Source organism: Parabacteroides sp. B2-S-102 (genome assembly GCF_023656665.1).
GTDB lineage: Bacteria > Bacteroidota > Bacteroidia > Bacteroidales > Tannerellaceae > Parabacteroides > Parabacteroides distasonis.
Window position 1 is genome coordinate 288,127 of sequence record NZ_JAMOKM010000001.1, and the last position, 230,686, is coordinate 518,812.

Sequence of the window (230,686 nt, forward strand, 5' to 3'; positions counted from 1 at the left end):
CAGATCACGTCCTTTTTCTTTAAGGGAGGAGAGGCTTTGGACGCTTTGGCGATCGCTAATTACGGCATAACGATTTATTGCTTCACCTTCTTGATGAGTGGGCTGAATATATTGGCCTCCAGTTATTTCACGGCTATCGGCAACGCTAAGCTGTCGGTTGTTATCTCTATGCTGCGTAGCTTGGTATTCGTAACCTTTGGTATTATCGTTTATCCTTCTTTATTCGGCATCCAAAGTATTTGGTATAATGTACCGGTGGCGGAGTTGTGTACGTTATTTATCTCCTTTATGTTGGTAAGGAGAGAACTTTTAAAAGAGGCCGTGCTGAAAAATTAATCAGCACAACCTTCTTAATTTCTTATTCGATATTCTTCCGTATCTTGGTCAGATACTCTTTCATCTTCTCGGAATCCTTATCCTTGATGATTTCTTGCAGGATATGCAATTCCTCTTGTATCCGCTCGATTTGGCGAGGGGTACGGGGGTTGAAAAGGATCTCGGTCAATAGATAATCGTCCTCGGACAGAAGGCCGCGGGCGATTTTCATATGGCGTTTGAACGTCGTACCCGGAGCGTCCTGATGCTTCATCGTAGCGGCAAATACCATAGTGGAGGCGAAAGGGATACCTAGTGAGTAGGCTACCACTTTATCGTGCTCCTCGAACGTGTATTCGCAGATATGCAAGCGGAGGCTGGAATAAATATCCTTGAAGAAGATCTTGCCCAGATGATCGCCCTCGGAGATAATAATCGTATTCTCTTTCTCCAGTTGTCCCAGATTAGCGAATGTAGGTCCGAACATCGGGTGAGTGGAGACATACGGGAAACCGCATGTCTCATAAAACTCCTTCAAATAAGTCTTCACGGAAGCTATATCGGAAATGATGCAATACGGTTGCAAGTAAGGCATTACGGCCTTGAAAGCCTCTATCGTGTAACTTAACGTCACGCAGTTGATGACCAACTCGGGATTGAAATCCTTAACCTCTTCCGGGCTTTGTAGGCGAAGGGCGTTATAGATAAAACGCATACGTTTCGGATCTTTCTCCAATACGGCTACCTCATGATCAAAACTAAGCAGGTCGGTGAAGAAAGAACCCATCTTTCCTGCGCCTAAAATCAATATTTTCATCTTATAAATTATTGTTCGTTCATGATAATCATTTGCTGGCGCACGGATTCCTCATGGATCTCCTTCAAGATCTCCTTTACAAAGTCCGGGCTCAGGTCCATTTGCTCACCCATGCAGGAGCGTTTCTCTAAGATCTCGCTGTAGCGGGGAGACTGTAAGATCGGCATATTGTGCTCTTTCTTATAAACGCCGATCTCCTTGGAGATACGCATACGTTTAGCCAAAAGCTCCAATAATTGCTCGTCGATACCATCGATCTGGCGGCGAAGAGCGGTCAGGTTCTCGGTAGTCTGGTTTACGTCACGGATCACCAATAGGTTCAATACGTAATCCAATACATCCGGGGTGATTTGCTGGGAAGCGTCGCTCCATGCGCAATCCGGGTTACAATGAGACTCTACGATCAAGCCGTCGAAACTCAAGTCCATCGCTTGCTGGCAAAGTGGGGCTACCAACTCACGCTTACCACCAATGTGACTAGGATCACAGAAAATAGGCAGGTCCGGCATACGGCGGCGAAGCTCGATAGGAATATGCCACAACGGAAGGTTACGGTAGATTTTCTTGTCGTATGAGCTGAAACCTCTATGGATAGCACCCAAACGATGAATGCCCGCTCCGTACAAACGCTCGAACGCTCCGATCCATAACTCCAAGTCCGGGTTAACCGGGTTCTTGATCAATACAGGTACATCAACCCCTTTTAACGCGTCGGCGATCTCTTGGACAGCGAATGGGTTTACCGTCGTACGTGCTCCGATCCAAAGGATATCGATACCGGCTTTCAATGCCTCGAATACATGATCTTTAGTCGCTACCTCGGTAGATACCAGCATGCCGGTCTCTTTTTTCACTTTCTTCAACCAAGCCAATCCCTCGGCTCCGATGCCCTCGAATCCACCCGGTTTCGTACGAGGCTTCCAAATACCCGCACGGAATATCTTAACGCCTCTGGAGGCTAATCCTTGGGCTGTTTCTAACACTTGCTCTTCTGTCTCGGCGCTACAAGGGCCTGCGATTACGATAGGACGTTGTGTATCAACTCCCGGTAATGCTAACGGTTCAATCTTCATTTCCATCTTTGTGATCTATATTTTAATTTTCAATTTTCAGTTATAAATTCTCAATTCTCTTCAAGGCTTCTTCTAAAGTCTCGTTCTTGCAGCAAAGGGATATACGGATATAACGCTCGCCACGGCTACCGAAGATAAATCCCGGCGTAAGGAATACGTTTGCCTCGTATAGCACCTTGTTGGCGATTGCCTCGCCGCTCTCGGCGGAGTCGGGGATACGTCCCCAAAGGAACATACCTACTTGGTTCTCGTCGTACTCGCATCCCAAAGTACGCATGATTTGTCCGGCAAGGTCCCGGCGGCTGCGATAGACACGGTTCATGTTATCGTACCAGTCTTTCTTTGCGCTTAGGGCCTCTACCGCCGCATATTGCATCGGCTTGAACTGCCCGGAGTCGATATTGCTTTTTACCTTCAGTATCCATTGGACGAATTGGGCGTTGGAAGCCAGCATCGCCATACGCCAACCCGGCATATTATGAGCCTTACTCATGGAGTTCATCTCGATGCAGATCTCTTTGGCTCCCGGTATGCTTAAGATACTTAGCGGATGCTCATTCAAGATGAAGCTATAGGGGTTATCATTACATATAATAATACCGTGCTTCCGGCCGAAGGCCACCAGTTTCTCGTATAGCTCTACGCTAGCGTTCGCCCCTGTGGGCATATTCGGATAATTGGTCCACATCAGCTTTACATTGGAGAGATCCATTTTCTCCAGTTCCTCGAAATCCGGTTGCCATCCCAGTTCCTCTTTCAGCTCGTAAGGGATCAAACGGGCCTCTACCAGTTTGCTGACGGAACTATATGTCGGATATCCCGGGTTCGGAACCAGTACGCCATCCCCCGGATTCAAGAATGCCAGCGAGATATGCAAGATACCTTCTTTGGAGCCGATGAGCGGCTGGATCTCTGTTTTCGGGTCCAAGTCTACGTCGTACCACGTCTTGTACCAGTCGGCGAATCCCTTACGCAGTTCCGGTATGCCCACGTACGGCTGATAGCCGTGCTCGTTCGCTTTACGGGCATGTTCACACAACGTCTCGATGGTCTGTTCCGAAGGTGGAAGGTCGGGGCTACCCACGCCAAGGTTGATGACGTTCTTGCCTGCGGCATTCATCTCGGCTACTTCCTTCAATTTCTTGGAGAAGTAGTATTCCTGTACGCTACCTACACGGTTAGCGGGTGTAATGTTACACACTTTGTCTTCCTTCTGCATATTCGCCTAATATTTTTAAGTCTTTTGTTAACGGTCTGATAGCGTCCAACGCTTGTTTGTAACGGGTAAAATCCGTGAAAGTAAGGTCGATGTAGAACAAGTATTCCCATTCACGCCCGATAATAGGCAAGGACTGTATTTTAGAAAGATTCATGTCGTAAAAAGAGAGAACGGAGAGGACTTTGGAAAGGCTGCCGGAAGTGTGGGGAAGAGCGAATACGAGAGAGGATTTGTTTTTATCGGTTCCTCGAAGCATCTCATCCGCCGTCCAGCGGTCCGCTATAGCAAGGAAGCGGGTGAAATTCCGTTTGTTAGTCTCGATCCCCTCGGCAAGGACTTCCATCTTGTAGATCTGGGCAGCCAGTTTCCCGCATATCGCCGCATGTCCTTTCAGTTGGTTCTCCGAGATCCACCGGGCACTCATGGCGGTATCCTCTTTCTCTACCACCTTGGCGTTGGGCAAGGTATCCAAGTAATCGGTACATTGCATCAATGCGATCGGGTGGGAGTTGACCTCCGTTATATCATGTATAGAGGTTCCCGGAAGAGCTACCAAGGAATGGGAGATACGTAGCTTATACTCGCCGGTGACGCTCAGCCCGCTTTCACGGATCAGCTCATGGTTTTGAAGGAGGCTTCCCGCTATCGTATTCTCGATGGCCATCATGCCCAGTACGGAAGGGTCTTTCTTGATCGTCGTGATAACATCCCGAAACGTATTGCAAGGGATGATTTCTATTTCTTCACCTTCATGATAATTACGGGCGGCGATGTCGTGATACGAACCGGCTATTCCCTGTATTGCTACTTTCTTTTTCATCTTGTTTCTCTATTTTTACTCTAAACTGTTACAAACAAAAAAAGTCCCACCGAAACCGGCAGGACTTTATATTTTATTGATATTTATATTCAATCATCAACGCTTTACATACAAACTCCTGCCCTTACTCTGCTAAAGTAAAAGTAATAAAAGTAATATGTAAAGCTAAATCGATTCATTGTCTGTTTGTTTTTAAATACGCAGCAAAAGTAACGCTTTTTTGGAAACTACAAGCAAAAAGTGATATTTTTTTTCTGTTACATTTAAATTTTATCTTAACTGTTTCTGAACTTCTGTGGAGATACGCCTACGTACCGTTTAAAGTATTTACCGAAAAAGGATACATTCGGGAAGTTCAAGGAGTAAGATATCTCTTGGATAGTCAAGTCCGTAGCCATCAATTGCGATTTTGCGTCCATGATTATCATATCGGCTATGATATCGGATACGGAACGTCCGGTCTTTTGCTTGATGATCATGCAGAGATGCTGGGGAGAAATACTTAGTTGGCTGGCATAAAAAGCCGTTTGCCGCTTTGAGGTATAATTCTTCATCACCAGTTGGATGAATTTCTTGTGGATCTCGTCGCTACGGGTCGTTATCTTGTTAGGCCATGATTTTCCTTGATACAAATCGCTGATCCCATGGATCATGGTAAGCAGGATATGTTTCACCATCTCCCTGTTTATGGATTTCTCCTTCACTTGTACCCGCTCTAGCAGGTGGAAATAATCGTTAATGAAGTCCGCCCGGTCCTCGTTCAATGCTATGACCGGATTCTCGTAGATAGTAGGTAAGGCGCTCATCGTAGACTTTATCATGTTCACGCAGTCCATGAACTCGGATGAGAATCCTATAAAGGAAAGGCGGAAACTCTCTTTCTGCTCACAGAACTGAATAATGCTTCCCGGCATCAAGGTGATGAAATCATTCGGTTTCAACGTGTACTCCGTCAAGTTGATGGAAGCCCGTAAATTTCCTTCAACGCATAACACGAAAATACCTGCTTTTAACCGGCAAGTCTGCTTGTAAAAGTTTAAGATTGCCTCGGTAATGTCGTTTCCTACGACATAATCCCGGGGCAAATCTAATTGTGGTAAGTTTGCGTTCATCCGTTATTTTATTAATGATCGAACACAAAAGTAGTAAAAGTGCTGTTGATTCACTTCTTAATTTAAAAATAGACCAATTAATCCTTGAATCAGACTTATTCCGCTTGTGCTTCCTTATTCCGTTTATGCAAGCTTTTCAGTTCGAAGGATAGCATGACACGGAATATACCTATTATTAATAAGGCATAAGCGATCATGTAAACCAACGTGAAGGCCCCTAGGGCGGGTTGCCAGATAACACCGATGGAGCAAAGGATAGCCAAGATACCGAAGACCATGTACCAACCCCAGTTCCGTGTGCCGTATCGTTTCAGGTCCATCGAGTAACCGGTAGCCGAGAAGCCTCTGAACATAAGCCAGAATGCCAAGACAAACGGAAGCACCTCCATGCTAAGTCCCGGGCTTGCCATCAAGAATATACCTAAGATCAAGTCGATAATACCTCCGGCCAAATACCATCCCCAACTGCTGATACCCTTTTTGTTCGCCAAGGCGAAAGCGATCTCGAACAAGCCGCTTACGAACATAGAGACGCTGAATAAGATACTAAGCGCTACGTAGCTCGCCAATGGCGCGAACATTAAATAAATAGCGACGATGATGTAAAGCAGTCCGACCAATAGTGACAACCACCAATTCTTGACCGCATAATCCATTTTATCAATAAATGTTTTCATATTGGATAATATTTGTATTGTAATTACCCAATTAACAAAGGGAAGGAAGAAAAAGTTCTGGGTATTTGTGGCTAGGATATCCTTAAAAACTTTGTCCTTTGGAAATTAATTCTTTTCTTTGACGTTTCAAATCAATATAGGTATATAAGTACGAGGATTATGATGAAAAATTTGATAGCGATAACTTGTTTTGTCGTGGCGTTGGTGTCTTGTAATAAGGTGGAACATAAGCTGGAAGGGAAATGGCAATTGAAAACCGTAGAGGCGAATGGGGTGGTCCAGACGGTGGATACGGTTTGGTATAACTTCCAGACCTCTTTGTTCGAGTACCAATTATATGACCCGGCAAAGGACGTATATCGTACGAATTTCGGTTATAAGACGTTGGAGGGAGATACGAAACTGGATCTGGAGTTGGTCAACTATGGAGGTACGCCTTTGGAACAATTCATGCGTTATACGGATTGGACCTCACCTAAACAAACTTTCACGATCGAGCAGTCATCTGTGACGAATCTGGTAATGAGCTGCGAAGGAAGAACGTATACGTTTAAGAAATTCTAAGATATCATGTGCTGTTTGATCTCAGTCCCTCATAAGGAGTACTCCAGTACTCCCTAGGAAGTACTGCGATACTCTTTGCGGAGTACTGGAGTACTTCTTACGAAGTACTCTCAGCGATGTTAGATCATGCGATCAAATCCGCTTCTATAGCTTGCGCCACCTTGATTAAATCGGCGGGGGCTATCTGTATCTGCAAGCCTCGTTGTCCGGCGCTTACATAGATCTTATCGAAGCCGGATGCCGTAGGATGGATATACGTAGGGAAATGCTTTTTCATGCCGATAGGCGAGCATCCTCCCCGGATATAACCGGTAAGCGGTAACAACTCTTTCACGGGGATCATCTCACATTTCTTGTTCCCGGATACCTTGGCCGCCTTTTTCAAGTCCACCTCGTCCGCTCCGGGGATCACGCATACGAAATAACCGCTCTTATCGCCATGTAAGATCAAGGTCTTGAATACTTGGGCGATATCTTCCCCTAGCTGCTCCGCTACATGCGTAGCGCTCAGATCATTCTCGTCTACTTCATAAGGCACGAGCTGGTAGGCGATCTTAGCCTTGTCCAGCAGGCGCGCCACGTTTGTCTTATTAATCTTCTCTTTCATCATTTAGATCCCTTTCATGGATAATTGAACACGTTTTCTGGATAGGTCTACGCTTAGAACCTTCACCTTGACATGCTGATGGATGGAGACCACTTGGGTAGGATCGCTTACGAAACGATCCGCCAGCTCGGAGATATGGACAAGCCCGTTTTCCTTGATTCCTACATCGACGAAACAACCGAAGTTGGTGATGTTGGTCACGATACCGGGCAATACTTGTCCTTCTTTCAAATCCTCGATCGTTTTCACCGTGGGATCGAACGCGAATACTTGGATCGTTTGGCGGGGATCACGGCCCGGTTTATCCAGTTCCTCCATGATATCAAGCAAGGTAGGCATCCCGACCTTATCCGTAAGGTAGTCCGTTAGTTTTAGTTTCTTTTTAAGCGCTTTGTCGGTGATCAGGTCGGCTACCGAGCATTTTAGGTCCTTGGCCATCCGTTCGACGATCGGGTAGCTCTCGGGGTGTACGGCCGAGTTATCCAACGGATTCTTTCCGTCGGGTATCCGTAGGAATCCGGCGCTTTGCTCGAAAGCCTTCTCTCCCATACGGGGGACTTTCATCAGTTCTTTCCGGGAAGTGAAGGGTCCGTGCTCCGCCCGGTAATTCACGATGTTTTGCGCTAACGTAGGGCCTAATCCCGAGATGTAAGTCAGCAAATGCTTGCTCGCCGTATTCACGTTTACACCTACTAAATTCACGCAACTCTCCACGGTTTGATCCAGACTCTTTTTCAAGGCGTTTTGCTCTACGTCATGCTGGTATTGGCCGACACCGATACTCTTCGGGTCGATCTTGACCAACTCGGCCAAAGGGTCCATCAGCCGGCGACCGATGCTGACAGCTCCGCGTACCGTGACGTCGTATTCGGGAAACTCCTCCCTAGCGATCTTGGACGCGGAGTAGATAGAGGCTCCGTTTTCGCTGACTACGAACACTTGTACCTTGCGGTCGTATCGTATATTCGTGATGAACTGCTCAGTCTCACGACTGGCGGTACCATTACCGATGGCAATGGCATCTATGGCGTAAGTGGCTACTAACTGGGCGACCTTAGCGGCGGCTTTGCCCTTCTCGTTCTGGGGCGGATGCGGGAAGATCGCCTCGTTATGCAGTAAATTCCCCTGCGCATCCAGACAGACCAACTTACATCCGGTACGGTATCCGGGGTCTACGCCTAATACCCGTTTTTGTCCCAAGGGAGGAGCGAGCAGCAATTGCCGGAGGTTCTCGGCAAATACCCGGATCGCCTCCTCATCGGCTTTCGCCTTGCTCTGGTTGGAGAACTCCGTCTCGATAGAGGGTTTCAGCAGGCGTTTGAAAGAATCGTCGACAGCTGTAGCCACTTGCTCGGAAACCTCTCCACGACCTTTTACGAAACGCCGGTTCAAGCGATCCAGACAAGATTCCGCGTCGGGAGAGATACTTACACGAAGGATACCTTCCGCCTCTCCCCGTCGGAGAGCCAATAAGCGATGGGAACTGGCCCGGTTCAAAGGCTCGCTGAAATCAAAGTAATCCCGGTATTTGGCGCCTTCCTCTTCTTTCCCCTTGATCACTTTGGATGTGATCATGGCGGTATGAGCGAAAGAGTTACGTACGGTGTTACGTGCCGATTCGTTCTCGTTGATCCATTCGGCGATAATGTCCCGTGCCCCTTGCAAGGCTTCTTCGGCGTTTTTCACTTCCCCCTTGATAAAGCTCTTGATACGTGCGGATAGGTTATTCTCGTTTTGCATCATAACGATCTTAGCCAAGGGCTCCAGTCCTTTTCGGCGTGCGATCTCCGCCTTGGTGACCCGTTTCGGTTTGTAAGGGAGATATAAATCCTCGATCTCGGTGCTATCCCAAGACTCCTCGATGCGTTTCCGGAGCTCGGGAGTAAGTTTCTCTTGCTCTTCTATCGTGGCGAGGATCGTTTCCTTTCGTTTGCGCAGTTCCGTCAGTTTATCCAGTTGATCTTTGATGGCACCGATTTGCACCTCGTCTAATCCTCCGGTCACCTCTTTCCGGTAACGACTTATAAAAGGTATGGTAGCGCCTTCGTTCAAGAGCCCGATTGTCCGTTCCACTTGTCCTTCCGGAATTTGTAGAAAACGGGCTATAAGCGTGTGAAATACGTTTGTCATATCTAGTTTTCTTAGAATTGGAGTACAAATATACGGTTTTGCTTATATTTTCGGTCGGGATGCTCACTTCTTGGGCTTATTATTTGTATCTTTCATTAATTTTCAAGAATTTTACGGCCGGAATATTCAAGCCTTTGATTAAAAAAATCAACATGGAAGTTAATACTACGGAGAACAAAACTTTGGAACAGGATTATAGGGATTTAGCAGGATTGTTATCTAATATCGTGGACTCGTTGCCCATCTACTTTTTCGTGAAGGATACGGGTGATAATTTCAGGTACGTGTACTCCAGCCCTTTGATGAATCAACTTTACGGACGATATCATAATGATGTGGTCGGGAAAACGGATTTTGACCTATTTCTAGATCCGGTCGTCGCCCAATCTTTCAGGGATATGGACGAGGAGGTGGTGAAAACGGGTAAGATGCAGCGTTTCGTGGAGCAAATGATCGATCCGAAAGGTATCTTGCGTACTATGGATACGATGAAACTGCTAGCGCCCCGTGAGGATAAGCCTCCTTATTTAGTAGGGATTTCATGGGATATTACAAAGCAAAGGCAGGTCGAGGAGGAGTTGCATAGCTATAATAAGCGCTTGGCGCTCGCATGTCAAGCGGGTAAGATCTACCCGTGGCTTTGGGATCTGGTAAACGGTACGGCGGAGCTTTCCTTGGAAGAAAACGGCCAGATCAAGCATGTGCAGATCACCCACGCTAGTTTTACGGAGAAGATCCATCCGGATTACCGGAAGGTCTATGAGAATATTACAACCGCTTTCATGCGGGGCGAGATCGATTCCATGCGATTCAGTTTCCCTTGTCGTTATTTCTCGGATGAGTATGTATGGTTGGAGAAGATCGGTGAGGTCTATGAGGCCGATCCGGATGGCAAGCCGATCCGCTCGATCGGAATCCTTCGGGATATGACCGTCGATAAACGGCACGAGGCGGATGTGCAGGCTAAGCGTTTGGCGGAAGAGAGCGACCGGATGAAGTCCGCTTTTATCGCTAACATGAGCCATGAGATACGTACCCCTTTAAATGCCATCGTCGGCTTTTCCACCTTATTGGCGGAGAGTGACGATGAGGAGGAAAAAAAGGAATATCTGAGGATCATAGAGAGTAGCAATGAGTTTTTGTTGCAGTTGATCGGTGATATCTTGGATATCTCGAAGATCGAGTCAGGAAAGATGGAGTTTATTTATACGACCCTGCGTTTGAGTGAGATATTCGCTCCCCAGCAGCAAGCTTTCGCCTTGAGAGTGGCCCCGGATGTAAAGGTTATCTTTGAGTCGGACGGTAATGACTATTGTATTGTGTCGGAGAAGACCCGTTTGACTCAGGTCTTGACCAATTTCCTTTCCAATGCCGTGAAGTTCACCAGCTCGGGTTCTATACGGTTTGGTTATCGTTTGACCGATGATGGTATCTATGTCTACGTAACGGATACGGGTATGGGAATCAGTAAGGAGTCTCAAGCGAGCATATTCAATCGTTTCGTGAAATTGAACAGCTTTAAGCAAGGAACAGGATTAGGGCTTTCTATCTGCAAGACGATAATTGAGAAGTTGAAAGGTAAAATCGGGGTTGAGTCGGAGGAGGGAAAGGGCTCTACATTCTGGTTTACGATACCTTGCCAACCGATGAAAGTGAAATAAGACATTCAAGTTTGGTTGGGATTTATAGGTAAATCACCTCATCCGCCAACAACCGAATCTCATCCGGATTATGTGACGTGAAAAGAATGATCCGTTCTTCTTTCATTTGCTTTTCTCGTATTCGTTCTATAATACGATGGCTTAAGGCTTCATCCAAGCCTTTGAACGGCTCGTCCATCAAAAGGAGAGGAGAAGGGTATGCCAATGCCCTCGCTATAGCGATACGTTGTTGCTGTCCGTAACTAAGCTCTTTAGGATATCGGTTCCCGAAGGGCTCCATTTCCATTTCCTGTAAGTGTTTTTGGGCAATTCGCCGGGCTTTTTCCTCCGTGAGAAAAGAGGAGAGGGGGAGGATGATATTTTCTTCTGCGGTTAGATGGGGCAGGAGTTGCGGTTGTTGGAATATGGTGGCGATTCCAAAGTGTCTTGTGGGATGTATCTCTCCTTCCGTAGGCAATAAGATACCTCCGATTAGGTTTAATAACGTTGTTTTTCCTTTGCCTGAAGGTGCGCTAATTCCATAAATAATCCCTTTTTGAAAGGAATGGGAAAAGTGCTGTATGCCATATTGGTAACTTATATCTTTCGTGTCTAAAACTGATAATGTAGGGGTGGGGATGGTCTGATCCTCATTTGCGAAAGATATTTTAGGGGTGATATCAGCGACTTTGCTAATTCCTTTGTCAAAAAAGAAACTGATGAATACCGCCACGATTGTCCAAGCGAGCAGCTCAGGGACAGCGATAAAGTTTTGCGCCCTTTTCATCTCGCTTCCGATTCCGAATGCGCATTGCGACAAGACTTCTCCCATAATGATCGCACGCCAGCCGAATCCGGCGGCGGAGGCAAGTCCGCTATATAAGAATGGCTTTAGCTGCGGATAGATGATCTGGAATAAGACATTGGAACGTCTTATATGGAATTGACGTGCCATAATGGATAAACCCGGACGTAGATCGAGGATTCCCCGTGTCAGATTCTCTGTTAGTAGCGGGAACATGGTGAGAAAGGCGATCATCAAAGGGATGCTTTCCGGATTTAGGAATATAAGCGCCAAAAGTATGAAGGATATGACCGGGATCGAGCGCATGATGGCAAGCAGAGGTCTGAATAATTCATACACCCATTCAAAACGGGCGAATAACCCGGCCATCCCTATCGCACAAACGAATGAGATCGACATGCCTAAGACTCCCCGGAGTATAGTCGCTCCGACCGACTGATAGAAACTACCGGAGACGAGCCATTCGCAAAGTGTCCGTACGAGTCGGGGAAGTGAAGGTATCAGCTCCGGTTGGTTGGCTATAACGGCGAATAGTTGCCATCCCGCCAAGAGGATAGCGGTAGCGACTATTGTAGTGATTGTTTTTCGCAATCTCATTGTTTTTCGGGGATAAATCCGGCATCGGGAAGCCTCCCGCCGACGGCCTTGGGTTCATACTGTTCGATGAGACGCAGGAAATCCATGACGGCGTTTTTCGCCTCGATAGCCGATAAATAATGGATTTTACACCGCTCGATACTCTCAGGAGTTAAGGCCCCTTGGGCGAAGATTCCATGTTCTTCCAAAGAATGGATGGTCTCTTTCGGATATCGTACGGCTTTTTGGCAGGAGGCTCGTAAGGCATCCTCAAAAGCGATACGATATTTCTCCATCGTCGGGGTGTATACGACCGCTGTTTGGGCGAATCCGAGGGTATCGCTGTCTGTTAAGTGATTCAAGTCCGCAGTTATTCGTAAGCTGCTGTCTTTCCGTAAAGCGATGCTTAGAAACGGTTCCCCGAGCACGGCACGATTTACTTTTCCGGCTAAGATGCCTTGGGTGATTTCCCCGGCGGTATTGAAGGCGTAATTCAACGGATAGTCTGATCGCTGGCGGCCGAGATAGTACCGGGTAAGGATATCGGGAGTCGTACCGTTGCCGAATACATACAATGCCGGTTCTTTTAAGGGTGTTTTCTCGACGAGGTAAAGGGTTCCCCAGATCGGGCATCCCGCTAGTTTAATCTTGATCCCTTTATTGTACAAGTTCGCCGCATTGATCATGGGGAGTACGGCTATGTCGGTCTCCTGCTTGATCAGTAAGGCTTGCGCCAGATCAGGCGAGTCTACCACTTTTACTTGTACTTTTTTGTTATCTATAATTGGAGGATTCTCAAGCCAATCGGCGAATGCGATAACGGATGGACCACGAAGTACCGAAACCTTGATTACGGTATCTTCCGTTTGTGCGTGCCGGCAACCGGAGCAACAAAGTATGAATAGTAGAAAAATGTATTTAATCATATCTAGACCTCTATAAAACAATTAAGGATTGCCTCCCGGCAACCCCTAACCAACTTTGTTAACCTTAAATCTAATACTATTATGAAAAAACCACAGTGCAAATGTACTGTTTTCTATATATCTGTCAATAGAATAAATGCTAATTAGTGTTTTGAGGTTCATAAGAAAAGCTAAAAAGCCTTCTTTTGAGTCGCTAGGCTAACCAAAACAATCGTTATCGCCGATAATGGCAAAGCAAATAAGATCGGATCTATCGCATGCCACGGATATACATCGATCAAGACGTCTTGTCCGAATAAAGCCTTGCAAAGTCCTACCGGAGCCGCTTCCGCCTTATGAAGGAACAACATGGCGAATAAACTGGCCAAGCCTCCTACCCATAAGCTGGCCAAGGCCCCTTGCCGGGTAGCCCCTTTCCAATATAGCGAGCAGAAATAGGTAGGTAGGAATGTAGCCGCGCAAATACCCATGAACAAGGCGGTGCCTCGTGCGATAATACTTGCGCTTAGCGTATAGCAGATAACGTAGCTGACCAAGATAGAGCATAGCACGCCGATACGTACACCTAATGTAGAGTTCGGATTTTTGCTACGTCCTAGTTTGGGGAATGCGTCTGCCCCGAAAGCCGCTCCCATGGTATGAAATTGCGCGCTAAGGGTAGACATACTGGCAGAGAGAATACAAAGCATGAAAACCGCCCCGAACCACTCCGGCATCGCTTTATTGATAAATAGGGGGATGATCTTGTCCATATCTTTTACCGCCTCGGAGGCGACTACACCTTCCGTCTTGAGGAAAAACAAATTAGACAAGGCTCCCACGTGATAAATCGCCCCTACCGTGACAATCAAGAACACGCAGCCGATCAATACGCCCCTGTTGAGTTGCTTGGTACTTTCCACCATCATGAAGCGTACGACTAGTTGTGGCTGCGCTAAGCAACCGATTCCTACGCCAAGGATCAATGAGGTAACCAATGTATACCATTGTGGAGAGCCTGAGATGGGCATAGCTGTCCATCCTTGATGTCCCAAGGCCTTGAAGCGTTCGGGCACCATGGGGGCGATATCCGTCAACTTCTGGTTCGCCTCGATAAAGCCCATGTCCATGATATGGTAAAACCAAAATAGCAGGAATAGCATACAAGCGAACATGATAACCGCTTGCAACGCATCCGTATAAAGTACTCCCTTGATACCGCCCGTAATCACGTAGGCCGCTACGATCAAGGTGAAGATCAACAAGGCCAGATGAAGGTCGATGTGAAACATCTGTTCGATGAAGACGGCTCCTCCCTTCATCACCACGGCGGCGTAGAGGGGCATGCCGATGAAAATGATCGAGGCGATGAAGATCTGTATAGACCGGGACTTATAGTGTAATCCCAATAATTGCGGGAAAGTCCGTGCGTTATGTGCCTCGCCTAACTTCCGGGTCCTTCGTCCGAAAAAGATAAAGGCTACCACTACGCCCATGAACATGTTCAATAAGCAAAGCCATTGAATACCCATGCCGAACGTAGCGGCTACGCCACCGAAACCAACGATCGCCGATGCCGAGATAAAGGTCGCCCCGTAAGACAGGGCCATGATAATGGGGTTTACTTTTCGTCCGCCTAATAAATAATCACTGGCATTTTTCGTCTGCCTGTATCCGAGATACCCTAACCAAGCGATTACAAACATGTAAATGATGACAATAATGCCTAATGTTAGCGTACTCATTTTCGTGATTCTTTAGTAGGGTTTGTTTTTTCGTCGTCTTCTTTATTCCAAGTGGTTATCCCGAACCAAATAGAAAATAGGAGGCAGGCGAACGCTAGAAGGTAAGCCAGCCAAATACCGGGGTCGCTGATTCCGAACATATATCCGTGCCTATTAAAGTTTTATTAGATCACTTTCACAGATATACTCGAGATTCTGACGGCGGATTACTTCACGGGCGCTTTCCCGGTTGTTCGTACGCAAGATCAAGATCGCTTTTTCCCGGATGGAGAAACAATACATATATTCTATGCTGATGCCCGCTTTCGTGAAATAAGATAATGTATTGGCAAAACTTCCGGCGCATGAGCTGGTTACGATCGCTAATACGTCGGTCAGGTTGGCGCTGACATTATTCTCTTTTAATATCTTGTAAGCCTTCTGGGGATCGCTTACGATGATACGAAGGATTCCATACTCGGAGGTGTCGGCTACGGTGGCCGCGATGATGCGTATGCGCTCTTCCGCCAATAACGCTAATATCTCGCTTAATTTCCCGTACTTGTTTTCAAGGAAAATAGAAATTTGATTGACTGTCATAAGGTGTTATTTTAATTGTTTATTTAACAAAGCTTGCGATGATCTTTCACTCGTACCGCCTTGCCATCTGTGGTTGGCAAAGATCCCTTGGCTACCAGCTTGATACGTGGTGTAAGTAATAATTCGTCCTTCAACTGACGGGTGATACCTTTCGTCAAGCGCTGCAAGGCGGAATAATCATCGGTGAATAGGTCGCTCAACTCTACCTCGATCAACATCTCGTCGCTGTTACCGATCGTTTCGAGGGTAATCAAGTAATTGCTGCCTAATTCCTTGAATTGCATCAATATCTTTTCGATTTGGATGGGGAACAGGTTCACGCCCTTCAAGATTATCATATCGTCGCTACGTCCTTTGAAACGGGCAAGGCGTTTATGGGTACGTCCGCAAGGGCAATCGCCCGGTAAGATACAAGTAAGGTCACGGGTACGATAACGGAGTAAAGGCATCGCCTCCCGGTTGATGGTCGTTAATACCAATTCTCCGACCTCTCCCTCGGGTACCGGTTGCAAGGTAACCGGGTCTACGATCTCTACGATCACGTTGTCTTCCCAGATATGCAAGCCGTTCTGCTCCGTACATTCGAACGCTACACCCGGCCCGTTCATCTCCGACATACCGAAACAGTTGTAAGCCTTGACACCCAGAAGCTGCTCGATGCGTTTACGTTGTTCTTCCGAGTGTGGCTCGGCACCGATACATACGGTGTGTAGTTTGGTATCCTTTCTCGGGTCTATTCCCTCCTCATACATAACCTCGGCCAAACGAGTGGCATAGCTCGGTATGATATGTAAACAGGTGGTGCCGAAATCGGTGATGAACTTAATCTGTCGTTTGGTATTACCGGCCGCCGCAGGCACTGTCAACGCACCTAATTTTTCTGCTCCATACTGGAAACCGAGGCCACCGGTAAACATGCCGTAGCCGGATGTATTCTGGAATACGTCCGTATCCCTTAGCCCTACCATATACATGCAACGAGCTACTTGGTTAGCCCATTGGTCCAAGTCCTTGGCGGAATGTAAGACAACGGTAGGATTACCTGTCGTTCCACTGGAAGAGTGGATACGTACACATTTCTGTAACGGGATGGCAGCCAATCCGAACGGATAGTTATTTCTAAGATCATCTTTCGTTGTAAACGGAAGTTTTTGTAAATCCTCCAAGGACTGAAAACTGTCCGGGGTAATTCCTTTCTCTTTGAATATCTTATGGTAAAAAGGGGAGTTGCCCGCTAGTTCTATGGTTTGTTTCAGTCGTTCCAGTTGGAATTTTACCAGATCTTTACGATCCATGGTTTCTATTTCTTTCTGCCAATACATCATCGTTTTTTCAATTAGAGTGTGTTTAATTCATGAAATTAGATTGCAAATGTATCTTTTATTTTGGATAATGCCATGCTTTTGTGTCAAAATATTAGTAATGACCTTTTGAAAATAAGAATTATTAGGCGGTAAGCCGTTGTAAATAAAAAAATAATAGTTATTTTTGTCCATTACGCAATTTAACTTTATGTATGGGCCATGGGAAAATATGACCACCTTTCCAAAGAAGAGTTGATTCAAAGGATTGAGAGACTGGAAGCCGATCTGGAAAAAGCCACTTTGACACCATCCGCGAGCGATAACGAACTTGAGATGCGCCAAAGCCAGCATACGATCAACTTCTTAAATATCTTGATGGATACGATCTTGTCGAACGTATTTGTGGAGATCACGGTGAAAGATATTTTCAACGGTTTCCGGTATATCTATTTTAATAAGGCGGCGGAGGAATTTACGGGGGTCAAGGCGGAAGATATCTTAGGGAAGACGGATTTCGAGCTTTTCCCTGATTCCCGGCGGGCGCATGAGATCCGAACGGAAGATTACCATACGATCAAGACGGGACGTATGGTAAAGGAAATGGTCGAGTATGAGAAACCGAATGGAGAGGTGAGAATCGTAAATATCGTACGTTTACTGATCACGAATCCGGACCCGGGAGCCTCGCCTCTGTTATTGGTCATGCTGAATGATATCACGGAGCAACGTCAAGACCAGTTGGCGCTGATGAAAGTACAAGAGGCGGATAAGATGAAAAACGCTTTTATCGCTAATATGAGCCATGAGATCCGGACCCCGCTGAATGCTATCGTTGGCTTTGCCCATCTCGTGACGGAAACGACTAATGCCAGTGAGCAAAGGGAATACTTTTCGATTATAAATAAGAATTGCGATTTATTGTTGAAACTGATTAACGATATCCTAGATTTGTCGAAGATCGAGTCCGGTCGGTTAAACTATAACGTGTCGGAAGTTGAGTTGAGGGATATTTGCCAAGAGGCCTATGTGGTACAATCCTTGAAGATGACTTCCGATGTGGCATTATTATATAACTCGGTCGCCATGCCTTCTGTTCGTCTGTGGATCGATCCGCACCGGGTAGAACAGGTCTTGTTAAATCTCTTGTCTAATGCCATTAAGTTTACTTCCAAAGGTTTTATCTCGCTTTTTTATGAGGTGGAAGATATGTTCGTACGTGTCTCTGTCATGGATACCGGAATCGGGATATCAGAGGAAAAGCTGGAGTCTGTTTTCGAGCGTTTCGTGAAATTGGATGATTTTTATCAAGGGGCTGGTTTGGGACTACCTATCTGCAAGATGATTGTAGAGCAGTTGGGTGGTGAGATCGGTGTGCGATCTGAGCTTGGCAAAGGTTCCACTTTCTGGTTCACCTTACCATTGGTTGTTACGGATAAGGCTGTTGTGGAGAAGGATGATCCTTCTGTTTTAAGTGAATGTCAACTATATTAAATAAAAAAGAAATGAAAAATGCGGTTGTCTTTTTAGCGACAGGCTTTGAGGAAATAGAGGCCTTGGGTACGATTGATGTCTTGAGGCGTGGTGGTGTACGGGTTATGATGGTATCTATTACGGGTGACCGATTGGTGATAGGAGCTCATGATATTCCGGTAATGGCTGATTACCTGTTCGAGGAGGCGGATTTCAGTTGTGTCGATGCCTTGATTTTGCCGGGTGGAATACCCGGAAGCAACCATTTAAATGCGCATGCCCATTTGAAAGAATTAGTCAAGGAGAAAACGGAGGAAGGCGTATTAATCGGTGCTATCTGTGCCGGACCGATGGTTTTAGGTGGTCTTGGATTGCTAAAAGGGAAAAGGGCTACCTGTTTTCCTTTCTTCGAGCCAACAATGGTAGGCGCTACCCCTACGGATAATGGAGTAGAGCAGGATGGAAATATCATCACAAGCAAGGGGCCGGGTTTTATGTTTGAGTTCGGCTTGACGATCTTGAGGAATCTGAAAGATGAGGAAATCGCTTTGGAAGTGGCGGATGCCTTATTATATGACGCTTTGTTGCATGGGACAAAGCATTAATGTGCTTGAAATTAAAATCCCTTGAGAGAATGTCTCTAAGACATTCTCTCAAGGGATTTTTGTTGTAAAGAGTTTTCCCTTTCCTAAATTATTTCTGGAAAGATTTTTTCATACGTGCGATATCTGTCAAATAGTCTTGCAGATCTTGCTCGTGTTCTTCTTCCTCAGCTAAGATATGCTTAGCGATATCACAAGTCGTGAAGTCGATGCCGTCCGTGAATTTAGCGATTTCTTGATAACGCAAGATGGCGCAACGCTCGGAGGCGACATTCTGGTTCAGAAGGCTTACTACGTCAAAGTCTGTCGGTGAATCATATTTGCATCGGGCTAATTCAAACCATTGTTTCGGATCAAGTACCGGAACTCCTTCCAATTCGATGATCCGGTCTGCCAATAATTGGGCGTGATGCCTTTCTTCCTCGGCATGTTCCTCGAATTCACCTTGTACGTCGGAACGCATGGCTCCTTCAACGACCAAGGCTCCTACCCAATATTGATAGTATGCTAGCCATTCTTCCGCTAACGCGGCGTTTAGTTGAGATAATAAATTGTCGACATCCAATTTCCCTCTTAAAATTTTGACGCTTTCTTTTGCCATAGCTGTATTAATTTAGAATTAAACGTATTGTTCGTTTTTTATAGTTCTAACAAGCTTACTAGGGCATTGTTTATTGTTTGTCAAAATTTTAACGTTATGCTGCGATTGTTACAATTTAGGTAATTCCCAAGGTGCCCGGTAATAGGCTTTCGACAAGGCGGTAGCCTCGTTATCGCCGACAAACAAATTGTTTTTATCATCCCAATGAACTTCCCGTTGAACCCGGCAGGAGATATTCGCCAGATGAGCCATCTTCGCTACACGGGCACCGATAGCGACATCGGCGTTCGGAAGCTCACGGCTTTTAATGCAGCTCAACATGTTTCCCACATGATTATAAAGTCCTTTGCCTTCTCCTTTCTTGAAAGGAACGGCTTCCATGCGAGCTACGTTATTGGATACGACCGGTATGACCTCCCAACCGGCCCTGTCGAGTACCATCGTACCATTCTCCCCATAGAACGCTAATCCTTCCTTACGGTTATAGAGTCCGTGATTGATTCCGCAAGCGTGATCCCAGATGATATTAAAATCATCGTAGGCATAAGTCGCCATTAAAGTATCGGGTGTCTCCATAGCGTCGTCCGGATAGGCGAACTTGCCGCCGCCTGAGAATACACGGGTGGGAAGACCCGCGTTCATACCTTCCATGGCATAATCCAGTAAATGTACGCCCCAGTCCGACATCAAGCCTCCGGCATAGTCCCAGAAGAAACGGAAATTATAATGAAAGCGATAAGGATTGAACGGACGTTTAGGAGCCGGGCCTAGCCACATATCGTAATCCACACCGGCGGGAGCGTCGCAATCCGGTTTAACCGGAAGTGTCGGCTTGCCGTCTTGGTAAGCCCAGACCTTGACCGTACGGATCCGTCCGATATTTCCGGCTTTCAAGAAATTAGCCGCCTCGTCCCAATGCGGGTCGCTACGTTGCCATTGGCCTACCTGTACGATCCGGTTATATTTACGGGCGGCTTTTTCCATCAGGTTACATTCCTCGATCGTATTGGAGAGCGGCTTCTCTACATATACGTCTTTTCCCGCTTGGCAAGCCCAGACCGTCGGAAGGCAATGCCAATGGTCCGGCGTACCGATAATGACTACATCTACGTCTTTATTATCGATTACTCGTCGCCAGTCCTTATATAAGTGAGGTACTTTTTTCCCTGTTTTCTTCTCAACGTCGGCAGCCCGTTTGTTTAACCATTCGTCATCGACATCGCAAAGAGCCACGCATTCCGTCTCCGGATAATCAAGAAAAGTATTCAAATCCCCGTATCCCATGCTACGGCATCCTATGAGGGCTACCTTTACTTTGTTGCTAGGGGCGGTTTGTCCGTATATGGAGGAATACGATTTACCGATAAGCGGCGATAAAGTAAGTCCGGACATGATAAGTCCGGTTTTTTGCATAAAAGTACGTCTGTTCATGATATTAGTTTTTAATACTGTTATAAATATATTCCATATCCACGTGCTCCCTTACGAGGGCGGCGAGTTTGTCATACTGCTCTTCCTTAAAAGCGGCATAATCGAAAGGACCTGTAGTCGTTTCCGTGTCAAAGCCTTCAGCTAAGTTGTCCAATACGGCTGGATTATCAAGGATACCATGCATATAACTTCCCCAGCATCGGTTGTTGAGGTAATATCCGTCCGTTCGTCCGTCTTCCAGTCGGGCTACGGGCTGTTCGGGGGCGTCACCCAATAGGGTGGTTCGTCCCATATGTATTTCGTATCCTTTACAATCCTTATTCTCCGAGGAGGGGAGGAAAGCAAAGTCGCTTTGTCTCGTGATCTTCTCCTGCTCGATGACTGTGCATTGAGGCAGAAGACCGAGACCGGGAATCGCCGGGATATTTCCCTCGATACTTTCCGGATCTTCCAAGCGGACTCCCATCATTTGATAGCCACCGCAAATACCGATCACCTTTTTACCCGCTTTATGCGCCCGGATAATCGCCATCGCTATCCCATTGGCCCGCAGGCTTTGTAAGTCCGATAACGTATTCTTTGAGCCGGGGAGCAGGATGATGTCGGCTTTCTCTATCTCATCGATATTGTTGGTATAATACGGATTGAAACGGGGGTCCATCTCCAATACATCAAAATCCGTGAAATTAGACATTCGTTTCAGCAGGATGATAGCTACATTGATTTTCCCGTCTTTATAAGTGTTATTTTTCATATCCAACGCTACGGAATCCTCTTCCTCTATCTTGATATCCCGAAACCATGGAATTACGCCGACCACGGGAATCCCAGTCAATTCCTTTAATAGGCTCCGTCCTTCTTCGAATAAAGAGGCGTCTCCACGGAACTTATTGATGATAACCCCTTTCATTAACACTCGTTCCTCCGGTCGTAATAAAGCGATCGTTCCATATACAGAGCCGAATACGCCCCCACGGTCTATATCCGCAACTAAATAGGTAGAGGCTCCGGCAGCGATCGCCATACGCATATTGGTGATATCCCGGTCTCGCAGGTTTAGTTCGGAGATGCTTCCGGCTCCTTCCAATACGATCGGGTTATAGCGAGCTTCCAGACGCTTGAAGGCTTCGATGGCTTCCTTAAATAGCTCCTCCTTCTGGTTTTGTATCCCGAAATAATCCTTGGCGGACATATTGCCGACTGGCTTTCCGTTTAATACGACTTGCGAGCTTTTATCATTTGTCGGCTTTAGTAATATCGGGTTCATATCCGTATGCGGGGAAATACCGCAGGCCTCCGCTTGTACGACTTGCGCCCGGCCCATCTCGCCGCCTTCCGGGGTAGAGTAGGAATTGAGGGACATATTTTGTGCCTTGAACGGTGCCGGTTGATAACCATCTTGCTTGAAAATACGGCAAAACGCCGCATTGATAACGCTTTTACCCGCATCAGAGCAGGTTCCGACAAACATAATCGGTCGTAGGTGTTGCTTCATCTGTATAGATTTTATTTACACAGTGTACAAAGGTAGTATTTTTGGCCTTTTTATTAAGGAGAAGATATGAAAAAAGAAGAAGATTTTGTTATGGGCCTGTCCATCTACATGGCTTGTCTGCGTGAGAAAAAACGGTATTCCACGGCGAAGAGTTATCAAGATGCCTTGAACTCGTTCAAGTGCTTTTGCGGTATGGAGGCGATTCCTTATGCCTATATTAATAGGAACAGGCTTTTGTGCTATCAGTCATGGTTGTTGGACAAGGGCCGTTCGTTGAATACGGTGTCCACCTATATGCGTCGGATTCGTCACATTTATAACTTGGCCGTGGAGGCGAACGAGGCTCCCTTTGTACCCAACCTGTTCAAAGATGTCTTCACGGGCGTTGAAAGCAAGCGGAAGAAGGCGTTGCCGCGAGAGATGCTGGATCGTATATTTAACGCCCCATTGGAGGATCCGTCCTTGCGGCGTGTACAGTTGACCGTTCGGTTGATGTTCGCGTTCAGCGGGATAGCGTTTGTGGATCTAGCGCATTTGAAATGGGAGAATATCCGGGATGGGATATTGCAGTATCACCGACAAAAGAGCGGATCCCTCATACAGTTGGAGATTCCCTCCGGAGCGTTGCGGCTGTTGGATGAGTTGTCCGCTTGTACGGCAAAGGAATCCCTTTATTTATTTCCTTTTTTGAGTGGAACGAGAACCGGTGAGGCGGCCTACAAAGAATATAACAGGACCCTGTCCCGCTTTAACCGTGACTTGAAGTTGTTGGCGAGATCGACAGGCGTTACGCTTCCGGTCACCTCGTATACGATCCGTCATTCATTCGCCTCGTTCTTGAAGGAACAAGATGTATCGATCGAGGTTATCAGTGAGTTGTTGGGGCATAAGTCTATTAAGACAACACAGATCTATTTGAAGAGCTTCTCGTTGGAGCGTTTGTCGAAGGTGAACCGGAATTGTTTTGAGAGCGTGTGTAAACCGATACCCAAAGTGGGGTAGGAGGCTTGCTACTTGGGAAGTAGCGTATTCTTTCACGGCGCAAATGTAATAAAAAATAACAAGACACAAGCAAACATTAGACTTTATTTGTGCTCTGTTCTTTATGTTCCGACTTTGATTCTCCTTATATCTTCGTTCCTATTCTTGGGTTATGGACACAACGATAGAGACGGAATGATCTCATATTTCCTATATCATCCCGTTACCTCACAAAAATTGCATCTACATTCACGTAGAGATGAGGCGTGCCCCGTCTCTACAACTGTGTGGTGACCATTTTCCCATCTTTTAAGCTACTTCCCAAGTAGCTTAAAAATCGCAAGTGATGGTAATTTTCAGAAATACCATAATTGAATACTTAAAGCGTTGTTTGTCAAGAAGAAACGATAGGGTCTTGGCAGGGCTTTGAATTGTCGTTAGGCTTGGTGGATATCTTGAAATACTCCAAGGAAAAAAGAATCATGTCGATGAATGTTTTGAGGAACGATTGCCCGGATAGGGGTATGGAGCGGGTCTGTAAGCGCCAAGACCTGAAGACCGTTCGCTGGTACGTGCTGACGCTCCCTACCGCCGCGGGTGGCAGGCGCGATAGGATCAGTCCCTCAAGAGGGTTGGATGCCGAGCTTTCCCGTCGCGAGCGTCGCGGGGAGACGTTGTTCGAGTATTTCGCCCCCTCGTACGTGGAGGTGAGGAAGGTGGACGGCAAGCTGGTCAACACGAGGCGTCCCCTGCTGTTCAACTACGTGTTTATCCGGTCCTCGGTGGAGGAGATCTTCCGGATGAAGCAGACGCTCCCCTTATATAATTTCCTTCCCCGTGTCTCTTCCGGGGGCACGCCCCATTTCCCTTACCTGTCGGATAGCGAGATGGGAAACTTACGTTGGGTAGCGGAGTCTTACTCCAACGAGCTTCCGGTGTACGTTCCGGACAGTGGCCGCCTGCTGAAGGGTGACCGTGTACGTATCACGTCCGGCTATTTCGCCGGGATGGAGGCTGAGGTGGTGATCCAGCCGGGCGGCGGTCACAAGGATGTGATGGCCCGTATCCTCGATTGCATGTGGGTTCCCTTGTTGGAGGTGAAGCCGGGCGAGTACGAGCTGATCGAGCTGAACACCAATGGTAAGCATGTCTATACCCATCTGGACAACGATCGCCTGCGGGATGGCCTGCACGACGCGTTGGGCCGTTATCACGCCTCCGGTAGCGTAGGGGAGGAGGATACCCGCTTGGCGCGTGAGGTATTGAGAGCCTATGGTTCTCTCCGTGCGGAGACGGACGTGATGCGCTGCAAGGTCTATTCGTCGCTCCTTTCCGCCTACAAGCTACTGGGCGAAAAAGAAGAGTTCGCTCGTTTGCTCGCCACGATGCGCGGTATGCTCCTGGCGGTGAAAGCTCCGCAATCCCGTGCCTTGTTGCTTGTGACGCTCTACGGTTGCACGGACAGCAGTCTTTACCGTCAGATGGCGCACGAGGTTGTGGATCCGTGGCGAAGTGAGTCCTCGCCCAAGAAAAGCAAGTTGTCGTTGATCCGCCGGCTGGACGATTACGATCGGTGGCTCAACCATGAAATAAGTTAACAGTAGACAGTTTAAATAATAAATCAAAAATCAAAATGTCTTCCCTTCCTTCCGGCGTTCGTTTGGTGCGGTTGCTGAACGAGCATTTGGGTGAGATCATGGGGCGTGAGCGTACGAACCAAAACTCGATCCACCTGTATTGCACGGGGCCTTATTGGGTGGCGTTCGAGTGCTCGGCCTATCAGTTGCGCCGTGTGTTCCCGGACAGCGAGGTCACGCCGATGCGCTTGCTCGGCTACCCGTTTCCTGTGGTGATGGTATCCGTGACGGATCGTTCGCTCCGCTCGTATGCCCGCAAGCACATCTTGCGAAGAGACGATAAGGATTACAAGCAATTGACCGTCCCCGGTTTTTCCCTGTCTGATTACCAAGGCTGGCATAAGAGAGAGGTGGAGGGATTGCCATTGCTAAGCGAGACCGTATGAGTGTGGCATACGTATAAGGGCATCGTTTTACACGTATATCGACGTCGCCCCACACGTATATCGGTGTAGGCCTATACGAACGTAGGCGTGAGTCGATGCCGATATACGTGCGGGATGGAACCGATGCCGGGGAAAACAGGTGCAAGTAATGCAAGTAATGCAGCACCTTTTTCCCACACACGCACGTGTACATTATATGTGTCGAATCAAACTTTCATACGGCTATCCAGCGTTTCTCTTCCGGATCGTTCCATGCCTTGTTTGTGATCGTTTAGTGTAAAATTCTTGTTTTATATAATGTACGCACGTGTGTGGGAAAAAGGTGCTGCATTACTTGCATTATTTGCATTACTTGGGGTCTCCATAAGGACTGTATAAAAATAATAACAAACCAGACATGTATCACAGACAATCATTTCCCCGTTTGGGCGATTACATCGCCACGGTTTTACAAGTCACCAGACTGACCAAGTCCATTATCCGCATAAGCGGAGGCATTGGCAGTGACACTTACAATTCTTTTAAAAAGGCAAGGACATGCACTTTAGCGTTTACTATCGATTGGTAGATCTCCTTTGGGACCATCTGTCGGACGAGGAACTTTTCCGCCGTCTGGCACGTGAGGCCTTGGAGCGGTATATCGATTATAAGAAAGAGGAGGAAATGAACGGAGGAAAGAAATAATTTAAGGATGGGCTATGCAAATGAGATTAAGTTTTAACCTCGTGCCTGCCTTCATCGACTAATTAACTAGCCATGATTTTAGAAGAGAGTTTTGGAAAATCTACTGATTTTATCTCAGATGGGATGAACGCCTTCGAGCGTAACGTGAAGCGTATAGGGGATTGTCTTTTGGCCTTTATCGCCTTGGTCGTATTCTCCCCCTTGTTCTTGATCTGCTACATCGCCGTAAGGCGCGAGGATGGCGGCCCGGCTATCTTCAGGCAGGAGCGTATCGGCCGTTTCGGTCGCCCGTTTAACATCTATAAGTTCCGCAGCATGCGTTTGGACGCTGAGAAGTTCGGCCCTGCCCTTTACAAGGGAGGCGCTGATCCCCGTATGACGCATGTGGGCAAGTTCCTGCGTGAGCATCATTTGGACGAGCTTCCCCAATTATGGAATGTCTTCATCGGTGATATGTCTTTTATCGGCCCCCGTCCGGAACGCAAGTTCTACATCGACCAGATCATGGAACGCGATCCCCGCTATCGCTTCCTGTACCAGATCCGTCCGGGTGTGACCTCTTACGCCACGCTCTATAACGGTTATACGGATACGCTGGAGAAGATGCTCCGCCGTCTGCGCTATGACTTGTTCTATCTGGAGCATCGCTCGTGGTGGTTCGATTTCAAGATATTGGTGAAGACGTTCTTGAACATTGCGTTTGGGAAGAAATTTTAGATGAGGAAAACTAAGGAGAGCGATTATCCAATCCTGCACTACCAGGCAGAATGAAATTATGTGGGCATTTATGCGTAAGTTTGGTGTACATTATTTATCCTTGCCCGGAAGTGAAACAATAAAAGTCATAGATTTTATGAGAACGGACGTGCTGAATCGAATCAAGGAGACCTTGCGTAAGGTCATACCGGCAGGAGGGCATGCTTTTTTGTATGGTTCGCAGGCCAGAAACGAGGCACGTCCGGATTCGGATTGGGGTATATTGATCTTGTTGGACAAACCGAAAATCGAGGTGGAGGATTATGACAATATATCCTATCCTTTAGTAGGGCTGGGTTGGTTGTTAAACGAGTGCGTCAGCCCGGTGCTTTACACCTTGAAAGATTGGATGAGATACCATTTCTCTCCCTTTGTACACAGCGTAAAAGACAAGGGGATACAATTCTTGAGTGCGGAAGATATAACAGCGGATTCAAGGTGCAAACCCATAATGGGGTAGTTGGTCAATTAGAATTGAATTATGTCTCTAAAGGTTTGTTGACAAAAGATGAAAGCTGATTATATTCCCGTTTGCTACAACATCGTATTACCGGGGATTATAACGATTTCTTTGACTTTGAGCGTGAGGATGTATTGCCTTTGTTGGAACTCACACGTAAATTGTTAGCTAAACTCGAAAGTCTGATCGCTCATCCTTAATAATCACATAAAGAAATACGACAATTTTAGCTTGTAGGAACGAGTTATAAGGAGTTCCTTTGTGGAATAGCTTGTTTCTTACTTATGAGTGTATCTTGGGGCAAATAGATTTGTGAAGAATATGGCAAAAACAGATTCACGAACATCCAAAAGTATAAAAAACAGTTCGGTGGCGTTGGTGTTTTATTTCATCAACCTGATCCTCCAATTCTTTTCAAGGAAGATTTTCTTGGATTATTTGGGGGCGGAGGTGCTGGGGTTGAATACTACGGCTACCAATTTGCTGCAGTTCTTGAACCTTGCGGAATTGGGGGTGGGAGCTGCTATTGCTTGTACCCTTTATAAACCGCTTGCCGAGAAAGATACGGATACAATCAATGAAATCGTATCCTTGCAAGGGTGGCTCTATCGGCGTATCGCATGGATCGTGATAGCTGGAAGTGTGGTCTTGATGGCCTTTTTCCCTTGGATCTTTGCCAAGATGCCGTTGCCCTTATGGTATGCGTATGCCTCTTTTGGGGTATTATTGGTTAGTGGGCTATTAAGCTATTTTGTTAATTATAAGCAGATCGTTTTGTCTGCGGATCAACAGGAGTATAAGATACAGTATAGTTACAAAGCCTCGATGTTAGCAAAATTACTTTGCCAAATATTGGCGATTCGATTCTTGGATGATGGATATGTTTGGTGGCTGGTATTGGAAATGGTGTTCGCTGTGGTGGCTTCAATGGCTTTGAATCGGGTGATCGCCCGGACTTATCCTTATTTAAAGACAAATTTGCTTATAGGTAGAGAGTTGACAAGGAAATATCCGGATGTGCTTACGAAGGTCAAGCAACTGTTTTTTCATAAAATTGGAGGTTTTGCCTTGTCACAAACAAGCCCAATCATTATATATGTCTATACGACATTAACGGTAGTCGCTTTGTACGGTAATTATATGTTGATTGTAATGGGTGTTCAAACTCTGATGACAGCTATGTTTAATAGCATGAATGCTGGAATTGGAAATTTGGTGGCTGAAGGGGACAAACGAAAGATTATGAGTGTATTTGCGGAACTGTTTTCTATAAGGTTCTTGTTCTCTTGTATCATGTGCTTCGGGGTTCTTATGATTACTCCAGCATTTGTCTCCTTTTGGATAGGCAAGAAATATGTCATGGATTCCTTGAGTTTGTTGTTGATGACAGCTATTCTGTTTGTTAATTTAAGCCGAACGACGGTGGATGCCTATATCAATGCTTACGGCTTGTTTGGCGATATTTGGGCACCAATAGTGGAAGCCTCTCTGAATGTTGGCCTATCTATTATTTTAGGATATTACTTTGGATTACATGGTGTGTTATCTGGGGTGCTGATCAGCTTGTTGTTGGTCGTTTTTTGTTGGAAACCTTACTATTTGTTTCGCAAGGGCTTGGATGAGCGATTGAGTATATACATATTTATGTATGCGAGACATTTGATGGCAGCGTTGCTTTGCGGAGTGATAGTTTGTCTTGGGATGAGGTATTCAATGGTGCAAGGAGATACGACGTTTTTTGATGGATTATTGGGTATTCTTGTATTTTCTATTTTGTCGACTTTAACTTTGCTTTGTGTTGCTCCGGGAATGAGAAATCTGATGAGGCGATTTATCCGGATGTGTCATGTATGAATAAAAAGAGAATAATAGCAATATGAATAGAAAATTAGTTGCTCTTGTAATTTTACTTTGTTTGACAGTCTTTGCTGTTTGTGCTCCTTTTTGTACACTCGTCCTATTTTTGGGGATGAGGTTATATTTGATCATATAGGCGAGATTGGGGATACGATAGGTGGACTTACAGCTCCTGTGATCGGCTTGCTTAATGCGGTGCTACTTTATTTGACATTGAGAGAGCAATTTGAATTTAACGAGAAACAAAAGAAATCTGTAAAAGAAGATCAATTTAAGAATACGTTTTTTCAATTACTGGAAGCGCAAAGGAATATTGTTCCGCGGTTGAAAGCTGATTTTTTATTCTTGAAGAATTGGAATAAATATAAGACTACCTGTTAAGGTTTGGAATTTTTCAGATCTGCAAGGGTTGAGTTAGGACGATTATATTGGGCTTATGAAAGTGAATCTCATAGTGCTGAATATGATGAATAACTGGTATTCAAAATTTGATAGACCCATCGCATAATTGTAAGCCGATGATGATATTGAGAGATCGGAAGGATGATTTTGTTCGTGTGTGGAAGAGATAAAAATACAATTAGAGTTCTTACTTGAAATTTTAAGCAGTAAAAGTTATGAATATTTTATTTATTCTAAAACAATTTCCTAGATATGGTGGTGTGGAAAAAATGACTATAACTTTGTCTAATAGTCTTGTTAAAATAGGATATAATGTCTGTATATTATCTCTTTTTAAAGGAAATAAATGTGAATATATGAGTAGGCTTGATTCTAAAGTTGTTTGCTTAAATATGCCTAATGAAAAATTGTTTTCCAGAGAAAATAGGCGCCATTTTTTGTTGGTTTTGCAGGAGAATGAAATCGATGTTATTATTAATCAAAATATGGACTATGAGGTAAATAAGTTGATGCTTAAATTAAAAGGAAATGTACAAGGTAATGGTAAATATTTTCCAGCTTTTATCACCGTTGTCCATAATGATCCATTTGTTGATTTTAAATGTCTTGATACAATGATAAAAGGCCGAGGAGTAAAAAATGTGTTAAAACGGATGTTAAAGCCAATATATCAGGTATATATACATAATGTAGTTAGGAGATCATATATCATGGCATCTCTTGTTAGTGATAAGATGGTTGTGTTGTCAAAATCTTATGTCTCATCTTGTGCTGAATTGTCAAGATGTGAATATGAGAAAATTATAGCTATTCCAAATGGTTTTAATGTGGATGATAAAGTAGATGGTTTATTCTTAAATAGAAAAAAACTACTTTATGTGGGACGATTAGTAGAAACCCAAAAAAAAATTTCCGAGTTGATTAATATCTGGAAATATTTGTGTGAAGAGTTTTTAGACTGGGATCTGCTTATTGTAGGTGATGGTCCTGATGTGGGAATCTATAAGAGCTTGGTGAAATCGGAAAATATAAAAAACGTATATTTTGAAGGTTCAACTAACTCTCCTGAATATTATTTTAATCAATCTACTGTCGTTTGTTTGACATCAGAATCGGAGGGTTTTCCAATGGTACTGATAGAAGGAATGAAATATGGTTGTATTCCAATATGTTATGATAGTTTTTCTGCTGTTGATGATATTATTGATGATGGAGTGAATGGCTATGTAATTCCATTTAATAAACAAAATGAGTATATTTGTAAACTTCGATATTTGATGTCTTTAGATGATACTTCTCTTTGTTATATGAGAAATAATGCTATTAAAAAATCTGAGTTATATGATATAAATAAAGTAGTGTTTGAATGGGAAAAATTGTTTAATGAATTGATCTGAACTAATAATGCCAATTTTGCTATATTCTTATTCTTGGTTTATTTATAATTTTGTTATTTTATTCTTGCTGTTTTTAGTCTGTGTGAATAAGAAAATAAAAAAATCATCTTACTTTATAATCTTTGTATTTTTTATCATATTTTCAGTATATGGTTATATTACAGCTGATTATAATTCTTATTTGGAATTAATGAAAATGTCTAAAGTGAATGATCCTCTGGTCGCTTTAGAACCAATATATGTATGGTATATTCAATTAATAAGTGGAAATTATTTTGTTTTTAGGCTGACATTGTATATTGTGTCATTTATATTTCTATGGGGAATATTTCAATATGTTAGGTGCTACAAATTGTATTTCTTGATATTGTATAGTGTTATATTACTGTATGATATGGCGGGGGGGCGTCAAATGTTATCTATATGTATGATGTTTTTAGGATTGTTTTTAATACTATATGAAAAAATACAACTTAAAAAAAATCTATTTGGATTATTGCTTTTGATATCGAGTTCTTTTTTTCATAAAACAGGAATATATATGTTGTTGTTTTTATTACTATTGATAATGAATATAAATACAAAAAAAATCTTATTGCTTGTATGTGTTATTCCTGTTTTTGTGTATTTTGGAAATATTTTGATTGAAGAATATTTGTCGGATTTGTTGGAACTAGAAGGAGGAGGGTATTTGATGAAAGAAGCACAGGAGGGATCATTTTGGTGGGTTGTTATAATGTATATACAAGTCGTAGTGTTATATGTGCTAAGTTTTATTGTACTTTATACGCTGCGGAAGAATATACTAACCTGTATCGATAAAGTTATGTATCGTTTTGTATTTTGGATAATATATGTGTCAACGATATTTTATTTTCTAAATATAGAGAATAATGATATCTTTTTGAGATGGTTGAATGTTGTTAAAATTCCCATGATATATTTGCTGAGTAAATATGTGTTTAATAGATTTACATATTCCTGTATATCAATGACAAATTGTTTTGTTTTGTTTCTACTCTTTGCATTTTGGTTTTCTACCAATATTTATATAATAGGTGTTAGTCATATAAATGTAAAATGAATTTTGTATGAGAGTCTTATTTTTTTCTACTTATGAAATTGTAAAACAATCTGGAGGAGTAGAGTCTGTTACTAGATTTTTATATGAATATTTAAATTCAAATGGATATTCTGTGTATTTAATGTATTGGCAAAACCATAAAGGGTTAAAGTCAGAGTTGTGTCAAGTTGGTTTGCCAGATAAGTGCAATATGAATAGCTTATGTAATATCGATTTTATAAAATCGTATTTAATTAAAAATGAAATAGATGTTGTAATTAATCAGACGGCTGTTAATAGTCGTACTTCTGCCGGTTGTACTATTGCGTGTAATGAACTAAAAATTCCTTTAGTCTCAGTTCTTCATAATACTCCAGATTTGTTCCTAAGAGAAAATAAATTCTTTAAAATATTTTTTTATACATCTTTTACGAGATTGCTAATCTATCGAATGTGGTATTATTTTCAGTCTGTATTTAGAGGCTTTAAGGGCGGAAAATTTATATTTGACAATAGTAGTTGCGTTGTTTTGTTATCAAAAAAATATTTTAATGATTATTGTTATATAAATACAAACAGTAACTTTGATAAAATTGAAGTTATAAATAATCCTGCAATTTTACAAATTCCTGTATTGCCTAGTGATAAAGAAAATGTCGTTGTTTTTGTGGGTAGATTGGAGCCGCAGAAATCTGTAGATAAATTGCTTGATATTTGGTATATTATTGAAAGTAAGTATAAGGATCTAGGTTGGAAACTTTATATTCTAGGAGACGGAAGTTGTCGTAGATATTTAGAAAATCTATCTAAAAATATGCGTTTGAGAAATGTTAGGTTTGTTGGGATGGTTGATCCTAATGAATACTATAAGCGTGCTAAAATTTTTTGTATGACATCCATCTATGAAGGATTCCCTATGACATTATTAGAGTGTCAATCCTTTGGTGTTGTCCCGCTTTTATATAATTCGTTTTCTGCAGCTGTTGATATTATAGATGATGGAATAAATGGGTATTTAATATCTCCTTATAAGAAAAAAGAATACGCTAAAAAGCTACACCAATTAATGAATGATCCTGTACAATTACAACAAATGAAAAATAGATGTATGGAAAAAATTCATTCTTTTGATCCAGAATATATAGGTGGAAAATGGATAAACCTTATAAATGACACATTAAATTGCAAAGGAAATAAAATATGAAAAAAGTATTATTTGTTTTTGGAACACGTCCTGAAGCTATTAAAATGGCTCCTTTAATCAAAGAATTTCAAAAATATCCTAATGATTTAAAAAGCGTTGTTTGTGTGACGGGACAACATCGTGAAATGTTGGATCAAGTATTACATGTTTTTGAAATAATACCTGATTATGATTTGAATATTATGAGACAGGGACAAGACCTGTATGATGTAACATCTTGTGTGTTGTTAGGTATGCGTGATATTTTAAAAGAGGTACAACCGGACCTTGTTTTAGTACATGGTGATACAACTACTTCTACCGTCGCAGCGTTAGCTGCTTATTATCAACGAATACCTGTTGGGCATATAGAGGCAGGTTTGCGTACTCATAATACTTATAATCCTTGGCCGGAAGAGATGAATCGACAAATAACCGGTCGTATTGCTACTTATCATTTTGCACCAACTTTATTGGGTAAACAAAACTTAATGAGGGAAAATGTAAATCCTGATCTGATATGGGTTACCGGTAATACAGTGATAGATGCTTTGCTTCAAGTAGTTCGAAAGATGAAGACCGATAAGATTATGGAAGCAATGCAGAAAGAGGTCTTAAGAGAAAGAGGGTATGATGTTAATCGCTTATTGGATGGGAAAAAAATGGTACTTATAACAGGGCATCGACGAGAGAATTTTGGTGATGGTTTTATTCGTATATCTAAGGCAATTAAAGAATTGACACAAAAGTATTCTGATATTGATTTTATTTATCCGATGCACTTAAATCCTAATGTTCGCAAACCTATTCATGAGGTATTTGGAGATGATTTATCCAACTTGAATAATATGTTTTTTATAGAACCATTGGAATATTTGTCATTTGTTTACTTAATGGAGAAATCAACACTTGTATTGACGGATAGTGGCGGCGTTCAAGAAGAGGCTCCTGGACTTGGAAAACCTGTATTGGTGATGCGAGATACAACGGAACGACCGGAAGCTGTTTCAGCAGGAACTGTGCGACTTGTTGGTACCGATTGTGATAAAATTATTTCTGCAGTTTCTGATCTTCTGTGTGATAATGAAAAATATGAGTCGATGAGTCGTACGGTAAATCCATATGGAGATGGAGTGGCTAGTCATAGAATTGTGAAAATCTTGTTAGAATATTTGAAATGATTGTTTTTTTGAGAAGTTTAGATTGTAATCCTGACCCTAGAGTGCAAAAGTATTGCGATTATTTATATGCTAACAATATAAATTATAGAATAGTTTGTTGGGATAGAAGTTGTAAGTTGAAAAATGACCATATTCACTCATATTATCAAAGAAAGTCAAAGTATGGTACAGGTTTAAAAAATGCGTTTGGAATATTAGGATTTAACTGGTATATATTTTGTTATCTGTTAAGAAATAAAAAATCGTACAAGGTCATTCATGCTTGTGATTTTGATACAATCCTACCTGCAATTATATTGAAGTTGTTTTTTGGAAAAAAAGTTATATATGATATCTTTGATTGGTTTGTTGATTCAAGGCATTTTAATAATCGGCTAATAAAAACAATAATATTGACGTTTGAGAGATTTTTTCTTAAGCATTCAGATATTACTATAATTTGTGAAGAAGAAAGAACGGAACAATTAAACTATATACCTCATAATTTATGGGTTCTTCCTAATATACCAACTCTTTTTACGAGTCTAAATCAAAACTTACCTAATAAACAAAATATGTCGGATAAAGTCATATTGTCTTATGTTGGTACTATGCCTGCGGATCGAGGTATTGATAAACTGTTGGAATGTGTGAAAAATAATTCTTCATTAGAACTTAATATTGCAGGATTTGGAATTATGGATAAATTGGTGAAGGAGTATAGTGATTGTGTCTCTAATATTCATTATTTTGGTACGGTTTCATATGAAAAAGGATTAGAAATAATGGCGAATTCAGATATAATTGTCGCTTTATATGAAAAAACTGTTTTAAATAACGTGTATGCAGCTCCTAATAAATATTACGAAGGGCTATTTCTTGGAAAACCAATATTAACAACAGAAGGGACATTGGTTGGAAATAAGACAGAGAAGGGAAGAACTGGGTTTGTCATAGGAGAAAGTTTAAGGGATTTGGAGTCTTTTTTTATTTGTTTTGATCTTCAGGAGCGAATAGATTTATGTAGTAAAAATGCAAGAGAAATGTGGATTGATAAGTATAGTGAATATGTTGATCGTTTCATGTTTAGTAAATATATACCATTTATAATAAACTAATTTTTTACTAGAAATGAACGATCTTAGAATATCTTACATCGATCAACTTAAAGGAATTGCAATCTTACTTGTTGTACTAGGTCATGTCATAGGGTATAACAATTGCGAGGATAGTTTTCTTTGGCGTTTTATTTATTCATTCCACATGCCTCTTTTTATGTTCATTAGTGGGTATGTCGCTCAGATGACATTTCGAATAGAACGCTTTGGATGGAATGAAACCATTTCTTTTCTAATAAAGAAGTTGAGGACATTGTTACTTCCCATGGTTACTTGGGGAGTTGTTATCCCTTTCTTTTTCTTAAGGACAATGATAGATCAAAGCTTTATAGATTGTGTATTGAACTTTGTGAAAACATGGGGAGGGGGATTGTGGTTCTTTGCTACTCTGTTCATTCTCTCTATTCTTTTTTTTGTCTATAGATGGGTCGATAAACAAATAAATGCTAAGTCTATTTTTGTAGATTTAGTAATTTTATTGTTCTTATTTATACTTGTTATTTTGTTGTATATGTTACTGTATAAGGATGCGATTTACTCGGAAGGAATACGATCTGTATTTAATTATTTTATGTTTTATTTTTTTAGGGTCTATCGTGTGTAAACAAACGAATTTGAGGAGTCTTATTCTGAATAATAAGAAGTTTTTTACGTTTTCGTTCGTTATGTTTTTCCTGCTGATCCCTTCTTTTGTATATGATATGTCCTCGATGTTTAACCAATTGATGAAGATTGTGTTGTCGTTATTCGCTATCTTTTCTTTGTTCTTTATTGTTCACCATATTTCTTGGAATAGACAGGTAGATAATATGTTCCAATATTTCGGGCGTGAGTCTTTATCTATTTATGTGACCCATAACGGACCTTTTGCGTTTTTATTGGTGATTACGGACTATATTACGTTGTCATCGGTGGACAATATACCTTGTTTTTTGTTTTTGTTTATATTCTCTTTATTTATTAGCTATGCTTCTATATGGATTAAGAACATAGTCTCTATATCTCCTATTCTTGAATTGTTTTTATACGGAAAATCTTATAAAAGAAAATCTATATGAACATCTATTTCATCAATCCTCCATTCAAGGCTGAGTATGGAAAATTCTCTCGTGAGTCCCGTAGTCCAGCAATTACGAAAAGTGGGGCTTTATATTATCCTCTATGGCTGATTTATGCGGCTTTGTATTCAAGCAAACAGGGACATAATGTCTCTTTTTTGGATGCTCCAGCTAAACAGTTAAATGAGGAACAGTCTTTAAACATTATTCGGAAGACGGATAATGAGCATTCATTGTTTGTTTTAGATACAAGTACGCCTTCCATTAAAAGTGACGTTGCTTTTGCCGGGAAGCTGAAGGCATTGTATCCTCACTCGTTTGTCGTGCTTGTGGGGACTCATCCTTCGGCTTGCGCAGAAGAGACGTTGGGTTATTCGGATGCGGTGGATGCGGTCGCTATTGGAGAATATGATTGTATCGTGAATGAGCTAGCGAATGTTCTGGACGCAGGAAAGGATCTGCGGGAGGTTCGAGGGCTTTGTTTTTGGGACGGGAAGGAGTTTGTACGAACCGCGCCTATGCCACCGATGAAGAATTTGGATGATCTTCCTTTTGCCTCACAATTTATCAAGGAACATTTAAATGAGAGGGATTACTTTTTCGCTGCTGCCACATATCCCTCTATCCAGATATTTACCGGGCGTGGATGTCCCTTTCGTTGTAATTTCTGTGTCTATCCGCAAACGATGCATGGGCATGCTTTTCGGGCACGATCCGCAGAGAATGTGGTGGCCGAGTTCGAATACATTGCCGCTAATTTCCCAGATGTGAAAGAGGTAGTAATCGAAGATGATACATTTACAGCCAATAAGAAGCGAGTATTGGACATTTGTCGTTTGTTAGTGGAAAAGAAATTGAATAAACGGCTGAAATGGTTATGTAATGCTCGTGTAGACCTTGATTTGGAAACGATGTTGGCTATGAAAAAGGCCGGATGTCGTTTGATTATTCCGGGTATAGAGAGTGGTAGCCAACAGATATTGGATAACATCAAGAAAGGAACGAAGGTGGAATATTTCTATCAGTATGTTGCCAACGCTAAAAAGGCGGGTTTGTTAATACATGCTTGTTATATGGTCGGTAACCAAGGCGAAACCCGGGAAACCATGGAAGAGACTCTTCGGTTAGCGTTAAGGTTGAATACGGATACCGCCCAGTTTTTCCCGTTGATACCTTATCCCGGTACGGAGGCTTATCAGTGGGCGAGGGAAAATAACTATATAGAGACGGATTATGAGAAGTATTGTTTGCCGGATGGTACACATAACACCGTATTGTCTTTACCGGATCTTTCCGCAGGGGAAATGGTTGATTTCTGTAATAGGGCACGGAAGAAATATTATTTACGTGCCAGTTACATTTTACACAGGCTGAGAGTCGGTTTGCGTAATCCTTCAGACTTGAAACGTTCGCTTAAGGCATTCGCTAAGTTGAAACGTTATTTATTTAAATAATCATTTGTATTTAACGTGTTGCCTCTTGTATCCATTATAACCCCGTGTTATAATGCGGCTCCTTTTATATCCCAAGCGATTGAGTCCGTATTGGCTCAATCGTTTGGGGATTGGGAGATGATTATTGTGGATGATTGTTCTAGTGATGATTCACTCTCAATCATTCAAAAGTATGCGAGAATAGATTCCCGTATTCGATATTTACGGACGGATAAACCATCCGGTTCGCCTACGTTACCCCGTAATATGGGAATAAAGGAAGCGAAAGGACGGTATATTGCTTTCTTGGATAGCGATGATATATGGTTACCGAATAAGCTAAGCGATCAGTTAAAAGTCTTCGAGAAATCCGAGGTCGCTATTGTTTTCTCTAACTATGAGAAAGTAAGTCTAGGCGGAGAGCGATGCGGGCGTGAGGTAATAGCTCCTTGTGAGGTTGATTATCGTTTGTTGTTGAAAGGGAATTGTATAGGATGCTTGACAGCCATGTATGATTCAGCCTTGACGGGAAAGATATTTTTCAAGGAAATTGGGCATGAGGATTATGTATGTTGGCTTTCTATCTTAAAGCAAGGGTATAAAGCGCAGAACACAAATACGGTGACGGCTCTTTACCGAGTTAGTGACCATTCGGTCTCTTCGAATAAATTAAAAGCCATGCGTTGGCAGTGGAACATTTTGAGAAATGAGATGGATTTGCCGGTGTATAAGGCTGTTTATTATTTTATTCATTATGCGATTAGAGCTTTTGCTAAGGCTATGAGGTGATCTTACTCAGTGAAATATTTGTATGCCTTAGATCTAGTGCTTACTCATAGACAAACTGTCTTGTAAAATAGAGGGCGATATTCTACTTCCAGCTTATGGAAAGTAAAATATCGCCCTCTATTAGTGTAGAAAAAATTGAGTATTTCATAGAATGAAAACTATAATCGGAGACTTGTTCCGGAAAAAAGTTCTATCTTTGTTCAACAACAGGTGTGGTAAGAAAAAAGGTTATGACGACTATGCGTAAATTACCGATAGGAATACAGAGTTTCGAAAATATTCGGAATGAGAACTATTTATATGTGGATAAGACTGCCTTGATTTACCAATTGGTGACGAAAGGTAAGCCTTACTTTCTGAGTCGTCCTCGCCGTTTTGGGAAAAGTTTATTGATATCTACGTTAGAAGCCTATTTCCAAGGGAAAAAAGAACTGTTTAAAGGATTGGCTATCGATCAGCTAGAGCAGGATTGGAATGTTTATCCGGTATTGTATTTCAGTGATTTGAACCAACTCAATGATATAAGTTTAGACTATGACTATGCGACCCTTTGCGGGATTACCCATGCGGAGTTGGTCGATAATCTAACACCGGAATTAGGAATGCGAGGGGAAAGATTAGGGGTGTCTTTATGTTAAATCCCATCCGTATGTGGGCGAGTTTTAGTATATTTGTGTTGACTTTAAATGTAAATAGATTATATGGAAAAACAAAAACAACAACCCCAGCGGTTGCAATCATTGGATGCCCTTAGGGGTTTTGACATGCTCTTTATTATGGGCGGTGCTTCTTTATTTGTCGCTTTGGCGACATTGTTTCCGAATCCTTTTTTTCAGGCGATAGCCGGGCAGATGGAACATGTGGAATGGAACGGATTGGCGCATCACGACACGATCTTCCCATTGTTCCTCTTTATTGCGGGTATCTCGTTTCCGTTCTCACTAGAGAAGCAACGAGGAAAAGGTATGACGGAAGGGGCGATTTATAAGAAGATCGTCCGTCGGGGGATTACCTTGGTTTTCTTGGGATTGGTATATAACGGGCTATTGTCGTTCGAATTTGACCACCTGCGTTGTGCGAGCGTGCTGGCGCGTATCGGGTTGGGATGGATGTTCGCAGCCTTGTTGTTTGTCCGTTTCGGTTGGAAAGTGCGTGCGGGGATAACGGTTCTTATTTTGGTTGGCTATTGGCTGGCGATGGCTTTTGTGCCTGTGCCGGACGCCGGTGGAGCGGGGCCATTCACGCTCGAGGGAAACTTGGTAGGGTATATTGACCGCCTGTTTCTTCCCGGACGTTTGCACGAGACTGTTTTTGATCCGGAGGGTTTATTCTCCACCGTCCCTGCGATTGCCACGGCAATGTTGGGTATGTTCACTGGTGAATGGATTAAGTTACGGAAAGAGGGGCTGACCGACCGAAATAAAGTGCTTTGTTTAGTAGGAGCGGGAGCTGTATTGTTGATCGTCGGCTTGTTATGGAGCTTGGTCTTCCCTATCAATAAGAAGCTATGGACAAGCTCTTTTGTCTGTGTGGTAGGTGCTTATTCCGTTTGGATGTTTGCTTTGTTCTTCTATATCATAGATGTATTGGGGTGGCGTAAATGGACCTTGTTTTTTACCGTGATCGGCATGAACTCTATTACGATCTATTTGGCACAGCGTTTCATCCGTTTCTCCTATACTTCCGAGGCTATATTCGGAGGGTTGGCGAAATTGATGCCCGAGACCGCCCAGCCTTTGGTTAGCGCTATCGCATATATCGCTGTTTGTTGGGGATTCTTGTATTTCTTATATCGCCAACGTATTTTCTTGAAAGTATAATAGACGGATGGAGAAGAAGAAATTAAATCGGTTGGAGTCATTGGACGTACTCCGTGGCTTCGACCTTTTTTGCTTAGTGGTGTTGGAGATGGTGTTGCATCCGCTGGCCCATGCGATTGATATGCCTTGGTTTAATTCTTTTATGTGGGGATTCTCGCATGTGGAATGGGAGGGATTCTATACGTGGGATCTCGTGATGCCCTTATTCTTATTCATGGCGGGAGTTTCTATGCCTTTCTCTTTGTCTCGTTATAAGGATATGCCCGATAAGATGGCGGTATATCGGCGGATCGGGAAACGGGTGCTACTGCTTTGGGTCTTCGGTATGATGTGCCAAGGTAATTTATTGGCTTTGGACCCGGACCGGGTTTATTTGTATTCAAATACTTTGCAGTCGATCGCTATGGGGTATTTGATTGCTTCCTTGTTATTCTTGCATGTAAGGATACGGGTACAGATCGGTATAGCGGCATCTCTTTTATTAATCTTTTGGGGAACGATGGAGTTTATTACAGTCGGTAACTATGGGGGAGGTTCGTACACACCGGATAGTAATTTGGCCGAATGGATCGATCGCACCGTACTGGGACGTTTCCGGGATGGGGCGACGGTGGAGAACGGGGAGGTGATATTCGCTACTTGGTATCGTTATACATGGATACTGAGCAGCTTGAATTTCGGGGTAACCGTGTTGACCGGGTTGTTCGCCGGATATATCCTAAAGAACAAATTATATTCCGAGCGGCTCAAATTACGGATGTTATTCGGTATTGGTCTGGGTATGGTTATCGCCGGATGGCTTTGGGGTATCGAGCTTCCCGTTATTAAGAAACTGTGGACCAGTTCGATGGTATTGGTGAGCAGTGGGTACTGTTTCTTGCTTATGGGGTTGTTCTATTATTGGATCGACTATAAAGGGCATCGAAAGTATACGACTTGGCTGAAAGTGTACGGCATGAATTCAATACTGGCTTATATGCTTACTAACGTGGTAAGTTTTAGGTGTATCGGCGAATCCTTGTTTTTCGGAACCCAGCAATATTTAGGAAATTATTATCCGGTGCTCATTGCCATGTGCAATGTATCGGTAATTTATGTACTTTTGTATGCGTTTTATAAACATAATATTTTCCTTAAAGTATAGAAACAAGAAAACTTAGATCGAAGAAAGATGGAATCAATCAAACAAATATACCGGATGGGTCATGGCCCTTCAAGTAGTCATACTATGGGGCCGATGCGTGCGGCACAAATGTTCTTGGAACGTAACCGGGGCGCTGTTCGTTTTAACGTAACCTTATATGGTAGTCTGGCGGCTACGGGAAAAGGCCATATGACGGACGCGGCTATTCTTGAGGTATTACAGCCGGTCGCGAAGACAAATATTACTTGGGAACCCAAGACTTTCTTGCCGTTCCACCCGAACGGGATGTTGTTCGAGTCGTATAATGAGAGTGGCGAGGAGCTGGATACGTGGACCGTATATAGTATCGGCGGGGGAACCTTGGCGAACGAGTCTTTCAATGAGTTGAGGACGGAGCAAGTATACGATATGCATACGATCAAGGAGATACAGGCTTGGTGTGAGAAGACTGGCCATTCCTATTGGGAATATGTCGAGCAGCACGAAGGCCCTTCTATCTGGGATTATCTGGCTGAGGTATGGGAAGTGATGCAGGATGCGGTTCGTCGTGGTCTGGAAGCGGAAGGCATCTTGCCGGGAGGTTTGGGCATTCGTCGTAAGGCTTCCGATTATATGATCCGTGCGAAAGGTTATGGCAGCAGTATCAAGAGCCGGGGAATGGTGTATGCCTATGCCTTGGCGGTGTCTGAGGAGAATGCGTGCGGTGGGAAGATCGTGACCGCTCCGACTTGTGGTTCTTGCGGTGTAATGCCTGCGGTCCTTTATCACTTGAAGGAGACGCGTGAGTTCCGTGATTCCCGTATATTGCGTGCGTTGGCTACGGCAGGCTTGTTTGGAAATGTGGTGCGTACGAATGCCTCCGTATCGGGGGCAGAGGTAGGTTGCCAAGGTGAGGTTGGCGTGGCTTGCGCTATGGCTGCCGCTGCCGCCAGTCAGTTGTTTGGTGGTACGCCCGCGCAGATCGAGTATGCCGCCGAGATGGGATTGGAGCATCACTTGGGATTGACTTGCGATCCTGTTTGTGGCTTGGTACAAATCCCTTGTATCGAGCGAAACGCTTTTGCTGCTGCCCGTGCACTTGACGCGAATACGTTCTCGAACTTCTCCGACGGAAAACACCGGGTAAGTTTTGATCAGGTGGTTGAGGTGATGCGCCAGACAGGTAATGATTTGCCCAGTCTTTATAAGGAGACCTCGGAAGGTGGTTTGGCGAAGAACATGGAGAACTCGAATAATTAAAAGATACTATTTGATTTACTAATAAATAATCTACTATTGATGATAAACGGAAAGAAAAGCCTGTTTTACACTGTATTGATGGCCGGTGCCTTGATGTCCTGTGGTGGCCCTAAACAGGCTCCAAATGAAGAGGTAGCGAAGAGTGGTAATCCTGTGTTCGAGGGTTGGTACGCCGATCCGGAGGGAATTATTTACGGGGATACCTATTGGATTTACCCGACTACGAGTGATTTATATGAGAAGCAAACCTTCTTCGATTGCTTCTCTTCCAAGGATTTGGTGAATTGGACCAAGCATACCGCCATTCTTGATACGGCAGAGGTGAAATGGGCGAAGATCGCTATGTGGGCTCCTTCAGTAATCAACAAGGACGGTAAGTATTATCTTTTCTTTGGGGCGAATGACGTGCACGAGGGAGAGATCGGAGGTATCGGTGTTGCCGTGAGCGATCGTCCGGAAGGGCCTTATAAGGATTTGCTGGGTAAGCCGCTGATCAACGAGATCGTGAATGGGGCGCAGCCGATCGACCAGTTTGTTTTCCACGACGCTGACAATGATGAGTATTATATGTATTACGGTGGTTGGAAGCACTGCAACATGGTACGCTTGAACAAAGACTTTACCGGACTTATACCGTTTGAGGACGGAACGATTTATAAAGAGGTAACTCCCAAGGATTACGTGGAAGGCCCGTTTATGTTTAAGAAGAATGGTAAATATTACTTCATGTGGAGTGAGGGGGGCTGGACCGGACCGGATTACAAGGTCGCTTACGCCATCTCCGATTCTCCTTTTGGCCCGTTCAATCGTATTGGGGAGGTCTTGCGGCAAAATTTCGATATGGCAAACGGAGCGGGTCACCACTCGATCATGCATGTGCCGAATTCGGAAGATTACTACATCGTGTACCATCGCCGGCCGGCCGGGGTCAAGACACGTGACCACCGGGAGACTTGTATCGAGAAGATGACGTTCAACGAGGAGGGATTGATCAATCCCGTGGAGATTACGACCGAAGGAGTTGAGGCTCGCACGATCCAATAATTACTTCCGATAGAAATGAAAGGCGGGTTCGAAGGGAATCCGCCTTCCTCTCGAAAGGAATCGTATTTCCTCTCGAATGAAAAAAAGAAGGATTACATAGCAAGAAAACTTAGGTTTTACTTGCTATGTAATTTTTTTATACTATTTTTGACGCATGTGTCAAACAATAATGACAAACAATGGTGACAAAACAAAAAATAACATTTTATTATGGAAGCGAAAGACATGAATGAGATGGAGCCTCGCATCATAGAAGCGGCGAAGCGAGTGTTTGTCCGAAAGGGGTACGAGGCGGCTACCATGAGTGACGTGGCGGCAGAAGTGGGTATTGGCAGGACGGCCTTACATTATTATTATAGGACGAAAGAGATTCTGTTCGACGCTATTTTCGGGCAATTGCTTTCTTCATTGTTGCCGAACATCGATCGGGTTTTGGATGAGAAGAGTACGATGCTGGAGAAAATGCCGGTGATCGTTGATCTGTATATGGGAATTGTTCGTGCGAACCCGATGTTTCCGAGTTTTGTGGTGGGCGAGTTAAACAGAGATCCGGAACGTTTATTCCAGACCGTGCTGAGAGACCCGAAAAAAATACAGCCCATCTTGCGTCTTCGTCGTCAGATAGAGGAGGAGATGGACAAGGGGCTTCTACGGAAGATGCCGGTCATAGATTTAGTTTCGACCTTGGTGAGCCTAGTGGTCTTCCCGTTGTTGATCCGCAAGCCACTAGCGGCGGCTTTTTTGGATAACGATATGGGGCGGTTTGAGGAATATATGGATAGGCGCAGGGATTTGATCGTCGAGGTAATAACCCAGCTGATGGTCCCGGATGCCAGATGATGGATTTGTTCAATTTAATAAACATATCATAGAGTATATGAGAGGTGTATATGTATTATTGTTAATTAGCCTGTTTGGGTATGCCGGGAGGGTTGGCGGACAGGAATCGGTCACGATCACGCAATGTTACGAATGGGCGAGGGCGAATTATCCACAGATTCATCAAATGGGTTTGATCGATCAGACGGAGCGTTATAGCTTGAGCAATGTGGGCAAGGCTTGGCTTCCCCAGCTCTCGGTAAGCGGTAAGGCAAGCTATCAGAGCGACGTGACGAAGTTGCCTTTGGATGGCGATAAGATCTCCTCGCTTCTTCCCGGCTTTGAGATCCCGAGCTTGAGCAAGGACCAGTATCAAGTCGTGGCGCAGGTGGACCAGACGATTTGGGACGGCGGTAGCACCCGTTCGGCCCGTGCCTTGACTCGTGCTGAGGCGATCGCCAACCGGGAGCAATTGGAAAGTGAGTTGTATGCGCTGAACGACCGGGTGAATCAAATCTACTTCGGTTGCCTGCTGCAAGACGAGTTGATACGTCAGAACGCTTTGCTTCAAAAAGAGTTGCAGGTCAATATCGAGCGTATCAAGGCGATGATGGACAATGGCGTGGCGAATCAATCGGATCTGGAAAGTATGGAAGTGGAACTGCTGAATGCCCGCCAAAATGAGATTGAGCTAAAAGCGTCTCGTACGGCATATCGGCAGATGTTGGCGACCTTTATCAATAAACCGCTGACGGATCAAGTCGTCTTGAGGACTCCGGAGTCACCCGAGCGTTCATTGTCCACGCAAATCAACCGTCCGGAATTACGGGCCTTGGATGCTAAGAGCGAATGGATCGAGACGCAAAACAAGCAGGTAACGGCGGGCTTGATGCCTCGTATCGGAGCTTTCGTACAAGGTGGTTACGGACGGCCGGGCTTGAACATGCTGGAGGATAGTTTCGAGCCTTATTATGTGGCCGGTGTCCGTCTTTCTTGGAATCTGGGGAAGTTGTACACGCTGAAGAACGACCGGAGGAAGATCGAGGTAAGCCGTCGCCAGATTGATGTGCAACGGGAGACCTTCTTATTCAATACCCGCCTGCAACTTTTGCGGCAAAACACGGAGATAAAGAAAATGACGGACCTGATGCGTGCCGATGACGATATCATCCGTCTGAGAACAAGCATCAAGCAGGCAGCGGAGGTGAAGCTGGAGAATGGCGTGATTTCCGTCACGGACCTGATCCGGGAGATCAACGCCGAGGACATGGCCCGGCAAACCGCCGCGGCGCACCGTGTACAGCGCTTGATGACCATTTATAATTATATGTATACAACGAATTAAATAGAGTATGACAAATACAATTGATTTATGAGACATTTGATTTTTATCAGCTTATGCAGCCTTCTATGGACGGCTTGCGGTAATACAGACAATGATTTTGACGCTTCCGGTACCTTTGAGGCAACCGAGATCTTGGTATCTTCGGAAGCCAACGGAAAGATCATGGAACTGAATATCGAGGAGGGCGATCGCTTGGATGCCGGCGCCATCGTGGGTTACGTGGATAGTACCCAGCTTTTTCTGCGGAAGATGCAACTCTCTGCCAGCCTTCGCTCAGTAGATATTCGCAAGCCGGATATCCGCAAGCAGATCGCCGTTCTGGAACAACAAATCGCCACGGCCAAGACCGAGCAGCAGCGACAAGAGAACTTGGTGCGCGCCAAAGCGGGTAACCAAAAGCAACTGGACGATATCGTGAATAACATCAAATATCTCCAGAAACAACTGGATGCCCAATACTCCTCTTTAAGCAAGACGACGGGAGGTGCCGACGCCGAGGCGGAAGGCCTGCAATACCAGATCATGCAATTGGATGATCAACTGATGAAAAGCCGTATCCTCAATCCCCAGACCGGTACGGTATTGGTGAAATACGCCGAGCCGGGAGAGGTGACGGCGGCAGGCAAACCGCTTTACAAGATCGCCGATACGGACTTGCTTTATCTCCGCGCCTATGTGACGGCGGATCAGTTATCCCACCTGAAACTAGGGCAATCTCTCAAGGTCTTCGCCGACTATGGGAATGATCGCCGGGAATACCCCGGTACGATCACGTGGATCTCCGATAAATCCGAGTTTACCCCGAAAGGTATCCAGACGAAGGACGAACGGGCTAATTTGGTATATGCCATCAAGATCGCCGTCCGCAACGATGGTTATCTGAAGATCGGGCAATATGGGGAGATTAAATATGAATAATGAGATTCATATAAATCATATCACCAAGCGTTATGGCGATGTCGAGGCCCTGCGGGATCTGTCGCTGGAGATCGGCTCTGGTGAGTTGTTCGGGTTAATCGGTCCGGATGGGGCGGGAAAGACCACCCTGTTCCGTATCCTGACCACGTTGTTGCTGGCCGATAGCGGTACCGCCTCTGTCTGCGGCTTGGACGTGGTGAAAGACTTGAAGGAGATCCGTCGGCGGGTAGGATATATGCCCGGCCGCTTCTCGCTCTACCAAGACCTGACAGTAGAGGAGAACTTGAACTTCTTCGCTACGGTCTTCAATACGACGATCGAGGAGAACTACGATCTGGTACGGGATATCTATAGTCAGATAGAGCCGTTCAAGCATCGGCGGGCGGGGAAGCTGTCCGGTGGTATGAAGCAGAAGCTGGCTTTGAGTTGCGCCTTGATCCATCGTCCGGATGTCTTGTTCTTGGATGAGCCTACGACGGGGGTCGATCCTGTCTCCCGCTCTGAGTTCTGGGATATGCTGGATCGTCTGAAACGGCAAGGCATTACGATACTTGTCTCTACGCCTTATATGGATGAGGCCTCCCGTTGCGACCGTATCGCTTTGGTGCGTTCTGGGGAATGCCTATCTATCGATACGCCGGTAGGCATCCGTACCTCATTCGATAGGCGGCTATATGCGGTGCGATGTGCGTCGATGTATAAGTTGTTGGGAGACTTGCGTGAGTTCCCGGATACAAACTCATGTTTCGCTTTTGGAGATGCTCATCATCTTACGTTGAGGAGGGATGGGGAGGATGTCATGAGGCGATTACAGGAATATCTGAAAGGCAAAGGTTACGCAGATGTAAGCATCGAACGCCTTGAGCCAAGCGTTGAGGATTGTTTCATGGCCTTGTAGGAGAGGGGATGTGTCGCATTTCCCCAAGATTCGACCTTGCGTCGGGTGCGAAGTCGAATCTTGGAAAAATACGGGGCTTGCGTCAGGCGCGAGGTCGAATCGCGGAAAAATGCGAGGGCTCGCGTCGGGTGCGAGGTCGAATCTCGGGAAAATGCGGGGCTCGCGTCGGGTGCGAGGTCGAATCTCGGGGAAATGCGGGGCCTCGTGTTGGGCGCGAGGTCGAATCTTGGAGAAATACGGCATTGTAATTATGAAATAAGGATAAATAATGAAAGCGATAGAAGTAAAACAACTGACCAAACGTTTCGGCACCTTCACCGCCGTCGATCATATCAGTTTCGAGGTGGAGCCGGGCGAGATATTCGGCTTCCTCGGGGCAAACGGGGCAGGGAAGACCACCGCCATGCGTATGCTCTGCGGTCTATCCGTCCCGACATCCGGCGAGGCCCGGGTAGCCGGTTTCGATGTCTACCGGGAGAGCGAGTCCATCAAACGGAATATCGGATACATGAGCCAGAAATTCTCCCTATACGGCGATCTAAAGGTATGGGAGAATATCCGTCTCTTCGGCGGTATCTACGGCTTGTCTAAACGGCAGCTGTCCCAGAAAACGGATGAGTTGCTGGATATCCTCGGGCTGGAAAAGGAGCGGAATACCTTGGTCGATTCCCTGCCCTTGGGGTGGAAACAGAAGCTATCCTTCTCCGTGGCGATCATCCATGATCCCAAGATCGTTTTCTTGGATGAGCCTACCGGAGGCGTCGATCCCGTCACCCGCCGCCAGTTCTGGGAGTTGATCTATGAAGCGGCTGCCCGGGGGATCACGATCTTCGTCACCACCCATTATATGGATGAGGCGGAGTATTGTAACCGTGTCTCCATCATGGTAGACGGAAAGATCGAAGCGTTAGACAGTCCCTCCGCCTTGAAGCGGGATTTTAAGACAACGAATATGAACCAAGTCTTCCACGCCTTGGCTCGAAAAGCAACGAGAGGAGAATAAACGATGAAACAATTCATATCCTTTGTTAGAAAGGAGTTCTATCACATTTTCAGGGACGCACGCACGACAATGATCCTCTTGCTCATGCCCGTCATCCTGATCATCTTGTTCGGATATGCCATCACGACCGAGATCAAGCGTGTGCCGATCGCTATTTTCGACCAAAGCCGGGATGAGCTGACACTGAAGATGGCAGACCGCTTGAATGCCAGCGAGTATTTCGAGCTGTATACGACCGTCGATAGCTATGAGGATGCCGGGGCCTTGTTTCGGCAAGGAAAGGTACACGTCATAGTTGTCTTTCCCCCTCAATACGCTTCCACGGCCGATGCCCAAGTACAAGTCTTGGCGGACGCTACCGATCCGAACGAGGCCACGCAGCTAATCGCCTATTGCTCGGCGATCATTGCGGAACAGTTGAAAGGAGAGTCTGCGGTTGAGAGTAAAGCCGTGACCCCGGTTACCACTTTGCTCTACAACCCTCAAATGAAAGGCGCCTACAACTTCGTGCCCGGCGTAATGGGTTTGATCTTGATCCTTATATGCGCCATGATGACCTCGATCGGCATCGTGAAAGAGAAGGAGATGGGAACGATGGAAGTCCTGCTGGTCTCCCCGTTGAAACCCATCTACATCATTCTGGCCAAGGCGATCCCATACCTATTGCTGAGTATGGTGAATATCGCTACGATCTTGCTGCTATCCTATTTCCTGCTGGACGTTCCGATAAAAGGCAGCCTGCTGTTGCTGGTTTCCGTGTCCATCCTGTACGCAATCGTATCCCTCTGTCTGGGCCTGCTGATCTCCACGGTAGCCGATACCCAGCAGGCGGCTATGTTGATCAGCGGTATCGCCTTGATGCTTCCGATCATGTTGTTGAGCGGCATGATGTTCCCGATAGAGAATATGCCGGATATCCTGCGATGGTTCTCCCATATCGTTCCGGCCAAATGGTATATCATCGCCGTGAAGGACGTGATGATCAAGGGGCTTCCCGCCGTGTCGATCTTGAAGGAGATCGGGATACTGTCGTTCATGGCGGTCGTGCTGGTATTCTTGAGTGTGAAACGTTTTAAAATACGATTATAAGCTATGTTACGATATTTGTTAGAGAAAGAGTTCAAGCAGATCCGTCGGGACCGGTTCATGCCGAAGATTATCTTCATCATCCCGATCATGCAGTTGATCATCTTGCCTTTCGCCGCTAATTTCGAGATGCGAAATATTAACCTTAGCATCGTGGACAATGATCATTCCGTCACCTCCATGCAATTGGTAGATAAGGTACTATCCTCCGGATATTTCCGCCTGACAGACCGGTCGGATCGTTACGACGAGGCGCTGACCTCGGTGGAGAGCAATGAGTCCGATATCATTCTGGAAATTCCCTCTGATTTCGAGCGGGACTTGGGTAAGGAGGGCAGGGCGGACGTGATGATCGCCGCTAACGCCGTGAACGGGACCAAGGGCGGCTTGGGTAGCTCCTACCTCTCCTCGATTATACAGGATTTCAATAGGGAGAAAGGTTTCGCCTCTATGGGATCGGGAAGGGGAGTGGCTTCGATTCACCTGTTCAATCCCCACCTGAGTTACAAGATCTATATGGTTCCCGGCATCATGGTATTCTTGCTGACGATTATTGGGGGATCGATCTCCGCCTTGAATATCGTGAGCGAGAAGGAGAAAGGGACGATCGAGCAGATAAACGTCTCGCCCGTGCCCAAGTCCCTGTTCCTGCTGTCGAAGCTGATCCCTTTCTGGGTGATAGGCTTTGTCCTGCTGACGGTGGCGATCCTTATCGCTTGGCTGATCTACGGCTTGGTGCCGGAGGGGAGTTTCGGGGTGATCTATTTGTTCGCCGCCGTATATTTGATCGCTTTTACGGGATTTGGCTTGGCGATCTCCTCCTTCTCGTCCACGCAGCAACAAGCGATGCTTACGGCGTTTTTCTTCTTGATCATTTTCGCCTTGCTAAGCGGATTGTTCACGCCGATCAGCAGTATGCCGGAATGGGCGCAGAAGATCACGCTGGCGAACCCGGTGCGTTATTTCGTGGATGTGATGCGTATGGTCTATTTAAAGGGGAGCGGCTTTGCCGATTTACGGGGACATTTTGTGATTGTCTGTCTATTTGCTGTTTTTTTTAATCTGTTAGCGGTAATTAGTTATCGTAAAAAGGGGTAGTTCGGAAATAAATGTTTTCTTTGTATCCCGTTTACGGATTATAAACTAATACAGCGAAAAAACATGTCATTTATCATTGTCGTACTTTGTTTGGCCTTATTGATTGTCTTGATATCCTACTTTAAGGTGGATGCTTTCATCGCGTTTCTGATCTCCTCTATCTTGGCGGGCATCGCTTTGGGTATTCCGTTGGAGAAGCTGCCGGACTCGGTGAATAACGGTATCGGGAGTATCTTGGGTGGGTTGACGTTGATTATCGTATTAGGCGCTATGCTAGGCAAGTTGGTGGCCGAGAGCGGAGCGGCACAGAAGATCGCTTCCGTGATGGTGTCGCTTTTTGGTACTAAGCATATACAATGGGGGCTGATGGTGACAGGCTTTGTCGTGGGTATTCCGTTATTTTATGGGATCGGATTTGTGTTGTTGGTGCCATTGATCTTCTCGATCGTGTATAAATACAAGCTTCCGGCGGTCTATATCGGGTTGCCGATGTTGGCGGCGTTGTCCGTGACGCATGGATTCCTGCCCCCGCATCCGTCTCCGGTAGCCTTGGTGGTACAGTTCAACGCAAATATCGGCCTTACGCTGATCTATGGCTTGTTCTTGGCGATTCCAGCTATCATTATCGCCGGGCCGGTGTTCGGCAGTCGGTTGAAACATATAAAATCCGGTCCGGTCACGTTGTTCGAGCAGAAAGAGGATAGCGGGAGATATAGCATGCCGGGCAAGGCGAATAGTTTTATCAGCGCTACGTTGCCTGTCTTTTTACTGATTATCGTGACGGTTATTCCTTATTGCTTTAAGGATATGGGCGAGATGGCGAGCGGGATAGTCTCTTTTATTGGTGCTCCTTCCATTGTAATGCTGATCGCCTTGTTGTTCGCTACATATACGCTGGGCATCCGGCAGGGACGTAGTATCAAGTCGGTTATGGCAGTCTATGGGGAGGCCGTGAAAGATATCTCTATGATCCTTTTGATCATCGCGGGTTCCGGTATCTTCAAGCAGATCATGGAGGATAGCGGGGTAAGCAATGAGCTGGCGACAAGCCTAGAGCAATTGCCCATTCATCCGTTGATCTTGGGTTGGTTGATCTCTGCCGTGATCCGTTTGTGCGTGGGATCGGCTACGGTGGCGGCGTTGACGGCGGCGGGCGTGGTGATGCCTTTAGTTACGCAAACGGGTGCGAACCCGAACTTGATGGTTTTATCTTTAGGAGCGGGTAGCTTGATGTTCTCGCATGTCAACGATTCCGGTTTCTGGATGTTCAAGGAATATTTTAACCTAAGCATAAAGGATACGATCTGCTCATGGTCTATCATGGAGACGATCGTGTCGGTCGTAGGATTGATCGGGGTAATGATCTTAAATATGATTGTATAATAAAAGAATGATTGAGCAATGAGAAAGAGATGGCTGCTTAGTATCGTTATTATGCTTTTCCCTTTCGTCGCCTCGTTTGCGGCGGACCCGGAGGAAGGTACTTATCCAACGGTCGGGAGGCTTTTTCATATAGCACGAAGCGTGAATAAGAACTTGGTTTGTTACGATGTGAATCTGAGGGATGGTAAGCTGGATACACATGATCCCTTGAACGTTTATTGGGTCAATCGGGAAAAGCATCCGGGGGAAACCAATGGCTTGAGCTATATCCAACGGAAAATGGCTTATGGGTATAAACTGATCTCGGCGAGTGATAATGCTTGTGTATGCTCATTGACCGCTTATCCCTCCCGCCAGTTGACGATTACCAAACGTGATTCCCGCTATGTATGCTACATAACGATCAACAACCAACAGGCGATTCTCCAATCCCTCTACGTTAAAGCCAGCTCCAAGAATCCTTTAAGCGTCGAGTATGTAGAGCTACAAGGAATCTCTGTCGCCACGAATCAACCGGTAACGGAAAGAGTCAGGAAATAGATCAATATATTTTTTTACTAACATATAAATGAAAGAAATTATGAGCATGATTAACGCAGATGAGAATTTTGAGAAATTAGGGTTGACCTTACCTCCCGCACCGGCTCCGGCCGGAGTTTACAAGCCTTGTGTGATAGATGGCAAATACCTGTATCTTTCCGGTCACGGGCCTGTGCGGAATGATAAGTCCTTGATCATCGGACGTATCGGCAAGGACTTGACGATGGATGAAGGCAAACTCGCCGCCCAGCAAGTAGGACTTACCATGTTGGCGACCATCCAGGCGAACCTTGGTAGCTTCAACAAGATAAAGAGAGTGATCAAGGTATTGGGTATGGTAAATTGTACGCCCGATTTCGGAAAGCATCCTTATGTGATCAATGGCTGTAGCGAGTTGTTCGCCGCCGTATGGGGGCCGGATAACGGTGTAGGTACCCGTAGCGCCGTAGGATTCGGTTCTCTTCCCGATAATATTCCTGTAGAGATAGAGGCTTTGTTCGAATTATACGAATAAGCCATGGACGATTGGTACGTCATAAGTAATGTAGACCGGATAGACTCGCCAGCCTTGGCGTTCTATCCGGATCGTATTTCCGGCAATATCGAGTTGGCCAAGAGGATCATAGGCGATACGAACCGGCTTCGTCCGCACGTGAAGACGAATAAGGCGGCTGAGGTATCCCGCATGCTGCTGGATGCCGGAATCCGGAAGTTCAAGTGCGCTACGATTGCCGAGGCCGAGATGCTGGGGCATATGAATGCCCCAGATGTATTATTAGCCTATCAGCCGGTAGGTCCGAAGATTTCCCGCTTATTAGATTTGATAAAGGCATATCCCGCCACCCATTACTCCTGCTTGGTAGATCAAGCGGAGAATGCCCGTGCGATCTCGGCTCTTTGCGAGGCCGGGAATATCACCTTGGATGTCTTTATCGATCTGAACGTGGGAATGAATCGTACCGGAGTCCTCCCGGAGAGAGCGGAGGCGCTGGTGGATGCCATTCTGCCGCTGAAGTCTCTGCAGATTATCGGGTTGCATGGCTACGACGGACATATACATGACGCGGAGCTATCGGTACGTTGCCAAGGCGCGGATGCAGCGTACGCCTTGACCGAACGTGTGTTCCGGGAGATATCCCGCAAGTTTGCCTATCCATTGGTAAAGGTGATGGGAGGTACTCCTACATTCCCGATGTACGCGAAGCGGAAGGATTGCGAATGCAGTCCCGGCACGTTTGTGTTCTGGGATTGGGGGTATGGAAACGCTTATCCGGATATGCCGTTCAAGGTAGCTGCCTTATTGATAACTCGGGTCATTTCCGTGCTGGATGAGCATCATGTTTGCGTAGATCTTGGTTACAAGGCGGTAGCCTCGGAAAGTCCTTTGCCCCGTGTGTTTTTCTTGAACCATCCGGAGGCGAAACCTATCTCCCAGAGCGAGGAGCATCTGGTCTTGGAAGTCCCGGACAGTCGGCTCTATCCATTAGGTTCCGTATTCTATGGCATTCCCGTTCATATTTGTCCTACGGTCGCTTTATACGACAAGGCTTATGTGATCCGGGATCGTGAGGCGATCGGCGAATGGCCTATCATTGCCCGTTCACGTCGCATCACCTATTAACGGTAATCAAATTTTCAATTATCAATTATCAACTCTCAATTAATAAAATGAATAAGCCATTTATTATCGACGCTCATCTCGACCTTAGCATGAACGCTTTGGAGTGGAACCGGGATTTGCGTCAACCCCTAAAGGAAATAAACCGGAGAGAAATCGGTATGACCGATAAGCCCGACCGTGGAAACGCCACTATATCGTTTGAGGAACTGCGTAAAGGAAACGTCGGGTTGGTAGTCGCCACCCAGATCGGTCGCTATGTAGGGCCGGATAATCCACTTCCCGGTTGGCATTCCCCGGAACAAGCTTGGGCGCAGACCCAAGGCCAACTTGCTTGGTATAAGGCGATGGAAGAGGAGGGCCAGATGGTCATGATCCGGGATAAGAAGGCCTTGGATACGCATCTGGCTCTTTGGAAAGACGGTGAACCCGCCGACAAGAAGCCGATCGGTTATGTATTAAGTATCGAGGGAGCCGACTCGTTCATCACGGTGAATCATGTGGAAAGGGCGTATGCTTATGGCTTGAGGGCGGTTGGCCCGGCACATTACGGCCCCGGAAGATATGCCAACGGTACGGATTCTACCGGTCATCTGAATGCCATGGGGAAAGAGTTGTTGCGTACCATGGATCGCTTGGGTATGATTCTTGACGTGACCCATTTATGTGATGAGGCTTTCTGGGATGCATTGGATTTGTATAAGGGACCGATTTGGGCGAGCCATAACAACTGTCGGGCCTTCGTAGATCACAACCGCCAGTTTAGCGACGAGATGATCAAGGCGTTGATAGAGCGTGGCGCCGTGATCGGTATCGCCCTAGACGCTTGGATGATGGTACCGAACTGGGTGCGAGGCGAGTCTACTCCAAGAGGCATGAACTGTGGTATGGAGATTATGGCGAACAATATCGATCATGTCTGCCAATTGGCCGGAAACGCGAACCATGTGGCTATCGGCAGTGATCTGGATGGTGCTTTCGGTACGGAGCAATGCCCGTATGACCTAGTAACGATCGCCGATCTCCAAAAGATATTCCCGATCCTTCAATACCGTGGCTTTACGGACGATGCTATCAACCGTATCGCCTCTGGTAACTGGATTGAGTTCTTACGGAAGCATTTGCCGGAATAAGCTACCGCAACCCGGGTTGCAGTGATACCGCGATGTGGATGCAGTGTTACTGCAACCCGGATTGTAGCGTCACTGCATCCGCATCGCGGTAAAAAGACAAACAAAGTGAGTCTATTTTATATCTGCAATACCAAGACGAACCGGCATCCCTTCTTATATTCCTTATCGATAGATAGGGTTCCGTTTAATTTACTAGCCATCAGTGCGCAGATGGGTAATCCCAAACCATCGCCTTGTGCTAGATCCTTCGCCTCATTGAATGGCTTGAATAAGTTCTCTTTTAGATCATCTGGTATGCCTGTACCATTATCGGTAATGATAAATTGGCAAACATGAGCGCCTTTCCGTTTAAATTCCAGACGAATGTTACCGCTGGAAGTATATAATGCGGCATTCTTTAACAAATGCAATAAGACTTGTTCCAGATGCTCGGCGTTCGTCTTAATCTCCAATTGGGGCACGTCTGTTACGAGGTTGACCTCCGGCTGAATATCCCCTTTAACCTTCTCCACGATTTTCTTACTGAAGTTTCCTACATTAAAAGAACTAACCTCATACGGTTCCATCAACGTATTCTCCAAGGAGGAAAGCTCTTGGATATGAACCGTAAACTGTTTCAAAGCCTCTACCCGTGTCCATACATCCTCGGCCTGCTTCGGAGCTACCGCCTGTAATTCCTTGGCGGATGCGCTAAGCTTGTTCAAGGTAGGCTCCATCTGAACCGATATGTTTTGGATGAATTGGGCTTGTTGTTCGCTATGCTCGTTTGTCGTCTGGATGATTTTCTTTAATTTCTTGTTCAGCACGATGAAGCGCAGCAAAAGGAATCCTAAGAAAAGTAAGGCGGCTATAAGGATTACCACGAATGTAATAAGTCCAACAATCATATATTGCTTAACAGACAATTTATCGTCTTTCTCCTGTATTGTCTGTAGGCTCTGATCGTATTTTTGTTGTAATGCCCCTAGCTTATCCTCTGCCGTAAGAGCCTTTACGGAATCCGTCCATACGATGTATTTGTCGTAGGTACGTTCCATCAGTGGGGCGTTGTTTGCCTTACGAGCGATAGAGATCAGGTTCCGGTAGCAATCGTTCACCTTGTCGTATTCTTTTTTCTCCTTATACTGGTTGATCAGTTTCTGGAAAGCAGCGTCCCCCTGCTCGTTTTGCCCGAACGTATAATAATAACCCGCTTGGGTATATAATAAATTGTTCGATAACTTCTCATCACCCGCTTGGCTGGCCAGATTATCTAATGTATTGAGTTGAACTTGCGCTTGGGCGGCGTTCTTTAGCTTAATATACATTTCCAACCGCTCTTTCGTTACTTGGAAGCGTTGCTCATAGAGCGATTTTTGCAACTTCAGTTCCTCGGTTAAGATGAATTGGTTCATCTGGCGGCAAAGATCGAATGCCTCTTGGTAATAATTCTCGCAATAATATAGATAAGCCGCCTGCGTACCGGCATCGATTGCCTGTTTGTAATCACCTTGTTGGGATAAGCTCTTGTAAGCTTGTAAAAAAAGATAACGAGCTTTGGTGTAGTCTTTTTTTTCCAGGCTGCTTTGTGCCTGTTTCATAAATTGATTCGTCGTATTTTGCGCCTGCATGACCGGACAGAAACAAAGCATAAAAGATAGTAAAAGATAAATGACCCTCATAACTTAAATTTTTTTTGAAGTAAAAATATGTATTTACTGGGATTCATACAAAATATATCAGGGGAAAAATAATAGATATTTTATTTTAAGATACGATTTGTGTGTCAATATTCATATTTATTTTGTCAATTCTGAAAGTTCTGAACAAGTGGAATGTGCTATCTTTATCACATTTATTAACTTTAAGAATTGTGTTTATGAGTATATCCGTATTAACAAAAGGCATGTCGTGTCTATTCTTTTGTTTTTGTGTTTGTTGTATGAATGCGCAAGTAAGAAACACTGATCCTGTACGTCACTTGAGGATATCCGGTTATTTGGGGCAACGGATCGACGCTTGTATCGAGTATCGAGTGAAAGCTCAAGATGTGGATCATTTGGTGGAACCTTTCCGGCATAAGGAAGAGACCTTGCGCTGGCAATCGGAATTTTGGGGAAAATGGATACAAGGGGCGATCGCCTCATACCGTTATGATAAAGATCCTGAGTTGTACAAGATTATTAAGAATGGAGCGGAGTCGTTGATGGAAACCCAATTACCGAATGGGTATATCGGTAATTATTCCGAGGAAGCGCAGTTGAACCAGTGGGATATATGGGGGCGGAAATACACGGCTTTAGGTTTGATCGCTTATTATGACTTATCCGGGGATCGAAAAGCTTTGGATGCCGCCTGCCGGGTGATCGACCATTTGATGACGCAGGTGGGACCCGGAAAAGTGAATATCGTGACGACCGGTAATTATATAGGAATGCCAAGCTCTTCGGTACTTGAGCCGGTGATGTATCTGTATAATCGTACCCGGCAAGATAAATATCTGGATTTTGCCAAGTACATCGTAAAGCAATGGGAGACTCCGGAAGGCCCTCGATTGATTAGTAAGGCGATTGCGGATATTCCTGTCGCCGGACGTTTTCCACATCCAAAGGTTTGGTTCTCTCCGGAGAATGGACAAAAAGCATATGAGATGATGTCTTGTTATGAGGGCTTGTTGGAACTTTACAAGGTCACTAAGAATCCATTATATTTATCTGTGGTGGAGAAAACGATGAATCATATTATCAATGAGGAAATCAATGTGGCTGGTTCCGGTAGTGCGTTCGAGTGCTGGTATGGGGGCAAGGCGTTACAAACTTATCCTACTTATCATACGATGGAGACTTGTGTGACGTTCACGTGGATGCAGATTTGTGACAGGATGCTCGGACTAACCGGAAATTCCTTATATGCGGACCAGATCGAGAAGGCTATGTATAACGCTTTACTAGCCTCGCTGAAAGCGGATGCCTCTCAAATAGCGAAATACAGTCCGTTGGAGGGCTGGCGGCATGAAGGAGAGGAGCAATGCGGTATGCATATCAATTGTTGCAATGCGAATGGACCTCGTGCTTTCGCGATGATTCCGCAATTCGCTTATCAGATAAACGGCAGACGTATCGATGTCAACCTATATGCGGCTTCGAGCGTGGAGGTAGAGTTGGATAAAAAGACGAGGGTGTCGATGACACAGGAGACGAACTACCCGATAGACGGGCAAGTCCGGATTGTGGTGGAACCGGAGAAGACGAGTGATTTTACGATCGCCTTGCGTATCCCGGCGTGGAGTGAGCGAACTGTGGTGTCTGTCAATGGTGAGCCTTTAACGGATCTGTTGGCTGGAGCATACCTACCGATTCATAGGACTTGGGAGAAAGGGGATGAAATTACGGTGGAGTTGGATATGCGGGCTCGCTTGGTGGAGCTGAACGAGGCTCAAGCGATCGTAAGAGGCCCTTTGGTGCTGGCTAGAGATAGCCGCTTTAAGGATGGAGATGTGGATGAGGCTTCCGTGATCGTCAGCAAGGATGGTTATGTGGAATTAACTCCGGTACAAGCCCCCGATTTCGCTTGGATGGCTTTTACCGTTCCTATGGTTTTAGGAACGGATTTGGAAGGAAACGGCAAGGCTCGCCCGATTCATCTGTGCGATTTCGCATCAGCTGGTAATACGTGGAATCAGGCAGAACGTTATAGAGTGTGGCTACCAAAAACATGGAATGTCATGCGTACGCCTTATAAACCTTATTGAGCGGTTCACTCCAGCTCAATGCGTCCGATCCCTGAATTCCGAGGGTGTAACCCCTTCTTTCTTCTTAAAGAATGTGGAGAACTGGCCGGCATTCTCGAAATGCAGGCTATAGGCGATCTCGGAGATCGTCAAAGGGGTGCTAGTCAGAAGCTCTTTCGCACGAAGGAGCTTCTGTTGTAATTGATATTGGGCGGGGGAGACGCCGGTGTATTCTTTAAACATCCGGCGAAACCATGAATAACCTAAACCAAGACGGGCAGCGATCTCTTCCGGACTTAATGGGTCCTCGATGTTCTCCTTCATTAATATACGTGCCTCGTTGATTTTATCTACGACATAGGTGTTCGTGAAGGAGTTGTTCTTTTCCTTATAATATACGGAGCCTAATATATGAAGCACGATACTGGAGATCATCTGTTGGTAACCGGATTTCTCCTCCGAGGCGAACTTCAGTATATCCTCATAAAGTCCGACGATCGTAGCGCTCAGCCCGATCCGGTGTAGCGGCTCTTCCTTGGTAAAGAATTTCTTCTCCACACGTTTATCGATATGAATGCCCCGGAAACCTACCCAATACTCATCCCATCCCGTTTCCCGGTCCGGATAATAACTATGCCATTCCCCGGGGAAAAGGAGGATCATCGTCCCTGCGTTTATCTTTTGCGATTTACAAGACTGGGAGGAAAAGTACCCGCTACCTTTCGTTATATATACCAATTGATACTCATTCAGGATGCGCCCGGTCTGAGGCTTGAAATTATACTTCTCCGGATGCCGGGAAAGTGGATAGGCGCAACCCGGCGGGATGAATTGATATCCGACCGTCGTGACGACGATTCCCCATTCCTCATCCGTAGCGCTGATCGTCAAGTAACGTAGTAAATCATTCCGCAGTTCGTTCATGTCAGATTTGAAAGGTTTAAAATCATTTTCGTAAGCAAATATAGCAATAATGCTTCTACTTTTGCTTTCGTCAAACAAATAACTTTGTTAAGCCATGAAGGAATATAATTTTCTAGCCTTTGATATAGGGGCTACCAGTGGACGGGCCGTGCTCGGGACCTTAAAGGATGCCAAATTTGAAATGAAAGAGATCCATCGGTTCCCGAATCCGATGGTGGAATTACACGGACGGTTTTATTGGGATATCTATCATCTTTATACTTCTCTTATAGAAAGCTTGACGATATGCGCCCGGCAAAGAATCCGGTTGCACTCGATCGGAATAGATACATGGGGGGTGGATTTTGGGTATGTGGCTTTGGATGGCTCTTTATTGGGCTTACCTCGTGCTTACCGAGATCCTTATACGGACGGCGCTCCCGAGGACTTTTTCAAACGGATTCCCAAGGAAGAGGTCTATAAGCGGACAGGTATTCAAGTGATGCCGTTTAATAGCTTGTTCCAGCTTTTCAGGGCGGGGCAAGACTCGTTTATACCGCAGGAAGTGGCGGAAAAGATATTATTCATACCGGACCTTTTGGCTTATATGTTGACGGAGCGTATGGTATGTGAATATACGATCGCTTCCACGTCTCAATTATTGAACCCGGAAACCCATAAATTCGATTACAAGCTCTTGGAGGCCGTAGGTGTATCTCCTACTTTGATGTGTCCGGTGGTGATGCCGGGGACGTTGATCGGGCGGTTGAGCGAGTCGATCGCCCGTAAGACAGGAATCGGGGAAATCCCGGTAATCGCCGTGGCTGGTCACGATACGGCGTCGGCGGTAGCCGCTGTTCCTGCTTCTTCTCCTAATTTCGCTTACTTGAGTAGTGGTACTTGGAGCTTGATGGGTATCGAGGTGGAGAAGCCGATCATCAACGAGGTATCTTTCAAGAATAATTTCACGAATGAGGGGGGTATCGAGGGTACGACTCGCTTTTTGAAGAATATTACAGGTATGTGGATCTTGGAACGTTGCCGGGAGCAATGGAAGCGGTCCGGATTGGATTATTCGTACGATGATATGGTTCGGATGGCGGAGTTGAGCGAATTTACTTCTTTGATCAATCCGGATGATCCTCGTTTCGCCAATCCTGAGAGTATGCTACGTGAGATCACGGCCTATTGTGAGGAAACCGGACAGGCTGTTCCCGCTTCGGACGCCGATTATGTACATTGTATATTTTATAGCTTGGCGAATCGTTATAAAGAGGTGCTGGAAATACTCAAATCGATGTCGCCACATCCGATTGAACGATTGCATGTGATAGGTGGTGGCTCTCGGAACGATCTGCTGAATCAGTTGACAGCCAACGCTATCGGTATTCCCGTATTGGCAGGCCCGTCTGAGGCGACTGCCATTGGAAATTGCTTGATACAGGCTAAGTCGGCAGGATTACTGACGGATTGTTGGGAGATGCGAAGACTGATAGCCACCGCATTCCCTCCCAAGGAATTTTATCCGGAAAGGTGATACACTTTCAAATCATATAAATTTAAAAACATCATACCATGACAAAAGACAGTTTAATTCAACAGGCATTTGAAGTAGCGGCAGAACGTTATGCGGTCGTAGGTGTAGACGTTCGTAAAGCATTAGAGGATATGAAGAAAATATCCCTATCCCTGCATTGCTGGCAGGCCGATGACGTAAGCGGTTTCGAGAACCAAGGCGGCTCCTTGACCGGTGGTATACAAGTGACCGGCAATTATCCGGGACGTGCCCGTACTATCGACGAGTTGCGCCGGGATGTATTGAAAGCGAAATCCTATATTCCCGGTAATCATCGGCTTAGTCTGCATGAGATCTACGGGGATTTCCAAGGGGAGAAAGTAGACCGTGACGAGGTAGAACCCCATCATTTCGAGAGTTGGATACAATGGGCGAAAGAGAATGATTTCAAGCTAGACTTCAACAGTACCTCTTTCTCGCACCCTAAAAGCGGAGATTTGACCTTGGCGAACCCCAGCGATGATATCCGTAACTTCTGGATCGAGCATACGAAGCGTTGTCGCTGGATCAGCGATGAGATGGGCAAAGCCCAGAACGATCCTTGCATGATGAACCTTTGGATACATGACGGGAGCAAGGAAGTACCGGCCAGCCGCTTACGTTATCGCCGTATCTTGGAGGAATCGCTGGATGAGATATTCGCTACCGAATATAAATGGATGAAAGATTGTATCGAGGCGAAACTCTTCGGTATCGGCTTGGAGAGTTATACGGTAGGTTCCTATGATTTTTATTTGGGCTACGGAGCGAAAAAGAATAAGATCGTTACTTTGGACACCGGCCATTTCCATCTGACGGAAAGTATCGCCGACAAGGTTTCCTCGTTATTGCTGTTTACGCCCGAGATCATGTTGCACGTAAGTCGTCCGATCCGTTGGGATAGCGATCATGTCGTGATCTTGAATGACGATGTGCAGGATTTAGCTCGTGAGATCGTGCGTTGCGACGCCTTGGACCGGGTACATATCGGTTTGGATTATTTCGACGCTACCATCAATCGTATCGGTGCTTATGTCATTGGTAGCCGTGCTACGCAAAAAGCCTTTATGCTCGCTTTGCTGGAGCCGATCGCCTTGCTTCGCCAGTACGAGGATGAGGGTAAGTATTTCCAGCGTCTTGCCTTGCAGGAGGAAGCGAAGAGTCTGCCTTGGGGGGCGGTTTGGGATATGTATTGTCTACAAAGTGGGGTCCCCGTAGGAGAGTCTTATATCGCTGAGATCGAGAAATATGAGTCCGACGTTACCTCAAGACGGCAATGATAGAGATCGGGATCGGGTTGTTGATCATCGCGATCGGCAGTTTCGGGCAGAGTAGCTCGTACGTGCCGATCAATAAGATCCGGGATTGGAGTTGGGAAAGCTTTTGGTTGGTGCAAGGTATCTTCGCTTGGTTGGTTTTCCCTTATCTCGGAGCGATGTTGGCGGTACCGGAAGGGAGTACCTTACTGGAGCTATGGTGTTCGCCGGGTAGCTTGGGAGCGGTTATCTATGGCATGCTCTGGGGTGTCGGCGGGTTGACTTTCGGGTTGAGTATGCGTTATCTGGGCGTAGCTTTGGGACAGAGCATCGCCTTGGGTACATGCGCCGGTTTCGGTACGCTCTTCCCGGCTTTGTTCGGTGGAACGAACCTGTTTGAGGGAACCGGATTGATCCTGTTGACCGGTGTTTGCATTACCTTGGCAGGTATCGCCGTGATCGGTTACGCCGGAAGCCTGCGGGCCCGGAATATGAGTGAGGAGGAGAAGAAAGCGGCGGTGAAGGATTTTGCCTTGACTAAGGGCTTGGCGGTAGCCTTGCTTGCCGGTGTGATGAGCGCCTGCTTCAATTTGGGTTTGGAATCGGGAAACGAGGTGCTGGCGAAAGCGAGAGAGGCGGGAGCTAGCGATCTGTTCGCCTTGAATCCCGTGATACTGTTGGTTACTTTGGGCGGCTTTTGTACGAACGCTGTGTATTGTATTTTCCAGAACGTGAAAAACGGGACGGGCAAGGATTATTTCTCGGTATCGGGAGGTACATTGCTGAATAATGTCTTATTTTGCGCTTTGGCAGGCGTGCTTTGGTACTCGCAGTTCTTCGGACTGGGGATGGGAAAGAGCTATTTCTCGGATTCCCCGGTTATGCTGGCTTTCTCGTGGAGTATCCTGATGTCGTTGAATGTTATTTTCAGTAATGTCTGGGGCATCTTATTAAAAGAATGGAAGGGCGTGGATCGCCGGACGATCGTGGTATTGATTACCGGCATGTGTATCTTGATCCTTTCCTTATTATATCCGAATATAGTTTAATTAAAATAGACATGATAATACTAAGAAACAATGAACGCCTGATGGCGGAAATAGATCGTATCGCCGAGGTCGCCGGCTATTTGTGGACCAAGGGTTGGGCTGAGCGAAACGGCGGGAATATATCGGTGAACCTGACTACTTTATTGAGCGAGGAGGAGAAGGCGTTGCCGGCTTTGGTTTCCTCGATTCCCTTGCAAGAGGCGATGACGGCCTTATGCGGGCACGTCTTTTATGTGACGGGTACCGGAAAACGGATGCGTTACGTGGCGAAAGATCCTTTCGCCAACGGCTCTTTGATCCGTATCGCCGCCGATGGGAAATCGTATGATATCCTAGCGGAGCAACCGATCCCACCGACTTCCGAGTTGCCTTCCCATTTGTTGATGCACAATTTCTTGCGTGCGAAGGGACGGGATAACCGGGTGGTATTGCATACGCATCCGACGGATATTATCGGCATGACGCATTGTAAGCCGTTCTTGGATTCGGAGAAGATTACCCGCACGTTATGGAGTATGATCCCGGAATGTCGGATTATCGTGCCGAAAGGGGTCGGTATCGTTCCTTACGAGATACCGGGCACTTTGGCGTTGGCGCACGCTACGATCCGTCAGTTGGAGGAGCACGACGTGGTGTTCTGGGAGAAGCACGGTATCCTTGCCGTCGGTGAGGACCTGATCGAGTGCTTCGATGCGATCGATACGTTGAGTAAATCCGCCCAGATCTATTTCAGTGCCCGCATGACCGGTTACGAGCCGGAAGGTATGACGGAGCAGCAATTGGATGACTTGGTTCCGGCTTTTGGACTCTAGCGTATGCGAAAGAAATTAATCATTCTATTCATAGGGATCGGTTCGTTCACGTTGTTCGCCCAGCAGCGAGACCATCGGACACGGGAGTATATCGCTCCGGTCCGTATTGTCTGGCAGCAAGATAGTTCGCGAATTACGGGAGCGAACCATTTGCTTGTTCCGGGCAATGGACAGTCGGATTTGGCGAATAATCGGTTGTGTGTGTTGAAAAGTACGCCAACCGAACATCCCGCTTTGCTGCTTGATTTCGGGAAGGAGTTGCAAGGCGGCCTTCAGCTGGTGACCGGTATGCCGCCGTCTCACGATCCGGTTTCCGTACGGGTTCGTTTCGGCGAATCCGTTAGTGAGGCTATGTGCGAGATAGATGGCGCGAACGGGGCGAGCAACGATCATGCGATGCGGGATTTCGTGGTATCGCTCCCTTGGCTGGGCGTGCAGGAGATCGGTAATTCCGGTTTCCGTTTCGTGCGTATTGATGTATTGGGTGATTCTACGGAGTTGCAATTAAAAGAGGTCCGTGCGATCTCCACGTTTCGGGATATTCCTTATTTGGGCTCTTTCCGTTGTAATGACGAGCGGTTGAACCGGATCTGGAAGACGGGTGCATACACGGTCCACTTGAATATGCAGGAATATCTATGGGACGGCGTAAAACGGGATCGTCTGGTCTGGGTGGGGGATTTACATCCGGAGGTAATGACGGTCAGTACCGTCTTCGGTTATAATGAGGTGGTTCCTAAGAGCTTGGATTTGATTCGGGATATTACGCCGCTGCCTAGTTGGATGAACGGTATCAGTTCGTACTCGATCTGGTGGTTGTTGATTCAGCGGGATTGGTATTATTACCAAGGGAATCTTGCGTATCTACAAGAGCAACGCTCTTATATGACTGCTTTGCTGCGTCACTTGATCTCGAAGGTTGACCCAAGCGGACAAGAGAGACTGGATGGGAACCGTTTCTTGGATTGGCCTTCCAGTGAGAATACACCCGCTATCGATGCCGGCCTTCAATCGCTGATGATACAAGCCATGCGTGCGGGAGAGGAGTTATGTACCGTTTTAGGCGAGGATGCGTTGGCCTCGGAATGCCGTATGGTAGCTTCCAAGGCTATTGAGTTTTCCCTTCGGAAGAAATCCCGGTTCCCTTCGGAGAAAGATCGGATTACGCCCGGGGACAAACAGGCCGCCGCTTTGATGGCTCTGGCGGGTATCATGGATGCTAAGGAGGCGAACGAGCGTTGCTTGGCAGTGGACGGGGCGAAAGGCTTCTCTACGTTTTACGGGTATTATATGCTACGGGCAATGGCGTTGGCTGGTAATTACCAAGGTGCGTTAGATGTGATCCGTACGTATTGGGGAGCTATGCTGGATGTAGGTGCTACTACGTTTTGGGAGGATTTCAATATGGAATGGCTTCCGGATGCAGGGCGTATTGATGAGCTGGTCCCCGCTGGAAAGAAAGATATTCATGGAGATTATGGAGCGTATTGCTATCAAGGTTTCCGCCATAGCTTGTGCCATGGATGGGCTTCGGGCCCCACATCGTGGTTAAGCGAGTACGTATTGGGCGTACAAGTGGTGGAACCGGGTTGCCGTACGGTACGTATCATCCCACATCTGGGAGATCTCGAATGGGTGGAAGGTACGTTTCCCACGCCTTATGGGGTGATTGAGATCCGGCATGAGAAAGGTGCGGACGGTAAGGTGATAAGCTATATCAACGCTCCTGAAGAAATCCGTGTTTGTATGGATTAAAACCAAATATGAATAATAAAATAAACGATGCTACTATGCGAATAAAACAGTCTATTTATATCTACGCTTTCGCCGCCCTCTTATTAGGCGGTTGCAAAAGCAATAATGAATTAACGATACCTACGAATCTCCGTACGGAATACCTTACGGAGCCTATCGGCTTGGATACTTCGTCTCCTCGCTTTACATGGGAATACTCCGGAAATGAGGAGGGCTTTAAGGCTTCCCGCTATGAGGTACGGATCGGTACGAGTCCGGACGACTTGCGGCCCTATGCGGAGGGAATGGCCCTGAAACCTCATACCCGTTATTACTGGAATGTTACGGTATGGGATGGTGAAGGGCGTCCGTGCGTTACCTCGGAGACGGCTTCTTTCGAGACCGCTAAGTTCGATCCCTCGGATTGGTCCGCCTCTTGGATTACCGATCATAAGGATAAGGAGTTCGAGCCTGCCCCTCTGTTCCGCAAGTCTTTCCCGGTAGGCAAGGAAGTGAAGGATGCCCGTGTGTACGTAGCATCCGCCGGGTATCATGAGCTATTCATCAATGGCGAGCGGGTCGGAACAAATTATCTGGACCCGGGGTATACGCATTTCGATAAACGTATCTTGTACGTGACGCATGATGTTACCTCTTTGCTGAAGCAAGGCGACAACGCCGTGGCCGCTGTTCTGGGAAACGGCTGGTACAATGAGCAGTCCGTGGCGGTCTGGAATTTCCATGAGGCACGCTGGCGGGATCGTCCCCGCCTGCTATGTGAGTTACGTATTACCTATACGGATGGTACGACGGAGGTGATTGGCTCGGACGAGACTTGGAAGACTTCCACCGGGGCCTATACCTATAATAATATATACAGCGGCGATAAATTCGATGCCCGGCTGGAAGAGGCCGGATGGAAAACCGCTCATTTCGACGATAGTAAATGGGAAGCGGCACTTCCGGCGCAGGCTCCGGCACCTCTGTTGGTAGCCCAGCAAATGCCGGGAATCCGTATCACGGAAGAGGTGAGACCCGTGTCTATGAAACGTTTCTCCGATCAATTATACGTATATTCTTTCCCGAAGAACATGTCCGGCCTTTGCCGCTTAAAGGTGAAAGGCGAGGCGGGAACCCGTATCACGTTAAAACATGGTGAGTTGTTGAAGAAAGATGGTCGCTTGGAGCAAGGCAATATCAATGTATATTATCATCCGGTCAAGCCGGACGAGGTATTCCAGATGGATGTCTTTACCTTGAAAGGTACGGGAGAGGAGGAGATCTTCATGCCTTCCTTCTCTTATCACGGTTTCCAATACGTGGAGGTGGAGAGTAGCCGTCCCGTTACTTTAACGGAAGAGAACTTGACCGGCTTGTTTATGCATACCGATGTCCGTCCGTCCGGTTCCTTCGCTTGTTCGAATCCTCTATTGAATAAGATATGGGAGGCTACGATGCAGGCTTACCGTAGTAACCTGCACAGTATCCCGACCGATTGTCCGCAACGGGAGAAGAATGGCTGGACAGCCGATGCACATATTGCGATCGACCTCGGTTTGCTGGGCTTCGATGGTATCACGCTTTATGAGAAATGGATGGATGACATTATCGACAACCAGCGTGAGGCGGGTGAGATCTCCGGTATCATCCCTTCCAGCGGTTGGGGATATGGCGAGTGGCCGGGTCCGGTTTGGGACGCTGTCATGTTTATCATCCCGAACGCCTTGTATGATTATTATGGAGAGTCTCGCAGTATAGAACGCTTATATCCTACGATGCTGCGATATCTGGATTATTTGAAGACGAAAGAGAAAGACGGTTACTTGCCTTTTGGCTTGGGTGACTGGGTGTATTGGAAAGCTACGACGAATAATGAATATACCTCTACCGCCTACTATTATCTGGATTATAAGTTGATGGCTCGCTTCGCCTCTTTACTGGGCAAGGATGCCGCTCCTTATCAAGAGAAAGCGAATACGCTCAAATCCTTGATCAACCAGAAGTTCTTCAACCCCGAGACCGGTGTGTATGCCGAAGGGACCCAAACGGCGCAAGCCTTGGCCTTGTATCTGGGACTTGTACCGGAAGGAAAGGAACAACTCGTGGCGGATAAGCTGCGTGAGGTGGTAGCAGGAAATAACTATTTCTTGGACTTCGGTCTTTTAGGCAGTAAGACCGTTCCGGCCATGCTTACGAAATATGGCTATATCGAGGATGCCATGAAGATGATCACGAAGACCGAGGCACCTTCTTGGGGATATTGGGTAGAGACGATGGGTTACTCCACATTGCCGGAGACGTGGACACTTAGTCCGAAGTTTGCCGACGCTTCCTTGAACCATGTCTTTATGGGAGATGTCTCCGCTTGGATGATGAACCAGCTGGCCGGTATCAATCATGACGACTCGGATCCGGGCTTCCGTCATATCCGTATCACTCCTCATTTCGTGAAAGAACTGGATTGGGCGAAAGGTGAGTACCATTCCGTACGCGGCCGTATCGCCAGCGAATGGAAACGGGAAGGGGATAAGGTTATGCTTACCGTGACGATTCCGGCTGATTGCTCCGCCGATATCGTGGTAGGCGATCAGACCGAGACCGTATCCGCCGGTACGCATACATTTACATATCCCGCTTAATATACTTAGTTGTAGAGACGGGGCGTGCCCCGTCTCCCACCGGCTGATAGTATCTTTAAGTTACCTTTTTGGGGGATGAGACGGGGCACGCCCCGTCTCTACAACCAGATAATTATAAACTGTTGAACTTTAAAGATTAAATTTATGAATAAGCTACTCATTGCCTTCTTTTTGTTCCTCTTGCCTTTCGGCTGGATAAAGGCGACAGCTTCATCTCATCCCGAATCCTTCCCTTGGAAAGCCCAATGGATCAATACCGAGCGTTGCCAAAGCGCTACGAATACTTGGTTGATCTACCGTAAATCATTCGCTGTGACGGATGTCCCGAATCAACTCATCGCCCGTATCGCCGCCGATTCCAAGTATTGGCTTTGGATCAACGACCAACTGGTTGTCTTCGAGGGTGGCTTGAAAAGAGGACCTTCTCCTTCCGGGACTTATTACGATCCGGTAGATATCGCCCCTTACCTGACAAAAGGTTCGAACACCATCGCTATCTTACTCTGGCATTTCGGGAAAGACGGTTTCAGTCATATCAACAGCGGGAAAGCGGCTTTGTTATTCGAGGCGATCGCTCCGGGACTGGAGATCGTCTCCGATGCGAGCTGGCAGTGCGCCTTGTATGAGGCCTATCAAAATACCGACGCCCCTTTCCCGAATTACCGTATGCCGGAGAGTAATATCCGCTTCGATGCCCGTCAAGCGATAACAAACTGGAACCGTACGAGTTTCGAAGGTTCCCTTCCGGGGGCGGTCTGCGTCGGTAAGGCGGGGAAAGCTCCTTTCGGGGAGCTGGTGGAACGTCCGATACCCCAGTGGAAAAACAGCGGCCTGTTATCCTATGTATCCGTCCGGGAATCCTTGAAAGGCGATACCTTGTTCTGTCGTTTGCCCTATAATGCCCAGATCACTCCGTATCTGAAAGTAGAGGCGGAGGCCGGGAAGACTATCCACATCCGGATGGATAATTACGAGGGAGGAAGCGAGCGCAACGTACGTGCCGAATATATCACCCGTGAGGGTGAGCAGGAATACGAAAGCTATGGCTGGATGAACGGCCATGAGGTCTATTACATCATCCCCGAGGGCGTGAAGGTGCTGGATGTGAAATACCGTGAGACCGGTTACAACACGGACCTCGCGGGCTCTTTCCATTGTGACGACCCGTTCTACGACGAGCTTTGGCAACGTTCTGCCCGCACCTTATACATAACGATGCGTGATAATTATATGGACTGTCCGGACCGTGAACGTGCCCAATGGTGGGGTGACGAGGTGAATGAGCTAGGCGAGGCTTTCTACGCCCTTTCTCCGTCCGGGCAGAAACTAGCCGTAAAAGGCATCCATGAATTAATGAATTGGCAGCGGGAGGACGGAACGCTCTACGCTCCGGTTCCGGCGGGTAATTGGGATAAGGAGCTTCCTTTACAGATGTTGGCGTCTATCGGTTGGTACGGTTTTTATACGCAATATTATTATAGTGCCGACAGTAGTTTCGTCCCGGTGATATACGACCGGATGCGCCGTTACCTGCACGAGGTCTGGCAAGTCGATAAGAGTGGCTTGGTGATCGAGCGTCAAGGCGCTTGGAGCTGGGGCGACTGGGGCGAGCATGTCGATATGGGCGTATTGACCAACTGCTGGTATTATCTGGCCTTGAAAGCGGAGCGAGCCTTCGCCCTGCAACTCGGCAAGGATAAGGATGCCGATGAGATCTCCCAGATGATGCGTAGCATAGAACGTTGTTTCGACACGAAGTTCTGGACAGGTTCCGCCTATCGCTCCCCCGGCTATAAAGGGGAGACGGACGATCGCTCCCAAGCCATGGCGGTTGTTTCCGGGCTGGCCTCGAAAGATAAGTATCCGGCGCTGACGAAGGTGCTTAAAAAGGAGTATCACGCCAGCCCTTATATGGAGAAGTATGTCCTAGAGGCCCTTTTCCAGATGGGCGAGCCGACGTTTGCCTTGGAACGGATGAAGCAACGTTACACCCGTATGCTGGATTATGCCGAATATACGACCTTGTTCGAGGGATGGGGCATCGGAGCCGAGGGCTTCGGTGGCGGCACGATCAATCACGCTTGGAGCGGTGGCCCGCTTACCTTATTGAGCCAGAAGGTCTGTGGTATCGAGCCAACCTCTCCCGGCTTCCGTACCTTTAAGATTGCGCCTCAACTGGGTTCCTTATCGGAAGCCTCTGCCAGTCTAGAGACTCATTATGGAACCATCCAAGTAAGTATCAAGAAGAAAGGCAAGCGAATGAAGTTCGATCTCCAAATCCCGGAAGGCACCTCCGCCGAACTGATAAAGCCAAATGGTACCCGCAAGCATCTCGGCCCGGGGCACCATCAAGTGGATTAGTGATCTGTGTGTTTGTTATATTTCTCAAAAACAGAAGCAAAGAATAAATATTTTGGTAAAGAACGGAATTTATCCTACATTTGTAATATATAAGTATTATATCGAAGGATATGGAAAAAGAGAAAAATAGCAAGATTACCAGAGAAGAGGCTTTGCGTCGGTTGGAGACCGCACGGAAGCTGAAGCGAGAGTATGTAGCTAAACTGGAAAAAGAGATGAAAGAAGAGTTTAAGAAACGTACAGGGCAAGAAGCTACTTATTTTGAAGTATGGTAAGCCTTAACCTTGAACGTATAAATTCTAATTCTCCTTATGCGGTAACAGCTCTTAGGGATTCTATGTGTTTCCGGTTTGTTACGGACTTTGGTGTGATTTATTATGTCAGTTTTCTTGAGGACGAATTGATGCTTAGTGATGAATCCTATCAATTTATTATTGCTAATACGAATAATAGAAAGTCTCCTCGTGATTCTAAGTTGAGGCGGGCGATAATGGCGATAGTCTATGAGTTTTTCGAATGTTCTAATACAACTCTGTTGTATATTTGTGAGACAGGAGATAGCAAGCAGAGTATGCGCAATCGCCTTTTTGAGTTTTGGTTTCATTCCTCGCCGCGTAAATCTGATTTCGCTTTCATGTCTGCGGACATCCGAGATGCAGATGGGATACAGAATTATGCGGCGATTATTATTCGACTCGATAATCCCAATTTGAAGTCTATAGTCGTGGAGTTTACTGAAACAATACAAATGCTTAGTCAAAAGCCGGAGTAAAATGTATGTGTTTTCTCCGGCCCGGGGCACCATTGGGTGGATTAGTGATCGCCCTCTGTTTTCCTGCGGACATACACCCGGTGGCTTCCATAACCCGATATGGTGATCCCACTCGCCGGATCGCTGCTGAGGCGTAGTAGCTCCCGGTTCGCGCTACTGCGTTTTAGTCCGGTGATAGCCATGTAGTCTTGTATGCGCAGGAATGGGTGTTCATCAAGGTAATCCAATGCCCGCGTCCGGCGCTCCTCTTCGGTGAAGGGCGATTTCCATACACGGCTGATACCTCCCCGTCTTAAGTCGCAACGCAGGTTAGTTTCCCGTACCAGTTCCTTGTCGGCCCGGTAGTTGATGCCATTCACCTCGATGCTCCGTGCGTTACGCTTCGGTTCGTCACCATCCAGCGAGTCGATCTCCTTGTCCTTCACCACGCCTAGGCGGGGCGTGAACGTACCGATGCCATCCAACGTGACCGACTGCCCTTCCGCCATGCAATAGGCCAGATGTTCCGCTACTGTCGTCATCACTTGCATAACGTTACCCTTGCTCAAGCCCGATCCGGGGTAGGTGATCCGTTCCACGAAATCCTCCATGTCCATGTTCCGTTGTATCTTCATCCGATAATACACAGGCTTTTCCCCCGTCCTGTTCAGGTCGCACATCTCTTGTTTGATATATTCTGCCATAACTGCTACTAGGTATAATTGTTCGTATTTTCCAGTAAAAAACATTCTTCTTACTATATACAAATATACTTATTACTTGATCTATTTCCAAATTATTGCCGTGAAATGTATAGACCACGTCGTGATTTGTATATTCCACGTCTTGATCTGTGCGGACCACGTCGTGGTTTGTGGAATTATACAGTATGCGAACAAGAATCCATAAGCTATCGAGCAAGAATTCATATAGGAGTAGAGCGTTTTTTGCTTAGGGGAGTAGAGGGTAGACAGGAAGGTAAAAGAACGTATGCCGCGTAAAAATGTACGTCCGTATACCTTATATCCGCGTATTTATGTATATTTGTATGGCGAATTGGTGCTGAAAAATGTGATGATTAGCTATATTTATCTGCGTAAAAATGTTGTATTCATATGGAAAGAACTGTTTTAAAGGAACTTATTGAATGGAAAGAAAGAGCGGACAGAAAACCTCTTATCCTTAATGGTGCCAGACAAGTGGGCAAGACTTGGTTACTCCATGAGTTTGCCAGGCTTGAATATAAGAAAGAGGCTTATGTCGTATGTCGTAAGAACAATCTTGCCCGGCAGCTTTTTACGCAGGACTTTGATGTGGAAAGAATTTTGCGTGGTCTCCGTGCCATGACTTCGGTGGATATTACTCCGGATGATACGCTCGTCATTTTGGATGAGGTACAAGATATTCCGGAGGTATTGGAGGCGTTGAAGTATTTTAAGGAGGAAGCTCCAGACTACCATATCGCAGTGGCGGGTTCGCTTTTGGGAATTTCTTTGCATGAGAATATATCATATCCGGTAGGCAAGGTTAATGTCATCAACCTGTATCCTATGAGTTTCGAGGAATTTCTTATGGCGAAAGGAGAGAAAGAGGCATGTAAATTACTTATGAGCCGTGACTATGTGATGATGAGTTTGCTGCATGAGAAGTATGTGGATCTTCTCCGCCAGTATTATTATGTGGGAGGCATGCCGGAGGCTGTTTCCAAATACGTGGAGACCGGAGCTTTACGGGAGGTAAGGCGTATCCAGCAGGAGATTCTCCAAGGTTACGATCTTGATTTCTCGAAACATGCGCCCAAAGAGCAAGTACCGCGTATCCGGATGGTTTGGAACAGTGTGCCGTCTCAATTATTCAAGGAGAATAAGAAGTTTATCTATGGCGCTTTACGTAAAGGCGCGAGGGCCAACGACTTTGAGCTTTCCATACAATGGCTTGTCAATGCGGGTTTGTTGTATAAGGTACCTCGATGCGCAAAACCCGAGTTGCCGCTCGCTGTTTACGAGGACTTATCGGCTTTCAAGCTTTATATGGTAGACCTTGGCTTGATGGGAGCGATGGTCCAGACCGATCCTGCGCAAGTCTTGATAAAGAATGATATATTCAAGGAGTATAAGGGGGGACTAACTGAGCAATACGTTTTGCAACAGATGAAAAGCAAAGGCGTGTCTCCCATTTATTATCATACGGCGGACAATTCGCGCCTAGAGCTTGATTTCATCATCCAGCGGGGAGCGGAAATGATCCCGATAGAAGTGAAGGCCGAAGGAAATGTCCGGGCTAATTCCTTGATGAACTTATTGGACAAGGTACCAAGCCTGCATGCGGAGCGATATTCCATGCTGCCTTACAAGGAGCAAGGCAACCTGACGAATATTCCTCTTTATGCGGTATGAGATAGCAAAGGGCTGATCCCGGTTTTCGTCATCGTCTACGCCCAAGGCGATGACGATACGGGAAAGCATTATCTACTTGCCTTTCTGTCGCTTGGTGACTGTGAATTTAGAGTATTTCTCATACTTGGAGCCTTTGGAGAATATATCCGGCATATGTCTCGCCGCAAACCGTAACTTCTCCTCATCCGTATGGAAATCCTTTCCTTCGCAATATTTCTCTATGTCCTTGGCGGCCTCAAGAAAAGCGTCCTTTTGGGATTCGGTCACGATCGGTAGCTCCGTTGAGTCCGCCTCTATTGCGTTTCTCGGATCTGCCGGTGCGATCATAAAGATCTTTTCGTTACATTCCCCCATCTTGATGTGAAACTGCACGTATTGCTCATCGGTAAGCTCAAGGAAATCTTCTTCTTTAAGGATAAATCCATATTGGAATGTTAACTGCATGGCCTGCCCGCCCCAACCGAATAGTAAATCAAAAATATCCATAGCGTAAATTTTTATAAAGTTATTAATGTCCTAGCATGAAACCTAGGCTAAGGTTTGGGGCAAAGGTAATGGATATTTATTTGGTCGGGCCTATTTAATAGATATAATAGGAGGGATGATGGAAATTTGCTATATTTGCGCTATTCCCTTCATACAGACACCTATTAATGATGTAGTGTGGTTGTGTTGTGATATGAAAAGATATTAAACAGATGACAGATGGCAAGCTTGAAAGATAAGGATACGGGTAAGATTGAGATACTCTTGGAGGATGGAATGAGCAAGGCGATGGCGCAAGCTCCGATTGTGGTATCTGCTAGCAGAAGTACGGATATTCCTGCCTTTTACAGCGATTGGTTTTTTCATCGCATGAAGGTGGGATATTCCGCTTGGACAAATCCATTTAATGGGGTGAGAAGTTATGTGAGCTACGCGAGGACTCGCTTTATTGTGTTTTGGTCGAAGAATCCTCGTCCCCTGTTGGCTCATTTGGATGAACTTGAAGAGCGAGGTATAGGTTGTTATATCCAATATTCTTTAAATGATTATGAGAAAGAAGGGCTGGAGCGAGGAGTGCCGCCGATCGCTAAGCGTATCAAGACGTTCAAGTTATTGGTGGAGCGACTAGGCTTTGGAGGTGTCGTGTGGCGATTTGACCCGCTTATGCTGACGGATGATATTGATATAGATAAACTTTTGACTAAGATAGAGTACATTGGGGATCAATTGAAAGGGTATACTGAAAAGCTGGTGTTTAGTTTTGCGGATATAGCCTTGTATCGAAAGGTGAAATCGAACCTGTTGGCCAATGGTGTTCCTTATCATGAATGGACAGAAGAGCAGATGGTGGAGTTTTGTGAGCGTCTCGTCGCTTTGAATAAATTGAAAGGCTGGAATTATACATTGGCCACTTGCGGCGAGAAAGGGAGATATAAGGGGGTGGAACCTAATCATTGTGTGGACGATGCATTAATGATCCGAAGGGCTTGTGATGATAAGGAGTTGATGGAGTTCTTGAAGGCGGAGATAAGACCGATACCTGTCCCGGATTTGTTTGGTACAGTTGTTCCGTTGCCCTCTGATGCGATAGTGCTTGATAATGGTCATTATGCCATAAGAGGCGATAACTGCGATAAAGGGCAGCGTGAGTTTTGTGGCTGCATGAAAAGCAAGGACATAGGTCAGTATAATACCTGTGTCCATCTTTGTGAGTATTGCTATGCTAACAGTAGCAAACAATCTGCTGCTAGAAATTATAAATGCCACAAGGAAAATCCTTGGGGTGAAACTATCACTGGAATTTGAGATATGGAACTTTTCTTTGATAACCTTAAAAGACAAGAGGCCGTTACGTTAAGCTCCGTCCGAAAAGCAGCCTTAGCATCGCTTCCGGTAGATTGTGGGAATGCCCCTTGGCGATATACGGAGCGTGGAAAAGTGGTATATGAGACGGAGGAGCAACTCGATTGCTATCTGGCTTCTTATACGAGATGGCACGAGGGAAAGCTCCGAAAGGCTTTTGATATGATACCTCTTGGAGCATTTGCGGGAGAGATTTCCGTCATCGATTGGGGCTGCGGGCAAGGCTTGGGTACGATTTGCCTTCTTGAATACCTCCTTGATAAACGTATCTCATGCAGGATTCATGAGATTGTCCTTGTTGAGCCATCCATGGTTGCGATCAGAAGAGCGAGAGAGTTATTGCGATTGATCGACAGTCATCTGCCTGTTCGGTGCATAAACAAGCGACTGGATGAGGTAAGTGCTGCCGATATCCTCATGAGCAAAAGATTGCCCGTATTTCAAATCTTCTCAAATATCCTTGATGTAGAAGGTATAGACTTGAAGCATTTAGCTGATGTGTTTTATGCGAACAGTACGTTTGATAACTATCTGATTTGCGTCTGCCCTTATTATCAGACGGGTATCAGAAGGACGCAGGCATTCTTGAACTATTTGGCGCATCCGCTATCGTTTGAGGAGACGATTGAGCAATCCGATAAGCAGGTCGTGGGCTATACCTATTATATAAACACATTGAGATTGTGTGGAGATAACCCAGAACAGATCATTCGATACCAGTTCTATCCGGCCGTGCAATTCCGATGTGGCGCACGCTTGGATTGTGTCGAGGAGGTCTTTCGCAAGCTGGAAGACAGGTCGGATGACATAAATACTTATTTTGATGTCTATGCGCTTTTTGACCTTGGCGCAAGTATACGGGATGACTTGCATCCGTTGGTCGCCGTGGTGAATAATATACTATGTAGAGGGCTCCCTACCAAGTCTTCTCCTTTTGTGGAGCGTGTATTGGGTAAGGCTTTAGGTTGTTCAACAGAGAGGTCTGAGTATGGTGCGTTGAGATTTCCGGGTAGGCTTTCGGCGGATACGCTCTCGGTACTGCAAAAGATTTACGAGACAGGATGCCTTTCTTCTAATATTGAGGCCAACCAACTATATTTTACACCGATAGCGGTAATACGGATTCAAAAGACCTTGATTGAGGCTTTGAACTCGGGTTATTTGTCTTTCGAAAAGGAGGATTGGCATATTTTGGTGGAGGAAAAAGATGTTCCTTGTGCCGCTATCGCGCTTGAGGACTTTAGGCAACTTTTCGATACGTTGTCCGGTTTGTCAAAGGAATATAAGAACATCCGGTTGCCTCGGATTCATTTAGAGGTTATAAGCAACAAGTGTTATTGGAAATCTCCATTACATCTTGGTATTGCCTCATCCTTAATGGCAACGGAGAAGCAACGAGAGAAGGTATATGATTTGGTCATTCATTATAGCTCGGAAGAGAGAATAGGTGAAGAGTTTGATTTTAACTGTTTTAAGGCGGTGAATAATTGTTCTTTCGCTATATATAAGGCATCTTGTCCATATGCGGACCGGGTGGTCTATACGACAGATAGGATTGCGTATGATCCACTCGTGGTCAAGAATATTCAAGGTATTTACACGGAGATTCAAGAGACCGTGTCTAAGCTGACTTACTTCCTCAATTTGATTTTCCGTAAAAAGGCATTTCGAGACGGTCAGTTGCCTATACTTAGCCGGGCAATGACGAACAAATCGGTTATCGGCCTGTTGCCTACCGGCGGGGGAAAGTCGTTGACTTATCAGCTGGCTGCCATGTTGCAGCCCGGTATTACGATCGTGATCGATCCGTTGACCTCTTTGATGAAGGACCAATATGATGGGTTGGTGAATTGCGGCATTGATTGTTGTACGTTCATTAATGCGTTAGTTCAAGACAAGGCGGCTAGGGAACAGCAAATGGAACGCTCTCGTTTCTTGTTCGTATTCATGTCTCCCGAACGGCTCTGTATAAAGAGTTTTAGGGAACGACTCCGGAATATGGAGGAATTGCATGTCTATTTCGCTTATGGGGTTATTGATGAGGTGCATTGTGTATCGGAGTGGGGGCATGACTTTCGGTTCTCCTATTTGCATTTGGGGCGTAACCTGTATCAGTATGTGCTGCCAAAACAAACAGAAGGAGAAGAGAATCATATCACGTTGTTTGGATTGACCGCTACGGCCTCGTTCGATGTGCTGGCAGATGTCGAGCGGGAACTATCTGGGAACGAGGCATTTCCTTTAGAAGCCGATGCGATCGTTCGATATGAGAATACCAATCGCTTGGAGTTGCAATATCAGGTGATACCTATAGATGGCTCCAAAACAAGTTCTAAATGGGATGTTTATCGGACGAAGAACGAGTGTCTTGCTCAAAATCTGAAACTTGCGTATGAGCGGTTGCGTGAACTGGAGAAGCCAGAGAATGTGGCGTATATAAAGAAACGTTTTATCGAGCGCGAGAGTATCATGGATGAGGCCTTGCTCAAGCAGATTCGGGATGTGGATTTGTCTACGGGTATAGATGCGGATTGGCTCAACAAACCGGATGAGGCGGGGGCGATCGTTTTCTGTCCGCATCGTCAGGGTAGTTTGGGGGTTTATGACACGGTTATTAATAGGGGAGCTTCTTCCGCTTTGGCTGCTGCGTATGGCGGAGAGTTTGTCAGCTCATTTGTTGGCGGGGATGTGCTTTCGGGTCAAGATCGTTTTATCAAAGGCGAAACATCGGTCATGGTCGCTACCAAAGCCTTCGGGATGGGAATCGATAAGCCGAATGTGCGTTTTACGGTAAATATCAACCATTCCGGTTCCTTGGAGGCTTTTGTGCAGGAGGCCGGTCGTGCGGGACGGGATCGGAAGATGGCAGTCGCGACCATTCTGTATTGCCCGAAAGAATTTATGGAGCAAGACCCGCAGACAAAGATGATGGTGAGTGTGCCGGTGGATTTGGGTGTACATAAGTTTTTCTTTTTAAATAACTTTATTGGAGGTGACTTTGAGAAGTTGGTGATGCATTATCTTATGACTCACAATAGCATGACCCTAACAGGTGATGAGGTTGTCAATAATGGTCATGTTAATGAGAAATCGGCTTCCGGGTTTATGGCAGAACTCTTGAATGCCAAGATCGGAGATTCACTGGTATCTTATATATCGTATTCTGTTCTTGATAATCAGGAGGATATACAATGGATAAATGCTATTTTATTGAAATGCGGATTTCCGACCTTTAAGCTAGGAATGACTCCTGCCGCTAAGAAAGGTTGGAATCAACCAACGGTTGATTATGCGGAGGCCTTGGAGAAGGCGATATACCGCATGTGTTGTGTAGGAGTCATCGACGACTATACCCGGGATTATCAGAACGAGCAATTCCGGGTGGTCACGGTGCGTAAGACGGACGAGGACTATTTTCTACATCTTAAGGCCTTCTTATTGAGATATTACGCAGCGGATCGGGCGGATTTGGAAATGCGACGTGCGAGAGATTTCAAGGGAGATAACGCCATGCAGAAATGTTTGGGCTATCTTACCCAATTTGTTTATGACAAGATCGCTACGAAGCGGATGCGGGCTATCCAAGACATGGAGAACTTCTGCTATGATGCCATTCATAGACCCAATGAGAATTGGCTGGAAGTGAATGAACATATGAAGGATTATATTTACTTTTATTTCAACTCGAAGTACGCACGGGAGGGCTATCAGACAGAGAACGGCCAACTTTATTCGTTGACCGATGATTCGGAGCATGGCAAGAATTCCTCTTATGAGATTCTCTTTAAGTATTTAGATGTGGTATCGGATGAGGTTGTCGGAGCCTCCGGTTCACCCATGGATAATATCAAGCATTTACAAGGAGCGGTACGATTGATACGGAGAGCGTTGACAGATAGTAATCCCGCCTTGGATTTGTTAAGTGCGTATTGTCTGTTTTACTTGGGGGTAGGAGATAACATGAACTTGCGGTTAGAGCTTGAATTGAGTTATAAGGAGGGCTATCTGGAATTTAAGAGAAGGACATCAAGTTATAAGGTGTTTTATGAACAAATGGCTCGATACAAACAGGAATTACAAAAAAATAATGCGATAGACGAACGGGAGTCTCGGCAGTTGGATAAATGGGGCTTGGAAGCTGAGGTCGCTTTCCATGTGTCGTGGGTAGATCAATTAGCGCAAATATTAACGAAAGAATAAAATTATAAATTATGGACAAGAATATATTAGAGTCTTTGGCTCGGTTGGAAGAGAGTTTAAGTGGCGTTGACTCGGCTAGGAAGATGGTGAGCGATACGATCGGTTCTTATAAGGATGTATCCGATAAAGTTCGGGATTATGCAGACTCATTGAAGGATGTTTCCGGGATTATAAGGGACTTGATAGTCGTAGTAAAGGAGAATAAGGAGCATTTAAGTGATAATATCTCGAAGGAATTGCAGGGGACGCTTGACAAATTCACCGGTTCTATAAACTCCTTTAATTCGTCTTCAAGGCTGTTGTTGGATGGATTCAAGAATGAGGCCGGCACTTTGCGAAAGGGATTGAGTTTGGAATTGGGATCCTCGACCTCCCGTTTGGATGAGTCTAGCAAACAGATTGGCAGTAAGTTTAATCAATCGGCTGATCAAGTGGTAAGCTCGTTCAAGGTACGTACCGATGAAAGTTTGACAAAGCTCAAAATGGCTGTTGATGAGTTTGATAAAGATGTTGATTCTTTTAATAAATCATTGAATTCTTTGTTGGAGAAATTAAATCAAGAGTTTGTAGTTTTACATCAAGAAAATACATATTTAAAGTATTTCTGTATAGTGATTTTAGTTGTCAATGTCATTACTCTCGTTGGTGTGTTTTTGAGGTGACAGTTGTTTTTATAGATAGCCTTTGTCTTTGTTATAGTGATATAGCTCAATACTGATAGGATATAGTATTGCTGAATTTATCTATTTTTACGCCCAATATAAAAAAGGCTAAGAATAGGACATAAAAGAAAGGTTAGCCTTAACCCCGACATTGCTAATACGTTCTTTCGCTCTGGGGAGATTGAAGCATGAGGACGTGGTATTGAACGTATCATCATGGCTTGTAAGAATGAGGGATTCTCTACACCGGAGTTTTGTTATGACGCTTCGGGCATTTGGACTATATTAAGTTTGAGTACCCGGAAAGAGCGACTACCCAAAAGACTAAACAAAACTTGACGGAGCAGTAACAAGCTATACTATCTTTTCTAAAAGAACACCCCGAAACAACCCGAAAGGAAATAAGCGAGGCTCTTCTTAATATCACAGAGGATGGTGTTAAATATAATCTTTCACGTCTTCAAGAGCTTGGATTATTGAGACGTGTAGGTGATAGGAAACAAGGGTATTGGCAGATTGTAGAATAATGTGGTATGGGGGATTTAATGGAGCGTGTGTTTGGGGAGGATTATGAATTGGTTTATTATCTTCGAACAGGCCAATTACCCGAACCGGATCTTTTTGGTACGTTTCCCGCTTTACCCGACAAACGCAAAGAGCTAAAAGACAAAGGTCAACGGAAAGCCTGCGGTTGCATGATAAGCAAAGATATCGGTATGTATAACACTTGCCGCCATTTCTGTGTCTATTGCTATGCCAATACAAGTAGGGAATGCGTACAAAAAAATGTGGCTCAGTGCTCAGACAATAGTGAAAATCTAATTTAGAATACAAGAAATGCCAAGTGAAGAGGCTGTACAAATAAAGTAGTTGTTTATAGTGGCTGAGGTGGAGTTTTCTTCTAAAAAAGACCTGTTGTCTTAATTAAATTGTTATATTTGCAGAAAAGGTTCAAAACAGGAAAATAAAATGATACTTGAAATACGTTTAAGCAATTTCTTTTCCATAAAGGATGAGGTTGTGCTGGACATGCAAGCGGCTAATTTACAAACGAAGCAGGCAAAGACATTGGAAGGTAATACTTTTGTGGTTGGTGGTGAACGTTTATTGAAAACGGTTGCTATCTATGGTGCCAATGCTTCGGGTAAAAGTAGTATTATCAATGGTATCCGTGCTTGTGTGAGGATGATATTTGAGTCTCATAATTATAATGAGAATACTGTTTTCAATTTCACTCCATTCAAGTTTGGTGGTATGAATGAGCCAAGTCGTTTTTTTATCCGCTTTTTGATTAACCGTGTAGAGTACGAATATTCTTTTTCTATGACCAAATTAGAGATTATAACCGAAGCTTTGTATTCTTATCCGAAGGGCCGTCGTTCAATAGTGTTTGTGAGGGATGAACGGAAAGGGCCAGATAAGAAAGATATTTATGAATTCCGTTCAGTCATTCGCCGTCCTCTAGATGTGGCATCGAACACATCGAAGAAAACTTTATTTATTTCTCGTGCTAGTCAGATGGACAGAGATGTGGCAAAAGAGGTATTTCGTTATTTCAACGAGCGTTTCATTTTGAATTATTTTGGTTATAATTCTTTCTCTATTGAAACATTGTTGAATGAGAACAAAGATTTATTCTTGCAAGTCCTAAGAATTGCCGATAGTGATATTGTGGATATTCGCATTCGTCATGGAGTTAAGTCGTTGACCACAGCGATTTTTGATCCTCAAAGTAATCAGCTTCTTTCCCGAGATGATATTCAAAAGCAACAGTTGATCATCACTACTTTTCATAAGAGTAATCCTACCATACCATTTGATTTTTTCACGGAAGAATCGGACGGAACAAAAGTATTGTTCAATATGATGCTTACAATCTTGAATATCATCCAAGGTAATAAAGTGCTTCTAATAGATGAAATAGAGGCGAGTCTTCATGCTAAATTGGTGGAATATATCGTTAATATGTTCCATCAGAGTGAGTCTGCGCAGTTGATATATACTACTCATAATACTTATTTGCTTGATACAAGTAAGCTTCGTAAAGATCAAGTGTACTTTGTCAACAAGCGCAAAGATGCTTCGTCCGATTTATACTCTCTCTTTGATTTTAAGGATTTCCGTGAGAATATGGATTTGGAAAAAGCTTATCTGCAAGGTCGCTTTGATGCTATACCGTATATTGATGATTCAATGTCGAACTTAAAACAATTAGGCTGATATGGCACGTAAAGCTCGGATGTCAAAAGGTAAGACAATGAAGCCCAATTTCTTTGTTTTCTGCGAAGGAGAAACAGAAGTGACTTATATAAAGTATCTTCGTTCGCTTTATCATGTGCCCATTCAGATAATACCAAAGAAAAGTGATTCTAATATCTCCGGAAAATATATAGAAAATTGTAAAAGAGATTATGTGACGACCAAAAATGATGTAACTTTCCTTATGTTTGATTTGGACGTAGATGGGATGTTGGAGAGATTACAAAAGATAAAGGATGCAATTCTTCTTGTTTCTAATCCTTGTATTGAGCTGTGGTTTCTATTGCATTATGACTATTATTGTAGTGCCTTAGACACATCAGTCTGCATAGATAGGTTGTTGGAAAAATCTGCTAAATATAAAAAAGGTGTATTACTGCCATGCGAAAAGGAAGTGTTGGCACATAAAATAGATGAAGCTGTCAAGCGGGCAAAGCGATTGGGAGTATACATAAATCCGTCTACAACTATATATAGGCTGATTGAACTTATCGAAAACTATGATACATGAGCGACAAATATTTATTGAAAGTGTGATTTGTAAAGAAACCGCATTAAATTAAGCCGTCTTTTATAGTAATCGAGACCAATACTATCCTAGAATAGTGTTGTATAACATGCCGGATTTATCTATTTTTGCGCCCAATACGAAAGGTTAAGAATAGGAAGTTTTAGGTATGGCAAAAAAGAAAGGTAAGCCTCAACCCCGGAAAAGCAAGAAGAAGCGGGCATCATCATTCATGTCTTCTGTAAAGAAGATGCTTCTTGGCGCTTTTGCGGTAGTTGTTTGTTTTATCGGCGTATTATTCATATATAACTGGTTTTATCCGGTATCCAAGACACGGCCTGTAGAGAAGAAACAGGATCGGGCGGAGACAATAGTCCGTCCGAATATCTCGGACAAGGGCGGTTCCGGAACATCGGGTAAGAAAGCCGCGCAAGCGACGAAAAACAAGCAAACGACGAACCCAAAGAAAGAGACCTCCGCTTATACTTTTCAAGAGGGAGCTGAGATACCGAGACTAAAGAATAAACAAAAAGAGCAGGTTATAAAGCATGAGGGCTATACGGTTTCTTATAATTCCGATTATAAGATCGCCAATTGGGTAGCCTATGAACTGACCTCGAAAGAGGCGACAAGTAAGAAGAACGAGCGGTCTAATAAGTTCGTCTCGGACCCCATGGTGAAAGGGGCTAGCGCCACGAACGAGGACTATACCCGTTCCGGCTATGACCGAGGACATATGGCGCCTGCCGGCGATATGAAATGGTCCGCCAAGGCCATGCGGGAATCGTTCTACCTAAGTAATATCTGTCCGCAAAAGCCCGGCTTGAACCGGGGTATCTGGAAAGATCTGGAAGAGCAGGCTCGTTTGTGGGCGAAAGAGAATGGCTCTTTGTTGATCGTGACCGGCCCGGTGATCACGGACGACCTGAAACGGTTAGGCAAGAATCGGGTGGGAATCCCGAAGACCTTTTATAAGGTAATCTGTACGATAACGAACGGTAAACCAGAAGGGGTAGGTTTTCTGTTTGATAATAAAGACTATGGAAAGACTCCGTTGAAATCGATGATGATCCCTATCGATAGCGTTGAGAAGGTTACCGGAATTGATTTTTTCCCTTCTTTGCCTGATTCGATAGAAAATCCGATGGAAGCATACGTGAATGATGGTAGTTGGTCTTTTTAAGGCACGTTATGCTCAACAATCTCTAGGCGAGAATGTTTTATATTTACTGTGAAGAAAAAGAAATCATAATTAAATAACAAAATGCAAGTTATCATGAAAGGAAAATTAATCCCTGTGTTTGTTTTGGCAGCATTGGTTTCCTGTAGTCAACCACCCGTTAAGGAGCAAGGTCCTCGTCCAGTTAAATTGGCGGACGTTACTTCTCTGAACATGGTTGAGAAATCATTCAGTGGAGTGGTATCGCCCGATCAATTCAGTGATTTGGCGTTTAAGATGTCCGGCCCGCTGATCTCATTAAACGTGGACGAAGGCCAGAAGGTCCGTACGGGACAGATCGTGGCCGAGATCGATCCGCTGGACTTTAAATGGGAATATGAGGCGAAGAAAGCGTCTTTCCAGACCGCTGAGGCGCAATTGCAACGTGCGAAGAAGTTATTGTCCAAACAAGCTATCTCCAAGCAAGAGTATGAGTCTACGGAAGCCTCTTACTCAAATGCCAAGGCGGCTTTCGAGTATGCGCAAAATACATTGAACCAGACAAAGCTTCGTGCGCCGTTCGATGGATTTATCCAGAAGAAATATGTGGAGAATTACCAGAAGGTACAGGCCGGACAAGGAATCGTTTGCTTGATCAACCCGAATAAGTTACAGGTCGTGTTTACGATGCCGGAGAGTAATATCAATTACTTCTCTTCTCCTTATTCTGTTTATGTGGAATTCGATAATTACAAGGGCGTTCGCTTCAAGGCGAAGGTGAAAGAATACGTGGAAGCCTCTCCCGATGGCTCCGGCGTTCCCGTATATCTGTATATCGACGATCCGAACTTTAATTTAGAGAAATATAAGGTAGCCGTAGGTTTCTCTTGCCGTGTGATCTTGAACGTGGATAGCGAGAGTTTCACGCAAGGCGCCGTATTGGTTCCGCTAGCCGCTGTCGTGGCTGACGATGCCAATAGCGATAAGTATGTGTTTGTTTATAATGGGCAGTCTCAAAAGGTTGAGCGTCGCAAGATTACCGAGTCTATGCTGATCGGCAAGGATGGCGTGATCGTAACGGATGGCTTGCGACCCGGCGAACAGGTTGTCTCAGCCGGAGCCACTCGTTTGGTGGATGGACAACAGGTAAAAGTATTAACAGATTAAGAGATAAACAATGAATATTCCAAAATATTCCTTAGAGAATCAGAAGATTATATACTTTTTCCTAGCGGTCATGCTGATAGGTGGTATATATTCTTTCTTTAAATTGCCGAAGAAGGAAGATTCTCCCTTCGTAATCAAGCAAGCGGTTTTGGTTACCCAATATCCGGGAGCGACACCTCAGGAGGTGGAGAAGCTGGTGACTGAGCCGATCGAACGGGAGATTCAGGCTATGTCGGATGTGTTCCAGATCAAATCTGAGTCTTATTTCGGTATGTCCAAGATTTCTATTGAGTTGCAGCCTACCTTGTCTCCGGATTATATGCCGGTCAAGTGGGACGAGTTGCGTCGTAAGGTGGCGAATATACAGCCCCGCCTTCCGTCTGGCGCCTCCTCGATATCCGTTAGTGATGACTTCGGTGACGTATTCGGAATTTATTATGCCTTGACGGCCGATGAGGGATATACTTACGACGACCTGCGTAATTGGGCGCAAAAGATCAAGACGGAGCTATCTCCTGTACCGGGTGTACAGAAGGTCTACCTATTCGGTGAACAGACACAAGTTGTCAACGTAAAGATCTCTATCCCGAAACTGGCTAACCTAGGTATCGACCCGAACGCTATCCAGCAGGTGATGCAAACGCAGAACTTGTTGGTGAATACGGGAGATATCAATACCGGTAATTATCAATTGCGTTTGCGTGCGGAAGGTACGTATAAGGATATACAAGATATCCGGGACCAATTGATCGTGACGAAAAGTGGCGGTGAGGTTCGTTTGGGAGATATCGCTACGGTAGAGCGTGGTTATATGGACCCTCCCTCGAACCTGATGCGTGTGGACGGTAAGCGTGCCATCGGTATCGGTGTCGCTACCGGTTCGAAAGACGATGTGGTTGCCGTGGGTAACGCCGTGGCGGATCATTTAGCGGAGATGGAGCAGCTGTTCCCGGTGGGTATGGACCTGAAAACGATCTATCCGGAGAACAAGATCGCGGATGAGGCGAACAACGGTTTTATCTTGAACTTGATCGAGTCGTTGTTGATCGTTATCGTGATTATCTTTATCGTGATGGGGTCCCGTGCCGGTATGTTGGTCGGTAGTTCGTTGTTGTTCTCGGTAGGTGGTACCTTATTGATCATGTTGATCTGGGGTGTCGGCTTGAACCGAACCTCGTTGGCGGCCTTTATTATCGCTATGGGTATGTTGGTGGATAACGCTATCGTGGTGACGGATAATGCCCAAGTCGGTATCAAGCGGGGACTTTCCCGTTATCAGGCGTTGATCGATGGCGCGACGAAACCGCAGTGGGCGTTGTTGGGCGCTACCTTTATCGCCGTATGTTCTTTCTTGCCGATGTACTTGGCACCGGCATCCGTGGCCGAGATTGTGAAACCGTTGTTTATCGTATTGGCGGTATCCTTGGGATTAAGCTGGGTCTTGGCCTTGACGCAAACGACTACCTTCGGTAATTTTATCTTGAAAGAGGCGAAACCGGGTGAGAACAAAGACCCGTACGATACGAAGCTGTACCATAAATTTGAGTCGGTATTGGGCCGTTTGATCAAGCGTAGATATGTAACGATCTCTACCGTGGTAGCTACGTTATTCCTTTCCTTGTTCGTGATGAGCATCATGCCGCAGAGTTTCTTCCCGATCATGAGCAAGCCTTATTTCCGTGCGGACTTGATCTTCCCGGAAGGATATAGCATCTACGACGTGGAGACGAACGTGAAGAAGATAGAAGAGGAATATCTCAGCAAGAATGAGAATATCAAATCATACTCGTTTACCTTGGGAGGTTCGCCGGTACGTTATTACTTGGCCAGTTCTTCTATCGGCCCGAAGCCAAACTTCGCCAATGTGTTGATCGAGACACAAGATCCGGAGGATGCGCAAGCGGAAGAGGGTAAGTTCTACGATTATATGGTCGCTAACTATCCGAATATATTGACCCGTTCGGCTTTGTTCGCCTTGTCTCCGGTTCCGGATGCGGCGATCGAGATCGGTTTTATCGGCGATAACGTAGACACGTTGGTTGCCTTGACGCAAAGGGCGCAGGAGATCGCCCGGAATTATGATCAGGTGATGGAGGTTCGCAATAGTTGGGGTAACAAGGTTCCGGTATGGAAGCCGCTATATTCCCAAGAGAAAGGTTTGCGTCTGGGTATTACCCGTCAACAGGTGGCTTATTCCTTGCGTTCGGCTACGAATGGCGTACCTTTGGGCGAGTATCGTGAGGGCGATGTGTTTATGCCGATCTTACTGAAAGATGCGGATAAGGATTCTATCAGTCTGAATGATATAAAGACTTTGCCGGTTTATAGTGCTAAAGGCCGTTCGGTAAAAGTGGAGCAGGTGATCGATGATTTCTCGCTGGATTATGAGTTTAACGTAGTGAGACGATTCAACCGTGAGCCGTGTATGCTTATGCAGTGTGAGCCGAAGCGTGGCGCCAATACGATGGCTGCTTTCAGTCATTTGTGGAAAGAGATACAGGAGAAGATTCAGGTGCCGGAAGGATATAAGATGACGTATTTCGGTGAGCAATCCGAGCAAGATAAAGGTAATAAGGCGATCGCCGCTAATATCCCGTTGATGTTCGGTTTGATTTATGTCACCTTGTTATTCTTATTCCCGAAATATTACCGGAAACCGGTATTGATCATGGCGATGCTGCCGTTGATCTTCATTGGTGTGGTATTGGGATTGTTGGTGTTCGGTAAGTCCCTCGACTTCTTTGCTATGCTGGGTCTGTTGGGCTTGATCGGTATGAATATCAAGAATGCGATCGTGCTGGTGGACGAGATCGGTTTACAATTGAATGCGGGCTTGTCTCCGGTGAATGCCGTGATAGAGGCAACAAAAACCCGTATCGTTCCGGTGACGATGGCTTCCGGTACGACGATCTTAGGTATGTTGCCGTTGTTGGGTGACGCTATGTTCGCCGGTATGGCGGCTACCATCATGGGTGGTCTGTTCGTATCTACGATCTTGACGATCTTCGTGCTTCCGGTTACTTATTGTGTTTTCTTTAAGATTAAATCAGAGTAAAAGGTATGAGAAATAAAATAATCATAGGTTGTTTATTGTTGGGTGCCTTGTCCGCTAAAGCGCAAGACACCCGGCTATCGGCTGTGGAATATAAGGAACGGGTCCTTGAATACAGCCGTCAGATCAAGCAAAGCTCTGAGGAGCGTATCGCTATGCAGCATGCGATCAAGGCCGCTAAGACCGGTTTCTTCCCTTCGGTGGACTTCTCCGGCAGTTATCAGTACCGTATCAATAAATATGATTTGGATTTCGGACCGGGCATGTCCGTAGAGATGGACCATAATACGTATAGCCTAGGCGCTACGGTGAGCCAGCCCATCTATGCCGGTGGACAGATCTATAATAACTATAAGGCAGCTCAGGTACAAGGCAAGATCACCGAGCAAGCGGAAGAATTGACAACGGATAATATCGTTTATTCCGCCGATTTGAACTATTGGACGGCCGCCGCACGTAAAGGTATGTACGATGTGATGTGCCAGTATGTAGACATTGTCGGGGAGTTGGCGAACGTGTTGACGATCCGTTTCAATGACGGCCAGATCAGCAAGACCGATTTATTGCAAGTGGAGTCCCGCTTGAAAGAAGCGGAATTGAATAAAAGCTCGGCTTATAAGGAATATCAGATCGCGTTACAGAACCTGAACTCATTGATGGGTGTGTCTCCGTTAGACCCGATCGAGGTGGAAGATTCCATTACGACCTATCTGGCTTTGCCGTTGCAAGTAGGAGAGGATGTAGCTCTTCGGAATCGTCCGGACTACGCTATTTCCGAGTTGAACATAGAGTATCAAAAGAGACAGATCAATTTGTCAAAGGCGAAATATAACCCGTCTTTGGCGATCGGTTTTCAAGGTACTTGGGGTACGCCGATGTTGAACGTGAAAGGTTCGGACCAGTTGTGGACTCCGGCCGTCTTCGCTTCCTTGAAGATACCTTTGTTCCGTTGGGGAGCCCGTTTCAAGGAGGTAAATTCCCAGAAGGCTATCCTTCGTAGTAAGGAATACGCCTTGGACAATACGCGTGATAAGATCGCTCAAGAGGTAGCGAACGCATGGACAAGCCTAACCGAGTATACGAAACAAATTACCGTCGCGGAAGAGGCTTGTAAGATTGCCGAGGAGAACCTTGATTTGAATACCTTCAGCTACAACGAGGGTAAACTACCGATCTTGGATGTGCTCTCCGCCCAATTGTCATGGATTCAGTCTTACAGTAGCTTGATCCAGACTTGGTATCAGCAAAAGGCTTCTTTAGCCCAATATAACAAGGCTATAGGTATCCGCCGTTTGCAGTAAAAGAAACATTTTATACTTAGAAGACAAGGTCCCTTATTTTGGAAACGAGATAAGGGACCTTCTCTATGAAATAAAACGTCCTTTATACCGTTAGGTAAACTGAAGATTGCTACATTTGCATACAATCTCGTCTGTTTGGGACACTCCTTGGAACCCGGACTTTTAAGTAGAATGATGAAATAATAAGATGTATACAAAGTTACTAGATAAACAAACGAAACTTGCCCTAATCGGACTAGGATATGTCGGGCTTCCTATCGCGATGGAATTCGCTAAACATGTTTCCGTTATCGGATTTGATATCAACGAGGATCGCTTGGACAAGCTTCGGAACTGTATTGATCCGTGTGGTGAGCTTCCTACTGAGGTATTTGAACATAAAGATATCACATTTACTTCTTCTATAGAAAAGTTGCGGGAGGCTTCCTTTTACGTTATAGCTGTTCCTACCCCGATAGACAGCCATAACGAGCCGGATCTATCCCCTTTGTTGGGTGCGACCCGCACGGTAGGCAAAGTCCTTAAACGAGGCGATTATGTAGTATACGAATCTACCGTATATCCGGGATGTACGGAAGAGGATTGCATCCCGATCTTGGAGGAGGTTTCAGGGTTGAGAGTAGGAGAGGACTTTAAGGTTGGATACTCACCGGAACGAATCAATCCGGGTGATAAGGTACATACCTTGGTAAATACCGTGAAGATCGTTTCCGGCTGCGATGCCGAAGCTTTGGAAACGATATCGGAAGTCTATAAGCTGGTCGTTCAAGCGGGGTTGCACCGTGCGCCTAGTATCAAGGTAGCCGAAGCCGCCAAGATTATCGAGAATACCCAGCGTGACGTGAATATAGCCCTTATGAACGAGCTTTCCATTATTTTCGATCGAATGGGGGTAAATACGTTTGATGTATTGAAAGCCGCCGGAACGAAATGGAATTTCCTGCCTTTCTCTCCCGGATTGGTAGGTGGGCATTGTATAGGGGTAGATCCTTACTATCTGGTGCATAAAGCCAAAGAATTGCAATATCACACGAAGATGATCAACTCCGGTCGCTACGTGAACGATTCCATGGGACGGTATATCGGAAAGAAGGTCGTGAAAAAGATTATCTCGCAGGGGAAAAATATCCTAGGAGCGCATGTGTTGGTGATGGGTATGACTTTTAAGGAAAACGTATCGGATATACGTAACTCGAAAGTAGCCGATATTATCAATGAGTTTAAGGACTTCGGAGCCGAGGTCGATGTGATGGATCCGTTCGCTTCCCCTTTGGAAGTATTGCAAGAGTACGGTATCCGGTTAGTAGAGAGGCCCGGGAAGAAATATGATGCGGTAGTGGTAGCTGTCGCTCATACGACTTATTTGAAGCTGGATGAGTCCTACTTCATGTCGATCACGAATGAACATGCCGTGTTGGCGGACGTGAAAGGAGTCTATCGAGGTAGCATCCATCAGATGATCTATTGGAGTCTGTAATTGTTAAAAAGTAACACAAGCTGCAAAGAAGTTTCGATAAACTTAAAAAAATGTGTTGTACAATATCTTTTTTTATTTGCTCAATTATATTAATTAGCCCATCTTTGCATGCAGATAACCTAAACAATCTTTTTGCCTTAAAGACTAATACCTATTAAAAACCTATAAAGAGAGCCTTTGCGAAAAGGCTCTCTTTATGATTTTCAGGGGATTAGTAGTTCGTTTCCTCTATCTTTGAGGTGATTCTGCTAATAGCCTCATTCAGTTTGTCTTCGGGTAATATTACGTTAAAATCTCCCCAGAAACCCTCGTCGTAGTTGAAGTGAGTATCCGAGAAAACCGTGCGAGTTGGAAGGGATTCAATGCGTGAGAAGCGGTTCACATTGGCTGTATCTATCTTACAGGTAACCATTTCGAACCAAGTATGTAAAATATTTGTGTTAAAAAGTTGTCTTCTTTTTTTAATTTTAAAATGCAGATCTCCCCGGATATGGTTAATGTAGTAGGTGCCATTCCATTGCTTGTAAGATACCGTATAGGCTACTTTCTGGGGCGTGATCCGTAAATTCCGGCTTTTTCTCTCGACGAACATGCCGGCCGCTTGCTCGATATATTGGGGATTGACCTCAAAGTCCACCCTTAATAAGGCATTATTTTCCATGTCGATATATATCTGTCCCCGATAAAGCGGTTCATTGATACTCTTTCGTTGCTCGAAAGAGATGACGTTAGCAAGTCGATCATCCACTACCGTGATGTCGGTATGGGCGTATGTATAGGGTGAATCTGGGCTAGGATCCAGAAACTCCGGTAACTGTTTCATCAAGTCCAAGACAAGGCAGGAGTAGATACCCGACTTCATTTTTGTGATCAACGTGTCCTTTTCCTGCTCGTTACTGATGCGGCGCATCTTTAGTAGTTTCACTTGATCGGCCAAGGCATTGCTGTGGTAAGATGCCTTATATACCTTAAAAACAGCCTCGGTCAGTCCTACGAGTCCTTTTTTACGTTCAACGCCTTCTCTGTAAAATGTGGTAAGGTAAATCGGGTGCTGGGAATAATTGCTTCTTCTCTCGTCCAGCATCTCCTGTAATAAGCGTTTCGGATTGGTTAGACGCACGATAACTTCTTGGATGGAGATTACTTTAGGCTCTAGGGATAAGACGGTATGTTTATCTATTAACTCCCGACCATCTATCTCTTGGGGAAGATAGCCGATATGAGAGAAACGTACCTTGGATAATCGGAGTGAGTCCGGTAATTTCAATCGGAACTCTCCATTCTGGTTGGTGATGGTGCCGATAGCGGCCTCGCCGATTCCTACCGATCCGAACGCGATTGGCTCATGGGTATATTGATCCTGTAAAGAACCTTCTATCGAGAAATAGGTTTGTATGGAATCGGGAGTTACGGATGCGCTTTTAGGAGCGGAGGGACTCTCTGGCAGATAAAGCAAGAGATGGTTCTCTATCGTACGGATCGCCAGATTTTTATTACCGGTAATAGCGTATATAGCTTCTTGTATCGTATAATCTCCACCTTTTATCGATGTTGTTTGTTCATTATCGATAATCTTACTGTCGTATATAAAAAGATAGCCGGAACGTTCCGTGACGAGTCCCAGCAATTGGTAGATATTTCCTTTTGATTTAGGCAATCGTATGACCTGTCCCAGTACGTTACCATTCTGGGCATTCATAGGGATGAGAGCTACGAGTAACAGCAACCATCCTACGATCAGCTGTCTCAAGGTTCGGAAATCATCCATATATTATTTTGTTGCGTACATTTTAGTTTTAACGCCGCGCAGATCAGTTCAGCCATCGTTGCGGGTGAGTTATTATAGAAACTAACGGTCAGCCGTCTATTCTCTAAATCAGCCGTTGTCTTCAATGGCATCATCGGATACTCCAGATTAATTACATGCAAGATATCTCCTAAGCGCTCATCCTTAAACTGGATACGGCGGGTGTAATCGGAAAATTGTTCGTTATCTTGAGTCGGAGCTACTTGTAAACGGTTGGAGAATAAGGATACGGTTTGACCGGCCTTTACAAGCGTTTGTTCTCCGTTCTTCTTGAGTGTCACTTTCACTAATCCCCGGCGAACGGCCAATTCAAAGGTGCTTTTATCCGAGCTTTTGATATTGAATGAGGTTCCCAATACCTCGATCCGGGCCTGCTCTGTCTCGATTAGGAAAGGACGTTCCTTATTCCCGCTTACATCAAAAAGAGCGTTTCCTAGTAGAGACACCTCTCTTTTTTCTCTTTGGAAATGTTCCGGATAGCTTAACTGGCTGTTATCCGCCAGATAAACTATAGACCCGTCTTCCAAAGTCGTGACCAAGGTGGTGGAAGCCTCGTTATTATGCAGGGTGAGCAGAGTGGTCTCCGGTGTCCGTTCTTGTCCAAGGAAAATAGCTGTAGCTACCGATACACAAAGTATGATGATAGCGGCGGCCCATTTCATAAGTCCGATCCGGTATGGGATTTGTGTACCGGAAATTGGCTTATCCAGCAGCCCGTCTTGCTCCAAGCGAGTATATAATTGTTCCCATGCTTGGTCTGTCTTCAATTTATTTTTTTCTATTTGATTCATAACTGTTAGGTATAATTCTCGATTTCTTTTCTTAGTGTTTGTAGTGCCTTGGTCATTTCCGCTTCTACTGTCTTTATGGACAATGAGAGGCTGGAGGCTATCTCCGCATATTTCATTCCTTCGAAACGGTGCATCCGAAAGATCCGGAGGCGTCGTTCGGGCAATTTACCTAATGCCCGGTTGACCAAGGATTGCAATTCTTTGTACTCAAGTTGATCTTGCGGGGTATACGATTCGGATTCCGGATTCTCTCCGGCTAAAACCGTATTCCGGTATCGGTATCGTACTTCCTGATGCTCCAGATATTGTAAGGACCGGTTCCGGGTAGCTCCATAAAGGTAGTTCTTGATGGAACGTAAGATCGGAAGAGATTCTCTTTCTTTCCAGAACACGTAAAACAAGTCCTGGACGATCTCCTCCGCGACTTCCAGCTCTCCTGTTATACTGGTTGCGTACAGGCAAAGAGGGGTATAATAAAGCCTGAAAATACTTTCGAATGCTTTAATATCCCCTTCCTTGATCTTTTTGAGTACGAACAAATCCATAATAATTTGGTTTCAACAGATAATTGATAATGGACAAAGATAATGATTTGTCCATATCATTGTCGATAGTATATTTACACGGTCAATTTTTATGTTGCTTCTTTAATTTATATACCGCATTCTCCAAAGACTCGGTAGGCTCGATAATGTTGTAAGCTCCCCAGAAGTTCTCGTCGGCGAAGTCCGATACCTTGTCGGATAGAGACTGATCCGCTTTAAAAGACATCCGGTAGGGGATGGAGTTATTTTGTTCTTTACCATCGGTAACGACCATCTCGGATACGATCGTGTAGTTGGTAGAGAAGAGTTTTCGTTTCCAGTCGCATTTAAAGCGAACCTCATTGCGGATATAACTCAGATAGCTCATGCCGTCACGTTCTTTGTAAGTTACGAGGAAAGCTACCTCCACGGGTTTAAATCGCAAGCCAAAAGGCTTTTTGCGGAGGATGGCCTCGGTAGCCTTATTCCGGTCATCCATGCTGAGGGCGAATTCCGCACGGCTGAAGGAAAGCCGTTCCTTATCGATATATAATTTGCCGTAATATAAAGCGTAAGGCAAGATCGCTTGAGGTTGGAAACTGATTACGTAATGCGGTCGGTCGTTTAACATCACGCTTTCTTCCATACGGAAGGCGTAATAAGGTAAGATATTCGGGTCGAGCAATAAATCCGGATTCTTCACCACATCCACGTAAACGGATAGGTTAGGGCCTCCCAATAATTTCACGGCTAATGTATCGCTAGCCTTCTCGCTCAATAATTTACGTCCTTTATAGATCTGTACCCGATCCCGTTCCACGTTCCTGTCCTTATAGGGAGTTTTGTAAACATCGATAACCGCTTCCGAGATATTGATGTAACGACGGCCTTTTTGTGCGGTCTCCCGGTAGAACCCGGTAAGCATGCTACCTGTGGCGATGTAATTCTTATTTACTTTCTCAATCGCCTCCTCTACGATATATCGAGGATCTCCGGCCCGGATAATGACTTCGCTAAGCGTATTCATGTTCGGTTCGAGTAGTACCGTGCATTCTAATATGTCCTTATCGTTCACGGGGATCAAGCCATTCAAATATCCGATATGCGATACTTCTACTTGTCTGGCATGGAGGCCGTTTTTCACTTTGATAGAGAACTCACCGTCATTATTGGTGATCGTTCCCACGTTGGTTCCCGGAATAGAGATATTTACGTATTCCAGTTTTTTTCGTGTTTGCTTGTCTTTTACTACACCGCTGACAGTGATAAACTCATCGTCTGCGCTATCCTGTGCCTTTATAGAGGTTACACCGCAAGCCAACAGTATCATCAGGATAAATCCCATAGTTTGTTTACAGAGCGCTTTCATATTTGTATTGTTTTAATGGTAAATAATCACTTTGTACTTATATGATCGCCCAGGAAAGAAATACCCTATGGGATTTATCAAAAAAATCACACAACCTTTTGTCCGGGCTGCAAAGTCAACATTTCTTTAGGTACCGCTTTCTTGATGCTCTCTATTAAAATACCCGCTACGGTATGCCGGATAAAATCTTTACGGGTGACAAAGACGATCTCCCGTGTCGGCTTGGGAATGGCGAACGGACGTACCAATTCTTTCTGCTCTTTACTTAACTGCAGGGTAGCCAATTCCGGGATGAACGTAATACCGTTACCGCTTTCCACCATACGCATAAATGTCTCTAGGCTACCTAAACGGTAAGCGGCTTGGCGAACCTTTACCTTCTCCATCTGGCAGAAACGCATCAGCTGGTCACGGAAGCAATGTCCCTCGTCCAGCAGCCACAACCGCTCGTCGTTGATATCGGCGGTACGGATCAAATCCTTTTTGAAGATAGATTCATTATGAGCCACGTATCCGAAGAATTGCTCATAATATAATATGTCTCCTTGTAAATAGGATTCTGTGGGCTGGTTCGCTATGATAGCGGCATCGATTTCCCCGTTTTGCAGGGCGGCCATAGTGGGAGCGGTTTTCATTTCCAGCATACGGATGTCAAGATCCGTATGCTTTTCCGATAATTGCTGGAAAAAGCGAGGTAGCAAATAAGGGGCGATAGTCGGTAGCACCGCTAAGCGGAACGTACCTTTCAATGACTGTTCCTCCTCGTTCACGATATCTTTGATAAGAGAAGCCTGATAGAGGACATTTCTCGCTTGCTCAATAACCTTACGTCCGGCAGGTGTGGGGCGAACGGGCTGCAGGTTTCGATCGAACAATTTAATACCTAGTTCGTCTTCCAGCTTTTGGATCATCATACTCAATGTCGGTTGTGTCACCCTACAATGCTCTGCAGCCTTTGCGAAATGACGATAAGTATCCACCGCTAGGATATATTCGAGTTGCTGTATATTCATAGTACTTAATTTTACAAGCGTTAGAAATTAATGAAGACAAACTTACGGAAAAACGCTGGAATAATCGAATAAAAGTGGAAGAATAAAGCAGCTTAATTTGAGTATTAGGCATTTAGGGGGAAATCGGAGAAGTTGGGTGAAAAGCCAAAATACATTTGCTTATCATGGAACAGACGAATGGGCTAACTGGATGATAGATTTACACAGAAAAAATATGTAACTTTGGAGAGTAATTTACAAATGGTTTACAGTCGTATATGTAATGAGCTAAAAATTAATTGATTAAAGTATATGTCAGACAGTATCGTCATTATTCCTACATACAACGAGAAGGAGAATATTGAGAATATCATTCGTGCCGTGTTCGGGCTGGAGAAAGTGTTTCATATCTTGGTGATCGATGATGGCTCTCCGGATGGGACGGCGGCTATCGTGAAGGGCTTGCAGAAGGAGTTCCCGGAGCGTCTTTTTATCGTGGAGCGTAAGGGGAAGCTGGGATTGGGTACCGCTTATATCCGGGGTTTTAAATGGGCTATCGAGCATAAATATGATTTTATTTTCGAGATGGACGCCGATTTCAGTCATAATCCCAATGACCTGCCGAAGCTATACGCCGCTTGTACCGGGCAGGGTGCCGACGTAGCCATCGGATCGAGGTATTGCAACGGGGTGAATGTGGTGAACTGGCCGTTGGGCCGTGTGTTGATGTCTTATTTCGCCTCGGTGTATGTCCGTATCGTCACGGGTATGAAGATACAGGATACGACGGCGGGCTTTAAATGTTACCGCCGTGAGGTGCTGGAGACGATCGATCTGGACCGTGTCCATTTCAAGGGATACGCCTTTCAGGTGGAGATGAAGTTTACGGCTTATAAGTGCGGTTTCAAGCTCGTGGAGGTGCCGATCATCTTTATCAACCGTGCTTTGGGTGTCTCCAAGATGAACTCTTCGATATTCGGGGAGGCTTTATTTGGCGTCCTTCAATTGAAATGGTGGAGTTTCTTCAGGAAGTATCCGAGGAAACATGCGAGCCATGCCTAATGAAAACAGAGTTTGACAATTTATAATAGGATAAGAAAGATGAATAAAATATTAATCCAAAATCCGAGAATCATCAACGAGGGCCGTTCTTTTATCGGCTCGGTGTTGGTGGAGGGGGATAAGATCGCGGCGGTGTTCGAGGGGGAGGTTCCCGGGAACGTGCGTGCCGAGGCGAACCAAATGATCGACGCTACGGGGAAATGGTTGATACCGGGCGTCATCGATGATCAGGTGCATTTCCGGGACCCCGGGCTTACCCATAAGGGGGATATCGGGACCGAGAGCCGTGCGGCCGTGGCCGGTGGCGTGACGACCTTCATGGACATGCCGAACACGAAGCCACAGACCACGACGATCGCCGATCTGGAATGGAAATTCAATCGTGCCGCCGAGGTCTCCCGTGCGAATTACTCCTTCTTCTTCGGTGGGACAAACGATAATATGGACGAGATCCGCAGGCTGGATCGTAGCCGTGTGCCGGGACTGAAACTCTTCCTCGGCTCGTCTACGGGAAATATGCTGGTGGACAAGAAAGACTCGTTGGAGCGTATCTTCGGCGAGGCCGGTATGCTGATCGCCATCCATGCGGAGAAAGAGGAGGTGATCCGGCGTAATATCCAGTATTACACGAACCTGCATGGCGAGGATCTGGATATCTCTTTCCATAGCAAGATCCGTAGCGAGGAGGCCTGCTACCAATGCTCGGCCGAGGCGGTTGAACTGGCTACCCGCTTGGATTCCCGTTTGCATATCCTGCATCTCTCCACGGAGAAGGAATTATCGTTGCTCAGTAACCATCTTCCCTTGAGCGAGAAAAAGATAACCGGCGAGGTCTGCGTGCACCATCTGTGGTTTCATGACGGCGACTACGCCCAATTCGGTAATCGTATCAAGTGGAATCCTTCTATCAAGACGATCGAGGATCGCGCGGCGCTGCGTGAGGCGGTCAATAACAATACGATCGATATCGTGGCTACCGACCATGCCCCGCATCTACCGGAGGAGAAGCAAGGCTCTTGCTTGAAGGCGGCTTCCGGAGGACCGCTTATCCAGCACTCCTTGATCACGATGTTGGAGCTGGCGATGGAAGGCCGTTTCACGTACGAGAAGGTGGTCGAGAAGATGGCGCATATGCCGGCGGAGCTGTTTCGTATCGATAGGAGGGGATACATCCGTCCCGGATACTACGCCGATATCGTATTGATCGATCCGGAGCAGACTTGGACGGTATCGAAGGAGAATATCTTGTACAAATGCGGCTGGTCTCCTTTCGAGGGCTATACGTTCCACCATGGCGTATGGAAGACTTTCGTGAATGGCGAGTTGGCCTATGGCGATGGAGTGGTGAATGACGCCGTGAGAGGTAAAGAAGTCCGTTATCTATAGCAGTAGAGACGGGGCATGCCCCCGTCTCATCCTATCTATTGGATATCGATCAGTTTATGGGTTTGCAGACTTAGTCTCCACCGGGGATGCCGGAGGATGTAATCCACTACCTCTTTCGTATTTTGGCAGGAGCAGGGTTGCAGGAAATGGTACCGTGCGGGGATTTCGGCGTATGCGGACAGGTCTTGCCCGGTATAAACCACCTTTATCTCGTCGACTCTTTCCAATACCACCGGGGCGTTCTCCTTGGGCGAGCAAGTCACCCAGTCGATGCCGTCGGGCAAGGGGCGTGTGCCGTTGGTCTCGATACAGATCTGTTTCCCCGCCTCACGTAAGCGGGATATAAGCGCCTTGTCGATCCACAGGCTAGGTTCTCCTCCCGTCAGGATTACCATCCGTGCGGGAAAGGAAGATACCTTCTCCACGATCTCCTCGTCCGTCATCATCACGCCCTCCTCGTGGCGGGTGTCGCAGAAGCCACATCTCAGGTTGCAACCGGAGAAGCGGACGAATACGGCGGGAGTCCCCGTATGGAACCCTTCGCCTTGCAAGCTGTAGAATATCTCGTTAATCTTCCTCATAGATCGCCGTATTACCCTCAGACTCTTTTACCTCTACCTTGAAACAAGACGGGATCTGCTCGTATACCCAAAAGGCTATGTTCTCCGCCGTCGGGTTGAAAGGCAAGATATCGTTCAAGTTCTGGTGGTCCAACAGGGATTTCACCGATCTCTTGATATGGCTGAAATCGACTACCATGCCATCGGCGTTTAATTCCTTGGAGCGGCAATAAACCGTGATCATCCAATTGTGACCATGTAGATTCTCACATTTGCTGGGGTAGGACAATCTCAAGCTATGGGAAGCGGAGATCTCCATACGTTTAATTACGGTATACATACGATAATAATGTTTATACGATAAATAATAATGTACCTAATGTCACCTCGGCACACAAAAAAATCCCGGATATTAATCCGGGATGCAAATATACGAAATATTTAGTTTGTTTGTACGACACTTGTCTACGATCGGTAGGGACAGGCGGTATGATAACCGGCTATCCCTCTTGGTTCAGCGCCTTCATCGAGAACTGGAAAGTCGTCCCTTTGCCCTCGCCCTCAGACTCGAACCAAAGCTTTCCTCCATGAAGCTCCACGAAGTCCTTGCAAAGCATCAGTCCCAGGCCGGAGCCTTTCTCGTTCTTCGTCCCGTAGGTCGTGAAATGCGAGTCTTGTTTCAAGAGCTTGTCTTGATCCTCTTTCTTGATGCCCTTGCCGGTATCTTTCACGCTAACGGTTACGAAATCCCCCTCGGAGCGTGAGGATAAGGTGATCGTGCCCCCCTCGAAACTAAACTTCATGGCGTTAGAGATCAGGTTACGGATAATCGTCTTGAGCATATCGATATCAACCAAGCCTACCAGCTCTTTATCCAGATTTTCTAGGATAATCTTCACGCCTTTTTGCGCCGCCATCGGGATATACATCTCGGCGGTACTGTCGATGATACTGTTTATGTCGGTCTGTTGCTTATATACGTGTTGCTTGTTCAAGCGGTTCTTGGCCCATTTCAGCAGGTTGTCCAGCAAGAGGAAGATCTCCTCGGAGGTCTTGTTCATCATCTGGATCATCTCGAACACCTCGTCGCCTACCCGCTCCTTGTCCACCATCATCAAAATGGCGTTATTCATCATTTTCAACGAGCCTAGCGGGGAACGCAGGTCATGGGCGATAACGGAGTATAGCGTATCCCTAGACTCGATCGTGTTCTCCAGCTCGGCCTTGATGCGCTTGATGCTGTAAAGCTCGTAGCGGTGGGCCACCCTCTTCACCAGCTCCTCACGTTGGAAAGGCTTTGTGACGTATTCGGTGGCGCCCAATTGGTAACCTTTCACGATGCTTTGCATATCGCTTAGGGCGGACATGATAATCACGGGTATATCCGTAGTCTCGGGATTGCTTTTCAGATGCTGGAGGACCTCATATCCGTCCATCTCAGGCATCATGATATCGAGTAATATCAGATTTGGGTGTTTCTCGTTAGCTATGCGTAGCGCTTTTGTCCCGCTGTCGCAAGTCAAGAGCGTATATCCCTCTTTCTTCAGTATGGCTTGTACTAGCATGACGTTTGTAGGGACATCATCTACGATAAGAACTTTATACTCTGAGGCCAATTTATCCATTGTATCTAAATTGTGTTCTAGTTTTCTTGATATTCAAATAGTATCAATAGCGCAAAAGTATTAATTAAAGTCGACATATAACGACTATTTATCCATCTATTTTTTTATTTTTTTATCCCGCGCCTCGTTTGGCTTTTTCCCAAGCGCCTGTGCCTTTATGCTTAGCGAGATAGCTATACCCTCGTATGACATTGATATTCATGAATAAAAAGTAATAAGGAATGAATAATAGCTTGTTCCGGAGGTTTCGTTGTTCCATTTTATACCCCAAGTATCCCATCAGGTAAAACGCTAGTTGCAGGGCAAGGATGACCGTGTAAAGGGTATGCCCGGTACAGGCTAGGAGCAGGTTGAGGGGCAGGAGGGCGAAGAGCACGACCGGCGTCAGCGTCCAGCGCAGTACCCGGTGGCTGATGTATTGGAAGCTCAGTATCCCATACCGGAACATATTCAATAATCCCCGTAGCCGCCATACCGATTGCAATCCTCCGGCCGATATGCGTACTTTACGTTTCTCCTCCTCCCGCATGTTCAGGGAGGCGCTCTCGAGGGCGTACGCCTCTTTGCTGTAGGCGATCTTGTAGCCTCTCATCGCTATGCGCAGGGAGAGGATGAAATCGTCCAGCAGGGTATCTGGGGGCATCTGCTCGAAGAGGGAGGTACGGATGGCGAAGAGCTCGCCTGCCGCTCCGACGGCGGAGTATAGGCGGTAGTCCAGTCGCTTGAGGGCGGACTCGTATTTCCAGTATATGCCTTCTCCGGCGGTGGCTCCTTGCTCGGCTTGTATCTCTACCCGTTTCTCTCCGGCCACGCAGCCTACCCGTGGGTCGCTGAACTGGCGTATGATCTCCTTGATGGCGCCCTTGTTCAGCATCGTGTTGGCGTCGGTGAAGATGACGTAGGGGGTATTCACGTAGGGGAGGGCCCGGTTCAAGGCGGCGGTCTTTCCTTGTCGCTGCGGTTGGTACAGTACGGTGACCTCCGGGTACTCTTTCAGTCTCTCATTCGTGTTGTCATTGCTTCCATCGGTGATCCAGACCAGTCTCAGCTTATCCGCCGGATAATCCAGTTGTCTGCAATTCACCATCTTGCTCGCCACGATCGCCTCCTCGTTGTAGGCGGCTATCAGCAACGTGGCCTCCGGTAGTGTCTCGGGAAGGCGGGGGAGCCGGGGTTTAACGAACAGCTCCTTGATCTTTACCATAAGGTATAATACGATCCCATACCCCAGATAGGTATAGAAAACGATCCCGATCCCGATCCAGAAGAGGATCTCAATGACTTGACAGCTCTTTTCCATAAAATCTATTTAATTGAAGTGAAACCATTTTTGAAGTATATCCTTGATTTTAAATTTGATGGCTAAATTCACCAAATTGATTTTTATAGTTATAGGTAAACTGTAAAAAATGTATATAGCAAGAAAACGAAGGTAAGAGGTACTACAGATAATTCGGTTAGGTAGTTGGAAATTTCGAGTTAATAAAGAGCATGCGAGTTTTTTCCTTTCTTGTTTTTCCATTTTGTTATCTACGCATAATATTCTGTAGGCATGATATAGGCCCATGAACATGGTATCGAAGAGCAAACAGGGATAAATTGAGTGTGCTCTTAAGTGGGCTATATAGGCTCTTTTTGTTTTTTCTATTTCTGCGTAGCTGATACTTAATTTCATCGAATACCCTTGTGTCTTGATCTTTGAGGTTGTGGATTCTGGATTTATAGTATAATACAAGGTTTGATCAGATATTAATTGGCAAGACTTTGCGGATATAATAACTTGATATGTGAACCAGCAATCCTCTACCAGTTGATGAGGTATACACTGTATATTATGGGATTTTAAAAAGTTTAAATTATAAAGTTTGTTCCAGCTCATTACATATATATCATTGTTTTGTGCATATCGATATTGTGCGACTGGTAAATCATCTCCTTGGATTAAAATCGGGCTATACGTATAAGTAGGGTAGGTCTTTCCTGAGAGATCTTTCTTCATGTGTGATGCTGCGATGAAATCAACAGGATGTTCTTGCATTTTATGTACGAGAATTTCTATGCATGTAGGGATGATCTCATCGTCACTATCCATAAAAAACAGATACTCGCCTTGCGCATTATCGATGGCAGTATTTCTTGTAGCCCCAAGGCCAATATTATACGGATGCTCGATGATACGGACATCCTTTCCTCTTGGATGATCTTTAATAATTCTATGGACAATGTCCATGGAATCATCTTGCCCTTTATCGTCTACTATTAAATATTCTATATTATCATATGTTTGGTTTAATACGGATAGTAACGCTCTTTCTACGAATAGAGACACGTTATAAATAGGTATTGCTAAAGAAACTTTATACATAACTTTGTTATTTTGAGTTATTGTTTATGAAATAAATACCATCTTTTATTCCTTTAAACAAAAATGGAATAAGATGGAATTTTGCTTGAATCGTAAATATTAGAATCTTTTTGCAAAGAGCAAATGTCGTTTGATATATATATGAACATATACGAATTCTTTTTTTTGATAAAATGCGCTGGGCAAATATGAGACGATTTCGGGTGTGATAATATATACGCAAAGGACTCTCAATACCCACACTAGCGCTTTCCTTATGATAGATTATAGCTTTGGGCTCAAACCAAATAGAGGATCCAGTCTTTTGAATTTGAGTACACCAATCTAACTCTTCATAATAAAGGAAGTAGAATTCTGGCATTTTCCCGAATTTTTGTATGTCAATCGCCTTGACTGCCATGGCAGCTCCATGGGCGAATGAGGTTTCATGCGCTTCTTCGAACTGTCCTTGGTCTAACTGATCATAGCCAATGGAGGTGTTCCGGAGCGTTATGTGGCTCATTGGTGTGGAACCTGCGTATTGTAAACGTTCTTTTTCGGGCCAACAAGCTATTTTAGGAGAGACGCATCCTATTCGAGGATTGCTGTCAAGTCTATTTACTAATGCTTTTAGGAATGGTTGGGTAATGATTGTATCATTGTTAAGAAGTAATAAATAATAGCCTGTGGCATATGATATTCCCAAGTTATTACCACCGGCGAATCCAAGGTTTTTCTCACTCCGTATAACCTGTATGTCTGGGAACTTGGATTGGAGAAGCTTATGTTCCAGAGGGTCGGTAGAAGCGTTGTCTACGACAATGATCTCATGAGGATAAGTCTCATGGATAGCCAAGGATTCTATCATCTCGACGGTATCTTTCAACCCGTTATAATTGATAGTGATAATGGAGACTTTTTTAATCATGGCTTTCTTCTTTTTTTATCGTTATGTCATGTGGAGTGCTCTGAAAGCTCGTATCCTTGTTTTTTATCCGGATGAATGAGGCTATATATCCTTTTGTCAAGATGAAAAAAAGGAAGGGAAGCTTCGACAGATTCCTGTAAAGTTTCCGTGTATGCATCTTGCGGGGAATGGCCAGCGTATATGTCAAGATGCTGATTAATATCAGTCCATACCATTTCAGGGCAAGCGGGAAAGTTGTGAGGCTCCATGCCAAGGCGAGGAGAGACGGGATGATCAGTTTTAATATTCTCGGGAGCGGGAACCATTGGACCGCCTTGTCCATATAATTCCAGTTGAGGGTACGGAGGTCGAGATGCCGTATGATCAAAGAGAATGCCAGCAGTTGGGCGTGGAACCAGCGGGATCTTTGCCGTGCCATGACCTCTTGGCGTGAGGTCTTCTCGTCGTACACGAGGATGTCCTCGGCGTAATCGACAAAGATATTTTCCGTGGCGAGATAGATCTCCAGCTCCTTGTCCTCGGCGAAAGTGCCGCATTGGGGCATGTGGGATTTCAGCCATCCGAAGTCGAATACCATGCCGGAGCCTATCAAGGAGGAGGAGATCCCGACATTGACCCGCCCCTTGCGGAAGATGGTGTTGTTGATCTCCTCGGAGATACCGTCCCATACCGCTATCGGCGTATTGTCGTTCTTGAGGGTACGGTGCGCTTGCAGGGCGATGTTGTCTTGCGTGATATCGTTGACCCGGGTCAGGAAATCCGTATCCGTGAGGTTGTCGGCGTCGAGGATGACGACTTTATCGATTCCCTCTTTCAGGTATTCCAAGGCGTAGGTGATGGACTTATGTTTCATGCTATGCTTGAAATCCGGCGTGAGGAGCTCGATCGGGAGCTTGGCGAGCGCTTGGTTCGTTTCCTCCCGCATATGGTCCGATACCACGATCACCCGGTATTTGTCCGCCGGATAGTCTTGCAGGAGGATGCGCTCCACGGATTCCTGTATGACTTGGTCTTCCTTATAGGCGGCGAAGATGACGGCGAACTTCTGGAGCCGTATGCTCCGGCGCTTCCGGTGCCTCCTCCGAAAAAAGGACGCCAACGTAAAAAATAGGTCATAGCCTATGAAAAAGACGATGAAAATGAATAGGGCGATATCTATGTAGATCAACAAGTGCATTCGCTTTTTTTACAAAAGTACTTATAATTTTCAATAAGAGTTTGATTCTGCCGTTTTTTTCTCACCTAAGGGGGCCATATCTTTCCCAGCGAGCTCAGCGCCGCCGAGAGTATCAGCCCCCAGCCCAGCAGGTTCAAGGGGCCGGGCGAGGGGTGGACGAGAGCGAGAGTATCGCCCCGATAGCCGCCAGCGCCGCCTCCCGCATGTCCAGCAGGAGGGAGAGTGCCGCCAGCAGGAAGAGGCTGGCCAAGGCGAGCAGGCGGAAGTGGGGGAAAGGGGGGCGTGGGCTCCGTGGGAGTGTCGGTCGTGTCATGGGGCGGTTGTTTTTGGGGCGTGTGAGATCCTAGGTTTAGCAAGAAATCCAGCAGGCTGCGGACGAAGGCAAGTATTTGTCGTATCTTATTCATATCAATTGTTGTTTTTTAGGGATGAGTAAATCGGTTCGATCTCGTGGCAGAGCTGTACCAGCGTCTCCCGGTAGCGCTCCCGGTTGTCGCCGTTCAGCTCGCTGATGTAGGGGCTGTAGGCGATGGCCTTGGCGTAGTCGGCGGGGAAACGGCTCATGGCGGCGGCCTGCGGGTAGGAGCAGACGAGGAGGCGGGCGAAGTCGAGGTAGGAGTTGCGTGCCGAGTCGTAGCGGCGGAACAGCAACTCGCCCCGCTTGTATCGGGCGGTGACGCGGCCCCCGTGCCAGAAGGCGTTGCTCGCCCCGTAGCCAGTGATGCCGAAATGGTTGTTGGCCTCCCGGGCTAGGCGGGAGGTGCCCCAGCCGCTTTCTAGGGCGGCTTGGGCAAGGAGGATGATGGGGTTTAGGTGGAAGCGGTCGCCGGCGGACTGGGCGTCGGCAAGGTGGGTGGAGATATAGGCTTGTTTCATGATATATACGATGAATTATGATTTGATTTTTCTTGGAAAATTAATCTTAAATTACTATCTTTGAATAAGTTAATAAATAAACAGCATCAGTATGGAAAAGCGGGAGACCGGTGTCGGCGCCTATTATTTTTGTGATATAGCGATGAGTTATTTTCCCTTATTGTCGAAGAAGAAAGCCTCGGATAAGCTGTCCCGGTGGATACGTGTCAGCGGAAAGTTGATGGAGCGGCTGGAGGAGTGCGGATGGCATCCCCGCCAACGGATCTTATCGCCCCGTCAGCGGGAGTGCATCGTGTCGCACCTAGGGGAGCCCTGATTTAGATTTCGTCGGGGGATTCGCTGTCGCTTCCTCCCGGGGCGGGTGCGTCGGGCACGATCTTCTCGAACTTGGCGAGGCCGGTGACGCTCTTTAGCGTCACGCTCGGACGGAAGACGATCCGAGGACGTTTGATAAGGGAGGCGTTGAAGTCGGACTCCAGCTTGGTACCCTTGCTGCCGATCACGGCTTGGAAGTGGCCGAGATCGCCTAGCTGGACGGTCTCCCCTTTCTGGAGGCGTTGCTTGAGGATGTAGAGGAGGCCGTCTACCACGACGTGCACGTCGCCCCGGGAGGCGGTGCTGCGGTCGGCGATCTGGTCGCACAGCTCCTCGAAATCGCAGGTGCCGGTGGACTTGTTCACGGCGTAATACAACTTGGAGTCGGCGGCGGCTCCCTTGGTCATGTCTTTTCGTAAGACTAATCGGTACTTGATCGGCATAATGTCTGGTGTTTTTTTGATTACGTTGTAAAGGTACGACATGCCGCCGGTGGGATTCCGGTCAACGGGGACGAAGGGGGGCGAGGTCGGGTGAATGGGGGTAAAGAGGTGGATTTTGAGTGAATAACGCTTGGTTTTCTAACGAAATAAGCGTATGTTTGCTCAATCAAAATTCGATTGACATGAAAAATTTACGGTATGAAAGAGAAAGACAAGCGGCGAGACGTGAGAGGTGAGTCCCGTGAACGGGCGAAGTGCCAGCGTGAGACGTTGGGCAAATATTTTTACGATTTGTCAAAACTGACGTTCACGGCATTGGTGCTGGGTGGAATAGCTATGTTATTCCAATCGGAAAAGATAGAGATAAGTATGATTGGAATGTTCATGGTAGGGATCTTGTTCTCTGTCGGGTTAGCTTTCTGTGGTAATAAAATCTTGAAATAATAAAGAGCTATGAATCCATTGACATTTCTTTTCGGGGTAATGCTATTGATACTTGTGGTGTTTATCGTTTGGATGTACACGCCATCCGGCAAGCGTTGGTTGGATAGCATGAAATAAAAGGACTATCGTGTTTCCGGTCCGAACACTACTGTGTTTGGCTTCGGATACTACTGTGTTGGCTTCCCAACACAATAGTGTTCGGTGCCAAACACGGTAGTGTTTTTTTTGTCTCCCCCCTATATCCCCTCCGGCAGGATACTTTGGCTTTGCAATTCCCGGGCGATACGGTCGCTTAGGGCGAAGTGATTCTCGAGCGTGGCTTGTAGGCGCAGGCGCTCTTCGGGTGTCGCCGCCGTGCGGACGGACTCCAAGGTCCGGGCTAGCTTCCGGCGTGCGAAGGACTCGCCGTAGAGGAGCACTTGGAAGCGGGTCTCGCCGGGAAGCCGTTCGTCCGGTACCGGCCCGGTATCTTGCGGCGCGGAGGCCCGGAGGGAGAGGACAAGGGCGGAGAGCCGCTCGTCCGCTATCCCGTCCGGGTGCTTGCCCTCGGACAGGAGGTGGAGCAAGCGGGCGTGCTCCGGGTCTTCTAGGGGAAGCTCGTTGTCCGCCAGTTCGCCAGAGACCCATGCGGGCAGGGAAATCTCGTTTCCGTCGGGGTCGTAGAACATCCGGTCATGGTGCGTGAGGCAAAAACGCAGTAACGTCCTTTCTCGTGGCAGGGTGGGCGTGAGGCCTGCGGCTTCCTTCTTCGGCACCGGTACCGGTACGTTTTTCGGGCCTGTGGCGACGGAGATTTCCTGCCGTAGTACCTCTATCGGTATTCCCGTCGCTCCGGATAGCTCCCCGATCCTTCGGTACACGGCCAGCGGGGAGGAGAGGAGGCCGATCTCGCCCAACGTCTCGTTGATGGCGGCGGTGTCCGTGTGAGGGCGGGAAGCCGCTTGGCGGATGCGGTAGGAGAGGTAATCGAGGGTACCCTCCCGTGCTAGGCGTGCCAGCTCGTCGCTCCCTTTCCGGCGGTACACCTCGTCCGGGTCCATGCCGTCGGGCAGGGGAAGCAGGCTGACGGCGCATCCCTCGGACAGGAGCATATGGGCGCACCGGACCGTGTTCTGCCGTCCCGCCGGATCGGGATCGAGAGAGAGCGTCACCTGCCCGGCCAGCCTCCGTATCGCCCGGATATGCTCCTCGGTGAGCGCCGTGCCGCATAGCCCCACGGCGTACCGTATGCCGCAGGCGTGGAAGGCGAGCACGTCCTTGTATCCCTCGCAAAGCAGGATTCGCCCCTCGGAGCGAACGGCCTTCACCGCCTTGTGCAGGCCGTAGAGGATATGCCCCTTGTGGTAGGCAGGACTGTCGGGGGAGTTGACGTATTTCCGCCCCTTCTCCGACGGGGTAAGGCTCCGTCCGGCGAACCCGGCCACCTGTCCCCCGGTGGTGTGTATCGGGAAGATGAGCCGGCCTAGGAAGGGGCGGAACACTTGGGGGACGTTGGGCGGGCAAAGTCCCACGCCGAAGCCGCGGTAGGTCTCTTCCAGCCCATGGCGATCTTCTACCGTACGTGCCGTACCTACGGGGTGGCCCGGTAGCAGGCCGCTAGCGAACGAAGCGTTCGCCAGCAACAACGCTTCCCGCTCGTCCCGCCGCCGCTCACGACCAGCGGCAGCGGTCTCTTCCACCTCGATATTGTATTTGCGTGCCAGTAGGCGTACTGCCTCCTCGAAGCCGCATCCCTCCATGTGGCACACGAGCCGTATCGGGTCCGCCGCCTCGCCGCAACTGAAGCACTTCCCGATGTTCCTCGCCGGGGAGACGCGGAAGGAGGGATGCCGCTCGTCGTGGAACGGGCACAGCGCCACGAAGTCCTTCCCCGAGCGATGTAGCGTGAGGTAACCGGAGGCTACCTCGTCGATGCGGGCCGTCTCCCGCACCTTGCGCAGCGTATCGTCCGTCAGCATTCGAAGAGGCCCTTTCCCTTCGGTTTAGGCTCCGCTGCCCGGGCCTTGCGGACGCATGCCGGCTGGGTGTCGTCCCAGAAGGAGGTCACGCCCTCGTTGTGCATGAAGCGCACGTGTCCCAGCTCGCCTTGGCGGTTCTTGGCCAGCAGGATCGTGCCCCTCCCCCGGGTAGGCAGGTGCGTATCCGGGTCCTCGTGTATGTTCACCACGGAGAGGCGGCTGATGAAGGCCACCGTATCGGCGTCCTGCTCGATAGAGCCGGAGTCCCGGAGGTCGGATAGCTGGTGCCTGAAGGAGTAGGTCCCCCTCGTCTCGCAATTGCGGTTCAGCTGGCAGAGCAGCACGATCGGTATCTCCTCGTCCATCGCCGTAATCTTGGCCTTGCGGGTGATGTTTGAGATGGCCTCGTTCGGGGTCTGCCCCTTGTCGTCCCGGTTTACCAGCTGCAAGTAATCGATAATGGCGAGGGAACACTTCCCTTGCCGCCTCCTGAGGGAGATGTCGCAGCGTATCTCGTCTATTTGGATGTCCGAGCGTTGGTTGATACATATCGGCAATTCTTTCAGCTGCCGGCTCGCCTCCTCCAAGGCTCTCATCTCCTCCTCGGTGGCGGTTCCCTTGGTGATCTTCGAAGGCTCCACGTCGGCTATCTGTCCCAGCATCCTGAAGATCAGCTGTTCCCTCGACATCTCCAGGCTGTAGACGCAAACCGGTACCCCTTGCTTGGCGGCGTTCACCGCCATGAAAAGGGCGAAGGCCGTCTTTCCCATGCCCGGGCGGGCGGCGAACACGTGGAGCGAGCCTGTCCGCAACCCTCCCATAAGCCTGTCCAGTCCCCCCAGCCCGGTATGTATGCCCGCCGTACCGCCCCGGGCTACCCGCTTGCGTATCTCCCGTACCCGTGCCATGGCCTCGGCGGTGGCGGTAGGCATGTCCGGTATCTCGTGGGTGAGGGAGAGCTGCTCGCCCAGTTCGTCGGCCACCGTTCCCAGTTCCGATATCAGCTTTTGCGTATCCCGGTCGTCGGCCGCCGCCTTATGCGCCAGCTCGTGGCACCTCAGGATAAGCCGCCTTGCCACGAAGGCCTCCCTTATGTACTGGCAATGCTGCCGTACGAACTCTCCGCCTACCTCCATGTAGCCGTCTTGCCGGGCCAGCTCGAAGAGGTCGGGCAGTTGCCCGGCCCTCTCCGGCGAGAGCCTCCGTATCTCTTTCTCCACCGAGAGTATATCCGTTCCTTCCCCCTTCCCGTGAAGGCTGAGGTAGGCCTCTATCGCCAAGGCGATATCCGGGTGGGTGAACATCTCGGGCCTTATCCTGAAGGCGATCTCGGGAAGGCTCTTGCGTGAGGCCAGCAGCCCGAAGAGCAGGGCTTTCTCCGCTTTCCGCTCTTCGGATAGCGTGAGGCTGGCGGGGAGGGAGGTAGGGGTTAGCGTTTTCTTATTTGCCATAAGATGTTTTGTTTAGTATGAACGACTGATAATTGATAATTTCCACCGCCATACCGTGATCTAGTTTTTTCTTGGTTATCACGCTGCTTTGTTCTAGCTCTTCCAATCCTTTCCGTATGGCATAGACCGTGCAGCCAAGATAAGTGGCCAGCTCGGGTATTTTCACGATACATTGCCCTTTCTGGATGGTGTATGTGTCATTTTTCCATGGACATTGGTAAGGGCTATAGGCGACTTTGCTGTACAGGTACAGCATGATCCCTATTTGCGTCGGGATCCGCTTTCCCTTGCAACAATTTCTTATGAGCATATCCAAGAAAACTCTGGGATAGCGGATGTAGCCGTTCTTCCGTAGCTCATCCGTGTTGAATAGTTTATACATAATGTTTTGAATTATACCCCTTTAGGGCGTGTTAATAAATATCGTACTCTGAATCGCATTCTAGATCAAACTCTGAACTTCTTAATCCTTAGCGGATAAGCTTGGAATCGTTGCTTTTTTTCGCCACGATTTCGCACCGCTATATATAAATATACAAGGGAGTTATTAAAAGATTTAAATAGGAAACGTGTCGTTTCCGTCTTTTTTGAAGAACCATTTCATTTAGATCGTTTTTTCACAATGGCCGTAAATCATGAATGAATAAATATTCCACTCTTTTTTTATGAAGATCGTGAGGATTTATAATTGTTGTTTAAATCTCTGCAAAGATCGGAATAAAATTGTAATAAAACAAAATATATACGAAGATATTAAATGTTTACAAACATGTGTTATAGTACGCTTTATTTAGATAGTAATAGCTAAATTTATGGAGGATTATTATGTGATGTTAATTGGAAAATAGATATTTTTTTAGGGATTGAATATTTTAATAAACTATGAGTGATTGTGCAGCCTTGAGGCTGATTCTAGACACTAAAATATATTTGTAGATAATGGCCTATAACTCGTGAATTCTAGTCATGTGAATATTATTTATGTATAGTAAGTGCTCCCTACAAATATCATAGGAAAAAGAAGGCGTCTTACCTTTTTGCGAAGGAATAACCATGTTTTTTTCTTATGAGATTTTTATAGAGTTAATTATTTTGTTCATTTGAGTTTCCCATGAGAGAGATCGAATTGATTCCCTGATCTCAAGGGGAGAAAGAGATTGCTTTTCATAAAAATGTATTAATGAGTTTATATCGATGGCGGTTTCATCTGCGGGCACTTTAAGTATATACGGTTTATTCTCAAAGTCGCTATCTGTCTCAGAGTAAATAAAAGAAAGGCCCCGGGCGGCATATTCCCTGTTCTTTAATGTTTTAATATGGGTGATACCGCTACGATGCCGTGCAAGACTACCGATGGCCATGTCTGCTTTCTCAAAAAGCCGGTCAAGCTCTTCGCCGTGCTTAGCGCCGTGAAGGGTTACGTAGTTCTCTAATTTATGCTGTTTGATGATTGGAAGGATATCATCTTTTTCTCGTTGCCCGAAGAAATCTCCTACAATATGGAAAAAGACTTTGTAATTGGGATGTGAATCATAATAATCAGCCAGACCTTTAACCAGACGGTCAAATCCATGCCAGTAATGAATCTCCGCTACTCCTATTAGGTGAAGTTCCTTGTTTGTATCGTTGACCTGTTGTTTCAATTTAATTTGCGAGAAGTCAATGCCGTTCGATATTTGTATAGTGGGAATGCCGAATATGGTCTTATAGTCGGAGAAAGTCACGATCCCGCATAATTGTTTGGCCAAGGAATGACGGAAACATTGATCTATAAATAGTAATTTCCGACGAGAGAAACCTATATATTCTTGGTCATAAGGATAAGTTGGTATTTCCATTACAACCTTTATCCCCGCTTTACGCATTTGATGAACCATATGAATCGTGAATGGATTAGCGTTATGATCAGATCGCATATAAATAAAACTAATATTTTCTTTCTTCGCATATTCAACGATTGAAGAATATTCTATCCTTTTCAGTATTTTACCCTTGAACCCTGCTCCATAATCTTGTAGTACCTCGGAGTCTATCATTCTCAATTTCCTGCCGTTAGACTCATTTAGGTAACAGAGTCTCGTATCAATGCCACATGCTCTTAAGGCATTGACTTGGTAGTAGATCTTCTTGCTGATCCCATTAGCAGGATTAAGACCGTGAAATATCAGGAATAAAGCTTTCATTTCTGTATCTTGGATTTAAGTAGGTTAATAATATCATAAGTTCCACTTAATTGTATATATATGGAAGAAAAAGATATAGCTAACAGAATCTTAACGGATAAGCTTCCTAGCTCAGTCATCTTGTATGATATCTCATATATAGGCCATAGTAAGAGTATCAAAATACTTGTTAATACAATAGGTGATAAAAATTGTCGGATAAAGATTTTCACATTACGCTTTAATGTCACTTTATACATCCATATATAGCATTGGATGAAATTGATCGTAAATGTGATAGTAATGCACCATGCGATCGCTTCGAGCGTTTTAAATACAAATATCCCTATTACAATGCCAGATACGTTTAATAAAGTGGAGAATACGCCGCAAATGAATAAACTTTTAGTGTCGTTGGCCGCTTGGAAAATAGAGCCGGATGTTGATAATATTATTTGTATACCAACAGATATAGATAATATCTGGAATACCGGAACGGAGGGCATCCATTGATCCCCAAACAAAATGAGAGTGATTTCCCTTGCGGAAAACCATAATAACGCAGACAGGGGTAAACCAATAAAGGCTAGAATATGAATAACCTTCTCGTATGAATCCGCTAGCTTATGCAAGTCATCTTGAAAACCGGAAAAGATTGGATGCATGACAGGAGAGATCACATGGGTTATATTTTGCAAAGGAAGCATCATTAGCCGATATGATTTTTCGTAATACCCTAGGGCATTCATATTCATGTATTTTCCGATTAATAATTTATCAAGGTTTCTGCTGAAATAATTAATTACATTAAATAAAAATTGATAGGCTGAGAAACTGAATATCTTTTGGACCGAATCCAGACCGAATGTATATTGTAACTTTTGAGGGTTTTTCCGATATGATATGATAAACAAGAGAATGCTGGAGAAAATAGGATTAATGACTAATGCATATAGTCCGGCACCTGCGATGGCGGCACTGATGGCTATGCTTCCTCCAATAAATTGGATAGTTAAGCTACGATATGCGATAAACTTAAACTCCTTATTCTTGAATAGGAGTGCGTTAGGAACGATGTTTGCCGAAGCAAAAAATAAATTGATGGATAGTAGTTGGCATATTGTCAGTAATGTCTTTTGTTTATAAAAAAAAGAAATGGGCCAAGAGCATAGGAAAAAAAGAATAGATATCATGATTCCCAACCATAAGGTAAAAGAGAATATTCTGTTAAGATCTTTGCCTGTTAAATCCTTATTTTGAATAATAGCGGGCGCAATACCTAGGTCACTGAAAATACCAAAAAAAGAAATAATTACAGTTGCTATTGCTACTATACCAAATTCTTCGGGGGCAATTAAGCGTGCTAATATTCCGGTGACAACCAGAGAAATAATTATTCCGGAATATTTGGATATGGCCGTATATAATACTCCTGATATTAATTCTTTTTTTATGGATGCCATAGTTTCTTTTGTTTTTATAGGAATGATTTGAATAATAAAACTATTAGATTTTTTGTTGTCACGTATTGCCTATATTCTTTTAGACATCGTCTGGCTATTTTCAAGCGATCTTTAAAGGGTGTTTTATAGGATAGCCATACTGCGGCGTTGAGCATTCTTGATAAATATAAGTCGATTATTTCACGGAACATTGGGTGTGAGTCTGCGAATTTGCTTAAATGGGCAGTTATCGTAAAGTAACTTTCCATGTTTCGCATTGAGAACTTACTGGTCATGATTGAGTCTTCCCGTAGCCTACGTTTGAAGAAATCCTTGTGTATGGAGGATACTCTTTGGGCCTGTAAATATAACAAGCATGTGAATAATTGATCTTCATGGATGATTCCGGGAAGAAAATCGAGTTGGATCTCTGTTAGGTATTCTCTTCTTATGAAATTAAGACATGCGGATGGAGAATATGCCTTGTGATCCATTAATAGCTTTAAGATATGTGGACCTTGATATACTAACTCCGGATTCGTACAATCTTTTCGTTGGTAGTTTAAATGTAAGCTTTTATGTTTTTCCTTGTTTAATATGTCAGCATCGAATAAAACGAAGTCTAAAGCCTGTTGTTCACATTTTATATAACATGTTTCTAAGGTTTCCGGTTCCAAATAATCATCACTATCCATAAAATAAATGTATTTGCCTTGAGCGTATTCGTTGCCTTTGTTACGAGTAGCTGATAATCCTTGGTTCTGCTGCGTATAGGTTCGTATACGTTTATCTTCTTTAGCCAAGCGTTCTATAATAGATAGACTGCCGTCTGTTGAACCGTCATTTATGACAATGATCTCTATTTCCTGTAGAGTTTGGTTCATGATGGATCTTACTGCCTCTTCTACAAATTCTTCTGTATTGTATACTGGTATGATTACGCTTACTAGATTCTTATCCATTTTTGTTTGTTTATATCATAGCGTTTGATAACTTTTGCAGGGTTACCTACGGCGACGGAATAGTCTGGAATATCTTTAGTAACTACGCTTCCGGCTCCAATTTGGCATCTTTTGCCTATATGAACACCTGCCACAACTACACTGTTCGCCCCAATATGAGAGTCTTCATCTATTACCACGATCTTCTTTACCAAAGGTTGTTCATTGGAATCCATATTTCCATCTTCGTATCCATGATTGAAACCGGATATGAAGACATGTTGGCCTAATCCTACTTTATTCTTGAATCGTACGGGGCCAATCACCACGGAGCCGATACCAATACGAGCGTTGTCACCTATGATAACATCGCCGGCTCCGTTGTTAATGGTCGTGAAATCCTCAATAACGGTATTTTTCCCTACCGTGAACTGATTCCAAGGGAATACATCAATACGGGATCTTCTCCTTCGAATGATAGCTCCTTTTCCTTTTTTATGGATCCAAGGATTGACAAACCATTTTACCCAACAACGAGGTTTAGGATTTTTAGGAGAGGTTATTGAATAGAATACTATTTTCTTCAAAAACTCATTTTGCTTGATTTTCTGTTTGATTGGGCCTAAATCCATGATTTATTTGGTTTAAATCGTTTTATATAGAGACAATAGATTTTCTGCGGTTTGTGCCCAAGAGAATTTTTGGACTCTATTTAAGCCATACTTTATTTGATTTTGATAGAAAATTTGATCTTGCTCCAAATAAAGTATTTTCTCTGCTATTTCTTTTGCATTCAAAGAGTTAACCAGTATTCCTCCTTCTCCTGCTATCTCTGGCATAGCAGATGTATTCCCGGTAATTACAGGTGTGCCGCAAGCCATGGCCTCTAACATAGGGATACCAAAACTTTCCCGGAGGGAAGTATATAAAAAGACGAAAGCACCGTTGTATAAATAAGCTAGGTCTTTGTTTGGAATGTATCCCGGATAGGAGAGATAAGGTTTGATTTCTTCTATCTGCTGCTCCCGGAGGATAGCGTCTAATTTATCCTTGCTTAAATCAGCTATAAGCAGAGGGCGTTTTTTATCAGACTGCTTCAGATAAAGACTATACGCCTTTAGGGTGCGAGCGACGTTTTTTTTAGGATCTGTATTGCCTAGGAAAAAAATATAATCGTCATCATCGATGTATTTGCGGGTAATGGATAATGTTTCCGATAAAGGACGGAAATGTTCGCTATATCCATTATAGATGGCTGTGATTTTGTCCTTCGGCAATTGCAATGCCTCACGTATGCGGTTGCACTCAAAATGAGAAACTGTGATGATCTTCTCGCATTGGGAAAGTATGCGAGGAACTACCATGCGGCGGTAATACCATCCCATGTTTTGATACCAAGATCTATTCCCTCCCTGACGGGGTTCCAAGAAAATAATATCATGCAATGTCAGCACTAACGGAACGGGGCAATGTATCGGAGCTGTATTACTCGTACAGTGCAAAAGATCTGGCCTTATTTTACTCACGACCCGGGGAAGGGCAACCTGTTCCCAAAGAGGGTAGGTAGGGCATTTCACCTCGATAATATGTACATTATCTGTTTCCTCTAAACAATGGTCCTCACCCGGGCTTACGATGATGAAATACTCGTTTTCCCTGTCGATTTTCTGTAACTCCCTAATACTTTCGAGAGCGACAAAGTCCATTCCATGTTTATTGGGCCGGAAGATACGCTGTGCCTCAATCGCTATTCTCATGATTTGAAAGAGTGTTTGGTTGGATTGAATTTACGTCCCCCTATACGGAAAATATTGAGAAACATAAGTATGAATAAAACAGGGACACTCGCTATCGCTTTCTTGAATTTCCTGTCAACGAGATAATCTGGTACCGCTATGCTGAATGTGATACCTAGTAATATCAATAAAAGCCACCACTTAATGGATGTTATGAAATCAAGAATGGTTAAGAGTGAGGCTATTAATACAATAAAACCCAAGAGTAATACACGGGGAGGCATCATCCATTGGAACAATTTGTCGCAATAGTCCCAATTCCCTTTTAATATGGCTCCCGGCATTTGGAAAATACCGGAGAATAAGTTGCTGATTTGAGTCGTTAACCAACGACGTCGTTGATTGTAAAAATCTCTCTTACCTCTGACCTTCTCGTCATAAGTATATACTTCTTCTAAATATTCGATATAAACATTTTGTAACAAAAGTTTCCTTTCCATGTATTTATCCTCTCCAATGTCGTGACAATCTTGTATGATATTCTTGAAAAGATCATATTCGAAAGCCATTCCCGAACCACTTAGAGCGGAAGAGAAACCGAGACGGGTATGCCCCTTGCGAAAGATTGAGTTGTTAATTTCTTCGCTGACAGAATCGAGTACTGCGATACTGTTATCTCGATTTTTAGCGACCCGATGTGTTTGCAATGCGGAACAACCTGCGTAAAGAGCATCGTTTATTTTCTCGAGATAGTTTGGTTTTACGACATTATCCGCATCAAGAATAACTACATTATCATACTTGATATCTCTTTCTTCAATATAATGTATGGCTTCCTTAAGGGCTTCAATCTTTGTGCTTTGGGGACTATTCATCTCAACGACTTTCGCTGATAATGTTTTTAAGTTATCAATAGTCTCTTGTCGCATCTGATTAGAAATTACGATAATGTCGTATAGCCCTTTTGAATATTCTTGAGAGAGAAAACTTTTTACTGAGTCTATGATAACTTCATCTTCTTGATAAGCTGGGAACAAGACCGCAAAACGATATTTTTTCTTGGCTGTAGGATAATTATATTGTGGTTTTCGTTTGGAATAAACGGAAAATACAAATAGATATAGTACAAATATCAGAAAACAAAGAAATAATATGGCATCTCCTAATTGAAAAGCATATTGCTCCTTATCAATCCAGTTTTCTCCTATTTGAAAGAATTGTTCAATCATGGTATTATTTATTTGAAATAGTTAATTTTTTTATTTCTATATCCTTATCGAAATAAGGACCGTTTAATACAAAAGTTAGTCCCATAAGTGCGATTATCATTGTTGGAAATTGTCCCCAAAAGGAGTTTGTGTATGCATTAATGAACATACCGAATATACCACAAAGTAGTCCAGATAATAATCCTTTTAGTTCAAGATCTTTTATTCGTTTCGCAATAATCCAGCCTCCCCATCCTATAGCTGAGAAGATCATGCCAAGATAAAGTATCAATCCAACGATACCGGTCTCTACCCAGATTTTTACATACCAAGAATCAGTCGGAATTGAGGTCGTAAAACGTCTGGAAACTTTTACCCCTAATCCATCTCCGGATAGCCCCAACCCTTCTCCGAAAGGTTTGTGCTTTAGATATGTAGCCAATTTTCTTTGATTCTCTTTACGTACGATATACGAGGCATCCTTGGTTGGATTGAATGCGGTTCGCATCCTCCTGATCGATGAGTTACCTTCTCCTATGGTTGTAAAAGCGAAAAAAACATAGATAAATAGTAGCATGCTCGCTCCTCCAATAATAGCTCTAGTTTGTTTACTGACCAGTGTGTATAGAGCTAATCCTGCTAATGGCACAACCATCGCCCCTCTTGTCCCGGAGAGGAACATGGCGTAAAGAGCTAAAATAGCGACGCAGAGATAATATATCCTGCATGCGATCGATCGCATATGGAATGCGGCTATACCGAAAAACATACTGGCTGCACCCATGTTGGCACCCATGTTACTGGCATCCGTGAAAAATGAGAAATAGCGAGTTCCCGACCAAATGATATGTGTTGTAGCTCCTCCTTCGTTTAACCATTTAGTTTCGTAACTGTCAAATCCAATAATATATTGTATCAACGTTTTCACTATGGCCAATAATGTGAATATGGATAGGCAGAATATTATGGCTTTAAGGATGGAGTATCGCGTACATAACAAAGATGTAATAACGACAATGATTAATCCGTTGAATATTAATCCTCTTGATAATATCCAACCTTCTAAAGAAGCAGTTGGGTTGATGATTTCTAAAATGCAATAGCCCGTCCAGACACATAATGTGATGCTTAGAATATTAATTGCTCTACGCCATTCTATGTTTTGGAAGAGGGCGGCCTGTATAAAGATCAGTACCAAAGCTAATACATACAGGATTTCCATAATGACACTGATACCTTCTACGGAAACGTACCGAGAAATACCTAATATGAGATAATTAATCGTGAAGATTACGAATAATATAAACCACGGATATCTTAATAAAAGGATACTTCCTACACATAATAATGGAATCAAGGATATAAGTATGAATACAGGAATAGAATTATACAGCAAGGAGATACCAATCCCTCCCAATCCTAGAATAAGAATGAGTTGAGATATTTTAAATGGGATGTTGACCCTTTCTGTATACCTTGACGTTTCCATTCTCCTCGTTACTTTACTGCGGTATTAGTCGCTGTTAGTCCCATATACATCATTCGGTTAGCAAATGATCGCATAGATGTTCTAGGGGGTAATTGCCCTGTGAAATCTTCCACAGCCTCTCGGGTGGCATTGTTCAGATATAAATACAACGCTGTACTTTCTGTAATGTCACGTAGATAATTAATTAGTACCGTATCACTATTCTTCCAAACCCGGCAAGCGTTAGCGACTAACAGGTTGACTTGGCTTGATCCTAATAAGTGGGATGGAGTACCATACTGCTGGATGGCAGGATACTCGACTATTAATATATCCGGCCTACTTTCGAGCTGGATATGTTTCTCTATCCGTTCAGCCATCAATAAAGAGGCATCGATAGGGATGTCTTGACCGATCCTCAGATATTTTACGTTGAAGCCAAGCTCTTCCCAAGATTCTTGGAAATATCGTGAGATAAACGTTTTTCCTTCTTTTTCCTCTAGACTTAGTATATTGATACAAAGTGTATCGCCCTTTTTGATGTAAGGTGTTAACCGGTTACAAGCATAAGCCGCAGAGATACGGTTACAAGTTTTTACGAATCCACGATATTTTAATTGGGAATTACGTCCTGTGAAAGCCCCTAATATATTCATGCCAGTAAGACGTCTGGCCCGTTCGGCATCCCGGAGCGTACGATCTAGCAACTCGATAACTAGGTTTAATCCGATAATAAAGATAATGCTACCAATAAATGCGGCAACAACTAATAGAAACCGCTTTCCTTTATCACTGAATAAAGGATAGGAGGCATCCGAGATCGTATTTAAGTTTGAAGAGGTTAATTGAAGATTCTTCTGCTTCATCTTTGCCATATTTAAAGCATGAAGTACTTCAAGATAAGATTGCTCGGTTACATGAATCTCACGTTCTTGTTGATTTATTCGTGTACCAATAGGAGAATAATTCTTGTATTGATCTGCAAAATCATTCTTGCGCTCGTTTAGAACCTTCAAATCAGCTTGTGCTTTCGCTTGTATAAGTGTTTGATTTAACCATTCTTGAACTAAACCTTCAATGGCTATACCTTCTTTACTTTCTTTATAACTATTAATATTATTAGTAATTAGGCCTATTTTCTTTTCGGCATCTCGTAGTTCTTCCCTGTATTTTACTAACTCTTGGTCTTTACTTAGCATTTCATCGGAGGTGAAAGTCTCTATTTCTGTTATTTTACCACTAATACGGGATACCTCGGCTAAGGTATTAATGAATTCCTCATTGGACTTAACTAATTTAGTACGAATATCCATGTACTGCTCCAGATTTTTGATAATGCTGGATGAGCTCTCGTAATTTCGCCGTGTCTCCTCATACCGATTCTCAAAGTCTGCGAAAGAGTGGGCGATAGCTTTAGTTTGCTCAATATAGTTAATAACACTATTCTTTACATTATAATCAGTAAGCTCGTTTTCTTGCTTATTCAGTTGTACACGAAGTTTCTTAAGTTCTTCCTCATAATATTTAACAATATCATTTGCGGTTTGATATCGTAAGTTGTTATACGAATATTTTAATTCTTCACTCACCAATTTGACCGTATTCCATGTAATACCGGGATCGGTAGAAGTATAAGCTATCTCTATTAAGTCGCTGTTTCCTTGCCTTCTGATGATAATACTGGATAAGGCATTGTAACTGTAAAATGCACTAGATCCATTAAACAACTCATGTAAATAATTACGACTGTCGCTGTATTTATACTCCTTGAATAAGTTAACGGTTTTGTCAAGAGAAGTTGTATCAACTAAAAGTAAGATCTCTTCTGGCACGGAAGCTATCAACTTTTTATAGTTATTTGCTGTTATATATAGATTATCTATTTCCGGATCTCCATGCATTAAGTTTAGAGCTAGTAATTTCAATGAGACATTTTCTAAGGTTCCTCTTGATTTGGTTAGATTTACCAAGTTATCATAGGTGTTATTCACTGCTTGCCAATCAGGCCGAGTCTCATCATCTAATCCTGTATTAGACGTAATGCCAGTGTAAATTGAGGTGGTAACTGTATATTTTTTTTCTAAGAATTGACTGAAATAAGCAACCAACGCTGTTATTATTAGCGTTCCGAATACTAATTGATGCCGGATTCTATATATAAAACGCGATATATAAAGTGTTATATCCATGGGTTATCGATTTATAATCTTAACATTTGTGAGCATTTCTAATAAAGTTACGGCATTGTGTAAGGTCGCACGACCTTCTTGGTAAGAAATCACGGCACCAGAACGACGTCCACGTTCCATGGATAATGAGATAATATCAATTTTTCCATTAATAAAATCTTGTTCGGAGATTTTCATCTGGGCGTTGTAAAGTGCGGCAGCATCTGATTTAGCTTTTAATGTAGCCAATGCTTGTAAGACACTATTATAAGCTTCCAGTATTCTTAATTTCCGTTCTTCTATGGACATTTCATACTCATAATCCAATTGACGGAAACGAGCTTTCTTCATCCGTACTTTTTGGCCTCGGCTGAATAAGTCTCCGAATGGGATAGACACGGAAATACCTACACTGTAAGTATGCTGATTACTGCCTATACTGGTGAGAAATGAAGGATCTTCTATGGTTTCTCTTGTAGAAAGTTGAACTAATCGCCCATATTGATATTGGCCGTATACCCTGAAATAGTCCAACCATTCTCTTTTTGTAATCTTCATATCGGCGTTAGCCTCATCTCTTTTAGCTTCATAAATTCTGACAGAAGGATGGTCATATACGGATTCCAGAAAAACCGATAGAGGTGGTAATTGAATACGTTCATAGTCATCTAGCATGGCATTTATAGAATCCGTGCCGGAAGTTACTTCTATTGTTGTAGCTTTATCGAAGTATGTCTTCTTTTTTTGTGCGACAATTGAAAAAGCATTTAATATGAATAATAGAATAAATAGTATCTTCATGTGAATTATGTTTGTTATCAGCTATGTATAGTTTATACGTCCTCTTTCTGCACGAACGCCGTGAATGTCTTGAATATAATCTTTGCGTCCAGCCAGAAAGAAAATGTATGAGCATATTTGATGTCTAATTGTTTACGTTCCTCGGCGGACATACTACCAGAATTGCCACGTTTCTCTACTTGCCAAAGACCTGTAAGGCCGGCAGGAGCCATGAAGCGTTGTATGTATTCATCGCTGGTCAATAATTCCGCCTCGTATACGGGAAGAGGGCGGTTACCAACTATTGACATGTCTCCATTTAATATATTGAATAGCTGGGGAAGTTCGTCAATGCTGTATTTCCGGATAATATGGCCGATCTTTGTTATACGGGGATCATTCTCTAATTTGATGAAAGCGTTGGAGCGTTCGTGACGTTTTACTTTTAAATAGTCGTTTTCAGGAGTAGCGTCATTGTCGGAATATAAAATGATATTTTGCTCATCGTCTTTAAAAAAAGAAGCTTGCTTCTGTGAATTCACAGAAGTTGCTGAAGAGGCTACAGCCTCTTCAGCAATAGATTCCGTATACTGATTAAGTTTCTTATATTCAGCCAAGCGTTTGTCCGCATCCATATACATAGAGCGGAACTTATAAAAATCGAAAACCTTATAGTTGCTGCCTACTCGTTTCGACTTGTAGAAAGCGGGGCCTTTGTCCTCCAGCTTGATCCAAATCACCGTGATGATAAAGATAGGGGAGAGGCAGAGGAGCGCCATGGATGAGAAAATGATGTCGAAGACCCTTTTCCATAAAGGCAGCTTGAAAATGGCGAGATCAGGCTCTTTTATTTGAGGCTTACGCGCTTTTTCCATTCTCTTGCATTTCTCGGCGATACCCAGTAGCTTCACTAAATCTTCCTTAGAGGTAGACTCGGAGATGACACAGTCCGTTCCGGCTTGCAAATAGGATATTTTCTCCTCCCGGGTCATTTCCGGGGCGATTAATACGATATATATATTTTGAAACGTCTTATGCAAATGCATGATCGCAGGAATGTTTAACGTAGGATCTGTTTTCTCGATGAATACACAATAATCCATTTCCTCGGCAGGAAGAAGCGTGTTTTTCATCTGCAGAAGCGTTATACATTCTATGACCCCGGTGCCTAATGCCTTACGTAAACGTTCGGCCAACGGCACGTTATTACCGAAAAAGACATAATTCATTATCTTAATATTCGTTTTACCCTTACCCTTAATTCCTCTGGATTGAAAGGCTTCAAGATAAAGTCTTCCGCCCCTTCCTCAAACAAACGTATTCTATTTGAGCTGCTCTCTACGCTCGATAGGATCAAGACCGGTATATGGCTGAACATATCGTTCGCTTTTAAATAAACCAAGAATTCCTCTCCGGACATTTCTGGCATATTCAAGTCAGAGATGATCAAATCCGGTAAATTGCCTTCTTGAAGCCAAGCGATCGCTTTCAAAGGATTTTCTTTATAGGATACCTTGTAAGTACTTGATAAATAAAGCATGATTATCTTTGCGATTTCTTGCTTGTCATCCACTAAAAGAACAGATTTCTCCATAGAGTCGTATAATATTGTCGTCTTTTGTTTTATCTATTATGCAAATTTAGGATATTAAATTGAAAAAATCTATGTTTTTCAATTGTTTTTTTGAAAAAACAGTTCGGACTTTGAAAATAGGGGAAACTGCGATTTTTTGATTAAGTTTGTACGCACATAAATGAGATGAGTATTCGAAGATGCGTTGGAGGAAATATATAGATTTTGATGTTATTCATTTATTGGTTGGCGCTATTGTCGGGATGGGCTTGTCCTCTTGCCAGCCGGAGATGCCGGTGATCTCTACGATAACCGTGGAGGCGGATGGTCTGACGGTTCCCGTGAACCCGGATCTGTATGGTTTGACCATTGAGGAGATCAACCACGGGATCGATGGGGGGCTGTACGCCGAGCTGATCCAGAACCGGAGCTTCGAGGATGGCGTGCCACCCTTGAACTGTCCTTACGACGCCGCCCGGAACGTCTTGATTACCCCGAATGGATGGACGATCCCTTTCATGCGGGGAGATTCCGTACCGGGATGGAGGCGGATCGTCCCTAATACACAGATATACCCGGATATGAAGGAGCTGGTGAATGATAAGAACCGGCGGTCGTTGCTCGTGGCCGTATCGACTTCCGGGGAGTCGGGGCGCGGAGGCGTGATAGCCGAGGGATACCGGGGGATACCGATCCGGAAAGGGGAACGATACGATCTATCGTTTTTCGCCAAGGGGGCGAATATGGTGCCCCGTACCATCCGGGTGGCCTTGGAGGACTCGATGGCTAATACGGTCTTGAGCGATGTGTTTCAGGTAGCGCCGCTATACGAGTGGAAACGATACAGGCATACGTTTACGGCTACGGAGGACGCGCCGAACGCGGTCTTGACGATCACGGCCGATACCTCCGCCGTGTTTTGGCTGGATGTGGTATCCCTCTTCCCGGAGGATACGTGGAAGGGACGGAAGAACGGGCTGAGACCGGACTTGGCGGCGCTGGTCGATTCCTTGGCCCCTCGTTTTATCCGTTTCCCCGGAGGCAGTTTCGTGGAGGGGTATACGGCGGGTACGTACCCTATCTGGAGGGAGACGCTGGGCGATATCTCGGAGCGTAAGCATTTCTGGAACGTATGGGCCTATGGTACGACGAACGGCATGGGCTACCACGAGTACTTGCAAATGTGCGAGGATATGGGGGCGGAGCCTATCTACGTTATTAATAGCGGGATCACGAGCCAAAGCCGCCGGCCCCGCTACGAGGATATCACGGCGATGGATAAGCTCACGGGAGATGCCTTGGACGCTATCGCCTACGCGAACGCCCCGGCGGATTCCCTGCCGGGCGCCCTGCGTGCGAGGAACGGGCATCCGGAACCTTTCAACTTGAAGTATGTCGAGATCGGCAGCGAGAACTATGGCGGGGAGTATTTCAGGCGCTTTGAGCTTTTCCGCAAGGCGATCAAGGAGGCCTATCCGGAGATTACCGTTATCAGCAGTTCGCCCCTCACGAAGCGAGGCCGTAGCGAGTGGGTGGATTCCCATTATTACGCCGGGGAGAATTTCTTCCTATCGAACTCCGGCCGGTTTAATAGCGACCGGTATTCCCGACGTTCGCCGGCGGTGTTTATCGGGGAGTTCGGGACGACGGAGCGACCCTTGGCCGGTACGCTCCGGGCGGCGGTGGCCGAGGCCTGTTTCTTGGTCGGGGCGGAGGAGAACCCGGATATGGTACGCCGCTTGGCGTATGCCCCGGTATTGGGCAACGCCGGGTTCGAGAACCAGCGCCATCCGTTGATCTCTTTCAACACCCATCAGGCGGTGGTCTCTCCTTCCTACCATTTATTAAAGATGTTTACCCGCCATCGGGGGGATGAGGTGTTGAAGACGATCGTGGATACCTACGAGAAGCCACAGGTACGTACGGGCCGGGCGGGCGTAGAGATGTTTGATAATAGCTATGAGTTCAAGGACGTGCGGATCGACGGCGTGCCCGTATCGGATATATCCGTGATGAGCGGGGGATGGAGGGTCCCGGAGGCTGGTACGTTGGTGCCGGAGGCCAACCGGTGGAACCAGGTATTGTTCGGCGACTCTACGAGCTACGCCTATGAATATACGGCTACCGTCCGGCGTACGAAAGGTAGCGGGCAGATACAGCTTCGCCTCCGCGACAACGGGCGGACGGGCGAGCAGGCGGATTATATCGCCTTTACGATCGGGGCGGGAACGAGCGAGCTGTACCATCAGGTAGGTGGCGTGAAGGATAGCTTGGTCTCTCCCGTGCGGTTCCCTTTTGAGAGTAACCGGTGGTATACGGTTCGCATGACGTGCGAGTACGAGCGCGTCCGTTGTTATGTGGACGGCGTATTGCTGCATGAGGTGGATATGCGTCCGATCCCGTCGTTGGTATCCGTCGCTACCCTCGACAAGGAGAACCGGGTGATTTACTTGAAGGTCGTGAATACGACCCGCCACGAGGAGAAGACCTCTTTGCGTATCGAGGGAGTGAATATCCGTAACGAGGCGGAGCTGATCCAATTGAGAGGGGAGCCGGAGGCTCGTAATACGTTTGAGAGCCCGGGGGCCGTAACGCCTGTCACCGAGCCTATCGTATTCCCGATGAGCGGCCCGCTTATCTATAATTTCCCGCCTAATTCAGTGACAATATTGAAATTATACATGGAGTAGGTCAGATAGGGCAGGAGGGCCGGTACACTTTATCTGTATTTATCCTAACTTCGCGGCGACTTTAACAAAAAAATGTGTTATGGAACCAATGCATAAGATAAACAAGGTAGAGCTCCGGAGCTTGCAGCTTGAGGACTATACGCAGTTGTCGCAATCTTTCAAGAGGGTATACGCCGACAAGGATGTTTTCTGGACCCGCAAGCAGATCGAGACGTTGATACGGATATTTCCCGAGGGACAGGTCGTGACGCTGGTGGATGACCGGATCGTAGGATGCGCCCTCTCCATCATCGTGGATTATGACATGGTGAAAGGGGATCATACCTACGCCAAGGTAACGGGTAACGAGACGTTCAGCACGCATAACCCGAACGGGAATATATTATATGGTATAGAGGTGTTCATCCATCCGGACTACCGGGGCCTCCGGCTGGCCCGCCGTATGTACGAGTACCGGAAGGAGCTGTGCGAGAAGTTGAACCTGAAGGCGATCATGTTCGGCGGACGTATCCCGAACTATTATAAATACGCCGATCATATGCGTCCGAAGGAATACATCGAGAAGGTGCGCTCACGTCAGATCTACGACCCGGTGCTCACCTTCCAGCTCTCCAACGATTTCCACGTGCGGAAAGTGATGATGAACTACTTGCCGAACGACGAGGAGTCGAAACATTGCGCTACCCTGCTGCAATGGGATAATATCTATTACCAGCCGCCTACGACGGATTACGTGGATAAGAAGACAACCGTGCGTGTCGGTCTGGTACAATGGCAGATGCGGCCTTATAAGACACTGGACGACGTGTTCGAGCAGGTGGAGTTCTTCGTCGACGCCGTGTCCGATTACAAGAGCGACTTCGTCCTTTTCCCCGAGTATTTCAACGCTCCGCTGATGGCCAAGTTCAACCATCTGGGCGAGGCGCAGAGCATCCGTGGGCTGGCACAGTACACCGAGGAGATCCGTGAGCGATTCGTGAACCTCGCCATCAGTTACAATATCAATATCATCACCGGTAGCATGCCTTTGCTGAAGGAGGACGGGGCGCTATATAACGTGGGATACCTGATCCGTCGTGACGGCTCCTACGAGATGTACGAGAAGGTACATGTCACCCCGGACGAGCAGAAGAGCTGGGGACTCTCGGGCGGGAAGATGGTGAAGACGTTTGATACGGATTGCGCCCGGATCGGCGTGCTGATCTGCTATGACGTGGAATTCCCGGAGCTTTCCCGTATCATGGCCGACCAAGGGATGCAGATCCTCTTCGTGCCTTTCCTTACGGATACGCAGAACGGTTACTCTCGGGTTCGTGTATGTGCCCAAGCCCGGGCGATCGAGAACGAGTGCTTCGTGGTGATAGCGGGCAGCGTGGGCAACCTGCCTCGTGTGCATAATATGGATATACAGTACGCCCAGTCGGGTGTGTTCACGCCTTGCGATTTCGCTTTCCCGACCGATGGCAAGCGTGCGGAGGCAACCCCGAATACGGAGATGATCCTTGTATCGGACGTGGACCTTGATTTGCTCAACGAGTTGCATACGTATGGTAGCGTGCGTAACCTTCGGGACCGTCGCCACGACTTGTATGAGTTGAGGGTAAAAAAACAGTAGTGTTTGCGGTTGAACACAATAGTATTCATGGCTGAACCCAGTAGTGTTCGCTATTAAACACAATTATATTCGCCGGAAGAATGCAGTAGGGGCGGGATCTGTCCGCCTCCCGTGCCGTGTATGCGTGGGAGGGCGGACGAATCCCGCCCCTGCGGTTTATATCGGGGGGAGGATCGCTCGCTTCCCCCCTTCGGAAATGATCTTAATGACTTAGCATCTCAGCCGTGATCGGCGTGAATTTCTCGGCATCCGATTTACGGAGTTGTACGCTGCCGTCGTTCCAGTTGGAAGGCCAACCTCCGATGATGTGTCCAAGGAATACCAGCTTGATCTCGTGCAAGCCCTTTGCCAAGGCCGCGGAGGTGTCATGACGGGAGAAGCGTTTTACCTCGCCACCGTTATTGACCATCAACTTGCCGTCGATCCATACCTCCTCCAAATCCGAAGAGATGTAATAAACGCCATCCTCCGGGATATTCACGTAGCCGGTAGCGATAGCGGCGTATTGCTTCACGCCTCGCATGGATTCGGGGGCGGGCACTTGGTTGGTCAGCTCACGGGTCGTCTTGATGACCTGTTTCTTACCGGTCTTCTGAGCAGCCTCCAGATTATTTACGCTTAGGTACATGCCATCGAATACCTCCATGTCGAGGCCCGGGGTCGTCTTGGCTACCTCCTTGGCGGGAGCCAGCGTTTGTTTCTCCACGAGGATCGTGCGAGGCTTACCCATCTTGCCGGAAGGCAACACGGAAGCGATCTTCACGGTCGTAGTCTCTGTGATGTCGAAAGGAGCCGTATATACGGTAGATTCCGGGGTAGGCTCGGTGCCATCCAGCGTGTAGACCATCTTCATCGGACGGTTCGTGGTGAATGTCATGGTAGCCTTGTCCGTGAAAGCCACGAAGTTGCAAGAACCGTTCGGTTGCTCGGGCTGCGGGATGTAGTAGTTGATACCGTGTCCGTCTAGGCGAACCTGAGCGTTGTCCAGACGGCGTTCGAAGTCCTTGTAATCCTTCCGGTCCAGCGGGCTCCAAGCGATCTCGGAGAGGGCTAGGATACGAGGATAGATACGGTACTCCATGATGTCCGTGTTATAAAGGTACTCACTCCATACGTTGCATTGCACGCCCTTGATGAAATGTCCTTTACCGGCCGCTGCCAGCGTGTCGGGGACGGGGTTGTATTTATAGACCCGCTCCGCCGTGGTGAATCCTCCGATAGATACCGGGTTGATCTTGTAGTCGCCTTGGAACTGGTCGATATACATACCCTCGCTTCCCGGGGTCATGATCACGTCGTGGTTCATGCTAGCGGCGGCGATACCGCCTTCCTCACCTCGCCAAGACATTACCGTGGCCGATGGAGCCAGACCTCCCTCAAGGATCTCGTCCCATCCGATCATCTTCTTGCCGTGCTTGTTTACGACCTTCTCCATGCGTTGTACGAAATAGCTCTGCAATTTCTCCTCGGCCGTATGCTCCTTGTCGCCTTTCAAGCCTTCCTTCCGGATACGGGCCTGACAAAGCGGGCATTTCTCCCAGCTCGTCTTCGGGCACTCATCGCCTCCGATATGGAAATACTCGCCCGGGAATAGGGGGGCTACCTCGGCGATCACGTCCTCGAAGAACTGGAAGGGCTCTTCCTTGCCGGCGCATAATACGATGTCTTCCACGCCCCAGATGATACGGGGAGTACCCTGCTTACCCTCGCAAGACAGCTCCGGATAAGCGGCGATAGCGGCCATCTCGTGTCCCGGAAGCTCTATCTCGGGAACGATCGTGATGAAACGATCCGCCGCGTATTTAACGATATCCTTCACCTCCTCTTGGGTATAGAAGCCTCCGTACTCGGTACCCTCGCCATCGATGCGCTTAGAGCCGATCTCGGTCAGTTTCGGATACTTCTTGATCTCGATACGCCATCCCTGGTCGTCGGTCAGGTGCCAATGCATGCGGTTGATCTTGAACAAGGCCAATACGTCCAGCTGCTTCTTGATATTCTCTACCGGAATGAAATGGCGGCAGGGGTCTAGCATGATACCACGGTAGCCGAAACGAGGCTCGTCCTTGATAGATACGGCCGGAGCGGTCCATGCGATACCTTTCACGGCGGAAGGACTCTCGATCTCGGCGGGCAGCAATTGCAAGAACGATTGCATACCGTAGAAAAGACCTTGAGGGGTCTTGGCCTTGATACGGACGCCGCTGTCGGCTACGTCTAACGTGTATCCCTCGTCGTTTACGTCCAGAGAGCCGTCGATAACCAACGAGATACCGTCGGAGGTCTCTTTGTCGGCGGTAGCTATCTGGTAGCCTGTCGCCGTGTTCATTTTAGCCGCGAAGAACTCGGCTACGGTTTTCGCCTCCGGGGTGGAAGCGTAGATCTTCGTGTTTTTGTTTAGCTTGAAGTTTCCCTCGTTCTGCGTAAGGCTGACCGGTGTCGGGATGATGTTGATACCTTGGTTGTAAGCTTTTGCTTTACCGGGAGCATCATCACATGAGGCCATCAGGCCCAAGACAGCGCCGGCGCAGATTGTAGCAAGGAGCTTTTTCATAGAATTAAAAATTGAAAGTTGAAAATTGAATATTGTTTAGATGTTTTTGAGAGTTTAAAAAGAGAATTGAGAGTTGAAGATAAGATGCCGTTTGGCATCCTTTTCAATTCTCAATTCTCAATTTCCTATTTACCATGCGAAGATAGGATATTCCTTCATGATACCGTTCACCTTCTCACGAACGGCACCGATGGTCTTATCGCATTCGGGAGCGGCCAATACGGTGTCGATCAGTTCCACGATCTCGCCCATAAGCGGCTCTTTAGCGCCACGGGTCGTGATAGCGGGCGTACCCACACGGATACCGGAGGTCTGGAAGGCCGAGCGGCTGTCGAACGGAACCATGTTCTTGTTCACCGTGATGTCGGCGGCTACCAAGGCTTTCTCGGCCACTTTACCGGTCAGGTCGGGGAACTTCGTGCGCAGGTCGATCAGCATGCTGTGGTTGTCCGTACCGCCGGAGATGATCTTGTACCCTTTGTCCGTGAAGGCCTTGGCCATAGCGGCGGCGTTCGCTTTCACCTGTGCTTGGTACGTCTTGTATTCCGGCTCCAAAGCCTCTCCGAAGGCTACGGCCTTGGCTGCGATCACATGCTCCAGCGGACCGCCTTGGATACCCGGGAATACGGCGGAGTCCAACAACTGAGACATCTTCTTGATCTCGCCTTTCGGTGTCTTCTTGCCCCAAGGATTCTCGAAATCCTTACCCAGCAGGATGATACCGCCACGAGGACCCCGCAGGGTCTTATGCGTCGTAGACGTTACGATGTGAGCGTACTCCAGCGGGTTGTTCAGCAAACCGGCGGCGATCAGGCCTGCCGGGTGAGCCATATCGATCATCAATAAGGCGCCTACCTTGTCGGCTATCTCACGCATACGTTTGTAATCCCAGTCACGAGAATAAGCGGAACCGCCGCCAACGATCAATTTCGGTTTCTCACGAAGGGCTACTTCCTCCATCTGGTCGTAGTCCACCCGTCCGGTATCTTCCTTTACATTATATTCGGTAGCGTGATAGAGAACGCCGGAGCTATTTACTGGTGAACCGTGGGACAGGTGTCCGCCATGCGACAGGTTCAACCCGAGGAACGTGTCGCCCGGATTCAATACGGCGAAGAATACGGCTGCGTTGGCCTGCGCCCCGGAGTGAGGCTGCACGTTGGCCCATTCGGCGTTGAATAGCTTTTTCAACCGTTCGATAGCGATCGTCTCACTTTGGTCTACTACCTCGCAACCCCCATAATAACGCTTGCCGGGATATCCCTCGGCGTATTTGTTGGTCAGACAGCTTCCCATGGCCTGCATGACCTGGTCGCTGACAAAGTTCTCGGAAGCGATCAACTCAATGCCTTTCAATTGGCGTTGGTGCTCCTTCTCGATAATGTCAAAAATGATGTTGTCTCTTTTCATTACCTCTTAAATTGGTTATTGCAATGATATGTTCCTCATTGAAAAGGAATCCTCGCGAATGTACTATATTATTTTAATACTATTTAAAAGATTCCGTTTAATTATTACAGATGCGCCGGAAACGGCTCCGCTTACCACTTGGTGAGGGTTACGTTTCTGAACTCAACCTCCTTACCCTCGCTCTGTAGCCCAATATGGCCTTCCTTCACCTTGTTGGTTCCGGTGTTCTGGTATACGCCGTTGATGTAAACGGTGATGACGCCGTCTTTCACGAAGATGTTCGCCTCGTTCCACTCTCCGGCGGGCTTCTCGCTGGACGGGTTCACGTTCTTTACGACAGGGAAGAAGGGACGTTCCTCTCCCGGGCGTTGCTGGTACTCGACAAGGTCGGAGCCTCCCAGCAGTACGAACAATCCGGCCCTCCCGGCTTGCAGATTACACTCGATCCCGTTCGGGAAGGGGTTCTTTAGGTCTGCGATATGCAGGAAGATGCCGCTGTTCGCGTTGGAATCCCCATTCGGCCAACGCCATTCCACGTGCAATTTATAGTCGCTGTATTTCTCCTTGGTGTACATATAGCCGAAAGGCTGGCCGGTGATGAAGATCTTACCGTCGCGTACGGAATAGACCTGATCGGCGGGGACGGAGTTTTTGTCGACTACGAAATTCCAGTTAGACAGGTCTTTCCCGTTGAACAGTTTCTCGGTCTTCTGTGCGTTCGCCCCATTGGAGAAACAGAAGAGGGAGGCGGCTAATACAGCCAAAGATAGCATTCTTTTTTTCATGGCATTAAACTCTATTTATAGTATGATTAATCAACGATTAGTTTGCGATAGCGTACCCGTTTCGGCTCGGCGTCGCCCAATGTCTTACGTTTGTATTCCTCGTACTCGGAATAGGTCCCTTCGTAGAAGACCACGTTGGAATCGCCCTCGAACGACAGGATATGCGTACAGATACGGTCCAAGAACCAACGGTCGTGAGAGACGACGACGGCGCAACCGGCGAAGTTCTCCAGACCCTCCTCCAAGGCACGTAGCGTGTTCACGTCGATATCGTTGGTAGGCTCGTCGAGCAGCAATACGTTAGCGTCCGCTTTCAGCGTCAGCGCCAGATGCAGGCGGTTACGCTCTCCTCCGGAGAGTACGCCGCATAGCTTCTCTTGATCCGCTCCTGCGAAATTGAATTTAGACAGGTAAGCCCTTGCGTTCACCTCCTTGCCACCCATACGGATGAATTCCTGTCCGCCGGATACGACTTGGTAAACGGTCTTTTTCGGGTCTATATCCTTATGGGTCTGGTCGGCGTAACCTACTTGTACGGTCTCGCCCACCTCGAAGGTCCCCTTGTCGATGCTTTCCATGCCCATGATCATCTTAAATAAGGTAGTCTTACCGGCACCGTTCGGCCCGATGACTCCCACGATACCGTTCGGGGGAAGCATGAAGTTCAAATCATCGAACAGCAATTTATCGCCGAACGCCTTCGCCACGTGCTGTGCCTCGATCACCTTATTGCCCAAGCGAGGGCCGTTCGGGATGAAGATCTCCAGCTTAGCCTCACGCTCCTTCTGGTCCTCGTTCAAGAGGGCCTCGTACGAGTTCAGACGTGCCTTACCCTTGGCGTGACGGGCCTTCGGCGCCATATTGATCCATTCCAGCTCACGCTCCAAGGTCTTACGGCGCTTGCTGACTTGCTTCTCTTCTTGAGCCATACGCTTCGTCTTCTGGTCTAGCCAAGAGGAGTAATTACCCTTCCAAGGGATACCCTCGCCACGATCCAGCTCAAGGATCCATCCGGCCACGTGGTCTAGGAAGTAACGGTCGTGCGTGATGCAGATAACGGTACCGGCATATTGTTGCAGATGTTGCTCCAACCAGTCGATCGACTCGGCGTCCAAGTGGTTGGTCGGCTCATCCAACAGCAATACGTCCGGCTGCTGGAGCAGCAATCGGCAAAGGGCCACCCGGCGACGCTCGCCTCCGGACAACGTATCCACCACCTGATCCTCCGGCGGACAACGCAAAGCGTCCATGGCACGTTCCAGACGGCTGTCGAGGTTCCATGCGTCCGTAGCGTCGATCTTGTCCTGCAACTCCGCCTGACGGTTGATCAAGGCATCCATCTTATCCGGATCTTCCAGCACCTCCGGATCGCCGAATCGCTCGTTCACCTCCTCATATTCTTTCAAGGTGTCCACGATCTCCTGCACGCCTTCCTGCACGATCTCCTTCACGGTCTTGCCCGGCTCCAACTTAGGATCCTGCTCCAGATACCCTACGGAATACCCGGGGGAGAAGACCACCTCTCCCTGATAATCCTTATCGATGCCGGCGATAATCTTCAGCAACGTAGATTTACCGGAACCATTCAATCCGATGATTCCGATCTTCGCCCCATAGAAAAAGGACAGATATATATTCTTTAAAACCTGTTTTTGAGGCGGAAAGATCTTGTTCACGCCTACCATCGAGAAAATAATCTTCTTATCGTCTGCCATATAATTTTTAGTGTGTTAATTGGTTCCTTAACTTAAAATAATGGTGTACAAATCTACGTAAATATCTTTTATTTTACAAATGAACAAAGATCATAGGTATCAGATATCTACCGATTGCCAAGTTTGGCGTGTGGAGATTACTCGGTTTAATTCTCTTGTGCAAGAAGCCGGTAGATATGCTATTCCTCGGAAGTTGAGCTTTAGCGTTATCATAAATGAGTGTAGGAGAGGTTGTGCGGCGTTGTGGTTAGGACTGTGCGATCATGTGGCTTTAGGTTGTGTGATCCTAACGATTTAGGATTGTGGTTCGTCTTCGTCTTGTGAAGATATGTAACCGGTTTATGCATGATGTAATACGTGATGTAAAGTGCTTATATCTTGTTTCTTGCGTTTGCTCCCCATGAAAAAACTAAAATTTACCCCTCTTGAAATTTGTATAATAAAATAAAACCCCCTATCTTTGCACTCGCATTACAAAAGTAACGCACAGGATGATTCGCTAGCTCAGCTGGTAGAGCACAACACTTTTAATGTTGGGGTCCTGGGTTCGAGCCCCAGGCGGATCACATAAGAACAAAGCCAAACGGCGACAAAAAAGAGACAAGTCCTACAATATCAACGTATTGTAGGACTTTTTTTATTGTTTCAGTCTTGCCTGAAAGACAAAAAAGGGGCACGAAAAGACACTGTTGAGTATCCAAATCGTACCCCCTTCCCCAAAAAACGATTAGGGGGTACGATTGTCGGAAATCACTATCTATGCAGAAGGTTTCAATCTCTGTATTGATTTTAGATATTATCATCTGAAACCTGTTTTACTGTGATTTTTTTATTAATGGTGGTTGAATTCAGTTGTTTACTTGAATACCTTTCTTCCATTTAAGAATAGCAAAGCAATACAAAAGTCATTCTGTAAAAGTATTTCAAAGTCCAAAACAGATACAGACACGATTTTTGTATATTTGCAGGATACAGATAACACCTAACAAGTATGAAAAAAGAAATCCTATATCAAGAAATAGCGAGAACTATTGCCTGTCAAATTAAGAAAGGCGTGTGGAAAGCTGGTGAGAAACTACCTTCTTTACGCACTATTAGCAATGAAAATGGTGTAAGTCTTAATACGGCAATTCAGGCATATTATGAATTGGAAAAAGACGGATTTATAATATCACGCCCAAAATCAGGGTATATTGTCAATTACAAACCCATACGCCTATCTGTTCCAGCGACAACACAACCGTCTGTAAAGCCTGAGAGCAAAGAGGTGGTAGATTTGATTGCTGACGTATACAGCTCGTTAGAAATAGGAGATAAATCGATCACTCGATTTTCATTAGGAATGCCCGAAGATATTTTATTACCAATTGCAAAACTTAATAAAGAACTTATAAGAGCTATGCAGGCACTTCCGGGTAATGGAACCCGGTATGATGAAACACAGGGAAATATGCGATTACGTAAATCTATAGCTCGTTTTACGTATAGTTGGAAGGGAAACTTGACAGAAGATGATATAGTGACAACTGCCGGAGTTACTAATGCGGTTGCTTTAGCTTTATCTGTAATTACTAAGGTAGGAGATACTATTGCGGTTGAAAGTCCGGTCTATTTTGGAATGTTACAATTAGCCAATAGTATGGGGTTACGTATATTGGAATTACCTACCAATCCAGTAACAGGGATTGATCCAGATGCGCTGAAAAAAGTTTTACCACAAATTAAAGCTTGCCTGCTTATAAGCAACTTTAATAACCCATTGGGAAGTTGTATGCCTGATGGACATAAAAGGGTAGTTGTTGATATGCTGGCCGAATATGATATACCTTTGATCGAGGATGATTTATATGGTGATTTATTTTTTGGAAATTCACGTCCTAAGCCCTGCAAGGCTTTTGACAAGAAGGGGCTTGTTTTATGGTGTGGTGCGGTATCTAAAACATTAGCGCCGGGGTATCGGGTAGGATGGATTGCTCCCGGCAAATTTAAACATGCTATTATTCGCCAAAAGAATATTCACCTTATTTCTACGCCTGCGCTTAATCAAGAAGCGGTTGCCAATTTCATGGAGAATGACAGATACGAAAACCATTTACGTAAACTGCGACAAGAATTATACGCAAACAGTATTCATTTTGCCCATTCCATCATGGATTACTTCCCCGAGAATACAAAAATTGTTACTCCACAGGGAGGATTTATGCTTTGGATGGAATTAGACAAACAGATTGATACGACAGAACTTTATTATCGGGCTATGCAGCGAAAAATAAGCATAGCCCCCGGACGTATGTTTACATTACAAGAGCAATATACCAATTGTATGCGTTTAAGCTATGGACAACGATGGACTCCACTTCTTGAAGAACGTTTAAAACAATTGGGGGATATAATTAAAAATCACTTTAACTGATGTATGTATTCCTTTAGTACTTCCCCTATTACTTGAAGTCCTTTCATGATTCTATCTTCTGGCATATTAGAGTAATTTATTCTAAATGTATTTTCTTTGTGCTCAACAGGATAAAATGAACCGCCGGGTACAAAGGCTATTTTCTGTTCAATGCATTTTTGCAGGATGTCATGCGCTGAAATATTTTCGGGTAATTCTATCCAAGTAAATAACCCGCCTTGAGGATGAGTATATTTTATGTCATTAGGAAAATAGCGTTCAATACATTCTAAAGCTATATCTCTGCGTTTTCTGTAGACTTCTACTATTTTGCTAATATGCTCATCAATATCATATCGTTTTAGATATTCGGCAATAGTCATTTGAGCTATTGTGTTACACTGCAAATCAGTGCCCTGCTTAACTAACACATACTTGCGGATAATATCTTTATCACCTGCAATCCACCCAATCCGAAAGCCCGGACAAAAGATTTTAGAAAAACTACCAGTACATAAGATATTACCTACCTTATCAAAAGACTTTATAGAGGGTAAAGACTCTCCTTCAAACCTTAATTCTCCATAAGGGTTATCTTCAATAACAGGAATATCATATAAAGCAGATAGTTCAGCCAGTTTTTTTCGTCTTTCCAAACTCCATGTTTTTCCAGTGGGATTTTGAAAGGTTGGTATTACATATATTAGTTTTATATTTTGAGTATTATTCAGTACCTCTTCCAAAGTAGCCATATCCATGCCTTCTTCATCTGTTGGAATTTCAATGAAGCTACTCCCATATGATTTGAATGCGCTAATTGCTGCTAAATAGGTGGGGCTTTCACACAATACGATATCACCATCGTCCAGAAATACTTTTCCGGATAAATCTAATCCTTGTTGCGAACCGTGAGTTATAAGAATATTATCCTTATCAAACGATGTCCCTAAGCGTTCATTCATTCGTTTGGCAATCCATTCACGTAAAGGATAATACCCTTCAGTAGTCGTATATTGAAGAGCTTTTGCTCCTGCTTCTTGCAAAACGACCTGATTCATTTTGTTAATTTCATCTATGGGGAATAGCTCAGGGGCAGGTAGTCCACCAGCAAATGAAATAACATCTTCCCGTTCTGTAACTTTGAGTATTTCTCTTATTTCCGAAGCCTTTATATAAGACATTCTCTTGGCAAATTTCAACTTCATAATCATTAAATATATTTGAAAACTAAAATAATGCAAAGTAAAGCATAATAGATAAATGAGAACAGATACAATTTGCACAATATCAGCGGGTACAGATTTTCGGAACCAAGTATTATCCCGATTGTATCGCCTACCGAAAGAATTAAACGGACAGTTATCAATAGAAAGACAGGACTGATACTTGCGTCGACAGTTATTCTAGCCGAACCTCAATTAACCAAGCGTGAGAAAGAAATACTAATATTAATTCGGCAAGGTTTTCTGAGCAAAGAGATCGCTTATAAGCTAAATCTTAGTATTTATACGGTAAATAATCACCGAAAGAATATATTGGCAAAGCTAAATGTAGATAATGCGATCGAAGCTATCAATAAGGCGGAAAATTTCGGTATTCTCTATTGATTACGATATCCAATCCAAACCACTAGCTAATATTGATATGATTGCGGTTATATTTCATCCTCTGGGGCTGAATCCATTTGTGCGATGCGCTATGAGTGAATTATACAATCATTTTTCTGCGGAAAAAGTAGTGCGGGTATCGTATGTAAAGAATACCCGCACTTTCTATTTATTTTGAAAAACGTAATTTTATAGTTCAAGATTCACTTCATTCATATTGATTTCAAGAGAGCGCCGCTATACCTGTTCCTATCAAGTTTGCGTTATTCATATTGTTGATATGGATTTCGACATCCGCTAATGCGGATTCATTAAGGAGTTCTTGTAATTTCTCCAGAACAAGAATGTTATAGTTTTTATCTTTTCTATTCTCGCTCCAAAATAGACTGCCTTCGGCTACTAGACAGATTTTTTGTATATCTTTATTATATGATCTCAGTAACTGAATAAGGCCCAGTAGCGATGCGGCGACTAATTGTGCTGATCTGTTGTAGATCCAATGAGCTACATCTACATATACGTCCTTGTGAATATCCGGATAGTTCATGATAGCGGTCAATTTTTGGGCATCGAATTTATTCTCAAACTCATCCAAAGGGAAAGTTGCTTTCAATATATCGCCTAGATACATACCCGAAACCGCTTTCTCAAACCGCTGTTTTCCAAGGCTGCCTGAAATGGCGTCAACCGTATCATCGACTGTCGTGAGGAATGGAGGATGGAAGTTACCCGACTCTAGGTTGACAGGGACTAAGCCTTGTATATTATAGCTCGGATCTAATTTCTTTATTTTATCCGCCGGAATGAAAGTGGCCATGTTGGTGCCTGTTCCTACGATCAGACCGATATAGGCGTCATAGCTATTGTCGGTTAGGCCGGCAAACAAGCTGGCGATAGTATCGTTTAATACTTTAATACCTGTAAATTTGATTTTACAATGTTCGTTTAGGTAGTCGAGAAGTGGTTTGCCTACTAATTGCCCTACCATTTCTTTAATGTCGACTCCTTTTGTCCAACGTAACAATTTGGCGTCTCCACTGAGTACGGATTCTGCTGGATAAGAAAAACAATAGCCGATTGGCATTTCCTCATCCCGTTTTATCCCGACAATCATATCGGCTAATTCTTTAAATAGCTCCTCACGAGTATATCCCGGTGATTTCATGATCGACATGTCTTTTTTCCACCCATTGTTGGGATGGATGGTTGGTGATCCTTGTCCAAGATCGACGGTCGCTACTCTATAGTTGGTTCCTCCTAAATCGAGAACCAATGCTTTTCCATTAATATCAGAGGTTTTGGGAGAGATAAAAGTCGGTATGCATTGTATCTCCGCATTTTCATGTTTTAATCCCTCTTCAACCTTTTCCCGAAATGAACTGGCTATCTCTTTGAGTTGGTCATTTTCTAACCAGAAAATATTTTTTTCCATAAGATTGATTTTTTGATTTTGAAATATCCTTGTTAGTGAATAACAATTTAGAAAGGGATTTGACTATCCTTATTGGTTGATTAAGTTAAGGAGATAAATTTTGGATACTGTAAAATTTGTCGTGTTAAATTTAAATTTTGTATAAACAAAAGGGTGACGATGTCTGTTTAAAACACCAAACAGATGATTTTATTTATTAATCTAAATTAAGATATATGATACCGAAAGTGGAGATAGAAGCAGGCAAGGCGGATTTAATCCGTGAGATTTTAGGCGTTAATGATTTGCAGGACATTAACTTACTTGATGAGTACCGTGATATATTTATAAAATCACAAAAGTCTGCGTATGAGAATGAATCTGTTAATGATATTAATTGTACGGATTGAATTTTGTGAGAAAAATGTCTTATATACAGGGCATAGGATGAGAATATATTATTCAATATTCTGTTTACTAGTATATTACAGTTTCTTTGTATTTCTTTCTTAGGAAACTACAGTTTCCCGCTAGGATAGAAACTGCAGTTTCTTCTAGGGGAAACCGGAGTGTCTTTTAGGCTCGGTTTGTGTAAACGATAAGGAAAATCTACTACTTATCATTTACGGCCTTCCCATATTCCTCATCACTTACCGGCTCAAGCCAAGTATTTTTGTTGGTTTGGGGATTGCATTCTACGGCGATATGCGAAAACCAACTGTCCGGTGAGGCGCCGTGCCAATGCTCTACGTTTGGTGCGATTTCGACAACATCCCCGGGTAGTAAACGACGGGCGCTTTTACCTCGTTCTTGATAATAACCCACACCACCTACGGCGATGAGTATCTGCCCTCCTGTATGCGTGTGCCAGTTGTTTCGGCAGTTAGGTTCAAACGTTACGTTAAACATTGGTACGTTTAAATCCTTATTGCTTGTTAATGGCGCTAGCCAAGACTTCCCCGAGAAATATTGTTCAAACTCGGTGTTTTCATTTCCTGTAGGGAATTCACTAATTTTTGGAATTTCAGTTTTCATTTCTTGTGCGTTTATATTGCCAATGGAGATTAATGTGATCAACATGGCAATGGTTATTTTCTTTATATTCATATTTGTTTTCTTGATTTTATCCATATCACAAAATTATTTAAGATATTCCATTACTTTTGTATACCAATTACTGATAAGTGTAACAGAATTACTGATTTTACAATCTATAGAATCTTGAAGTTGATGGCTTTTAAACAAATATAGGGGAAATCTCAAATTGGCGAGATTGGACAATTGTCAGTCTGTTGGGATTATGTATTTTTGTCATCATAAGAATCTATAGGATGAAGCCTGATACGGAAAACATATATCAACGGAAAATCAATCAAGTAATTGATTATATCAATGCGAATTTGCATCTCCCTTTACGACTGGATATAATAGCCGGGCAAGTAAACGTGTCCGAGCGGCAGCTACTACGTATTATGAAAGGAGCCTTGAATGAGTCATTATATGCTTATGTGGCGAGGCAACGTGTAGAGCGAGCGGTTCTATATATGCATACGGAAGATATGAGTCTGGCAGATCTAGCGAGTCGGGTAGGCTATGATAACCCCCAATCTTTCTCGAAAGCGTTCAAGAAACAATTCAGCGTATCTCCGAAAGCTTATATGGATAAGTTGCGAGCACGTCTGAGAGAAGAGACCGAGAAGTGGAGTAATCCACACGATCTTGAAGTTGAGGTTTGTGAGGTAGATGATTTAGATTTGGTTTATATCCGGATTTTTGGAAAATATGGTGAGGCCGAACCCTATGAGGAGGCATGGAATCTGTTGATTGGATTCTTAAAAGAGAATCAAGCGTTATCAGAGGACACCCGCTTTATTGGTCTAAGTTTTGATGATCCGAACGTCACTCATCCGGACCAATGTCGTTTTTATGCTTGCGCTTCGGTCGGGAAGGAGATTATTCCATCAGGGATGTTCGGTACGATTCGTTTGCAGAAAGGAAAATATGCGGTTTATACCTTAAAAGGTAGTTATGCGGGATTACAAGAACTATATAATACTATAAATATAGATTTCAATTATACCAAACGGCATGGAATGGCGTTTGAGGAATATGTGAGTTATTCGGAAGAGGATGACGATACCCAAGTGACAAAGATTTATATACCAATAAAATAAATTAGTATGGAAACAAAATTTTGCCAAAGCTGCGGTATGCCGCTGCAAAAGAATGAGGAGTTAGGAACGAACCATGACGGAAGCAAGAATGAGGAATATTGTTGCTATTGTTATAAGGACGGGGCCTTCACGATGGACTGTACGATGGATCAGATGATCGATCATTGTGCTCAGTTTGTCGATGAGTTCAATAAAGATGCGGACTTTCATTATACGAAAGAGGAGGCCGTAGCGAATATGAAATTATTTTTCCCGACATTGAAGCGCTGGGTGGTGCGATAAGCCTCCATAAAAAGCGTTTATCTGCGCTTCGGCCTGCTGGATTAGTTTCACTGGAATGCGGGGCTTCTTCTCGAAAAAGTCCATTTCTATTTGGATGGAGTTTTTCTTGACGGAGCGGCCCCAATTGCCTATTATCTTTCCGTTATACAAGATAACCGGGTAGAAGGTGCCGAATCGGTTGAACGCTTTTGAATGATGTTCTAGCGGCAATACGTCCGTACGGTTCTTGTAACTGATCAAGTATTCATCGAAGGCGGGGAGGAGACGCAGGACGGGCTCGCTCTCATTTTTTCCTTTCCATGATTGGTGGATGAAATATTCACGGGAATCGAACGTTTCGGTCATTAACTCCGTCTTGATCAGATTGATAGCGAGCCTACACTCGGTAGCGGTTAGCCCGGACCACCAAACAAAATCCTGTAACTGGGCAGGGGAGTGGCTTTGAAAATATCTGGATGCCAATCTCGCCAGAGCCTCTTCCCTACAAAGTTCACGAGTAGGAGGGACACGTTCGTCCAATAAGGCGTAAGTCGTTTTCTTTCCTTTATCGATCCCGCTACAGACGATGCCTTCCACCTCACCCCATGTAAGGAAAAGGTTTACGTGATCTATGGTGGGCAAAATCCCGGATTTTTGCAATTCCGCCGTTACTTCTTGTTTGGTCAGGCTTTTGTATCCTTCCAGTATCTTTCCGATCTGATCTAGGCATCTTGTGAACAGCGTTTTTTCTATCTTCCCGAAATGTCCCTTGGCGTACGACATAACGGCAGCCTTGATACGCTCGGAAGATAGCATAAGCATCCAACGGATATCCTCGGCGGCCACGAAATGCCAAGTAGGACGCATCACATGGGTACGTAGAATATCACCTTTGTACAAAGCCTCATTTACCGTTTCAAGGGAAGAGGATCTCAAGCGAATACCGATCGCCCATTTGGCCATCTCATACTCCTGCGCCTGGATAGCGCCCATCCAAGAGACCAACTCTTTCGGGGACTCGAATCGGGGTTGTTCCAATTGTTGGCTAGCTACTCGTATATGTGTTATCATAATATATGAATATAAACGCAAATGTACGAAATAAAGCGTTAAACATCCCATAATCTTGAAGATATACTCATTCTTTTTGTACCTTCACGCTAGAAACAATTAGTGAAATTTATGACGATAGCGTATTTAAATGTGGCTACGGACCGGCAACACTTGGATATTCAAAGGGAAGAGATCTCTTCTTTTGCCGCGGCCAAAGATATCCATGTGGATAAATGGGTCATGGAAGTATCCGGAGAGAAAGCGAAACAGCCGGGACCAAAGTTAAAACTTGTTCTCGAACGCTTGAAGAAAGGGGATGCCTTGATCGTATCGGATATTACCCGTTTGTGTCTTACCTTATATGAGTTGATGGGGATACTTACCGTTTGCATGGAGAAGGACGTGACGGTCTATTGTATAAACGACCGTTATATATTCGATGACCGGATGGATCGTCAATTGATGATTAATGTCTTCAAGCAAGTAGACGAGATTGATCACAGTCTGGTTTCCATACGTACAAAAGACGCCTTGGAACAGGTGAAAAGTACGGGAAAGCGGTTGGGACGTCCTAAAGGCTCGGAATCCAAGTTGTTCTTCTTAGACGCCCATAAGGGGGAGATCATGAACATGTTGGAGCGGGGAGAATCGGTAGGATCGATTTGCGAGCATTTCAACGTCTCTAAGAATACTTTTTATAAGTATAGGAAGAAATTCTTCAGATCGTAAGGATTGGTTTTAATACCAATCCTTTCGTTTCATATATAGCCAAGTCAATACTCCGGTAGCTATCATGACGGCCCAAGCTATGAAATAACCGTAACGCCAATCCAATTCCGGCATTATCTTGAAGTTCATACCCCATACGCCCACCAAGAATGTCAAAGGGATGAAAAGGGTGGAGACAATCGTCAGCCGTTTCATGATGGCGTTCATCCTAAGATCGTTATTGGATATATAAAGATCGACAAGGGAAGAGGTGATTTCCCGGCAGCTTTCCGTTGTTTGGATAACGAATTGGAGTTGGTCTTGCAGGTCATTATAGATCGGCAGGATATCCGGGGTGATAATCCCGTTCTCTGTTCGTAATAGTTTTGAGAATTGATCTTTCAGCGGTAGGCTATTCTTACGGATAATCATGTACTCATGGCGGTGTTGTTGGATTAGGGAACCCATATTACCCTGATCGTTCTTAGGATCGAGCAAAGTCTCTTCTATATCCTCTAGTATCTCTTCTACCTTTGAGGCGGATTCTACTAGATTCGCTATGATGGTGTTTAGAAGGAAAGCGAGCAGCAATCCACTGCCTTTTTTCCGGATGTTCAGCATGTTGGATAGTAGCGCTTTATGAGCGGCCTCGAATACGGGGTTGTTGCTTTCCGTAAAAGTGATAACCGTATTGTTCGCTACCAGTATACTGATGTGCTCAGACCGCATCTCGTTATTGACATCGTAATAGCAGGAGTTTAATACGATAAGCATTCGTCCTTTGTATTCCTCTACCTTGACCACGTGTTGGGGAGTCAAGATATCCTTAGCGTCCAGATTATGCAGTCCGAAATCTTTTACGATACGGGTAATGGCATCCGCGTTGGTCAATCCGCTAACCTCGAACCAATTGATCTGATCCGGGTCGGATAGTTTGCTGAAAGAGGTGTCGGTTATCCGCACCTCTTTCGTATGCAAAGATTGTTCGTTGTATTGCGTGAGACGGATGCCGGTTGCTGTCTCATGTTCGCCGGCGTAATAATACTTGTCCGATAAATGCCGGTTGGATATATGTCTTCTCCTGTGTGTATATTCATTCCGTCTCATAATAAGGATCTCTTTTTAATCAAACTCAACAACGGTGATACCGGCGCCTCCGAACTGCACATGCTCGTCTTGAAAGCGACGGACACCGGGAACCGTGCGCAGATAATCCCGGATTAGCTGACGTAAGATACCCGTACCGGTTCCATGTAAGATGCGAACCTTGCCTGCCCCGACTTGAATGGCGTCGTCGATAAAATAAGTCACGCTTTGCAATGCCTCATCGCCCCTCATTCCTCTCACATCGATTTCTTGCTTAAAGTTTATCTTCTTCTCATGCATATTGTCAGTGGTCTGGGAGCTGACGAACGTGCTTTTCTGGATTTCCCGTTTGATCTGGCCTTTGCTTACCTTTTCCAACTGCTCCAGCTTAACCGTGCTTTTGATCATCCCGAATGCTACTACGGCCTGCTTTCCTTGTAGTTCCATAACGGTTCCGGCGGAAACCTGCCCTTTAAGGCGTACATTGTCACCGACCTCTATCACCTCTTTATTAAATATCGGCTGGGCCGTCACTTTTTGTTTCTGTTTCTTCCGTTCATTCCGTTCCTTGAGCTTCGCCATCTTGCGTGCGATCTTATCGTCTTCTTCTTCGGTCGCCATTACGGAGTTCTTGAACTCTTCCAAGGCTTTGCGGGCCAGTTTGGTCTGTTCTTTTTCCGCTTGGGCCTCCTTGATCTCACGGACGGTATTCTCGATCTTGGCGTTAGCCTCCGCTAGAATACGTTGGGCCTCGGCCTTTGCCTCCCGGATGATCTCTTTCCGTTGCTTGTTTACGGCTTCCAAGTCTTGTTCATAACGGGAAGTGACATCTTCCAGTTTTTTCTCCTGCTGACGGATATTCTGCCGTTTGCTTTCCCAGTACCGTTTATCGCGTACGATATCTTGCAGGTATTTGTCCATATTGATATAATCCGCTCCGACGTTCGCGGAAGCGTCGGCTATCACGTCCTCGGGCAGACCGATCTTGCGTGCGATCTCTACGGCAAAAGAGCTACCCGGATTTCCGATAGAAAGCTTGAACAAGGGCTGCATCAAATGGCGGTCGTACAACATGGCACCGTTTACGATACCTTCCGTATCCTCGGCGAAATGCTTCAAATTCTGGTAGTGGGTCGTGATTACCCCAAAGCTATGATTACGGTTGAAGCGATCCAATAAAGCCTCGGCGATAGCGCCGCCAATCTGGGGTTCCGTACCGCTACCGAACTCATCGATTAGGATAATGGTCCGCTCGTTACAATTCTTCACGAAATACTTCATGTTGGTAAGGTGGGAACTGTAGGTACTTAAATCATTCTCGATGCTTTGCTCATCGCCTATATCGATGAATATATGCTCGAAGATCCCGGTTCTTGATCGCTCATGCAAAGGAATCAATAAACCACATTGCAACATGTATTGAAGTAATCCGACCGTTTTCAGGCAAACGGATTTACCACCGGCGTTCGGACCGGATATGATCAAGATCCGTTTTCCCTCGGTCAGCTCGATATCGAGGGGAACTACCTGCTTGCCCTGTTTCTGTAAAGACAGGAATAAGAGCGGATGCACGGCACGTACCCAATCCATTTGTCGCTTATCCTCCACGATCGGCTTGATCGCCTTGACTTGCTCCGCGAATAACGCTTTCGCACGAATGAAGTCAATGTCGGCAAGAAACTCGTAGGATTGCAGGATATCCGGGGCTAAAGGCCGGATCACGTTCGTGAATTCCGTCAGTATCTTAATGATTTCCCGGCGTTCTTCCCCTTCCAGTTCCCGGATGCGGTTATTCGCTTCCACGACCACCTCCGGCTCTATAAAGACCGTCTTGCCACTGGCGGACTCATCATGTACGATACCTTTTATCTTTCGTTTGAAGGCCGGGGCTACCGGGATCATCAAACGACCGTCGCGCATGGTCGGTGTCACGTCCTTATCGACAACCCCGTCTGATTGTGCCGCACGGAGGATGGATTGCAGGCTGCGGGATATACCGCTCATCGTGATCGTTATCTCCCTGCGGATTTGCGATAGGGTGGAGGAAGCACTGTCCTTGACCTTGCCGAATTTATCGAGGATGCTATCGATCTTTCCAATCAATTGGGGGAAGACAAAGATATCTCCCGCCAATTCAGTTAAGGCCGGATACTTGATTTCCTCATCGTCCATAGGCTTGAAGAAGCGTACGATGTCATTGATCGTTTGCAAGGAACGTTTGAGGTCGAACAACTCCCGTTCATCCAGCCAAGTACCTTCCGGCCGAATCCGTTTCAAGGAATAGCGCACGTCGAAGAAATAACTGGCGGGGAATTCCGTGTCTCCGTGTAGGATACGGATAAACTCATCGGTTTGTTCCAATCGCTTGGATACGACCTCGAAATCGGCGGAGAATCCCATCTCCGCTACCCGCTCTTCCCCGAGCGGGCTTAAACATTTTTCTGTGATTAAGTGACGGATCTTATCAAAGCCCGTCTTTTGTTCAAAATTTTGTGGATATATCACGTGTTTGTAAAATCTTTATTTGATCTCTACCGTCACTTCAGAGCGAATGGTAGGACGGATAATTACTTCTAATTTTGTCTTGCCACGCTTTATATTAAATGTACAGGCGTTGTTGCCGGACGGATTAATATAAGGGGCGAAATAGTATAAATAAGAGAACGCCGGCAAGTAATCGGAGCTTTGCGACGCATCCGCTATTTGGGGATATTTGAATACGTCCCAAAACATGCAATATTTGAAACCGTTCGCGTCCGTAAACATCGTCTTCGGATCACGATATTGCATCGTGTTCGTGATAAAGCGTTTGTAGGCGGATGAGAACTCCTCTGCCGAATGATCCATCTTATGGCGGCCGATCTTTTCTATAATGTCACGAGGACGGATGCCTGCCGCATAAGCGGGAGAGTTACGATCTACGTCAACCACTTGATCCAATTTATCGATATCGTAGCTGATCCCCGTATAATTATAGGTCTTCTTGCTCACCTTGAACGGTACGTTACGTCCGTATTTCGTGTATGGGTATTGCATACACATCAACGGGACATGCACCCGGGCGTATTCGTCTAAACGATAAGAGTCTTCCAGCAACTCGTTCGCCTCACATTCCCAGAGTACACGTCCGGGGATATCTTTTTGATCGATGATACGGATACCGAATTGCAACAGATATTCGGCTTCCGCTTCGGCGGCGGCGTAATTCAAGAACGGGAATTTCTCCATCTTACTGTGCGAGAAGTTGTACCGGTAAGTCGGTTCTTTTTCTACCAATACTTTATTCGCTCCCAGATAGTTCGGGTTCTTATCGAAAAAATAGAAAGTCTGTATCAATAAATCCGGCTTCGCGATATCAACCGTAAGTCCTTTTTTGGTCAACTCGTTCTCGATGCATTCGTTGATGACCGTTTCCAGTTTACGGTTATTCTCGTCGATGGTCGAGAAGGCGAATGTCTTGAAGTTACCGAAATCTACGCCGTCGGATGTGACGGTAGTCTTGAACGGGCATACGAATTCTTGCTCATTGGTTGTCTCCAAGCTATACATCGCATAGGCGGACGCCAGCTGGTCTTCCGTGATGGCGTTACTTTTCTTGCAGTCCTTCTTTACCAATACTTGTTTAGAAGGAGAGGAAAGGTTGCTGATAGTCAATAGGACATCGTTTCTTCCGGCGGGATTCAGCAGTTGTGGGATCTCATCGACAGATATTTCCGTCACAGGTACACCGTTGATCTCCTCGATCACGTCATATTTCTTAATACCTGCTTGCTCGGCGGATGAATAAGGGATGACGCTTTTAATGACCGGCTTGTTGTTTCCCCAGTTCTTGCTCTGGCTGATATCGTATGTGAAGCCTAGTCGGCAGATGGATGTATTCCTGTTTTGGGCGGAAACCGTACAGACCGCCAATACTAATAGCAACGTTGATAAAATCACACTTCTCATCATATTCTGGAATTTTATTTACTCTAAAAATACCTGTTTCGTTTAAAACATAGGCAAAGGTAAAGATATTTTTGATGTGGTGGAATAGTTGGCAATATATTTGCTGCTATAATAGTGTATGAACTTGATATGGATGCTGTGTATATACTTTTTAAGGGTATTTATGTGGTACCGTATTTCGCTTACAATTAGTTAGTAATGAAAAAAATCAGATAGATTATGAGCAAGATGAATCCAAACGAGAAAAAAGAAAACGCTTCAAAAAACGAAAACGTGAATAATGAGGAAGCGACAAATTTGCAGGAAGAACAGTCAAATGCGGCAGATGAAACTGCCGGCTCTGACAATGTGTCGGGCGAGGTGGAAGCCTTGCAAAAGAAATATAGCGAATTGAACGATTCCCACCTGCGCTTGATGGCGGAGTTTGACAATTACCGTAAACGTACGATGCGTGAGAAGGCCGATTTGATCAAGACTGGCGGCGAGGGTGCGTTAAAGAACCTTCTTCCTATTATCGACGATTTCGAGCGTGCTTTGCAGAATGTCCGCACGGCTGAGGATGTAGAGGCCGTTAAAGAAGGCGTGGACTTGATTTTCGGTAAGTTCATGGGCTATCTGTCTCAGCAAGGCGTAAAGCCGATCGAGGCCATAGGTAAGCCGTTCAACACGGAGGAGTTTGAGGCTATCGCTACGATTCCCGCTCCGGAACCGGACATGAAGGGCAAGGTATTGGATTGCGTACAAACTGGATATACCTTATTTGACAAGGTAATACGTCACGCTAAAGTAGTAGTGGGAGAATAATCGGAAAATCGGCAAATAACAAATACAAGGATGGCTAAAAGGGATTACTATGAAGTGCTGGGCGTTGAGAAGAATGCATCGGCGGATGAGATAAAGAAAGCGTACCGTAAGAAGGCGATACAATTCCACCCGGATAAGAACCCGGGCGATAAGCAAGCGGAGGAGAACTTTAAGGAGGCGGCAGAGGCATACGACGTGTTGAGCGATCCGCAAAAGCGTCAGCGTTATGACCAATTCGGCCATGCGGGTGTCGGCGGGGCTTCACAAGGTGGCGGCTTCGGTGGTGGTATGTCCATGGAGGATATCTTCTCCCAGTTCGGTGACATCTTTGGTGGACATTTTGGCGGTTTTGGTGGCTTCGGTGGTTTCGGCGGTTCTCGTGGAGGACGCCGGGTGAACCGTGGATCGGACTTGCGTGTGAAGGTGAAGCTGAACCTGAAAGAGATCGCTAACGGCGTGGAAAAAAAGATCAAGGTGAAGAAGTATGTGCCTTGTTCGCATTGTCACGGTAGCGGGGCGGAAGGCTCGGAGGGTGTGAAGACGTGTGATACGTGTAAAGGTAGCGGTGTCGTTACCCGTATCGCCAACACGATCCTTGGGCAGATGCAGACGCAGACGACTTGTCCTACTTGTGGTGGCGAGGGCAAGATCGTTGTCAAGAAATGTACGGAGTGTAACGGTGAGGGCGTCGTTCGCGACGATGAGATTATCACGATCAATATCCCTGCCGGTGTAGCCGAGGGCATGCAACTCTCCATGAATGGTAAAGGCAACGCCGCACGACATGGTGGAATCAACGGTGACTTATTGATCCTTATCGAGGAGGAACCGCATCCGGAGTTGATTCGTGATGAGAACGATCTGTTATACAACCTGCTATTGAGTGTTCCGCAAGCAGCCTTGGGAGCCACGGTAGAGGTCCCGACCATCGACGGAAAGGCGAAATTGAAGATCGAGCCGGGTACGCAGCCGGGTAAGGTGCTTCGTTTGCGTAATAAAGGACTTCCTTCCATCAATAGTTATGGTACGGGCGATCTGTTGGTGAACGTGAGTGTATATATCCCCGAGACTTTGTCGTCTACGGAGAAAGAGACGCTGAACGGATTGGAGAATTCACCGAACTTCCAGCCTAATAAGACGATGAAAGAGAAAATCTTCAGTAAGTTTAAGCACTTCTTTGATTAACGAATAGAAAAGACTACTGTGTTCGTGTGAGAACACTATAGTATTCGTGGATAAACACAGTAGTGTTTGAAGATGAATACTATAGTGTTTATCACCGGAATACGGTAGTCTTTTTTCATAAGTCCTAAAATGAGTATCCTATGAGAATATATACCCGTGGAGGAGATAAAGGAAAAACCGGCATACATGGCGGTGAGCGTGTCGATAAGGATGACATCCGTATCGAGGCGAATGGGACGTTGGATGAGTTGAACGCCGAGATCGGCATTGTCCGTACATTGCTGCCTCCCGATCATGAATGGCAGGTGTTGCTGGGTAGGATACAGCGTGAGATGATGGCCGTGATGTCTCATGTGGCGACACCATCGGCGATCCGTGATCAGAATCCGAATCCGCTTCCCGATGATTTGACCGTCTTTTGTGAGTCCCATATCGATGATCTATCCGCCCAGATGGAGGATAACGGGTATTTTATCCTTCCGGGAGGCACACCTGTTTCGGCGCACCTCCAATTGGCCCGTACGATCACCCGCAGGGCCGAACGCCGCTTGTGGACATTGAATCGGAAAGACCCGGTTCCTGCCGGGATCATGGCGTTCGTGAATCGTTTATCGGATCTGTTCTTTACGATGGCACGTTATGACATGTTTCGTCAAGGGAACGCCGAGGAGCGTTGGCAATCCTTCCTGTATAAGCGGAAAAATAAATCCTAGAGGGCGATATCTTGCCATTTGCCTTTCACGAGCTCACGGGTAGACTTGAAGCCGGCTTGCTTTAGCAACTCAAAAACCTCCTTGCGACCGTCGTTCACCAAATCCGGATAATGGCAATCGGAGTTCACCATGACAGGGATATTCATTTCCCGCATCCGTGAGAGATATTCCACACGGGGGTAAAGCTCTTTTTTCTTGGTCCAGTTCTTGGTGTTGACCTCTACCATCAATTCTTTCTCCTGAACCAGATCCAGACAAGCCTCAAAAGGCTTCCGATACCAATCCTCCTCAAAATTGAAGATCTCGTATTTCTGTCCGTTCATATAGATCTTGTCGATATGTCCGACGATATCGATGCCTCCGGCCTCTATCATTTTCATCGTGGTATCGAAGAAACGCTTGACAAGCAACCGGACATCTCCCTCGAAATGCCGCTCCACGGAGTGGGCGTATTCCCTGAATGAGCCGTCTATACAGACCATGTTCTCTTCGGCCAGACGCTCTGATACGGGCAGGAAATGGATGGAACCGATCCGGTAGTCCAAGGGCAACTCTTGGAAATAGGGGATCGAGGCGTTATAGGTCTCGTCCAGATAATCAATCTCCAGACCGGCATATATTTCCAGTTGATCGCTGTATTTCTGTTTCAGTCGTTTTATCTCTTGCAGATACTCCGGCATATCGTCTTTAGACATATTCCAGAAAGTCTCGAACGGAAGCGGCGAGTGGGAGGAAAAACCGTACGCACGGAACCCGTGTGTTATGGCGAATCTCACGAAATCCTCCGGAATACTTCTTCCATCACAAAAAGTACAATGACTATGGTAGTTACTGAGTTGCATGATTGTTCTTAGTGATTAAAAAGCCACATCCAGATCATCTTGCCCGGATGTGGCCTTGTATGATGAATGAGAGAGGTGTTATTTGATAACGCCTAGCTCTTTTCCTACCTTGATAAACGCTGCGATAGCCTTGTCCAGATGCTCAGTCTCGTGGCCGGCGGACAATTGTACACGGATACGAGCTTGTCCCTTCGGTACTACCGGGTAATAGAAACCGGTTACGTAAATACCCTCTTCCTGCATCTTGGCGGCGAAATCTTGAGACAACTTAGCGTCGTACAACATAACGGCGCAGATAGCGGATTGAGTCGGCTTGATATCGAAACCGGCTGCCAGCATCTTGTCGCGGAAGTAGCTTACGTTGTTCATTAATTTCGTATGTAAAGCGTCGCTCTCCTTCAACATCTTGAACATCTCCAAGCTTGCGCCTACGATGGCCGGAGCCACGGAGTTAGAGAACAAGTAGGGGCGAGAACGCTGGCGTAACATATCGATAATCTCCTTCTTTCCGGTCGTGAAGCCACCCATGGCGCCACCGAACGCCTTACCCAGCGTACCCGTGAAGACGTCTACACGTCCATAAACATCAAACTGCTCGGCTACGCCATGACCCGTCGGGCCTACGACACCGGCAGAGTGAGACTCGTCCACCATAACCAATGCGTCATATTTCTCGGCAAGCTCGCAAATCTTGTCCATCGGAGCGACATTGCCGTCCATGGAGAACACGCCGTCCGTGGCGATGATACGGTGACGTTGGGCCTGCGCCTCTTGTAGGCAACGCTCCAAGTCCGCCATATCGGCGTTAGCGTAGCGATAACGTTTCGCCTTGCATAAACGAACACCGTCGATGATAGAGGCGTGGTTCAAGGCATCCGAGATGATAGCGTCTTCCTCGCCGAACAATGGCTCGAACAAACCACCGTTAGCGTCGAAACATGCGGCGTAAAGGATCGTGTCCTCAGTCTTGAAATAGTCGGAGATGGCTGCTTCCAATTGCTTGTGCAAATCCTGCGTTCCACAGATGAAACGAACGGACGACATGCCATAACCGTGTGTATCCATGGCTTCTTTCGCGGCCTTGATCAGTCGTTGGTTATCGGACAGGCCAAGATAGTTGTTGGCGCAGAAGTTTAAAACATCACTTCCGGCATTTACTTTGATGTCGGCTCTCTGCGGCGTAGTAATGATACGCTCGTTCTTGTATAAACCAGCGGCTTTGATGCCTTCAAGTTCATTTGTCAAGAATTCTTTAAGTTTTCCGTACATAAAAACTTCGTTTTTTATTAGTATTTAGATGTGAGTAGTAGCTTCGTTGTCAAAGCGACAGACAAAGGTCTGTTTTTTTTTTGAATTTTAATACTAAAAAAGAGAAGAAATTCATGTCTAAACTGTTTTATTCTCTATACCTTTGCCGACGGAAAAAAACTTAAATCTCATTAAACGCGATGAAGAATGTATTAGTAATTGGTTCTACCGGTCAGATCGGATCAGAGTTAACCATGAAATTAAGAAGTATCTACGGTGGGAACATAGTAGCGGGTTATATCCCGGGTGCGGAACCTAAAGGCGAGTTGTTAGAATCGGGACCTTCCGCTATCGTGGATATCACGAACGAGCAGCAGATCGCTGAGACGGTATCAAAATATAATATTGATACGATCTACAACTTGGCGGCTCTTTTGTCGGCTGTAGCAGAGGCTAAACCTCAGTTGGCGTGGAAGATCGGAATGGGGGGCTTGTTCAATGTGCTTGAGGTGGCCCGTGAGATGCACTGCGCCGTATTTACGCCGAGCTCTATTGGCGTTTTCGGTAACAATACCCCGAAAGACAAGACTCCTCAAGATACGATCCGTAATCCTCGTACGATGTACGGCGTGACGAAGGTATCCGGCGAGTTGTTAAGCGATTATTATAATATCCGTTTCGGCGTGGACACACGTTCGGTTCGTTTCCCCGGATTGATCTCTTACGTAACACCTCCGGGTGGTGGTACGACGGATTACGCTGTCGATATTTACTATTCGGCCGCTAAGGGCGAGAAATTCGTTTGCCCGATCGCAGCCGGTACTTTCATGGATATGATGTACATGCCGGACGGCTTGCGTGCCGCTATCGAGATTATGGAGGCGGATTCTACGAAGTTCGTTCATCGCAACTCTTTCAACATTGCGTCGATGAGTTTCGATCCGGAGATCATCTTTAATAATATCAAGAAATATATGCCTGAATTCCAGATGGAGTATGAGGTAGATCCTTTGCGTCAGGCTATCGCCGAGTCGTGGCCGAACTCCTTGGATGATACTTGCGCCCGCCAAGAGTGGGGCTGGAAGCCGGAGTATGATTTGGATGCCATGACAAAAGACATGTTAGCTAAATTGAAAGAACGTTTCAATAAATAAGAGTGATGTTGTAGCCATGATTGTTTGTGGATAGAGGGGCCGGGGTATCATCGGGGGGGATGATCCCCGGCCTTGTTTTTTAACGCTGCTATTTCAATAAATCCGGCCGGAGGCGTGCCGTACGCTCTTGTGCTTGTTGCAAGCGCCATTCTTCGATCTTGCGCTGGTGCCCGGATAATAGTACCTCGGGTACTTTCCAACCTTTGTAATCGGCGGGACGTGTATAAACAGGCGGGGCCAGTAAGTCATCTTGGAAGGAGTCGGAGAGGGCGCTTTGCTCGTCGCCGATCGCTCCCGGTATCAAGCGTACCACGGCGTCGGTTATGATAGCGGCGGCCAGCTCTCCTCCGGTAAGGACATAGTCTCCTACGGATATCTCTTTCGTTATCAAATGCTCACGGATACGATAGTCGATCCCTTTATAGTGCCCGCAGAGGATAATCATATTATTTAGTAAAGACATGCTGTTGGCCATGGGCTGGTTGAGTGTCTCGCCATCCGGGGAGGTATAGATTACCTCGTCATATTCCCGTTCGCTTTTCAACGCTGAGATCGCCCGGTCTATCGGTTCGATCTGCATCACCATTCCGGCCTCTCCTCCGAACGGATAATCATCCACCCGCCTCCATTTATTAGTGGTGTAATCCCGTAGGTTATGTAAATGAATCTCCGCTAATCCTTTATCTTGCGCCCTCTTGACGATAGAGCAATTAATCATCCCCTCGATCATCTCGGGAAGTACGGTAAGTATATCTATACGCATAAAAAATAGTTGTAACGTTAAAACCTCCCGCAAAGGTACATCTTTATTCTGACTCATCGTAAAGTGAGTCTCTATTATCTATGATTCGCGATAGAAAATTAAGAATGAATGAAACGCATGCGTTGGCGCAGTTAAGAGTTCGTAGAAGTTCATGAGGATATTTTTGTATCGTTTGAATTATTATTCGTACTTTTGTCCGTCAATTCGGCGGCTATCAATAGAGGCCGTGTCTTTAGAGAATAAATTTTATAGCGATGAATATATCTTACAATTGGCTGAAAGAGTATCTTGATTTCGATCTGGAGCCAGAAGAAGTTGCTGCGGCGCTTACCTCTATCGGTTTGGAAACCGGTGGAGTAGAGGAAGTTCAAACCATTAAGGGCGGACTTGAGGGACTGGTTATCGGTGAAGTGTTAACTTGTGAGGAACACCCGAATTCTGACCATTTACATATAACGACCGTAAATGTAGGTGGCGAGGCTCCTTTACAAATCGTATGTGGCGCCCCGAACGTGGCTGCCGGACAGAAAGTGGTCGTAGCCGTGAACGGCACGAAACTGTACGACGGTGATGAATGCTTTACGATCAAGAGATCCAAGATCCGTGGCGTTGAGTCCAACGGTATGATTTGCGCCGAGGACGAGATAGGTATCGGTACCGACCATAACGGTATTATCGTACTTCCCGCCGACGCTGTTGTAGGTACGTTAGCTAAAGATTATTATAATGTAAAGAGCGACTACGTGCTGGAGGTGGATATCACCCCGAACCGTGTAGACGCTACTTCCCATTTCGGTGTCGCCCGTGACTTGGCCGCTTATTTGAAGCAAAACGGCAAGCCCGCCGAATTGAGACGTCCTTCGGTAGACGCTTTCAAGATCGACGACGAGACACCGGGCGTAGAGGTCGTGGTAGAGAATACGGAGGCTTGTCCCCGTTATTCCGGTGTTACGATCAAGGGCGTTACGGTGAAGGAGAGCCCGGAGTGGTTACAAAACCGTTTGCGTGTGATCGGCCTTCGTCCCATCAATAACGTAGTGGATATAACGAACTTTATCCTGCATGAGTTAGGGCAGCCTTTACACTCTTTTGACGCGAGTAAGATCAAAGGAAATAAAGTGATTGTCAAGGCGGCCGAGGCTGGTACGAAATTCGTCACGTTGGATGGCGTGGAGCGTACGTTGACCGATCGTGACTTGATGATTTGTAACGTCGAGGAACCGATGTGTATCGGTGGCGTGTTCGGCGGTTTGGATTCCGGCGTGACGGAGGAGACCACCGACGTATTCTTGGAATCCGCTTGTTTCCATCCGACGTGGATTCGCAAGACCGCCCGTCGTTTTGGCTTGAATACGGACGCTTCTTTCCGCTTCGAGCGTGGTTTGGATCCGAACAATACGATGTATGTATTGAAACGTGCCGCCTTGTTGATACAAGAGTTGGCGGGAGGTAAGATCACGGGTGCCGTACAGGATGTTTATCCTACCGTGGCGGAACCGTATACGGTTGAGGTGACTTACGAGAAGATCAATACGTTGATCGGTAAGGATATTCCGGTAGAAACCGTGAAAAGTATCTTGGCAAGCCTTGAGATGGAGATCGTATCCGAGACTGCCGAGGGCTTGACTTTGCATGTTCCCGTATATCGTATCGATGTGCAGCGTGATGTAGACGTGATCGAGGACATTCTTCGTATCTACGGATATAATAACGTGGAGTTCAGCGATAACGTGAAGTCCAATTTAAGTTACCAGACTCCTACGGATCGTAGCTGGAAATTGCAGAACTTGATCTCGGAGCAACTTTGCGGTTGTGGTTTCAACGAGATCATGAACAATTCCTTGACACGCTCCGCTTATTATACGGATCTGTCTGTTTATCCGGAAGCGCATTGTGTCATGTTGATGAACCCGTTAAGCGCTGATTTGAACTGCATGCGTCAGACCTTGTTGTTCGGAGGCTTGGAGAGCATCGAGCATAACATGAAGCGTAAGAATGGCAATGTCCGTTTCTATGAGTTCGGTAATTGCTATGATTATAATATCGATAACAAGAAGGAAGATGAGACCTTGGCGCAGTTCAGCGAGGATTACCGTCTAGGCATCTGGGTAGCCGGCAACCGGGTGGAGAACAACTGGGCGCATCCGGACGAGAAATCTTCCGTTTATGAGTTGAAGGCTTACGTAGAGAATATCTTAGCCCGCTTGGGCGTGGATATGAAACGGGTTATTTTCGGTAACTTGACGAATGATATCTATTCTTCGGGCCTAAGTATCACGACCGGTTCCGGACGTCAATTGGGTACGATGGGTATCGTAAGCAAGAAACTTCGTAAGATGCTGGATATCGATATGGAGGTTTATTACGCTGAGTTGTCGTGGACCCAATTGATGAAGGAGATCAAGAAGGCGAAAGTAACCTTCTCCGAGATTTCCAAGTTCCCGGCCGTTAAACGTGACTTGGCGTTGTTGCTTGATAAGAGCGTACAGTTTAGCGAGGTCGAGAAAATCGCTAAGGATAGCGATCGCAAGCTATTGAAGGAAGTATCTCTGTTCGACGTTTACGAGGGCAAGAACCTTCCGGCGGGCAAGAAGTCGTATGCCGTAAGCTTCTTCATGCAAGATGAGAGCAAGACTTTGAACGATAAGCAGATCGACGCTATCATGAAGAAGATCCAGACGAATCTGGAACAAAAGCTAGGTGCTCAATTGAGATAAGAATTTAATTACATAAAATAAAGATAAACTGATAAACATATGGGAAGAGCGTTTGAGTTTCGTAAAGCGAGAAAGTTTAAGCGTTGGGGCAATATGGCCCGTGTATTCACGAAGTTAGGTAAGGAAATCACGATCGCGGCAAAACAAGGTGGGCCGGAGCCCGAGAATAATCCTCGTTTACGTGTGTTGATGCAGAACGCCAAAAAGGAGAATATGCCGAAGGAGAACGTGGAGCGTGCCATTAAACGTGCCGTATCCAAGGATTTCACGGATTATAAGGAGATGAACTATGAGGGATATGGTCCTTTCGGTATCGCTATCTTCGTTGAGACCGCTACGGATAATACGACTCGTACGGTAGCCAACGTTCGTAGTTATTTCAATAAGAACGGTGGTTCTCTGGGAACATCCGGTAGCTTGGAGTTCTTGTTCGATCATAAATGCGTATTCCATATCGCTAAAAAAGAGGATCTTTCTTTAGAAGACCTAGAGTTGGAGTTGATCGACTTCGGTGTAGATGAGGTTGAGGAAGACGAGGACGAGGTTGTTCTTTATGGTGAGTTTGCGCAGAATTCGGCGATCCAGAAATATTTGGAGGAGAATGGTTTCGAGATCTTGAGTAGTGAGTTCGTACGTATTCCGAACGATTTGAAGGAGGTTACTCCGGAACAGCGTGAGTCTATCGAGAAGATTATCGAGAAATTAGAGGAAGACGAAGACGTTCAAAACGTATTCCATAATATGAAGGAAGACGATTCTGAGGAGGAATAACGTACGCTTATACGTAAAATAGTATACTTTATCCGTAAAAAAGCGACATCGAGGCAAATTCGATGTCGCTTTTTCTTTTTTACAACGAATGTTTCATGTTTTTTATTTATTTTTGTGAGTCTAGGGTGAATAACAATTTAACTTATATGGTGAAAATGAAAAGACTATTTCTTCTTTGCGCGTTCGTGAGCATGTTTGCGACGTGTAATTTTATCTCAGCTCAAAAGGAGTTAGGGATTTTCAATTCTGTTTCGGCAGGAGTGGGTGTTGGTTTGACGGGTGTAGATGTGGAGGTCGCTACTCCTATTACGCCTTATCTGGCGTTGAGAGGTGGTCTTACCTTTATGCCGGGTTTCAGCATTAATACGGACGTGGATGTAGATGTTAACGATCCGCGAGCGGGTGTGTATAATGATACATACTCCATGGATGTCAAAGGCAGCTTGAAACGTACTTCCGGACAGTTGTTGGTGAATGTTTACCCGTTTCCTCACGCTTCTTCGTTCTTCGTTGCGGCCGGCGCCTATTTCGGTGGTTCTTCCTTGGTGAAGATAGAAGGGCATAGTGATAAGCTGAAAGACCTGATCGCCCAAGGAGAAAGTGCGGGCATAGTTATCGGTGATTATACGATTCCGGTGGATAATAACGGTAATGTATCCGGTGGATTGAAAGTGTCCGGTTTTCGTCCTTATCTAGGTCTTGGATTCGGTCGTGCGGTTCCTAAGAAACGGGTTGGCGTGATGTTTGAGCTGGGTGTGCAATTCCATGGCAAACCGGAGGTGTATACGGATTCAGGGGATGTAAAGGACTTGTTGAATGAGATAGACGAGGATGATACCTTTACGAAGATCATGGACAAGCTAACGGTTTATCCGGTCATGAAGATTCGTATTTGCGGAAGAATATTTTGATTGTCAAAGATAGTATAAGCTAAGAGTGGCGTTAATAATACGATGCCACTCTTTTTTTATGGCTAAACTTTCATTTATTTTGTTTATTTTTGCGCGCTGTTAGGGTCATAATTTTGATAAAAATAACTTTATATGAAAAACAAACATTTAGTGATGCTATTGCTATCATCTTGCTGTTTAGCGGCATGTGTGGATAGTAAGTATGATTTAAGCGATGTCAATACGGACGATGCGGTAATGGGTGAGTCTTGGGTAGCTCCCCTCGGTACGGGTTATGTAACGTCGGATGACGTTGTGAATGTAGAGAAAGTCCCTTCCATTCGGGAAGTCGACGGGGCTTACGTCATGATCTATGATGGAGAGATGAAGATTAAGGGGAAAAGCTTACGGGCCGCCTCTGATAAAGTGGAGATCGCCTCGGAAGATATAACGACTGGAGATATCGATGGCTTGTTCGATGGCGATTTCGTTTTGGCGTTAACGAACCCCCACATTACGTTAAAGTCGAATGTAAAGAATGCCTCTTTGGATTGTAGCTTGTCTATCGAGGCTGAGAACACAAGTAAAAAGGAGGCTACTTCCTCTGATTTTACCTTGTCAACGGTGTCTCCTAATATTTGGATCGGCCCTCTTGATCCGAAGACGGATGCTTTTAAGTTTGTCAAGAACGAGAAGTTACCGGGAATCGTACAGATTGTTCCTCAAAAAATACATTTGTCTTTGTCCGCTGATAGCAAACAATGGACGAACGCTCCTGCGGATGCCTTGAGTGAGTTACGTTATGCGGTAGAGCTTCCGTTGACTCCGGCACCGGAATTTAGCGCCGTATCCGTCGAGCGGATCGAGGACGCTTTTGATGAGGATTTCGTAGACTATATTTTCTCGGACGGAAGCGCGAGGATCTATGGAGAGGTTACGAACGAGATGCCGTTCGATATGTCTATCGAGATGGTGATCATGGATGAGAACAATGTACCGGTAGATATCCAATTCCCGGCACAAGAGGTAAAAGGACAATCTGGAGAGGTTATCTTCGAGATCACGAAGGAGGATATGCCGAAAATGAAGGATGCACGTCATATAGACCTAAATTTACATTTAACGGGTAGAGATCAAGGCGAGGCTTTGAAGAAAGGCCAGAAAACGACCTTCAACTTGAAACTTAAGAAAGAAGGTGGTATCTCCATTTGATCCCAGTACTAACCATTTAAATTACGAAAAAGAAAGATGAATACTATATATAATATGTATAAGAGAGGTCTGTGTGCTTTATGTTTATTGACCACTGTGGGAATGTCGGTATCCGCCCAGCAAATACGAACTTCTTACTTCATGCAATCTTCTACGGCACGCACGACGATGAATCCGGCGTATCGTCCCGAGAGAGGCTATGTCTCCATTCCGGTATTAGGTGCGGTTGGCGCTTCGTATGGTACGAACGGAATAGCTGTGGATAATTTTATTTATCCGAAGAATGGTGAGACCGTTACGTTCATGGATAACTCCGTGAATACCGAGTCTTTCCTGAATGGCTTGAAGGATGAGAATCAGGTAAACATGGATTTTGGCACGCAGGTTCTATCCGGTGGCTGGTACGCCGGCAAGGGATTCTGGACGGTTGATGTTTCTATCAAGGGCTTGGCGAATATTCGTGCTCCGAAGACATTGTTCGAGTTCATGAAAAAGGGTAATGGATCTCAGAGTACCTATGATATTCGTAATATCAGGGCGTACGCCGAGGCTTATTTGGAGACAGGTGTAGGATATTCTCGTCCTATCACGGATAAGTTGACAGTCGGAGGTAAGGTTAAATTGTTATGGGGCGTAGGTTCTATGGACGCTACGATCGATCAGATGCATGCTGAGATGGGAGAGACTAGCTGGAAAGTTACCTCTACCGGTACCTTGCAGACGAATATGAAAGGCTTGGTCCCGGAAATGGAAGTAGACGAGCAAGGCCGTGATTATTATAATAGCTTTGATTTCGATTCTCCGGGTCTTAGCGGTTTCGGTATGGGAGTGGACTTGGGTGCTACGTACCAATTGACCGAGAATATCATGTTGTCCGCCGCTGTCCTTGATTTAGGTTTTATCAGTTGGAGCAAAGGAGGGAGCACGGTAGGTAAGTTGGATGGAACTTTCGACTTTAACGGCTTTGATCTGGCTATCGGCGAGAATAACGGTGATATACCGAGCATGGGCGATCAGTTTGACGCTATCAAGGAAGATTTCGAGAACTTGCTTCATTTCAAGAAAGAGGGTGAGTCCGGAAGCACTACCCGTCTTCGTTCGACAATCAATATCGGTGGCGAGTACCGTTTGCTGGAAAACAAGTTAGGTATCGGCTTATTGTCAAGCACTCGTCTTTATTCCCCGAAAGCCTATACGGAACTGACATTGTCCGGTAATTACCGTCCGGTGAAATGGTTTGAGGCTACGCTGAGCTACTCATTTATCCATAGTAAGTTCAAGACGTATGGTATCGCCTTGAATTTCTCACCGTCTTGGATCAATTTCTTTATTGGATCGGATTATATGTTGACAAAGGTAACTCCACAATGCTTACCGGTAAGCGGTAACGCCATGAATCTTTACATGGGAGTAAGTGTTCCTTTGAAATCATTCGCTAATTAATAGGGAATACTCAGAATAGAGTCTGTATCATAAAGGAAAAGGCTGTCCGGGTTATATACCCAGACAGTCTTTTCTTTTTTATTAGGCTCGTTTTATTAGGTTTTTTATCTTTGTGGACTGATTGAAAGGAAGAAATTGGATATGAGATTAAAGACTTTAGCCACCCATCCGGTATGGAGAGAGCCCCGGACTGTATTCGGGGTATGGATGCTAACCGGTGTTATTTTTGCTATTGTCAAGTTGTTGATTGGAAAATATAATAATTATAAGATATTTGAAGGAGTCTATTGGCATGCTATCGAGGGGTTAACCTTATATGGGGATCATTATCCGGAATATTATGATTCAAATCATTATGGAATCTTATTTAGTCTTATCATAGCTCCTTTCGCCCTGTTACCGGAATGGTTGGGTATAATCTTATGGATAGCGGGTAATACCGCCCTATTGTTTTATGCGATTAGCCGATTGCCATTGTCGAGTACCCAAAAAATCATTATTTATTGGTATTCGTATTGTGAGTTGATGACGGCTCAAGGAGTACAGCAATTCAATATATCAGTAGCGGCCTTTATCTTATTATCGTTTGTCTTGATACTGGAGAAAAAGGATTTCTGGGCGGCAGGCATTATTATGCTCGGAACATTTATCAAGATCTATCCGATCGTGGGATTGGCGTTCTTTTTCTTCTCAAGGCAGAAAGTGAGGTTATTAGCCTCTTGTCTTTTCTGGGGATTGGTTTGCTTTGTGATCCCGGTGCTTTATACACCGGGGTTTGAGTATGTGATCTCTCAGTATATAGATTGGTCTGAGCGATTGAAGGTGAAAAATATGTTGAATATGTTCGCTGATCCACAAAATATATCATTATTAGGAGTGGTTCGAAAGATATCCGGGAATGCGGAGTATAGCGATATGTGGCTTATCATACCGGGCTTGATTTTATTCTGCATTCCATATTTAAGGATCTCTCAATATAAATATCCGGCTTTTCGCTTTATGTTGTTGGCTAATGTTTTATTATTTGTCGTATTATTCAGTACGGGAAGCGAGGCGAGTGGATATATCATAGCGATGATAGGAGTCGCTATCTGGTATATATGCAGTGTATCGCCCCATAAGAAATATACTTATTGGCTTTGGATAGCTACCTTGGTGATTGTTGGCTTATCCACTACAGAGCTGGTTCCATCTATTGTCCGGAATGGACTGATCCGTCCGTATGTGATAAAAGCTTGGCCTTGCATTGTGGTGTGGCTGACCATTTGCTATGAGATGTGTTTCTTGGATTTTAGTCATTCTCCCTATAAGCATATCACGACTTAGGCAGAGTGAATATCGCCTGTTTTTTAATAGAAGGTTACATAATAAAACGAGACTACTCCCGACAAGCGATGAGAGTAGTCTCGTTTTAAACTACTTTTTATCGATCTCTTTCAGTAATTCTTGTACCGCTGTTCTCAATTGCGTATCTTCCCCTTTGACAACAGTTTCCGGAGAATTAGCGACTTTAACATCCGGTTCCAGCTGTGTGTTCTCTAAGTAACTACCGTTCGACAGGCGATAACCGGTAATAGGTGTGCCGAATATCAGCGTCGGATCTTGCAGGGTTTCCCAAGAGACGGTAGTCATTGTTCCCGGTACGGGCATACCTACCAGACGTCCGATCTGTTGGTGCTTATAAACCCACGGGGTTCCATGTGCGTTACTATAATTAGCCTCGCATTGCAACATGATGGAAGGTTTATTCCAGCGGCGGCTAGGCATATCGCAAGCCTCTCGGCCACGTGTCACTTGGGTGAGGTATTTCTCTCCGCTGAACAAGATCTCGATATCCTCGTGCAAGCGCCCACCACCATTAAAGCGGGTGTCAATGACGATTCCCTCCCGGTCGTTATATTTACCTAGGATATCGGAGTAGACAGAGCGGAAACTAGGATCTCCCATGGATTGGATATGGACGTATCCCAATCGTCCGTTCGACCATTTATCCACGTCGGCGGCACGTTGTTTCACCCAGCGGGTATAAAGCAAGTTATTTAACTCACCGTTACTGATAGGCAAGACTACCTCTTCCCAGCGTTCCTTGGTTTGTGGATCGTAGAGGGAAACTAAGGTCTTCTTTTTGGCCTTATTGTTTAATAGCTTGGAGTAATCCATATCCGGGGTTATTTCCTGTCCGTCTATTTTCTCCATGATGGTACCGGCTTTCACTTTGGAACGTGCGTGATCGAACGGGCCTTTTTCCACTACCTCGGCGATCAATAGACCTTTGCCGCTATGGTTCCAATCGAAAAGTAGGCCTAGGTTGGCGGTAACATTGCCGCTTGTTCGCGGACGGAAGCGTCCTCCGGTGTGAGAGACGTTGAGTTCTCCCAGATATTCGCTTAGCAACTCCGCGAAGTCATAGTTGTTATTGATATGTGGCAGGAACTTACGGTAGGCGGCGGTCATAGCTTCCCAATTTACGCCGTGCATGTTCACGTTGTAGAATCGTTTTTGTTCTTGTTTATAGACATGGTCGAACATATACTCACGTTCGGCGGCCAAGTCCATTTTCAAGTTTGCTTGATAATTGATCGGCGTTAGTTTCTCCGATCCCATATCCATCTTTTGCATGGAGTTGCTACCCAGCAAGAACAGGTTCTTACCTTCCTTATCCATTTCCATGTTCGCCCATCCGGTATTCATCTTGTGGAGTAACTTGGTCTCTTTCTTGCGCAAGTCCATTTTCCACAGGTCGTATTTGTCTTCGAAAGCCGAGAAATAATATAAGGTCTCGCCATTCTTCGAGATGACGGCACTACCCATTTCGGAAGAATTAGGAGTAAGGCGTAGGATACGATCTTGGATTCCTTTCAGTTCCACTACGATATCCTTGGGCTTTTCGTCTTTCTTCTCATCGGCTTTATCTTCTTTTTTCTTGTCGTCGGCTTTGTCTCCGGTTACCTCTTTCTGCTCCTTTTCCAGTTCCTTTTGCAGCTCATAATCCTCTTTGCTCAAGCGGAATTTATCATAAGCGTCTTGATTCATGAATACCAGCATGGCATCATTCAAGGAGCCCCATGAGGCATGCGCACGCATTCCGTAACGCTCGGTGGTGAATAAGATGGCGTTTCCATCCAGTACCCATTGCGGGGAGGTGCTGGTGTAACCGCTATTGGTCAGGTTGGTGATCTCTCCGCCTTGTGCGCTAACCAAGCCGATATCCGAATAAGGATCGTGCTTGTTTCCGATAAACCGGAGCGTGAACCATTTACCGTCCGGCGACCATGAGTAATCGAAACCACCGGCTGTGCTATACCATGTGGAGCCATCCGTGACTTGGCGTACTTTCTTCGTCTCAAGGTTGACTACCATCAACCGCATACGATCTTCTATGAAAGCGAGTTCCTTACCATCCGGTGAGAATTGAGGATAATTACGCTCTACGGTCTTAGAAGGTAAGAGAACTTCCTCTTCGATAATCGTTGCGTTCGGGAAATTGGCTTCTTCCTTACGTGCGATCTTAGCCAAGTAAAGTTGCCAATTACCACCACGCTCGCTGGCATAAGCCAAGGTACGGTTATCCGGCGAGAAGCATATGCCTGTTTCGGCGGCCGGGGTATGGGTGATTTGCTTGGTCGTGTTGTAATCGGCCGAGGTGACGAATACCTCACCTCTTAGGGTGAAGGCGATCTGCTTGCCATCGGGGGATACGGTAGCGGAGGTTGCTCCTTTGCTGGAATTCAGATCGGCGATTTGCTCTTGATCGTCACGTATCAAGTCGATCCGTACTTTCTGCGGATTGCTTCCCGGACGTTGTGTATAGATCTCGCCATCGTATGTGTAGCACAATGTCTGGTCGCTACCTGTAGAGAGGAAACGTACGGGATGTGTCTTGAACTTAGTAACCGCCGTTATAGATTGTGGGGTGTTGAGAGGGAATGAATATACATTGAAAGACCCTCCGTTGCGTTCGCTCAGAAAGTAAACCGTCTGTCCATCCGGGGTAAATACGGCGTTCCGGTCTTCTCCCGCATGGTCAGTCAAATTGGTATGTTTTCCTGTTTGCGTATCGTACATCCATATATCCCGGGTAACGGATGAGGTATGATGTTTACGCCATTCATCCTCGAAGCCCTTACGATCTTGGTATAAGAATGTCTTTCCGGATTTATCGAAGCAAACCATCTCGGCGGGTGTTCCCAATACTTGCTCCGTGCGTCCGCCACCAACCGGCACTTTATAGAGTTCCGTCATGGCCGAGGTCGGGAATAAGGCGCTCTGTGCCGGATCTTGTATGGATGCGGAGAAGAGTACGTATTTGCCGTCGGGAGTAAAGGCCGATGGAATCTCGGAGGCGGAATGAGTGGTGAGGCACTGTGCCGTTCCACCGTTGGAGGGCATTACGAATAAATCGAAATTGCCGTTACGATCGCTGGCGAAAGCGATTTGTTTTCCGTCCGGAGACCAGATTGGCGTGCATTCATACGATGCTTGGGTGGTAAGTTGTGTCGCTGTTCCTCCTTTGGCCGGTACTTTATAGATATCTCCTTTGTAACAAAACGCTATCTCTGTTCCATCAGGAGAAATTTGTACATCACGCATCCACAAAGGGGTTACAGCGTAGCTGGTAGTCGCAAAGCCCATGGCAATGCAGGTTAAAAGTTTTTTCATGTACTTAATGCTTTTTTAGAATGGTACGAAGATACATATTATTTTGTACCCATCAGTCTGCTCTCTATTGAAATATTAACTGGATTTACCCTTTCAATTTCACTATAAATAACACGAGGCTTTCCCCTTGGGCCTGTGCGGGGAAAGTATTTCGCAGATCCTCTCCGGATTTGCTGAAACAATAGGAATGGCAATAGGGATCGATAGGGTCCATTCGTCGCACATTACCGGTTTGATAAAAATTATCTTTTAATCCTTCTTTTACCTGCCAGCATTCTTCCTTCTCCGTATCATAACAGAAGGTGTAATTTCTGGACTCATCCTCTGCGTTATAGTATGTAGATACCCAGAAACGGCTGCCCATGCGGATCGGTAGCAAAGGAAGTGTATTCTTTCCGGCAAGGTTCTCCAAGGTTTGGCTTTGCCGCTTTTGCTTAATATATAAAGTGTCCCGTAATAAGTTCCCGGGTTGATAGGAGGGGGCGTAGGCATAAACCGTTCCGCTTCCGGGCTCCACGGCTACTTCCGGGGCGAGACAACCGATCGGGCATGCGGAACGTTCCAGATCGACCGGACGGATCGTATGAGATTGTAATTTATGGAAAGAGGAATCGTATTCAACAATCTGTTTCTCAATCGTGGCGGTTTGCCCCGCCGTATCCCCATGAACACATTCCTCGGTGGTAAATATCCGGTTATTGTGCATGGATATGGATAGCATATGCCTATTCTCCGGAAGGTCGCATTTCAGTTTCTTGCGGGTAAGGAGATCACCATTGAATGAGTAATAGAAAATATCGTCCGTGTTTCCAAGTACGATCAGCTGCTGGTTGGCCGGGTTCACTACATACCCCGCTACCCGTATGTCATCCGGATGGGTGATGCGACAGATAAATTCTCCCTTGCGATTGAAACGGTAAAGCGTCTCATTGCTGATAAGGAATAGGTTGTCTCCCTCTTGACGGATATACTTTGCCTCCTTGATCGAATGCGTCCCTGAGTCCTGTAATGGAATGGCGATTACTTCATCTGCGATGTCGGACAAGGCTCCGGTAAGGTTGCTCCGGATCGGTTCATTCGAGATTAACAGGTTATAGGCTTGCTTTCCGCAAACCAATAGAACAAGTAGTAATAAATATGTAAAGGTTCTTTTCATATCGTCGTTAATTTAGAAAATAGAGATCCCCGTATGACCTGAAAAAATCATAACTATGATATTTTCAATTCATAACTATGAATTTTTATAGGGTCTTATAGTATAACGATGTTTCCTGGGTTTTATTGAGTAAGGCCTTTTTTATTCTTGCAAAAACACCCAGTTATCACCTTCCGACATACTTTCCTTATAGGTGAAACCTTCCCATGAGAACGCCTTTAGTGCCTCCGGATCGGAAATCCGGTTCTTTATGAGATAGCGGCTCATTTGTCCCCGGCACATCTTGGCGTAGATCACGATCGTCTCCGCTTTGCCGTTCTTCCAGATCTTGAACTCGGGTGTGATGATCCGGACGGATCGCTCCACCTCCTTCCACTGGAAAGAGGGTTGGATATCCAAGCTGGCTAGATTCAGTAGGATTCTGTCTCCCTGTCGGACGTCATGGATTAATGTATTTGTTTGCCTGTCCTTCCAGAAGGCGTACATATTCCCGTCGCCTAGTTCCGGGATTTTTACGTCGAACTCCATCCGGTAAGGCTTGATAAGGTCTAATGGGCGAAGTAACCCGTAGCATCCCGATACGAAACGCATATGTTTTTGCGAGAAAAGAAAATCCTCCTCCGTGAAGTCTTTCGGGCTGATATTCTTGAATACGACACCGGTATAGGCGAGTATCGCTTGCAAGGGCTGGTTGTCTTCCGCATGAAAATCTTGGTATCTGCGGTAACATTCCGCTGCCAGTTTCGGGCTGAGCTTGAGGATACGACTTAATTCGTCAATGGGAAATTGGGTCATATGCAGGGCGATCTCGTTCGCCTCTTGCTGGAAACGTGGAGTCGTGCCTTGCGGCGCTTTTATCTTGGATGTCCCGGTCATTGTCTTAGCCGGAGATAATAATATCAACATATCTATATTGGATTTGGATTGATCGCATAAAGGTAATCCATATTAAGATTCAAATAGGGTATAAGCATCCCAATAAATCTTAAAGTATCTCGACTCGAATGGGGGTTTTAATGGAGGAATGAGTCTTGGTGATAGAAATGTAATGAGGATTATGAAGATGAGAGACGTGAAGATGCGACCTATATTCCTTTTGATAGTATTCATCCTACCTACGATGGCCCATGCGCAGTGGACGGAACAGGATTCTTTGCGCTTGCAAGAATTTTTATCCGGCAAGGAGGAGATACGTTTGAATCCTGAGTTTCAGAAGGCGATAGAAAGCGGGACTTTTCTACGACCCGATCAATCGGGAACCCATATGTTATCCTCACCAAGTGAGTTGCCGATTACGAAAGACTTCTCGGAATATGTACAGTTAGATACTTTACGTAGGTTGACCAATTATGATTCGATTACCCCAGTCCTATTCATGCTGCTGAATTTTAAGTCACCTTCCCGTTCATTGGCCATACAGAAGCAAGCGCACACGATTAGGCTCCCTAAGAATCAGGATTGGAAAGAGTTTAAGGTAGGTAAGGTTCCTATGGCTGCCAACGTAAAACTGACTAATATATACTCGGATGTCGTGAAGGATGGCCAGCGAAGGGGAGGGGTACTCGCTACCATAAGAGTCTATTTCGACGCAGAGGATTTACTAGAGACTATTTTCTGGAAAAGTGCCCGTGACAAGAAGAGAAACAGGAAACGGGAGAATACGTGGAAGTATTATAATGACTATCCGTAAATTGTTTGATTTATAGGATATAACCACTCGAAAAAAACACGTACATGAATTTCAAAAAACATGTACGTGTTTCCGGAAAAACATGTACGTGTTTTTTTGAGAACATTGACTGTTTTTACCTAGATACTGTGTGTTTACTATCAAAACCTTTTTCTCTCTCTTTTGTTCTTTCTGAAAAGATACGTCCTAATGACATCCGAAATGGACGGTTTGACGGGGAGTTCTCTATTCTGTTTTATAATATTAAGACAAAATGTCATATTTTCGTTTTGGTATTTCTTTTGTAAGGATATAAGTGTAAAATAAATTAGAAAAGAATATAAGAAAGGAGCTTAAATATATGAATTTAAACAATTTTACAATCAAGGCGCAGGAGGCTGTTCAACAAGCCGTACAGTTGGTTACTAAAAATAACCAACAGGTTATCGAACCTGTTCACTTGTTGAAAGCTGTCATTATGACGGGTGAGAGTGTTACTAATTTTATCTTTCAAAAATTAGGGGTAAACGCTCAAAACCTGAATATGGTACTGGATCGCCAAATCGAATCTTATCCTAAGGTTTCGGGAGGCGAACCCTATCTCTCTAGCGAGTCGAACGCTGTCTTACAGAAGGCGATCGATTATTCCTCTAAAATGGGGGATCAATATGTATCGTTGGAGCCGATCATCTTGGCGTTGTTTACGGAAAAGAGCACCGCTTCACAGATATTGAAAGACGCCGGCGTGACAGAGAAAGAGTTACGTCAAGCGATCGAGGAATTGCGTAAAGGAAATAAGGTGACAAGCCAATCCGCCGAGGAGACTTACGATGCATTAGGAAAATACGCCATCAATTTGAACGAGCGTGCCCGTAGCGGTAAACTGGACCCCGTGATCGGACGTGACGAGGAGATCCGCCGTGTCTTGCAGATCTTGAGCCGCCGTACGAAGAACAATCCGATCTTGATCGGTGAGCCGGGTGTAGGTAAGACTGCTATCGCTGAGGGGTTGGCCCATCGTATCGTTCGGGGTGACGTTCCCGAGAACTTGAAGTCTAAACAGATCTTCTCGTTGGATATGGGCGCGTTGATCGCCGGAGCTAAATATAAAGGCGAGTTCGAGGAACGTTTGAAAGCGGTGGTGAACGAGGTTACGAAATCCGAGGGTGAGATCATCCTCTTTATCGATGAGATCCATACCTTGGTAGGAGCCGGTAAAGGCGAAGGCGCCATGGATGCAGCTAACATCTTGAAACCGGCCTTGGCTCGTGGTGAGCTACGTTCGATCGGTGCCACGACGTTGGATGAGTATCAGAAGTATTTTGAGAAGGATAAGGCGCTTGAGCGTCGGTTCCAGACCGTTATCGTAGACGAGCCGAGTGAGTTGGATACGATCTCTATCCTTCGTGGTTTGAAGGAGAAATACGAGAATCACCATAAGGTACGTATCAAGGATGATGCGATTATCTCCGCCGTGCAGTTGTCTACCCGTTATATCACGGATCGTTTCTTGCCGGATAAGGCGATCGATTTGATGGATGAAGCCGCCGCCCGTCTGCGTTTGCAGATCGATTCCGTACCGGAGTCGTTGGATGAGGTTTCCCGGCGTATCAAACAGTTGGAGATCGAGCGTGAGGCGATCAAGCGTGAGAACGACAAGTCGAAATTAGAGCTACTGAATAAGGAGATCGCCGACTTGAAGGAGGAGGAGACCAAGCAAAAGGCTCAGTGGCAGAGCGAGAAGGAGCAGATCAATAAGATCCAGCAAAATAAGATCGATATCGAGAACCTAAAGTTTGAGGCTGATAAGGCGGAGCGTGAGGGGGATTACGGCAAGGTCGCTGAGATCCGTTACGGTAAGATCAAGCAAAAGGAAGAGGAGATCAGGGAGGTACAGGCTAAGTTGAAGACGATGCAAGGTGCCGCGGCTATGATCAAGGAGGAAGTGGATAGCGACGATATCGCTGATGTGGTATCCCGTTGGACTGGAATTCCGGTCAGCAAGATGATGCAGAGCGAGAAAGATAAGTTATTACGTCTGGAGTCCGAGCTTCATACCCGTGTGATTGGTCAGGAAGAGGCGATCAACGCTATCGCCGATGCGGTTCGTCGTAGTCGTGCCGGCTTGCAGGATCCGAAACGACCGATCGGTTCTTTCATCTTCCTCGGTACTACCGGTGTGGGTAAGACGGAGTTGGCCAAGGCGTTGGCCGAGTATCTGTTCGATGACGAGAATATGATGACCCGTATCGATATGAGTGAGTATCAAGAGAAATTCAGTGCGACTCGTTTGATCGGTGCGCCTCCGGGATATGTGGGTTACGATGAGGGTGGACAGTTGACGGAGGCGATTCGCCGGAAACCTTACTCAGTTGTCTTGTTCGATGAGATCGAAAAGGCGCATCCGGATGTATTCAACATCTTGTTGCAAGTCTTGGATGATGGACGGCTGACGGATAACAAAGGCCGTGTTGTCAACTTCAAGAACACGATCATTATCATGACAAGTAACCTAGGTTCTTCCTTGATTCGTGAGAACTTCGAGAAGATGACACCCGCCACGCATGACAAGGTGGTAGACGAGACGAAGATCCAAGTACTGGAACTGTTGAAGAAGACGATCCGTCCGGAGTTCTTGAACCGTATCGACGATATCATCATGTTTACTCCGCTGAACGAGGAGGAGATTCGCAAGATCGTATCCTTGCAGTTGAACAGCGTGAAGAAGATGTTGGCTACGAACGGTGTCGCCTTGGACTTCACGAACGAGGCCTTGGACTTTATCGCCGACAAGGGCTTCGATCCTCAATTCGGTGCCCGTCCGGTAAAACGTGTCATTCAGAAGTATGTCTTGAACGAGTTGTCAAAGGCTTTGCTGGGTGGAACGGTAGACCGTAACCGCCCGATCGTGATCGATAGGAAAGACGATGGTCTGGAATTTAAGAACTAAAGTAGACTTGAACGCTTGACGTTAAGCGTGGTGTTTCTATAAAATAATGAAGGTGGAATGATCCTATGTGAATCATTCCGCCTTTTTATTTTTCACTAATAGGTAGATACGGCTTGGTGCGATTATTTCCGGGTGGGAACCGTGCACCAAAATGTAGATCCTTTTCCAACGCTTGACTCCACGCCGATCTCTCCACCTAAATGTTTAATGATTAATTCACAGATAGACAGCCCGAGCCCCGTACCTTGGGTGAAGGAATCTAATTTAGCGAATCGATCGAAAACACGGGAGATATTTTCTTCAGCTATCCCTTTTCCCGTATCGGTAACAAAGAAATAAATATCGTCTTTCCTTATTTCATATCCGATCGTTATCATTCCCTCGAAAGTGTATTTGCAAGCATTATTGATGAAATTAGCCAGTACTTGGGATAGACGGTTTCTCTCAGTATGGATAATGTAGCTTTCCGCAGGCAGTTCCGTGCGGAATTCTACTCCTTCCTTGATCTTGAATCGGTAACTCCGCCATAGGGTTTGTATAAGCTCGTTAATCTCCACTTCCGTATAAAGGAAATCCAATATACCGGCTTCTATTTTTGACATATCGAGTATGTCATTGATTAAATTAAGGAGTAGCTCATTGTTTGCGTGAATGATTTTAGCGAATTCCTTGATCTCCTCTTTATCCTCACTTTCGCTGATAAGGGTCGAGAAACCTACGATCGCATTCAATGGGGTCCGTATCTCATGGCTCATATTGGCGAGGAAAGCACTTGTCAACCGGTTTGATTCTTCCGCCTTCTCACGTAAGCGGATCACTTCTTCGGCCATATTTCGTTCGGTGTCAAGAATGTCTTTCTTATGCCGATGTTCCCTCCTCGAAAGGAGGATAAGTAGAAAGGCGATAAGAGCTATCGCCACTATCTCGAATGGGGACTCTATCATGAAACTCGGGACTACTACGAGGCTCATTTGCTTAAAGGTAGAAATAGGGTAAAGTTTGGGGTTGATTGTTGACGTGGAATGGCCGTATGCTTGATCGGTTTTAGACAGGAATGATTTGTAGGCACCTTTCATGGAATGTTTAAGATCGCTTGGCGTGATTGGACTGATTACATATGAGGCCTTGAATAAGTAAGCCTTGATAGGCCCGATTTTGCTCCGGAGAGCTCGGGTACTTGTGGTACTTTGTATTTTAGGTTCCATTGTAATCATAATTTAATACATTTACTGAGTTCTAAAAGAACTTGAGTATCAAATGACTATATATAAATAAATGATGGAGTGTGTTTTGATTTTAACACAAATAAGACTGGCTTTAGTGTTTTTTGTGATCCATAAAGATATTGGAAGTCTCTTTGGGGTACTCGGTTGGAAATATATTCTTTCAAAGAAAATATCATGCGGAACAGTAAATTACCCGGAAGCTATAAAAAATAATAGGTCTATATGATAATCAAATATTTTTATTACCTTTGCTTCCTATAAAACCTAAGCTCTTTTAGAACTATGTTCAAGTAAGGGCATTTGCTTTTGTTAAGTCACGTCCGTAAATAAGCTTAATTGTTTTTGGGATATAAAATCAAAATATTTCCGTACATTTGCCGCTATTCAAACCAATTAAACAAGATTAATTATGAGCACGAACAATGACGAGCTACTTTATGACGAGGATGATTCCGTAAAATTTATCCAGAATTATCTTCCCCAAGAACTGAAAGGAAAGTTCAGTAATGACGATATCAACTATATCGTAGACTTGATCTACGACTTCTATGAATCTAATGGCATGCTGGATGATGATGGCGACGATGAGATCGAGATCGATGAGGAAGAGGTTGTAAATTATGTAATTAAGAACGCCCAGAAAGACGGCGTAGGCAAATTCGAACCGGAGGAAATCACTTTTATAGTACAAGGAGAACTTGAATATTGCGATTCGATCAACATGTTTGATTGATATTTGTTATATATATAAAGTTGTTTAAGTGAAATTGTAGAAGATGATGAGGAACATTAAATTATTATCTGTTTTACTGCTATGTATGGCAGTGGTGTTTACGAGTTGCGGAACGTGGAATAACACGGCGAAGGGTACGGCGATCGGTGTAGGCGGTGGTGCCGCTGTCGGAGCTGGTGTTGGTGCCTTGGCCGGAAATACCGCACTGGGTGCCGTGATCGGTGCGGCCGTAGGTGGTACAGCCGGTGCGTTAATCGGTAAGAAAATGGATAAGCAGAAGAAGGAGCTGGAAGCTACCCTGCCTGAGGACACGAAGATCGAGAGCGTGAACAATGGTGAGGCCTTGAAGGTTACTTTTGACTCCGGTATCTTGTTTGCCACGAACTCGAGTACGTTGAGCGACGCTTCCAAGAGTGCCTTGCGTAACTTCGCTACCAGTTTGAAGGCCAATCCGGATACGGATATCCGAATCATCGGCTTTACGGATAACACCGGTAAGGTGGATTATAACCAGACCTTGTCCGAGAAACGTGCGAAGAGCGTTTACGATTACCTGATGATGCAGGGGGTAAGTACGGATCGTATGGTTTATGAAGGCAAAGGTATACATGATCCTGTGGCTAGCAATGACACTCCCGAGGGTCGTTCGTTGAACCGTCGTGTTGAGATCGTGATCTTGGCTAATCAGAAGATGATCCAAGAGGCTCAACAAGGAACGCTTCGATAGGTTTTTTAAGCTATCCCTGCCGGAAGCGGACAGGTTATAGTGTATGAATTGGGGGACTGTCTTTTCCGGATAGTCCCTTTTTTGTTTAAATCGCAGGATAGGAAGGATGAAGAAGTTGATATATATTTTATTTGTGTTGATTACGATCGCTTTTGCCGTGGCGGCCATAGCCGGATTCGCTACCGGACATATGAATCCGGAAGGGAAGGAGTGGATCTCGTTTCCCGGATTGGTGTTATTACCGGTATTGGCGGTCAATCTATGTCTTTTCTTGATGTGGTGTGTCTTTAGGAGCCATTGGTGCTGGGTACCTTTGGCGGCGTTATTGTTGAACTGGGAGTTTTTGATATCGATGTTCCAGATACGGGTCTTCCCTAAAGAGATTCCGATAGGGAAAGAAGCGGTTAAGGTGATTACCTATAACGTGAATAATTTCAATACGGACGGAAAGAAACAGCTTCCTAATATAGTGGATTGGCTGAGAAAGGAGGACCCGGATATCGTTTGCCTCCAAGAATGCCCTGTTGAATCTGCCCTGCGGATGGATTCTGTCGCCAAGACCTTATCGTTCCTACCGTATTATTGCTCTACCCGTTCGGCTACGAAAGCGGCGGGCAACGCTATTTTCAGTAAATATCCGATCCTTCGTTTTGAGTCTATCCTATACCCGGAGTCTAGCAATAAATCCTTGTTTGCCGTCATGGATATCCAAGGGGATAGTGTTCGTGTATTTAATAACCATTTCCAAACGACTAGCGTGAATGCCGTAAAGCCTCGTCTTTACCAAGCCCATGCCGAGGGTAAACAATTGGAGGAAACCGAGGCCGCCTTCCATATGGCTTTTCAGATGAAGAAGAATTTCGTGAAACGGGCGACTCAGGCGGATTATATCCGTCAGATGTTGGATGCCGGGGAGGGGCCCGTGATTATTTGCGGTGATTTTAATGATACACCGGCCTCTTATACGTACCGTACCGTGAAAGGTGATTTAACGGATGGGTTCCGTGACTGCGGCTCTGGTTTCGGGTACACCTTTCGTCAATTAAAGCGTATATTTCGAATTGATTACATAATTTATTCTCCTGATTTTAAGGGTGTAACTTATGATTCTCCTAATTTAGACTACAGTGACCATAAGCCCGTCGTATGGTTAGGATATGTTAATTAACACACCCAAAAGGATAGTTTTAGAACCTTTTTCAACTCATGCTGTTTTAATAGTGACTTATATATAAGCACAAATAATAGTATAAACTGTTTTAAACGTTAAAATGAGATGAAAAAGATTTTTCCTTTTTTTCTGTTAGTTCTTCTGCTGGCTTCTTGCCAAAAGGACCCGGACATGTCGAAATTGGACAATGATTTTCTGGTGTTCACGAATCATGATAAGGACGCGAAATTCGAATCGTTCACTACGTTCTACATTCCGGATAGTGTATTGGTTATCGGCACAAGCGAGAAACCTCAGTTCTGGACAGCCAATGAAGCAGACGATATTATCACTACGTTGGTGAATAATATGGAAAGCCGCGGTTTCAAACGCACGCTAGACAAAGATAACGCCGACTTAGGTCTGCAAGTTTCTTACGTACAAAGTACTCAATATTTCGCTGACTACAACGATGGCTACAACTACCCGTACTGGTGGTGGAACTATCCGGGATATTGGAGTCCGGGTTACTGGGGACCGGGTTGGGGTAATTGGTATTACCCGTATCCTGTAGTGTATAGCTATAGTGTAGGTTCCTTGTTGACTGAGTTAGTGGATTTGGATGCTCCTGCCGCTTCTAAGGCAGATGCTAAACTTCCGGTTCTTTGGACCGCTTACATGAGTGGCTTGTTGTCTGGTTCTGATAAATTCGACACTCAGCTAGCTGTTCGTGCTATCGAGCAAGCATTTGTACAATCTCCGTACGTAAAGAAATAATAATTCGAATGATTAAAAGTTTGAGGTTCTATGAAAAAGATAAATAAATTAATCGCTTTACTCATCGTTTGTATGGCGATGCCTGCTCTGGCTGGCGCCCAGGTTTTGAAAAATGCGTATTTTAATGTAGACTGGCAGATCAACTCTCCGTTCGGTCAAGACTTCTCAAAGAAGACTAGCGGTTGGGGTGCTCACGCTGAGGGTGGTTACTATGTGATTCCTAATTTCGCTATAGGTGCGTTCATCTCTTATCATACAAATAATGAGTATGTGGACCGCCAGACGATTCCGGTAAACTCAACATCCGTAATCACTTCCGATCAACAGCATTCTATCTTCCAGTTGCCTTTTGGCGCGGCTTTCCGTTATAACTTCGCTCCGGAAGGACAATTCCAGCCGTATGTTGGCGCTCAGTTAGGTGCTAGCTATAGTGAGATGTCTACCTACATGAACGTGTTGAAGGTTTACGATCGTAACTGGGGATTCTATGTAGCTCCCGAGATCGGTATGACCGTGTACTTCACACCTCAGAAACAGATCGGCGTACATATGGCCGCTTATTATAACTACGCTACCAACAAGGGGGATGTCCTCAGCTATCATATCGATGGTTTGAATAACTGGGGTATCCGCTTAGGTCTAGCGTTCTGATAGACAACGTTTGTTCTTTTAAGTGTTTTATGTAGTTTAGGGAAACGGAGGGCAGTGAATGTCTTCCGTTTCTTGCTTTTATAGGATCTGTAGTTTCACCCCGAATGAAAGGCTTAAATAATCTTTTGGCTTCAAGTAGCTGTTGCCGATAGCGTTTATTATATACAAATCGCAAGTGCTCAACTCATAGAAGAAGCTGATGGATTTATGCCAGCTACTATTTGGATTCAGTTTGAGCGTGATCCGCTCCCCGATAAAGATATGGTTACGGATGCGGGTGGAGAACCAATAATATCCCGGGGGATACTTATTCGGTTGCTTGGCCCAGAAATCCCGGTCAAATAGGAAATTTACGTAGATACCGCAACAAAGAGGCTCGAAAGATACTTTTTCTCCCAGATCGATATTCCAAGGAAAATAGTTTTGTTTCAAGGTGAAAGTCACGTTCGCATGATCATTCGCGTTGCGGGGGACGATACCCAGCAACATATCCGTTTCCCAATGATTCCGGTAGTAATTCCAACCGGTACCCACGGAGAGCATCGCCATGGAACCTGCGAATTGTACTTTCGTATAGCGGGGGATGACCCGTTGCCATGCGTTCTCGTACCGTTGCACTCGTTTCGTGTATTTATCCTCTTGCGTATGGAGTGTAAGGGGAAAGACACAAGTTAAGAGGAGAAGCTTAAAAATTGACCACTTCATACATATAATCGTCAGGGGTTAAGGTAAAAAGAAGATAACTTCGTTTGGCGATATTGGCGCAACCGTAGTAGATAATGCCATCCTCAAACAAATCGGCTGCCGATACGCAATGATTATGTGCATGCAAGCAGAACATTAAAGATGGTAATGTCTTGATATAAAGTTGGAACACGTCTTTCACGTTATTGTCGAACTGTTCATTCCCGGGAGGGGCGTGCATGACTACGATCGTGCGTTTATTACGGGTACTATCCGCTATCTCATTCTTTAGGAAATTAAAATCGGGTACCGGATGGGAATAATCATACTCGATAGCGTTCGTATTGAGGCATACGAATTTCACGTCGCTCACGACAAACGAGAAGTTCTCATTCCCAAAGATTTTACGAAATACTTGGTCGCCATTACCGATCACGTCGTGATTACCGATCAACCCTACGTAAGGCACTTTTAGTTTGGACAAGATATCATCGTTCCACTCGAATTCCTTCTTTAAGCCGAACTCCGTATAATCTCCTCCATGGATAATGAAATCGATGCTATCTAATTGATTAACGTACTTGACGAAATCTTCCGTCTCGTTATAACTTCGCTGGGTATCGCCCATAAAAATAAAACGGATCGTGTCCTTCCCTTCGCAGACTTTCTCGATACGCTCGATATTGGCCGGGTTGATCTCCCGGGAAGTATCGGAATCCAGACGGCCGTCATACGGATGATAGTCGATTAAGTCGCAAGCCGTGAGGAGCGTAGCGGCAGAAAGCCATATGTATTTCTTTAAAAGCATAGCATCCTAACTTTTTTATATGCAAAGTTAGGATGCTATCAGTACCAAAAAAAGTCATTTCTGAGCTTATACTGGTCTAAAATGTATATTCTATAAAGCGAATACTTGCTTTATTTCCGTGAAGTCAGATAATACGATATCGGCAGTCTCATTTCCTTTATAAGCGCTCCAACCAATACTTTTTAGCCAGATTGTCTGGCATCCGATCCGGGTGGCGGGGACGATATCCTTATCATAGGAATCACCTACGACAACAATCTCGTCGGCGGGAAATCCCAGTTTATCCACTCCTAATCGGAAGATCGCCGGGTCCGGCTTACGGATACCTACGACCGCCGATTCCACGATAGCGCCGAATAAATGATCCAAACCGAAATCTTTCAACACGGATTCTATGTTCCCATAGAAGTTCGATACCAATACCAATGGGTAACGTTCCGCTAATTGCTCCAGAATGGGGCGGGCGCTATCGATTGCCTTCCGGGCGTATTCGTAACACCAATCCGCTAATTGTTCCGGTAACTCCGGGGTAACCGCCTCGGCGGATAAATGCCCGTTCTCTTTCAGCCATTGGATTTGTAAATCGCTTTTCAAGCGCAGCATATCCAGAAACGTATGATGAGGCTTCACGATCGGATTCTTTCCAAGCGTTCTTTCTCCATGTACATAAGCATCACGGAAAACCGCTTTGGATACGGGAACCTTCAAGGCCTCATACGCCATCCAGATCACCTCTGCCCAGTGCATGCCGTTACTGTCTATCGTTCCGCCGTAATCAAAGAGGATTCCTTTTACTTTGTCTAAATTGAACATAATCGAATGGGGTAAAAAACGTTATAACTGTTTGCTGAAATCTTCACAAATATGCTCATGCTTTTTGATCATATAGAGCAACATCGAGTTTAATACGGTCAGCTCGAATACGAAATACAGCCAAGGCATGTCGATGAAAAGGCTGACAAACAAAGCGATCACCCGGGTATTGAATGATAGCATATTCGTATATTTCATTAATGGCAGGCTCTGTGTTCGAAAAGCCTTACGGAACCATTCCGGCGCTTGTCCGTTGTATTTCTCACGGATGATGTTCATCATGTGTTGGAATTTAGGTGTCCATGCTTCTTGACCTACCGTATAATTAATGTAGAAGGTCTCGAACAATTTATAGATAAAGTCATGTTTCCAACTCATCTTCTTATAATTCTCCTTCAATTGGGGAGAGTGGGAGAGCTCGCTACCCGATTTACCTTTCAAGAACAACAAGTGAATATTGCGATAATAATCCGCCATGGCCGCTTGCTTGCTATGGAAGAATCCCGTCGTAGCCGCCAATAGCCAGATCCATATTCCCCATTCCGGCGTGAGGCGTAAGCAGATTGCCGCATAGATAGCGATAAACCAGAAATCGCCGGCGGCACCGTCCAAGATACGTCCCAAGGCACTTTTCTGTCCGGTCATACGGGCCAATTGTCCGTCTGCGCTATCATACGAGTTTGCCCAGATTAACAGTAACATGCCGATCACGTTGATAGCGAGGCTCTGGAAATAGAAACAGATACCTGCCGTTATGCCGATAAAGATGCTGGCGATCGTGATACTATTGGGCGATACCCCCAATTTATTAAAGAACAAAGCCCATTGGTAGCCAATAGGACGATAGAAATGAATATCGATAAACTCCTCGGTGTCCAAAGATTTTAAGGTTGACTCCAGACTGGGAGTAGACTTAGTCTCACTCATGATTGATTTTGTTAAAACGATTTAGATGTGTTCTCGCATAAGATCCCAGATACGACGTGCGATGTTTGGAGCCGCTTCTTCCCGGCAAGGGGCGAAACTAGGCCAATCATTGAAATCGATAATCCGCATGACACCATCCTCGGAGACGATGCAATCTCCCCCGTAAATATGTATGTTCAATACCTCCGCAGCCTTGTGGCAAAGCAGACGAAGCTGCGCTTCGTCGAAGGGGATCCCCTTCGCTGTACCATTGATAACTTCTAAACCAAATTTACTATGATGCATGTTCGATGGATAGAACCAATAAAAGAAATCAGTCCCCGCTACCCCATAAAATTTCACCAAGTCGCCTACCAGATGCTCATTGATTACCGCCGACGGGATACCACGGATGGCGTATTCCTTCAGTATGCTTCTCGCCTCTTCCGGATTTCTTACGTAGGTGACGTCTTCCCTATGAATGGCGTGGAAATCTCCCCGTTTGATCCAGCAATTAAAGAAACCGGCTTTCTCAAGGGCTTCTGTCGGATCCTCATCTGTCCGTAAGATTAAACTTTCCGGATGGGAGATATGATTGGATAATAGGAGGCGGGTCATTTTCTCACGGGTACAATTCTCGATCCCGTAACCCGAGTTCACCACGAAATAATTTTTATCCTCTAGTTCTTGCAGCTTATGGATGGACTTCCAGTCTCTTACCATATTAAAGATACCCTTTTCCTTCGGGTCTTGTAGCAGCAGATCCGATTCGATATATTCGTTTACATCGCATCCCAATTTTCGTAAATGCTGGGCTGTCAAGGCGAAGATCGCCGCGTCGTTGCCGATATGATTGGGGGAGAATTGATTTCCTCTGCGGATACCTGCTAAAGTTAATTTACTCATTGTTAGACTGTATTCTTTATGACTTTAAAAATGATTCGGCTTTCAAAATGTCATCGGCGTGATCCACGTCGATGATCTTGCTGAAAGGATAGGCCTTTAGCCTCAACCCCTCGGCGATGAGCTGCCGTTGATAATTGCGCATTCTCGACATTCCCTGCGAGATGGCGTTGTTCAATACACCCAGAGCCGGACGCCTCAAGCAATAGATACCTCCCGATATGTAACGGCAATCACCGTCTGCCTGATCTAGGAAATTCCGGATGTAAAGTTCGTTGTCTGTTTCTACATATAAGGGTTTCTCGTCATCAATAAAATCAGTGACGGCCATCAATCCGTCCAGTTTATCCTCTTGGATGAACTGTTGGATATAGCCGCTGAACTCTTCTTCCTTGAAGATCGTGTCTACAGTAGTTAAACAAATCTTATCACCGTCCAGATAATGACTCAGCTCGTAGAAGCTGTGCATAGAGCTGGGGGTGGATTTTACCAACAGGTAAAAGGGTATAGGTAGTCGCAGGGCCTTCAGGTAATCCTGTACCTCGGTCATCTCCTCGTTTACGATGATACTGATAGAGGTAGCGTTATTTTTCAAAAAAACGTCTATCAACCGGTCTATCAGAGCGACACCGTTGAGTCTAACCAGAGGCTTTGGCCACTTAACACCTTCTTGCGCCAAGCGGGAGCCTTCGCCGGCGGCAATGATCGCGTAATCCATAACTTTTATTAGTTCAAATAATAATTTCGCAAAGTTACGAGATTTCTGAGATAGTTTTAGGCTATATCGTTGATATAATTGGTCAAAATTTCTATAAATTAGGACTATTTGACTAGAACAACAAAGACGTTATAAAGAGCTTGAATGTTTTTTTGAAAATAATTATCGTTTTATAGTTGCTAATTCAAATAGAATGCTTTCCTTTGTGCCATGAACAAAAGATAGTTTGTATAGCTCTTTTATCTTTTAGCATTTATTCATCAGCGATGATAATACTTTCTTTTAGAGATTGACTTCACCAACCATCCTTGTTTTATTATTAATTTTTATTTTTTTATATCATTTTCGTATGAATATTTACATTGGAAACCTGAATTATCGGGTAAGAGAATCAGACTTACAACAGATTCTGGAAGAGTATGGTGTTGTAGACTCAGTTAAAATCATTGTTGACCGTGACACAAAACGTTCTAAGGGCTTCGCTTTCGCTGAGATGCCTAACGCTGCAGAGGCTCAAAAAGCTATCGAGGAGTTGAACCAAGCTGAGTACGAAGGTCGTCAGATGGTTGTTAAAGAAGCTATCCCTAGACGTTAAATTTTAGAAGAAAGAAATTTTTAAAATAAGACGAAAAAGCGGGGAAACGAGGTGAAAACTTCCGTTTCCCCGCTTTCTTTTTTCAGTGTATTTTGTTTATGTTCGCGAGAAATTTTAAGAGTGATGAAGAATATAGGTGTTAGGAGTCTCATTGTGGGTCTTTGCTTGATGGGATTGGGGAGTTGGTCTCCCTCGCTGAAGGCGCAGATCGCGGATCGTGTCTATAAGACGGATTATCATATCGACCCGGAGAAGGCCCGGGAGTTGTCCGTAGAGTTGGATAATATTAGCTTCTTCAAGGATAACGAGTATACGGGTAAATTTACCAAAGGGTATTCGTTGCCGGGGCTTTGGGTACAAGGCAAAGCGGTTTATTATCCCTTGCGGAATATCAAGTTGGAGGCGGGTGTCCATATGTTGATCTATCATGGGGCGAATAAATATCCGAGCATGGCTTATCAGGATATCGCTTATTGGAAGGGAGACCAATACCAAAAAGGGGTACATGTGTTGCCCTATTTCCGGGCGCAGATGGCTCTCTCGGATCATGTGAACATCGTGCTGGGAAATATTTACGGCGCTTCCAACCATAATTTGATAGAGCCTCTTTATAATCCGGAGTTGAATTTGACCTGCGATCCCGAGGCGGGCTTGCAGTTGTTGTATGACTCGAAGGCTTTCGACTTGGATGTGTGGGTGAACTGGCAGAGCTTTATTTTCCGGGAGGATGTGCATCAAGAGGCGTTTACCGTCGGGATCTCTTCACGGGTAAAGTACAACGACCCGGCTTCCCGTTTCCATTTCTATACGCCGGTGCAAGGATTGGTGCAGCATAGGGGAGGCGAGATCGACACGATCTTCAACAATTCCGTGCAAACCTTGATGAATGGTGCGATCGGTGTCGGAGGTGTATGGAATACCGGACATCGTATTTTCAAGAACTTGAACGTGGAACTGGATGCTACCGGTTATTATCAGCAAGCGGGAGAGATATGGCCTTTTGACAGCGGATATGGCTTGTATGCCCGTGCTTCCGCCGATATCTATGATTTCCGGGTGAAAACGTCGTATTGGACCTGCGAGGATTTCATCTCTATGTTTGGTAGCCCGTTTTTCGGGGCGGCCTCGATGATTGATGAGGGTGTTACGTTCGGCCGTCCGCAGATGATCTATCTTGGGGTGGAATATTCCCGGCAACTGGCGAAAGGTTTCTCGATAGGGGTGGATGTGGACGTTTTCCATCATCTCTCCGGAGATATGAATGATGCGGATGGAGTAATACAACCGATGGGAAGCGCTACGAGTTTTACGGCAGGGGTTTACATGCGTATCAATCCGTCTTTCCTAATTAAAAAATTCTGATCATTATCTTAATACAGAAACACAGTAGTATTTGATTGTGAATACTACTGTGTTTTTCTATGAATACTATTGTGTTCAGCCGTGAATACAATAGTGTTTTTATTCAATCACTAAATCGATCTTCTTCAGTGTCTTATCGTCTGATGAACCTCCATATAGGATTTGGTATTTACCCGGGCGAACCTCCATGGTCTGTGTATTGTCATTGAAGGATTGGAAAGCTTTCGGTTCCAATTGGATGCTAACCGGTTGTTCGCTGCCAGCCTTCACGTTCACACGTTTGAATGCTTTCATCGCTTTTAGCGGTCCGGCAGGATCGTTCGGGTTCTTGATGTAGATCTGAGCGACCTCGTCACCATCCATCTTGCCTGTATTGGCGATATCGAAGGAGAGGGTAACCGATTCGTTGGAAGCGATCTTATCCTTTGACAACTTAGCGTTCTTATAATCGAATGTTGTATAGCTCAAGCCATAACCGAACGGATAAAGCGGAGTCTGCGTCATGTAACGATAGGTACGGCCCTTCATGCTGTAATCTTGGAAGTCCGGAAGCTGGTCTACGGATTTATAGAACGTGATCGGCAAGCGTCCGGCCGGGTTATAGTCTCCGAATAAAACGTCGGCCACGGCTGTTCCACCTTCTTGTCCGCCATACCAAGCGTTCAAGATAGCGTTTACATGATCGTTCTCCCAGTTCAATGCCAATGCGCTACCCGTACATACCACGTATACCACAGGCTTTCCGGTGGCTACCAAGGCTTTGACCATTTCCTTCTGTACGGCCGGGATCTCGATATTCGTGCGGTCGCCTTTCCGGAAACCTTCAGCATCTACTGGCATTTCCTCACCTTCCAGACGTGGAGAGATACCACCTACGAATACGATGACATCAGCGTCTTTAACCTTGCTGGCCGTAGCTTGGAAATCTACGGGTGTGCGTACGCCTACCGTAAAGTTCAGGTCAGCGCTACCCGTGCGTTGCATATATTCGATCTTTATGGGATATTTCTCACCTTTCTTAGCGTTTAGCGTATAGAGTTTTTCCGCTCCATATTCGTTTTCCCATACCTCGGCGACTTTAGCCGTATCGATATACAGGCGGAATGCGTCGTTTCCGGATAGTTTGAACTCGACAGGACCATCTATCGGAGACTCGAATTCACCCGTAAAGCGAGCCGTGAAATTCGTCAAGTTCACGTTCGGGGCGAATTGGGTGTTACCTCCGGTGGTATAATGAAGCTCTTTCGCTAATCCCTTGTAGGCGGGGGTACCCTCGAACTCGGTATTGTTGAAGAATTCGGAGGCGAAGCCTTGTCCCGCCGTGGAAGATACGTGGCTACCTAGGTCTGTCACGACAAAATCGGCGGTATGGTTGCAACCCAGCTCGTAGATAACCTCTGCGTTCGGGACTTTATTGCGGATACCTTCCACGATCGTGACGGTCTTGGTCGGGAAGCCGTTGTAGTTGGCCCATAGCATGGTCGAGTCCGCTGCGTTCGGTCCGACTACGGCGATCTTCTTGATATTCTTGTCCAGAGGAAGCATATTATTCTTGTTCTTCAACAAAACGATACTTTTACGTGCCATATCCAGTGCCTTGGCGATATGCTCCGGGCTCTCGACTACGCTGTAAGGTATTTTAGAATAAGGAACCCGCTCGTCCGGATCGAACATACCTAGCTCGAAGCGACCTTTCAGCAGGCGGCGTAAGGATACGTCCAGATCTTTCTCCGAGATCTTACCGTCGGCCAAGGCTTTGTTTAGCGCACGGTAGCTACCGCCACATTCTAGGTCGGTACCGTTCAATACGGCGTCGGCGGATGCGCTCTCAGCGTCCGGGTGCGTCTCATGGCGAGGCGTATTTTTGTCTTTTCTCCAGAAATCATCGATAGCACCGCAGTCGGAGAGGATGATATTGTCGTATCCCCAGCTATTACGCAAGATATCGATCAATAATTTGTCGCTGCTACAGCAAGGTTTGCCCTCAAAACGGTTATAGGCGCACATTACCTCTTGTACATCGCCCTCCTTAACCAATGCCTCGAAAGCTGGAAGATACGTCTCGTACAGATCACGAGGAGTAGCCTCTACGTCAAACTCATGACGGTTCCATTCCGGACCGCTGTGTACGGCGTAATGCTTGGCGCAAGCGTGTGTCTTGTAATAATTCGGATCATCACCTTGCAATCCACGGGTTACGGCTACACCCATCTTCTCGGTCAAGTAAGGGTCCTCTCCATAAGTTTCCATACCCCGTCCCCAGCGAGGGTCACGAAAGATATTGATATTCGGGGTCCAGAAAGTAAGACCTTTGTAACGGTCGTACTCCTTGTCCTTTTGGTATTGATGGTATTTGGCACGGGCCTCATCGCTGACCATCGTGAAGGTCTCGTGAACGGCGTTATCATCGAAGGTAGCCGCCATGGCGATCGCTTGCGGGAATACGGTCGCACGTCCGGCACGAGCCACGCCGTGAAGAGCCTCGTTCCACCAGTCGTAAGTCGGGATTCCCAAACGCTCGATGGCGGGGGTTACGTTCATCATTTGGCCGATTTTCTCCTCCGGTGTCAGTCGGGATAGTAAGTCGTCGATACGTTCTTCCAAGGGAAGATCCGGATTCCGGAAAGGGTAATCTTGTTGTTTTTCACTACAAGAGGCGGTGAGTAGGAGGGTGATCATCGCTACTGTCAGTTGTTTCATTTTCATGTTATTAAATTTTAGATATTGTTTATCTTACATTATTACTTATTGTAAACTATTTTAAGATAGATCGTTATCTTTGATATTGATGGAGCAAAACTACGATTTTAGAAGCATTTTTTCAAACAGGAACACTTAAAATAGGTTACTTTAGTGGTTATTCATTTAAAAGCCCTATTTTTGCCGTAACAGATTAAAACACGAAAGAATGATGAAGAAGTATCTATTTTTGTTACTAATAGGGGCCGCTAGCCTGACGGCCTGCGGAGACGATGACGATCCCGTTGTTCCGGAATTGAATAAGCTAACGAAAGTTTCTTGTTATAAAGACGGAGCTTCAAGCCCGCTTTTTACCGCTGATATCAATTATACGAGCGATGGCAAGATCTCAAATATAAATTTGGGAGTGGATAAGTTATTGTTCATTTATTCGGATGGTAAATTCTCTGTCACAGGCATTCATTCCGGTGAGGTTATAGAGGAATATACGTTAAGCGGAAATGTAATTACAAGTAAGAAGATCTCTCAAGAGAATCCATACGCCAGCAACGAGATCTATGTAAGCGATGAATATTCCTATCGTTATTCAGGCTCGAATTGGGTGTTGACTTCTTGGAATGCCCGTTGGCCGAAAGAGTTTGGGACGGGATACGAGGAGAGAAGTTATCCGGAGTACGAGAAATATACATGGGAGAACGGCAACGTGGTTCTATATGCCCAGTCATTGGATAGCCGGGAGATGAGGTACGAGTATAGCGTGGCGGAGGCTCCTAAGAACTTCCCTCTGCGAGTGATCGGTTCTTTCTCGCCGGTTGGCTTTGAGTCTGTAACACCTCTGAATTTGTTATATGGTATCCAAAACCGGAATCTTCCGATCCGTGCCTACACCTATACGATCCCTAACCAGAGCGAGGTGAAAGCTGAGTACAAATACACCTATACCACCGTGGGAGATTATATAACGGGTATGACTATCGATGAGAATGACGGAGGAACCGCAAGCTCTTATAAGTATACTTTCGAGTATAATTTCGCCGTGAAGTAAGGAGACATGCCTTGTTTGGTTTAATTAACATACACATATGCAGCATTTCCGCCCTAAAACGCATTTCTAATTTTATAGAATTAAAAGGTTGATTAGTTTAATTGATAAACTTAGAAAGGAAGTATTATGAACGGATTCTTTAATTTTAGGAAATTAGTTGTAGGTGTAATGGCGGCTACTTGTTTTATGGGGTTTCAATCTTGCTTGGACGATGATGATGATTATCCTTACAGTAAAGTGTTGCCGAATGCGTTGGTGACGGTTAAGCCGGTCGATGATGGTTCATATTTTCTTCAATTGGATGATAGCACGACCTTGTTGCCTGTCAATATGACCTCTTCTCCCTTCGGGCAGAAGGAGGTGAGAGCGTTGGTGAATTTTGACGAGACGAACGAGTCTAGCGGAATTTACAGCAAGGCCGTAAATATTAATTGGATCGACAGTATCCTTACAAAACCAATCGCTCCGGATTTGGGGGTGACTAGCAACGATTCGATCTATGGCTCCGACCCTGTGGAGATCGTGAACGATTGGGTTACCATCGCCGAGGACGGATATCTGACACTCCGTTTCAGGACGATCTGGGGAGACCGCAATAAGGCTCATTTTGTAAACCTACTGACAGGCAAGGACCCGGAGAATCCTTATGAGGTAGAGTTCCGCCATAACGCTTATGGCGATGTATATGGCGCATATGCGGATGGACTGGTCGCTTTTAAATTGGATAGCCTTCCGGATACGAATGGTAAGACGGTTAAGTTGAAATTAAAATGGAAGTCATTCGATGGCGATAAGTCTGTGGAATTCAATTATTGTTCCCGCAAGTCTACTCCGGCAAAAGCATCTATAGCTGCCGAGAGAAGCGCCTTAAATTTGAAATAGGTCGGTTTGATCGTTTAAATAGATGGGGATTTGGCAGGGAGTGAATCTCCCTTGCTTTTTGAAAGTTCTTTCCTAGTGATAGGGAAGGACTTTTTTTATGGATAGAAACAAAAAAGGACTCTAAGAAGAGTCCTTTTTATTCGTGGGCAGTGATGGATTCGAACCACCGAAGGCGAAAGCCAGCTGAGTTACAGTCAGCCCCATTTGGCCACTCTGGTAACTGCCCATTCCAATATGTTTTCTTGAGCCTCTTGTCGGATTCGAACCAACGACCCCGAGATTACAAATCACGTGCTCTGGCCAACTGAGCTAAAGAGGCATCTGTTATTCGTTTGCGGGTGCAAAGGTAGTAATAATATCTTACGATGCAATAGCTGGAGGCATTTTTTTCAAAAGGGAACGAAAAAAACCGTCCGGGAAAACTCTCGGGCGGCTCTTCTCTACACGTAACTTACATCAAATTAAATCAATATCTCTTACCAACGGTTTCCCAGTCGATAATCCTCCACAATGCGTTCAAATGATCCGCACGGCGGTTCTGGTAATCCAGATAGTAAGAATGCTCCCATACATCGAATCCCATGATCGGAGTCAATCCCTTAACGACCGGGTTACTACCGTTGGGTTCTTTGGTAATTGAAAGTTTGCCGTCTTTATCTTTAGCCAACCATACCCATCCTGAGCCGAACAAGCCTGTACCGGCGGCCACGAACTCTTTCTGGAAGTTCTCGAACGATCCCCACGTAGACTTGATAGCCTCGGCTAGCTTACCCGTAGGTTCGCCACCTCCGTTCGGGGAGAATTGGGTAAAATATAGATTGTGATTCAATACTTGGCCGGCATTGTTGAAAATGGCTCCGTCAGACTCACGAACGATCTGCTCCAGCGGAGCGTTCTCGAATTTCGTGCCCTCAATCAGCTTATTAAGGGTATTTACATAGTTCAATAAATGTTTTCCGTAATGGAAATCAATTGTTTGTTTGCTGATAACTGGTTCTAAACCGTCGTTTGCGTACGGTAACTGGATTAACTCGAATTTCATAACTTCTTCTTTTTTATCTGTTATTTGACTATTTGTGATCATTAATAATAAACTTAAACATAATGTAAGCATTGTCTTCTAGTTTTTTATGTTGATTTACTATATAAACAGAGCCGAGGGGATGAAAGTTCTGGGTTCGGTGATGGTTTTTTAGTGAAAATATGTTTGCGGCTAAAGTTTTATAGGGAAAACTATGTGTTATATATCGCAAAAGTTTCTATTTTTGTGCGCTCTTAAGCTTTTATTAATAAGTAAAACATATTTGTAGATGGTAAAGAAAGTTGGGAATTTAATTCCAAACACCTTTTTTATTACAAAAGGAAGTGGCGAATCAGACTTGGAGAAACACGCTGGTTCTTACCACATGGCTCTTTATGACGCCGGTATCTCTGATTTTAATATCATGACGTATTCGTCGGTGATACCCGCTACGGCACATCTGGCAACCATGGATGAACTAGACCTTCCTCCATTTGGTTCGGAAATGAAAACGATCATGGCTGTATCCCATGGATATCAGGATGAGTTCGTGTCTGCTGGTGTGGTTTACGCATGGATGTATAAGGATGAGAACTTTGATGAGAAGGTTGGTGGCCTTGTGTGTGAGGTCAGCGGACGTTACCGCATCGAGGAGCTTGAGTCTCGTCTGATCCGTGTTATTAACGATCTTCATCAGAAGACGTATGGGAAGTATTATCTTGGAGAGCTTAACTTTATCACCGAGGGAATTACGATCGAGAAACGCTATGGAACGGCGTTGGCCGCCCTTTGCTTCGTGGATTTCCTTCAACCGGAGATCGAGGAATAAGTCGTGTTGAGTATTTTTTGTGATATTTATAGAGCCGGTTCCTTTCAAGAGCCGGCTTTTTTGTTAACTTTGAGCAACAAAAAACATATAAATATTGTTTTCGTGATATGAAAAAGATAATTAATCCGTGGGAAGGGCTGGACGGTTATATGTGTTTCGGTTGCGCTCCGAACAATCCGCTGGGGCTGCATATGGAGTTTTTTGAGGATGGTGACGATATCGTGGCGTTCTGGAAGCCTCAAGGTACTTACCAAGGATGGCTGCGTACGTTGCACGGAGGTATACAGACTACGCTGATGGATGAGTTGGCCGGCTGGGTGGTCTTGAGGAAGTTGCAGACCTCCGGGGTGACCTCACGCCTCGATGCCAAGTTTATGGAGAGTATCTCTACGGACGAGCCCCAACTGACGATACGGGGACGGATGACAGACCGGAAACGGAACGCCATCTTCATAGAGACCGAGATCTATAACTCGGCGAATGAGTTGTGTACCCGTGCCGAGATGGTTTATTTCATCACCCCGCAAGAACGTGCGATGGAGGAGTTTGGTTTTTGCGGGTGTAAGACTGAGGATGAACATTAGTATAAATAAAAAGAAAAGTTAGGTTATTATGAAGTATGTTGGGGCTCACGTGAGTGCGGTCGGTGGGGTTGAGAATGCCCCCGTTAATGCCCATGAGATCGGTGCGAAGGCTTTTGCCCTTTTCACCCGGAATCAGAGGCAATGGAAGTCGCAGCCGTTGAAGGCGGACAGTATCCATTTATTTAAGGAGCGGTGTGAAGCGTACGGTTACGATCCGGGATGTATCTTGCCGCACGATAGCTATTTGATCAATCTGGGGAACCCAGACGCCGAGGGATTGCAGAAATCCCGTGACGCTTTTCTGGACGAGATGACACGCTGCGAGCAACTGGGACTGAAAATGCTGAATTTCCATCCCGGAAGCCATTTGGGGAAGATGGAGGTGGATACCTGCCTGTCTCGCATCGCCGAGTCGATCAATATCACGTTGGCTCAGACGAGTGGCGTATGTGCCGTGATAGAGAATACGGCGGGGCAAGGCTCGAACTTGGGATATACCTTCGAGCAGATCGCCTATATTATAAATGAGGTAGAGGATAAGAGCCGGGTAGGAGTATGCCTCGATACGGCGCACACGCTTGCCGCCGGTTACGATATAAAGACACCGGAGGGGTTTGCCGAGACATTCCGTCATTTCGACGAGGTGATCGGCTTTTCTTATTTAAGAGGTATGCATCTGAACGATTCCAAAAAAGATTTGGGATCGCGTGTGGACCGGCACGAGAGTATCGGTAAAGGCTTGATGGGCCTTGATACCTTCCGCATGATCATGGCGGACCCCCGTTTCGACAATATGCCCTTAATCCTAGAGACCCCGGACGAGGCGCTTTGGCCGGAGGAGATACAGCTTCTATATAAACAATTAAAATCTTGATTATATGTTCATTTTAATGCCTGTCATTTTTGTCTTAGGAATCCTCGCTATTGCCTTGGAGGATAAGATCAAAATAAATAAAGCGGCCATAGCGTTGTTCATGGCTATCTCTATGTGGATGATATTGATGTTCGATGCCTACAATATTTTCGTCGAACGCTCCAGTACGATCTTTCAAGAGTTCTTGACCCAGAATCCGGAGATGGCCAGCTTGCCCCCGCATGAGCAATTTATTAATTTTATATCGAACCGTGCGATTGTTTATCATTTAGGAAACGTCTCCGAGACGCTTTTCTTCGTGATGTGTTCCATGTTGATCGTGGATATCGTGGATAAGCATGGTGGTTTTAGGGCCGTGACCGGGTATATCCGTACGCCGAATAAACGTAAGCTGTTGTGGTATATAAGTTTCGCTACTTTTTTCTTCTCTGCCTTGTTGGATAACTTGGCGGCCGCTATCGTGATCATGGCGGTGTTGCGTAAGCTGGTACCGGATCGTACGGATCGTTTGAAATATGCCTGTATGGTGATTATAGCGGCGAACGCCGGTGGCTCATGGTCGCCGATTGGTGATGTGACGACCATCTTGCTTTGGGTCGGAAAGAATATCTCGGCGATGCACCAGATCTCTCACGTATTTATCCCCGCTTTGGTTAATATGTTGGTGCCGTTGACGATCGCCCATTTCTGGTTGTTCAAGAAAGGATCTACCTTGCGTGTGTTGAGCGAGGAGGAGCAAGGCGACGAGTACATACCAGAGATACCGAACCGCTCACGTCGGATGATCTTTGTGATCGGCGTGCTTTCCTTGGCGTTGGTGCCTGTCTTCCAGATGGTGACGAACTTGCCGCCGTTCTTGGGCGTCTTGCTGGGATTGGTGATCCTTTGGTTCTATACGGATTTGATGTATAGCAAGCTGCACATGCATGAGTCCCAGAAACTCCGTATTTCCCAATTGTTGCCGAATATCGATTTGGCTACGATTTTCTTTTTCTTGGGTATCTTGATGGCCGTGGGAGCGCTGGAGACCTCCGGGCAGTTGGGTATCATGTCCGCTTTCTTGGATAAGCATGTACATGAGCCGTATCTGATCAGCTTCGTGATCGGCGCCTTGTCCTCCTGCGTGGATAACGTAGCCTTGGTCGCCGCTACGATGGGTATGTACCCGATCGTGGAGCAGGTGGCCGACTTATCGCCTTATGCCCAGTTCTTCGTATCGGATGGTGGTTTCTGGACCTTCTTGGCTTATTGCGCCGTGACGGGTGGTAGCATCTTGATCATCGGATCGGCCACGGGCGTTACGGTAATGGGATTGGAGAAGATCGATTTTATGTATTATACGAAACGGTTCTCTATCTTGGCGTTGATCGGCTATTGTTGCGGCGCCGGTGTATATATGCTTTTATTTGCTTAAAACTTTATTTATATGAAGAAGAGTTGGATTTTATTAACTGCTTGCGCCGCCCTGTTATCCGGGGTGGAGGCTATCGCCTGTACCGGTTTGTTGGTGGGCAAGAAGGCTTCGACAGACGGTTCGGTAATGATTAGTTATGCGGCGGACTCGCATTCCCTGTATGGGGAGATGTATCGTTGGCCCGCCGCTACATGGCCGAAGGGCGCCATGTTGGAAGTGAAGGAATGGGATACGGGGAAACCGCTGGGCAAGATCGCCCAAGTGGAGAAGACCTATTCCGTAGTGGGTAACATGAACGAGCATCAGGTGGCTATCACGGAGAGTACGTTCGGCGGACGTCATGAATTGGTGGATACGACGGGTATCATGGATTACGGTAGCTTGATCTACATCGCTTTGCAACGTTCCAAGTCGGCCCGTGAGGCGATCAAGGTCATGACGGACTTAGTAAAGGAATATGGCTATTACAGCAGTGGCGAGACGTTCTCTATCGCCGATAAGAACGAGGCTTGGGTGATGGAGATGATCGGTAAGGGACCGGGTAACAAAGGTGCCGTTTGGGTAGCGATCCGCATCCCGGACGATTGTATCTCGGCGCATGCCAACCAGTCCCGTATCCAGCAGATACCGTTTGACGATAAGGAGAATTGCATGTACTCGCCGGATGTGGTTTCTTTCGCCCGTGAGAAAGGATATTTCAAGGGAAAGGACGCTGATTTCAGTTTCGCCAAGGCTTATTGCCCGTATGATTTCAGCGCCTTGCGTGGATGCGAGGCTCGTGTATGGTCTTTCTTCCGTAAATATGATACCACGATGGATCGGTATACGGATTTTATCAAGGGTGATCCTTCCAAGGAGCCGATGCCTCTGTATGTCAAGCCGAATCGTAAGCTTTCCGTTCAAGATGTACAGAATGGCATGCGCGACCATTACGAGGGAACGGATCTGGATATGACGAAAGATGCCGGTGCCGGCTCGTATAAGGTTCCTTACCGTTGGCGGCCGATGACGTTCGAGGTAGACGGGCAGGAATATACGAATGAACGTGCCATAGCGACGCAACAAACGGGCTTCGTGATTGTTCCACAAATGCGTAACTGGTTGCCGGACGCTATCGGTGGTATCTTGTGGTTTGCCGTGGACGACGCTGATATGGCGGTCTTCACTCCTGTATATGCGTCGGTAACGGATGTTCCGGAGTGCTATCGGGTGGGAAACGGCGATTTGCTGAACTTCTCTTGGACTTCCGCTTTCTGGATTCATAACTGGGTGGCTAATATGGCTTACCACAAATATAGCTTCATGATTCAGGATATCCGTAAGGTACAGCAGGAGTTGGAGAATGGTTATCAAGAGACCGTACCGGCTATCGATAAGGCGGCTCAGGAGTTGTATGCCAAGGACCCGGCGGAGGCTGTCAAGTTCTTGACGTGGTATAGCACGACTAATTCAGACTCCGCTACCGCCCGCTGGAAGCAATTGGGTGAGTATTTGCTGGTAAAATACATCGATGGAAACGTGAAGAAAGAGGTGAACGGACAGTTCAAGCGTAATCCGTACGGCCAGCCCGCATCTCCCGATTTTCCCGGATATGACGAGGACTATTACCGTAGCATCGTGAAGAGTGCCGGCGATCGACTGAAAGTAAAATAAATACCAATAATAATCTAATGTTGAACTAAACGAAAGAAAGCGTATGAAAAAGTTTGTAATGATGCTGATGTTAGCAGTCTTTAGTCTGGGAGCTTATGCGCAGACGCAGCAAGGACAATCTGCCGTGGGATTTAACATCGGTTATGGATTCGATTCGAAGAATGCCACGTTAGGAGTTGATTACCGCTATTGTATCACGGATGCGGTACGTTTGAGCCCGTCTCTTACTTATTTCGTAAAGAATGACAATCACAGCACTTGGGCGATCGACTTGAATGCTCATTATGTAGTGAAGTTAAGTGAGATGTTCGGTTTTTATCCATTAGCGGGGCTTAGTCTGTCCTTTTGGAATTGGGATGCGGGCCATGGCCTTTCTCATAACGAGACTCGTCTGGGAGCCAATATCGGTTTAGGCGGTGAGGTTTATGCTACCGACAATCTTTCGATAGGATTGGAGGTGAAGTATAATATCATCAAGGATTTCGATCAGGCCATGCTGGGCGTTCGCGTAGGATATAGTTTCTGATCCCAATATAGTCACAGCCCCACGGCAGTACTGCCGTGGGGTTACACCAGTATTGCTTCCGGCTCTCGCCGATACTGGTGTAGCCCATTGCCAGTACAGGCGTTTCCTTTATTCCTTCATTCCTTCACCGGCTCCTACACACACACGCACGTATACGCATACGCGAATTATTAATGTACGCATACATGTGTGTGGGTGTGTGTAAAGGGGTAGGTGAAGGAATGAAGGAAATAATCATTTCCTTTTTCTCGATTGCTTACCATCTCAAATAATCCTCGAACGTGACTTTCTCGAAATTGGGGATTACCTCATATACTTTATCTCTTAAAGATTCCGCCGGATTCGTCGTACTTAACCCGATGACACGCATCCCTGCGTCCTTCCCGGACTGTATGCCGTTGAAAGAATCCTCGAATACGATACAATCCTCGGGAGATACGTTCAAGTCTTTCGCCGCCAATAGATAACACATCGGATCGGGCTTACCTTGCGTGATGCGGTCGGCGGTCACTAGGGTATCGAATAGATTGTCCAGATGTAGAAGCCCGAAAGCCCGTTTCACCTTCGCGTTATCCGAGCTGGTAACCAAGCCTATCTGTACGCCGTGCTCCTTCAGCATACGGATGAACTCGATGGAGCCGGGCATGGGAGGCAAGGGCATCGTCTTCTCATACTCTGTAGATTCTTTGGTCACCATTTGGCGGAACTCCTCCGTATATCCGGAAAAATACTTCTCCAGAATATACGGTAGGGTCGTACCCTTTATAATATCAGCGAAATTATCGATACCTAAGCCATAACGTTTAGCGGCATCGTTCCAGAATAAATCGTAAATAGGTTCCGTATCTACTACTACGCCGTCAAAATCGAACAAGGCGGTCTTTAGTTGTTTCATATAAATAATCATTTAATATTTATATCGCGAAGATACGTCTATTTTTTATGAAATCAATTATCTTTGTGGACGCACACATTGCTTGATTATATACATTAAAAATAAATAAGACATGAAGACACTAGTAATTTGTACCGCCATGAGCGCTATGATCCTTTGCGCCTGCGGTGGAAAAAACACGCAAAGTACGGAAGAGACAGCTAAGGTAGTACCGATGGCCGTAATTACACCGGCGATCAATCAATTGACCGACCAAGAGAAAGCCGAGGGTTGGGCGCTCCTTTTTGATGGTAAGACAACGAAAGGCTGGCGTGGAGCGCACAAAGACGCTTTCCCTGATCACGGATGGATGGTGAAAGATGGCGAATTGATCGTGCAGAAATCCGACGGTAGCGAGTCTACGAACGGAGGCGATATCGTTACGGAGGGTGAATATTCCGCTTTTGAGTTCAGCGTGGATTTTAAGATCACCGAAGGGGCCAACAGCGGTATTAAATACTTCGTGACCGAGCAAGAGAAGCAAAAAGGCTCCGCTTACGGCTTGGAGTTCCAGCTATTGGATGACGCTAAGCACCCGGATGCCAAGCTTTACACGACTTTCCCCGGTAGTCGTACCCTTGGAAGCTTGTATGATCTGAAGAAAAGCGAGAACATCCATTTCAACGGTGTAGGAGAGTGGAATACGGCCGTGGTGAAGGTATTCCCGAACAACCACGTAGAGCACTGGCTGAATGGTGTGAAGGTATTGGAGTACGAGCGTGGCAGCAAGGAGTTCCGTGATTTGGTGAAGGGCAGTAAATACGCTGATCCATCTTATAATGCGGGTGGTGCTTTCGGCGAGGCTCCGAAAGGACACATCCTTTTGCAGGATCATGGGGATGAGGTAGCGTTCCGCAATATCAAGGTGAAGGAGTTGAAATGATCGCCTCGTGACTAATTTTTCGTAACAAAAGAGTACCGATTTAAAAAAAGTTGTTACTTTGCGGCGAATTTAGACTACTAACTTTAAAAGATAACAGACAAATACCATGATTTGGAACGAAACTATTGAATGTATGGACCGTGAGGAAATGCGGAAACTACAGAGCCTACGGTTGAAAAGAGTTGTTGAACATGCTTACCATAACTCCCCGTTTTATCGCAAGAAAATGCAGGAGATGGGCATTGCTCCCGACGATATACAGACAATAGATGATATAACGAAATTACCGTTCACGGTAAAACAAGACTTGCGTGATAACTATCCTTTCGGCTTGATGGCCGTGCCGATGTCCGAGATCGTCCGTCTGCATGCCTCTTCCGGTACGACAGGTAAGCCTATCGTCGTGGGATATACCCGTAAGGACTTGGGTATTTGGGCCGAGGTGGTGGCTCGTTGCCTGACCGCCTATGGTTTGACAAAGAACGATTCCGTGCAAGTATCCTATGGTTACGGAATGTTTACCGGAGGCTTGGGTGCCCATGCCGGAGTGGAGAATATCGGTGGTACGGTGATCCCGATGAGTAGCGGTAATACCCAGAAACAAATCCAGTTGATGCACGACTTCGGTGCGAAGGGTTTGGCTTGTACGCCCTCGTACGCCTTGTATCTGGCGGAGACCATCCACCAGTCCAGTATTCCCTTGGAGGAATTCCAGCTACGTGTCGGAGCGTTCGGTGCCGAGCCTTGGACGGAGAATATGCGTAAGGAATTAGAGACAAAACTAAATATCAAAGCTTACGATATCTATGGCTTGACGGAAATCTGCGGGCCGGGCGTTGGTGGCGAGTGTGAGTGCCAGAACGGTACCCACCTGTGGGAAGACCATTTCTTCCCGGAGATCGTGGACCCGAATACCTTACAACCGGTGGAACCGGGACAAGTAGGAGAGTTGGTCTTCACCACGCTTACGAAGGAGGGTATGCCGATGCTTCGTTACCGTACACGTGATTTGACCTCGCTGACTTACGAGAAGTGCGCCTGTGGACGTACGGCGGTTCGTATGGGACGTATTTTAGGTAGAAGTGACGATATGTTGATTATTCGTGGCGTAAATGTTTTCCCGTCTCAGGTAGAATCCGTAATTTTGGAGCTGCCGGAGTTTGAGGCGCATTACCTGATCGTGGTGGATCGTATGAACAATACCGATACCTTCCAGATACAGGTGGAGGTTCGCCAAGAATACTACTCGGACGAGATGAACAAGATGATCGCCTTGAAAAAGAAGATCGCCGCCCGCATGCAGAGCGTGATCGGTTTGCAACCGGACATCAAGATCGTGGAGCCGCGTAGTATCGAACGTAGTATGGGTAAGGCAAAACACGTGATCGATAAACGTAAGTTAGTATAACCTCTAAAAGATTAAGTACTATGTTAATAAAACAATTATCAATCTTTCTGGAAAACAAGAAAGGCCGTTTTACGGAAGTCGCCAAGATATTAGGGGAGGCAGGGGTCAATATGTCCGCTTTCACGGTAGCCGAGAATTCCGATTTCGGTATCCTTCGCCTAATCGTATCCGATACGGAGAAAGCGATATCCGTGCTTCGTGAAAAGTTATACGCTGTAAGCGTGGCCGACGTGGTATGCTTGCATTGTCCCAACCAGCCGGGAGCCTTGGCAAAGGCGATGGATATCATTACCTCGGCCGGGATCTTCATTGAATATATGTACGCTTTTTCTCAAGGCGACGCTGCTAACGTGATCATCCGTCCGGACGATGTCAATAAGTGCGCGGAGGTTTTGAAAGCGAATAAATTGGAATTGATCGCTGCTAGCGATTTATATAAGTTGTAAATATTAACGTTTTGGGTTTCATTTATTCGCCTAAAAGCACTAATTTTGCACGCTAAAAGTATGTGAATGAAAAAGGTTGTATTTTTACTGATGATGATGACAGTACTATTATCCTCTTGTGGAGAGTATAATAAGATACTGAAGAGCACGGATTACGAATTGAAATATTCGTACGCGAAGAAATACTTCAACGCGAAGCAATACTCGAAATCCGCTACTCTGCTGGATGAACTGGTTACAATCTTTAAAGGAACAGCTTATGCCGAGGAGTCCTTGTACTTGTTGGCGCAAAGCTATTACGGTCAGAAAGATTATCAGACGGCTTCGCAATACTTCGAGACCTATTATACGACCTATCCGAAAGGGGAGTTTACGGAATTATCCCGTTTCTATTCCGGTTATGGTTTGTATCTGGACTCTCCGGATCCCCGGTTAGACCAGTCGCAGACGTATAAGGCGATCGAGCAGTTGCAACTTTATTTGGAGTATTATCCGCAAAGTGAACGGGCCGAGGAAGCGCAGAACATCATGTTCGAGCTTCAGGAGAAGTTGGCTTACAAGGAATTGATGGCCACCCGCTTGTATTTCAATCTAGGTACCTATATGGGGAATAACTTCCAGTCTTGCGTGATCACGGCGCAGAACGCCTTGAAGAATTACCCGTATTCCAAGTATCGTGAGGAATTCATGTTCCTTATCATCCGTGCGAAGTACGAGTTGGCGCTAGTATCCGTAGAGGAGAAGTTGCAGGGCCGTTACCGGGATGTGGTTGACGAGTATTACAACTACATGAACGAGTATCCGGAAGGTAACTACGTAAAGCAGGTAACGAAGTTCTACGACTATGCCAGCAAGCGAATTACAGATGCATATTAAGCGAATTTAATCAATAAAACGAAAATGGATTACAGAAAATCAAACGCTCCTACCAATACGGTAACCCGTGACATGATGAAGTTAAGTGAAGAAACGGGTAACGTATATGAGACAGTCGCTATCATTTCAAAACGGGCGAATCAGATTAGTGTTGAGATGAAACAAGATCTGGAAAAGAAACTTCAAGAGTTCGCTTCTTACAATGACAACTTGGAGGAAGTCTTTGAAAACCGTGAGCAGATCGAGATTTCACGCTACTATGAGAAACTTCCGAAATCAACGTTGATCGCCGCTCAAGAGTACGAGGATGGCAAGGTTTATTACAAGAATCCTGCTAAAGAGAAGAATAACTTCTAAGAAGAAATATTTTTGAACATCGGAAAGGCTGACCCTCAAATGAGTCGGCCTTTCCATTTAAAACGAACTAATTACCATGTTACAAAGAATACAAACTGTTTACCTGCTAATTATCGTGGCGCTTACGGTCGCTACCTTATTCTTGCCGTTGGCCGTGTTGCAACAAGGAGACGCTCTCTTTTCGTTCGATGCTAGCGGGTTGAGCACGATGATCGGTGAGCCGGAATTACTATACCCGGCATGGGGCTTATTTGCCTTGACTGCTATCATCGCTATCATTGCCTTAGTGACGATCTTCTTATATAAGAAAAGAATCCTGCAAATCCGTCTTTGCGTGTTCAACGCATTGCTGATATTGGGCTTTTATGGTTTCTTTGCCTTCTTGATCTATTCCTTGAAGGGGGATATGGAAGGTGCCAGCGTAAGTGTTAAGATCGCTCTTTCCTTCCCGTTGGTCAATCTGATCTTGGATTATCTGGCGATCCGTAATATCGGGGCCGATGAGGCGCTGGTACGTTCCTTGGATCGTTTGCGTTAAGGCTTTCCGGATAAATCATTGGGTATAAGATATTAGGTAAGGGACTCTTTTTGTCAAGGGCCCCTTATTTTATGTCCGGAAAAGTATAATACATAAGACAATATTATTTTGTATATGAAACAATATTGTTTTTCGGTGAAATATATCTACTTTCGTAGAATACAAATATCCGTTGCCTATCATGAAGAAGACTCAGTTTATTCCCATCGCTTTATTGTCGGTATCGGCGGTAGCGAACGCCCAGAGTGCCAGTCGTCCCCCGAATATCATCCTGTTCTTGGTGGATGATATGGGATGGGAGGATACGTCCTTACCTTTTTGGATCCAAAAGACGCATTATAATGAGGTATATGAGACCCCGAACATGGAGCGATTGGCGAAAGGGGGCATGATGTTTACCCAAGCCTACGCTAGCAGTATCAGCTCGCCTACCCGTTGCAGCTTGATCACGGGGACGAACGCCGCCCGTCACCGGGTTACGAACTGGACGCTTTTTAAGGATAAGACGACCGATCGGGAGAGCGATGTGCTTACCTTGCCGGATTGGAATTATAACGGCGTGGCCCAAGTGGGCGGGACGAATAATACGTTTGTGGGTACTTCATTCGTGCAGATATTGAAGAATAACGGATATCACACGATCCATTGCGGTAAGGCGCATTTCGGGGCGATCGATACCCCGGGGGAGGACCCGCATCATTGGGGATTCGAGGTCAATATAGCCGGGCATGCCGCCGGAGGTCTCGCCAGTTACCTCGGCGAGAATAATTACGGGCATACCAAGGATGGTAAACCTTACGCTCCGAACGCTATCCCCGGATTGGAAAAGTATTGGGGAAGCGACACCTTCGCTACGGAGGCCTTGACGCAGGAGGCGATCAAGGCGTTGGACAAGGCTAAGAAATATAACCAGCCGTTTTACCTATATATGTCACATTATGCGATCCATATCCCGATTGATAAGGACAAGCGTTTCTACCAGAAATATATCGATAAGGGGTTAACGGCTAAAGAGGCGGCTTACGCTGCCTTGATAGAGGGTATGGATAAGAGTCTGGGCGATTTGATGGACTGGTTGGAGAAGAATGGCGAGGTGGATAACACGATCGTGATCTTCATGAGCGATAACGGCGGTCTTTCCAGCGAGCCCGGATGGCGTGACGGCGAGATCCATACACAAAACTATCCCTTGAACAGTGGTAAAGGCTCCGCCTATGAGGGAGGAGTCCGTGAGCCTATGATCGTGCGTTGGCCGGGGGTGGTGAAGCCGGGAAGCAAATGTGATAAATACTTGATTATCGAGGATTTCTATCCAACTATCTTGGAGATGGCAGGCATAAAGGGGTATAAGACCGTACAGCCGATAGATGGCGTCAGTTTCATGCCTTTATTAAAAGGTACGGGAGATCCTTCCGTGGGACGTAGCTTATTCTGGAACTGCCCGAATATATGGGGTAATGACGGGCCGGGAATCGGTCCGACTTGCTCGGTTCGTAATGGAGACTGGAAACTGATCTATTATTACGAGACGGGGAAGAAGGAATTGTTTAATATCACGGAGGATATAGGGGAACATAATGACGTGGCAAGGCAGCATCCCGATATCGTAAAGCGTCTGTCCGGGGAATTGGGTACGTATTTACGGAAAGTGGACGGGCAACGTCCGTCGTTTAAGGCGACAGGCAAACCGGTTCCTTGGCCGGATGAGATATATTAATTAAAAAAAGAAAGAGCATATGGAGTTTTACAAAGCGGAAGAGAATCGCTATGCGGATATGATATATCGGCGGTGCGGACGGAGCGGTATCTTATTGCCGGCCGTTTCCTTGGGATTGTGGCACAACTTTGGTAGTGTGGATGTGTTCAGTAATTTTATCCAGATCGCTCACGCCGCATTCGATCATGGCGTGACTCATTTCGACTTGGCGAATAACTATGGTCCGGCCTACGGATCGGCGGAGGAGAATTTTGGCCGGATATTGAAGAAGGGCTTGGGCGCTTATCGGGATGAGATGATTATCTCTACGAAGGCGGGCTACGATATGTGGCCGGGACCGTATGGGAACTGGGGAAGCCGTAAATATTTAATGGCTAGCTTGGATCAGAGCTTGAAACGGATGGGACTGGAATACGTGGATATCTTTTACTCCCATCGTCCGGACCCGGAGACTCCGATCGAGGAGACGATGGGGGCCTTGGCTGATATCGTCCGGCAAGGAAAGGCTTTGTATGTAGGTATCTCCAACTATGATGCGGACCAGACCCGTAAGGCCTTGGCCGTACTGAAAGAACATAAGGTGCCTTGCTTGATTCACCAAGCCCGCTATTCGATGTTCGATCGTTGGACGGAACCGGATTTATTGCCTGTATTGAAGGAAGAGGGTGTGGGTATGATAGCGTTCTCGCCGTTGGCGCAAGGCTTGCTTACGGATAAGTATTTGCGTGGAATTCCGGAGAATTCCCGTGCGGCGAAATCGACCGGTCATTTGCAGACCTCTCAAGTTACCCCGGAGGCCGTGGAAAAGGCCCGTAAGCTAAACGAGGTAGCCGCCCGCCGTGGACAGACCTTGGCGGAGATGGCGCTCGCTTGGTTATTAAAGGACGAACGGGTAACTAGCGTATTAATTGGCGCTAGCTCTGTCGCCCAATTGATGGATAACCTGAAAGCGTTAGATAATATCTCTTTCTCCGGGGAAGAATTGCAGGAGATAGAGAACATCTTAATATAACGTGAATCGTATCCGATTGTAGAGACGGGGCGTGCCCCGTCTCTACAGCCTGTACAAATTTTTGAATAAATGAAACCGTTCTTATATCAAGTAGCGTCTCTTTTTTACGAGAAATGGGGGGCGGAGGTCAGTCGTCTGGCCTTTGTTTTCCCAAACCGGCGTACGGGGCTTTTCTTCCAGAAATATCTCTCGGAGGTAGCCGATATTCCCCTTTTCTCTCCGACAATCCTTACGATCAACGATCTCTTTATCCAGTTGAGCGGAAAACAATCCGCCGACCGGATCAGTATGCTTTTTACCCTGTACGACATCTACATCCGCCAAAGCGGTTCCACCGAGACTTTCGATGAATTCCTGTATTGGGGCGAGATGTTGCTCAACGACTTCGACGATATCGATAAGTACATGGCAAATGCCCGCATGCTATTCAGTAACGTGACGGACCTACGGGAGATAGAGAATGATTTCGATTTCTTAAGTGATGAGCAGATCGCCGCTATCCGTAGTTTCTGGTCCAGTTTTTATCCCCGGGGCGATACGCCGAACCAGCAACAGTTCTTGGCGGTCTGGCAAGTGCTATACGATCTCTATGAGGAATTCCGTGCGACCTTGGCCGCCGAGGGAAAAGGCTACGAGGGCATGATCTTCCGGGAGGTCGTGGAAAGCATGGAACGGGGCGAGTCTCCGGATTTACCTTACGAGCAAATTGTCTTTGTCGGTTTGAACGCCTTGTCCGTATCGGAAGAACGTTTCTTAGCCCAGTTGCAGAAGCGGGAGATAGCGGATTTCTATTGGGATTATGTATCCGATAAGGTAACCGATCCGGATAATAAGGCTTCTTACTTCGTCTCCCGTAACCTGAAGAGCTTCCCTTCCTCGATGAAATTACCCCCCGAGGAGAAGGTAAAGACCGAGATTGAGGTGATCGGCATCCCTTCTGGTATCGGGCAGGCCAAGCACGTCTACACCCTGTTGAGCGATTGGTGCAAGGAAGCGGAGATGAGTTCGGAAGAAGCCCTGCGTACGGCGGTGATCTTGCCCGATGAACATCTGCTGATCCCGGTGCTGAACGCCATACCGGAGCAAATCCGGCGTATCAACGTCACGATGGGTTATCCCTTGGCGGGAACCCCGGTCGCCTCGTTGATCGAGTATATCTTGGCGTTGCAGAAGAACGTACGCTACATAGACCGGAATCCGTTGTTCTATTTCCGCGACGTGCTGCCGGTATTGAACCATCGCTACATCCTCTCCACCTCACCGGAGATTATTTCCTCCTTGGTGAAAGAGATCACGGAGAACAACAAGATCTATATCTCGCATACGGAGTTAGGGAAAACGCCTTTGCTAGAAATCCTGTTCACGCCGGTGACCGGGGTGGAGGCCTTCTCGGATTATCTGATCAAGGTGTTGGAAGAGCTGAACAAGGTTATGTCCGCCCTTTCCGATGAGGAAGAGGAGGACGCACCCCAGCGGACGAACGATTTGGAGCAAGAGTTCATCTTCCATTATTTCACCACGGTAAACCGCATGAGAGAGGTAATGAGAGACGCTTGTGTAGAGATGAAAATAGATACCTTCTTCCGCCTATTGAAGCGGGTAACCGATACGATCACGATCCCCTTCCACGGTGAGCCGCTTTCCGGCCTCCAGATTATGGGTGTGCTCGAGACCCGTGCCTTGGATTTTGACCGTCTGATTATCTTATCCATGAACGAGGGTATTTTCCCGCAGCGGAAAGCGGCGAACTCCTTTATCCCTTATAACCTACGCAGAGGTTTCGGGTTGCCTACCTACGAGCATCAAGATAGCGTATGGGCCTACCATTTCTATCGTTTGATAGAGCGTGCCAGCCACGTGAGCCTTTTATACGATACCCGCAGCAACGGATTGCAGACGGGAGAGGTAAGTCGCTTTGTCCACCAGCTGCATTATCATTACGAGGTGCCGATGCGAGATAAATTGGTGGTCTATAACGTATCTTCCTCCAAGACCCCGCCATTGGCCGTGCCGAAAAGGGAGGATATCATGCGCCGTTTAGACGCTTACCGGAAAGGGGGGAGCAAGGCGATCTCGGCGAGCGCTATCAATACGTATCTGGATTGCCCGTTGAAATTCTATTTTTCCGTCGTGGAAGGTATCCGAGAAGAAGAGGAGGTGAGCGAGACGATCGAGAGCGATGTATTCGGAAGCATCTTACATAAAGTGATGGAGGAGCTTTACAAGCCGTTCCAAGGGAAGATGGTTACCGTGGATTTGCTGAAAGCGATCCGTAAGGATACGGCCTTGCTTACCGGAGCTATCGCTCGGGCTTTCGCCAGCGAGTTTTTCAAGACAGAGGTGGTTCGCTCCCTTACCGGACAAAACTACCTGATCGGCGAGATGATCCGCAAATACGTGGAGAAAATCTTGGAGCGTGACGGCAAGCTGACCCCTTTCGTTTACATCGAGTCCGAGCGTAAAATAAACGGCTTGATCAGCCTTTCCGACCATTCCGAGATCCGGTTGAAAGGCTTTATCGATCGTGTGGACGAGGTTCTCGACGCTATCCGTATCATCGATTACAAGAGCGGTAGCGGAACTACGACTTTCAGTAGTATCGAGAGCCTATTCAACAAGGAGGAGAAAGATCGTGCGAAAGCCGTGATGCAGGTATTCATGTATTGCTGGATGTACGCCCATCTCACCGAGAACAAGGGAAAGACGATACAACCGGGCATTTATTACGTCCGTTCCCTCTTTGCCGATCCGTTCGATCCATCTGTCTACCATCGTATCGAACGGGGGAAGTCGGAGAAGGTAGAGGATTTCTCCGGTTATGCCCAAGCGTTCGAGGAGGGGTTGCGAGGCTGCTTGGACGAGATCTTCAATCCAGAAATTCCCTTTACGCAAACCCCTACGGGGAAGGCTTGCTCTTATTGTCCGTTCAAGGGTATTTGCGGTAAGTAGCATTTGTCCCGGTACTTCTGGGAGAGTACCGGAGTACTCCTTGTAAAGTACTGTGGTATTTCTCCGGATAGTACTGGAGTACTCCTTACAAAGTACTGCGGTACCTCTTAGGCAGTACTACAGTACTTCTTGCGAAGTACTGAGGCGAGGCTTACTGATGAGGAAGCAATTCCACTATCTTTTCCAAAAAGATCTGATCTGTCTCATTAAAACTGTCTAATTTGTCGCTGTCTATATCCAGAACGGCGATTACCTTATCCTCCCATATCACGGGAACTACGATCTCAGAGCGTGACGCCGAGCTACAAGCGATATGTCCCGGGAAAGCGTCTACGTCCGGTACGATGATCGTACGAGCCTCCTTCCAGGCCGTGCCGCATACCCCTTTTCCGTATTTGATTCGTGTACAGGCGATAGGGCCTTGAAAAGGCGCTAATACCAACTGATTGTCTATGACCCGGTAGAAACCTACCCAAAAGAAACCGAAAGTCTGCTTGAGTGCCGCGGCGATGTTCGCCATGTTAGCGATTAGGTCGGTCTCGTTACCTACCAATGAGGCGATTTGCGGGAGCAACGTCTCATACATTTCCTGTTTATCACCGTTTTTAATCCGTAGTTCCTCTGCCATATTTAAACTATTATAAGGTCGCGAATATAAAGAATAAATCGAAATATCCGTATCTTTGCGGCATGACAAAACAAAATTCTCCATTGGTATTAGGGACCGAGCCTATCGGTAAATTACTTACGCAATATGCGATTCCTGCGATTATCGCAATGACAGCTTCTTCTTTATATAATATGGCCGATAGCATTTTTATTGGCCATGGAGTGGGGGCGTTAGCGATTTCCGGCCTAGCCCTGACCTTTCCGTTGATGAACTTGGCGGCCGCCTTCGGTTCGTTGGTGGGAGTCGGCGCCTCTACGTTGGTTGCCGTGAAGCTGGGGCAGAAAGATTATGAGGGGGCGAATAAGGTGTTGGGGAATGTGTTGATCTTAAATGTGGTTCTGGGTGTCGCTTTCACGATCGCTTTCCTGTTCTTGCTTGATCCCGTGCTGTACTTTTTCGGCGCCAGTGAGAACACGATCTCATATGCCCGTGATTATATGCGGATTATTCTGTATGGCAATGTGGTTACGCATATGTATCTGGGATTAAATGCGGTCTTGCGCTCCTCGGGTTTTCCGAGGATGGCGATGTATGCTACGTTGGCGTCGGTTGTTATAAATTGCGCCTTGAATCCGTTATTTATCTTTGGGTTTGGATGGGGTATCAAAGGGTCGGCTTGGGCGACGGTGATCTCGCAGGTGATCTCGCTTACCGGACAGTTGATCCATTTCTCGAGACCGAAACAACTCCTTCATTTCAAGAAAGGTATTTATAGGCTGCGCTCGGAGATCGTGAAAGGTATCTTGTCGATCGGTTTATCTCCGTTCTTGATGAACCTTTGTTCCTGCTTGATCGTGATCCTTATCAACCGGGGATTGAAAGAGCATGGGGGAGATATGGCGATTGGCGCTTATGGTATCGTGAACCGTATCGCTTTTCTTTTCGTGATGATTATCATGGGATTTAATCAGGGTATGCAACCGATAGCCGGTTATAATTATGGTGCCCGACTCTATTCCCGGGTGACGGACGTGACTCGGCTGACGATGCGCTGGGCGGTAGGAGTGGCTACGCTGGGGTTCTTGCTTTGCCAGTTGGTGCCGTCGTGGATCGTCCGTATGTTTACGAGTGACGGGGAGTTGATCAGTGCCGCCTCTTATGGCCTGCACATCGTCTTCGCCGTATTCCCGATCGTGGGCTTCCAGATGGTGGCGACTAACTTCTTCCTTTCCATCGGCATGTCTAAGAAAGCGATCTTTCTCTCCTTGACCCGGCAGATGCTCTTCTTGATACCCTGTTTAATCCTCCTCCCCCCGTTATTCGGAACTCTCGGTGTCTGGATCAGTATGCCTATCGCCGACACGGTGGCGGCGATCGTGACAGCGATCGTGCTTGTGAAACAATTTAAACAATTCAAATATGGAACATAACGTGATATTACCTGCGGAATGGTATCCGCAAAGTGCCGTGCAGCTTACGTGGCCGCATGAGAATACGGATTGGGCCCCGATATTGGACGAGGTGATTCCTTGCTTCGTGGCTATCGCCAAGGAAGTGATCAAGCGAGAGAAGTTATTGATTGTCTGTCCGGACGAGACCGCCGTACGTGAGCAATTGGGTGAGGTTGATTACGACCGTGTCATTTTCCGTGAGATGGATACGAACGATACGTGGGCACGGGATCACGGGGGGATCTCCGTCTTCGATGAGGGAACGCCCATGCTTTATGATTTCGTGTTCAACGGCTGGGGAATGAAGTTCGCCGCCAATCATGATAATTTGATTACCCGTAATCTTTGTCATATGAAGACCTTCTCCGATGAGGTGGTGCCCGCTAATATGCAACCTTTCGTGCTGGAAGGCGGTAGTATCGAATCGGATGGGAAAGGTACGTTGATGACTACCGTTGAGTGTCTGGCATCCGTAAACCGTAATGAGTATTTGCGACAAGAGGAATTAGAACGTTATTTGAAAGACGTATTTGGCTTGGATCGTATCCTTTGGATTACCAGCGGTTATTTAGCCGGGGACGATACGGATAGCCACGTGGATACGCTCGCCCGTTTTTGTAGCGAGGATACGATCGCTTATGTCCGCTGCGAGGATGAGGAAGACGAGCATTATGAGGAACTGAAGGCGATGGAGGAGGAGATCAAGGAGTTTACTAGGGCGAATGGTGAGCCTTATCGTCTGATTCCACTTCCGATGGCCGATAAGGTGGAATGGGAAGGGGAGCGCTTGCCCGCTACTTACGCTAATTTCCTGATCATGAATGGGGCCGTATTGGTTCCGTTCTATGACTCACCGAAAGATGAGATCGCTAAAGCGGCTTTGCGGGAGGCGTTCCCGGACCGTGAGATCGTGGGTATCAATTGCCTTCCGCTTATCAAGCAACACGGTTCCCTGCATTGCGTAACGATGCAGTATCCGGAAGGTTTTATCAAATAAATAACATAGTCTATGATAATACCTAGTTGTAGAGACGGGGCGTGCCCCGTCTCTACAACTGGATATTAATCAATGTAAATATTAAATATGAAAGTAGGATTAATACAACAAAAGAATACCGCTGATAGAGCGGCGAATATAGAGAAGCTAAAGGTAAATATCCGTAAAGCTGCCCGGGAGGGAGCGGAATTGGTCGTCTTGCAAGAACTGCATAACGGCCTGTATTTCTGCCAGACGGAAGATACGAGCATGTTTGACTTGGCAGAGACGATCCCCGGCCCATCGACGGAAACCTTCGGTGCCTTGGCGAAAGAATTGGGTATCGTCTTGGTGCTTTCCCTTTTCGAGAAGCGTGCCCCGGGCTTGTACCATAACACGGCCGTCGTCTTGGAGAAAGACGGTACGATCGCCGGAAAATACCGCAAGATGCATATCCCGGATGACCCCGCTTATTACGAGAAGTTCTATTTTACCCCCGGTGATTTAGGCTTTGAGCCTATCAATACCTCTGTGGGACATCTTGGTGTGTTGGTTTGCTGGGATCAATGGTATCCGGAAGCAGCCCGTTTGATGGCTATGCGTGGCGCCGAGATGTTGATCTATCCGACCGCTATCGGCTGGGAAAGTAGCGATACGCAGGAAGAGAAGGACCGTCAGTTGGGTGCGTGGGTGACCATACAGCGGGGACATGCCGTGGCGAACGGACTCCCGGTCATTTCCGTAAATCGTACCGGGCATGAGCCGGACCCTTCGGGACAAACGGGCGGTATCCGGTTTTGGGGAAACAGTTTTGTGGCCGGTCCCCAAGGTGAGCTATTAACCGTATTCCCGAATGACGAGGAGGAGGTACGTGTGATAGAGATCGACAAGACTCGCGGTGAGAACGTGCGTCGTTGGTGGCCTTTCTTCCGGGATCGCCGTATCGATGCGTTTGGTGGTTTGACAGAACGATTTTTAGTATAATGACCGAATACACGCAAGAAGAGGCCGTCTTCCGCATGAACGAAATGGGGAAAGCGGGACGGCCTTTCCTTTTTATCATTGATTATAAACGAGAGCGGATCTACGTGGAGAGTCCGAAAGAGATCGCTCCCTCCGAGTTATTGTACGATTTGAACGGCTTTACGAATACGAATCACGAATGTAACTTGCGGGATTCCTCTCATCTTATCACAGGAGAACCTGTTGAATGGCAACCCTCGTATGTCTCTTTCGAGGAGTATGCCCATTCGTTCGAGACCGTTTCCCGGCATATCCATGCGGGTAATTCTTATTTGGTGAACTTGACATGCGCTACTCCGGTATATACGAACCTCTCCTTGAAAGATATCTTTTACCATTCCAAGGCGATGTATAAGCTTTGGATGCGGGATCGTTTCGTGGTATTCTCGCCGGAGATATTCGTGCGGACGCGGGATGGTCTCATCTATTCGTATCCCATGAAAGGTACGATCGACGCTACGCTGCCCGATGCCCGGAGACGTATCCTCGATGATCCCAAGGAAGCGGCGGAGCATGCCACGATCGTGGACTTGATCCGGAATGACTTGAGTATCGTAGCCTCCGAGGTTTGTGTTCCCCGGTATCGTTATATCGATGAACTGCGTACGCATAACGGAAGTTTGTTGCAGGTCAGCTCTGAGATAAGAGGCCGGTTGCCGGAAGGATGGAACGGCCATGTTGGGGAGATTTTGTTCAGCCTCTTGCCTGCCGGCTCCATCACGGGCGCTCCCAAGAAAAAGACCTTGGAGATCATCGCCGAGGCGGAAACCTATGAGCGGGGCTTCTATACGGGGGTGATGGGGTATTTTGACGGCCAAGATTTAGACAGCGCCGTGATGATCCGTTTTATGGAACAAGTCTCTCCCCGTTCGTTTATTTTCAAGAGCGGTGGGGGAATCACCTCTAAAAGTGATGTGAGATCGGAGTATAACGAGATGAAACAAAAAGTATATGTGCCCATCTATTGAGACCTTATCAGGGAGTCCGTTTGTGGAGACGATCCGTATCGAGAGGGGACGGATACATAACCTTCCGTACCATAATGCCCGTATGAACCGTACCCGCAGGGAGCTATTCGGAGCGAGAGAAGAAATTGATCTCGCGGGTTATATTCATCCGGGGCCTCATCAAGAACGTACCAAATGCCGGGTGGAATATACCCGCGAGGTCTTACAGGTAGAATACGTTCCTTACCGTATGCGTCCGGTTCATTCCTTGCGATTGGTTACATGCGATGAGATCGATTATTCCTATAAGAGTACGGATCGCCAATGCCTAAATGATTTATTCGCCCAACGAGGGGGGCATGACGATATCCTGATCATCCGTGACGGTTTGCTGACCGATACTTCCATTTGCAATGTCGCCCTTTGGAATGGCACCTCTTGGATCACTCCCGCACGCCCTTTGTTATGTGGTACGATGCGTGCTTACTTATTGGATAAAGGCTTGGTACAGGCCGAGGATATCCCGGTAGAGGATCTGCCTAAGTATACCCGGATCCGTCTGTTTAACGCCTTGATCGGGTTCGGTGAAATCGATGAGATCACGCGTATATACGTATGACCCTACGCGAGTATCGGCGTGGCCCTGTGCCTATATAGGTAAGGGGTTACGCCGATATCCGTGTGGCCTCTTACCTATATAGGCATGAATCAAGGTGTTTCCTAGAACAATATATCCACCTCCATATTGCTGATCCATTCTACCGGACGGCCGGCCACCTTATTGCAAGTGACGGCGAATTTCAAGGGGAGGATAATTCCCAACGGGATGCGTAACCATCCCGGCATATTGAAATTATGGACACCGATCAGGGAACCTAGCTGGATACCGACCGAGGGAGCTACCAAGAAACGGGTCTCGTCATTACGGCGGTCTATACCCATCTCGAAATAACTATACAGGCCGAGGAAACGTTTCGGGGAAACGAATATATCCATGTTATAATTGGCGCCCGCCTTCACGTTCCAGTTCTTGATCGTGTAGGAGGAGGAAGGGGCGTGCATATAATAACCGGAGATCGTAGGGGATACCCAATGAGCGATGTCGCCCGGCTCCATGATCATGCCTTTCCCTTTCCCGAACTTATGCCAATTGATCATGCTGACGTTCAAGCGACCGCCATACGTCATGACACCGTCCCGGTTGCTATGGATCGGCGTACCGATCAGGAACATGAAGGAGTTGGCTACCCTCGACCGGATAAAGTTGCGGGTAAAAGGCTCTTGTACGATCAGCTGTAGCTCATCCTTGCGGTCGGCGACGGAAGCTTCCAAGGGGACGTCATCCAGATCCGTCCCGAAGGGGATCGGGAAATCCTTGATTACCGGGAAACGATCGTAGACGAACTGGGGCAGGTCGTCTCGTTCGGAAGGGATCTCGTTCAAGATATTCTCGCCTGATCCTTCCAAAGCATTCTGGTAAGCTTTCCAGACTTCTACGATAGACTCGCAGGTGGCGGTCACGACTTGGTAGAATACTTTCGTCTCCCGCTCGTAGCTATCGCCTTTCTCCAAGGAATAAGGGTGCTTCTCCGTGACCCGGATATGCCGGTAATCATCGGCCTCGTTGTACTCCATCATGTTTTGGTTCAAACGTTTATCGCCGTAAGCGCTCCAAGTCTCACCCTTTAGGTTGGCAGTCTGTACGGGGATGGTATTGTAGAAATCGTGCAGGCTCTTATTGTTGGATACGGCGGAGGCGGAGAAGCCCCTACGTACCATTTGGTGTCCGGAGGCGAAGGAGTCTTGTAGGAAATGCTCGGCGAAAGCCTCGTACATCGTGGCGTAGAACATAAGGTTGCTCGCCGTTTGCGTATCTCCTTTACACATCTCTTTGCCTGCCTCTTGTGCTAGATAGATGGCGAAGATGTGGATGCAGAAATACTTGCTCATGGAGGGCAACTGATTTAATTTATCGAAGACCTTGTTTACTTCCGAGGGGCGTTGAAGGCGGCGGATCAGCTCGGGGTCGATCATCTTCAGATGCTCGTTCAATCCCTTGCCATAGGCGTAGAAGTGGGAGAGGTCCTTGATCGCTAGGATACCGTAAGCCAGATTGATGTCGAGCAACTCCTTGCTGTTGGCTCCGGTGAGGAACTCGTTCATGGCTTGTGTCTCCAAAGCCAGCGTACGGTTCGTCTTGGAGAAATGGGTCTGCAGGCCTGTCTCCAAGAGCATGGGATTTTCCACATGGTCGCCGGCCAATCCGCAAAGCGTACCGTAGGTCACGATATTCGGCAACTGCGTCAGCTCATTCATGGCGTAGGCGTTCGAGCCGGGCATATGCGACATGTTGAGGATTTGCAGCAAGGCGCTATCGGCGACGGCCTCGTTGGGGAAGATCCCGTTTTCCACCAGATAACGTGGGAGAAGGCTCATGGCACGGTCGCCGATCTTACGATGCTCGGCGAAATCCCATGCGAAGGCCGAACTTGTTATTGCGCTGATACACATAAGTAGGCATCCGCGGTGAAGAAGTCGTTTAATAGTGTTTCTCTTGTTCATATCTATACTTGTTTATAATTATCTGAATAACTCAAGCGCGAACTTCAACCCGACGCTTTGATACTTGAACTCCTCGAAGCCTAGGAAAAGCGCTATATGAAAAAGGTCGCTACCGATACCATACCCGAGCTCACTGTAATTCGGCAATACGGGAGTCCATAGCTGGCTGAGGTAGAAACGTTCGGACACGAGGTATTTATGCGCCTTGGGATTGGGCTTGAGGAATCGCAATAGAATGAATGGGCTCTCGTACATGAGGTGCCCTTGAATATATTTGTCGGAGGCATTGCACCAATCCCCACCTAGATTATGAAAGATCCCGCCAAACCGGTCGCCCCAAGGCTCGGGGAAATAACGTTTGGCGAAATAGCTAAAATCGGCGAAGTACATGTTATGCTGGTTAAAAAAGAGTCCACCGCTTAGATTGTAACTCAGTCGTTCGGATAAGCCCAGCCGTACGGTCTGGTTCATGCCGGCCTCCATCCGCCAATAATTTCCCGTACAGCCGAGCAGGTCCGGTATGCTTCGTGCCAGCTCGACCCGGAAGGTCGGGTAATGGGAATGCAGGTACTCTTTCCGGTAACCGTCCATCCAGTAATATTGCCGGGGCGTGTAGGTAAGGCCGATAACCAGGGTGAACTCATTATGATCCTTTAGATCCAATCCGGTATCCTTATTCTTTTTCACGGGCGTACGATAGTGGTATGCGAGTCCAACCGAGAGCCGGAAGCCGTTCATCAGTTCTATCTGGTTCATCAGCTTGGCATAGTAGTGCTGGAAATACTTCAAGTTGAGATCTTCGAAACGGATTGGGGTATCTTTTAGGATCTCGTTGATCTGGTGGATCACTTCGGAGGAATAGCTTTGGTTGTCATTGGCTATCGTGAGGTTGAGGATGCCTTGACGCTCGGGGTGATACTCCCAGTCGGTTGTTAGCCGTAGGCGTAGCTCTTTCTCCTTGAATAGGAAACCGATCTCGGGGTGGAAGCGTAGCTGACGGTCATGCTCGAATGTCTTACTGATACGTGCTTCTTGCTTATAGGTGATCCCGTTGCTTCCGAAAGATAGCTGGAACGGGTTGAGAAGGCCGGAATACTTCACACGAGTACTCTTGTAATCCCTGTTGACCGTGCTGGTGAGCCGCTCGCCGAGTTGGAGGTAGCGAGTGAGAGCGCTGCTGTCCGCTTCCGTCCTCACCACGTTCGTTCCGGTGGTGTACAAGGCTTTCTCGTCGGTAGTGAGCGGCTTGTCCCTCCGGCTGTTCCAATAAGCGCTGTCTTGGGTAAAGGAGAGTGTGTCGGAGGTGATCGTATAGTATTGGGTTTGATCGAGCGAGTGTAGTTTCCTGCTCTCATGGTCTTCCTCTACCCAAGAGATCGATTTATAGCGGAAAGCGGCGTGGATGTCGCTCTCTATCCGGTTGCCTAGGGCATGGTAGCAGACTTGCAGGTCAGCCTCTTCCGGGAGGATGAAATGCTTCTCGTCACGGTTGAAACGTATGCTTAGGTTGAACTCGGAGAAAGAGGAGTGCCCTTGTATCTCGATACGGTCGATGGTCCAGAGTTCGTCGGTTACGTACAGGTTTCCGGATAGTAGTTTCTGGCTCCATTGGCGAGGGGTGAAACGGATGTTAACAGGGATGCCGGAGATCGTGTCCGTGCCTTCCTGCCGAAACGTGTAATATTTGAAAGCATCGGGCGAGAGTGGCATGATCATTCCCTTATTGTAGATCGTGGGGGAGTAGACGTTCAAGTTGACGAACGAGGCTATCTCCTTGTAATGCCTTCCGGCGGCGAGATGGCTGCTGTTGATGGCTACAATCTCGTTGCGATAATGGTTGGGAGCGTCGTAGCGGGTGAGGCCACTCATCTCGAAGAAGGCATCGCGGGGATGACGCTCTATCGGGAAGACCAGATAGGCGTATCGTAGCAGCTTGTTCTTCCGGGGAACGTGCGTACGGCCTTTCACGTAGGTCTCCGCTTCATAGCTCTCGAGGACGTGCTCGTAGATGGGGGCTTGATGGATTACCTGCCGCATGATGGAGTCGGCTCGTGTGACGGGTGTCTTCTCTTGTGCCCGCAGGTCTGAATGGACTAGCGGGCACAGAAGAAGTATGGATAGTAGAATAAGGTGTCCCGTCTCGATCCTCATCCTGTCAATGTATGGCGAAGGTTGGGCATACTAATGCGCAAAGATGGCAGCCGACACATTTTTGCTCGTCTATCACCGGTTTGCGCATAGAGGTGAAACGGATAGCTTGATGTCCACCGTCGTTACAGGAAACGAAACAGCGTCCGCAGCCGAGGCATAGGCTGTTATCTACTGTCGGGCGGTGTATCTGCGTACGTTCCAGTTTCTCGGGGGGTACGATGTTCGGTAAAGCGATACCTATGAGGTCGGATAGGGTTTTATATCCGTTCTCTTGCATGAACAGTCGTAACCCTTCGCATAGATCGTCGATGATCCGGAAGCCGTATTGCATCACGGCAGTACATATCTGTAGGTTTGTACAGCCTAGTAGCAGGAAATCGAGGGCATCCCGCCAAGTCTCTATACCGCCTATCCCGCTGATAGGCATCTTGCCGGCAGAAGGATCGCTCGCCAGCTCATGTATGAACCGGAGAGCGATAGGGCGCACGGCTTTCCCCGAATAGCCGGACACGCTGCTCAGTCCGCAGACAACGGGCCGGGCCGTAAGTGCTTTCTCATCGATACGGGTGATACATTTGATGGTGTTGATGGCGGCTATCCCGGTGGCTCCTCCTTCGTGGGCGGCGAGCGCCACGGGTGTCATCTGCCCGATATTCGGTGTCATCTTCGCTAGTATCGGCAGATGGGTACCCCGGCGTGTGGCGGCGGTGAACCGGCGTACCAGTTCCGGGCTTTGTCCTACGTCGCTGCCCATCCCTTCTTGCGTCATTTGTGGGCAAGAGAAGTTGCACTCAATGATATCGGCCCCAGCCTGCGTGGAATATTGGGCAAGCCGTGTCCACTCATCGTCTGTCCGTCCCATAATGGAGGAGATGATTAATTTGTCAGGATAGCGTTGCTTGAGGCGATAGAGAGTATCGAAATTCTCTTCGACAGAGGCTTCCGACAATTGTTCCATGTTCTTGAATCCGATGAAAGGCACGCCATCCACCTCCATTTGGTCGAAGCGGGGGGATACCTCATGGCTCGGATAGAATGATATCGTCTTGAAGCAGATACCGGCCCAACCGGCTTCGAGGGCCCGGACGCACATCTCGTAATTATGGGCTACGGGCGAGGAGGCCAGTATAAAGGGGTTGGCGCAGCGGACACCACAAAAGTCGATCGCCAAGTCCGGAGACGAAGTGAGGGGAGAACTATCCGTCGGGTTTGGCATATCTTGTAATTGCCGTACGATCTGGGTGATGGATATCGCCCGGTCGGTTCGTCCGCGGAGGCAGGCCTTCTCGCAAGGATGCCCGTCGCAATCCTTGCAGGCTTCCATCCGGTAGGCCCGGAGGATAGCTCCCGCTAGGTTGTCCATTTTACAGGCCCGCAGCAAGCGGCCCGGATCTAGTCCGGGCTTGCATGCCTTCGTGCAGACAGGGGCATCGCACAGATAACAGCGATTCGATTCTTCCGTTAGGAGGCGTTTTCTCTGGAGGAGGTTTGTCTTCATGGCTTCTAACTGTATTATCTCACTACTTTCTGTACTTTCCGGTAACGTTCGGTCACGACCTCCACGGTGTACAGGTGTCCGGGCAGGCTGAAGATTGCTTTTCCGGATACCGCTTGCTGGTGACCAGCCAACGTGCCGTTCATGCTGTAGACGTTGACGGTGGCTCCCGGCAGGCAATCTACCGTAAGCATGCCGTCGAGGAAGCGGATAGACAGGGGCTCGTCGGTCGTTACCTCCTCATTGCCAGTGGCGCTCACGTCACCTCGTACATAGGTGATGTTGTTGATGTCCCACGCCAATACGAAGGGTTTGTCGCTGTTTACCATGAAGGGAAAGGTATCGGTGCCGAAGCTAATCTTCCGTTCGAGTAGCTTGGGGTAGTACTGGTCACGGAGCGTGTTCGACTTCTCGGCAGTGAGCAGATAGAGGGTGGATGAGAAGGACTCGGCTGTCTCTTCCGGCCTGACGTGCTTGTCCGTGCGTCGTATCTTCGAATAGGATGCGCTGATACCCTGCGAGGTTGTCGCTGTGGTCTGGTCTGTCCATTCCCAAGAACTTTGGTTCTCCAGTTGGAAGAAGGGGAATTTCAAATCCATAAGGCTGATGGCACCTTTGGTCTGACTGTCGGAGATTGTGCCGCTGGTTTCCAGCGTCATGTCGATCCGTTCGGAGTTGAGGCTGAAGTTGACGGACTTGCTGACATTTGGCTCGCTGGCGGTCATGGTGAGGATCTCACGGGCCTCCCAGTCTCCAAGTTTGCTTGGATTGTCTATGCGGAAAGGCTCTAGGTCGAGAGGCACTTCTACTTGTTTGATACTCTGCCGTGTCATGTAAGTATAGCTGAATATGGGCATTCGTACACTCTGTCTCCGGGTGGGGGAGAGGTATTCTAGGTCGCAACGGGTCAGAATGGGTACAGAGTAGAGGGCGATGGCCCGGTAGTCTGCTGTGTCGTTTGCTTCGAAGGTAACGGTGATGGACTCGGACTGGCTTGTTACTTCCTCGTGTTGTTTCTGGAAGGAGTATCCGCCGCCGAATGCTGCCGTGAGTTTATCCGTATGCGGTCCGAAGGAGCATTTGAGGTCGCTTTTATAGAGTCGGCTCACGGAGTTGCTGGTGCCCGATCCCATGGTGAAGGCAAGGCTTGAGGCTACGCCGAGGTCGCCGAACCACTCGTTATTATCCACTACCGTTGGAGGTGGTCCTTCGATGATGCCGACGAGGCGCACGAGATTGCGTAACTCGCTGTTGCCGAATAAGGCCTTCTCGTCGTTGAAAGAACTGCGTCTCTCCACGATCTCGTTAGATCGGATGGAGGCGACGTAGGAGTGCTTGAACCAGTGGTATGGTTGCTGGTTACCCCGTAGTAGATAGATATATTGCTTGTAGTAGAGTCCTCCGCCGGGAGCTGTCTCAGTGGTAGGATCTGCTGCGGTGGCTACGGCCGTGTAGCCGTAGGGCAGGTCGGTGTAGATGGGTGCGTCGGCGGCGAAGCTGTTGCTGCCGGGGTAGAATTTCTTTAGGAAGTGTTCACCCGTCCCTTTGCCATCATAGGAACAGTAGCTGAAGATTAGGGGATTTGAGGAAGCTTTGTAGCCATCAGTATTGTCGGCCGCATAGCCTTCGATGTCGGCTTGGATGAGCTTGAGTGAGAAGGTCTTCGAGCGGCCTATGTCGTGATGTGCGTATTCTTCCCAGTTGGAGGGCCATGTGTTATCCTTGCCATATTCGCCGCTGTAGCTGAATGCCTCGAAGGTACCGCTCTTGAGTCGGCCTACGATGAGTTTCTCCACGTTCTTTTTCTCGGTGTCGTCGTAGCCGTACCACGAGGTGGCGTCCCAGTGGTCGTCGGGATCGTATTCCATTGATATGCCTGTTGAGCCTTTTAGCTCGATATTATCGTGTCCGGCGTTGCGCACGGTGCCGCACCAGTCCCAGCCGCTGTTCAGTTCGGGGTCGCCGTATTGGTAGACTTGCAGTTTCTTGTTGGTGCGGCGGTGTAGGATGACGCAGATCTTGTCACGGTAGATGGTGGCGGCGAAGTTGGCGTAAGTTTTCCCGTCATCGAGCATACGAGTTTTCTTGTATTCTCCCTTTTTCATATCCACCTCGCCGATCCATATCTGGCCATTGGTATTATTCTTCCAGAGCACATAGAAGCGATTACGGTATACGATGAGTTCGGCATCTTGGTATACGCCGAACTCATTGAGACGGATCTCTTTTTTATTGGTTTCACCAATGGTAGATTGCTTCATTGTCTGGGTCTCGCCGTTCACCTCGAAAGCCGTGAGGCATACGGCTGAAGGTCCGTTATTATTTATGTAGACCCCGTAGAGCTTCCCTTGGTAGTATTGTGCGTCGGTGAAGCAGTAATAGGCACCTCCGTCTGATTCGTAATTGTGGAATTCTTTCACCTTATACAGTTCGGGATGTTGGCTGATCTGTGCCTTGACGGTGGTGGTAGAGGCGGTGATAAGCAAAAATACGGCGATCAGCCGTATCGCTTGTGCTTTGAGTGTCGTTCTCATGTATATATCTGTTTAAGAGGTTTAGAAACTGATATTGAATTGTAACTGTACGGACTGCCTCTTGCCGAAGCTCCCGTTTACTCCGAGCGAGATGTTGTCAGCGAGGAAATAGTTCACCCCGGCCAAAGCGTACAGCTTGTGACGGGCGTGGAAAGTCTCGTCGATACGAACGGTATAGTCCTTGCCGGCATATGTCTTGGTGAACTCGTACCGGTCTTTCATCGTGTAGTCCTTGTAGAGGATGCCGGCATAGGGCACGAAATTCCCCAGTGCGTATCCGGCCACCACGGGCACGGTCCACTCTAGGTAACGGCGGTTGAGGCTGAGGTCTCGCAAGGGGATGGTCTTGCCTTGGTAATACACCTCGGTGGTCATGTTATCGCTGTTGGCATAGCGCACGCCGGGTTGGGTAGACATGAAAAAGCGGTCGGTGAAGGCATGGCCGTAACCTAGCCCTCCGCTGTAGATGGGTACCATGTTCTTGCTGAAGATGGTACTGCTTAGGTCGTCATCATCTCGGAAAGTCTCCTCGTGGGTGAAGTTGGTGGTACCGATGCCTGCCCACAGGCTGAGATTGTCCCATACACGATAGGAGAGGCGCAGGGAAATACTGTTCATGATGAGTCGGTGACTTACCGAGTGATTGTCCTCGTCGATTTGTTCGGATGTCCAATTCTCCGGGTTTCCCATCTGCCCATCTTCATCCACGCCAAATGACGTGGTGGAGAGCCAAGGGGTACTGGTATCGTGACTTCCGTTGATCTGTAAGTTGAAACGTTTTTCCCCCGTAGGATATTTGTCTAAGGGGATCAATATATCCGCCTTGGCTTGATAGACAGTAAAAACGGATAAGAGTAGGAGTGTAAAATGTCTCATATCGCTATTTATTTAGTTGAATCATTTACGTTGTTATAATATAGGTTGGCGAAGTACTCGATGGGAGTGTTGCCCGTCACCTCCTTGAATTGGCGGTAGAAAGAGGTACGGGAGGTAAACCCAGCCGTCTTGTATAACTCCTGCGGCTCTTGTGTGAGGCACTTGGAAAATTCCCGTATGAGGTACTCTACCCGATAGATAGCCAGCCAGCGACTGAAGTTCATACCCGTCTGATTGTTCAAGGTAGAGGATAGCCGGGTACGGTTCGTGCAAGCGAGGTTGGCCAACTGGCACAAATTGAACTGTGGATCGAGATAAGGCTTCTTATCCTCCATGATTTGTAAGATGCGGGCATATAGCCTGCGTTCGATTAGGGATGGCTTTTGCTTTTCTTCCATATTGGTACTGTCTTAAGTAACCCGCATAAAGGGGACTTGCGAGGTCAAATATAGACAGTCCCATTTGGTATACCAAAGGAAGGGAAAAGATGCGAACGTATTGAAACTTGATCCGAACGATCTGGTACACCAAGGGCCGTAAAGACCTTGCACCAAAGGTAAGGCCGGTACTTTAACAGGTTATTTGCCGGTCTCTTTCCGTACGTTTTTGTATTGGTTAGGCGTAAGCCCGGTAACTTGCCGGAATTGCCGGAAGAAGGAGGTACGAGAGGTGAAGCCTGATTCGGAGGCCAGTGCGGTGATGTCACTGTCAGGGTGTAGGGCGACGAGCGAGAGGAGGTGGTGTACCCTGTATTCAGCCAGCCAACGGCTAAAGTTCATTCCCGTCTGCCTATTGAGGATGGTGGATAGTTGTGTTCGGTTAGTACCCACTAGACGGGAGAGGGTCACAAGGTCGAGATTAGGATTTAAGAAAGGCTTTTGCTCTTTCATAACTGATAGGATTCGTTGATATAGGAGATTATCAGCTTTTGTTGCGACCTCGGTGTTTGCCTCTGAATGATCTGGTAACTTTATTTGTGGCCGGGAGATTAGCGGAAGTGGATCGTGTATTAGCAACCAAGCTGCATGATGGCTTATCAATAAATCGAATAACTGGCGTAAGCGACGGCGATGATTTCTCCACCAAAGATATCCTCCGGTTAGGATAGCCATGAGTAAAATAATGATTCCGGTTAGGATATACTGGATGAGCCGTGCCTGTTCCGCCTCCACCTTCTGACTTTTTAAGCGGGTGGATAATAGTTCGTTTTGTAGGCTTTCGCTGATCATCTTTCTGCGTATGTTCATTTGCTCTTGGGCATAATGGGATTGTAGGGAGTCAGCCCGGTTTGCCTGTTGGATGGCTTCCGATTGATTTCCGGTCGCATAATAGCATTCGGACAACATACGTGCCACACGCACCTTATATTCCTCGATATTGTCTTTGTTCCTCAAGAGAGGCGTGGCGACATTATTGAATGAGACTCTGTCTAATTCCTCCAATACGGATAGTGCCTCTTTGTTTTTTCCATGTTTCCGGAGAGAGACGGCGTATTCCATGAAGAGTTGATATTGCAGATAGCTGATCGTGTGTATTTGGTGTTTCGCCTGAAAGTGGCGGATATCGGTAATGCATCGTTTGGTCCATTCCTCCGCTTCGGCGGTCTTTCCCGTACGGCTTAATGCTATAGCTTTTACTAAGTGAGGAGAGCTTATCACTTTATATTTCAAGTTCACCAATGCTGAATCCGCATAGATGAGTGCTTGGGGATATAATCCACATTCAAGACAAGCGTTAGCCGCCGTGATATACCAGTTTTGAGGATTTATATATGCATATTTTCGTGCCTCGTTTATCCATCGCTCGCATTCTGCGGGTTGGCGTGTCTGTGCGTGAAGAAATGCCATACGCAGGTGATTCATGAGAAGGTGCTTGTCTTTTATGCGGATGGCGTAAGGTTTCATGCGGTCGAGTAGCATTCTCGCATGAGCCGTGTCCTGTAATCTGCAATAGCGAGTGTATATGATTTGGCGGGTTGCCAGCAAAAGCGAGTCATTCCCTATTTCTTGGGCATGGGTTTCTATCTCTTCGCATAGCTGGTCGTTCAAGCGACCGCTCAACAAAGAATAATCATTCAGTTGCGCTATTTGCTGATCCAATTGCTGCTTGGGTGGAAGAAGAGAGTGGGAGTCGCAGGCGTAAAGGACTGACAGTAGGAATATGTAAAGTATGCTTGTTTTCATGATGTCATAGTTTTATTTGTAATTCCAGACCGAAAAAAGGCTGGGTATTTTGTTGAAGGTAAGATCTCGTGCTGGCTGAATAGCGAGTGGGGCGTAAATCGGCGAGGTTGTTGGCAAAGAATGCCAGCGTGATGTGCTCTCCGAAAGCTTTGTTTACCCGAATATTCAGCATACCATATGGTTTATAAGAGTTTGGTAGGAATCGTTCCGGTGCGGTGGTGGAGAGTAAAGGCGCAAAGGCTGGATCCTCTTTCTGTGCCTCGGTGAACGGATGTATGATTCCGTCTGTTCCACACCAATATAGGGGCCATACATTCTCGCCAGTGCTACCGTTGTAGAGCGTACGATATTTATAGAGCCATATCATTTGCCACGTAAGGGTAGTGACCAGTCCGATTCTGGGGATGCGGGTGATGAAACGGAAGTTCGTGGAGATGATCTCCGAACGACTTTCATTTCCCGGTCCGCCTTGCCTGTCGTAAAAACCTACGTAGGGGTATTCTGTTTTATCTGTGTACTGGATCGGCCAGATCCCGTTAAGGGCCGTATTCTTTTCTCGTACATATAACCAAATCCCGTCTACGATTAGGGAGGTACGCAAGGGTGAGAAAGTCCCGAGGTCCGCTACCATCTCAATCCCATGTTTCTTCCTATGGAGTGTATTGACTGGTACAGATACCGGCGTGTAACTATATTTCTCTTGATAAGGGACAGCCTTACCGTTCACCCATACCTGTCCATCTTTGTATTCAGGACGAAGTTGGGCGGTTGATAGATAATCATATTCCCGATAGCTGAACGGAATATATTGCGCCGAGGAGGAAAAGCCATCCGTTTGTTTCTCGAAAAAAACGGTCATGTCTAGTCGGATGGCCGGAGTCTTCCCTATAAGGCCAACCTCTATCTTTCGATTTACGGTAGGTTTTAATTTCATATTTCGTTCCATTCCGGGGGCATGTGTCGTGAGAATACCAAGGGTGTTTCCACTTTCATTGCTATCATTATAATAGAAAGAGACCTTATCATTATAAATAGCTTCCGGGTAGAGTTTTTCCAATGTCGGCATGAAACTGATCCATCCGACCCCGGCTTTTAAACTCAATGTATAGCCGGAGGGAGAGGAGCAGAGAGACCATAAGAGATTCAGGCGAGGTTCTGTCTGATAGATTAAGGCATAATCCCGGCTTTTCAATCCTTGATTTCTTAATCCGGCTTTTACATGGAGGTTGGGAGTCCGGTATGTGGCCTCAATGAAGCCACCGAACGTATGCAAGGATGGGATTTCCCGGAATGAGCGGGGACGGATAGATGTAGAAGGAGGCCTTTGCCGATCGAAATCCCTGCCTCGCCCTTCGTTGCCCTCACCACGCCATGAGAATCCGGCGGCTAAGCTGATTTCACGTCTCTGCCGTAGCGGAAATGAGGTAGACGCCAGCATCTCGGTTTCTACATAAAAAGGTCGGCTTTCATTGACTAATGTGTACATGTAGTTTGAGGATAAAACATTGGCTTCCCATTCGCCGCTCTCTTTCTGGTCTGTATAAAGCTGGCTAGAGGCATTGTTGACCTGACTCTTTGTTTGTTTGCTTTTTTGAAGGGAACCGTCTATTCTCAGAGACAGTTTCTTGAGCCAACGTCGGTCGGGTTGCCATTCCCCTTGTATGGAAAATCGCTGATCCAATCGTTGTCTTTGTGTATGATTCTGCTCGTTGACGAATTGCTTTTCCTTTCCTATGCGAGAGGTGTAAGTAAGGCTTAATTCTAGTTTTTTCCCTGCGGGCAACCAATGGTAAAGGTTTGCCAAGCGTATGCCGCCGGTATGGAAATCGCCTTGGCTGGTATAGTCCGCTAACAGGTTGAGCGTATGGCCTTGTGGGGAGATACAGAAGCCTTTTCCAAGCATATATTGTTTCAGTTTCGGATTGTAACGTATGCTGGTGGAGAGAGGCATTCTACCTTGATGAGTCTTGAGTAATAATACGCTATTTGTTAAGTTTCCGTACCGGGCAGAAGGTATTCCCCGGATGATTTCCGCCTCTTTCACTTGGTTGAGAGATAGAAAACGGGCATCATATCCTTCGTAAGGCTCGTTGATGCCGGTGTTGAAATGAAGAGGAGAGCCGTCTACCCATATTTGGGCACCCATAGCTGCGTTTTTATGAAATTGGTTTACCCCGTTCTTTAAAGAAACCTCCCGCACTGAGAAATATTGTGCGTCTGTCACCCCAGAATTATTGGTGAGACCTCCTGGTAATAACTGTGTCAGATCAGCGATCGTGATAGGTTGCGTGTGTTCCAATGTTGATGCAGGAAGCAAGGAAACCGTACCCGGAGTCTTAGACTCGATGGCTGTTACCAAAATGTTGGGTAAATAGAAGGACAGAGTATCCGGTTGCTCTTGCCCGTGAAGGTAATTGCCCGGATGAAGTGATGATAATAAGAGAAATATCGTCACGATCCTTATTGGTATTTTGTACAAAGTTGAGTAACGCATAGTATTAGACCTATTTATAGCCAGATGACAATACTGAAGTTTCCACCCCCTCCGAGGGTCGATTGAGGACTTGTCGTTTGTTCGAGACTACCCTTTAAACGAAATCCCGCTGATAAGGCGGAATGAATGGGATGCCGATATTCCATTTCCGTACCGATACCCAGACGGGTTGCCGTGCGAGCAATAAAATCCTCGTTCACTTTTTGCATGTTCTGCTCTAGCTTGATTTCTGCTGAGCCATTCTCATCCTTCTGCGTTTCCTTCTCCCATTTGATCTCGGTACCATAGCCCGATACGATATACACGGACGGGCGGATACTTAGCTTGTTTTCTTTAGGTAGGCGGATTTGTCGAAAAAACGCAATCTCTCCGTGGAAGAGCCCTGTATATTGTTTGACCGTAAAAGGATATATGTAGAAATCATTTTCCAAACGATTCCATCCGACAGTCATTTGCCATGTGGATGCCTTTCCGCCCGAAGTATCATTCTTTGTCGCCTCGTAACTTAGTTGGGTAGATAACATCCGTTGCCTTGCTAGGCGATAGGTGGCGAATGTAGTCCATATGGCAGACGAGCTTGTGGTGGGATTCCGTTGTAATATGCGGTTGGCCGTAGTTTGGTTGAATCGGGCTGTGGGCGACCAGATATGCGTCCGCGATTTATTCGTTCGGGTAAAACGACCTTGGTAACTGATTTGATGCAGCCGTTCTTCCCAGCCTCTCAAGTTGCCGGAGTTATTTGGATTGTCCGCTAATTGCTGGGTCTCGTAGAAGAGATCATGGAAAAGACTCCAATGCTCTTTTAGGGTTTCCGTTTGCAAGGAAACACCT

At 46.2% G+C, this 230,686-nt stretch carries 197 protein-coding genes, 3 tRNA genes and 3 pseudogenes (2 of these 203 running past the window's edge); 115 read left to right on the forward strand and 88 right to left on the reverse strand.

The features are described 5' to 3' along the window. On the forward strand, window positions 1-336 hold the final stretch of the coding sequence (locus NBH07_RS01215; protein WP_039848689.1) for an MATE family efflux transporter. It extends 1,044 nt beyond the left edge of the window; only the last 336 of its 1,380 coding nucleotides appear in the window; the start codon falls outside the window, past its left edge; the stop codon is at window positions 334-336. Between the two features lie 22 nt (window positions 337-358). Here NBH07_RS01215 and NBH07_RS01220 read toward each other — a convergent pair whose 3' ends face one another. The 6 genes from NBH07_RS01220 to NBH07_RS01245 form a co-directional block, all read right to left on the reverse strand. Then, complete coding sequence (locus NBH07_RS01220) at window positions 359-1,132, reverse strand: prephenate dehydrogenase (protein WP_022192855.1); 774 nt, start codon at window positions 1,130-1,132, stop codon at window positions 359-361. Between the two features lie 8 nt (window positions 1,133-1,140). Next, window positions 1,141-2,211, reverse strand: a complete 1,071-nt coding sequence (locus tag NBH07_RS01225; protein ID WP_005856362.1) for a bifunctional 3-deoxy-7-phosphoheptulonate synthase/chorismate mutase type II — start codon at window positions 2,209-2,211, stop codon at window positions 1,141-1,143. Between the two features lie 34 nt (window positions 2,212-2,245). Continuing rightward, on the reverse strand, window positions 2,246-3,424 hold the full coding sequence (locus tag NBH07_RS01230) for a pyridoxal phosphate-dependent aminotransferase (RefSeq protein WP_009017874.1): 1,179 nt from the start codon (window positions 3,422-3,424) through the stop codon (window positions 2,246-2,248). Next, a complete protein-coding gene (locus NBH07_RS01235) occupies window positions 3,399-4,244 on the reverse strand; it encodes a prephenate dehydratase (protein WP_009017875.1) in 846 nt (281 codons plus the stop codon). The genes NBH07_RS01230 and NBH07_RS01235 overlap by 26 nt, the downstream gene beginning before the upstream one ends. A gap of 275 nt (window positions 4,245-4,519) precedes the next feature. After that, window positions 4,520-5,356, reverse strand: a complete 837-nt coding sequence (locus NBH07_RS01240; protein WP_036630792.1) for an AraC family transcriptional regulator — start codon at window positions 5,354-5,356, stop codon at window positions 4,520-4,522. Between the two features lie 95 nt (window positions 5,357-5,451). Next, window positions 5,452-6,033 carry an HdeD family acid-resistance protein gene (locus tag NBH07_RS01245; RefSeq protein WP_005856375.1) on the reverse strand — a complete coding sequence of 194 codons (582 nt, stop codon included), beginning with the start codon at window positions 6,031-6,033 and terminating at the stop codon, window positions 5,452-5,454. Window positions 6,034-6,192: 159 nt separating this feature from the next. On the opposite strand from NBH07_RS01245, the gene NBH07_RS01250 reads away from it, so the two are divergent. Then, window positions 6,193-6,597: a lipocalin-like domain-containing protein gene (locus tag NBH07_RS01250; protein WP_005868253.1), complete on the forward strand. Its 405-nt coding sequence runs from the start codon at window positions 6,193-6,195 to the stop codon at window positions 6,595-6,597. 124 nt (window positions 6,598-6,721) lie between these two features. Here the strand turns inward: NBH07_RS01250 and ybaK are convergent, their stop codons facing one another. Then, window positions 6,722-7,204, reverse strand: a complete 483-nt coding sequence (ybaK, locus tag NBH07_RS01255) for a Cys-tRNA(Pro) deacylase (protein WP_005856380.1) — start codon at window positions 7,202-7,204, stop codon at window positions 6,722-6,724. Window positions 7,205-7,207: 3 nt separating this feature from the next. Then, the gene (locus tag NBH07_RS01260; protein WP_122379098.1) at window positions 7,208-9,334 is read right to left on the reverse strand and encodes a Tex family protein; all 2,127 of its coding nucleotides are present in this window, start codon (window positions 9,332-9,334) and stop codon (window positions 7,208-7,210) included. A 152-nt stretch (window positions 9,335-9,486) separates the two neighbouring features. Between NBH07_RS01260 and NBH07_RS01265 the strand changes: the two genes are divergently transcribed. After that, window positions 9,487-10,995, forward strand: coding sequence for a sensor histidine kinase (locus NBH07_RS01265; RefSeq protein ID WP_005856384.1), 1,509 nt, complete (start codon window positions 9,487-9,489; stop codon window positions 10,993-10,995). Window positions 10,996-11,017: 22 nt separating this feature from the next. Here NBH07_RS01265 and NBH07_RS01270 read toward each other — a convergent pair whose 3' ends face one another. From NBH07_RS01270 to NBH07_RS01290, 6 genes are all read right to left on the reverse strand, one after another. Continuing rightward, window positions 11,018-12,376 (reverse strand): ATP-binding cassette domain-containing protein, encoded by a 1,359-nt coding sequence (locus NBH07_RS01270; protein WP_005856386.1) that lies wholly within the window; start codon window positions 12,374-12,376, stop codon window positions 11,018-11,020. Further along, complete coding sequence (locus NBH07_RS01275; protein ID WP_008778290.1) at window positions 12,373-13,281, reverse strand: substrate-binding domain-containing protein; 909 nt, start codon at window positions 13,279-13,281, stop codon at window positions 12,373-12,375. The genes NBH07_RS01270 and NBH07_RS01275 overlap by 4 nt, the downstream gene beginning before the upstream one ends. 170 nt (window positions 13,282-13,451) lie before the next feature. Further along, window positions 13,452-15,005 (reverse strand): sodium:solute symporter family protein, encoded by a 1,554-nt coding sequence (locus NBH07_RS01280; protein WP_008780467.1) that lies wholly within the window; start codon window positions 15,003-15,005, stop codon window positions 13,452-13,454. Continuing rightward, window positions 15,002-15,145: a symporter small accessory protein gene (locus tag NBH07_RS22545; protein ID WP_005856393.1), complete on the reverse strand. Its 144-nt coding sequence runs from the start codon at window positions 15,143-15,145 to the stop codon at window positions 15,002-15,004. The genes NBH07_RS01280 and NBH07_RS22545 overlap by 4 nt, the downstream gene beginning before the upstream one ends. A 13-nt stretch (window positions 15,146-15,158) precedes the next feature. After that, window positions 15,159-15,584, reverse strand: a complete 426-nt coding sequence (locus NBH07_RS01285) for an ACT domain-containing protein (protein WP_005856397.1) — start codon at window positions 15,582-15,584, stop codon at window positions 15,159-15,161. Window positions 15,585-15,607: 23 nt separating this feature from the next. After that, window positions 15,608-16,909: a phenylacetate--CoA ligase family protein gene (locus tag NBH07_RS01290; protein ID WP_005856399.1), complete on the reverse strand. Its 1,302-nt coding sequence runs from the start codon at window positions 16,907-16,909 to the stop codon at window positions 15,608-15,610. A 198-nt stretch (window positions 16,910-17,107) separates the two neighbouring features. Between NBH07_RS01290 and NBH07_RS01295 the strand changes: the two genes are divergently transcribed. Continuing rightward, entirely contained in the window at window positions 17,108-18,379 is a 1,272-nt protein-coding gene (locus NBH07_RS01295) for a PAS domain-containing sensor histidine kinase (RefSeq protein WP_005856401.1), read from the forward strand. 11 nt (window positions 18,380-18,390) lie between these two features. Beyond that, window positions 18,391-18,963 (forward strand): DJ-1 family glyoxalase III, encoded by a 573-nt coding sequence (locus NBH07_RS01300; RefSeq protein WP_005868262.1) that lies wholly within the window; start codon window positions 18,391-18,393, stop codon window positions 18,961-18,963. Window positions 18,964-19,051: 88 nt separating this feature from the next. Here the strand turns inward: NBH07_RS01300 and NBH07_RS01305 are convergent, their stop codons facing one another. The 3 genes from NBH07_RS01305 to NBH07_RS01315 form a co-directional block, all read right to left on the reverse strand. After that, window positions 19,052-19,561, reverse strand: a complete 510-nt coding sequence (locus tag NBH07_RS01305) for a ferritin-like domain-containing protein (RefSeq protein ID WP_005856408.1) — start codon at window positions 19,559-19,561, stop codon at window positions 19,052-19,054. A 108-nt stretch (window positions 19,562-19,669) separates the two neighbouring features. Continuing rightward, entirely contained in the window at window positions 19,670-20,992 is a 1,323-nt protein-coding gene (locus NBH07_RS01310; RefSeq protein WP_087342999.1) for a Gfo/Idh/MocA family protein, read from the reverse strand. Window positions 20,993-20,996: 4 nt separating this feature from the next. Further along, window positions 20,997-22,487: a cobyric acid synthase gene (locus NBH07_RS01315; protein WP_005856411.1), complete on the reverse strand. Its 1,491-nt coding sequence runs from the start codon at window positions 22,485-22,487 to the stop codon at window positions 20,997-20,999. Window positions 22,488-22,553: 66 nt separating this feature from the next. Between NBH07_RS01315 and NBH07_RS01320 the strand changes: the two genes are divergently transcribed. The 33 genes and pseudogenes from NBH07_RS01320 (at window position 22,554) to NBH07_RS01480 (ending at window position 55,939) form a co-directional block, all read left to right on the forward strand. Continuing rightward, a complete protein-coding gene (locus NBH07_RS01320) occupies window positions 22,554-23,489 on the forward strand; it encodes a tyrosine-type recombinase/integrase (protein ID WP_095231485.1) in 936 nt (311 codons plus the stop codon). A gap of 461 nt (window positions 23,490-23,950) precedes the next feature. Beyond that, complete coding sequence (gene nusG / locus NBH07_RS01325; protein WP_009017883.1) at window positions 23,951-25,066, forward strand: transcription termination/antitermination protein NusG; 1,116 nt, start codon at window positions 23,951-23,953, stop codon at window positions 25,064-25,066. Window positions 25,067-25,101: 35 nt separating this feature from the next. Then, complete coding sequence (locus tag NBH07_RS01330; protein WP_005856413.1) at window positions 25,102-25,491, forward strand: hypothetical protein; 390 nt, start codon at window positions 25,102-25,104, stop codon at window positions 25,489-25,491. A gap of 537 nt (window positions 25,492-26,028) precedes the next feature. Beyond that, the gene (locus NBH07_RS01335; RefSeq protein WP_005856415.1) at window positions 26,029-26,175 is read left to right on the forward strand and encodes a hypothetical protein; all 147 of its coding nucleotides are present in this window, start codon (window positions 26,029-26,031) and stop codon (window positions 26,173-26,175) included. Window positions 26,176-26,247: 72 nt separating this feature from the next. After that, window positions 26,248-26,892 (forward strand): sugar transferase, encoded by a 645-nt coding sequence (locus NBH07_RS01340; RefSeq protein WP_005856416.1) that lies wholly within the window; start codon window positions 26,248-26,250, stop codon window positions 26,890-26,892. Between the two features lie 136 nt (window positions 26,893-27,028). Next, a complete protein-coding gene (locus NBH07_RS01345; protein WP_005856417.1) occupies window positions 27,029-27,391 on the forward strand; it encodes a nucleotidyltransferase domain-containing protein in 363 nt (120 codons plus the stop codon). 321 nt (window positions 27,392-27,712) lie between these two features. Next, window positions 27,713-29,245, forward strand: a complete 1,533-nt coding sequence (locus tag NBH07_RS01350) for a lipopolysaccharide biosynthesis protein (protein WP_036628701.1) — start codon at window positions 27,713-27,715, stop codon at window positions 29,243-29,245. Between the two features lie 620 nt (window positions 29,246-29,865). Then, window positions 29,866-31,047: a glycosyltransferase gene (locus NBH07_RS01355; RefSeq protein WP_009017888.1), complete on the forward strand. Its 1,182-nt coding sequence runs from the start codon at window positions 29,866-29,868 to the stop codon at window positions 31,045-31,047. A 7-nt stretch (window positions 31,048-31,054) separates the two neighbouring features. Beyond that, window positions 31,055-32,131, forward strand: a complete 1,077-nt coding sequence (locus NBH07_RS01360; RefSeq protein ID WP_156682506.1) for an EpsG family protein — start codon at window positions 31,055-31,057, stop codon at window positions 32,129-32,131. 7 nt (window positions 32,132-32,138) lie between these two features. Further along, entirely contained in the window at window positions 32,139-33,314 is a 1,176-nt protein-coding gene (locus NBH07_RS01365) for a glycosyltransferase (protein ID WP_005856422.1), read from the forward strand. Next, entirely contained in the window at window positions 33,311-34,474 is a 1,164-nt protein-coding gene (wecB, locus tag NBH07_RS01370) for a non-hydrolyzing UDP-N-acetylglucosamine 2-epimerase (RefSeq protein WP_005856423.1), read from the forward strand. Before NBH07_RS01365 ends, wecB begins: the two co-directional genes overlap by 4 nt. A gap of 8 nt (window positions 34,475-34,482) precedes the next feature. After that, window positions 34,483-35,571 carry a glycosyltransferase family protein gene (locus NBH07_RS01375; protein ID WP_227211117.1) on the forward strand — a complete coding sequence of 363 codons (1,089 nt, stop codon included), beginning with the start codon at window positions 34,483-34,485 and terminating at the stop codon, window positions 35,569-35,571. A 13-nt stretch (window positions 35,572-35,584) separates the two neighbouring features. Beyond that, complete coding sequence (locus tag NBH07_RS01380; RefSeq protein WP_250833453.1) at window positions 35,585-36,175, forward strand: acyltransferase family protein; 591 nt, start codon at window positions 35,585-35,587, stop codon at window positions 36,173-36,175. Beyond that, a complete protein-coding gene (locus NBH07_RS22550) occupies window positions 36,099-36,629 on the forward strand; it encodes a DUF418 domain-containing protein (protein WP_350468546.1) in 531 nt (176 codons plus the stop codon). The genes NBH07_RS01380 and NBH07_RS22550 overlap by 77 nt, the downstream gene beginning before the upstream one ends. Further along, complete coding sequence (locus tag NBH07_RS01390) at window positions 36,626-38,083, forward strand: B12-binding domain-containing radical SAM protein (RefSeq protein ID WP_005856426.1); 1,458 nt, start codon at window positions 36,626-36,628, stop codon at window positions 38,081-38,083. Before NBH07_RS22550 ends, NBH07_RS01390 begins: the two co-directional genes overlap by 4 nt. A gap of 15 nt (window positions 38,084-38,098) precedes the next feature. Further along, window positions 38,099-38,851 carry a glycosyltransferase family 2 protein gene (locus NBH07_RS01395; RefSeq protein ID WP_005856427.1) on the forward strand — a complete coding sequence of 251 codons (753 nt, stop codon included), beginning with the start codon at window positions 38,099-38,101 and terminating at the stop codon, window positions 38,849-38,851. 230 nt (window positions 38,852-39,081) lie between these two features. After that, a pseudogene (locus tag NBH07_RS01400) lies at window positions 39,082-39,351 on the forward strand (AAA family ATPase); the annotation flags it as partial. Between the two features lie 201 nt (window positions 39,352-39,552). Next, window positions 39,553-40,671 (forward strand): acyltransferase family protein, encoded by a 1,119-nt coding sequence (locus NBH07_RS01405; RefSeq protein WP_005856429.1) that lies wholly within the window; start codon window positions 39,553-39,555, stop codon window positions 40,669-40,671. Window positions 40,672-40,678: 7 nt separating this feature from the next. Then, on the forward strand, window positions 40,679-41,815 hold the full coding sequence (locus NBH07_RS01410; RefSeq protein WP_156682507.1) for an acyltransferase family protein: 1,137 nt from the start codon (window positions 40,679-40,681) through the stop codon (window positions 41,813-41,815). A 27-nt stretch (window positions 41,816-41,842) separates the two neighbouring features. Continuing rightward, window positions 41,843-43,054, forward strand: a complete 1,212-nt coding sequence (locus NBH07_RS01415; protein ID WP_008771936.1) for an L-serine ammonia-lyase — start codon at window positions 41,843-41,845, stop codon at window positions 43,052-43,054. A 39-nt stretch (window positions 43,055-43,093) separates the two neighbouring features. Further along, window positions 43,094-44,098: a glycoside hydrolase family 43 protein gene (locus NBH07_RS01420; protein ID WP_057317345.1), complete on the forward strand. Its 1,005-nt coding sequence runs from the start codon at window positions 43,094-43,096 to the stop codon at window positions 44,096-44,098. Between the two features lie 210 nt (window positions 44,099-44,308). Then, window positions 44,309-44,938 (forward strand): TetR/AcrR family transcriptional regulator, encoded by a 630-nt coding sequence (locus tag NBH07_RS01425; RefSeq protein WP_009276036.1) that lies wholly within the window; start codon window positions 44,309-44,311, stop codon window positions 44,936-44,938. A 37-nt stretch (window positions 44,939-44,975) separates the two neighbouring features. Beyond that, window positions 44,976-46,262, forward strand: a complete 1,287-nt coding sequence (locus NBH07_RS01430) for a TolC family protein (protein ID WP_057317359.1) — start codon at window positions 44,976-44,978, stop codon at window positions 46,260-46,262. Window positions 46,263-46,289: 27 nt separating this feature from the next. After that, a complete protein-coding gene (locus NBH07_RS01435; RefSeq protein WP_005856439.1) occupies window positions 46,290-47,180 on the forward strand; it encodes an HlyD family secretion protein in 891 nt (296 codons plus the stop codon). Next, complete coding sequence (locus NBH07_RS01440; protein ID WP_008771941.1) at window positions 47,158-48,078, forward strand: ABC transporter ATP-binding protein; 921 nt, start codon at window positions 47,158-47,160, stop codon at window positions 48,076-48,078. The genes NBH07_RS01435 and NBH07_RS01440 overlap by 23 nt, the downstream gene beginning before the upstream one ends. A 268-nt stretch (window positions 48,079-48,346) precedes the next feature. Beyond that, on the forward strand, window positions 48,347-49,081 hold the full coding sequence (locus tag NBH07_RS01445) for an ABC transporter ATP-binding protein (RefSeq protein ID WP_005856443.1): 735 nt from the start codon (window positions 48,347-48,349) through the stop codon (window positions 49,079-49,081). A 3-nt stretch (window positions 49,082-49,084) separates the two neighbouring features. Next, entirely contained in the window at window positions 49,085-50,170 is a 1,086-nt protein-coding gene (locus tag NBH07_RS01450; RefSeq protein ID WP_011966402.1) for an ABC transporter permease, read from the forward strand. 3 nt (window positions 50,171-50,173) lie between these two features. Next, window positions 50,174-51,265, forward strand: coding sequence for an ABC transporter permease (locus NBH07_RS01455; RefSeq protein WP_057317344.1), 1,092 nt, complete (start codon window positions 50,174-50,176; stop codon window positions 51,263-51,265). A gap of 63 nt (window positions 51,266-51,328) precedes the next feature. Beyond that, window positions 51,329-52,648, forward strand: coding sequence for a gluconate:H+ symporter (locus tag NBH07_RS01460; protein ID WP_057317343.1), 1,320 nt, complete (start codon window positions 51,329-51,331; stop codon window positions 52,646-52,648). An 18-nt stretch (window positions 52,649-52,666) separates the two neighbouring features. After that, window positions 52,667-53,188, forward strand: a complete 522-nt coding sequence (locus tag NBH07_RS01465; protein ID WP_005856451.1) for a DUF4833 domain-containing protein — start codon at window positions 52,667-52,669, stop codon at window positions 53,186-53,188. A 40-nt stretch (window positions 53,189-53,228) separates the two neighbouring features. Beyond that, a complete protein-coding gene (locus NBH07_RS01470) occupies window positions 53,229-53,702 on the forward strand; it encodes a RidA family protein (protein WP_005856453.1) in 474 nt (157 codons plus the stop codon). A 3-nt stretch (window positions 53,703-53,705) separates the two neighbouring features. Next, complete coding sequence (locus tag NBH07_RS01475) at window positions 53,706-54,809, forward strand: D-TA family PLP-dependent enzyme (RefSeq protein WP_008780489.1); 1,104 nt, start codon at window positions 53,706-53,708, stop codon at window positions 54,807-54,809. Between the two features lie 47 nt (window positions 54,810-54,856). Further along, window positions 54,857-55,939, forward strand: coding sequence for a dipeptidase (locus NBH07_RS01480; RefSeq protein WP_011966400.1), 1,083 nt, complete (start codon window positions 54,857-54,859; stop codon window positions 55,937-55,939). A gap of 116 nt (window positions 55,940-56,055) precedes the next feature. Here NBH07_RS01480 and NBH07_RS01485 read toward each other — a convergent pair whose 3' ends face one another. Continuing rightward, window positions 56,056-57,600: a sensor histidine kinase gene (locus NBH07_RS01485; protein ID WP_009017898.1), complete on the reverse strand. Its 1,545-nt coding sequence runs from the start codon at window positions 57,598-57,600 to the stop codon at window positions 56,056-56,058. A 197-nt stretch (window positions 57,601-57,797) separates the two neighbouring features. On the opposite strand from NBH07_RS01485, the gene NBH07_RS01490 reads away from it, so the two are divergent. After that, window positions 57,798-59,669, forward strand: a complete 1,872-nt coding sequence (locus NBH07_RS01490; protein ID WP_011966399.1) for a glycoside hydrolase family 127 protein — start codon at window positions 57,798-57,800, stop codon at window positions 59,667-59,669. Between the two features lie 15 nt (window positions 59,670-59,684). Here the strand turns inward: NBH07_RS01490 and NBH07_RS01495 are convergent, their stop codons facing one another. Further along, on the reverse strand, window positions 59,685-60,572 hold the full coding sequence (locus tag NBH07_RS01495) for an AraC family transcriptional regulator (protein ID WP_005856470.1): 888 nt from the start codon (window positions 60,570-60,572) through the stop codon (window positions 59,685-59,687). A 94-nt stretch (window positions 60,573-60,666) separates the two neighbouring features. On the opposite strand from NBH07_RS01495, the gene NBH07_RS01500 reads away from it, so the two are divergent. From NBH07_RS01500 to NBH07_RS01540, 9 genes are all read left to right on the forward strand, one after another. Next, window positions 60,667-62,088: a rhamnulokinase gene (locus NBH07_RS01500; protein WP_009017900.1), complete on the forward strand. Its 1,422-nt coding sequence runs from the start codon at window positions 60,667-60,669 to the stop codon at window positions 62,086-62,088. A 38-nt stretch (window positions 62,089-62,126) separates the two neighbouring features. Next, window positions 62,127-63,386, forward strand: coding sequence for an L-rhamnose isomerase (locus tag NBH07_RS01505; protein WP_009017901.1), 1,260 nt, complete (start codon window positions 62,127-62,129; stop codon window positions 63,384-63,386). After that, window positions 63,386-64,411 (forward strand): L-rhamnose/proton symporter RhaT, encoded by a 1,026-nt coding sequence (rhaT, locus tag NBH07_RS01510; protein ID WP_085931158.1) that lies wholly within the window; start codon window positions 63,386-63,388, stop codon window positions 64,409-64,411. Before NBH07_RS01505 ends, rhaT begins: the two co-directional genes overlap by 1 nt. A gap of 11 nt (window positions 64,412-64,422) precedes the next feature. Then, window positions 64,423-65,223, forward strand: coding sequence for a rhamnulose-1-phosphate aldolase (rhaD, locus tag NBH07_RS01515; protein WP_009017902.1), 801 nt, complete (start codon window positions 64,423-64,425; stop codon window positions 65,221-65,223). 3 nt (window positions 65,224-65,226) lie between these two features. Next, on the forward strand, window positions 65,227-66,978 hold the full coding sequence (locus tag NBH07_RS01520; protein WP_009017903.1) for an alpha-L-rhamnosidase-related protein: 1,752 nt from the start codon (window positions 65,227-65,229) through the stop codon (window positions 66,976-66,978). Window positions 66,979-67,013: 35 nt separating this feature from the next. Next, window positions 67,014-69,596 (forward strand): family 78 glycoside hydrolase catalytic domain, encoded by a 2,583-nt coding sequence (locus NBH07_RS01525; RefSeq protein ID WP_039848690.1) that lies wholly within the window; start codon window positions 67,014-67,016, stop codon window positions 69,594-69,596. A gap of 144 nt (window positions 69,597-69,740) precedes the next feature. Further along, window positions 69,741-71,957: an alpha-L-rhamnosidase-related protein gene (locus NBH07_RS01530; RefSeq protein ID WP_009017905.1), complete on the forward strand. Its 2,217-nt coding sequence runs from the start codon at window positions 69,741-69,743 to the stop codon at window positions 71,955-71,957. Between the two features lie 110 nt (window positions 71,958-72,067). Next, window positions 72,068-72,232, forward strand: coding sequence for a hypothetical protein (locus tag NBH07_RS01535; RefSeq protein WP_005856488.1), 165 nt, complete (start codon window positions 72,068-72,070; stop codon window positions 72,230-72,232). Continuing rightward, window positions 72,226-72,729: a DUF6169 family protein gene (locus NBH07_RS01540; RefSeq protein ID WP_009017906.1), complete on the forward strand. Its 504-nt coding sequence runs from the start codon at window positions 72,226-72,228 to the stop codon at window positions 72,727-72,729. Before NBH07_RS01535 ends, NBH07_RS01540 begins: the two co-directional genes overlap by 7 nt. Before the next feature lie 41 nt (window positions 72,730-72,770). Here NBH07_RS01540 and NBH07_RS01545 read toward each other — a convergent pair whose 3' ends face one another. Next, window positions 72,771-73,412 carry an HU family DNA-binding protein gene (locus tag NBH07_RS01545; protein ID WP_009017907.1) on the reverse strand — a complete coding sequence of 214 codons (642 nt, stop codon included), beginning with the start codon at window positions 73,410-73,412 and terminating at the stop codon, window positions 72,771-72,773. Between the two features lie 411 nt (window positions 73,413-73,823). Between NBH07_RS01545 and NBH07_RS01550 the strand changes: the two genes are divergently transcribed. Then, complete coding sequence (locus NBH07_RS01550; protein WP_009017908.1) at window positions 73,824-75,104, forward strand: ATP-binding protein; 1,281 nt, start codon at window positions 73,824-73,826, stop codon at window positions 75,102-75,104. Between the two features lie 72 nt (window positions 75,105-75,176). On the opposite strand, the gene NBH07_RS01555 is transcribed toward NBH07_RS01550, so the two are convergent. Continuing rightward, the gene (locus NBH07_RS01555) at window positions 75,177-75,590 is read right to left on the reverse strand and encodes a hypothetical protein (protein ID WP_009017909.1); all 414 of its coding nucleotides are present in this window, start codon (window positions 75,588-75,590) and stop codon (window positions 75,177-75,179) included. Window positions 75,591-75,866: 276 nt separating this feature from the next. On the opposite strand from NBH07_RS01555, the gene NBH07_RS01560 reads away from it, so the two are divergent. The 12 genes and pseudogenes from NBH07_RS01560 to NBH07_RS01615 all read left to right on the forward strand — a co-directional run bounded on the left by NBH07_RS01560 (window position 75,867) and on the right by NBH07_RS01615 (window position 92,737). After that, a complete protein-coding gene (locus tag NBH07_RS01560) occupies window positions 75,867-76,895 on the forward strand; it encodes a DUF1848 domain-containing protein (RefSeq protein ID WP_229045720.1) in 1,029 nt (342 codons plus the stop codon). Window positions 76,896-76,898: 3 nt separating this feature from the next. Further along, window positions 76,899-81,152 carry a DEAD/DEAH box helicase gene (locus NBH07_RS01565; protein WP_009017911.1) on the forward strand — a complete coding sequence of 1,418 codons (4,254 nt, stop codon included), beginning with the start codon at window positions 76,899-76,901 and terminating at the stop codon, window positions 81,150-81,152. An 11-nt stretch (window positions 81,153-81,163) separates the two neighbouring features. Further along, window positions 81,164-81,814: a hypothetical protein gene (locus tag NBH07_RS01570; RefSeq protein ID WP_009017912.1), complete on the forward strand. Its 651-nt coding sequence runs from the start codon at window positions 81,164-81,166 to the stop codon at window positions 81,812-81,814. Between the two features lie 401 nt (window positions 81,815-82,215). After that, window positions 82,216-82,341 (forward strand): hypothetical protein, encoded by a 126-nt coding sequence (locus NBH07_RS01575; RefSeq protein ID WP_232284121.1) that lies wholly within the window; start codon window positions 82,216-82,218, stop codon window positions 82,339-82,341. Next, window positions 82,342-82,641: pseudogene (locus tag NBH07_RS01580) on the forward strand (DUF1848 family protein); the annotation flags it as partial. It lies immediately after the preceding gene. Between the two features lie 142 nt (window positions 82,642-82,783). Further along, window positions 82,784-84,034, forward strand: a complete 1,251-nt coding sequence (locus NBH07_RS01585) for an AAA family ATPase (protein ID WP_009017914.1) — start codon at window positions 82,784-82,786, stop codon at window positions 84,032-84,034. 1 nt (window position 84,035) lies between these two features. Further along, the gene (locus NBH07_RS01590) at window positions 84,036-84,584 is read left to right on the forward strand and encodes an RloB family protein (protein ID WP_009017915.1); all 549 of its coding nucleotides are present in this window, start codon (window positions 84,036-84,038) and stop codon (window positions 84,582-84,584) included. Window positions 84,585-84,750: 166 nt separating this feature from the next. After that, window positions 84,751-85,764 carry a DNA/RNA non-specific endonuclease gene (locus NBH07_RS01595; protein ID WP_009017916.1) on the forward strand — a complete coding sequence of 338 codons (1,014 nt, stop codon included), beginning with the start codon at window positions 84,751-84,753 and terminating at the stop codon, window positions 85,762-85,764. A 93-nt stretch (window positions 85,765-85,857) separates the two neighbouring features. Then, the gene (locus NBH07_RS01600) at window positions 85,858-86,907 is read left to right on the forward strand and encodes an efflux RND transporter periplasmic adaptor subunit (protein WP_008778321.1); all 1,050 of its coding nucleotides are present in this window, start codon (window positions 85,858-85,860) and stop codon (window positions 86,905-86,907) included. A 10-nt stretch (window positions 86,908-86,917) separates the two neighbouring features. Continuing rightward, window positions 86,918-89,962: an efflux RND transporter permease subunit gene (locus NBH07_RS01605; RefSeq protein WP_008780506.1), complete on the forward strand. Its 3,045-nt coding sequence runs from the start codon at window positions 86,918-86,920 to the stop codon at window positions 89,960-89,962. A gap of 5 nt (window positions 89,963-89,967) precedes the next feature. Continuing rightward, window positions 89,968-91,260, forward strand: a complete 1,293-nt coding sequence (locus tag NBH07_RS01610; protein ID WP_005856505.1) for a TolC family protein — start codon at window positions 89,968-89,970, stop codon at window positions 91,258-91,260. Between the two features lie 187 nt (window positions 91,261-91,447). Continuing rightward, a complete protein-coding gene (locus NBH07_RS01615; RefSeq protein ID WP_009017917.1) occupies window positions 91,448-92,737 on the forward strand; it encodes a nucleotide sugar dehydrogenase in 1,290 nt (429 codons plus the stop codon). 211 nt (window positions 92,738-92,948) lie between these two features. On the opposite strand, the gene NBH07_RS01620 is transcribed toward NBH07_RS01615, so the two are convergent. The 5 genes from NBH07_RS01620 to NBH07_RS01640 form a co-directional block, all read right to left on the reverse strand. After that, entirely contained in the window at window positions 92,949-94,505 is a 1,557-nt protein-coding gene (locus NBH07_RS01620; protein WP_005856509.1) for an STN and carboxypeptidase regulatory-like domain-containing protein, read from the reverse strand. After that, complete coding sequence (locus NBH07_RS01625; RefSeq protein ID WP_009017918.1) at window positions 94,484-95,335, reverse strand: FecR family protein; 852 nt, start codon at window positions 95,333-95,335, stop codon at window positions 94,484-94,486. The genes NBH07_RS01620 and NBH07_RS01625 overlap by 22 nt, the downstream gene beginning before the upstream one ends. Window positions 95,336-95,340: 5 nt before the next feature. Beyond that, the gene (locus tag NBH07_RS01630) at window positions 95,341-95,880 is read right to left on the reverse strand and encodes an RNA polymerase sigma-70 factor (protein WP_009017919.1); all 540 of its coding nucleotides are present in this window, start codon (window positions 95,878-95,880) and stop codon (window positions 95,341-95,343) included. An 82-nt stretch (window positions 95,881-95,962) separates the two neighbouring features. Beyond that, window positions 95,963-97,228, reverse strand: coding sequence for a carboxypeptidase-like regulatory domain-containing protein (locus tag NBH07_RS01635; RefSeq protein WP_005868347.1), 1,266 nt, complete (start codon window positions 97,226-97,228; stop codon window positions 95,963-95,965). Between the two features lie 86 nt (window positions 97,229-97,314). After that, window positions 97,315-98,241 (reverse strand): hydrogen peroxide-inducible genes activator, encoded by a 927-nt coding sequence (locus NBH07_RS01640; protein ID WP_005868349.1) that lies wholly within the window; start codon window positions 98,239-98,241, stop codon window positions 97,315-97,317. 291 nt (window positions 98,242-98,532) lie between these two features. On the opposite strand from NBH07_RS01640, the gene NBH07_RS01645 reads away from it, so the two are divergent. Together NBH07_RS01645 and NBH07_RS01650 are read left to right on the forward strand one after the other, a co-directional pair. Next, window positions 98,533-99,282, forward strand: a complete 750-nt coding sequence (locus NBH07_RS01645) for a polyprenol monophosphomannose synthase (protein ID WP_005856519.1) — start codon at window positions 98,533-98,535, stop codon at window positions 99,280-99,282. A gap of 39 nt (window positions 99,283-99,321) precedes the next feature. Next, entirely contained in the window at window positions 99,322-100,668 is a 1,347-nt protein-coding gene (locus tag NBH07_RS01650; RefSeq protein ID WP_156682509.1) for a dihydroorotase, read from the forward strand. 35 nt (window positions 100,669-100,703) lie between these two features. On the opposite strand, the gene NBH07_RS01655 is transcribed toward NBH07_RS01650, so the two are convergent. The 8 genes from NBH07_RS01655 to NBH07_RS01690 form a co-directional block, all read right to left on the reverse strand. Then, window positions 100,704-101,249 carry a 7-carboxy-7-deazaguanine synthase QueE gene (locus tag NBH07_RS01655; RefSeq protein ID WP_009017921.1) on the reverse strand — a complete coding sequence of 182 codons (546 nt, stop codon included), beginning with the start codon at window positions 101,247-101,249 and terminating at the stop codon, window positions 100,704-100,706. Beyond that, window positions 101,236-101,568: a 6-pyruvoyl trahydropterin synthase family protein gene (locus tag NBH07_RS01660; RefSeq protein WP_005856525.1), complete on the reverse strand. Its 333-nt coding sequence runs from the start codon at window positions 101,566-101,568 to the stop codon at window positions 101,236-101,238. Before NBH07_RS01660 ends, NBH07_RS01655 begins: the two co-directional genes overlap by 14 nt. Window positions 101,569-101,728: 160 nt before the next feature. After that, complete coding sequence (locus NBH07_RS01665) at window positions 101,729-102,853, reverse strand: hybrid sensor histidine kinase/response regulator (protein WP_009017922.1); 1,125 nt, start codon at window positions 102,851-102,853, stop codon at window positions 101,729-101,731. A 112-nt stretch (window positions 102,854-102,965) separates the two neighbouring features. Then, window positions 102,966-104,153, reverse strand: coding sequence for a glycosyltransferase family 2 protein (locus tag NBH07_RS01670; protein ID WP_009017923.1), 1,188 nt, complete (start codon window positions 104,151-104,153; stop codon window positions 102,966-102,968). 9 nt (window positions 104,154-104,162) lie between these two features. Further along, window positions 104,163-105,218, reverse strand: coding sequence for a glycosyltransferase family 2 protein (locus tag NBH07_RS01675; protein WP_005868357.1), 1,056 nt, complete (start codon window positions 105,216-105,218; stop codon window positions 104,163-104,165). 7 nt (window positions 105,219-105,225) lie between these two features. Beyond that, window positions 105,226-106,125 carry a glycosyltransferase family 2 protein gene (locus NBH07_RS01680; RefSeq protein ID WP_005868358.1) on the reverse strand — a complete coding sequence of 300 codons (900 nt, stop codon included), beginning with the start codon at window positions 106,123-106,125 and terminating at the stop codon, window positions 105,226-105,228. Beyond that, window positions 106,118-107,302: a glycosyltransferase family 2 protein gene (locus NBH07_RS01685; RefSeq protein ID WP_156682510.1), complete on the reverse strand. Its 1,185-nt coding sequence runs from the start codon at window positions 107,300-107,302 to the stop codon at window positions 106,118-106,120. Before NBH07_RS01685 ends, NBH07_RS01680 begins: the two co-directional genes overlap by 8 nt. Window positions 107,303-107,710: 408 nt before the next feature. After that, complete coding sequence (locus NBH07_RS01690) at window positions 107,711-108,178, reverse strand: glucosaminidase domain-containing protein (protein WP_009017926.1); 468 nt, start codon at window positions 108,176-108,178, stop codon at window positions 107,711-107,713. 91 nt (window positions 108,179-108,269) lie between these two features. Here NBH07_RS01690 and NBH07_RS01695 point away from each other — a divergent pair, with 91 nt between their 5' ends. Beyond that, entirely contained in the window at window positions 108,270-108,494 is a 225-nt protein-coding gene (locus NBH07_RS01695; protein ID WP_005856539.1) for a DUF4248 domain-containing protein, read from the forward strand. Window position 108,495: 1 nt separating this feature from the next. On the opposite strand, the gene NBH07_RS01700 is transcribed toward NBH07_RS01695, so the two are convergent. After that, complete coding sequence (locus NBH07_RS01700) at window positions 108,496-108,936, reverse strand: HU family DNA-binding protein (protein ID WP_057317329.1); 441 nt, start codon at window positions 108,934-108,936, stop codon at window positions 108,496-108,498. A gap of 198 nt (window positions 108,937-109,134) precedes the next feature. On the opposite strand from NBH07_RS01700, the gene NBH07_RS01705 reads away from it, so the two are divergent. Then, the gene (locus NBH07_RS01705; protein ID WP_005868368.1) at window positions 109,135-109,380 is read left to right on the forward strand and encodes a DUF6722 family protein; all 246 of its coding nucleotides are present in this window, start codon (window positions 109,135-109,137) and stop codon (window positions 109,378-109,380) included. Between the two features lie 236 nt (window positions 109,381-109,616). Here NBH07_RS01705 and NBH07_RS01710 read toward each other — a convergent pair whose 3' ends face one another. The 14 genes from NBH07_RS01710 to NBH07_RS01775 form a co-directional block, all read right to left on the reverse strand. Next, on the reverse strand, window positions 109,617-111,338 hold the full coding sequence (locus NBH07_RS01710; protein WP_009017521.1) for a DNA primase: 1,722 nt from the start codon (window positions 111,336-111,338) through the stop codon (window positions 109,617-109,619). After that, window positions 111,332-112,789, reverse strand: a complete 1,458-nt coding sequence (locus tag NBH07_RS01715) for a replicative DNA helicase (protein WP_156682511.1) — start codon at window positions 112,787-112,789, stop codon at window positions 111,332-111,334. Before NBH07_RS01715 ends, NBH07_RS01710 begins: the two co-directional genes overlap by 7 nt. Further along, window positions 112,779-113,171 carry a hypothetical protein gene (locus tag NBH07_RS01720; protein WP_005868373.1) on the reverse strand — a complete coding sequence of 131 codons (393 nt, stop codon included), beginning with the start codon at window positions 113,169-113,171 and terminating at the stop codon, window positions 112,779-112,781. The genes NBH07_RS01715 and NBH07_RS01720 overlap by 11 nt, the downstream gene beginning before the upstream one ends. 682 nt (window positions 113,172-113,853) lie before the next feature. Further along, a complete protein-coding gene (locus NBH07_RS01725; RefSeq protein WP_005868374.1) occupies window positions 113,854-114,972 on the reverse strand; it encodes a glycosyltransferase family protein in 1,119 nt (372 codons plus the stop codon). Continuing rightward, complete coding sequence (locus tag NBH07_RS01730; protein WP_005868375.1) at window positions 114,969-116,414, reverse strand: lipopolysaccharide biosynthesis protein; 1,446 nt, start codon at window positions 116,412-116,414, stop codon at window positions 114,969-114,971. The genes NBH07_RS01725 and NBH07_RS01730 overlap by 4 nt, the downstream gene beginning before the upstream one ends. A 14-nt stretch (window positions 116,415-116,428) precedes the next feature. After that, entirely contained in the window at window positions 116,429-117,355 is a 927-nt protein-coding gene (locus NBH07_RS01735; protein ID WP_009017519.1) for a glycosyltransferase, read from the reverse strand. Then, window positions 117,340-117,966 (reverse strand): acyltransferase, encoded by a 627-nt coding sequence (locus tag NBH07_RS01740; protein WP_008780521.1) that lies wholly within the window; start codon window positions 117,964-117,966, stop codon window positions 117,340-117,342. Before NBH07_RS01740 ends, NBH07_RS01735 begins: the two co-directional genes overlap by 16 nt. A gap of 12 nt (window positions 117,967-117,978) precedes the next feature. Continuing rightward, window positions 117,979-119,091, reverse strand: coding sequence for a glycosyltransferase family 4 protein (locus tag NBH07_RS01745; RefSeq protein WP_008780522.1), 1,113 nt, complete (start codon window positions 119,089-119,091; stop codon window positions 117,979-117,981). Continuing rightward, window positions 119,088-120,299 (reverse strand): glycosyltransferase family 2 protein, encoded by a 1,212-nt coding sequence (locus NBH07_RS01750; protein WP_008780523.1) that lies wholly within the window; start codon window positions 120,297-120,299, stop codon window positions 119,088-119,090. The genes NBH07_RS01745 and NBH07_RS01750 overlap by 4 nt, the downstream gene beginning before the upstream one ends. Window positions 120,300-120,303: 4 nt before the next feature. After that, a complete protein-coding gene (locus NBH07_RS01755; RefSeq protein WP_008780524.1) occupies window positions 120,304-121,767 on the reverse strand; it encodes an O-antigen ligase family protein in 1,464 nt (487 codons plus the stop codon). A gap of 8 nt (window positions 121,768-121,775) precedes the next feature. Continuing rightward, a complete protein-coding gene (locus tag NBH07_RS01760; RefSeq protein WP_008780525.1) occupies window positions 121,776-123,935 on the reverse strand; it encodes a GumC domain-containing protein in 2,160 nt (719 codons plus the stop codon). Between the two features lie 3 nt (window positions 123,936-123,938). Beyond that, window positions 123,939-124,715: a TolC family protein gene (locus NBH07_RS01765; protein WP_005868389.1), complete on the reverse strand. Its 777-nt coding sequence runs from the start codon at window positions 124,713-124,715 to the stop codon at window positions 123,939-123,941. A gap of 32 nt (window positions 124,716-124,747) precedes the next feature. Beyond that, complete coding sequence (locus NBH07_RS22440; RefSeq protein ID WP_156682681.1) at window positions 124,748-125,923, reverse strand: sugar transferase; 1,176 nt, start codon at window positions 125,921-125,923, stop codon at window positions 124,748-124,750. Continuing rightward, a complete protein-coding gene (locus tag NBH07_RS01775; RefSeq protein WP_005856577.1) occupies window positions 125,923-126,288 on the reverse strand; it encodes a response regulator in 366 nt (121 codons plus the stop codon). The genes NBH07_RS22440 and NBH07_RS01775 overlap by 1 nt, the downstream gene beginning before the upstream one ends. A 179-nt stretch (window positions 126,289-126,467) precedes the next feature. On the opposite strand from NBH07_RS01775, the gene NBH07_RS01780 reads away from it, so the two are divergent. Both NBH07_RS01780 and NBH07_RS01785 read left to right on the forward strand, forming a co-directional pair. Continuing rightward, on the forward strand, window positions 126,468-128,957 hold the full coding sequence (locus NBH07_RS01780) for an alpha-L-arabinofuranosidase family protein (RefSeq protein ID WP_009017517.1): 2,490 nt from the start codon (window positions 126,468-126,470) through the stop codon (window positions 128,955-128,957). A 79-nt stretch (window positions 128,958-129,036) separates the two neighbouring features. Beyond that, window positions 129,037-130,572, forward strand: a complete 1,536-nt coding sequence (locus NBH07_RS01785; protein WP_005868392.1) for a carbon-nitrogen hydrolase family protein — start codon at window positions 129,037-129,039, stop codon at window positions 130,570-130,572. Window positions 130,573-130,774: 202 nt separating this feature from the next. On the opposite strand, the gene NBH07_RS01790 is transcribed toward NBH07_RS01785, so the two are convergent. The 4 genes from NBH07_RS01790 to ettA form a co-directional block, all read right to left on the reverse strand. Then, window positions 130,775-133,126, reverse strand: a complete 2,352-nt coding sequence (locus NBH07_RS01790) for a family 20 glycosylhydrolase (RefSeq protein WP_005856584.1) — start codon at window positions 133,124-133,126, stop codon at window positions 130,775-130,777. Between the two features lie 129 nt (window positions 133,127-133,255). Further along, on the reverse strand, window positions 133,256-134,536 hold the full coding sequence (gene glyA / locus NBH07_RS01795; protein WP_005856586.1) for a serine hydroxymethyltransferase: 1,281 nt from the start codon (window positions 134,534-134,536) through the stop codon (window positions 133,256-133,258). Window positions 134,537-134,667: 131 nt separating this feature from the next. Then, on the reverse strand, window positions 134,668-135,321 hold the full coding sequence (locus NBH07_RS01800; protein WP_005868394.1) for a 3-keto-disaccharide hydrolase: 654 nt from the start codon (window positions 135,319-135,321) through the stop codon (window positions 134,668-134,670). A gap of 26 nt (window positions 135,322-135,347) precedes the next feature. After that, the gene (ettA, locus tag NBH07_RS01805) at window positions 135,348-137,036 is read right to left on the reverse strand and encodes an energy-dependent translational throttle protein EttA (RefSeq protein ID WP_005856590.1); all 1,689 of its coding nucleotides are present in this window, start codon (window positions 137,034-137,036) and stop codon (window positions 135,348-135,350) included. Between the two features lie 493 nt (window positions 137,037-137,529). Here ettA and NBH07_RS01810 point away from each other — a divergent pair. After that, window positions 137,530-137,602 (forward strand) — tRNA-Lys (locus NBH07_RS01810). Between the two features lie 425 nt (window positions 137,603-138,027). Then, window positions 138,028-139,449 carry an aminotransferase-like domain-containing protein gene (locus NBH07_RS01815; protein WP_009017515.1) on the forward strand — a complete coding sequence of 474 codons (1,422 nt, stop codon included), beginning with the start codon at window positions 138,028-138,030 and terminating at the stop codon, window positions 139,447-139,449. Here the strand turns inward: NBH07_RS01815 and NBH07_RS01820 are convergent. Beyond that, a complete protein-coding gene (locus tag NBH07_RS01820; protein WP_039848659.1) occupies window positions 139,437-140,633 on the reverse strand; it encodes an aminotransferase-like domain-containing protein in 1,197 nt (398 codons plus the stop codon). The genes NBH07_RS01815 and NBH07_RS01820 overlap by 13 nt on opposite strands. 117 nt (window positions 140,634-140,750) lie before the next feature. Between NBH07_RS01820 and NBH07_RS01825 the strand changes: the two are divergent. Further along, a pseudogene (locus NBH07_RS01825) lies at window positions 140,751-141,035 on the forward strand (response regulator transcription factor); the annotation flags it as partial. Window positions 141,036-141,258: 223 nt separating this feature from the next. Here the strand turns inward: NBH07_RS01825 and NBH07_RS01830 are convergent. After that, complete coding sequence (locus tag NBH07_RS01830) at window positions 141,259-142,467, reverse strand: hexokinase family protein (RefSeq protein ID WP_005862069.1); 1,209 nt, start codon at window positions 142,465-142,467, stop codon at window positions 141,259-141,261. 215 nt (window positions 142,468-142,682) lie between these two features. Between NBH07_RS01830 and NBH07_RS01835 the strand changes: the two genes are divergently transcribed. Next, on the forward strand, window positions 142,683-142,856 hold the full coding sequence (locus tag NBH07_RS01835) for a hypothetical protein (RefSeq protein WP_005856636.1): 174 nt from the start codon (window positions 142,683-142,685) through the stop codon (window positions 142,854-142,856). A gap of 202 nt (window positions 142,857-143,058) precedes the next feature. On the opposite strand, the gene NBH07_RS01840 is transcribed toward NBH07_RS01835, so the two are convergent. Next, window positions 143,059-143,577, reverse strand: coding sequence for a cupin domain-containing protein (locus NBH07_RS01840; protein ID WP_250833454.1), 519 nt, complete (start codon window positions 143,575-143,577; stop codon window positions 143,059-143,061). Between the two features lie 200 nt (window positions 143,578-143,777). Here NBH07_RS01840 and NBH07_RS01845 point away from each other — a divergent pair, with 200 nt between their 5' ends. Both NBH07_RS01845 and NBH07_RS01850 read left to right on the forward strand, forming a co-directional pair. Next, window positions 143,778-144,620: an AraC family transcriptional regulator gene (locus NBH07_RS01845; RefSeq protein WP_008772069.1), complete on the forward strand. Its 843-nt coding sequence runs from the start codon at window positions 143,778-143,780 to the stop codon at window positions 144,618-144,620. 6 nt (window positions 144,621-144,626) lie between these two features. Continuing rightward, on the forward strand, window positions 144,627-144,902 hold the full coding sequence (locus tag NBH07_RS01850) for a zinc ribbon domain-containing protein (protein WP_057317298.1): 276 nt from the start codon (window positions 144,627-144,629) through the stop codon (window positions 144,900-144,902). On the opposite strand, the gene NBH07_RS01855 is transcribed toward NBH07_RS01850, so the two are convergent. Continuing rightward, on the reverse strand, window positions 144,864-145,952 hold the full coding sequence (locus tag NBH07_RS01855; protein WP_121956709.1) for a winged helix DNA-binding domain-containing protein: 1,089 nt from the start codon (window positions 145,950-145,952) through the stop codon (window positions 144,864-144,866). The genes NBH07_RS01850 and NBH07_RS01855 overlap by 39 nt on opposite strands. Window positions 145,953-146,063: 111 nt before the next feature. Between NBH07_RS01855 and NBH07_RS01860 the strand changes: the two genes are divergently transcribed. Continuing rightward, window positions 146,064-146,663, forward strand: a complete 600-nt coding sequence (locus tag NBH07_RS01860; RefSeq protein WP_005856646.1) for a recombinase family protein — start codon at window positions 146,064-146,066, stop codon at window positions 146,661-146,663. Window positions 146,664-146,672: 9 nt separating this feature from the next. Here NBH07_RS01860 and corA read toward each other — a convergent pair whose 3' ends face one another. Genes corA through NBH07_RS01875 form a run of 3 tightly spaced genes read right to left on the reverse strand, consistent with a single transcriptional unit; the run spans window position 146,673 to window position 151,679 of the window. Continuing rightward, window positions 146,673-147,749 carry a magnesium/cobalt transporter CorA gene (gene corA / locus NBH07_RS01865; RefSeq protein ID WP_008772072.1) on the reverse strand — a complete coding sequence of 359 codons (1,077 nt, stop codon included), beginning with the start codon at window positions 147,747-147,749 and terminating at the stop codon, window positions 146,673-146,675. 15 nt (window positions 147,750-147,764) lie between these two features. Further along, complete coding sequence (locus NBH07_RS01870; RefSeq protein ID WP_036617931.1) at window positions 147,765-150,233, reverse strand: endonuclease MutS2; 2,469 nt, start codon at window positions 150,231-150,233, stop codon at window positions 147,765-147,767. A 15-nt stretch (window positions 150,234-150,248) separates the two neighbouring features. Further along, window positions 150,249-151,679 (reverse strand): DUF4136 domain-containing protein, encoded by a 1,431-nt coding sequence (locus tag NBH07_RS01875; protein WP_005862083.1) that lies wholly within the window; start codon window positions 151,677-151,679, stop codon window positions 150,249-150,251. Window positions 151,680-151,895: 216 nt separating this feature from the next. Between NBH07_RS01875 and NBH07_RS01880 the strand changes: the two genes are divergently transcribed. The 3 genes from NBH07_RS01880 to NBH07_RS01890 all read left to right on the forward strand — a co-directional run bounded on the left by NBH07_RS01880 (window position 151,896) and on the right by NBH07_RS01890 (window position 154,378). Further along, window positions 151,896-152,480, forward strand: coding sequence for a nucleotide exchange factor GrpE (locus tag NBH07_RS01880; protein ID WP_156682680.1), 585 nt, complete (start codon window positions 151,896-151,898; stop codon window positions 152,478-152,480). Between the two features lie 30 nt (window positions 152,481-152,510). Then, window positions 152,511-153,665 carry a molecular chaperone DnaJ gene (gene dnaJ / locus NBH07_RS01885; protein ID WP_005856657.1) on the forward strand — a complete coding sequence of 385 codons (1,155 nt, stop codon included), beginning with the start codon at window positions 152,511-152,513 and terminating at the stop codon, window positions 153,663-153,665. A gap of 140 nt (window positions 153,666-153,805) precedes the next feature. Further along, window positions 153,806-154,378 (forward strand): cob(I)yrinic acid a,c-diamide adenosyltransferase, encoded by a 573-nt coding sequence (locus tag NBH07_RS01890; protein WP_005856659.1) that lies wholly within the window; start codon window positions 153,806-153,808, stop codon window positions 154,376-154,378. On the opposite strand, the gene NBH07_RS01895 is transcribed toward NBH07_RS01890, so the two are convergent. Continuing rightward, window positions 154,375-155,220, reverse strand: coding sequence for a histidinol-phosphatase (locus tag NBH07_RS01895; RefSeq protein WP_009017508.1), 846 nt, complete (start codon window positions 155,218-155,220; stop codon window positions 154,375-154,377). The two genes, NBH07_RS01890 and NBH07_RS01895, sit on opposite strands and share 4 nt — an antisense overlap. A gap of 78 nt (window positions 155,221-155,298) precedes the next feature. Continuing rightward, window positions 155,299-156,489, reverse strand: coding sequence for a glycine C-acetyltransferase (kbl, locus tag NBH07_RS01900; RefSeq protein WP_009017507.1), 1,191 nt, complete (start codon window positions 156,487-156,489; stop codon window positions 155,299-155,301). A gap of 179 nt (window positions 156,490-156,668) precedes the next feature. Here kbl and NBH07_RS01905 point away from each other — a divergent pair, with 179 nt between their 5' ends. Further along, complete coding sequence (locus NBH07_RS01905; RefSeq protein ID WP_005856666.1) at window positions 156,669-157,622, forward strand: NAD-dependent epimerase/dehydratase family protein; 954 nt, start codon at window positions 156,669-156,671, stop codon at window positions 157,620-157,622. Window positions 157,623-157,710: 88 nt separating this feature from the next. Here the strand turns inward: NBH07_RS01905 and trmD are convergent, their stop codons facing one another. Next, window positions 157,711-158,385, reverse strand: coding sequence for a tRNA (guanosine(37)-N1)-methyltransferase TrmD (gene trmD, locus NBH07_RS01910; RefSeq protein WP_008772076.1), 675 nt, complete (start codon window positions 158,383-158,385; stop codon window positions 157,711-157,713). A gap of 254 nt (window positions 158,386-158,639) precedes the next feature. On the opposite strand from trmD, the gene pheT reads away from it, so the two are divergent. The 6 genes from pheT (at window position 158,640) to NBH07_RS01940 (ending at window position 166,744) form a co-directional block, all read left to right on the forward strand. After that, complete coding sequence (pheT, locus tag NBH07_RS01915; protein ID WP_009017506.1) at window positions 158,640-161,102, forward strand: phenylalanine--tRNA ligase subunit beta; 2,463 nt, start codon at window positions 158,640-158,642, stop codon at window positions 161,100-161,102. A 39-nt stretch (window positions 161,103-161,141) separates the two neighbouring features. Further along, window positions 161,142-161,873 (forward strand): YebC/PmpR family DNA-binding transcriptional regulator, encoded by a 732-nt coding sequence (locus NBH07_RS01920; protein ID WP_005856672.1) that lies wholly within the window; start codon window positions 161,142-161,144, stop codon window positions 161,871-161,873. Between the two features lie 146 nt (window positions 161,874-162,019). After that, window positions 162,020-162,784 (forward strand): hypothetical protein, encoded by a 765-nt coding sequence (locus tag NBH07_RS01925; RefSeq protein WP_005856675.1) that lies wholly within the window; start codon window positions 162,020-162,022, stop codon window positions 162,782-162,784. 132 nt (window positions 162,785-162,916) lie between these two features. Next, window positions 162,917-163,975, forward strand: coding sequence for a DUF4621 domain-containing protein (locus NBH07_RS01930; RefSeq protein WP_009017504.1), 1,059 nt, complete (start codon window positions 162,917-162,919; stop codon window positions 163,973-163,975). A 36-nt stretch (window positions 163,976-164,011) separates the two neighbouring features. After that, entirely contained in the window at window positions 164,012-165,418 is a 1,407-nt protein-coding gene (locus NBH07_RS01935; RefSeq protein WP_005856679.1) for a DUF5723 family protein, read from the forward strand. A gap of 141 nt (window positions 165,419-165,559) precedes the next feature. Further along, window positions 165,560-166,744, forward strand: a complete 1,185-nt coding sequence (locus NBH07_RS01940; RefSeq protein ID WP_009017503.1) for a glycosyltransferase family 87 protein — start codon at window positions 165,560-165,562, stop codon at window positions 166,742-166,744. Between the two features lie 90 nt (window positions 166,745-166,834). Here the strand turns inward: NBH07_RS01940 and NBH07_RS01945 are convergent, their stop codons facing one another. The 3 genes from NBH07_RS01945 to yaaA all read right to left on the reverse strand — a co-directional run bounded on the left by NBH07_RS01945 (window position 166,835) and on the right by yaaA (window position 172,139). Next, window positions 166,835-170,077, reverse strand: a complete 3,243-nt coding sequence (locus NBH07_RS01945; RefSeq protein WP_009017502.1) for a S41 family peptidase — start codon at window positions 170,075-170,077, stop codon at window positions 166,835-166,837. 85 nt (window positions 170,078-170,162) lie between these two features. After that, a complete protein-coding gene (locus NBH07_RS01950; RefSeq protein ID WP_009017501.1) occupies window positions 170,163-171,233 on the reverse strand; it encodes a 6-bladed beta-propeller in 1,071 nt (356 codons plus the stop codon). A gap of 141 nt (window positions 171,234-171,374) precedes the next feature. Then, window positions 171,375-172,139: a peroxide stress protein YaaA gene (gene yaaA / locus NBH07_RS01955; RefSeq protein ID WP_009017500.1), complete on the reverse strand. Its 765-nt coding sequence runs from the start codon at window positions 172,137-172,139 to the stop codon at window positions 171,375-171,377. A 151-nt stretch (window positions 172,140-172,290) separates the two neighbouring features. Between yaaA and NBH07_RS01960 the strand changes: the two genes are divergently transcribed. Together NBH07_RS01960 and clpB are read left to right on the forward strand one after the other, a co-directional pair. Next, window positions 172,291-172,923, forward strand: a complete 633-nt coding sequence (locus NBH07_RS01960) for a DUF4858 domain-containing protein (RefSeq protein WP_039848658.1) — start codon at window positions 172,291-172,293, stop codon at window positions 172,921-172,923. 340 nt (window positions 172,924-173,263) lie between these two features. Next, window positions 173,264-175,852, forward strand: a complete 2,589-nt coding sequence (clpB, locus tag NBH07_RS01965) for an ATP-dependent chaperone ClpB (RefSeq protein ID WP_009017498.1) — start codon at window positions 173,264-173,266, stop codon at window positions 175,850-175,852. 122 nt (window positions 175,853-175,974) lie between these two features. Here the strand turns inward: clpB and NBH07_RS01970 are convergent, their stop codons facing one another. After that, on the reverse strand, window positions 175,975-177,057 hold the full coding sequence (locus NBH07_RS01970) for a sensor histidine kinase (RefSeq protein ID WP_229045708.1): 1,083 nt from the start codon (window positions 177,055-177,057) through the stop codon (window positions 175,975-175,977). Window positions 177,058-177,487: 430 nt separating this feature from the next. On the opposite strand from NBH07_RS01970, the gene NBH07_RS01975 reads away from it, so the two are divergent. The 5 genes from NBH07_RS01975 (at window position 177,488) to NBH07_RS01995 (ending at window position 181,116) form a co-directional block, all read left to right on the forward strand. Then, window positions 177,488-177,811, forward strand: a complete 324-nt coding sequence (locus NBH07_RS01975; RefSeq protein ID WP_005856696.1) for a hypothetical protein — start codon at window positions 177,488-177,490, stop codon at window positions 177,809-177,811. A 46-nt stretch (window positions 177,812-177,857) separates the two neighbouring features. Next, window positions 177,858-178,538, forward strand: a complete 681-nt coding sequence (locus tag NBH07_RS01980) for a YiaD family glycine zipper/OmpA-like lipoprotein (RefSeq protein WP_005856698.1) — start codon at window positions 177,858-177,860, stop codon at window positions 178,536-178,538. A gap of 106 nt (window positions 178,539-178,644) precedes the next feature. Next, window positions 178,645-179,706: an endonuclease/exonuclease/phosphatase family protein gene (locus NBH07_RS01985; protein WP_156682679.1), complete on the forward strand. Its 1,062-nt coding sequence runs from the start codon at window positions 178,645-178,647 to the stop codon at window positions 179,704-179,706. Window positions 179,707-179,814: 108 nt separating this feature from the next. Then, entirely contained in the window at window positions 179,815-180,465 is a 651-nt protein-coding gene (locus NBH07_RS01990) for a DUF4136 domain-containing protein (RefSeq protein WP_005862113.1), read from the forward strand. A 30-nt stretch (window positions 180,466-180,495) separates the two neighbouring features. After that, a complete protein-coding gene (locus NBH07_RS01995; RefSeq protein WP_005862115.1) occupies window positions 180,496-181,116 on the forward strand; it encodes an outer membrane beta-barrel protein in 621 nt (206 codons plus the stop codon). A gap of 78 nt (window positions 181,117-181,194) precedes the next feature. Here NBH07_RS01995 and NBH07_RS02000 read toward each other — a convergent pair whose 3' ends face one another. The 6 genes from NBH07_RS02000 to NBH07_RS02025 form a co-directional block, all read right to left on the reverse strand. Continuing rightward, complete coding sequence (locus NBH07_RS02000) at window positions 181,195-181,821, reverse strand: hypothetical protein (protein WP_156682678.1); 627 nt, start codon at window positions 181,819-181,821, stop codon at window positions 181,195-181,197. After that, window positions 181,802-182,608 (reverse strand): metallophosphoesterase family protein, encoded by an 807-nt coding sequence (locus NBH07_RS02005; protein WP_156682677.1) that lies wholly within the window; start codon window positions 182,606-182,608, stop codon window positions 181,802-181,804. The genes NBH07_RS02000 and NBH07_RS02005 overlap by 20 nt, the downstream gene beginning before the upstream one ends. A 90-nt stretch (window positions 182,609-182,698) precedes the next feature. Further along, a complete protein-coding gene (locus tag NBH07_RS02010) occupies window positions 182,699-183,421 on the reverse strand; it encodes an HAD family hydrolase (protein WP_009275990.1) in 723 nt (240 codons plus the stop codon). 21 nt (window positions 183,422-183,442) lie between these two features. Next, window positions 183,443-184,348 carry a CDP-alcohol phosphatidyltransferase family protein gene (locus tag NBH07_RS02015; protein WP_022192122.1) on the reverse strand — a complete coding sequence of 302 codons (906 nt, stop codon included), beginning with the start codon at window positions 184,346-184,348 and terminating at the stop codon, window positions 183,443-183,445. A 21-nt stretch (window positions 184,349-184,369) separates the two neighbouring features. Then, window positions 184,370-185,233, reverse strand: a complete 864-nt coding sequence (locus NBH07_RS02020; RefSeq protein ID WP_057327735.1) for an ATP-grasp domain-containing protein — start codon at window positions 185,231-185,233, stop codon at window positions 184,370-184,372. A 16-nt stretch (window positions 185,234-185,249) separates the two neighbouring features. Then, window positions 185,250-185,948: a nucleotidyltransferase family protein gene (locus NBH07_RS02025; RefSeq protein WP_005856716.1), complete on the reverse strand. Its 699-nt coding sequence runs from the start codon at window positions 185,946-185,948 to the stop codon at window positions 185,250-185,252. Between the two features lie 349 nt (window positions 185,949-186,297). Between NBH07_RS02025 and rbp the strand changes: the two genes are divergently transcribed. Together rbp and lpxZ are read left to right on the forward strand one after the other, a co-directional pair. Further along, the gene (rbp, locus tag NBH07_RS02030) at window positions 186,298-186,543 is read left to right on the forward strand and encodes an RNA-binding regulator (RefSeq protein WP_005856718.1); all 246 of its coding nucleotides are present in this window, start codon (window positions 186,298-186,300) and stop codon (window positions 186,541-186,543) included. Between the two features lie 123 nt (window positions 186,544-186,666). Next, window positions 186,667-187,905: an LpxZ family protein gene (gene lpxZ / locus NBH07_RS02035; RefSeq protein WP_156682676.1), complete on the forward strand. Its 1,239-nt coding sequence runs from the start codon at window positions 186,667-186,669 to the stop codon at window positions 187,903-187,905. Window positions 187,906-188,004: 99 nt separating this feature from the next. Here lpxZ and xyl3A read toward each other — a convergent pair whose 3' ends face one another. Beyond that, window positions 188,005-190,611: a xylan 1,4-beta-xylosidase gene (gene xyl3A, locus NBH07_RS02040; RefSeq protein ID WP_009275988.1), complete on the reverse strand. Its 2,607-nt coding sequence runs from the start codon at window positions 190,609-190,611 to the stop codon at window positions 188,005-188,007. 205 nt (window positions 190,612-190,816) lie between these two features. Between xyl3A and NBH07_RS02045 the strand changes: the two genes are divergently transcribed. After that, window positions 190,817-191,650, forward strand: a complete 834-nt coding sequence (locus NBH07_RS02045) for a DUF5032 domain-containing protein (RefSeq protein WP_005856724.1) — start codon at window positions 190,817-190,819, stop codon at window positions 191,648-191,650. A gap of 126 nt (window positions 191,651-191,776) precedes the next feature. Further along, entirely contained in the window at window positions 191,777-192,532 is a 756-nt protein-coding gene (locus NBH07_RS02050) for a NigD1/NigD2 family lipoprotein (RefSeq protein WP_005856726.1), read from the forward strand. 143 nt (window positions 192,533-192,675) lie between these two features. Here the strand turns inward: NBH07_RS02050 and NBH07_RS02055 are convergent. The 3 genes from NBH07_RS02055 to NBH07_RS02065 form a co-directional block, all read right to left on the reverse strand. Continuing rightward, a tRNA-Tyr gene (locus NBH07_RS02055) sits at window positions 192,676-192,758 on the reverse strand. 19 nt (window positions 192,759-192,777) lie between these two features. Beyond that, a tRNA-Thr gene (locus NBH07_RS02060) sits at window positions 192,778-192,851 on the reverse strand. A gap of 147 nt (window positions 192,852-192,998) precedes the next feature. Next, the gene (locus NBH07_RS02065; RefSeq protein WP_005856728.1) at window positions 192,999-193,646 is read right to left on the reverse strand and encodes a superoxide dismutase; all 648 of its coding nucleotides are present in this window, start codon (window positions 193,644-193,646) and stop codon (window positions 192,999-193,001) included. 196 nt (window positions 193,647-193,842) lie between these two features. Here NBH07_RS02065 and NBH07_RS02070 point away from each other — a divergent pair, with 196 nt between their 5' ends. From NBH07_RS02070 to NBH07_RS02095, 6 genes are all read left to right on the forward strand, one after another. Continuing rightward, the gene (locus NBH07_RS02070; protein WP_005856730.1) at window positions 193,843-194,382 is read left to right on the forward strand and encodes a pyruvoyl-dependent arginine decarboxylase; all 540 of its coding nucleotides are present in this window, start codon (window positions 193,843-193,845) and stop codon (window positions 194,380-194,382) included. 107 nt (window positions 194,383-194,489) lie between these two features. Continuing rightward, on the forward strand, window positions 194,490-194,966 hold the full coding sequence (locus NBH07_RS02075; protein WP_009017493.1) for a PaaI family thioesterase: 477 nt from the start codon (window positions 194,490-194,492) through the stop codon (window positions 194,964-194,966). Window positions 194,967-194,994: 28 nt separating this feature from the next. Then, the gene (gene nfo / locus NBH07_RS02080; protein ID WP_005856734.1) at window positions 194,995-195,840 is read left to right on the forward strand and encodes a deoxyribonuclease IV; all 846 of its coding nucleotides are present in this window, start codon (window positions 194,995-194,997) and stop codon (window positions 195,838-195,840) included. Window positions 195,841-195,844: 4 nt separating this feature from the next. Then, the gene (nhaD, locus tag NBH07_RS02085) at window positions 195,845-197,254 is read left to right on the forward strand and encodes a sodium:proton antiporter NhaD (protein WP_005856736.1); all 1,410 of its coding nucleotides are present in this window, start codon (window positions 195,845-195,847) and stop codon (window positions 197,252-197,254) included. Window positions 197,255-197,266: 12 nt separating this feature from the next. After that, complete coding sequence (locus tag NBH07_RS02090) at window positions 197,267-198,907, forward strand: dipeptidase (RefSeq protein WP_009017492.1); 1,641 nt, start codon at window positions 197,267-197,269, stop codon at window positions 198,905-198,907. A 43-nt stretch (window positions 198,908-198,950) separates the two neighbouring features. Continuing rightward, window positions 198,951-199,433 carry a porin family protein gene (locus NBH07_RS02095; protein WP_008772096.1) on the forward strand — a complete coding sequence of 161 codons (483 nt, stop codon included), beginning with the start codon at window positions 198,951-198,953 and terminating at the stop codon, window positions 199,431-199,433. 256 nt (window positions 199,434-199,689) lie between these two features. On the opposite strand, the gene NBH07_RS02100 is transcribed toward NBH07_RS02095, so the two are convergent. Continuing rightward, window positions 199,690-200,328 (reverse strand): HAD family hydrolase, encoded by a 639-nt coding sequence (locus NBH07_RS02100; protein ID WP_005856741.1) that lies wholly within the window; start codon window positions 200,326-200,328, stop codon window positions 199,690-199,692. 112 nt (window positions 200,329-200,440) lie between these two features. On the opposite strand from NBH07_RS02100, the gene NBH07_RS02105 reads away from it, so the two are divergent. The 9 genes from NBH07_RS02105 (at window position 200,441) to NBH07_RS02145 (ending at window position 210,553) form a co-directional block, all read left to right on the forward strand. Next, entirely contained in the window at window positions 200,441-201,250 is an 810-nt protein-coding gene (locus tag NBH07_RS02105; protein ID WP_005856744.1) for a 3-keto-disaccharide hydrolase, read from the forward strand. A 106-nt stretch (window positions 201,251-201,356) separates the two neighbouring features. Then, window positions 201,357-202,658 carry a phenylacetate--CoA ligase family protein gene (locus NBH07_RS02110; RefSeq protein WP_156682675.1) on the forward strand — a complete coding sequence of 434 codons (1,302 nt, stop codon included), beginning with the start codon at window positions 201,357-201,359 and terminating at the stop codon, window positions 202,656-202,658. A 20-nt stretch (window positions 202,659-202,678) separates the two neighbouring features. Beyond that, window positions 202,679-203,104 (forward strand): ACT domain-containing protein, encoded by a 426-nt coding sequence (locus tag NBH07_RS02115; RefSeq protein WP_005856748.1) that lies wholly within the window; start codon window positions 202,679-202,681, stop codon window positions 203,102-203,104. A 66-nt stretch (window positions 203,105-203,170) separates the two neighbouring features. Next, window positions 203,171-203,980, forward strand: a complete 810-nt coding sequence (locus tag NBH07_RS02120) for an outer membrane protein assembly factor BamD (RefSeq protein ID WP_005856750.1) — start codon at window positions 203,171-203,173, stop codon at window positions 203,978-203,980. Between the two features lie 24 nt (window positions 203,981-204,004). Further along, the gene (locus NBH07_RS02125) at window positions 204,005-204,337 is read left to right on the forward strand and encodes a DNA-directed RNA polymerase subunit omega (protein WP_005856752.1); all 333 of its coding nucleotides are present in this window, start codon (window positions 204,005-204,007) and stop codon (window positions 204,335-204,337) included. Window positions 204,338-204,413: 76 nt separating this feature from the next. Continuing rightward, window positions 204,414-204,875 carry a DUF4293 domain-containing protein gene (locus NBH07_RS02130; RefSeq protein ID WP_005862150.1) on the forward strand — a complete coding sequence of 154 codons (462 nt, stop codon included), beginning with the start codon at window positions 204,414-204,416 and terminating at the stop codon, window positions 204,873-204,875. A gap of 181 nt (window positions 204,876-205,056) precedes the next feature. Continuing rightward, window positions 205,057-206,592, forward strand: coding sequence for a sulfatase (locus tag NBH07_RS02135; RefSeq protein WP_039848634.1), 1,536 nt, complete (start codon window positions 205,057-205,059; stop codon window positions 206,590-206,592). Window positions 206,593-206,611: 19 nt separating this feature from the next. Further along, on the forward strand, window positions 206,612-207,604 hold the full coding sequence (mgrA, locus tag NBH07_RS02140; protein ID WP_008772101.1) for an L-glyceraldehyde 3-phosphate reductase: 993 nt from the start codon (window positions 206,612-206,614) through the stop codon (window positions 207,602-207,604). A 69-nt stretch (window positions 207,605-207,673) separates the two neighbouring features. After that, window positions 207,674-210,553 (forward strand): PD-(D/E)XK nuclease family protein, encoded by a 2,880-nt coding sequence (locus NBH07_RS02145; protein ID WP_009017490.1) that lies wholly within the window; start codon window positions 207,674-207,676, stop codon window positions 210,551-210,553. A 151-nt stretch (window positions 210,554-210,704) separates the two neighbouring features. On the opposite strand, the gene msrC is transcribed toward NBH07_RS02145, so the two are convergent. Beyond that, window positions 210,705-211,181, reverse strand: coding sequence for a free L-methionine (R)-S-oxide reductase MsrC (msrC, locus tag NBH07_RS02150; RefSeq protein WP_009017489.1), 477 nt, complete (start codon window positions 211,179-211,181; stop codon window positions 210,705-210,707). Between the two features lie 62 nt (window positions 211,182-211,243). Between msrC and NBH07_RS02155 the strand changes: the two genes are divergently transcribed. The 5 genes from NBH07_RS02155 to NBH07_RS02175 all read left to right on the forward strand — a co-directional run bounded on the left by NBH07_RS02155 (window position 211,244) and on the right by NBH07_RS02175 (window position 216,179). Beyond that, window positions 211,244-212,593 carry an MATE family efflux transporter gene (locus NBH07_RS02155; RefSeq protein ID WP_156682674.1) on the forward strand — a complete coding sequence of 450 codons (1,350 nt, stop codon included), beginning with the start codon at window positions 211,244-211,246 and terminating at the stop codon, window positions 212,591-212,593. Then, complete coding sequence (locus tag NBH07_RS02160) at window positions 212,583-213,611, forward strand: agmatine deiminase family protein (RefSeq protein WP_156682673.1); 1,029 nt, start codon at window positions 212,583-212,585, stop codon at window positions 213,609-213,611. The genes NBH07_RS02155 and NBH07_RS02160 overlap by 11 nt, the downstream gene beginning before the upstream one ends. A gap of 87 nt (window positions 213,612-213,698) precedes the next feature. Then, on the forward strand, window positions 213,699-214,574 hold the full coding sequence (locus NBH07_RS02165; protein ID WP_156682672.1) for a carbon-nitrogen hydrolase: 876 nt from the start codon (window positions 213,699-213,701) through the stop codon (window positions 214,572-214,574). Beyond that, window positions 214,574-215,581 carry an aminodeoxychorismate synthase component I gene (locus NBH07_RS02170; protein ID WP_156682671.1) on the forward strand — a complete coding sequence of 336 codons (1,008 nt, stop codon included), beginning with the start codon at window positions 214,574-214,576 and terminating at the stop codon, window positions 215,579-215,581. The genes NBH07_RS02165 and NBH07_RS02170 overlap by 1 nt, the downstream gene beginning before the upstream one ends. After that, a complete protein-coding gene (locus tag NBH07_RS02175; protein WP_009017484.1) occupies window positions 215,565-216,179 on the forward strand; it encodes an aminotransferase class IV family protein in 615 nt (204 codons plus the stop codon). Before NBH07_RS02170 ends, NBH07_RS02175 begins: the two co-directional genes overlap by 17 nt. Before the next feature lie 101 nt (window positions 216,180-216,280). Here the strand turns inward: NBH07_RS02175 and NBH07_RS02180 are convergent, their stop codons facing one another. The 9 genes from NBH07_RS02180 to NBH07_RS02220 form a co-directional block, all read right to left on the reverse strand. After that, window positions 216,281-218,122: a hypothetical protein gene (locus tag NBH07_RS02180; protein ID WP_156682670.1), complete on the reverse strand. Its 1,842-nt coding sequence runs from the start codon at window positions 218,120-218,122 to the stop codon at window positions 216,281-216,283. Between the two features lie 18 nt (window positions 218,123-218,140). Then, window positions 218,141-220,273 carry a DUF5686 family protein gene (locus NBH07_RS02185; protein WP_156682669.1) on the reverse strand — a complete coding sequence of 711 codons (2,133 nt, stop codon included), beginning with the start codon at window positions 220,271-220,273 and terminating at the stop codon, window positions 218,141-218,143. 4 nt (window positions 220,274-220,277) lie between these two features. Beyond that, the gene (preA, locus tag NBH07_RS02190; RefSeq protein ID WP_005856795.1) at window positions 220,278-221,771 is read right to left on the reverse strand and encodes an NAD-dependent dihydropyrimidine dehydrogenase subunit PreA; all 1,494 of its coding nucleotides are present in this window, start codon (window positions 221,769-221,771) and stop codon (window positions 220,278-220,280) included. Between the two features lie 14 nt (window positions 221,772-221,785). Beyond that, a complete protein-coding gene (locus NBH07_RS02195) occupies window positions 221,786-224,302 on the reverse strand; it encodes a hypothetical protein (RefSeq protein WP_009017481.1) in 2,517 nt (838 codons plus the stop codon). Window positions 224,303-224,323: 21 nt separating this feature from the next. Further along, a complete protein-coding gene (locus tag NBH07_RS02200) occupies window positions 224,324-225,178 on the reverse strand; it encodes a hypothetical protein (RefSeq protein ID WP_009017480.1) in 855 nt (284 codons plus the stop codon). A gap of 8 nt (window positions 225,179-225,186) precedes the next feature. Further along, window positions 225,187-225,576 (reverse strand): helix-turn-helix domain-containing protein, encoded by a 390-nt coding sequence (locus NBH07_RS02205; protein ID WP_005862182.1) that lies wholly within the window; start codon window positions 225,574-225,576, stop codon window positions 225,187-225,189. Window positions 225,577-225,756: 180 nt separating this feature from the next. Further along, a complete protein-coding gene (locus tag NBH07_RS02210; protein ID WP_009017479.1) occupies window positions 225,757-227,361 on the reverse strand; it encodes a helix-turn-helix domain-containing protein in 1,605 nt (534 codons plus the stop codon). 4 nt (window positions 227,362-227,365) lie between these two features. Then, on the reverse strand, window positions 227,366-229,855 hold the full coding sequence (locus tag NBH07_RS02215; RefSeq protein WP_005856805.1) for a TonB-dependent receptor plug domain-containing protein: 2,490 nt from the start codon (window positions 229,853-229,855) through the stop codon (window positions 227,366-227,368). A gap of 14 nt (window positions 229,856-229,869) precedes the next feature. Next, window positions 229,870-230,686, reverse strand: the 3' portion of a protein-coding gene (locus NBH07_RS02220; protein WP_009017478.1) for a DUF6850 family outer membrane beta-barrel protein. It continues 701 nt past the right edge of the window; only the last 817 of its 1,518 coding nucleotides appear in the window; its start codon lies off the right edge, out of view — the gene reads right to left on this strand; its stop codon occupies window positions 229,870-229,872.

Bases quoted from the DNA above. Each gene is read 5' to 3' on its own strand.
- NBH07_RS01220 (WP_022192855.1), bottom strand. From the start codon at position 1,132: ATGAAAATATTGATTTTAGGCGCAGGAAAGATGGGTTCTTTCTTCACC.
- NBH07_RS01225 (WP_005856362.1), bottom strand. From the start codon at position 2,211: ATGGAAATGAAGATTGAACCGTTAGCATTACCGGGAGTTGATACACAA.
- NBH07_RS01230 (WP_009017874.1), bottom strand. From the start codon at position 3,424: ATGCAGAAGGAAGACAAAGTGTGTAACATTACACCCGCTAACCGTGTA.
- NBH07_RS01235 (WP_009017875.1), bottom strand. From the start codon at position 4,244: ATGAAAAAGAAAGTAGCAATACAGGGAATAGCCGGTTCGTATCACGAC.
- NBH07_RS01240 (WP_036630792.1), bottom strand. From the start codon at position 5,356: ATGAACGCAAACTTACCACAATTAGATTTGCCCCGGGATTATGTCGTA.
- NBH07_RS01245 (WP_005856375.1), bottom strand. From the start codon at position 6,033: ATGAAAACATTTATTGATAAAATGGATTATGCGGTCAAGAATTGGTGG.
- NBH07_RS01250 (WP_005868253.1), top strand. From the start codon at position 6,193: ATGATGAAAAATTTGATAGCGATAACTTGTTTTGTCGTGGCGTTGGTG.
- ybaK (WP_005856380.1), bottom strand. From the start codon at position 7,204: ATGAAAGAGAAGATTAATAAGACAAACGTGGCGCGCCTGCTGGACAAG.
- NBH07_RS01260 (WP_122379098.1), bottom strand. From the start codon at position 9,334: ATGACAAACGTATTTCACACGCTTATAGCCCGTTTTCTACAAATTCCG.
- NBH07_RS01265 (WP_005856384.1), top strand. From the start codon at position 9,487: ATGGAAGTTAATACTACGGAGAACAAAACTTTGGAACAGGATTATAGG.
- NBH07_RS01270 (WP_005856386.1), bottom strand. From the start codon at position 12,376: ATGAGATTGCGAAAAACAATCACTACAATAGTCGCTACCGCTATCCTC.
- NBH07_RS01275 (WP_008778290.1), bottom strand. From the start codon at position 13,281: ATGATTAAATACATTTTTCTACTATTCATACTTTGTTGCTCCGGTTGC.
- NBH07_RS01280 (WP_008780467.1), bottom strand. From the start codon at position 15,005: ATGAGTACGCTAACATTAGGCATTATTGTCATCATTTACATGTTTGTA.
- NBH07_RS22545 (WP_005856393.1), bottom strand. From the start codon at position 15,145: ATGTTCGGAATCAGCGACCCCGGTATTTGGCTGGCTTACCTTCTAGCG.
- NBH07_RS01285 (WP_005856397.1), bottom strand. From the start codon at position 15,584: ATGACAGTCAATCAAATTTCTATTTTCCTTGAAAACAAGTACGGGAAA.
- NBH07_RS01290 (WP_005856399.1), bottom strand. From the start codon at position 16,909: ATGATGTATTGGCAGAAAGAAATAGAAACCATGGATCGTAAAGATCTG.
- NBH07_RS01295 (WP_005856401.1), top strand. From the start codon at position 17,108: ATGGGAAAATATGACCACCTTTCCAAAGAAGAGTTGATTCAAAGGATT.
- NBH07_RS01300 (WP_005868262.1), top strand. From the start codon at position 18,391: ATGAAAAATGCGGTTGTCTTTTTAGCGACAGGCTTTGAGGAAATAGAG.
- NBH07_RS01305 (WP_005856408.1), bottom strand. From the start codon at position 19,561: ATGGCAAAAGAAAGCGTCAAAATTTTAAGAGGGAAATTGGATGTCGAC.
- NBH07_RS01310 (WP_087342999.1), bottom strand. From the start codon at position 20,992: ATGAACAGACGTACTTTTATGCAAAAAACCGGACTTATCATGTCCGGA.
- NBH07_RS01315 (WP_005856411.1), bottom strand. From the start codon at position 22,487: ATGAAGCAACACCTACGACCGATTATGTTTGTCGGAACCTGCTCTGAT.
- NBH07_RS01320 (WP_095231485.1), top strand. From the start codon at position 22,554: ATGAAAAAAGAAGAAGATTTTGTTATGGGCCTGTCCATCTACATGGCT.
- nusG (WP_009017883.1), top strand. From the start codon at position 23,951: ATGTCGATGAATGTTTTGAGGAACGATTGCCCGGATAGGGGTATGGAG.
- NBH07_RS01330 (WP_005856413.1), top strand. From the start codon at position 25,102: ATGTCTTCCCTTCCTTCCGGCGTTCGTTTGGTGCGGTTGCTGAACGAG.
- NBH07_RS01335 (WP_005856415.1), top strand. From the start codon at position 26,029: ATGCACTTTAGCGTTTACTATCGATTGGTAGATCTCCTTTGGGACCAT.
- NBH07_RS01340 (WP_005856416.1), top strand. From the start codon at position 26,248: ATGATTTTAGAAGAGAGTTTTGGAAAATCTACTGATTTTATCTCAGAT.
- NBH07_RS01345 (WP_005856417.1), top strand. From the start codon at position 27,029: ATGAGAACGGACGTGCTGAATCGAATCAAGGAGACCTTGCGTAAGGTC.
- NBH07_RS01350 (WP_036628701.1), top strand. From the start codon at position 27,713: ATGGCAAAAACAGATTCACGAACATCCAAAAGTATAAAAAACAGTTCG.
- NBH07_RS01355 (WP_009017888.1), top strand. From the start codon at position 29,866: ATGAATATTTTATTTATTCTAAAACAATTTCCTAGATATGGTGGTGTG.
- NBH07_RS01360 (WP_156682506.1), top strand. From the start codon at position 31,055: ATGCCAATTTTGCTATATTCTTATTCTTGGTTTATTTATAATTTTGTT.
- NBH07_RS01365 (WP_005856422.1), top strand. From the start codon at position 32,139: ATGAGAGTCTTATTTTTTTCTACTTATGAAATTGTAAAACAATCTGGA.
- wecB (WP_005856423.1), top strand. From the start codon at position 33,311: ATGAAAAAAGTATTATTTGTTTTTGGAACACGTCCTGAAGCTATTAAA.
- NBH07_RS01380 (WP_250833453.1), top strand. From the start codon at position 35,585: ATGAACGATCTTAGAATATCTTACATCGATCAACTTAAAGGAATTGCA.
- NBH07_RS22550 (WP_350468546.1), top strand. From the start codon at position 36,099: ATGCGATTTACTCGGAAGGAATACGATCTGTATTTAATTATTTTATGT.
- NBH07_RS01390 (WP_005856426.1), top strand. From the start codon at position 36,626: ATGAACATCTATTTCATCAATCCTCCATTCAAGGCTGAGTATGGAAAA.
- NBH07_RS01405 (WP_005856429.1), top strand. From the start codon at position 39,553: ATGGAAAAACAAAAACAACAACCCCAGCGGTTGCAATCATTGGATGCC.
- NBH07_RS01410 (WP_156682507.1), top strand. From the start codon at position 40,679: ATGGAGAAGAAGAAATTAAATCGGTTGGAGTCATTGGACGTACTCCGT.
- NBH07_RS01415 (WP_008771936.1), top strand. From the start codon at position 41,843: ATGGAATCAATCAAACAAATATACCGGATGGGTCATGGCCCTTCAAGT.
- NBH07_RS01420 (WP_057317345.1), top strand. From the start codon at position 43,094: ATGATAAACGGAAAGAAAAGCCTGTTTTACACTGTATTGATGGCCGGT.
- NBH07_RS01425 (WP_009276036.1), top strand. From the start codon at position 44,309: ATGGAAGCGAAAGACATGAATGAGATGGAGCCTCGCATCATAGAAGCG.
- NBH07_RS01430 (WP_057317359.1), top strand. From the start codon at position 44,976: ATGAGAGGTGTATATGTATTATTGTTAATTAGCCTGTTTGGGTATGCC.
- NBH07_RS01435 (WP_005856439.1), top strand. From the start codon at position 46,290: ATGAGACATTTGATTTTTATCAGCTTATGCAGCCTTCTATGGACGGCT.
- NBH07_RS01440 (WP_008771941.1), top strand. From the start codon at position 47,158: ATGGGGAGATTAAATATGAATAATGAGATTCATATAAATCATATCACC.
- NBH07_RS01445 (WP_005856443.1), top strand. From the start codon at position 48,347: ATGAAAGCGATAGAAGTAAAACAACTGACCAAACGTTTCGGCACCTTC.
- NBH07_RS01450 (WP_011966402.1), top strand. From the start codon at position 49,085: ATGAAACAATTCATATCCTTTGTTAGAAAGGAGTTCTATCACATTTTC.
- NBH07_RS01455 (WP_057317344.1), top strand. From the start codon at position 50,174: ATGTTACGATATTTGTTAGAGAAAGAGTTCAAGCAGATCCGTCGGGAC.
- NBH07_RS01460 (WP_057317343.1), top strand. From the start codon at position 51,329: ATGTCATTTATCATTGTCGTACTTTGTTTGGCCTTATTGATTGTCTTG.
- NBH07_RS01465 (WP_005856451.1), top strand. From the start codon at position 52,667: ATGAGAAAGAGATGGCTGCTTAGTATCGTTATTATGCTTTTCCCTTTC.
- NBH07_RS01470 (WP_005856453.1), top strand. From the start codon at position 53,229: ATGAGCATGATTAACGCAGATGAGAATTTTGAGAAATTAGGGTTGACC.
- NBH07_RS01475 (WP_008780489.1), top strand. From the start codon at position 53,706: ATGGACGATTGGTACGTCATAAGTAATGTAGACCGGATAGACTCGCCA.
- NBH07_RS01480 (WP_011966400.1), top strand. From the start codon at position 54,857: ATGAATAAGCCATTTATTATCGACGCTCATCTCGACCTTAGCATGAAC.
- NBH07_RS01485 (WP_009017898.1), bottom strand. From the start codon at position 57,600: ATGAGGGTCATTTATCTTTTACTATCTTTTATGCTTTGTTTCTGTCCG.
- NBH07_RS01490 (WP_011966399.1), top strand. From the start codon at position 57,798: ATGAGTATATCCGTATTAACAAAAGGCATGTCGTGTCTATTCTTTTGT.
- NBH07_RS01495 (WP_005856470.1), bottom strand. From the start codon at position 60,572: ATGAACGAACTGCGGAATGATTTACTACGTTACTTGACGATCAGCGCT.
- NBH07_RS01500 (WP_009017900.1), top strand. From the start codon at position 60,667: ATGAAGGAATATAATTTTCTAGCCTTTGATATAGGGGCTACCAGTGGA.
- NBH07_RS01505 (WP_009017901.1), top strand. From the start codon at position 62,127: ATGACAAAAGACAGTTTAATTCAACAGGCATTTGAAGTAGCGGCAGAA.
- rhaD (WP_009017902.1), top strand. From the start codon at position 64,423: ATGATAATACTAAGAAACAATGAACGCCTGATGGCGGAAATAGATCGT.
- NBH07_RS01520 (WP_009017903.1), top strand. From the start codon at position 65,227: ATGCGAAAGAAATTAATCATTCTATTCATAGGGATCGGTTCGTTCACG.
- NBH07_RS01525 (WP_039848690.1), top strand. From the start codon at position 67,014: ATGCGAATAAAACAGTCTATTTATATCTACGCTTTCGCCGCCCTCTTA.
- NBH07_RS01530 (WP_009017905.1), top strand. From the start codon at position 69,741: ATGAATAAGCTACTCATTGCCTTCTTTTTGTTCCTCTTGCCTTTCGGC.
- NBH07_RS01535 (WP_005856488.1), top strand. From the start codon at position 72,068: ATGGAAAAAGAGAAAAATAGCAAGATTACCAGAGAAGAGGCTTTGCGT.
- NBH07_RS01540 (WP_009017906.1), top strand. From the start codon at position 72,226: ATGGTAAGCCTTAACCTTGAACGTATAAATTCTAATTCTCCTTATGCG.
- NBH07_RS01545 (WP_009017907.1), bottom strand. From the start codon at position 73,412: ATGGCAGAATATATCAAACAAGAGATGTGCGACCTGAACAGGACGGGG.
- NBH07_RS01550 (WP_009017908.1), top strand. From the start codon at position 73,824: ATGGAAAGAACTGTTTTAAAGGAACTTATTGAATGGAAAGAAAGAGCG.
- NBH07_RS01555 (WP_009017909.1), bottom strand. From the start codon at position 75,590: ATGGATATTTTTGATTTACTATTCGGTTGGGGCGGGCAGGCCATGCAG.
- NBH07_RS01560 (WP_229045720.1), top strand. From the start codon at position 75,867: ATGAGCAAGGCGATGGCGCAAGCTCCGATTGTGGTATCTGCTAGCAGA.
- NBH07_RS01565 (WP_009017911.1), top strand. From the start codon at position 76,899: ATGGAACTTTTCTTTGATAACCTTAAAAGACAAGAGGCCGTTACGTTA.
- NBH07_RS01570 (WP_009017912.1), top strand. From the start codon at position 81,164: ATGGACAAGAATATATTAGAGTCTTTGGCTCGGTTGGAAGAGAGTTTA.
- NBH07_RS01585 (WP_009017914.1), top strand. From the start codon at position 82,784: ATGATACTTGAAATACGTTTAAGCAATTTCTTTTCCATAAAGGATGAG.
- NBH07_RS01590 (WP_009017915.1), top strand. From the start codon at position 84,036: ATGGCACGTAAAGCTCGGATGTCAAAAGGTAAGACAATGAAGCCCAAT.
- NBH07_RS01595 (WP_009017916.1), top strand. From the start codon at position 84,751: ATGGCAAAAAAGAAAGGTAAGCCTCAACCCCGGAAAAGCAAGAAGAAG.
- NBH07_RS01600 (WP_008778321.1), top strand. From the start codon at position 85,858: ATGAAAGGAAAATTAATCCCTGTGTTTGTTTTGGCAGCATTGGTTTCC.
- NBH07_RS01605 (WP_008780506.1), top strand. From the start codon at position 86,918: ATGAATATTCCAAAATATTCCTTAGAGAATCAGAAGATTATATACTTT.
- NBH07_RS01610 (WP_005856505.1), top strand. From the start codon at position 89,968: ATGAGAAATAAAATAATCATAGGTTGTTTATTGTTGGGTGCCTTGTCC.
- NBH07_RS01615 (WP_009017917.1), top strand. From the start codon at position 91,448: ATGTATACAAAGTTACTAGATAAACAAACGAAACTTGCCCTAATCGGA.
- NBH07_RS01620 (WP_005856509.1), bottom strand. From the start codon at position 94,505: ATGGATGATTTCCGAACCTTGAGACAGCTGATCGTAGGATGGTTGCTG.
- NBH07_RS01625 (WP_009017918.1), bottom strand. From the start codon at position 95,335: ATGAATCAAATAGAAAAAAATAAATTGAAGACAGACCAAGCATGGGAA.
- NBH07_RS01630 (WP_009017919.1), bottom strand. From the start codon at position 95,880: ATGGATTTGTTCGTACTCAAAAAGATCAAGGAAGGGGATATTAAAGCA.
- NBH07_RS01635 (WP_005868347.1), bottom strand. From the start codon at position 97,228: ATGAAAGCGCTCTGTAAACAAACTATGGGATTTATCCTGATGATACTG.
- NBH07_RS01640 (WP_005868349.1), bottom strand. From the start codon at position 98,241: ATGAATATACAGCAACTCGAATATATCCTAGCGGTGGATACTTATCGT.
- NBH07_RS01645 (WP_005856519.1), top strand. From the start codon at position 98,533: ATGTCAGACAGTATCGTCATTATTCCTACATACAACGAGAAGGAGAAT.
- NBH07_RS01650 (WP_156682509.1), top strand. From the start codon at position 99,322: ATGAATAAAATATTAATCCAAAATCCGAGAATCATCAACGAGGGCCGT.
- NBH07_RS01655 (WP_009017921.1), bottom strand. From the start codon at position 101,249: ATGAGGAAGATTAACGAGATATTCTACAGCTTGCAAGGCGAAGGGTTC.
- NBH07_RS01660 (WP_005856525.1), bottom strand. From the start codon at position 101,568: ATGTATACCGTAATTAAACGTATGGAGATCTCCGCTTCCCATAGCTTG.
- NBH07_RS01665 (WP_009017922.1), bottom strand. From the start codon at position 102,853: ATGGATAAATTGGCCTCAGAGTATAAAGTTCTTATCGTAGATGATGTC.
- NBH07_RS01670 (WP_009017923.1), bottom strand. From the start codon at position 104,153: ATGGAAAAGAGCTGTCAAGTCATTGAGATCCTCTTCTGGATCGGGATC.
- NBH07_RS01675 (WP_005868357.1), bottom strand. From the start codon at position 105,218: ATGTATAAAGTTTCTTTAGCAATACCTATTTATAACGTGTCTCTATTC.
- NBH07_RS01680 (WP_005868358.1), bottom strand. From the start codon at position 106,125: ATGATTAAAAAAGTCTCCATTATCACTATCAATTATAACGGGTTGAAA.
- NBH07_RS01685 (WP_156682510.1), bottom strand. From the start codon at position 107,302: ATGCACTTGTTGATCTACATAGATATCGCCCTATTCATTTTCATCGTC.
- NBH07_RS01690 (WP_009017926.1), bottom strand. From the start codon at position 108,178: ATGAAACAAGCCTATATCTCCACCCACCTTGCCGACGCCCAGTCCGCC.
- NBH07_RS01695 (WP_005856539.1), top strand. From the start codon at position 108,270: ATGGAAAAGCGGGAGACCGGTGTCGGCGCCTATTATTTTTGTGATATA.
- NBH07_RS01700 (WP_057317329.1), bottom strand. From the start codon at position 108,936: ATGCCGATCAAGTACCGATTAGTCTTACGAAAAGACATGACCAAGGGA.
- NBH07_RS01705 (WP_005868368.1), top strand. From the start codon at position 109,135: ATGAAAGAGAAAGACAAGCGGCGAGACGTGAGAGGTGAGTCCCGTGAA.
- NBH07_RS01710 (WP_009017521.1), bottom strand. From the start codon at position 111,338: ATGCTGACGGACGATACGCTGCGCAAGGTGCGGGAGACGGCCCGCATC.
- NBH07_RS01715 (WP_156682511.1), bottom strand. From the start codon at position 112,789: ATGGCAAATAAGAAAACGCTAACCCCTACCTCCCTCCCCGCCAGCCTC.
- NBH07_RS01720 (WP_005868373.1), bottom strand. From the start codon at position 113,171: ATGTATAAACTATTCAACACGGATGAGCTACGGAAGAACGGCTACATC.
- NBH07_RS01725 (WP_005868374.1), bottom strand. From the start codon at position 114,972: ATGAAAGCTTTATTCCTGATATTTCACGGTCTTAATCCTGCTAATGGG.
- NBH07_RS01730 (WP_005868375.1), bottom strand. From the start codon at position 116,414: ATGGCATCCATAAAAAAAGAATTAATATCAGGAGTATTATATACGGCC.
- NBH07_RS01735 (WP_009017519.1), bottom strand. From the start codon at position 117,355: ATGGATAAGAATCTAGTAAGCGTAATCATACCAGTATACAATACAGAA.
- NBH07_RS01740 (WP_008780521.1), bottom strand. From the start codon at position 117,966: ATGGATTTAGGCCCAATCAAACAGAAAATCAAGCAAAATGAGTTTTTG.
- NBH07_RS01745 (WP_008780522.1), bottom strand. From the start codon at position 119,091: ATGAGAATAGCGATTGAGGCACAGCGTATCTTCCGGCCCAATAAACAT.
- NBH07_RS01750 (WP_008780523.1), bottom strand. From the start codon at position 120,299: ATGATTGAACAATTCTTTCAAATAGGAGAAAACTGGATTGATAAGGAG.
- NBH07_RS01755 (WP_008780524.1), bottom strand. From the start codon at position 121,767: ATGGAAACGTCAAGGTATACAGAAAGGGTCAACATCCCATTTAAAATA.
- NBH07_RS01760 (WP_008780525.1), bottom strand. From the start codon at position 123,935: ATGGATATAACACTTTATATATCGCGTTTTATATATAGAATCCGGCAT.
- NBH07_RS01765 (WP_005868389.1), bottom strand. From the start codon at position 124,715: ATGAAGATACTATTTATTCTATTATTCATATTAAATGCTTTTTCAATT.
- NBH07_RS22440 (WP_156682681.1), bottom strand. From the start codon at position 125,923: ATGAATTATGTCTTTTTCGGTAATAACGTGCCGTTGGCCGAACGTTTA.
- NBH07_RS01775 (WP_005856577.1), bottom strand. From the start codon at position 126,288: ATGGAGAAATCTGTTCTTTTAGTGGATGACAAGCAAGAAATCGCAAAG.
- NBH07_RS01780 (WP_009017517.1), top strand. From the start codon at position 126,468: ATGCGTTGGAGGAAATATATAGATTTTGATGTTATTCATTTATTGGTT.
- NBH07_RS01785 (WP_005868392.1), top strand. From the start codon at position 129,037: ATGGAACCAATGCATAAGATAAACAAGGTAGAGCTCCGGAGCTTGCAG.
- NBH07_RS01790 (WP_005856584.1), bottom strand. From the start codon at position 133,126: ATGAAAAAGCTCCTTGCTACAATCTGCGCCGGCGCTGTCTTGGGCCTG.
- glyA (WP_005856586.1), bottom strand. From the start codon at position 134,536: ATGAAAAGAGACAACATCATTTTTGACATTATCGAGAAGGAGCACCAA.
- NBH07_RS01800 (WP_005868394.1), bottom strand. From the start codon at position 135,321: ATGAAAAAAAGAATGCTATCTTTGGCTGTATTAGCCGCCTCCCTCTTC.
- ettA (WP_005856590.1), bottom strand. From the start codon at position 137,036: ATGGCAGACGATAAGAAGATTATTTTCTCGATGGTAGGCGTGAACAAG.
- NBH07_RS01815 (WP_009017515.1), top strand. From the start codon at position 138,028: ATGAAAAAAGAAATCCTATATCAAGAAATAGCGAGAACTATTGCCTGT.
- NBH07_RS01820 (WP_039848659.1), bottom strand. From the start codon at position 140,633: ATGAAGTTGAAATTTGCCAAGAGAATGTCTTATATAAAGGCTTCGGAA.
- NBH07_RS01830 (WP_005862069.1), bottom strand. From the start codon at position 142,467: ATGGAAAAAAATATTTTCTGGTTAGAAAATGACCAACTCAAAGAGATA.
- NBH07_RS01835 (WP_005856636.1), top strand. From the start codon at position 142,683: ATGATACCGAAAGTGGAGATAGAAGCAGGCAAGGCGGATTTAATCCGT.
- NBH07_RS01840 (WP_250833454.1), bottom strand. From the start codon at position 143,577: ATGGATAAAATCAAGAAAACAAATATGAATATAAAGAAAATAACCATT.
- NBH07_RS01845 (WP_008772069.1), top strand. From the start codon at position 143,778: ATGAAGCCTGATACGGAAAACATATATCAACGGAAAATCAATCAAGTA.
- NBH07_RS01850 (WP_057317298.1), top strand. From the start codon at position 144,627: ATGGAAACAAAATTTTGCCAAAGCTGCGGTATGCCGCTGCAAAAGAAT.
- NBH07_RS01855 (WP_121956709.1), bottom strand. From the start codon at position 145,952: ATGATAACACATATACGAGTAGCTAGCCAACAATTGGAACAACCCCGA.
- NBH07_RS01860 (WP_005856646.1), top strand. From the start codon at position 146,064: ATGACGATAGCGTATTTAAATGTGGCTACGGACCGGCAACACTTGGAT.
- corA (WP_008772072.1), bottom strand. From the start codon at position 147,749: ATGAGACGGAATGAATATACACACAGGAGAAGACATATATCCAACCGG.
- NBH07_RS01875 (WP_005862083.1), bottom strand. From the start codon at position 151,679: ATGATGAGAAGTGTGATTTTATCAACGTTGCTATTAGTATTGGCGGTC.
- NBH07_RS01880 (WP_156682680.1), top strand. From the start codon at position 151,896: ATGAGCAAGATGAATCCAAACGAGAAAAAAGAAAACGCTTCAAAAAAC.
- dnaJ (WP_005856657.1), top strand. From the start codon at position 152,511: ATGGCTAAAAGGGATTACTATGAAGTGCTGGGCGTTGAGAAGAATGCA.
- NBH07_RS01890 (WP_005856659.1), top strand. From the start codon at position 153,806: ATGAGAATATATACCCGTGGAGGAGATAAAGGAAAAACCGGCATACAT.
- NBH07_RS01895 (WP_009017508.1), bottom strand. From the start codon at position 155,220: ATGCAACTCAGTAACTACCATAGTCATTGTACTTTTTGTGATGGAAGA.
- kbl (WP_009017507.1), bottom strand. From the start codon at position 156,489: ATGTACGGAAAACTTAAAGAATTCTTGACAAATGAACTTGAAGGCATC.
- NBH07_RS01905 (WP_005856666.1), top strand. From the start codon at position 156,669: ATGAAGAATGTATTAGTAATTGGTTCTACCGGTCAGATCGGATCAGAG.
- trmD (WP_008772076.1), bottom strand. From the start codon at position 158,385: ATGCGTATAGATATACTTACCGTACTTCCCGAGATGATCGAGGGGATG.
- pheT (WP_009017506.1), top strand. From the start codon at position 158,640: ATGAATATATCTTACAATTGGCTGAAAGAGTATCTTGATTTCGATCTG.
- NBH07_RS01920 (WP_005856672.1), top strand. From the start codon at position 161,142: ATGGGAAGAGCGTTTGAGTTTCGTAAAGCGAGAAAGTTTAAGCGTTGG.
- NBH07_RS01925 (WP_005856675.1), top strand. From the start codon at position 162,020: ATGGTGAAAATGAAAAGACTATTTCTTCTTTGCGCGTTCGTGAGCATG.
- NBH07_RS01930 (WP_009017504.1), top strand. From the start codon at position 162,917: ATGAAAAACAAACATTTAGTGATGCTATTGCTATCATCTTGCTGTTTA.
- NBH07_RS01935 (WP_005856679.1), top strand. From the start codon at position 164,012: ATGAATACTATATATAATATGTATAAGAGAGGTCTGTGTGCTTTATGT.
- NBH07_RS01940 (WP_009017503.1), top strand. From the start codon at position 165,560: ATGAGATTAAAGACTTTAGCCACCCATCCGGTATGGAGAGAGCCCCGG.
- NBH07_RS01945 (WP_009017502.1), bottom strand. From the start codon at position 170,077: ATGAAAAAACTTTTAACCTGCATTGCCATGGGCTTTGCGACTACCAGC.
- NBH07_RS01950 (WP_009017501.1), bottom strand. From the start codon at position 171,233: ATGAAAAGAACCTTTACATATTTATTACTACTTGTTCTATTGGTTTGC.
- yaaA (WP_009017500.1), bottom strand. From the start codon at position 172,139: ATGTTGATATTATTATCTCCGGCTAAGACAATGACCGGGACATCCAAG.
- NBH07_RS01960 (WP_039848658.1), top strand. From the start codon at position 172,291: ATGAAGATGAGAGACGTGAAGATGCGACCTATATTCCTTTTGATAGTA.
- clpB (WP_009017498.1), top strand. From the start codon at position 173,264: ATGAATTTAAACAATTTTACAATCAAGGCGCAGGAGGCTGTTCAACAA.
- NBH07_RS01970 (WP_229045708.1), bottom strand. From the start codon at position 177,057: ATGGAACCTAAAATACAAAGTACCACAAGTACCCGAGCTCTCCGGAGC.
- NBH07_RS01975 (WP_005856696.1), top strand. From the start codon at position 177,488: ATGAGCACGAACAATGACGAGCTACTTTATGACGAGGATGATTCCGTA.
- NBH07_RS01980 (WP_005856698.1), top strand. From the start codon at position 177,858: ATGAGGAACATTAAATTATTATCTGTTTTACTGCTATGTATGGCAGTG.
- NBH07_RS01985 (WP_156682679.1), top strand. From the start codon at position 178,645: ATGAAGAAGTTGATATATATTTTATTTGTGTTGATTACGATCGCTTTT.
- NBH07_RS01990 (WP_005862113.1), top strand. From the start codon at position 179,815: ATGAAAAAGATTTTTCCTTTTTTTCTGTTAGTTCTTCTGCTGGCTTCT.
- NBH07_RS01995 (WP_005862115.1), top strand. From the start codon at position 180,496: ATGAAAAAGATAAATAAATTAATCGCTTTACTCATCGTTTGTATGGCG.
- NBH07_RS02000 (WP_156682678.1), bottom strand. From the start codon at position 181,821: ATGAAGTGGTCAATTTTTAAGCTTCTCCTCTTAACTTGTGTCTTTCCC.
- NBH07_RS02005 (WP_156682677.1), bottom strand. From the start codon at position 182,608: ATGCTTTTAAAGAAATACATATGGCTTTCTGCCGCTACGCTCCTCACG.
- NBH07_RS02010 (WP_009275990.1), bottom strand. From the start codon at position 183,421: ATGTTCAATTTAGACAAAGTAAAAGGAATCCTCTTTGATTACGGCGGA.
- NBH07_RS02015 (WP_022192122.1), bottom strand. From the start codon at position 184,348: ATGAGTGAGACTAAGTCTACTCCCAGTCTGGAGTCAACCTTAAAATCT.
- NBH07_RS02020 (WP_057327735.1), bottom strand. From the start codon at position 185,233: ATGAGTAAATTAACTTTAGCAGGTATCCGCAGAGGAAATCAATTCTCC.
- NBH07_RS02025 (WP_005856716.1), bottom strand. From the start codon at position 185,948: ATGGATTACGCGATCATTGCCGCCGGCGAAGGCTCCCGCTTGGCGCAA.
- rbp (WP_005856718.1), top strand. From the start codon at position 186,298: ATGAATATTTACATTGGAAACCTGAATTATCGGGTAAGAGAATCAGAC.
- lpxZ (WP_156682676.1), top strand. From the start codon at position 186,667: ATGAAGAATATAGGTGTTAGGAGTCTCATTGTGGGTCTTTGCTTGATG.
- xyl3A (WP_009275988.1), bottom strand. From the start codon at position 190,611: ATGAAAATGAAACAACTGACAGTAGCGATGATCACCCTCCTACTCACC.
- NBH07_RS02045 (WP_005856724.1), top strand. From the start codon at position 190,817: ATGAAGAAGTATCTATTTTTGTTACTAATAGGGGCCGCTAGCCTGACG.
- NBH07_RS02050 (WP_005856726.1), top strand. From the start codon at position 191,777: ATGAACGGATTCTTTAATTTTAGGAAATTAGTTGTAGGTGTAATGGCG.
- NBH07_RS02065 (WP_005856728.1), bottom strand. From the start codon at position 193,646: ATGCTTACATTATGTTTAAGTTTATTATTAATGATCACAAATAGTCAA.
- NBH07_RS02070 (WP_005856730.1), top strand. From the start codon at position 193,843: ATGGTAAAGAAAGTTGGGAATTTAATTCCAAACACCTTTTTTATTACA.
- NBH07_RS02075 (WP_009017493.1), top strand. From the start codon at position 194,490: ATGAAAAAGATAATTAATCCGTGGGAAGGGCTGGACGGTTATATGTGT.
- nfo (WP_005856734.1), top strand. From the start codon at position 194,995: ATGAAGTATGTTGGGGCTCACGTGAGTGCGGTCGGTGGGGTTGAGAAT.
- nhaD (WP_005856736.1), top strand. From the start codon at position 195,845: ATGTTCATTTTAATGCCTGTCATTTTTGTCTTAGGAATCCTCGCTATT.
- NBH07_RS02090 (WP_009017492.1), top strand. From the start codon at position 197,267: ATGAAGAAGAGTTGGATTTTATTAACTGCTTGCGCCGCCCTGTTATCC.
- NBH07_RS02095 (WP_008772096.1), top strand. From the start codon at position 198,951: ATGAAAAAGTTTGTAATGATGCTGATGTTAGCAGTCTTTAGTCTGGGA.
- NBH07_RS02100 (WP_005856741.1), bottom strand. From the start codon at position 200,328: ATGAAACAACTAAAGACCGCCTTGTTCGATTTTGACGGCGTAGTAGTA.
- NBH07_RS02105 (WP_005856744.1), top strand. From the start codon at position 200,441: ATGAAGACACTAGTAATTTGTACCGCCATGAGCGCTATGATCCTTTGC.
- NBH07_RS02110 (WP_156682675.1), top strand. From the start codon at position 201,357: ATGATTTGGAACGAAACTATTGAATGTATGGACCGTGAGGAAATGCGG.
- NBH07_RS02115 (WP_005856748.1), top strand. From the start codon at position 202,679: ATGTTAATAAAACAATTATCAATCTTTCTGGAAAACAAGAAAGGCCGT.
- NBH07_RS02120 (WP_005856750.1), top strand. From the start codon at position 203,171: ATGAAAAAGGTTGTATTTTTACTGATGATGATGACAGTACTATTATCC.
- NBH07_RS02125 (WP_005856752.1), top strand. From the start codon at position 204,005: ATGGATTACAGAAAATCAAACGCTCCTACCAATACGGTAACCCGTGAC.
- NBH07_RS02130 (WP_005862150.1), top strand. From the start codon at position 204,414: ATGTTACAAAGAATACAAACTGTTTACCTGCTAATTATCGTGGCGCTT.
- NBH07_RS02135 (WP_039848634.1), top strand. From the start codon at position 205,057: ATGAAGAAGACTCAGTTTATTCCCATCGCTTTATTGTCGGTATCGGCG.
- mgrA (WP_008772101.1), top strand. From the start codon at position 206,612: ATGGAGTTTTACAAAGCGGAAGAGAATCGCTATGCGGATATGATATAT.
- NBH07_RS02145 (WP_009017490.1), top strand. From the start codon at position 207,674: ATGAAACCGTTCTTATATCAAGTAGCGTCTCTTTTTTACGAGAAATGG.
- msrC (WP_009017489.1), bottom strand. From the start codon at position 211,181: ATGGCAGAGGAACTACGGATTAAAAACGGTGATAAACAGGAAATGTAT.
- NBH07_RS02155 (WP_156682674.1), top strand. From the start codon at position 211,244: ATGACAAAACAAAATTCTCCATTGGTATTAGGGACCGAGCCTATCGGT.
- NBH07_RS02160 (WP_156682673.1), top strand. From the start codon at position 212,583: ATGGAACATAACGTGATATTACCTGCGGAATGGTATCCGCAAAGTGCC.
- NBH07_RS02165 (WP_156682672.1), top strand. From the start codon at position 213,699: ATGAAAGTAGGATTAATACAACAAAAGAATACCGCTGATAGAGCGGCG.
- NBH07_RS02170 (WP_156682671.1), top strand. From the start codon at position 214,574: ATGACCGAATACACGCAAGAAGAGGCCGTCTTCCGCATGAACGAAATG.
- NBH07_RS02175 (WP_009017484.1), top strand. From the start codon at position 215,565: ATGTGCCCATCTATTGAGACCTTATCAGGGAGTCCGTTTGTGGAGACG.
- NBH07_RS02180 (WP_156682670.1), bottom strand. From the start codon at position 218,122: ATGAACAAGAGAAACACTATTAAACGACTTCTTCACCGCGGATGCCTA.
- NBH07_RS02185 (WP_156682669.1), bottom strand. From the start codon at position 220,273: ATGAGGATCGAGACGGGACACCTTATTCTACTATCCATACTTCTTCTG.
- preA (WP_005856795.1), bottom strand. From the start codon at position 221,771: ATGAAGACAAACCTCCTCCAGAGAAAACGCCTCCTAACGGAAGAATCG.
- NBH07_RS02195 (WP_009017481.1), bottom strand. From the start codon at position 224,302: ATGAGAACGACACTCAAAGCACAAGCGATACGGCTGATCGCCGTATTT.
- NBH07_RS02200 (WP_009017480.1), bottom strand. From the start codon at position 225,178: ATGAGACATTTTACACTCCTACTCTTATCCGTTTTTACTGTCTATCAA.
- NBH07_RS02205 (WP_005862182.1), bottom strand. From the start codon at position 225,576: ATGGAAGAAAAGCAAAAGCCATCCCTAATCGAACGCAGGCTATATGCC.
- NBH07_RS02210 (WP_009017479.1), bottom strand. From the start codon at position 227,361: ATGAAAACAAGCATACTTTACATATTCCTACTGTCAGTCCTTTACGCC.
- NBH07_RS02215 (WP_005856805.1), bottom strand. From the start codon at position 229,855: ATGCGTTACTCAACTTTGTACAAAATACCAATAAGGATCGTGACGATA.